The sequence below is a fragment of the Flaviaestuariibacter terrae genome (assembly GCF_054777635.1).
The window spans coordinates 1022130-1246137 of the sequence record NZ_BAAHAL010000008.1 but is presented as its reverse complement, the minus strand read 5'-3'; the positions used below and the strand labels follow the sequence as shown (position 1 = coordinate 1246137).

General features: G+C 58.6%; 212 protein-coding genes and 2 tRNA genes (2 of these 214 only partly in view). 118 read left to right on the top strand and 96 right to left on the bottom strand.

Going from position 1 to position 224008, the window contains the following annotated elements; genetic code table 11:
• On the top strand, positions 1–462 hold the final stretch of the coding sequence (locus ACYU7Z_RS13530; RefSeq protein ID WP_460571318.1) for a bifunctional methionine sulfoxide reductase B/A protein. The gene continues 582 nt to the left of window position 1, outside the view; the window shows 462 of its 1044 coding nt (coding positions 583–1044); its start codon lies beyond the left edge, outside the window; it ends in the stop codon at positions 460–462.
• 95 nt (positions 463–557) lie between these two features.
• Here ACYU7Z_RS13530 and dusB read toward each other — a convergent pair whose 3' ends face one another.
• A complete protein-coding gene (dusB, locus tag ACYU7Z_RS13525) occupies positions 558–1589 on the bottom strand; it encodes a tRNA dihydrouridine synthase DusB (protein ID WP_460572412.1) in 1032 nt (343 codons plus the stop codon).
• Positions 1590–1646: 57 nt separating this feature from the next.
• Here dusB and ACYU7Z_RS13520 point away from each other — a divergent pair, with 57 nt between their 5' ends.
• The 4 genes from ACYU7Z_RS13520 to ACYU7Z_RS13505 all read left to right on the top strand — a co-directional run bounded on the left by ACYU7Z_RS13520 (position 1647) and on the right by ACYU7Z_RS13505 (position 4267).
• On the top strand, positions 1647–2612 hold the full coding sequence (locus ACYU7Z_RS13520; RefSeq protein ID WP_460571316.1) for a CPBP family intramembrane glutamic endopeptidase: 966 nt from the start codon (positions 1647–1649) through the stop codon (positions 2610–2612).
• 2 nt (positions 2613–2614) lie between these two features.
• Positions 2615–3313 (top strand): phosphatidate cytidylyltransferase, encoded by a 699-nt coding sequence (locus ACYU7Z_RS13515; protein WP_460571314.1) that lies wholly within the window; start codon positions 2615–2617, stop codon positions 3311–3313.
• Positions 3314–3407: 94 nt separating this feature from the next.
• Positions 3408–4064, top strand: coding sequence for a phosphatidylserine decarboxylase (locus ACYU7Z_RS13510; RefSeq protein WP_460571312.1), 657 nt, complete (start codon positions 3408–3410; stop codon positions 4062–4064).
• A 32-nt stretch (positions 4065–4096) separates the two neighbouring features.
• Positions 4097–4267 carry a hypothetical protein gene (locus ACYU7Z_RS13505; RefSeq protein WP_460571310.1) on the top strand — a complete coding sequence of 57 codons (171 nt, stop codon included), beginning with the start codon at positions 4097–4099 and terminating at the stop codon, positions 4265–4267.
• A 48-nt stretch (positions 4268–4315) separates the two neighbouring features.
• Here the strand turns inward: ACYU7Z_RS13505 and ACYU7Z_RS13500 are convergent, their stop codons facing one another.
• A complete protein-coding gene (locus tag ACYU7Z_RS13500) occupies positions 4316–4984 on the bottom strand; it encodes a response regulator (protein ID WP_460571308.1) in 669 nt (222 codons plus the stop codon).
• Positions 4985–5228: 244 nt separating this feature from the next.
• Here ACYU7Z_RS13500 and ACYU7Z_RS13495 point away from each other — a divergent pair, with 244 nt between their 5' ends.
• Positions 5229–6263 (top strand): sensor histidine kinase, encoded by a 1035-nt coding sequence (locus tag ACYU7Z_RS13495; RefSeq protein WP_460571306.1) that lies wholly within the window; start codon positions 5229–5231, stop codon positions 6261–6263.
• Between the two features lies 1 nt (position 6264).
• On the opposite strand, the gene ACYU7Z_RS13490 is transcribed toward ACYU7Z_RS13495, so the two are convergent.
• On the bottom strand, positions 6265–6675 hold the full coding sequence (locus tag ACYU7Z_RS13490) for a response regulator (RefSeq protein WP_460571304.1): 411 nt from the start codon (positions 6673–6675) through the stop codon (positions 6265–6267).
• Between the two features lie 109 nt (positions 6676–6784).
• Positions 6785–7489: an HAD family hydrolase gene (locus ACYU7Z_RS13485; protein WP_460571302.1), complete on the bottom strand. Its 705-nt coding sequence runs from the start codon at positions 7487–7489 to the stop codon at positions 6785–6787.
• A gap of 36 nt (positions 7490–7525) precedes the next feature.
• On the opposite strand from ACYU7Z_RS13485, the gene ACYU7Z_RS13480 reads away from it, so the two are divergent.
• The gene (locus ACYU7Z_RS13480) at positions 7526–8227 is read left to right on the top strand and encodes an SDR family oxidoreductase (protein WP_460571300.1); all 702 of its coding nucleotides are present in this window, start codon (positions 7526–7528) and stop codon (positions 8225–8227) included.
• A gap of 165 nt (positions 8228–8392) precedes the next feature.
• Here the strand turns inward: ACYU7Z_RS13480 and ACYU7Z_RS13475 are convergent, their stop codons facing one another.
• The 4 genes from ACYU7Z_RS13475 to ACYU7Z_RS13460 are packed head-to-tail and all read right to left on the bottom strand — an operon-like array spanning position 8393 to position 11485.
• Positions 8393–9100: a response regulator transcription factor gene (locus ACYU7Z_RS13475; RefSeq protein ID WP_460571298.1), complete on the bottom strand. Its 708-nt coding sequence runs from the start codon at positions 9098–9100 to the stop codon at positions 8393–8395.
• A gap of 5 nt (positions 9101–9105) precedes the next feature.
• Complete coding sequence (locus ACYU7Z_RS13470; RefSeq protein ID WP_460571296.1) at positions 9106–10092, bottom strand: sensor histidine kinase; 987 nt, start codon at positions 10090–10092, stop codon at positions 9106–9108.
• The gene (locus ACYU7Z_RS13465; RefSeq protein WP_460571294.1) at positions 10092–10565 is read right to left on the bottom strand and encodes a gliding motility lipoprotein GldH; all 474 of its coding nucleotides are present in this window, start codon (positions 10563–10565) and stop codon (positions 10092–10094) included. Before ACYU7Z_RS13465 ends, ACYU7Z_RS13470 begins: the two co-directional genes overlap by 1 nt.
• 44 nt (positions 10566–10609) lie before the next feature.
• The gene (locus tag ACYU7Z_RS13460) at positions 10610–11485 is read right to left on the bottom strand and encodes a YicC/YloC family endoribonuclease (protein WP_460571292.1); all 876 of its coding nucleotides are present in this window, start codon (positions 11483–11485) and stop codon (positions 10610–10612) included.
• Positions 11486–11765: 280 nt separating this feature from the next.
• Between ACYU7Z_RS13460 and ACYU7Z_RS13455 the strand changes: the two genes are divergently transcribed.
• From ACYU7Z_RS13455 to ACYU7Z_RS13425, 7 genes are all read left to right on the top strand, one after another.
• Positions 11766–12713 carry a UDP-3-O-(3-hydroxymyristoyl)glucosamine N-acyltransferase gene (locus ACYU7Z_RS13455; protein ID WP_460571290.1) on the top strand — a complete coding sequence of 316 codons (948 nt, stop codon included), beginning with the start codon at positions 11766–11768 and terminating at the stop codon, positions 12711–12713.
• 196 nt (positions 12714–12909) lie between these two features.
• Positions 12910–13152 carry a hypothetical protein gene (locus ACYU7Z_RS13450; RefSeq protein WP_460571288.1) on the top strand — a complete coding sequence of 81 codons (243 nt, stop codon included), beginning with the start codon at positions 12910–12912 and terminating at the stop codon, positions 13150–13152.
• Between the two features lie 54 nt (positions 13153–13206).
• Positions 13207–13947 carry an LOG family protein gene (locus tag ACYU7Z_RS13445; protein WP_460571286.1) on the top strand — a complete coding sequence of 247 codons (741 nt, stop codon included), beginning with the start codon at positions 13207–13209 and terminating at the stop codon, positions 13945–13947.
• Between the two features lies 1 nt (position 13948).
• Positions 13949–16045 (top strand): glycoside hydrolase family 97 protein, encoded by a 2097-nt coding sequence (locus ACYU7Z_RS13440; RefSeq protein WP_460571284.1) that lies wholly within the window; start codon positions 13949–13951, stop codon positions 16043–16045.
• A gap of 214 nt (positions 16046–16259) precedes the next feature.
• Positions 16260–16544 carry a SemiSWEET family sugar transporter gene (locus tag ACYU7Z_RS13435; RefSeq protein ID WP_460571282.1) on the top strand — a complete coding sequence of 95 codons (285 nt, stop codon included), beginning with the start codon at positions 16260–16262 and terminating at the stop codon, positions 16542–16544.
• Positions 16534–17142: an HAD family hydrolase gene (locus ACYU7Z_RS13430; protein ID WP_460571280.1), complete on the top strand. Its 609-nt coding sequence runs from the start codon at positions 16534–16536 to the stop codon at positions 17140–17142. The genes ACYU7Z_RS13435 and ACYU7Z_RS13430 overlap by 11 nt, the downstream gene beginning before the upstream one ends.
• Positions 17143–17147: 5 nt before the next feature.
• Positions 17148–17765 carry an HAD family hydrolase gene (locus tag ACYU7Z_RS13425; RefSeq protein WP_460571278.1) on the top strand — a complete coding sequence of 206 codons (618 nt, stop codon included), beginning with the start codon at positions 17148–17150 and terminating at the stop codon, positions 17763–17765.
• A gap of 140 nt (positions 17766–17905) precedes the next feature.
• On the opposite strand, the gene metH is transcribed toward ACYU7Z_RS13425, so the two are convergent.
• From metH to recR, 3 genes are all read right to left on the bottom strand, one after another.
• Complete coding sequence (metH, locus tag ACYU7Z_RS13420; protein WP_460571276.1) at positions 17906–20599, bottom strand: methionine synthase; 2694 nt, start codon at positions 20597–20599, stop codon at positions 17906–17908.
• Complete coding sequence (locus ACYU7Z_RS13415; protein WP_460571274.1) at positions 20596–21633, bottom strand: homocysteine S-methyltransferase family protein; 1038 nt, start codon at positions 21631–21633, stop codon at positions 20596–20598. Before ACYU7Z_RS13415 ends, metH begins: the two co-directional genes overlap by 4 nt.
• 256 nt (positions 21634–21889) lie before the next feature.
• The gene (gene recR, locus ACYU7Z_RS13410) at positions 21890–22513 is read right to left on the bottom strand and encodes a recombination mediator RecR (RefSeq protein WP_460571272.1); all 624 of its coding nucleotides are present in this window, start codon (positions 22511–22513) and stop codon (positions 21890–21892) included.
• A gap of 109 nt (positions 22514–22622) precedes the next feature.
• On the opposite strand from recR, the gene ACYU7Z_RS13405 reads away from it, so the two are divergent.
• Positions 22623–23807: a hypothetical protein gene (locus ACYU7Z_RS13405; RefSeq protein ID WP_460571270.1), complete on the top strand. Its 1185-nt coding sequence runs from the start codon at positions 22623–22625 to the stop codon at positions 23805–23807.
• 74 nt (positions 23808–23881) lie between these two features.
• Here the strand turns inward: ACYU7Z_RS13405 and ACYU7Z_RS13400 are convergent, their stop codons facing one another.
• The 11 genes from ACYU7Z_RS13400 to ACYU7Z_RS13350 form a co-directional block, all read right to left on the bottom strand.
• Complete coding sequence (locus tag ACYU7Z_RS13400; RefSeq protein WP_460571268.1) at positions 23882–25288, bottom strand: Ig-like domain-containing domain; 1407 nt, start codon at positions 25286–25288, stop codon at positions 23882–23884.
• A 63-nt stretch (positions 25289–25351) separates the two neighbouring features.
• Complete coding sequence (gene bglX, locus ACYU7Z_RS13395; protein WP_460571266.1) at positions 25352–27634, bottom strand: glycoside hydrolase family 3 protein; 2283 nt, start codon at positions 27632–27634, stop codon at positions 25352–25354.
• A 122-nt stretch (positions 27635–27756) separates the two neighbouring features.
• The gene (locus ACYU7Z_RS13390) at positions 27757–29511 is read right to left on the bottom strand and encodes a family 43 glycosylhydrolase (RefSeq protein ID WP_460571264.1); all 1755 of its coding nucleotides are present in this window, start codon (positions 29509–29511) and stop codon (positions 27757–27759) included.
• The gene (locus ACYU7Z_RS13385) at positions 29508–30815 is read right to left on the bottom strand and encodes a glucoamylase family protein (protein WP_460571262.1); all 1308 of its coding nucleotides are present in this window, start codon (positions 30813–30815) and stop codon (positions 29508–29510) included. The genes ACYU7Z_RS13390 and ACYU7Z_RS13385 overlap by 4 nt, the downstream gene beginning before the upstream one ends.
• An 11-nt stretch (positions 30816–30826) precedes the next feature.
• A complete protein-coding gene (locus tag ACYU7Z_RS13380; RefSeq protein ID WP_460571260.1) occupies positions 30827–32500 on the bottom strand; it encodes a glucoamylase family protein in 1674 nt (557 codons plus the stop codon).
• Between the two features lie 56 nt (positions 32501–32556).
• Positions 32557–33483 carry a hypothetical protein gene (locus ACYU7Z_RS13375; protein ID WP_460571258.1) on the bottom strand — a complete coding sequence of 309 codons (927 nt, stop codon included), beginning with the start codon at positions 33481–33483 and terminating at the stop codon, positions 32557–32559.
• A 51-nt stretch (positions 33484–33534) separates the two neighbouring features.
• A complete protein-coding gene (locus tag ACYU7Z_RS13370; protein WP_460571256.1) occupies positions 33535–35064 on the bottom strand; it encodes a RagB/SusD family nutrient uptake outer membrane protein in 1530 nt (509 codons plus the stop codon).
• A 3-nt stretch (positions 35065–35067) separates the two neighbouring features.
• Positions 35068–38379 (bottom strand): TonB-dependent receptor, encoded by a 3312-nt coding sequence (locus ACYU7Z_RS13365; RefSeq protein ID WP_460571254.1) that lies wholly within the window; start codon positions 38377–38379, stop codon positions 35068–35070.
• 91 nt (positions 38380–38470) lie between these two features.
• Positions 38471–39505: a FecR family protein gene (locus ACYU7Z_RS13360; protein ID WP_460571252.1), complete on the bottom strand. Its 1035-nt coding sequence runs from the start codon at positions 39503–39505 to the stop codon at positions 38471–38473.
• A gap of 106 nt (positions 39506–39611) precedes the next feature.
• Positions 39612–40181: an RNA polymerase sigma-70 factor gene (locus tag ACYU7Z_RS13355; RefSeq protein WP_460571250.1), complete on the bottom strand. Its 570-nt coding sequence runs from the start codon at positions 40179–40181 to the stop codon at positions 39612–39614.
• Between the two features lie 182 nt (positions 40182–40363).
• Positions 40364–43540 carry an ATP-dependent helicase gene (locus ACYU7Z_RS13350; protein ID WP_460571248.1) on the bottom strand — a complete coding sequence of 1059 codons (3177 nt, stop codon included), beginning with the start codon at positions 43538–43540 and terminating at the stop codon, positions 40364–40366.
• A 771-nt stretch (positions 43541–44311) separates the two neighbouring features.
• On the opposite strand from ACYU7Z_RS13350, the gene ACYU7Z_RS13345 reads away from it, so the two are divergent.
• Complete coding sequence (locus ACYU7Z_RS13345; protein WP_460571246.1) at positions 44312–44848, top strand: hypothetical protein; 537 nt, start codon at positions 44312–44314, stop codon at positions 44846–44848.
• A 163-nt stretch (positions 44849–45011) separates the two neighbouring features.
• Here the strand turns inward: ACYU7Z_RS13345 and ACYU7Z_RS13340 are convergent, their stop codons facing one another.
• Together ACYU7Z_RS13340 and ACYU7Z_RS13335 are read right to left on the bottom strand one after the other, a co-directional pair.
• Positions 45012–45314: a GxxExxY protein gene (locus ACYU7Z_RS13340; protein ID WP_460572410.1), complete on the bottom strand. Its 303-nt coding sequence runs from the start codon at positions 45312–45314 to the stop codon at positions 45012–45014.
• A gap of 361 nt (positions 45315–45675) precedes the next feature.
• Positions 45676–46371 carry a DUF1345 domain-containing protein gene (locus ACYU7Z_RS13335; RefSeq protein WP_460571244.1) on the bottom strand — a complete coding sequence of 232 codons (696 nt, stop codon included), beginning with the start codon at positions 46369–46371 and terminating at the stop codon, positions 45676–45678.
• Between the two features lie 71 nt (positions 46372–46442).
• On the opposite strand from ACYU7Z_RS13335, the gene ACYU7Z_RS13330 reads away from it, so the two are divergent.
• The gene (locus ACYU7Z_RS13330) at positions 46443–46973 is read left to right on the top strand and encodes a PepSY-like domain-containing protein (protein WP_460571242.1); all 531 of its coding nucleotides are present in this window, start codon (positions 46443–46445) and stop codon (positions 46971–46973) included.
• 65 nt (positions 46974–47038) lie between these two features.
• On the opposite strand, the gene ACYU7Z_RS13325 is transcribed toward ACYU7Z_RS13330, so the two are convergent.
• The 3 genes from ACYU7Z_RS13325 to ACYU7Z_RS13315 form a co-directional block, all read right to left on the bottom strand.
• On the bottom strand, positions 47039–48556 hold the full coding sequence (locus ACYU7Z_RS13325) for an alpha/beta hydrolase family protein (RefSeq protein WP_460571240.1): 1518 nt from the start codon (positions 48554–48556) through the stop codon (positions 47039–47041).
• A gap of 93 nt (positions 48557–48649) precedes the next feature.
• Positions 48650–49045 carry a DNA-binding transcriptional response regulator gene (locus tag ACYU7Z_RS13320; protein ID WP_460571238.1) on the bottom strand — a complete coding sequence of 132 codons (396 nt, stop codon included), beginning with the start codon at positions 49043–49045 and terminating at the stop codon, positions 48650–48652.
• A 118-nt stretch (positions 49046–49163) separates the two neighbouring features.
• Positions 49164–50042: a DUF4349 domain-containing protein gene (locus tag ACYU7Z_RS13315; RefSeq protein ID WP_460571236.1), complete on the bottom strand. Its 879-nt coding sequence runs from the start codon at positions 50040–50042 to the stop codon at positions 49164–49166.
• A gap of 193 nt (positions 50043–50235) precedes the next feature.
• Between ACYU7Z_RS13315 and ACYU7Z_RS13310 the strand changes: the two genes are divergently transcribed.
• Complete coding sequence (locus ACYU7Z_RS13310) at positions 50236–50508, top strand: hypothetical protein (RefSeq protein WP_460571234.1); 273 nt, start codon at positions 50236–50238, stop codon at positions 50506–50508.
• Positions 50509–50595: 87 nt separating this feature from the next.
• Here ACYU7Z_RS13310 and ACYU7Z_RS13305 read toward each other — a convergent pair whose 3' ends face one another.
• Complete coding sequence (locus ACYU7Z_RS13305; protein ID WP_460571232.1) at positions 50596–51189, bottom strand: glycine zipper 2TM domain-containing protein; 594 nt, start codon at positions 51187–51189, stop codon at positions 50596–50598.
• 245 nt (positions 51190–51434) lie between these two features.
• On the bottom strand, positions 51435–52559 hold the full coding sequence (locus ACYU7Z_RS13300; RefSeq protein ID WP_460571230.1) for an AI-2E family transporter: 1125 nt from the start codon (positions 52557–52559) through the stop codon (positions 51435–51437).
• Positions 52560–52691: 132 nt separating this feature from the next.
• On the opposite strand from ACYU7Z_RS13300, the gene ACYU7Z_RS13295 reads away from it, so the two are divergent.
• Positions 52692–53246 carry a peroxiredoxin gene (locus ACYU7Z_RS13295; RefSeq protein WP_460571228.1) on the top strand — a complete coding sequence of 185 codons (555 nt, stop codon included), beginning with the start codon at positions 52692–52694 and terminating at the stop codon, positions 53244–53246.
• A gap of 85 nt (positions 53247–53331) precedes the next feature.
• The gene (locus tag ACYU7Z_RS13290; RefSeq protein ID WP_460571226.1) at positions 53332–53925 is read left to right on the top strand and encodes a carboxymuconolactone decarboxylase family protein; all 594 of its coding nucleotides are present in this window, start codon (positions 53332–53334) and stop codon (positions 53923–53925) included.
• A 62-nt stretch (positions 53926–53987) separates the two neighbouring features.
• Here ACYU7Z_RS13290 and ACYU7Z_RS13285 read toward each other — a convergent pair whose 3' ends face one another.
• The 3 genes from ACYU7Z_RS13285 to ACYU7Z_RS13275 form a co-directional block, all read right to left on the bottom strand.
• The gene (locus ACYU7Z_RS13285) at positions 53988–55262 is read right to left on the bottom strand and encodes a glycerophosphodiester phosphodiesterase (protein WP_460571224.1); all 1275 of its coding nucleotides are present in this window, start codon (positions 55260–55262) and stop codon (positions 53988–53990) included.
• A 152-nt stretch (positions 55263–55414) separates the two neighbouring features.
• A complete protein-coding gene (locus ACYU7Z_RS13280; protein WP_460571222.1) occupies positions 55415–55570 on the bottom strand; it encodes a hypothetical protein in 156 nt (51 codons plus the stop codon).
• Positions 55571–55614: 44 nt separating this feature from the next.
• Complete coding sequence (locus ACYU7Z_RS13275) at positions 55615–57117, bottom strand: malate:quinone oxidoreductase (protein WP_460571220.1); 1503 nt, start codon at positions 57115–57117, stop codon at positions 55615–55617.
• A gap of 473 nt (positions 57118–57590) precedes the next feature.
• On the opposite strand from ACYU7Z_RS13275, the gene ACYU7Z_RS13270 reads away from it, so the two are divergent.
• Positions 57591–58331, top strand: a complete 741-nt coding sequence (locus ACYU7Z_RS13270) for a glycine-rich domain-containing protein (RefSeq protein WP_460571218.1) — start codon at positions 57591–57593, stop codon at positions 58329–58331.
• Here the strand turns inward: ACYU7Z_RS13270 and ACYU7Z_RS13265 are convergent.
• Positions 58328–59512, bottom strand: coding sequence for a potassium channel family protein (locus ACYU7Z_RS13265; protein WP_460571216.1), 1185 nt, complete (start codon positions 59510–59512; stop codon positions 58328–58330). The genes ACYU7Z_RS13270 and ACYU7Z_RS13265 overlap by 4 nt on opposite strands.
• Positions 59513–59618: 106 nt before the next feature.
• Between ACYU7Z_RS13265 and ACYU7Z_RS13260 the strand changes: the two genes are divergently transcribed.
• The 6 genes from ACYU7Z_RS13260 (at position 59619) to ACYU7Z_RS13235 (ending at position 62923) form a co-directional block, all read left to right on the top strand.
• Positions 59619–59999, top strand: a complete 381-nt coding sequence (locus ACYU7Z_RS13260; RefSeq protein WP_460571214.1) for a helix-turn-helix domain-containing protein — start codon at positions 59619–59621, stop codon at positions 59997–59999.
• A gap of 77 nt (positions 60000–60076) precedes the next feature.
• A complete protein-coding gene (locus ACYU7Z_RS13255; RefSeq protein ID WP_460571212.1) occupies positions 60077–60838 on the top strand; it encodes an SDR family NAD(P)-dependent oxidoreductase in 762 nt (253 codons plus the stop codon).
• A gap of 52 nt (positions 60839–60890) precedes the next feature.
• A complete protein-coding gene (locus ACYU7Z_RS13250; protein WP_460571210.1) occupies positions 60891–61241 on the top strand; it encodes a CHY zinc finger protein in 351 nt (116 codons plus the stop codon).
• A gap of 264 nt (positions 61242–61505) precedes the next feature.
• Positions 61506–61775, top strand: coding sequence for a hypothetical protein (locus ACYU7Z_RS13245; protein WP_460571208.1), 270 nt, complete (start codon positions 61506–61508; stop codon positions 61773–61775).
• 141 nt (positions 61776–61916) lie between these two features.
• The gene (locus ACYU7Z_RS13240; RefSeq protein ID WP_460571206.1) at positions 61917–62360 is read left to right on the top strand and encodes a hypothetical protein; all 444 of its coding nucleotides are present in this window, start codon (positions 61917–61919) and stop codon (positions 62358–62360) included.
• 146 nt (positions 62361–62506) lie between these two features.
• The gene (locus ACYU7Z_RS13235) at positions 62507–62923 is read left to right on the top strand and encodes an RNA recognition motif domain-containing protein (RefSeq protein ID WP_460571204.1); all 417 of its coding nucleotides are present in this window, start codon (positions 62507–62509) and stop codon (positions 62921–62923) included.
• 78 nt (positions 62924–63001) lie between these two features.
• Here the strand turns inward: ACYU7Z_RS13235 and ACYU7Z_RS13230 are convergent, their stop codons facing one another.
• The gene (locus ACYU7Z_RS13230; RefSeq protein ID WP_460571202.1) at positions 63002–64009 is read right to left on the bottom strand and encodes a metallophosphoesterase family protein; all 1008 of its coding nucleotides are present in this window, start codon (positions 64007–64009) and stop codon (positions 63002–63004) included.
• Between the two features lie 165 nt (positions 64010–64174).
• On the opposite strand from ACYU7Z_RS13230, the gene ACYU7Z_RS13225 reads away from it, so the two are divergent.
• The 3 genes from ACYU7Z_RS13225 to ACYU7Z_RS13215 are packed head-to-tail and all read left to right on the top strand — an operon-like array spanning position 64175 to position 67361.
• Positions 64175–64789: a hypothetical protein gene (locus tag ACYU7Z_RS13225; RefSeq protein WP_460571200.1), complete on the top strand. Its 615-nt coding sequence runs from the start codon at positions 64175–64177 to the stop codon at positions 64787–64789.
• A gap of 41 nt (positions 64790–64830) precedes the next feature.
• Complete coding sequence (locus ACYU7Z_RS13220) at positions 64831–65037, top strand: hypothetical protein (RefSeq protein WP_460571198.1); 207 nt, start codon at positions 64831–64833, stop codon at positions 65035–65037.
• Positions 65038–65087: 50 nt separating this feature from the next.
• On the top strand, positions 65088–67361 hold the full coding sequence (locus tag ACYU7Z_RS13215; RefSeq protein ID WP_460571196.1) for a DUF2330 domain-containing protein: 2274 nt from the start codon (positions 65088–65090) through the stop codon (positions 67359–67361).
• On the opposite strand, the gene ACYU7Z_RS13210 is transcribed toward ACYU7Z_RS13215, so the two are convergent.
• Positions 67358–67750 (bottom strand): response regulator, encoded by a 393-nt coding sequence (locus ACYU7Z_RS13210; protein ID WP_460571194.1) that lies wholly within the window; start codon positions 67748–67750, stop codon positions 67358–67360. The genes ACYU7Z_RS13215 and ACYU7Z_RS13210 overlap by 4 nt on opposite strands.
• Positions 67751–67943: 193 nt before the next feature.
• A complete protein-coding gene (locus ACYU7Z_RS13205; RefSeq protein ID WP_460571192.1) occupies positions 67944–69104 on the bottom strand; it encodes an AI-2E family transporter in 1161 nt (386 codons plus the stop codon).
• A gap of 88 nt (positions 69105–69192) precedes the next feature.
• Between ACYU7Z_RS13205 and ACYU7Z_RS13200 the strand changes: the two genes are divergently transcribed.
• Positions 69193–69378 carry a hypothetical protein gene (locus ACYU7Z_RS13200; RefSeq protein WP_460571190.1) on the top strand — a complete coding sequence of 62 codons (186 nt, stop codon included), beginning with the start codon at positions 69193–69195 and terminating at the stop codon, positions 69376–69378.
• Positions 69379–69556: 178 nt separating this feature from the next.
• A complete protein-coding gene (locus ACYU7Z_RS13195) occupies positions 69557–70240 on the top strand; it encodes a DUF4197 domain-containing protein (RefSeq protein ID WP_460571188.1) in 684 nt (227 codons plus the stop codon).
• 14 nt (positions 70241–70254) lie between these two features.
• Here ACYU7Z_RS13195 and ACYU7Z_RS13190 read toward each other — a convergent pair whose 3' ends face one another.
• Entirely contained in the window at positions 70255–70995 is a 741-nt protein-coding gene (locus ACYU7Z_RS13190; protein WP_460571187.1) for a hypothetical protein, read from the bottom strand.
• Between the two features lie 216 nt (positions 70996–71211).
• On the opposite strand from ACYU7Z_RS13190, the gene ACYU7Z_RS13185 reads away from it, so the two are divergent.
• The 4 genes from ACYU7Z_RS13185 to ACYU7Z_RS13170 all read left to right on the top strand — a co-directional run bounded on the left by ACYU7Z_RS13185 (position 71212) and on the right by ACYU7Z_RS13170 (position 76875).
• Positions 71212–71721, top strand: coding sequence for a glycine zipper 2TM domain-containing protein (locus tag ACYU7Z_RS13185; RefSeq protein ID WP_460571185.1), 510 nt, complete (start codon positions 71212–71214; stop codon positions 71719–71721).
• 267 nt (positions 71722–71988) lie between these two features.
• Positions 71989–73398, top strand: a complete 1410-nt coding sequence (locus ACYU7Z_RS13180) for an alpha-amylase family glycosyl hydrolase (protein ID WP_460571183.1) — start codon at positions 71989–71991, stop codon at positions 73396–73398.
• A gap of 96 nt (positions 73399–73494) precedes the next feature.
• Positions 73495–75666 carry a S46 family peptidase gene (locus ACYU7Z_RS13175; RefSeq protein WP_460571181.1) on the top strand — a complete coding sequence of 724 codons (2172 nt, stop codon included), beginning with the start codon at positions 73495–73497 and terminating at the stop codon, positions 75664–75666.
• Between the two features lie 222 nt (positions 75667–75888).
• Positions 75889–76875, top strand: a complete 987-nt coding sequence (locus ACYU7Z_RS13170; RefSeq protein WP_460571179.1) for a 2-hydroxyacid dehydrogenase — start codon at positions 75889–75891, stop codon at positions 76873–76875.
• A gap of 15 nt (positions 76876–76890) precedes the next feature.
• On the opposite strand, the gene ACYU7Z_RS13165 is transcribed toward ACYU7Z_RS13170, so the two are convergent.
• The 6 genes from ACYU7Z_RS13165 to ACYU7Z_RS13140 all read right to left on the bottom strand — a co-directional run bounded on the left by ACYU7Z_RS13165 (position 76891) and on the right by ACYU7Z_RS13140 (position 82578).
• A complete protein-coding gene (locus ACYU7Z_RS13165) occupies positions 76891–77712 on the bottom strand; it encodes a DUF1206 domain-containing protein (RefSeq protein WP_460571177.1) in 822 nt (273 codons plus the stop codon).
• A 70-nt stretch (positions 77713–77782) separates the two neighbouring features.
• Positions 77783–78517: a DUF998 domain-containing protein gene (locus ACYU7Z_RS13160; protein WP_460571175.1), complete on the bottom strand. Its 735-nt coding sequence runs from the start codon at positions 78515–78517 to the stop codon at positions 77783–77785.
• Positions 78518–78621: 104 nt separating this feature from the next.
• Complete coding sequence (locus tag ACYU7Z_RS13155) at positions 78622–79410, bottom strand: COG4705 family protein (protein WP_460571173.1); 789 nt, start codon at positions 79408–79410, stop codon at positions 78622–78624.
• Between the two features lie 158 nt (positions 79411–79568).
• Entirely contained in the window at positions 79569–80237 is a 669-nt protein-coding gene (locus ACYU7Z_RS13150) for an ABC transporter ATP-binding protein (protein WP_460571171.1), read from the bottom strand.
• A gap of 2 nt (positions 80238–80239) precedes the next feature.
• Positions 80240–81496 carry an ABC transporter permease gene (locus ACYU7Z_RS13145; protein WP_460571169.1) on the bottom strand — a complete coding sequence of 419 codons (1257 nt, stop codon included), beginning with the start codon at positions 81494–81496 and terminating at the stop codon, positions 80240–80242.
• A complete protein-coding gene (locus ACYU7Z_RS13140; RefSeq protein WP_460571167.1) occupies positions 81496–82578 on the bottom strand; it encodes an efflux RND transporter periplasmic adaptor subunit in 1083 nt (360 codons plus the stop codon). Before ACYU7Z_RS13140 ends, ACYU7Z_RS13145 begins: the two co-directional genes overlap by 1 nt.
• Before the next feature lie 253 nt (positions 82579–82831).
• Between ACYU7Z_RS13140 and ACYU7Z_RS13135 the strand changes: the two genes are divergently transcribed.
• From ACYU7Z_RS13135 to ACYU7Z_RS13115, 5 genes are all read left to right on the top strand, one after another.
• The gene (locus ACYU7Z_RS13135) at positions 82832–84094 is read left to right on the top strand and encodes an MFS transporter (RefSeq protein WP_460571165.1); all 1263 of its coding nucleotides are present in this window, start codon (positions 82832–82834) and stop codon (positions 84092–84094) included.
• A gap of 151 nt (positions 84095–84245) precedes the next feature.
• Positions 84246–85313 carry a pepsin/retropepsin-like aspartic protease family protein gene (locus tag ACYU7Z_RS13130; protein ID WP_460571163.1) on the top strand — a complete coding sequence of 356 codons (1068 nt, stop codon included), beginning with the start codon at positions 84246–84248 and terminating at the stop codon, positions 85311–85313.
• Positions 85304–86746 carry a glycogen-binding domain-containing protein gene (locus ACYU7Z_RS13125; RefSeq protein WP_460571161.1) on the top strand — a complete coding sequence of 481 codons (1443 nt, stop codon included), beginning with the start codon at positions 85304–85306 and terminating at the stop codon, positions 86744–86746. The genes ACYU7Z_RS13130 and ACYU7Z_RS13125 overlap by 10 nt, the downstream gene beginning before the upstream one ends.
• Before the next feature lie 57 nt (positions 86747–86803).
• Positions 86804–89482, top strand: a complete 2679-nt coding sequence (locus ACYU7Z_RS13120; protein WP_460571159.1) for a hypothetical protein — start codon at positions 86804–86806, stop codon at positions 89480–89482.
• A gap of 206 nt (positions 89483–89688) precedes the next feature.
• The gene (locus tag ACYU7Z_RS13115) at positions 89689–90018 is read left to right on the top strand and encodes a GIY-YIG nuclease family protein (protein ID WP_460571157.1); all 330 of its coding nucleotides are present in this window, start codon (positions 89689–89691) and stop codon (positions 90016–90018) included.
• A 105-nt stretch (positions 90019–90123) separates the two neighbouring features.
• Here ACYU7Z_RS13115 and ACYU7Z_RS13110 read toward each other — a convergent pair whose 3' ends face one another.
• The gene (locus tag ACYU7Z_RS13110) at positions 90124–91089 is read right to left on the bottom strand and encodes a hypothetical protein (protein ID WP_460571155.1); all 966 of its coding nucleotides are present in this window, start codon (positions 91087–91089) and stop codon (positions 90124–90126) included.
• Between the two features lie 518 nt (positions 91090–91607).
• Here ACYU7Z_RS13110 and ACYU7Z_RS13105 point away from each other — a divergent pair.
• Positions 91608–92000: a response regulator gene (locus tag ACYU7Z_RS13105; protein WP_460571153.1), complete on the top strand. Its 393-nt coding sequence runs from the start codon at positions 91608–91610 to the stop codon at positions 91998–92000.
• 108 nt (positions 92001–92108) lie between these two features.
• Here ACYU7Z_RS13105 and ACYU7Z_RS13100 read toward each other — a convergent pair whose 3' ends face one another.
• The 5 genes from ACYU7Z_RS13100 to ACYU7Z_RS13080 all read right to left on the bottom strand — a co-directional run bounded on the left by ACYU7Z_RS13100 (position 92109) and on the right by ACYU7Z_RS13080 (position 100670).
• The gene (locus tag ACYU7Z_RS13100; protein ID WP_460571151.1) at positions 92109–93698 is read right to left on the bottom strand and encodes a sensor histidine kinase; all 1590 of its coding nucleotides are present in this window, start codon (positions 93696–93698) and stop codon (positions 92109–92111) included.
• A gap of 90 nt (positions 93699–93788) precedes the next feature.
• Entirely contained in the window at positions 93789–95312 is a 1524-nt protein-coding gene (locus tag ACYU7Z_RS13095; RefSeq protein WP_460571149.1) for a GH3 auxin-responsive promoter family protein, read from the bottom strand.
• A gap of 447 nt (positions 95313–95759) precedes the next feature.
• Positions 95760–96824 carry a carboxypeptidase-like regulatory domain-containing protein gene (locus ACYU7Z_RS13090; protein WP_460571147.1) on the bottom strand — a complete coding sequence of 355 codons (1065 nt, stop codon included), beginning with the start codon at positions 96822–96824 and terminating at the stop codon, positions 95760–95762.
• 340 nt (positions 96825–97164) lie between these two features.
• Positions 97165–99381 carry a patatin-like phospholipase family protein gene (locus ACYU7Z_RS13085; protein WP_460571145.1) on the bottom strand — a complete coding sequence of 739 codons (2217 nt, stop codon included), beginning with the start codon at positions 99379–99381 and terminating at the stop codon, positions 97165–97167.
• A gap of 218 nt (positions 99382–99599) precedes the next feature.
• Complete coding sequence (locus ACYU7Z_RS13080; RefSeq protein WP_460571143.1) at positions 99600–100670, bottom strand: COX15/CtaA family protein; 1071 nt, start codon at positions 100668–100670, stop codon at positions 99600–99602.
• Positions 100671–100836: 166 nt separating this feature from the next.
• On the opposite strand from ACYU7Z_RS13080, the gene ACYU7Z_RS13075 reads away from it, so the two are divergent.
• The 3 genes from ACYU7Z_RS13075 (at position 100837) to ACYU7Z_RS13065 (ending at position 102471) form a co-directional block, all read left to right on the top strand.
• Positions 100837–101511 carry a ribonuclease HII gene (locus tag ACYU7Z_RS13075; protein WP_460571141.1) on the top strand — a complete coding sequence of 225 codons (675 nt, stop codon included), beginning with the start codon at positions 100837–100839 and terminating at the stop codon, positions 101509–101511.
• A 32-nt stretch (positions 101512–101543) separates the two neighbouring features.
• Positions 101544–101834 carry a hypothetical protein gene (locus ACYU7Z_RS13070; protein ID WP_460571139.1) on the top strand — a complete coding sequence of 97 codons (291 nt, stop codon included), beginning with the start codon at positions 101544–101546 and terminating at the stop codon, positions 101832–101834.
• A gap of 193 nt (positions 101835–102027) precedes the next feature.
• On the top strand, positions 102028–102471 hold the full coding sequence (locus ACYU7Z_RS13065) for a c-type cytochrome (protein WP_460571137.1): 444 nt from the start codon (positions 102028–102030) through the stop codon (positions 102469–102471).
• A 107-nt stretch (positions 102472–102578) separates the two neighbouring features.
• Here ACYU7Z_RS13065 and ACYU7Z_RS13060 read toward each other — a convergent pair whose 3' ends face one another.
• Positions 102579–103184 carry an L-threonylcarbamoyladenylate synthase gene (locus tag ACYU7Z_RS13060; RefSeq protein WP_460571135.1) on the bottom strand — a complete coding sequence of 202 codons (606 nt, stop codon included), beginning with the start codon at positions 103182–103184 and terminating at the stop codon, positions 102579–102581.
• A 102-nt stretch (positions 103185–103286) separates the two neighbouring features.
• On the opposite strand from ACYU7Z_RS13060, the gene ACYU7Z_RS13055 reads away from it, so the two are divergent.
• Positions 103287–104186, top strand: a complete 900-nt coding sequence (locus tag ACYU7Z_RS13055) for a cupin-like domain-containing protein (protein ID WP_460571133.1) — start codon at positions 103287–103289, stop codon at positions 104184–104186.
• 173 nt (positions 104187–104359) lie between these two features.
• Here ACYU7Z_RS13055 and ACYU7Z_RS13050 read toward each other — a convergent pair whose 3' ends face one another.
• A complete protein-coding gene (locus ACYU7Z_RS13050) occupies positions 104360–104548 on the bottom strand; it encodes a hypothetical protein (protein WP_460571131.1) in 189 nt (62 codons plus the stop codon).
• 78 nt (positions 104549–104626) lie between these two features.
• Between ACYU7Z_RS13050 and ACYU7Z_RS13045 the strand changes: the two genes are divergently transcribed.
• Both ACYU7Z_RS13045 and ACYU7Z_RS13040 read left to right on the top strand, forming a co-directional pair.
• Positions 104627–105475: a 3-hydroxyacyl-CoA dehydrogenase NAD-binding domain-containing protein gene (locus ACYU7Z_RS13045; protein WP_460571129.1), complete on the top strand. Its 849-nt coding sequence runs from the start codon at positions 104627–104629 to the stop codon at positions 105473–105475.
• Between the two features lie 90 nt (positions 105476–105565).
• Positions 105566–106576, top strand: coding sequence for a Rossmann-fold NAD(P)-binding domain-containing protein (locus tag ACYU7Z_RS13040; RefSeq protein ID WP_460571127.1), 1011 nt, complete (start codon positions 105566–105568; stop codon positions 106574–106576).
• Positions 106577–106697: 121 nt separating this feature from the next.
• On the opposite strand, the gene ACYU7Z_RS13035 is transcribed toward ACYU7Z_RS13040, so the two are convergent.
• Positions 106698–107591 (bottom strand): diacylglycerol/lipid kinase family protein, encoded by an 894-nt coding sequence (locus ACYU7Z_RS13035; protein ID WP_460571125.1) that lies wholly within the window; start codon positions 107589–107591, stop codon positions 106698–106700.
• Positions 107592–107707: 116 nt separating this feature from the next.
• Entirely contained in the window at positions 107708–108151 is a 444-nt protein-coding gene (locus ACYU7Z_RS13030; protein ID WP_460571123.1) for a hypothetical protein, read from the bottom strand.
• A 302-nt stretch (positions 108152–108453) separates the two neighbouring features.
• On the opposite strand from ACYU7Z_RS13030, the gene typA reads away from it, so the two are divergent.
• From typA to ACYU7Z_RS13000, 6 genes are all read left to right on the top strand, one after another.
• Entirely contained in the window at positions 108454–110268 is a 1815-nt protein-coding gene (typA, locus tag ACYU7Z_RS13025; protein WP_460571121.1) for a GTP-binding protein TypA/BipA, read from the top strand.
• Positions 110269–110443: 175 nt separating this feature from the next.
• Positions 110444–111298 carry a M48 family metallopeptidase gene (locus ACYU7Z_RS13020; RefSeq protein WP_460571119.1) on the top strand — a complete coding sequence of 285 codons (855 nt, stop codon included), beginning with the start codon at positions 110444–110446 and terminating at the stop codon, positions 111296–111298.
• Between the two features lie 159 nt (positions 111299–111457).
• Positions 111458–111664 (top strand): hypothetical protein, encoded by a 207-nt coding sequence (locus ACYU7Z_RS13015; RefSeq protein WP_460571117.1) that lies wholly within the window; start codon positions 111458–111460, stop codon positions 111662–111664.
• Between the two features lie 14 nt (positions 111665–111678).
• Positions 111679–112662: a glycosyltransferase family 2 protein gene (locus ACYU7Z_RS13010; protein WP_460571115.1), complete on the top strand. Its 984-nt coding sequence runs from the start codon at positions 111679–111681 to the stop codon at positions 112660–112662.
• Complete coding sequence (glf, locus tag ACYU7Z_RS13005) at positions 112662–113777, top strand: UDP-galactopyranose/dTDP-fucopyranose mutase family protein (RefSeq protein WP_460571113.1); 1116 nt, start codon at positions 112662–112664, stop codon at positions 113775–113777. The genes ACYU7Z_RS13010 and glf overlap by 1 nt, the downstream gene beginning before the upstream one ends.
• Positions 113774–114658 carry a glycosyltransferase family 2 protein gene (locus ACYU7Z_RS13000; RefSeq protein ID WP_460571111.1) on the top strand — a complete coding sequence of 295 codons (885 nt, stop codon included), beginning with the start codon at positions 113774–113776 and terminating at the stop codon, positions 114656–114658. Before glf ends, ACYU7Z_RS13000 begins: the two co-directional genes overlap by 4 nt.
• A gap of 11 nt (positions 114659–114669) precedes the next feature.
• Here ACYU7Z_RS13000 and ACYU7Z_RS12995 read toward each other — a convergent pair whose 3' ends face one another.
• On the bottom strand, positions 114670–115755 hold the full coding sequence (locus ACYU7Z_RS12995; RefSeq protein ID WP_460571109.1) for a hypothetical protein: 1086 nt from the start codon (positions 115753–115755) through the stop codon (positions 114670–114672).
• A gap of 113 nt (positions 115756–115868) precedes the next feature.
• On the opposite strand from ACYU7Z_RS12995, the gene ACYU7Z_RS12990 reads away from it, so the two are divergent.
• Positions 115869–116750: a glycosyltransferase family 2 protein gene (locus tag ACYU7Z_RS12990; RefSeq protein WP_460571107.1), complete on the top strand. Its 882-nt coding sequence runs from the start codon at positions 115869–115871 to the stop codon at positions 116748–116750.
• A complete protein-coding gene (locus tag ACYU7Z_RS12985; protein WP_460571103.1) occupies positions 116747–117838 on the top strand; it encodes a glycosyltransferase family 4 protein in 1092 nt (363 codons plus the stop codon). Before ACYU7Z_RS12990 ends, ACYU7Z_RS12985 begins: the two co-directional genes overlap by 4 nt.
• A gap of 231 nt (positions 117839–118069) precedes the next feature.
• Here the strand turns inward: ACYU7Z_RS12985 and meaB are convergent, their stop codons facing one another.
• Positions 118070–118981, bottom strand: a complete 912-nt coding sequence (gene meaB, locus ACYU7Z_RS12980) for a methylmalonyl Co-A mutase-associated GTPase MeaB (protein WP_460571101.1) — start codon at positions 118979–118981, stop codon at positions 118070–118072.
• Positions 118982–119165: 184 nt separating this feature from the next.
• Between meaB and ACYU7Z_RS12975 the strand changes: the two genes are divergently transcribed.
• Both ACYU7Z_RS12975 and ACYU7Z_RS12970 read left to right on the top strand, forming a co-directional pair.
• Positions 119166–120398: an O-antigen ligase family protein gene (locus ACYU7Z_RS12975; RefSeq protein WP_460571099.1), complete on the top strand. Its 1233-nt coding sequence runs from the start codon at positions 119166–119168 to the stop codon at positions 120396–120398.
• Positions 120388–121134: a glycosyltransferase family 2 protein gene (locus tag ACYU7Z_RS12970; RefSeq protein WP_460571097.1), complete on the top strand. Its 747-nt coding sequence runs from the start codon at positions 120388–120390 to the stop codon at positions 121132–121134. The genes ACYU7Z_RS12975 and ACYU7Z_RS12970 overlap by 11 nt, the downstream gene beginning before the upstream one ends.
• 55 nt (positions 121135–121189) lie before the next feature.
• Here ACYU7Z_RS12970 and ACYU7Z_RS12965 read toward each other — a convergent pair whose 3' ends face one another.
• Positions 121190–121471, bottom strand: a complete 282-nt coding sequence (locus ACYU7Z_RS12965; protein WP_460571095.1) for a YciI family protein — start codon at positions 121469–121471, stop codon at positions 121190–121192.
• 66 nt (positions 121472–121537) lie between these two features.
• Positions 121538–121852, bottom strand: a complete 315-nt coding sequence (locus ACYU7Z_RS12960; RefSeq protein WP_460571093.1) for a ferritin family protein — start codon at positions 121850–121852, stop codon at positions 121538–121540.
• Positions 121853–121979: 127 nt separating this feature from the next.
• Here ACYU7Z_RS12960 and ACYU7Z_RS12955 point away from each other — a divergent pair, with 127 nt between their 5' ends.
• The 8 genes from ACYU7Z_RS12955 to ACYU7Z_RS12920 all read left to right on the top strand — a co-directional run bounded on the left by ACYU7Z_RS12955 (position 121980) and on the right by ACYU7Z_RS12920 (position 130372).
• Positions 121980–124028: a hypothetical protein gene (locus ACYU7Z_RS12955; protein ID WP_460571091.1), complete on the top strand. Its 2049-nt coding sequence runs from the start codon at positions 121980–121982 to the stop codon at positions 124026–124028.
• 100 nt (positions 124029–124128) lie between these two features.
• Positions 124129–124788: an LON peptidase substrate-binding domain-containing protein gene (locus ACYU7Z_RS12950; RefSeq protein ID WP_460571089.1), complete on the top strand. Its 660-nt coding sequence runs from the start codon at positions 124129–124131 to the stop codon at positions 124786–124788.
• A gap of 68 nt (positions 124789–124856) precedes the next feature.
• Complete coding sequence (locus tag ACYU7Z_RS12945) at positions 124857–125612, top strand: type III pantothenate kinase (protein WP_460571087.1); 756 nt, start codon at positions 124857–124859, stop codon at positions 125610–125612.
• A gap of 7 nt (positions 125613–125619) precedes the next feature.
• Entirely contained in the window at positions 125620–126984 is a 1365-nt protein-coding gene (locus ACYU7Z_RS12940; protein ID WP_460571085.1) for a hypothetical protein, read from the top strand.
• 107 nt (positions 126985–127091) lie between these two features.
• Entirely contained in the window at positions 127092–127487 is a 396-nt protein-coding gene (locus ACYU7Z_RS12935) for a four helix bundle protein (RefSeq protein ID WP_460571083.1), read from the top strand.
• Positions 127488–127596: 109 nt separating this feature from the next.
• A complete protein-coding gene (gene lptC / locus ACYU7Z_RS12930; protein WP_460571081.1) occupies positions 127597–128151 on the top strand; it encodes an LPS export ABC transporter periplasmic protein LptC in 555 nt (184 codons plus the stop codon).
• Between the two features lie 157 nt (positions 128152–128308).
• Positions 128309–129298, top strand: coding sequence for a potassium channel beta subunit family protein (locus ACYU7Z_RS12925; RefSeq protein WP_460571079.1), 990 nt, complete (start codon positions 128309–128311; stop codon positions 129296–129298).
• Positions 129299–129550: 252 nt separating this feature from the next.
• The gene (locus tag ACYU7Z_RS12920; RefSeq protein WP_460571078.1) at positions 129551–130372 is read left to right on the top strand and encodes an SDR family oxidoreductase; all 822 of its coding nucleotides are present in this window, start codon (positions 129551–129553) and stop codon (positions 130370–130372) included.
• Positions 130373–130503: 131 nt separating this feature from the next.
• Here the strand turns inward: ACYU7Z_RS12920 and ACYU7Z_RS12915 are convergent, their stop codons facing one another.
• From ACYU7Z_RS12915 to lysS, 4 genes are all read right to left on the bottom strand, one after another.
• Positions 130504–131391, bottom strand: coding sequence for a glycosyltransferase family protein (locus ACYU7Z_RS12915; RefSeq protein WP_460571077.1), 888 nt, complete (start codon positions 131389–131391; stop codon positions 130504–130506).
• 208 nt (positions 131392–131599) lie between these two features.
• Entirely contained in the window at positions 131600–132559 is a 960-nt protein-coding gene (locus ACYU7Z_RS12910; protein WP_460571076.1) for a PorP/SprF family type IX secretion system membrane protein, read from the bottom strand.
• 44 nt (positions 132560–132603) lie between these two features.
• Positions 132604–134235: a choice-of-anchor J domain-containing protein gene (locus ACYU7Z_RS12905; protein ID WP_460571075.1), complete on the bottom strand. Its 1632-nt coding sequence runs from the start codon at positions 134233–134235 to the stop codon at positions 132604–132606.
• A 194-nt stretch (positions 134236–134429) separates the two neighbouring features.
• A complete protein-coding gene (lysS, locus tag ACYU7Z_RS12900) occupies positions 134430–135980 on the bottom strand; it encodes a lysine--tRNA ligase (protein ID WP_460571074.1) in 1551 nt (516 codons plus the stop codon).
• Positions 135981–136114: 134 nt separating this feature from the next.
• Between lysS and ACYU7Z_RS12895 the strand changes: the two genes are divergently transcribed.
• Positions 136115–136276 (top strand): hypothetical protein, encoded by a 162-nt coding sequence (locus tag ACYU7Z_RS12895; protein ID WP_460571072.1) that lies wholly within the window; start codon positions 136115–136117, stop codon positions 136274–136276.
• Between the two features lie 84 nt (positions 136277–136360).
• On the opposite strand, the gene ACYU7Z_RS12890 is transcribed toward ACYU7Z_RS12895, so the two are convergent.
• Together ACYU7Z_RS12890 and ACYU7Z_RS12885 are read right to left on the bottom strand one after the other, a co-directional pair.
• Entirely contained in the window at positions 136361–136771 is a 411-nt protein-coding gene (locus ACYU7Z_RS12890) for a hypothetical protein (protein ID WP_460571070.1), read from the bottom strand.
• Positions 136772–136802: 31 nt separating this feature from the next.
• Positions 136803–137690, bottom strand: coding sequence for a flavin reductase family protein (locus tag ACYU7Z_RS12885; RefSeq protein WP_460571068.1), 888 nt, complete (start codon positions 137688–137690; stop codon positions 136803–136805).
• 149 nt (positions 137691–137839) lie between these two features.
• Here ACYU7Z_RS12885 and ACYU7Z_RS12880 point away from each other — a divergent pair, with 149 nt between their 5' ends.
• A complete protein-coding gene (locus tag ACYU7Z_RS12880) occupies positions 137840–138547 on the top strand; it encodes a head GIN domain-containing protein (protein ID WP_460571066.1) in 708 nt (235 codons plus the stop codon).
• Positions 138548–138658: 111 nt separating this feature from the next.
• On the opposite strand, the gene ACYU7Z_RS12875 is transcribed toward ACYU7Z_RS12880, so the two are convergent.
• Complete coding sequence (locus ACYU7Z_RS12875; RefSeq protein ID WP_460571064.1) at positions 138659–139669, bottom strand: fumarylacetoacetate hydrolase family protein; 1011 nt, start codon at positions 139667–139669, stop codon at positions 138659–138661.
• Positions 139670–139787: 118 nt separating this feature from the next.
• Here ACYU7Z_RS12875 and ACYU7Z_RS12870 point away from each other — a divergent pair, with 118 nt between their 5' ends.
• The 7 genes from ACYU7Z_RS12870 (at position 139788) to ACYU7Z_RS12840 (ending at position 145415) form a co-directional block, all read left to right on the top strand.
• Positions 139788–140447, top strand: coding sequence for a sterol desaturase family protein (locus ACYU7Z_RS12870; protein WP_460571062.1), 660 nt, complete (start codon positions 139788–139790; stop codon positions 140445–140447).
• 209 nt (positions 140448–140656) lie between these two features.
• The gene (gene trmB, locus ACYU7Z_RS12865) at positions 140657–141367 is read left to right on the top strand and encodes a tRNA (guanine(46)-N(7))-methyltransferase TrmB (RefSeq protein ID WP_460571060.1); all 711 of its coding nucleotides are present in this window, start codon (positions 140657–140659) and stop codon (positions 141365–141367) included.
• Positions 141348–141551 carry a DUF5522 domain-containing protein gene (locus tag ACYU7Z_RS12860; RefSeq protein WP_460571058.1) on the top strand — a complete coding sequence of 68 codons (204 nt, stop codon included), beginning with the start codon at positions 141348–141350 and terminating at the stop codon, positions 141549–141551. Before trmB ends, ACYU7Z_RS12860 begins: the two co-directional genes overlap by 20 nt.
• 146 nt (positions 141552–141697) lie before the next feature.
• A complete protein-coding gene (locus ACYU7Z_RS12855; protein ID WP_460571056.1) occupies positions 141698–142069 on the top strand; it encodes an MGMT family protein in 372 nt (123 codons plus the stop codon).
• Positions 142070–142506: 437 nt separating this feature from the next.
• On the top strand, positions 142507–143091 hold the full coding sequence (locus tag ACYU7Z_RS12850; RefSeq protein WP_460571054.1) for a YceI family protein: 585 nt from the start codon (positions 142507–142509) through the stop codon (positions 143089–143091).
• Between the two features lie 85 nt (positions 143092–143176).
• Entirely contained in the window at positions 143177–144028 is an 852-nt protein-coding gene (gene ygiD, locus ACYU7Z_RS12845) for a dioxygenase family protein (protein WP_460571052.1), read from the top strand.
• Positions 144029–144158: 130 nt separating this feature from the next.
• Complete coding sequence (locus tag ACYU7Z_RS12840) at positions 144159–145415, top strand: pyridoxal phosphate-dependent aminotransferase (RefSeq protein WP_460571050.1); 1257 nt, start codon at positions 144159–144161, stop codon at positions 145413–145415.
• Between the two features lie 4 nt (positions 145416–145419).
• Here ACYU7Z_RS12840 and ACYU7Z_RS12835 read toward each other — a convergent pair whose 3' ends face one another.
• Positions 145420–145662: a hypothetical protein gene (locus ACYU7Z_RS12835; protein WP_460571048.1), complete on the bottom strand. Its 243-nt coding sequence runs from the start codon at positions 145660–145662 to the stop codon at positions 145420–145422.
• A 559-nt stretch (positions 145663–146221) separates the two neighbouring features.
• Here ACYU7Z_RS12835 and ACYU7Z_RS12830 point away from each other — a divergent pair.
• Genes ACYU7Z_RS12830 through ACYU7Z_RS12820 form a run of 3 tightly spaced genes read left to right on the top strand, consistent with a single transcriptional unit; the run spans position 146222 to position 148466 of the window.
• Positions 146222–147073 (top strand): glycosyltransferase, encoded by an 852-nt coding sequence (locus tag ACYU7Z_RS12830; RefSeq protein WP_460571046.1) that lies wholly within the window; start codon positions 146222–146224, stop codon positions 147071–147073.
• A gap of 46 nt (positions 147074–147119) precedes the next feature.
• On the top strand, positions 147120–148010 hold the full coding sequence (locus ACYU7Z_RS12825; RefSeq protein ID WP_460571044.1) for a DMT family transporter: 891 nt from the start codon (positions 147120–147122) through the stop codon (positions 148008–148010).
• Between the two features lie 54 nt (positions 148011–148064).
• Positions 148065–148466, top strand: a complete 402-nt coding sequence (locus ACYU7Z_RS12820; protein ID WP_460571042.1) for a hypothetical protein — start codon at positions 148065–148067, stop codon at positions 148464–148466.
• Here the strand turns inward: ACYU7Z_RS12820 and ACYU7Z_RS12815 are convergent.
• From ACYU7Z_RS12815 to ACYU7Z_RS12795, 5 genes are all read right to left on the bottom strand, one after another.
• Positions 148463–148960 (bottom strand): SixA phosphatase family protein, encoded by a 498-nt coding sequence (locus ACYU7Z_RS12815; protein ID WP_460571040.1) that lies wholly within the window; start codon positions 148958–148960, stop codon positions 148463–148465. The genes ACYU7Z_RS12820 and ACYU7Z_RS12815 overlap by 4 nt on opposite strands.
• Positions 148961–149069: 109 nt before the next feature.
• Entirely contained in the window at positions 149070–150917 is a 1848-nt protein-coding gene (locus ACYU7Z_RS12810; protein WP_460571038.1) for an amidophosphoribosyltransferase, read from the bottom strand.
• A 134-nt stretch (positions 150918–151051) separates the two neighbouring features.
• Positions 151052–152902: a PAS domain-containing sensor histidine kinase gene (locus tag ACYU7Z_RS12805; protein WP_460571037.1), complete on the bottom strand. Its 1851-nt coding sequence runs from the start codon at positions 152900–152902 to the stop codon at positions 151052–151054.
• 47 nt (positions 152903–152949) lie between these two features.
• A complete protein-coding gene (locus ACYU7Z_RS12800) occupies positions 152950–154311 on the bottom strand; it encodes a peptidylprolyl isomerase (RefSeq protein WP_460571035.1) in 1362 nt (453 codons plus the stop codon).
• Between the two features lie 166 nt (positions 154312–154477).
• Positions 154478–155458, bottom strand: coding sequence for an SDR family oxidoreductase (locus tag ACYU7Z_RS12795; RefSeq protein ID WP_460571033.1), 981 nt, complete (start codon positions 155456–155458; stop codon positions 154478–154480).
• A gap of 111 nt (positions 155459–155569) precedes the next feature.
• Between ACYU7Z_RS12795 and ACYU7Z_RS12790 the strand changes: the two genes are divergently transcribed.
• On the top strand, positions 155570–156001 hold the full coding sequence (locus ACYU7Z_RS12790) for a hypothetical protein (RefSeq protein WP_460571031.1): 432 nt from the start codon (positions 155570–155572) through the stop codon (positions 155999–156001).
• Between the two features lie 27 nt (positions 156002–156028).
• Positions 156029–156943 (top strand): amidohydrolase family protein, encoded by a 915-nt coding sequence (locus tag ACYU7Z_RS12785; RefSeq protein WP_460571029.1) that lies wholly within the window; start codon positions 156029–156031, stop codon positions 156941–156943.
• Positions 156944–157093: 150 nt separating this feature from the next.
• Here ACYU7Z_RS12785 and infB read toward each other — a convergent pair whose 3' ends face one another.
• The 3 genes from infB to ACYU7Z_RS12770 all read right to left on the bottom strand — a co-directional run bounded on the left by infB (position 157094) and on the right by ACYU7Z_RS12770 (position 162100).
• A complete protein-coding gene (infB, locus tag ACYU7Z_RS12780; RefSeq protein ID WP_460571027.1) occupies positions 157094–160105 on the bottom strand; it encodes a translation initiation factor IF-2 in 3012 nt (1003 codons plus the stop codon).
• A gap of 164 nt (positions 160106–160269) precedes the next feature.
• Complete coding sequence (gene nusA / locus ACYU7Z_RS12775; protein ID WP_460571025.1) at positions 160270–161517, bottom strand: transcription termination/antitermination protein NusA; 1248 nt, start codon at positions 161515–161517, stop codon at positions 160270–160272.
• A 109-nt stretch (positions 161518–161626) separates the two neighbouring features.
• Complete coding sequence (locus ACYU7Z_RS12770) at positions 161627–162100, bottom strand: ribosome maturation factor RimP (protein ID WP_460571023.1); 474 nt, start codon at positions 162098–162100, stop codon at positions 161627–161629.
• A gap of 238 nt (positions 162101–162338) precedes the next feature.
• On the opposite strand from ACYU7Z_RS12770, the gene ACYU7Z_RS12765 reads away from it, so the two are divergent.
• Positions 162339–162584, top strand: coding sequence for a hypothetical protein (locus ACYU7Z_RS12765; RefSeq protein ID WP_460571021.1), 246 nt, complete (start codon positions 162339–162341; stop codon positions 162582–162584).
• Positions 162585–162709: 125 nt separating this feature from the next.
• Positions 162710–162786: transfer RNA gene (locus ACYU7Z_RS12760), tRNA-Met, on the top strand.
• Between the two features lie 99 nt (positions 162787–162885).
• Here ACYU7Z_RS12760 and ACYU7Z_RS12755 read toward each other — a convergent pair.
• Positions 162886–163272 carry a PAS domain-containing protein gene (locus ACYU7Z_RS12755; protein WP_460571019.1) on the bottom strand — a complete coding sequence of 129 codons (387 nt, stop codon included), beginning with the start codon at positions 163270–163272 and terminating at the stop codon, positions 162886–162888.
• Between the two features lie 142 nt (positions 163273–163414).
• On the opposite strand from ACYU7Z_RS12755, the gene ACYU7Z_RS12750 reads away from it, so the two are divergent.
• Entirely contained in the window at positions 163415–163588 is a 174-nt protein-coding gene (locus ACYU7Z_RS12750) for a hypothetical protein (protein ID WP_460571018.1), read from the top strand.
• Positions 163589–163636: 48 nt separating this feature from the next.
• Positions 163637–164074: a response regulator gene (locus ACYU7Z_RS12745; RefSeq protein ID WP_460571016.1), complete on the top strand. Its 438-nt coding sequence runs from the start codon at positions 163637–163639 to the stop codon at positions 164072–164074.
• Here the strand turns inward: ACYU7Z_RS12745 and ACYU7Z_RS12740 are convergent.
• Positions 164071–165231 (bottom strand): sensor histidine kinase, encoded by a 1161-nt coding sequence (locus ACYU7Z_RS12740; RefSeq protein ID WP_460571014.1) that lies wholly within the window; start codon positions 165229–165231, stop codon positions 164071–164073. The two genes, ACYU7Z_RS12745 and ACYU7Z_RS12740, sit on opposite strands and share 4 nt — an antisense overlap.
• Positions 165232–165515: 284 nt before the next feature.
• Between ACYU7Z_RS12740 and ACYU7Z_RS12735 the strand changes: the two genes are divergently transcribed.
• The 4 genes from ACYU7Z_RS12735 to ACYU7Z_RS12720 all read left to right on the top strand — a co-directional run bounded on the left by ACYU7Z_RS12735 (position 165516) and on the right by ACYU7Z_RS12720 (position 167902).
• Complete coding sequence (locus tag ACYU7Z_RS12735) at positions 165516–166016, top strand: putative periplasmic lipoprotein (protein WP_460571012.1); 501 nt, start codon at positions 165516–165518, stop codon at positions 166014–166016.
• Between the two features lie 277 nt (positions 166017–166293).
• The gene (locus ACYU7Z_RS12730) at positions 166294–167445 is read left to right on the top strand and encodes a sensor histidine kinase (RefSeq protein WP_460571010.1); all 1152 of its coding nucleotides are present in this window, start codon (positions 166294–166296) and stop codon (positions 167443–167445) included.
• A 14-nt stretch (positions 167446–167459) separates the two neighbouring features.
• Positions 167460–167597 (top strand): hypothetical protein, encoded by a 138-nt coding sequence (locus tag ACYU7Z_RS12725; RefSeq protein WP_460571008.1) that lies wholly within the window; start codon positions 167460–167462, stop codon positions 167595–167597.
• 11 nt (positions 167598–167608) lie between these two features.
• Entirely contained in the window at positions 167609–167902 is a 294-nt protein-coding gene (locus ACYU7Z_RS12720; protein WP_460571006.1) for a hypothetical protein, read from the top strand.
• Between the two features lie 14 nt (positions 167903–167916).
• Here ACYU7Z_RS12720 and ACYU7Z_RS12715 read toward each other — a convergent pair whose 3' ends face one another.
• Positions 167917–168627, bottom strand: coding sequence for an endonuclease III domain-containing protein (locus ACYU7Z_RS12715; RefSeq protein WP_460571004.1), 711 nt, complete (start codon positions 168625–168627; stop codon positions 167917–167919).
• 243 nt (positions 168628–168870) lie between these two features.
• On the opposite strand from ACYU7Z_RS12715, the gene ACYU7Z_RS12710 reads away from it, so the two are divergent.
• Complete coding sequence (locus ACYU7Z_RS12710; protein ID WP_460571002.1) at positions 168871–170118, top strand: MFS transporter; 1248 nt, start codon at positions 168871–168873, stop codon at positions 170116–170118.
• A 3-nt stretch (positions 170119–170121) separates the two neighbouring features.
• Here the strand turns inward: ACYU7Z_RS12710 and ACYU7Z_RS12705 are convergent, their stop codons facing one another.
• Positions 170122–171543, bottom strand: coding sequence for an MBL fold metallo-hydrolase (locus tag ACYU7Z_RS12705; protein ID WP_460571000.1), 1422 nt, complete (start codon positions 171541–171543; stop codon positions 170122–170124).
• A 56-nt stretch (positions 171544–171599) separates the two neighbouring features.
• Positions 171600–172085 carry a hypothetical protein gene (locus ACYU7Z_RS12700; RefSeq protein ID WP_460570998.1) on the bottom strand — a complete coding sequence of 162 codons (486 nt, stop codon included), beginning with the start codon at positions 172083–172085 and terminating at the stop codon, positions 171600–171602.
• 150 nt (positions 172086–172235) lie between these two features.
• On the opposite strand from ACYU7Z_RS12700, the gene ACYU7Z_RS12695 reads away from it, so the two are divergent.
• The 9 genes from ACYU7Z_RS12695 to ACYU7Z_RS12655 all read left to right on the top strand — a co-directional run bounded on the left by ACYU7Z_RS12695 (position 172236) and on the right by ACYU7Z_RS12655 (position 178966).
• Entirely contained in the window at positions 172236–172964 is a 729-nt protein-coding gene (locus ACYU7Z_RS12695) for a porin family protein (RefSeq protein ID WP_460570996.1), read from the top strand.
• 134 nt (positions 172965–173098) lie between these two features.
• Entirely contained in the window at positions 173099–174289 is a 1191-nt protein-coding gene (hflX, locus tag ACYU7Z_RS12690) for an HflX GTPase family protein (protein ID WP_460570994.1), read from the top strand.
• A gap of 74 nt (positions 174290–174363) precedes the next feature.
• Entirely contained in the window at positions 174364–174702 is a 339-nt protein-coding gene (locus tag ACYU7Z_RS12685; RefSeq protein WP_460570992.1) for a Rieske (2Fe-2S) protein, read from the top strand.
• A 55-nt stretch (positions 174703–174757) separates the two neighbouring features.
• Entirely contained in the window at positions 174758–176413 is a 1656-nt protein-coding gene (locus ACYU7Z_RS12680) for a cache domain-containing sensor histidine kinase (RefSeq protein WP_460570990.1), read from the top strand.
• Positions 176414–176974: 561 nt separating this feature from the next.
• A tRNA-Asn gene (locus tag ACYU7Z_RS12675) sits at positions 176975–177048 on the top strand.
• Between the two features lie 199 nt (positions 177049–177247).
• A complete protein-coding gene (locus ACYU7Z_RS12670; protein WP_460570986.1) occupies positions 177248–177580 on the top strand; it encodes an Arm DNA-binding domain-containing protein in 333 nt (110 codons plus the stop codon).
• Positions 177562–178284, top strand: coding sequence for a tyrosine-type recombinase/integrase (locus ACYU7Z_RS12665; RefSeq protein ID WP_460570984.1), 723 nt, complete (start codon positions 177562–177564; stop codon positions 178282–178284). The genes ACYU7Z_RS12670 and ACYU7Z_RS12665 overlap by 19 nt, the downstream gene beginning before the upstream one ends.
• Complete coding sequence (locus tag ACYU7Z_RS12660) at positions 178248–178445, top strand: tyrosine-type recombinase/integrase (RefSeq protein ID WP_460570982.1); 198 nt, start codon at positions 178248–178250, stop codon at positions 178443–178445. Before ACYU7Z_RS12665 ends, ACYU7Z_RS12660 begins: the two co-directional genes overlap by 37 nt.
• 314 nt (positions 178446–178759) lie before the next feature.
• Positions 178760–178966, top strand: coding sequence for a hypothetical protein (locus tag ACYU7Z_RS12655; RefSeq protein WP_460570980.1), 207 nt, complete (start codon positions 178760–178762; stop codon positions 178964–178966).
• 389 nt (positions 178967–179355) lie between these two features.
• Here ACYU7Z_RS12655 and ACYU7Z_RS12650 read toward each other — a convergent pair whose 3' ends face one another.
• On the bottom strand, positions 179356–179586 hold the full coding sequence (locus tag ACYU7Z_RS12650; RefSeq protein ID WP_460570978.1) for a hypothetical protein: 231 nt from the start codon (positions 179584–179586) through the stop codon (positions 179356–179358).
• A 15-nt stretch (positions 179587–179601) separates the two neighbouring features.
• Here ACYU7Z_RS12650 and ACYU7Z_RS12645 point away from each other — a divergent pair, with 15 nt between their 5' ends.
• Positions 179602–180183: a DUF3871 family protein gene (locus ACYU7Z_RS12645; RefSeq protein ID WP_460570976.1), complete on the top strand. Its 582-nt coding sequence runs from the start codon at positions 179602–179604 to the stop codon at positions 180181–180183.
• Positions 180184–180504: 321 nt separating this feature from the next.
• Here the strand turns inward: ACYU7Z_RS12645 and ACYU7Z_RS12640 are convergent, their stop codons facing one another.
• The gene (locus ACYU7Z_RS12640; protein ID WP_460570974.1) at positions 180505–181038 is read right to left on the bottom strand and encodes a hypothetical protein; all 534 of its coding nucleotides are present in this window, start codon (positions 181036–181038) and stop codon (positions 180505–180507) included.
• A 71-nt stretch (positions 181039–181109) separates the two neighbouring features.
• Here ACYU7Z_RS12640 and ACYU7Z_RS12635 point away from each other — a divergent pair, with 71 nt between their 5' ends.
• The 5 genes from ACYU7Z_RS12635 (at position 181110) to ACYU7Z_RS12615 (ending at position 185969) form a co-directional block, all read left to right on the top strand.
• Entirely contained in the window at positions 181110–182033 is a 924-nt protein-coding gene (locus ACYU7Z_RS12635) for a DUF2971 domain-containing protein (protein ID WP_460570972.1), read from the top strand.
• A 287-nt stretch (positions 182034–182320) separates the two neighbouring features.
• Positions 182321–183052 (top strand): hypothetical protein, encoded by a 732-nt coding sequence (locus ACYU7Z_RS12630; protein ID WP_460570971.1) that lies wholly within the window; start codon positions 182321–182323, stop codon positions 183050–183052.
• Entirely contained in the window at positions 183052–184719 is a 1668-nt protein-coding gene (locus tag ACYU7Z_RS12625) for a hypothetical protein (RefSeq protein WP_460570970.1), read from the top strand. The genes ACYU7Z_RS12630 and ACYU7Z_RS12625 overlap by 1 nt, the downstream gene beginning before the upstream one ends.
• Complete coding sequence (locus ACYU7Z_RS12620) at positions 184719–185096, top strand: response regulator (RefSeq protein WP_460570968.1); 378 nt, start codon at positions 184719–184721, stop codon at positions 185094–185096. Before ACYU7Z_RS12625 ends, ACYU7Z_RS12620 begins: the two co-directional genes overlap by 1 nt.
• Positions 185097–185114: 18 nt before the next feature.
• On the top strand, positions 185115–185969 hold the full coding sequence (locus tag ACYU7Z_RS12615) for an AbaSI family restriction endonuclease (protein WP_460570967.1): 855 nt from the start codon (positions 185115–185117) through the stop codon (positions 185967–185969).
• Positions 185970–186282: 313 nt separating this feature from the next.
• On the opposite strand, the gene ACYU7Z_RS12610 is transcribed toward ACYU7Z_RS12615, so the two are convergent.
• The 3 genes from ACYU7Z_RS12610 to ACYU7Z_RS12600 form a co-directional block, all read right to left on the bottom strand.
• Positions 186283–186804 carry a hypothetical protein gene (locus ACYU7Z_RS12610; protein ID WP_460570966.1) on the bottom strand — a complete coding sequence of 174 codons (522 nt, stop codon included), beginning with the start codon at positions 186802–186804 and terminating at the stop codon, positions 186283–186285.
• Positions 186805–186922: 118 nt separating this feature from the next.
• Entirely contained in the window at positions 186923–187423 is a 501-nt protein-coding gene (locus ACYU7Z_RS12605; RefSeq protein ID WP_460570964.1) for a hypothetical protein, read from the bottom strand.
• Between the two features lie 282 nt (positions 187424–187705).
• On the bottom strand, positions 187706–193603 hold the full coding sequence (locus tag ACYU7Z_RS12600) for an MBG domain-containing protein (protein ID WP_460570963.1): 5898 nt from the start codon (positions 193601–193603) through the stop codon (positions 187706–187708).
• A 472-nt stretch (positions 193604–194075) separates the two neighbouring features.
• On the opposite strand from ACYU7Z_RS12600, the gene ACYU7Z_RS12595 reads away from it, so the two are divergent.
• Positions 194076–194264, top strand: coding sequence for a hypothetical protein (locus ACYU7Z_RS12595; RefSeq protein WP_460570962.1), 189 nt, complete (start codon positions 194076–194078; stop codon positions 194262–194264).
• A gap of 2 nt (positions 194265–194266) precedes the next feature.
• On the opposite strand, the gene ACYU7Z_RS12590 is transcribed toward ACYU7Z_RS12595, so the two are convergent.
• Positions 194267–195022 (bottom strand): DUF6089 family protein, encoded by a 756-nt coding sequence (locus tag ACYU7Z_RS12590; protein WP_460570960.1) that lies wholly within the window; start codon positions 195020–195022, stop codon positions 194267–194269.
• Positions 195023–195189: 167 nt separating this feature from the next.
• On the opposite strand from ACYU7Z_RS12590, the gene ACYU7Z_RS12585 reads away from it, so the two are divergent.
• Positions 195190–195384 carry a hypothetical protein gene (locus ACYU7Z_RS12585; RefSeq protein WP_460570959.1) on the top strand — a complete coding sequence of 65 codons (195 nt, stop codon included), beginning with the start codon at positions 195190–195192 and terminating at the stop codon, positions 195382–195384.
• Between the two features lie 40 nt (positions 195385–195424).
• On the top strand, positions 195425–195622 hold the full coding sequence (locus ACYU7Z_RS12580; protein ID WP_460570958.1) for a hypothetical protein: 198 nt from the start codon (positions 195425–195427) through the stop codon (positions 195620–195622).
• 3 nt (positions 195623–195625) lie between these two features.
• Here the strand turns inward: ACYU7Z_RS12580 and ACYU7Z_RS12575 are convergent, their stop codons facing one another.
• On the bottom strand, positions 195626–196438 hold the full coding sequence (locus ACYU7Z_RS12575; RefSeq protein ID WP_460570956.1) for a hypothetical protein: 813 nt from the start codon (positions 196436–196438) through the stop codon (positions 195626–195628).
• 189 nt (positions 196439–196627) lie between these two features.
• On the opposite strand from ACYU7Z_RS12575, the gene ACYU7Z_RS12570 reads away from it, so the two are divergent.
• From ACYU7Z_RS12570 to ACYU7Z_RS12535, 8 genes are all read left to right on the top strand, one after another.
• A complete protein-coding gene (locus ACYU7Z_RS12570; protein ID WP_460570955.1) occupies positions 196628–197032 on the top strand; it encodes a hypothetical protein in 405 nt (134 codons plus the stop codon).
• A gap of 84 nt (positions 197033–197116) precedes the next feature.
• Positions 197117–197677: a hypothetical protein gene (locus tag ACYU7Z_RS12565; RefSeq protein ID WP_460570953.1), complete on the top strand. Its 561-nt coding sequence runs from the start codon at positions 197117–197119 to the stop codon at positions 197675–197677.
• 23 nt (positions 197678–197700) lie between these two features.
• Positions 197701–198378, top strand: a complete 678-nt coding sequence (locus ACYU7Z_RS12560; protein WP_460570952.1) for a hypothetical protein — start codon at positions 197701–197703, stop codon at positions 198376–198378.
• Positions 198363–199121 (top strand): sensor histidine kinase, encoded by a 759-nt coding sequence (locus tag ACYU7Z_RS12555; RefSeq protein ID WP_460570951.1) that lies wholly within the window; start codon positions 198363–198365, stop codon positions 199119–199121. The genes ACYU7Z_RS12560 and ACYU7Z_RS12555 overlap by 16 nt, the downstream gene beginning before the upstream one ends.
• Positions 199118–199765: a transcriptional regulator gene (locus ACYU7Z_RS12550; RefSeq protein ID WP_460570950.1), complete on the top strand. Its 648-nt coding sequence runs from the start codon at positions 199118–199120 to the stop codon at positions 199763–199765. The genes ACYU7Z_RS12555 and ACYU7Z_RS12550 overlap by 4 nt, the downstream gene beginning before the upstream one ends.
• 348 nt (positions 199766–200113) lie before the next feature.
• Positions 200114–200557: a VOC family protein gene (locus ACYU7Z_RS12545; protein WP_460570948.1), complete on the top strand. Its 444-nt coding sequence runs from the start codon at positions 200114–200116 to the stop codon at positions 200555–200557.
• Positions 200558–200783: 226 nt separating this feature from the next.
• Entirely contained in the window at positions 200784–201608 is an 825-nt protein-coding gene (locus ACYU7Z_RS12540; RefSeq protein ID WP_460570947.1) for a cyclic nucleotide-binding domain-containing protein, read from the top strand.
• A gap of 96 nt (positions 201609–201704) precedes the next feature.
• Complete coding sequence (locus ACYU7Z_RS12535; RefSeq protein ID WP_460570946.1) at positions 201705–202514, top strand: aldo/keto reductase; 810 nt, start codon at positions 201705–201707, stop codon at positions 202512–202514.
• 195 nt (positions 202515–202709) lie between these two features.
• Here ACYU7Z_RS12535 and ACYU7Z_RS12530 read toward each other — a convergent pair whose 3' ends face one another.
• The 3 genes from ACYU7Z_RS12530 to ACYU7Z_RS12520 form a co-directional block, all read right to left on the bottom strand.
• Entirely contained in the window at positions 202710–205277 is a 2568-nt protein-coding gene (locus ACYU7Z_RS12530; protein ID WP_460570944.1) for a T9SS type B sorting domain-containing protein, read from the bottom strand.
• 459 nt (positions 205278–205736) lie between these two features.
• Complete coding sequence (locus ACYU7Z_RS12525; RefSeq protein WP_460570943.1) at positions 205737–206165, bottom strand: hypothetical protein; 429 nt, start codon at positions 206163–206165, stop codon at positions 205737–205739.
• Between the two features lie 33 nt (positions 206166–206198).
• Positions 206199–206477: a DUF4339 domain-containing protein gene (locus ACYU7Z_RS12520; protein ID WP_460570942.1), complete on the bottom strand. Its 279-nt coding sequence runs from the start codon at positions 206475–206477 to the stop codon at positions 206199–206201.
• A 921-nt stretch (positions 206478–207398) separates the two neighbouring features.
• On the opposite strand from ACYU7Z_RS12520, the gene ACYU7Z_RS12515 reads away from it, so the two are divergent.
• Entirely contained in the window at positions 207399–208082 is a 684-nt protein-coding gene (locus ACYU7Z_RS12515; protein WP_460570941.1) for a hypothetical protein, read from the top strand.
• Between the two features lie 69 nt (positions 208083–208151).
• Here the strand turns inward: ACYU7Z_RS12515 and ACYU7Z_RS12510 are convergent, their stop codons facing one another.
• The 7 genes from ACYU7Z_RS12510 to ACYU7Z_RS12480 all read right to left on the bottom strand — a co-directional run bounded on the left by ACYU7Z_RS12510 (position 208152) and on the right by ACYU7Z_RS12480 (position 220049).
• A complete protein-coding gene (locus ACYU7Z_RS12510) occupies positions 208152–210932 on the bottom strand; it encodes a hypothetical protein (RefSeq protein ID WP_460570939.1) in 2781 nt (926 codons plus the stop codon).
• Positions 210932–212080: an SIR2 family protein gene (locus ACYU7Z_RS12505; RefSeq protein ID WP_460570938.1), complete on the bottom strand. Its 1149-nt coding sequence runs from the start codon at positions 212078–212080 to the stop codon at positions 210932–210934. Before ACYU7Z_RS12505 ends, ACYU7Z_RS12510 begins: the two co-directional genes overlap by 1 nt.
• Positions 212081–212132: 52 nt before the next feature.
• Entirely contained in the window at positions 212133–215417 is a 3285-nt protein-coding gene (locus ACYU7Z_RS12500; RefSeq protein ID WP_460570937.1) for an error-prone DNA polymerase, read from the bottom strand.
• A gap of 122 nt (positions 215418–215539) precedes the next feature.
• Positions 215540–217042: a Y-family DNA polymerase gene (locus ACYU7Z_RS12495; RefSeq protein ID WP_460570935.1), complete on the bottom strand. Its 1503-nt coding sequence runs from the start codon at positions 217040–217042 to the stop codon at positions 215540–215542.
• Entirely contained in the window at positions 217042–217767 is a 726-nt protein-coding gene (locus tag ACYU7Z_RS12490) for an ImuA family protein (protein ID WP_460570934.1), read from the bottom strand. The genes ACYU7Z_RS12495 and ACYU7Z_RS12490 overlap by 1 nt, the downstream gene beginning before the upstream one ends.
• Positions 217768–218359: 592 nt before the next feature.
• Positions 218360–219049 (bottom strand): LytR/AlgR family response regulator transcription factor, encoded by a 690-nt coding sequence (locus ACYU7Z_RS12485; protein ID WP_460570933.1) that lies wholly within the window; start codon positions 219047–219049, stop codon positions 218360–218362.
• Positions 219042–220049, bottom strand: a complete 1008-nt coding sequence (locus ACYU7Z_RS12480; RefSeq protein ID WP_460570932.1) for a sensor histidine kinase — start codon at positions 220047–220049, stop codon at positions 219042–219044. Before ACYU7Z_RS12480 ends, ACYU7Z_RS12485 begins: the two co-directional genes overlap by 8 nt.
• A gap of 240 nt (positions 220050–220289) precedes the next feature.
• Between ACYU7Z_RS12480 and ACYU7Z_RS12475 the strand changes: the two genes are divergently transcribed.
• On the top strand, positions 220290–221609 hold the full coding sequence (locus ACYU7Z_RS12475; protein WP_460570930.1) for a phosphatase PAP2 family protein: 1320 nt from the start codon (positions 220290–220292) through the stop codon (positions 221607–221609).
• A gap of 303 nt (positions 221610–221912) precedes the next feature.
• On the opposite strand, the gene ACYU7Z_RS12470 is transcribed toward ACYU7Z_RS12475, so the two are convergent.
• A complete protein-coding gene (locus tag ACYU7Z_RS12470; protein WP_460570929.1) occupies positions 221913–222299 on the bottom strand; it encodes a GxxExxY protein in 387 nt (128 codons plus the stop codon).
• 580 nt (positions 222300–222879) lie between these two features.
• Here ACYU7Z_RS12470 and ACYU7Z_RS12465 point away from each other — a divergent pair.
• Positions 222880–224008 carry the start of a GH92 family glycosyl hydrolase gene (locus ACYU7Z_RS12465; RefSeq protein ID WP_460570928.1) on the top strand. 1139 nt of this gene lie beyond the right edge of the window, so the window shows 1129 of its 2268 coding nt (coding positions 1–1129); the start codon lies at positions 222880–222882; the stop codon falls past the right edge of the window.

The window sequence follows — 224008 nt, the reverse complement described above, 5'->3', positions numbered from 1 at the left end:
GTGCACAGCGTTACCTCCGGCTATGCCGGCGGCCACACGGATAACCCGACCTACTACGCGGTGTGCGATGGAAACACGGGTCATGCCGAGGTAGTGGAAGTGGAATTCGACCCGGCGGTGCTCTCGTATACCGACCTCCTACGCGTGTTCATGATCATGCACAACCCCACCACGCTCAACCGCCAGGGCGCCGATGTGGGCACGCAGTACCGCTCGATCATCCTCACCAACAGCGAGGAGCAGGCGCGCATCGCGCGGGAGGTGGTGCAGGAGTTCGCGCCGCATTTCGACAAGCCGATCGTAACCGAGATAGCACCGTTGCAGAAGTTTTATCCCGCCGAATTGCAGCACCAGGATTATTACAAGAACGATCCGTCGAAGGCGTACTGCCAGAGCGTGATCTCGCCGAAACTGTCGAAGATGCGGGAGTACTTCAAGGGATTTTTGAAGACGGAGGGGTAGTCTGCTAATGAGATAGTCTGCCAATCTGCTAATACATTCTTTATACCAACAGAAAGCCCTGCGATGCAGGGCTTTCTTATTAGCAGACCGGCAGATTAACTCCGGCAGGTGCCTGCATAGAAATATTCTTCCGGGCGCGGGAGCTCGAGGCTTCCGTAATACTTCACTACGTCGTCGAGCACGGCGTCGATGGGCGCTACTTCGGGTAGCGTGACCAGCTTCGAGCGGAACTCCTTGATATTGGGAAGGCCTTTGAGATAATTGGTGTAATGGCGGCGCATTTCGTTGATGCCTACGATCGGCCCCTTCCACTCCACCGAGCGGTGCAGGTGCTGGCGGATGACATCGACGCGCTCCTGCACGGTGGGCGGCGGCAGCATTTCGCCGGTGGCCACAAAGTGCTTGATCTCGCGGAAGATCCAGGGATAGCCGATGGCGGCACGGCCGATCATCACACCATCGACGCCGTAGCGGTTCTTGTATTCGAGCGCCTTCTGCGGCGTATCGATATCTCCGTTGCCGAAGATGGGAATATGAATGCGGGGATTGTTTTTCACGCGGGCGATGGGCTCCCAGTTGGCCACGCCCTTGTACATCTGGCAGCGCGTGCGGCCATGGATGGCGAGGGCCTTGATGCCGACGTCCTGCAGGCGCTCGGCCACCTCGTCGATGTTGATCGTGTCGTCGTCCCAGCCGAGGCGCGTCTTGACCGTCACCGGCAGCTTCGTAGAGTTGACCACGGCTTTTGTAAGCCGCACCATGAGGTCGACGTCTTTGAGCACACCGGCGCCGGCGCCTTTGCTCACGACCTTTTTCACGGGGCAGCCGAAGTTGATGTCGAGCAGGTCGGGGTTGACGGTATCGACGATCTTCGCCGACAGCGACATCGCTTCCTCATCCCCACCAAAGATCTGTATGCCCACGGGGCGCTCGTTGTCGAAGATATCGAGCTTGCGGCGGCTTTTGATGGCGTCGCGGATCAGTCCTTCGGAAGAAATGAACTCGGTGTACATAAGGTCGGCGCCATTGACCTTGCACACGGCGCGGAAGGGCGGGTCGCTGACATCCTCCATCGGGGCGAGGAGGAGCGGGAAGTCGGGCAGCTGTATCGTATCAATGGTCACCACGGCAAAACCGGCTATCTTGCAGCCGGGCGCAAAGGTACCATTCTGCGCCGGAGTAGTATGCAAACATATCTTAAAACAAGGCCCGTCTACGTGCAGCTGCTTCTCTTCGTGGGCATGGCCATGGCTATTTTCATGATCGTGTTCCTGGCTGGCGGCGCCCTGCTGGCAAAGATCACCGGCATCCCGATGGTGAGCATGGGCAACTACCGCAGCTGGACGCCGGGCGACCCGCAGGTGCTGCTGATGCTCCGCGGCCTCATGCTGCTCCAGTTTTTCGGCCTGTTCCTGGTTCCCGCCTTTCTCTTTGCCCGCTTCTCCGACGAGCGCCCGGGTCACTACCTCGGCCTCCGCCCGCCGCACAGCAGCCTGTACTGGATAATCGGCATCACAACGCTCCTGGTGGCCGTTCCCTTCGTGGATCTTACCGGCCTCGTCAACCGCTGGATGATCGAGCACAGTCCGTTCCGGCACCAGGTAACGGCGATGGAAGACCAGGCCAACGGCACGCTGGTTGTGCTCCTGCAAAAGCACACGCCCAAGGACCTCCTGCTGAATATCGTTTGCATTGCGCTTACCGCCGGCATCGGCGAAGAGCTCGTATTCCGCGGCATCATCCAGCGGCTCCTGATCCGGAGCACGCGGAGCCCCTGGTCGGGGATCCTCATCACGGCCTTCCTGTTCTCCTTCTTCCACATGCAGTTCATGGGTTTCCTGCCCCGCTTTTTCCTGGGGGTCATCCTCGGCGCCATTTACTGGTACAGCGGCTCGCTGTGGACGTCCATGCTCGCCCACTTTCTTTATGATACGCTCATCCTGGTGATCGCCTACTACGTGCCCTCCACGGCCAGCAGCGACTCCTCCCTGCTCGAAGGGAGCCGCGCGCTGCTCCCGGCCGCGCTGGCCAGCCTCGCCCTTACGATCTTCCTGGTCCGCTACATGCACCGCCAAAGCGGCACGGACTTCGAAACGGTATACGCCGACGAGCTCGAAGAGCGTCGCCCCGATAACGACTTAAGCTTCTGACCATGGCCTTTAACTGGCAAACCTTTCGCACCCGCGCCCTCACCGCCGTCGTATTTGTAGCTGTCATGGCCGTGGGCCTGCTGTGGAGCCGCTGGGCCTTTCTCGTGCTTTTTACTATTGTGCATTTCGGCGGCTGGTACGAGCTTCTCCGGTTGCGCAAAGCCTTTCCCGGTCACGGGCCGCGCACAACGGCCAGCGACATCCTCTTCGGTTTGCTTTACCTCACGCTCCCGCTCTTCCTGCTGTGCGACCTTCGCTTCAACTGGCTGCACACGCGCCCGGCGGGCTCTTTCGCCGATGAGGAAAACCGGTTGCTTTGCCTCCAGCTGATCGTCAGCATCTGGATCAACGATACAATGGCCTATATCGTCGGGTCGCTTATCGGGAAAACACCCTTCTCGAAAATATCGCCGAAGAAAACCTGGGAGGGAACGGCCGGCGGCGCCCTGCTGGCCGTTGCCGTCATGAGCTTCCTGGGTCATTATGCCGGTCTTTCGTATCCGCTGGCCGCGGGCATCGCAACCATCGCCGCCATCGCCGGCACCATCGGCGACCTTTTTGAAAGCAAGCTCAAGCGAACTGCCGGCGTTAAAGACAGCGGCAGCTTTATGCCCGGCCACGGCGGCTTTCTTGATCGCTTCGACTCGCTGCTCTTCGCCGCTCCCTGCGCCTGGCTTTACGTAGCGCTCTTTTATTCGTAAACACTTACGGCAACCTTCCGAACCTTCAGAACCCTAAGAACCTTCAGAACCTTACCAACCAAGGTTGTATTTTCGGGCCCATAATCCCTCACTGATGCGCATTCACAAAGAAGGCTTCGTTACCATCCTCGTATCCGTAATCGTGGTAGCGGCCATCAACCTGCTGACCCTTTTCTTCGTTACGCCCGCCTACCCGATCCTGGGCTGGATCATCCTCATGGCCACGATCGGCCTGCTGATCTTCATCCTGTCGTTCTTCCGGATCCCGAAGCGCACGCATGCCACGGGTGAAGACCTCATCGTGGCGCCCTGCGACGGCACCGTGGTGGTGATCGAGGAAGTGGACGCCGACGAGTACTTCAACGACAAGCGCCTGCAGCTCTCCATCTTCATGAGCCCGCTCAACGTGCACGTAAACCGCAACCCGGTCGACGGCGAGGTGAAGTACAGCCAGTACCACCCGGGTAAGTTCCTCGTTGCCTGGCACCCCAAGTCGTCGACGGAAAACGAGCGCCACAGCGTGGTGTATGAGCGCGACGGCAAGCAGGTGCTGGTGAAGCAGATCGCCGGCGCCCTCGCCAAGCGGATCGTCAACTACCTGAAGCCCGGCATGAAAGTGAAGCAGGGCGAAGAGATGGGCTTTATCAAATTCGGCTCGCGCGTTGACCTGCTGCTGCCGATCGGCACCAAGATCGACGTCCAGATCAACCAGAAAGTAAAAGGGGGCGTAACCGTCCTGGGCAAATGGTAATTGCCCTATCTTTAGCTACTAATCGATTTGCCATGAAAAAATATCTCCTCGTTGCGCTCGCCGGTGTTTTCGCCGTTGGTACTGTAGCCGCTACGGCGGTCAATGCCGACAAAGGCAAGAAAAAGAAAGCCGCGCATTCCTGCTGCCAGAAAATGGGCGGCGGCGCCTGCTCCAAGTCCATGAAGAGCTGCGCAAAGCCCTGATGCTTTCTGAAAAAAGATTGAAGCCCCGGTGTCCGCACCGGGGCTTTTTTAATTAACGCCGTCGGCCTGCTTGCCGAGTGCCTGGCTCGACACATTGTAGAGCAGTGCCAGGTCCTTGAGCTCAAACAGCGTCCTGATCCGCAGCTTCTCGAATACCCGCGCCTTGTAGGTGCCGACCGTCGAAGGCTTCACGTTGAGCTTTTGCGCGATATCGCTGATGCCCGCGCCCGAAAGGACGAGCAGCACAAACTCGAATTCGCGCCGCGAAAGCGCATCGAACGGACTTCCCGAAGGGACAGGATTGGCTTCGCCGGAAAGCGACTCGATGAGCTCCTGGCTCATATAGGTCTTGCGTCCCAGCACGAGCTCGAAGGCGCGGCGTATCTCGGCAAGCGCCGAGGATTTCGGAAGAAAGCTCCGCGCGCCGACCTGCATCAGTCTCCGCCCGTAAACTTTTTCGGGGAGCATGGAGAAGATGAGGATATAGGCATGCGGGTAGCGGATGGAAAGCAGCTCGACCAGCGAAATGCTGTCCGTTTCGCCGAGGTGAATGTCCAGCACGACCACATCAATGGGATAGCGGCGCATGATCTCCAGCGCGGCATCCGCATCGGAAGCCTCGAAGAAGTGCAGCGAGGGCGAAAGCTCTTCCAGGAGCAGCCGCAGGCCACTGCGCATTACCGCATGATCATCGACAAGTAATATGTTCTTTTGCACGGCGCGAAAAAATTTGTTTTGCCCAACTATTATTGTCGGGTTCTTTCTAAATGATTTGTAGCGCCCGGACTACAAATCGTGAACCGCTAATTCTAAAAATTTGCCCAATTCAGCAGCGCCCGACAGCAGCCAAAAAAGGCTTAAAATCAGCAAAAGCGCTCTAACTTTATGAGTGCCAGCGGTGCCTTCCTCCGTTAGACATTCTGCCTCAGCCATGAATTTCTACCCGGAAATATTTGCTGCCTTGCCCAGCCCCTACCTCTTTCTCTCGCCGGAGCCGGACTTCCGCATCCTGGCGGCCAATGAAGCGTACCTCGCCGTGTCGGGTCGTGACCAAAGCATCATCGGCCAGCCGCTCTTCTCCATGTTTCCCGACAACAGCGGCGCCGGAGTAACCGGTTCGCAGCAACTCGCCGACTCGCTGAATACCGCGCTCCACGAGCAACAGCGGCAGGACCTCCCCCTCATTCGCTACGACACGCGTGGCGACAGCAACACGCCCTTTACCGAGCGCTACTGGCGTGTTCAGAATATTCCGGTGAATGACGCGTCGGGAAAACTGCTCGGAATTTTGCACGGCGTAGAGGAAGTGACGACGCAGGTGCTGTTGCACCGGCGGCTTCAGCTGCAGGACGACAAGAACCAGGAACATATCCGCAACGCCGTTCTCACCACGCAGGAGGTGGAGCGCATGGAGATCAGCCAGGAGCTCCACGACAACGTAGGCCAGATCCTGCACACCGCGCGGCTTTACCTTGAAAATGCACTGACGGGCGGCGGCAGCGGAACCTCCTTCCTGAACCTGGGGCACGGCCTCGTGGTAAAAGCGATCGATGAAGTAAAAGAACTCTCGCAGACGCTGCTCCATTCGACGCACGAGGAAAAGCAGCTGACGGCGGCGCTTGAGGACCTGCTCGCCAACGTCACCGACCTCGGGAAGATCCAGGTAACAAAATCGTTCGAGCTCCCGCCCGAGGCCCTTATCGAATCGAAGGTGAAGACTACCGTGCTGCGCATTCTCCAGGAACAACTGACCAACGTGATCCGGCATTCGGAGGCGCGTCACCTGAACATCTCGCTTCATTTCAAGGACGGAAAGCTACAGCTGACCGTACACGACGATGGAAAAGGATTTGACCCCGCGCACGTGGTACCGGGCTTTGGCCTGCGCAGCATGAAGAGCCGCGTAGCAATGGTCGATGGCACGCTTGATATCGACTCACGTCCCGGCGATGGCTGCAGCATCCGCGTGTCCATTCCGGCCCGCACGCTGAGCTGACTCAGACCTTTGCAGCGATCGATTCGATCATGCTGCCAATGACACGCATGCTTTCGTGCACCGTGTTGGGCTTGGAATAAAAGCCCAATGCGCCTTTCTCCATACAGACACGTATGTCTTCCGAAAAAGAAGAAGTGCTGAAGATGATGACCGGTATCTTCTCGCAGCCCGGGATCTGCTTCACCTGCTGCAACACGTCCACGCCGCCGAGGCGCCGCATCTGCATATCGCAGATAACCGCAATGCTCCCGGCGAGGGAAGCACCGAGTTTGCGGATGTATTCGAGCAGCGGCTCCCCGTCGTCAAACTGGGTCAGCAACAGGTCGCCGCATTGCTTCAGGCCGTCTTCGAATATCCAGCGGTCGTCGGCGTCGTCATCGGCATGAAGGATATGCAGGGTTCGTCGTATCATGGCAGACCCATAAAGGTAGCCGTGCCTTACGGCGGTGCTTGCCAAAGCATGGCTAATCTGCCTGAAATGTAGTCATCCGGCTACAGGAGCGGCTCTCCGGGGCAGGCCGTTACAGGAATTCCATTAGCTGCTTAAGGGCTGTGATCGTGTACGTAGGCGCAAACGACTGGGGCGCGCCGTTGTAGTTGACGTGCACGCCATCCATTCCCACCCCTTTGGCACCCGCTATGTCCACGTCGAGGCTGTCGCCGATCATGAGGCTCTCTTCGACGCTGGCGCCTGCTTTTGCCAGGGCATAGTGAAAGATCTCCGGCTGCGGCTTCAGGCTGTTGCTGCCCTCGGAGGTAACGACGTGACCGAAGTACGTATCGAGCGACGACACACGGAGCTTTGTATGCTGGATGCCTTCGAAGCCGTTGGTGATCATGTGGAGCGCATAGCCCGATTCCCTGAGATACTGCAGCACCTCGCGTGTGTCCGGAAAGATTAGTGTGCGTGTAGGCATCAATTGAAGAAAGAGCTCGCTGAGTTGCCGACTCAGGTCCTCGTCGGCCACCTTGAAGTCGAGCAACGTAAGCCACATGCGCTTCAGCCGCAGCTCGTCCTGCTTGATGTAGCCCTTGCGGTAGCGATCCCACAGCTTCTCGTTGTGACCAATGTAGCGCTGGTAAAAGGCATCGAAGTCGTGGATGCCGCGCTCCGGCAGGTTGAGATCGAGATGCAGCTGCTCGAGGGTCGCGCGGGCATTGGCATCAAAGTCCCATAGTGTGTGGTCAAGGTCGAAGAAGAGGTGCCGGTATTTGCGTTGGGGCATGGAGTAGCTTTGCGGGTGAACCAACAAAAGTAACACATGAACGTCGTCATCACGGGAGCCTCGCGCGGTATTGGCAAAGCGATCGCCACGCAGTTCGGCACCCATGGCCACCAGCTCTTTCTTAATGCCCGCACCGAGTCGACGCTGCTCGAGACGGCCGAGGAGCTCCGGAGCCGCTTCCCCGGCATCCGCGTGGAGACGATGGCCGCCGATCTTTCCGATAAAACCGCGGCGCGTCTTTTCGGCGAATGGGTGGTGGCCACGGCGGGAAACATCGACGTACTGGTCAACAACACGGGCACCTTTGTGCCGGGTGGTATTTCTACGGAAGCCGATGGCGCGCTCGAGCAGATGCTCGGCGTCAATCTTTACAGCGCCTACCACGTTACCCGCGCCGTGCTGCCGCATATGATGACGGCGAAGAGCGGGCACATCTTCACGATCTGCTCCATCGCCTCGCTGCAGGCGTACCCGAATGGCGGCGCCTACAGCATTTCCAAGTTTGCCCTGCTTGGCTTCAGCCGCAACCTCCGCGAGGAGCTCAAGCCGCATAACATCAAGGTGACAGCCGTACTGCCCGGTGCTGTCTATACCGATTCGTGGAACGGGTCCGGCGTTGCCGAGGAGCGCATCATGAAACCCGAAGACATCGCGCAACTGATCTACACGGCGAGCCAGCTTTCGTACGCGGCTACGGTGGAGGAGATTGTTGTGCGCCCGCAGCTGGGGGATCTGTGACCTCTCCCCCGGCCCCTCTCCGAGGCGGAGAGGGGTGACTCTGCACCTACGTTGCTCAGGTTTTCTACCTGCCCGACACAGATCATTGAAACAAAGCCCCGATGCTTCAGGCATCGGGGCTTTGTGCTCCCCTCCCTCCGATCCGGAGAGCGGCCGGGGCTGAGGTCACTCCGCGTACTTATAGCCCACACCCCGCACCGAATGAAAATACTTCGGGTTGCGCGAGTCTTCCTCGAAGTACTTGCGGAAGTTGAGAATGAAGTTGTCGATCGTACGGGTGGTGGGATACACGTTGTAGCCCCACACCGATTGCAGGATCTTTTCGCGGGGCACCACCTCGTTCTTGTTTTCGATGAGCAGCTTCAGCAACATGGTTTCTTTCTTACTAAGCTCGATCCGCGCGCCGCTGCGCGTCAGCGCCTCCTGGGCCTTGAAGTTGACCGTATGTCCGCCGAAGCTGTAGGTATCGCCGAGGGTCGTCTTTTCCTTGATCCGCTGGCTCTTGTTGATCAGCTTCTGTACGCGCAGCACCAGCTCCTCGAGGTTGAAGGGCTTGGTGAGGTAGTCGTCGGCGCCCTTGCGGAGCCCGCGCACCCGGTCTTCGCTGTTGTTGCGCGCGCTGAGGATCAGGATGGGCACCTCGTCGTTGGTAAGGCGGATGTTCTGCGTCACGCTGAAGCCGTCGACCTCCGGGAGCATGATGTCCATGATGATGAGGTCGAAATACTCTTCCTGCACGGCCTTCAGCGCGGCGATGCCGTCGTAGGCCGACGTTACCTCGTAGCCTTCGAGCTCCAGGTTGAGGCGGAGCGTCTCGTGCAGGTTCTCTTCATCTTCCACCACGAGGATGGAGGGCTTTTGTCCGGGGTTCATGCTGTTCAGGTGGCTTTAAAGCGCACAGTAAAGGTAGCGCCGGTGGGTGCATTATCCGACAGCTGGATGCTGGCGCCGTGGGTGCGTGCGATGCGGTTGCAGATATAGAGGCCGAGGCCCGTGCCCTTGCTCCGTCGCGTTTGCTCATTGCCCATGCGGTAAAATTTTTCAAACACAGCCCGCTTCTCATCGTCGGGGATACCGGGGCCGCTATCGCGCACTTCCAATACCGGGCCCTTAGCGCCCTTGCGCAGTGCGCAATGGATCGGCAATTCGCGTGGGCTGTATTTGTTGGCGTTCTCGACAAGGTTGCTGAGCAGCAGCTGCAGCAGCAGCGGGTCGCCAACAACCTCCACGTCCTCGTCGATCTCCTCCACGATGGGCCGCGACGGGTAGCGGTCGCGGAAGCCCTGGAGCACATCGCGCACGAGGCCGCTGAAATCAAGCTCCTCGCAGGTGGGTGTATAGGCCCGCGCGTCGAGCTGCGAGGAAAGCAGCACGTTGTTGATGAGGGTGTCGAGCCGCAAGGTTTCCTGGAGAGTGGCTGCTAGGAGGCGCTGCTGCTTGTCGTCGGGGAGCTGCCGCTTCTGCAGCGTCTCGAGGTTGAGACGGGCCACCGACAGCGGTGTCTTGAGCTCGTGGGTGATGGCCATCACGAAATTCTGCTGTTGCTGCTGCAGCCGGAACTGCCGGCGCACGAGGCGGTAGATATAGGCGGCGCCGAAGAGGATCAGCAGGAGAAACGTAACGCCCTCGTAGGCATACTTGCGCGAGTTGCGCTCATACTGGGCCTTGAGCGCTTTTGTAACGGCGCTGCTTTGACCGGGTTCCTCAAGAAGCGGCGCGGAAGCCCACACTTTCAGGTCGTGGATCTCGCGGTTCTGGCGCTCGAGCGAAAGAAACCACCACACAAGGGCGGCGATGATATACGACAGCAGCACCCAGAATACAATGGTGACTAGGCGGGATTGGCGGCGCGTATCGGCAGGCATCAGCGTGGCTTTTTCTCTACCCGGAGTCCTACGTTGAACACCTGCTCGAGCGGGTCCTCGCGCATCAGGTGGCTGATGGTGAAGCTGTAGGTGCCGGCCTTGTGAAAGCGGAAATTTTCATTGAGGGGCGTGAGGGCAATGCGGTGCTCGTAGATATCATCCATGCCCGAGCCGAGCCAGCCCCTTGCGGGATCGGCGAGCGGAAGCTCGTATTGCACATGCGCCACCTGCCCGTCGGGTGCCTGCGTGGCGAGGTCGACCCAGATATTATTATAGTGGTAGCGCGCCGAGTGCCGCAGCAGGACGTACAGGTTATAGGCCGACGTCGTGTCTTTGATGTTGAAGCGAAACGTGGGCTTCTGGCTGCTCTGCCAGGCCTGCCCCTTAATGGAGGCGGTTTGCTCATACAGGTCGATCGTGTCGCAACCGGCGAGCAGCAGTAACAGGCATCCGCAAAAAACAAGTTGTCTCATAGCACAACAAATCTGAAATCCTAAATCTGAAATCCTGAATCCTTCTATAATACGTTCAACACCTGCTCTTTCGCTTTCTCGAGCTCGTCCTTCATCTGCACCACGCACTTCTGGATGTTGTGGTCGTAAGCCTTGGATCCGGTGGTGTTGATCTCGCGACCGATCTCCTGGAGGATGAAGGAAAGCTTCTTGCCTTTATTGGAATCTTCCTCGTTGAGCACCTGCGTGAAATACTCGAGGTGATTGTTGAGACGCACCTGCTCCTCGGAGATGTCGATCTTCTCGATATAATACACCAGCTCCTGCTCCAGCTTATTGGCATCGTAGTTCTCCTTCCCTACATGTTCCTCGAGGAGTTTCACAATCCCCTCACGGATCTTCAGCTGGCGCTGCGGTGCGAGCTCCGCCACCTGCTCCTGCTGGAGGCCGATGTTGCGGATACGCAGCTCGAGGTCGCCGCGGAGTGAGCGGCCTTCGTCGGCGCGGTGGCGGTTGAGGTCTTCGATGGCGGCGCCGAGCACACGCTCGAACTGCTGCCACTCGGCATCCGTAAGCGTTTCGCTCGACGGCGTGATCACTTCCGGAAGCTTGATGATGGTCGCCAGCAGGTCGCCGGTTTCTAGACCGAGCTCGTCGGCCAGGCTGCGCAGCGAGTGATGATACGCCTTCACCAGGTCGGTGTTGATGGTGATGGGCTTTGCGCTTCCCGTTTCCTTGAGGCTGATGTTGCAATCCACGGTGCCGCGGACGAGGCCTTCGGAAAGCACCTTGCGGATGTTGAATTCAAACGGCTTCAGGAAGGCCGGCATCTTGAGCTGCAATTCGAACTGCTTTCCATTGAGCGACTTGATGTCGATCAGGAATGTTTTGTCGCCTACCGCCTGCTCCGCACGGCCAAAGCCTGTCATTGATTTCAACATGCACAATTGTTTAATGTCGGTAAAGGTAGAAATAAAAAGCCCCGCATTTCTGCGGGGCTAATATTGGGATGGGTTAGTAAGTACAGGAAATAAAAATTTCCTACCACAATATTAAAAAGTTTTTCCGCTAATTGAAAAAAATTATGCACAAATTTATTCACATTTTTTTGTCGCTGTGGATGACGTCGCCGACAGCATCGCACGAACCTGCATCATCACGATGCGACCCGCACTGATGCATCGCCGCCAACACACCTACCTTTGCTGCAATCTTTAAGCTATGCGTTTCGATCAACCTGTCGCACTCACGGATATCGCGCGTCTCATCGGCGCCGAGATCATCGGTAATCAAGAAGCTTTCGCCACCGGCATCAACGAGATCCACAAGGTCGAAGAAGGCGACCTCGTGTTCGTCGATCACCCGAAGTATTACCGCAAATGCATCGAGTCGGCAGCGACCTTCATCATCATCAACCAACGCACGGAATTCCCGCCCCATAAGGCTTTGCTGCTGGTGAGCGATCCGTTCGAAGCGTACCAGACCATCGTGCAGCGCTATCGTCCCTTCGTGCCGCTGCAGGGTCCTGTCAGTGAAAGCGCCGTCATCGGCGAAGGCACCGTCATCGCACCGGGTGTTGTCATCGGCAACAACGTGCGCATCGGAAGCAACTGCATCCTTCAGCCCAACGTCGTCATCGGCGATCACTGCATCATCGGCAACGACTGCATCATCCAGTCGGGCACCGTCATCGGGTCTGATGCGTTTTACTACAACAAGAAAACGAACCGCCCGGTGCACTATAAAAAAATGCTCAGCTGTGGCCGCGTTGTTCTCGAAGATGCTGTTGAGATCGGCGCCAACTGTACCATCGATCGAGGCGTGAGCGGCGACACGGTTATTGGTGCCGGCACCAAGATGGACAACCTCGTGCACATCGGGCACGATACCATCGTTGGAAAGAACTGTCTCTTCGCCGCGCAGGTCGGCATCGCCGGTGCTACGGTCATCGAAGACGGCGTTATTCTTTGGGGACAGGTCGGCGTGAGCAAGACGCTCACGATCGGGTCGGGCGCCGAGGTATACGCGCAAAGCGGTGTGCCCGCAAGCATCGCCGGCGGCAAAAAATATTTCGGCTCACCCGTACAGGAAGCCTCGGTGAAAATGAAGGAGCTTGTCTGGATCAAGCGCATCCCGGAGATCTGGCAGAAGATCACGGGGAAGGAATAAGTTCGGTTTTCAGTTTTGAGTTTGGAGTTTGGGGTTTGGGGTTTGGGGTTTGGGGTTTGGGGTTTGGAGTTTGGAGTTTGGAGTTTGCAGATTGGAAATTGCCGGCGAACGACAACCTTGCAAAACTTTCAAAACCTCCAAAACCTCCAAAACCTTTCCCCCTTCGTGGCGCTAATATTGCTGTGATAACCAGGTAGTGAAAAGGTTGCTCTGGATACTGTTGCTGACCTCCTGCGTCGGAGGTTCGTCCCGCAAGGATGCGGCACAGCCGTCGACGGTGGACAGCCAGTTGCTGCGGCCACCCTTCGATCCCGGCCAGCCCATCGACACCGACGATAACAACAAGCCTTCCAGCGAAGACGTTACGCTCGACTCGCCTACCGGCCCCAACCCGGGCTGGGACACCGTGCTGACGCACCCGGTGCCTGGCCGCCATTAATAAGCCTTGGCCCCAACGCCGGTCGTATGCTACATTTAGGGCACAATCCCGTTCATGTCGACGTCCACCCATCAAGATCCGATCATCCCACGCAAGCAGCACGTGTACCTCGACGGCCCCAAGAGCCGCAGCTACGAGCTGAACTTTGCGTGGAAGGTGTTTCGCGAGCTGATCGCTGCGATCCGCGGGCTGCACTTCGTTGGTCCCTGCATCACCGTATTCGGCTCGGCGCGTTTTAAGGAAGACGATATCTACTACGAGAAGGCGCGTGAGTTTGGCCGGCGCATCGCGCGCATGGGCTTTACCACCATGACCGGCGGCGGACCCGGAATTATGGAAGCCGCCAACCGCGGCGCCTTCGAATCCGACGGCATGTCGGTAGGCTGCAACATCAAGCTGCCCTTCGAGCAGGTGGAGAACCGCTGGCTGCATAAGAGCCTCACGTTCGAATTCTTCTTCACCCGCAAAACAATGCTCATCAAGTACTCGTATGCCTTTATCATCATGCCCGGCGGCTTCGGCACGATGGACGAGTTCTTCGAAACGCTGACGCTTATCCAGACCAAAACCATCACGGGCTTCCCGGTGGTGATCTACGGAAAGGAGTTTTACAAAGAGCTGATGGAGGCGATGTACGACATGGCGAAGCGCGGCACCATCGCCGAGTCCGACATGAAGCTCGTGCTCCTCACCGACGACATCGACGAAGCGATGGAGCATATCCGCAAGTACATTCAGACCAATTATAAAATCAAGCCCCGCAAAAGACTGTGGTGGCTCTTCGAAAAAAAGTAACATGAAACGGTACCTCTTTCTTGTTCTCTCGGCACTCTCGATGCAGGCACAGGCACAAACGCAGGAACTGCGGTCGCCCGACAAGCGCTTCCGGCTGACGGTTCAGACCGACGATGCGGGCCACCTCTCCTACGCCCTCCGCTTCCAGGAGCGCGAGGTGCTCCAGCCCGGAACACTCGGCATCACGCTTCGCGAGCCCGACGTAAACCTGTCGACCTTCCGCATCAGCGCACAGAGCAGCAGCTCGTTCGACCAGACCTGGACGCCGGTGTGGGGCGAGTACGCGCATATCCGCGATCAGCACAACGAGCTGCGCCTTCAGCTCGAAGATCGCGGCGAGGCCCATATCCGCCTCGACGTTGTGTTCCGGCTTTCCAACGAAGGCCTTGCGTTCCGCTACGAATTCCCCGGGCAAAAAGGGCTGCAGCATTTCATTGTCGCCGCCGAGAATACGCAGTTTCATCTCAGCGGCGATCACCAGGCTTTCTGGCTTCCCGGCGATTACGACTCGAATGAATATCCCTACACGCACAGCCGCCTCAGCGAGGTGGATGCGCTGAAGGCGAGCGATCATACGGAGATTGGTGTGCGGTCGCCGATCGGCGTCAACTACGTGCAATCACCGCTGATGCTCAAGAGCGACGATGGCCTGTACATCAACATCTTCGAGGCTGCGCTGATCAACTACCCCGCGATGAACCTGATGGTCGACAAGGCCAGCAACACGCTCCGCTCGCAGCTCGTGCCCGACGCGGTTGGCAATATGGCCTACCTGCAAACACCGGCCCGCACGCCCTGGCGCACGGTGATCGTGAGCGACAAGGCCACCGAGGTGCTGGCCGCCAACCGGATGATCCTCAATCTCAACGAGCCGAGCGCCGTAACGAACACTTCCTTTATCAAGCCCCAAAAGTTTGTGGGTGTATGGTGGGAGATGCACGTCGGCAAAAGCAGCTGGGATTATTCCGGCACGCAGTCGGCATCGACGCTCGTTCCGCACGGTCACCACGGCGCCAATACGGCCAACGTGAAGCGCTATATCGACTTCGCGGCGAAGAACGGCATCCCCGCGGTGCTGGTGGAAGGCTGGAACGTGGGCTGGGAAGACTGGTACGGCAAGTGGAAGGAAAATGTGTTCGACTTCGTAACACCTTACCCCGACTTCAACGTGAAGGAGCTGCAGCAGTATGCCGCCAAAAAAGGTGTGAAGATCATCATGCACCACGAAACCTCCGGCTCCGTTACCAACTACGAGCGACAGATGGATACAGCCTACCGCTTTATGAAGAAGTATGGCTACAACGCCGTGAAGACGGGTTACGTGGGCCGCATCATCCCCCGCGGCGAGCACCACGACGGGCAGTGGATGGTGAACCACTATGCGCGCGTGGCGCGAAAGACAGCGATCTACGGCATCATGGTCGACATGCACGAGCCGACGCGCCCCACGGGCCTGCAGCGCACCTATCCGAACTGGATGGCCTGCGAGGCGGCACGTGGCAACGAGTTCAACGCCTGGAGCGTCGGCAACCCGCCGGCACACGAAACGATCCTCCCCTTCACGCGCCTCATGGGCGGACCGATGGATTACACGCCGGGCATCTTTGAAATAAAGATGAGCGCCTATGACCCCAGGAAAAAGGAGCAGGTGCATACGACGCTGGCCAAGCAGCTCGCGCTCTATGTAACGATGTACAGCCCATTGCAGATGGCCGCCGACCTGCCCGAGAATTACGAGAAGCACCGCGATGCGTTCCAGTTCATCAAGGACGTGGCGGTAGACTGGGAGGACTCGAAGTACCTCGCTGCCGAGCCCGGGGAATTCATTCTTGTAGCACGCAAGGCCAAAGGCACCGGCCGCTGGTTTGCCGGCGCCATTACCAACGAGAAGCCGCGCATCCTTGAGGCCGACCTCTCCTTCCTGCCCAAAGGCCAGGCCTTCACGGCCACCATTTACCGCGATGCCGATGACGCGGACTGGGAGAAGAACCCCACCGCCTACACAATAGAAAAGCGCACGGTGACGTCGGAGACAAAGCTGTCGCTGAACCTCGCAGCCGGCGGCGGCGTGGCGATCAGCCTCGTACCGAAGAAATAAGAAACCAAACTGAATTCGCACGAAGGGCCCGTCATTGCGGGCGTAGCGAAGCAAACTCGTGCGTTACGCAAGCGGGTCCCTTTGTACGTACCAATTGGAGAGGTTATCGAACCGGCAAAGCCTTCGGGCTGGCGGCGTTGCTTCGCTGCGCACGCAATGACAGACCGCGGTCGCATACAGCAACGGCGTACCTTAGGCCCCAGAAACAAGCATCATGGAATTCATTGAAATCCTCGGCATGATCGCCGGCTCCATCTCCGCCATTACCTTCCTGCCGCAGGTCATCAAGACCTGGCGCACGAAGTCGGCCGCCGACATCTCCCTGCTCATGTTCACCTTCGCAACCATCAGCGTGATCCTGTGGCTGGTGTACGGGATTGTAAAAAAGAGCGTTCCCATCATTTACACCAACAGCATGGTGCTCGTATTTTCGCTGATCATGCTGTACTTCAAAGTCCGTTTTGGCAAACAGCACAGCGAGCCCGTTCATGAAGCCTGATATAAATATCGTCTGGGACCTGGGCAATGTGCTGGTCGACTGGAGCCCGCGCTACCTCTATGACAAGATCATCGGCGACCCGAAGGAGCGCGAGTGGTTCCTGCAGAACGTGTGCACGATGGAATGGCACAACACGGTCGACAGCGGCCGCCCGACCGCCGAAGCCACGGAGGAGCTCCTGAAAAAGCACCCGGGCTGGGAGCATCCGATCCGGGCTTTCTATTCGCGCTGGAAGGAAATGTTCCAGGGCAGCATCGCCGGTTCCGTAGAAATACTGTCGGAGCTACACGCCAAAGGCTATCCCCAGTTTGCCCTCAGCAACTGGAGTGCCGAGCTTTTCGATCAGTCGCGCGGGGACTTTCCCTTCCTGGCCTGGTTCGACGGCATCATACTGAGTGGTGCTGAAGGACTGACAAAGCCCGAGCCCAATATCTACCTGCGCCTGTTGCAACGCTACGGGCTGAAGGCGGAGCACTGCGTCTTTATCGACGACAAGGAGGTTAATATCGCTACGGCAGCTGCGCTCGGCATGGACGCCATTCATTTCAAAAATCCTGAAGGGCTTTGCCGCGACCTCGTGCTGCGGGGCATCCTCTGACAACTATGAACATCAACAGCATCATCTTCGACCTGGGCGGCGTACTCGTCGACTGGAATCCCGACTATGTATTCGATAAGGTCTTCGAAGGCCGCCCCGACGACAAGGCGTTTTTCTACGCGCAGATCTGCACACCCGATTGGAACGAGGAGCAGGATGCCGGCCGTCCGCTGCAGGAAGCCACCCAACTGCTGGTAGAGCGGCACCCCGAATGGAAGGAACACATAGAAGCTTATTATGGCCGCTGGGAGGAAATGCTCGGCGGGCCTATCGAAGGCACGGTAGACGTCTTACGCCGGCTCAAAGAGTCGGGGCGCTATCCCGTGTATGCCCTGACCAACTGGAGCGCCGAGCTTTTCCCGATCGCGCTGGAGCGCTACGATTTCCTCCACTGGTTCGATGGGCGCGTGGTGAGCGGCGAGGAAAAGATGCGCAAGCCCGCCCCTGAATTCTACCAGCTTATCCTCGACCGCTTTGGCCTGGAGCCCGCATCCACACTGTTTATCGACGACAACAAGCGCAACATCGATGCCGCCGCTGCCCTGGGTCTTCAATGCATCTGGTTCCGCTCGCCGGAACAGCTGGATGAAGAGCTCAGGAGCCGGGGCATCCTGCAGGAATAGAGACATGAACTCTCTTCATGTCGCAACACGCTGCGTAAGGCAACGGTTTGCTCCAAGACTTTGGAGCGCTGCGCTCGCAAGGACGAAGCGGCGCACAGCGACGGCTTTGTCCTACTCATTACTCATTTACTCATCTCTCATTACTCGAGTACCGGCCTTAGCCAGCGCTCCGCCTCTTCGATCGTCATGCCCTTGCGCCCGGCATAGTCTTCCAGCTGGTCGCGGCCGATCTTGCCGAGGCCGAAGTAGTGGCTTTGCGGATGCGCGAAATACCAGCCGCACACCGAGGCCGGCGGGTTCATGGCGAGGCTTTCGGTGAGCTCGATGCCGATGTTCTCGGTAACGTTGAGCAACGAGAAAAGCTTCAGCTTCTCCGTATGATCGGGGCAGGCCGGGTAGCCCGGTGCCGGACGAATGCCGCGGTACTCCTCGTGGATCAACTCCTTGTTGTCGAGGCTTTCATCCGGCGCGTAGCCCCAGTATTCCTTGCGCACCTGCTCGTGCAGGCATTCCGCAAAGGCTTCCACGAAGCGGTCGGCCAGTATTTGTACAAGTATCTTGTTGTATTCGTCGTGCTCCGCCGCAAAGCGGTCGATGTGGCCGCGGGCACCATCGACGGTAACCGCAAATGCGCCCATGTAATCGACGCCCTGTGCGCCTTCTCCGGGTTTTACAAAATCAGCCAGCGAATAGCTCGGTTGCCCGATCGCTTTCTTGATCTGCTGGCGAAGGCTTTCAAGCTGCACAGGGCCGCCCTCGGTTTGAACGGTGATCGTATCGCGTCCATTCGAAAGCGCGGGCCAGAAGCCGATAACCCCGTTGGCCGTGAACCATTTTTCCTTCACGATCGTGTCCACCATCTTCAGTGCGTCGTTGTGCAGGCGCGTTGCCTCAGCCCCGAAGATCGGGTCGCTCAGCACCTCGGGGAAGCGGCCGGGCATCTCCCAGCCAATAAAGAACGGACCCCAGTCGATATAGCGGGCGATCGTTGCAAGGTCGTAATCATGGAACACCTTCACGCCATCCACCTTCGGCTTCACGGGCTGGTAGGCCTTCCAGTCGAAACGCTCCTTGGTGACTACGGCCTCTTCGTAAGGAATCAGTACTTTCTGGCGCTGGCGGCCGAGAAACTGGTCGCGGACGGTATCGTACTCGGCACGCGTATCGCGGAGGAAGCTTTTACCGTTTTCCTTGTTGAGCAGGTTGCTTACCACGGTAACGCTGCGCGAGGCATCGAGAACGTGTACCACGCCGCCGTCGTATTCGGGCGCGATCTTCACCGCGGTGTGCGTGCGCGAGGTGGTGGCGCCACCAATGAGCAATGGCTGCTTCATACCGCGGCGCTTCAGCTCGCGGGCGATGTGCACCATCTCGTCGAGCGAAGGCGTGATGAGCCCCGAGAGGCCGATTACATCGACGCCTTCTTTCTGCGCGGTTTCCAGGATCTTGTCGGCCGGCACCATCACACCGAGGTCGATCACCTCGTAGCCGTTGCAGGCGAGCACGACGCCGACGATGTTCTTGCCGATATCGTGCACGTCGCCCTTCACGGTAGCCATCAGCACTTTTGCCGCGCCCGCCGGTGCGATCTCGCCGCGGGCGGCACGCTCCTCTTTTTCTTTTTCAATATATGGGGTGAGCACGGCCACGGATTTCTTCATCACCCGTGCGCTCTTCACCACCTGCGGCAGGAACATCTTGCCCGACCCGAACAGGTCGCCCACGACGTCCATGCCGGCCATCAGCGGGCCTTCAATGACGTCGAGCGGCTTCGGGTACTTCAGCCGCGCCTCCTCGGTGTCTGCGTCGATAAAATCGGTGATGCCGTTCACGAGCGCGTGCTTGAGGCGCTCCTCTACACTGGCAGCGCGCCAGGCCTCGTCTTTCACGGGCTCCTTGCCCTTTGCTTTCACTGTCTCGGCAAAGGCAACAAGGCGCTCCGTTGCATCGGGACGGCGGTTGAGCACTACGTCCTCGCAAAGTTCACGGAGCTGCGGCTCGATCTCGTCGTACACCACGAGCTGCCCCGCATTGACGATGCCCATGTCCATGCCGGCACGGATGGCGTGCAGCAGGAACACGGAATGAATGGCTTCGCGCACCGGGTCGTTGCCGCGGAACGAGAAAGACACGTTGCTGACGCCGCCGCTCACCTTCACAAGCGGGAACCGCTGCTTGATGATACGCGTGGCCTCGATGAAATCAACCGCGTAATTATTGTGCTCCTCGATGCCCGTGGCCACCGCGAAGATGTTGGGGTCGAAGATGATATCCTGCGGCTCGAAGCCCACCGTCTCCGTAAGAATACGGTAGGCGCGGCTGCAGATGTCGATGCGACGCTGGAGTGTGTCGGCCTGGCCCTGCTCGTCGAAGGCCATCACCACCACGGAGGCGCCGTAATCGAGGCAGGTGTTGGCCTGGCGGATAAACTCCGCTTCGCCTTCCTTCATCGAAATGGAATTGACGATGCACTTGCCCTGCACGCATTTAAGGCCCGCTTCGATGATGCTGAACTTCGACGAGTCGATCATCAGCGGCACGCGCGCGATATCGGGCTCGGCCTGAACGAGGTTGAGGTAGGTGGTCATGGCCTGCACGCCGTCGAGGAGCGCATCGTCCATATTGACGTCGAGTACCTGCGCGCCGCTTTCCACCTGCTGGCGGGCCACGGAGAGGGCTTCCTCGTATTTGTTTTCGCGGATAAGGCGGGCAAACTTCTTCGAGCCCGTAACGTTGGTGCGCTCACCGACGTTGATAAAATTGCTTTCCGGGCGTAGCACCAGCGGCTCGAGGCCGGCCAGGCGCAGGTAGGGATGTATCACGGATTCGTTCACGTAGTAAGTTCTTTTTCTAAGGTCGGTAATGGTCGGGGCTTCAGGTTTTTTACATGCTCCGCGATGTGGCGGATATGGTCGGGGGTCGTGCCGCAGCAGCCGCCAACAATGTTGACGAAGCCTTCTTTGGCCCACTCCTCGATAAAGTGTGCCGTGTCTTCGGGCTGCTCGTCGTACTCGCCCATGGCGTTGGGCAGGCCGGCATTGGGATAGGCCGACGTAAAGCATTCGGCGAGCGTGCTGAGCTCTTCGACATGCGGCCGCATTTCCTTTGCGCCCAGCGCGCAGTTGAGCCCGATGCTGAGCGGGCGGGCATGCCGCACCGAGGTATAGAATGCTTCGAGCGTCTGCCCGCTGAGCGTGCGGCCCGAGGCATCGGTAATGGTGCCCGAGATCATGATGGGCAGCGGCTCCTTACCGCTCTCGCGGAAGTATTTGCGTATGGCGAAGATCGCCGCCTTCGCATTGAGCGTGTCGAAGATCGTTTCTACCAGCAGCAGGTCGGCGCCGCCATCAACGAGGCCTTTCACCTGCTCGTAATAAGCATCGGCAGCCTCGTCGAAAGAGAGCGCGCGAAAGCCCGGATTGTTGACGTCGGGCGACAGCGACAGGGTTTTATTCATCGGGCCGATGGCGCCTGCGACGAAGCCAGTTTGGAGTTTGCTGTTTGAAGTCTGGAGTTGTGTTGCCCGGAACTCCTGTACCGCTTCTTTGGCCAAACGGGCTGCGGCAACGTTCAGTTCATAGGCAAGCGATTCCATGCCGTAGTCGGCAAGGGAGACGCGCTGCGCGTTGAAGGAGTTTGTTTCGATGATATCGGCGCCGGCCTCAAGGTACTGGCGGTGAATATCTTTAACGATCTGCGGCTGCGTGAGGCAGAGCAGGTCGTTGTTGCCCTTGAGGTCGGAAGGCCAGTCTTTGAAGCGTTCGCCGCGGTAATCGGCTTCCTCGAGATGATGCCGCTGGATCATGGTGCCCATGGCGCCATCGATGATGAGGATACGCTCGCGGAGGGCGTCGTGTATTGCTACCATACAATTCGGATTTTACCGGACCGGTCTATAGCTCGCAAACGACTAATAAAACGATGGGAAATCGTGGGGAAGAGACTTTCCTGCGTTTATTAGTTCTGTAGAGCCGAACAATAAACAAATCCGCTTGAAAGCGCAAAGATAAGGCGGAGGCCGCCATTGAATAATAACTATTGAATAATGCTATTGAATAGGGAGCGGCTAACTCCTTATGCAATATTCAATAGTTATTATTCAATATTCAATGCGCATCAGCGCCTTAGCGCCCGGCCTGCGAGACATAGCTCTCTATCGGAAGGCGGTTTTGCAGGGAGCGGGCGAGGGTCATTTCGTCGGCGTATTCGAGCTCGCCACCGAAGGCGATGCCGCGTGCGATGGTGGTGATGCGCACGCTGGCGGGAAGCTTTTTCTGGATGTAGTAGATGGTGGTGTCGCCCTGGATGGTCGGACTGAGGGCGAAGATCAGCTCGGAGGTTTCTTCCTTGCCGATGCGGTGCAGGAGGGTGTCGATATTAAGTTGCCCCGGACCGATGCCGTCAAGCGGCGAGATAACGCCGCCGAGCACATGATAGGTGCCGCTGAATTGCTGCGTGCTTTCGAGGGCAATAACGTCGCGGATGTTCTCGACCACGCAGATAACGTCCTGCTTGCGCATCGAGTTGGCGCAGATGGAGCAGATATCGGCATCCGCCACGTTGTGGCAGCGATTGCAGAACTTGATCTCGGTGCGCATCCGGCTCAGCACATCGCTGAATTGCTGCACTTCTTCGGGCTCCTGCTTGAGCAGGTGCAACACGAGCCGGAGGGCCGTTTTTCGGCCAATACCGGGCAGTTTGGCGAATTCGTTGACCGTATTTTCCAGGAGGGCCGAGGAGAATTGCATAAGCCACAAATTTACTTTTTTATCGCCGGATTGAGGGGCCAGGCGATGCTAAAAAATGGTTACAAAAGGGCGCTGAAAACGCTATTTTTGGCGCCCTCAATCAACTGCTATGACCCTACCCGTCCGTACCCTCGCCGTATCCTTTTTTCTTGTTCTTTCCCTGGCCCTGTCCGCCCAGCGCAACTGGCGGCCGGCCCTCGTAATCGAGCGCGGCGGCGATTCGCTCCGCGGCCAGGTCGATGACCGCCAGTGGAGCGTAAACCCCCAAAGCATCTCCTTCCGCAGCGGCGATGGCGTCGCCTCCCGCGAGTATACCGTCAGCGAGCTCAGCGCCTTTTTCATCGACGGCAGCGACAGCTATGTCGCCACCGACCTCCTGCTCGACGACTCGCCGGTTGAGCTGTCCTCGCTCGGAATGATCAGCGGCAGCCCACGCACACAGCGCCGCGTGTTGCTGCGCCAACTGTACGCCGGGCGCATCCTCTCCCTCTACGAGCTCCAGGACCCGGCGAAGTTTCACTACATCGTCCGCGACAGCTCCGGCGTGTTCAGCGAGCTTGAATTCCGCATCGGCTATGTCGGCGACCCTTCCAACCGGAACATCGAAACGCGCCGTGGTTTTCGCAACCAGCTTTTTCTCTATGTGGCCGACAAAGACGGTGCGCTCGCCGACCAGGTGCGCAACGCCGAGTATACCGCCGAAGACCTGCTCCGCATCATTCCAAAACTGAACAACGATAAGGACCTCAGCCGCAGCCAGCGCACGCAGCTGATGCGGGGCGTCAAGCTGCACGTGTATGTCGGCGCGGGCATCATCCGCAACCGGGTCGATCTTCCGTCAACCAACTACATGGCGAAGACACCCGAGCCGGCCAACTCCATCGCCCCGGTCTATACAGCCGGAATCGAATTGAGCGAGCAAAACCGCCTGCAGCATTTCTTCTTCCGCCTCGGCTTCAGCTACGACCACTTTTCGTATTCGGGCAAGGTGTCGCTGCCTGCAAGCACGATCTACTACGAAGCCCGAAATCTCAAAACAATTCGCACGACCGTTTCTTTCAATTACCAGCGTGCCGCCGGCCCCGTGCAGCTGTATGTCGGACCCGGCATCGCCTATATGCGTTCGTCGGTGGAACGAACCAACATCGAGCAACTGGGTAACCAAAGCGCACTCGACCTGCAACTCAATGCCGGCCTGCGTTTCGGACCGCTGTTCGTTTCGGCCGACTACCAGTTGCCCTCGCGCAACGAGAGTATCCGGTCTTTCCTTCTTTACGCGGGAGTCCGCTTCTGACGAAAGACACGGATCATAACAAAGCCCGTCCTTCCGGCGGGCTTTGTTGTTCCTGTGTATGTTGTTCCTTCCGGCTACCTGGCCGGCGCATCCGGAACGGCGATCTCGATCTCGTTTTCGATATCGGCCTTCACCGTCAGCCGCCGCTCGATCGGCTTCACGATCTCGGGCTGGCGCCGCTCGCCGAAGAAGTGCCCCGGATCCCACTGCCCATTGCCGTTGCGGTCGAAAAGCACACGCAGCTCGTAATCGCCCGGTGCAAACAGGTCGTTGTTAAGCACGCCGCCGGCGATGGAGGCAGAATACACGACGTTGCCGTTTTGAACGAACTGGAGCACGGGGTGAGTTCCCGCTACGGCATTGCGGAAGCGAAGACGCAGCTTGCCGTAATCGGTGCTCCGCTTCGCGCTGAAGTGCAGCGTATCGTTGCGTAGCTGGCTGCGCCCCGTGCTGTCGGTAGCAAAATCCTTCTCCAGGATCAGCGTGTAGGCCGAGCCCGGGTTCCAGGTGGTGGAGAGGCTCAGCACGCGGCCCGTGCTGTCGAGACGGACACGCGGAACGACCGTAGTACTACTGTCCTGCAGCAGGCGGATCCTGCTGCTGTCGAATTTCTTCAGCTTATTGTCGAAGCTGATTCGGTAGCTGCCGAACAGATCCTGCGGGCCGCCCGGTGTATTGTATTTGAGACGGCGGTCGGTGGCGGGCTGAACGGGCGCGCGGGGGGCTCCTGCAGCACCCGTCGCTGCCGCAGCGGCTTCGCGGTAGGCATGGATCTCGAGGGGCGCCGGACGGCTCCCGGTATGCACGGATGAATCGATAAAGCCAAACAGTTGCGACTTGGCGAGGTAGCGGCGGTTGTTCTTGTCCTCGAGCGCATATACGGCAAACGTGCCGGCGGGCAGGTTGTGAAACACAAAGCGTCCCTGCGGGTCGGGGTGGGTGATGTAGCGGGGTCCCTGCTTCACAACGGCGCTGTCGTCGAGGTTGCGGTACAGCTCCACGAGCATCGTGGTGTCGGTGCCGCCCGTTTCGGCCAGCGTGACGGTGCCGCTGAGGCTCAGCGAGTCGAGTGCGGGGCCGGTGGAGAACGTATAGGCAAAACCACGCAGCACGTTGTTCTCGGTGATGTCGCGGATTGCGTTGCCGAAGTTGAAGGTATAGGTCGTGTTGGGCTCGAGCGTGTCTTTAAGCTTGATGGTCAGCGTACGCAGCTTCGCCGATATCTCCGGCTGGATTTCGTACATCGGCGACACGGTAAGGTTGTTCCGCGTGTCCTGCAGGTCGATATACTCGTTGAAGGTGAGCTCGATGGTCTTGGCGCTGACGTTGGTGCTGGAGTCGGCCGGCGTGGCCTTCACGAGCCGCGGGGGCAGGCTGTCTTTGGGGCCGCCCGCGGGCGGAACGATGTTGGCGCAGGAGTTCCCGATGTGCGCCAACAGCAGCAATAGAAAAGCCGCCGCCAGGAAGGAGATACGTTTCATCGTGCGACAAACATAAACTCTTTCCGGCGGCGGCCCTGCTAAGGATTCAATAATCTTCCCGGCCTACTGGAGCACAAAGGAAGCCGACTGGGTGCGGTCCGACGAGGGCCCCACCAGCACGCGGAACTGTCCCGGCTCGGCCACCCACTTCAGGTCGCTGTTGAAAAACCTGAGCTGCTCCACCGTCACCGGGAAGCGGACAACCCGCGATTCACCCTTTTTGAGGAAGACCTTCTGGAAGGCTTTTAGTTTTTGAACGGGCTGTGTCACGGAGGCTACCGGATCGGCGATGTACAATTGAACGACCTCCTCGCCGTCGTACTGCCCGCTGTTGGTAACGGTGACGGTAGCCGTGAGCGTTTCGCCGGCGCGGATCCGCTGCTTGTCGATCGTGAGCGGGCTGTAGGTAAACTGCGTATAGCTGAGGCCGTAACCAAAGGCATACAGCGGGTCGTTCGATACGTCGAGGTAGTTGGAGCGGAACTTCTGTCCCTCGCCCGCCGGCTGCGGGCGGCCCGTGTTCTTGTGGTTGTAGTACACCGGCACCTGGCCCACGTTGCGCGGCCAGCTCATGGTAAGATGGCCCGAAGGATTGTAGCGGCCGAAGAGCAAATCGGCCAGCGCGTTCCCGGCCTCGTGCCCCGGGAACCAGTACTGGAGCAGGGCGTCGGCCTGGCGCGACTCGTTCTCGATCGTCAGCGGGCGGCCGCTCATCAGCACAACCACGAGCGGCTTGCCGGTAGCCTTGAGTGCCGTGAGCAGGCGCTGCTGCGAGGCCGGCAGCCCGATGTCCGAGCGGCTTGCCGCTTCACCGGTAAACTCGGATGCCTCACCTACTACGGCTACGATCACGTCGGCACTGGCGGCAACTGCAATGGCGGAATCGAGCAGTTGCTGCGGCGTGGCGCTGCTGATGTCGACGCGCTCGCCGAACACATTGGCGCGCTTCGCCAGTGCCGTGTCGTCGGTAATGTTGGCGCCCTTTGCATAGAGCACGTTCACAGCACTCTCGCGGCGCAGGGCTTCGTAGATGGGAACCGACAGCTGCGCGTCGCCGCTCACCGCCCAGGTGCCGAGCATGTTGCTGCGGTTGTTGGCCAGCGGCCCAATGAGAGCGATGGTTCCGCGCTGTTGCAGCGGCAGCAGGTTGCGTTCATTCTTGAGCAGCACGGCCGAGTGTGCGGCATAGCGGCGGGCGGCAGCGCGCATCGCTGCGCTTTGCACGGTACGCTGCGCGCGCGCCGCATCGCAATAGCGAAACGGGTCCGCAAAGAGCCCGAGTTTGTACTTGGCCTCTAGAACGCGGCGGCAGGCGGCGTCGATATCGGCCAGCGTCACCTTACCTTCCTTGAGCGACTTCTGGAGCGTGGTAAGAAAGCCTTCGCCTACCATGTCCATGTCGATGCCGGCCTTCAGCGCCAGCCGCGACACTTCCTGCAGGTCGCCCATGCCGTGCTCGATCATTTCATTGATAGCGGTGTAGTCGGTCACCACGAAGCCTTTGAAGCCCCACTGCCGGCGCAGCAGGTCGGTCATCAGCCAGCGGTTGGCGGTGGCGGGAATGCCATCGATCTCGTTGAAGGAGCTCATCACGCTGCCTACACCCGCGTCAACGGCAGCCTTGTAGGGCGGCAGGTAATATTCGTACATCTTGATGCGGCTCATGTCGGTGGTATTATAATCGCGGCCACCCTCGGCAGCGCCGTAGAGCGCGAAGTGCTTCACGCAGGCCATGAGCGTGTTGTCGGCCGAAAGGTCTTTGCCCTGGTAGCCACGTACCATGGCAGCCGACAGCTTGCTCCCGAGATAAGGATCCTCGCCCGCACCTTCGGCAACGCGGCCCCAGCGCGGGTCGCGGGCAATGTCGACCATCGGCGAGAAGGCCCAGCAAAGTCCGTCCGAAGTGGCTTCGTCGGCGGCCATCCGCGCGCTTTCTTCCACCATAGCCGTATCCCAACTGCACGACAGCGCCAGCGGGATGGGCCAGGTGGTCTTATAGCCGTGAATCACGTCGGAGCCGAAGATCAGGGGGATCTTCAGGCGGCTGCCGGTAACAGCGAGTTGCTGCGCCTGGCGGATCTTGTCGGCGCCGATGACGCCGAAGAGGCCACCCACCTGCCCGCGGCGGATCTTATTTTCCACGTCGGAGCTGACCACGGCACCTGTGGCCACACCGCCGCCGGGGGTAAGCAGGTTGAGCTGCCCGATCTTTTCATCGAGCGTCATCCGCTTCATCAGCGCGCTTACATAACGGTTCATGTCGGCCGGCTTCGCCTGTGCAAACACACAGGTGCCCGAAAGCAGGAGCAGGCAGCAGGCGGCAAAGCGATTCAGAAGTTGGTTCATACGTATCGGTTGAATAAAAGATGTCCGTGTTTTGTTTGCAAAGGAAGGCTGTTGGATTCTTCAGAAACATAGCCGCAGCGATGAATTACCAGGCTGATGTAGTATTGATGTAGTGCTGCTGCTCATTCCACCCGAACCAGCTCCGACCGCGCTCCTGCGCCGCCCTCGTTGAAGGCCTCGATGCGGAAGTAGTAGGGCCGCTGTCTGTCCATTCCCTTGAAATAATATTCGTTGACCCCGTACAACAGGATGTTGCTATACAGCTTGCCCGGCTCGGTGCCGATGTAAATATTGTAACCCGTGGCCCCATCCACCGGCGACCATTTGATCCAGGCACTGCGCTTGTCTTTCTCGGTGCGGAGCACGAAGAAGCTTTTCGGTGGCGGCGGTGGGGTGATGGCTGCATTGCCGAACACGCGCAGCCCGCTCAGCGCAAACTTCCCCGTAGGCATATGGATGTTCTCGATGCGGATGTAGCGTGCCTGCACCGGCGCCGCGAGCTCCACGTAATCGTGCGGCACGTCGCTCCGGTTGCGGCTCTTGTCGGCGATCACAGACCAGCGCCGCCCATCGACAGAAGCCTTCAATACGTATTGATGGTACACGCCGCTGCTCTTGCCGAGGAACTCCGCGTCCTGGTCGGCATAGTTGACCTGCAAGGCCCATACCGTACAAATACGGCCCAGGTCGCTTTGCAGCCATTCGCCCCTGTTCGCGGTTTCGGCGCTCCAATAGGTCTTGATGCTTTCGTCCACGGCGTTGTTGGCGCTGTAGCTCCCGAGCGTGCTGCTCACCTGCACGGGCTTGTTGTAATTAAGCAGCATCCAGCCGGTAAAACCACCGTCTCCGGCAGGGCTGTAGCCGTCAGGTCTTGGCGCGGAAGGCAGGTAGTGCGGGTAATCGCCGAAGGCCGTGTTGCAATACATGACGCCGCTGCTGTCGAAGCCCGCGGGCCAGAGGCCGATGCGGCGCTCGAAGTTGTTCTTGACGGAGATGCCGATCGTCGACACATGCCAGTAGTTGTTCCAGCGATCCTGGAAGGTGGCGCCATGGCCGGCGCCGCGCGCGAAGCCGCCGGCTTTCCACGAAAGCGGTTCGGGCTGCGGTGTGAACGGACCCAGCGGCCCCTCGCCTTTCAGCACGCCGTCGGCATAGCCGCTAAACTCGGTGCCGGGCGCGCCATATTGCAGGTAGTATTTTCCACCGTGCTTCGTCATCCAGGCTCCTTCGATAAAGGGATCGAGGAAGGTGTTGTCCAGGTACTCGCCGAAACGCTGCCAGCCGTAGCGCCAGGGCTCCAGCAGGTACATCTCCTGCCGCGTGCCGATCGGCTGCATGGTCTTGCGGTTCAGCTCGATGCCATACAGCGGGTAGCGGTTCGACGACCCGTTGTACATATAGAGCCGGCCATCATCATTCGTAAAAAAGGCCGGGTCCCAGCCGCCGATGTCGAAAGAGTCGACCAGCGGTTTCCACTCGTTGCCCTTCGGATCTGTGCTCATCCAGATGCTGAAGTTGCGTGTGTAGGTAGAGCCGAATACGAGCATCGTATCACCAATGATCCCGACGGCAGGCGCGCAGAGCTCGTCGTAGGTACCTGTGTTCCAGGGGCGCAGAAAGCGATGTGCTACGTAGTTCCAGTGAGCGAGGTCGCTGCTCCACCAGTAGCCCCACTGGTTGGTGGAGAAGAGGTAATAGTCGCCCTTGTAATTCACGATGACGGGATCGGCCGTGGCGCGGTGCTTCCCCCATTCCGTAAAGGCGGGAATGGGCGTGTAGCCGTAGTCGATGTTGAGCGGGTTGCAGTAAGTACGCTGCGCGCCCGCAGGCAGCAGGCATGCGAGCAACAGCAGCAGTAAGAAAATGCGGGGCCTCATTTCAGGTAAGGACTTTTAAAATTCAGTTTGCGCAGCCCGCCCTGGATCTCGGGGCAGCTCATGAACAGCTTCCACAGGAGCCCGCTGCGCCCGTTTTCGATCATGGCCACGATCGGTCCCTGGTCGATAGCGAGGTACGAGTCGGCAACCCAGTTCTTGCTTTCGCTGAAGGCATCGCGGAAGCCATAAGGTCCCCAGATCTTTTCGCGCATCGGACCGTAGAAATACCGGAGCGCCCGCATCGACTCAGCGGGCAAATATGGATATGCCGACAGCGCCGCCGTGGGCGAGATCACCCCCAGGTCCTCTGTTGGTGAGTGCGCGGCATAGCCGACCCAGGAGTCGGAGGCCGTCAGCCCCCAGCAGTCGGGGCCATAGCCTTTGTAGCCTTTCGGGTTCTGCACGCAGTAATCGTGGTTGATCTTCGTATGCGCCGTTACCTGTTTCCAGTAATCGGCATAGTTATCCTGGAGTCCATGCGGGTCGAGGCCCATGAAAGAATATTGACTGAAAAAGAGCGGCCCGCCCCAGTCGAAGCCAAGCGGAAGTTCTGTCCCGAGGAAGGTTCTGCCGTTCCTGAAAAAATTGCTTTGTGCCCAGCCCCGGTGGTACACGGATGCCGGTACTGGATAGCGCTCGCCCGAGGCCGCCAGTATATATACAATCAGGCATTCGTTGAACCCGCGTATCGGGAAGTTCATCGACCAGCCGTTGTTGGGGCTCCAGTGCCAGTACAGCACATCTTCGCCTCCCTTGGTAAACCAGTTCCACTCCACGTCGTTCCACAGCCAGTTGATGCGGTTGCGCAACTCACGCTCCAGCGGCGTATCGCGGTCGAAGTATTGTCGCGCGCAGAGCAGGCCCTGCATCAGGTAGGAAGTCTCCACGAGGTCGGCGCCATCATCCTTGCGGCTGAAGGGAATCGTTTTGCCGGTCGCACCATTGAGCCAGTGCGGGAACACGCCATGATACGCATCGGCCCTGGCCAGGAAGTTGACCATCTTGAGCAGGTGCCGCGCCAGCGTATCGCGACCGACAAAGCCGCGGTCGGCACCGGCGATAAGCGCCATCACGCCAAAGCCCGTGCCACCGGTGGTCACCACTTCGTTGCCGTAGCCGAACGTGTTGTTGCTCCGCTCGCGCGCCAGCCCGCTCACCGGGTGGGCAAAATCCCAGAAGTAACGGAGCGATGCTTTTTGCACGGTATCCAGCAGCGCGTTGTCCGAAAGTGTTGCCGGCTGCGCGTGGCCGGCCATCGAACAAAACAGGAGAACAGCAGTAAGCAGGGAGCGCGTTCGGTTCATAGCAGTTCGTTTTACAGGTAAGGGGCCTGGAAGCCCAGGTTCCGCATGCCGGTCTTCACTTCGGGACAGCTCGTAAACAGGTTCCAGAGCAAGCCGCTGCGGTAGTTTTCCATCATTACCACGATGGGGCCCTGGTCGATGGCGAGGTAGGAGTCCGCAAACCAGGGATCCTGCAGGCGGAAGGCATCATGCGGGCCATAGGCGCCCCAGAGGCGGTCGCCCAGTTTATAATAGAAAAAGCGCAGGGCTTTCATCGATTCGGTGGGTGTGTATGGGAACGACGACAGCGCTGCCGTCGGGGCGATCACCCCTACATCGTTCGTGGGCGATGAGGCGGTATAGCCATTCGGGATATCGCTTGCAGTAAGGCCCCAGCTCGCGTCGCTGTAGCCGTAATAATGTTTTGGATTGGCCACGCAATAGTCGTGGTTGATCAGCGTATGATTCACCACCTGCGTGGTATAGTTGGCATAGGCATCGCTCAGCCCGTTGGGGTTGATGCCGAGGAAGGAATAATGCGAAAAGAAGAGCGGTCCTCCATAGGCCGGCCCTACCGGGAGCACATGCCCGTAGTAGCTGCTGCCGTTGCGGATGCCGCCGTTCTGCGCCCATCCCTGGTCGTACACGCTGCGCGGGATGCTGTGGGTGCGCGAGGAAGCAGCCAGCACGTACGTAATGAGGCATTCGTTCCAGCCGCGGATCTGCATGTTCATCACCCAGCCGCCGCTGGGGCTCCAGTGCCAGTACAGCACCTGCTCGCCGTTCTTGCGAAACCAGTCCCATTCCACGCCGTCAACGATCGTGTTGATGTCGCTGCGGAGGGCTGTCTCGGAGGCGTCGCTGCCGTTGAAGTATTGGCGCGCACAGAGCAATCCCTGTACGAGGTAAGAAGTCTCCACGAGGTCGGCGCCATTGTCATTGGAGCCGAAGGGAATCACCACGCCGCTGGCACCATTGAGCCAGTGCGGGTAGGCGCCGTGAAAAGTTTGCGCCGTGTTCCTGAGAAAGCCCACGATCGTTTGCAGTCGTTGCAGGGACTGAGCACGAGTTATAAAGTTGCGTTGTGCGCCTACGAGCAGGGCCATGATGCCGAAGCCCGAGCCACCCGTTGTCACCACATCGCCCGACGTGTTGCGCTCGCGCGCAAGGCCGCTTACGGGGTGACCAAAATCGTAGAAATACCGGAAAGCCTGTTGCTGCGTTTGCTCCACGAGTGCCGTATCGGAGATGACCGGGAACTTATCGCTCGAGTCGATACCCGTAAAAAGGGCAATGCCTGTTGCCGGTGAGTACTCGCCGCCCTGCGCCGAGTGAAGGCCGTTGCTGAGTGTAATGTTGTAGCGCGTCAGCGGTTGGAGGGCGCCCTGTACCTGCAGCTGCAGGATGCTGTCGCTGCCGGCGTAGCTAAGCTGGTAGGGAACGTTGCCGCCGTTGCTGCTTTGAAACGTGAGCCCGCTGCTCACCGTAGCCCGGTCGACGGGCGCGGAAAACGAAAGCCGGACCTGCGGAGCCTGGAGCGGCACACCGTAGGCGGCAAGACCGGTGCTTGTTACACCAGCCACCTGTAAGGTTGCCAGGCCAAAGGAGCCCGGCGTCACCGGTGCCGGCGTGACGGTATCCTCTTTTTTCTGCTTGCAGGAAAAGATAAGAGTACAAAGGAGAAGGATCGGAAGCGTGCGTTTCATATGGGATTAGTAAAAACCGGGACAACGAAGTCGTTGTCCCGGCTTAAAAGAAAAGATTAGCGGCCTACTTTCTCCAGCTGGTAGAGGGCGCTGATGTCGGCATCGCTGAGTGCCGAGTACCATACGCGCAGCTCGTCGATCTGGCCGTTGAAGAGACCCTGCCAGGTTTGAGCGGCCGAGTTCGCGAAGCCCGTGTTGGCATTCGGGAAGGCGCCGACCAGCGCCTGGTACGGAGGTGTGCCGACCATGCTGCCAAGGCCTACCGGGGGCGTGCCGTCGGTGCGGTGGCGGAAGTTGTTGTTCGACACGAGTACGCCGTCGGCGAAGATGTCGATGTTCGAGCCAACACCATCGTAGCGCATCACGTAGTGCACCCAGCGGTTGGCACCTTTAACGGTTTTGAAGTCCGTTTCACGAACGCCGTAGTCGTTGATGTTGTCACCACCGCGGCGGCTGCCGTTCGAGTACGTGCTGAAGGCGGAGTGAAACACCAGTGTGTCGTTGTAGGCAACGGGCTTGTTGTTCTCCAGGTACATGTTCACCGGGCCGGTGTTCCAGTCGCTCTGCGTGCCGGCGGCCTGTGTGAGGGCAAACACGCTCGTGGTAGCCGTGGTGCCGTTGTTGGCGGTCTTCACCCAGGCGCTCACGGTGATGCTGCCGATGTTGGCAACGTTCAGCGCGGCGATCGTCGGGTACAGCACGTAGCCGTTGCTGAGGCTCAGTGCCTGGCTGCCGCCGGGTCCGGTTACATACGACGTGCCGGTGCTGTTCTGCGGCGCCGTGTTCGAAATGCCTTCGTTCAGCGTGCCGTTGAAGGTCCAGTGTGCTTTCAGCGAAGAGGCGCCCACTTCGTTCGAGTTGTTGAAGCCACCGATGGGATCCGGCGGAGCAACGGTGTCTTTCTTCTTGCAGGAAGTGATCGTCATGCCACCAAGGAGGAGGCAGAGTGCGCCAACACTGAGTCGGCTGGTCATCTTGTTCATAAGTGTTGCAGTTTAAAATTTAGAAAATGAATAAAAGAGTTGAAATAGGTTTTAATAGCCGTTGTTCTGGGTGATCCGCCCGCCACTCAGGTCGATCTGCGTCTGCGGGATCGGGAATACTTCATTCTTGCCGTCCACGAAGTTCTTACCCAGTGCACGAAGAATCGTGCCCGCGCGCCCCTGGCGTACGATGTCGAAGAAGCGGTCCTGCTCCATCGCCAGCTCGAAGCGGCGCTCGTTCCACACCGACTGCTGCGTGGCCGGAACGCTTGTGAGACCCGCGCGCTGGCGGATCGCGTTGAGGTCGTTCTGCGCCTCGCTCGCATGCCCCGACTGCAGTCCCGCCTCGGCGTGGATCAGCAGCACCTCGGCATACCGCATGATCTTGACATTCTTGGGCAGGCGGTCGGTATTGCCGCTGCCGCAATACGGGTCCACGCGGCGGCCGAAGTAAGCTTTGTAGTTGTAGCGGTCGTTCTGCACCGAGTCGCGGCCCGGAACGCGGAAGCCATCCCAGAGCGTGGTGCCGCCAAGCGGTACGAAGATGATGGTCGCGGCCTTGCGTACGTCGTTCGCCTCGTAGGCGTTGGCGAGGTTGTCGCTCGGCGTGTTCAGCCCGAAACCAAGGTCGGCCCAGCCACCGGCACCACCGGCACGCGGACCCTGTGCCACCACGTAAAACGGAACCGCGGCGCTGCAGTTGGCGTCGGCGCCGGTCTGGATCTCGAAGATCGACTCCAGATTGTTGTCGGCGGCAGCCTTGTTGCGGAAGTTCTGCGCGTAGTTGGTCACGAGGCCGTAGCGTCCCGAGGCGATCACCGCATCGGAGAGCTCGTAAGCCTTCTGGTAGTTGCGCTGGTACAGGTACACCTTCGCGAGCAGGCTTTGCGCGGCACCCTTGTTGGCGCGTCCCGCCTCGGTGCCGGGGTCGCCCTTCATCGGCAGGCTGTCCACGCCATACTGCAGGTCGTTGATGATGGCGTTGTACACCTGGTCTTTCGTAGCACGTACGTTGAATTCGTCGCTGTTGGCATCCGCCAGGTCGTTGGGTACGCGGAGCGACAGCGGGACGCCGCCGAAGAGGCGTACGAGGTTGAAGTAGAAATAGGCCCGGAGGAATTTCACTTCGCCGATGAGCGTGCGCTTGGTCACATTATCGATAGAGCTGTTCTCCAGCACCTTCAGCGCGTTGTTGGCGCTGTTGATGCCGCGGTAATGCCCGTTCCAGAGACGGTCAACATAAAAGTTGCGGCTGTTGAGATCGGTGGTAAAGTTGTCGAAGCCGACGCCCTCGGGTGCCTGGTCGCCCGGCGTGCTGCCCTTGTCGGCGTCGTCGGATGCCACGTCGGTGGCCATGCAGTAGATGATGCCGTGGACGTCGTCGCCGAAGCCGCCCTGGTATAATTGGCTGTACACCCCGGTAACGAGCCTGCGGGCGATCGTCGGGTCGCCGGCGATGGCATTTTCCGTGAGCTCGCCTTGCGGCGCCACGTCGAGGAAGCTGCGCTTGCAGTTGCTGAACGAGAAGGCCAGCGCAACCGGAAGCGACAGGCAGAGTATGTTTTTGATGGATCGCTTCATACGTCAGAAGTTTAGATTTACGCCGAAAGCATAGGTACGGGTGGTCGGGTAAGCATTGAGCTCGATGCCCTGGCTGAGCGGATCAGCGCTCGCGAGCTCGGGTGTGAAGCCCGAATACTTCGTGAAGGTGGCCAGGTTCTGCGCTGTTACATACACACGCAGGCCCTTGACACCCCAGCGGCTCCAGCGATCGCCCGAAACGGTGTAGCCGAGCGTGAGGTTGTTGATCCGCGCGAAGCTGCCCGACTCAAGGAAGTAGGTCGAATGCGGCAGCGCATTGAGGTTGGCGCGCGGCACGTCGGAGGCATAGTTGCTGAAGGTCCAGCGGTCGTCGGCCACGCTTGCTTCCACGTTGTCGCGCTGGTTGAAGCGCGCCGCCTTTTTACCGTTATAGATCTTGCTGCCCAGCGCGCTGTAGATGGCGATGCTCAGGTCGAAGTTCTTATAGGTAAACGAGCTGTTAAGGCCCAGCGTCACCTTGGGCAGGTACGAGCCGGCATAGATGCGGTCGTTGTCGTCGATCTTTCCGTCGCCGTTCTGGTCCACGTAGCGGAGGTCGCCGAGCGTCGGCGGCTGCCCGTTGATGGTGATCGGCGTCCCGTTGGATGTTACATAGTCAGCGAGCTCCTTCTGGTTGTGAAACACGCCGTCGGCTTCCAGCATATAGAACGAGCTGATTGGGTGGTCGTTGTTGGTAGCGGTGGTGCTGCCTTTCGATCCTACGAAACCAGAAAATACCGCCTGGCCTCCACGGAGCGCCACCACGTTGTTCTGGTTGAAGCTGCCGTTGATGCCGAGGGTGTAGCTCACCTTCTTCGCGATCTGACCCTGCCAGTTGAGGGCCAGCTCCACGCCTTTGTTATCGATGGAGGCGAGGTTGGTGAACACGTTGTAGGTCTGGCTTCCGATCAGGATCGGCACCAGGATCAGCGCGTCCTTTACCTGCTTGCGGTAAACGTCGACCTCGCCCGTCAGGCGTCCGCCCTTGACGGTGAAATCAAGGCCCAGGTCCGTCTCCGTCGTCGACTCCCAGCGTATGTTCTTGTCCACGAAGGTGGAGTAGTTGATCCCCGAGTTATAGACGCCGTTGAAGAAGTACGGGAGGTTGTTCTGGATCGTTTGCACGCTGGCCGAGAGCGGCACGTTGTCGTTACCCAGCTTGCCGTGGGAGGCGCGCAGCTTCAGGTAGCTGAACAGCTTCTGGTTGGTCATGAAGGGCTCGTTGCTGATCACCCAGCCGAGGCCGATGGCCGGCGAGTAGGAATATTTCTCGGTGAACTGCGAGGTGCCGTCGGCGCGGAAGGTTCCCGTAACGAGGTACTTCCGATTGTAGGCGTAGCTGAGACGCGCGATGTAGGAGGTGCGGGTCCGCTCGAACGCGAAGGAGTTGTTCTTCTGTGTCGACTCGTCGCCCTGGCTCAGGTAACGCAGGTTCGGATCGGCGGGGACGCCGTTGCGCGAGGCTTCATCGGAGGAGCCTAGTGCGCGCTCCGCAGTCGTACCAACGAGCAGGGTGAAGTCGCTGCGGCCGAAGGTGCGCTGCGCTGTCGCGGTATTGTCCCACACCCAGCGGCGATAGCGTTCGTTGGCTACCGTCAGCAGGCTTTTTTCATTGCGCTGGTTACCGCCGGCAACCAGGAAGGTCACGGTGTCGTTGCCGAACTGCTTGTTATAGGCAGTGCGGTTATTAAACAGGAGGTCGACGCCGAAGGAAGTGCGGAAGGTGAGCCAGCTTACCGGCTTGAAGTCGAGCGCCACGGTGCCCTGGAATCGGTTTTCCGCGTAGATGTTGTCGTTGTTCTCGATGTCGAGCAGCGGGTTGCCCACGTTCTGGTACGCCGACGTGTTGCCGTAGCGGCTGCCGATCTTGGAGGCGATGATCGGGGCAGCGTGGTAGGCATTGTTGTAAGCGGCGCCGAGGTTCACATCCTGTGTGCGGGCATTGGCGAAGGAGATGAGGCTGCTGATACGAAACTTATCCGAGAGCTTGTAATCGTTGTTCGAGCGGATGGTGAAGCGGCGGAATTTGCTGTTAAGCACGATGCCCTCGTCGGCGAGGTACCCGGCGCTGAGGAAGTAGGTCACCTGGTCGGTGCCGCCCGATACGGACAGGTTATGGTTCTGGTAGAAAGCGTTGCGGAGGATCGTACCGAACCAGTCGGTGTTGGTGCCCACGGCGGCAGGATCCACCAGCACGTCGCCGTTGCCGGTATTGACGCTCGCTTCGTTGATATAGGTGGCGTACTGCTGCGAGTTGGCCATCTTCACGAGGTGCGAGGCCTGGCGCATACCCACGCTTGCGTCGTAGGTTGTCGAGAGCCGGCCCACGCGGCCCTTGCGCGTCGTGATGAGGATAACGCCGTTGGCGGCGCGCACCCCGTAGATGGCGGCGGCGGAGGCGTCTTTCAGCACATCCACCGAGGTAATGTCGGCATTGTTGATGTTGCGGATATCATCGGTGATAACGCCGTCGACAACATAAAGCGGGTTGACACCGCCGAGGATGCTGCCCGTGCCGCGGATGCGTACCACCGGCGCCGAGTTGGGAGCGCCCGAGGAAATGATCTGCACACCGGCCACCTTGCCCTGCATGCCCTGTGTGGCGGTAAGCACCGGCTGCCGCGCCAGCTCTTTTCCCGATACGTTCGATACGGAGCCGGTCACATCGCGCTTGCGCTGCGTGCCGTAGCCGACTACTACGACGCTCTCGAGCTGGTTCTCCACGACGGCGAGCGTTACGTTCACCTCGTTGCTGCTGCCGATGGCCACCGTTTGCGTCAGGTAGCCTACGTACGAGAACGTGAGGGTGGTTACCCCGTCGGGTACATTGAGGCTGAATCGTCCCTCAACATCCGTGGTGGTTCCTGACCGGCCGCCAGGCACGGTCACCGACACCCCGGGCAGGGGCTGCCCCGCGGCGTTCGTCACGCGGCCGCTGACGGGGCGGTCGGCCGGGGGGCGGGGGGCGCCCTCCGGTTGCAGCACCACCACGTTGTTATCGAGCAGGCGGTAGCTGATGCCGCGGCTCGGAAGCAACTGGTCGAGCACCGTACGCAACTCGGCGTCGCGCACGTTCAGCGTCACCGGCGGCTTGCCGGCGATGATCGTTTCGTTGTAAAAGAAACGGTAGGCGCTTTGCTGCTCAATGAGCTGGAGGGCCTGCCGCAGGTCGGCCTTTTCGAGAGCGAGGGTCAGTTTGTTTTGCGCGCCGGCACTGGCGGCGGCGGGCAGCAGCAGCGCCAGCAGCAGTGCCACGGCAAGGCGGCGCAGCAGTGCGGAGCGCCGGCCCGGCAGTGTATTCAGTCGAAGTTTCATAAGCAAACGTGATTTAGTGTGAAGGAGAAAAGCAGCAACGAAGCGCCGTTCAGGATGTATTGGTCGGGCAGGTCATGGATTGGGTCATATATCAGTCGTTTAAGGGAATTAGCAGAAAGCCGCCTTCGTGCGGCACCTTATGGAAGTGAACGATCAGCTGCAGCTCCGTGAGCGCCTGCGCCAGCGGCTCGTTCGAAAAAACGCCCGACACGCGCTCCTTGCCCAGCGCTTCATCGTAAACCGTTACCGGCGTGCCGTACCAACGCGTCATCCGCGCGGCGAGCTGGCTGAGCGGCTCGTTGCGGAATACCAGCTTGTTGTCGATCCAGGCGGTTTCCATCACACCCTTATCGGCCGTATGTTCCAGGCTCCGGAGCACCACGAGGGGATGCCCCTCAACGGTGTCGGAAGGGGCACTGAGCACCAGCTTTTCGTTGGGACGCACCTGGTAGGTCTCCCCCGGGCGCTTGGCCAGGGTAAGCTGCACATGCCCGCGGAGCAGGCTCGTCTCGGTCGCCTCGCCCGGGTAGGCCTTCACGTTGAAGGCCGTGCCGAGCACCTTGATCCGTACTTCGCCGGCCTTGATGGTAAAAGGAAGCGCTTCATTGTGCGTCACGTCGAAAAAGGCTTCGCCGGTTAGTTCGGTGTGCCGGTGCGTCACCCCGAAGCCTTCGGCATAGGTAAGGCGCGAGCCGGCGTTGAGCCACACCACGGTGCTGTCGGGGAGCACCACGCGCGAGCGCGAGCCGGGGCGGGTGCTGACCTCGCTCTGGCGGGCCGCAACTTCGGCAGGTGTGTAAATGTCGCGGAGAACCAGGAGGGTGGCGATCGTAACGAGGGCAACAGCCGGTACAACGAGCCAGTGCAGGATGCGGCGCTTCCGCAGTACTTTATCATCTACGACCTCTATGCCATCGGCCTCCATCCGCTTCAGGTGCCGCTCGAGTGCCTGGGCCGCCGCAGGCGAGGGCTCCGAAGGGCGCTCCCACAGCTGGCCGATGGAGCGGGCCGAGTAGTGCAGGTCCGGGAAGAGCAGGCACAGCTGCGCCCACTCGGCTTCTTCTTCCGGCGACAGCTCCTCGGCGAGTTTTTTGGCCAGCAAGGCCCAGTAACGCTCTTCGGTCATAGTGCGGGGGTTATCGTACAAGACAGCACAAAGCGAACAGCACCCCTAAAGGGCATTCAATTTTTTTTCAAAAGGGAACGGATAGCCGAAAATGCGCCTGCCGCTCTCAGTTGAGGGAGGGCGCGCCCGCCGGGAACAGTTGCTGGTTGATGCGGCGCAGGGCGATGGTCATCTGCGCTTCCACCGTTTTTACCGAGATCCCGAGCAGGTCGGCCACCTCGCGGTGCCGCAGCCCTTCTTCCTTTACGAGGCGGAGTATCAGCCGGCACTGCGGCGGCAGCGCGTTGACGATCGTATGGATGCGCACACCCGCTTCGCGGCCCAGCAGCAGGTGCTCGGGGTCGGAGGCGGCACCGGCGGCGATATCGCGCGAGTGCTCCTCGGGCAGGTGCGCGTGGCGCCGCTCCCTGCCTAACGCGTTGAGCGAAGCGTTGCGCACGCAGGTATAGATATAAAGATTGGGGTTGACCACGTGGGCCAGCATCGTGCGGTTCACCCAGAGCCGGAGAAACACGTCGGACACCACTTCTTCGGCCATGCAGCCGTTGTGCGTGATGTGTGCGGCAAAGCCCACCAGCCGGTCGTAGTAGCGGAGAAATAGCTCCTTGTAGGCGGCGGTATCGCTACCGGCCACGATCCGTTGCAGCAGGGCGCTCGTCGACAGATCACGGAGCATAAAACAATCGTTTGTAGGGTGAAGTAGCGTAAATCTACAGGAATACCAAATAGCGAACAAGGAATTCGCGAGGCGACTTCGCGGGGCGACTTCGCTAAAGCTTCGTCGCCCGGAGGCCGTCAGCGGTGAGCAGGCCCCTCCCCCACTTCGCTATTCGATATTCGTTATTCGATATTCGATATTCAATCGACCACCCGCAGCATACTCCGCTTATTCTCCTCTTCCTCCTGCTTGAGCTCATGCAGGGCCACGGTCATCTTGTTGGTCTTTACGAATTTGCACCAGTGGCAGTCTTCCTGCCCGCAGCCGGTGTAGAACTTGCGCGCCTGGATGGCGGCATAGGTGTCCTTCACCTGCTGCTTCACGTCCTGCAGGTCCATGTCGTTGATGAGCACTTCCTCGCGCACGTACTCCTTCTTTTTGTTGGGCTCCACGAAGTCGAACACAACGGCGCTCACGTTCCACTCGGGCTTGTAGGCGCCGATCATGATCTTGTAAAACACGGCCTGGCGCCAGTAGTCGCCACCCGCGGGGATCTTCGGGTTGGGGCGCGCAAACTTCTCGCGGCTCCGCTCGGGGTCGCCGGTCTTGTAGTCAACGATAGTGACGTCGTTGCCGCGGAACTCGATCTTGTCGAGCTTGCCCCGCAGCAGCTGCCCGTCGACGTTGACGTTGCGGATATTGTGCTCGATCAGCACGAACTTATTGAGGTGCGCCACGTGACGGTTGTAATACTGCTTGAGGATCTCGAGCCCGTACTCCATGCGGCGCTCGAACTGCTCCTTGGTAAAGCACTCGCGGTTGCGCTTCATGTACCAGGTGAAGTCGTTGAGGAAGTCGTCGAGGAGGGGGAAGTTCTCCTGCGGGTCTTTCTTCATCTTCACAAAGAGCTGCTCGAGGGCGTGATGCACGGCGGATCCGAACTCGGCGGCCTCGTTGCGCGGCGAGGGGATGCGCACCACGTTGCGGAAGTAGAACTCCAGCGGGCAGCGCAGGTAGTTGTTCAGCGCCGACACGTTCATCTGGAAGCCCGCCAGCACGCGCAGCAGCAGCTCGTCTTCGAGCGGCGCCACTTCGGGGGCAAAGAGACCCGTGAGCTGCAGCTCCTGGAATTCGGCGATGGCCTCGGCATCGAGCACCTGCGCCTGCACGGGCAGCGGGTGGCTTTCGAATATTTCGGCGATGAAGAGCGAGGGCTCCAGCAGCTTGCCCTCGTCGGTGGCGTTGCTGTACGATATATATAGGTGTTGCTTGGCGCGGGTGAGGGCCACATAAAAGAGGCGGCGCAGCTCCTCGGTGTCGTCGCCCTTGGCGTTGGAAGCGAAGAGCGTGTCGGGGAAGGAGAAGCCGCTATAGGGCTTGCGCTTTTTCTCCCAGCTCGACGCGGTAGCACCGGCGAGGAACACGTGGTCGAACTCGAGGCCCTTGGAGCCGTGCGCCGTGAGCAGGTTGACGCCCTTCTCCTGCCCCGACACCTGCACGAGCGGCAGGGCAAGCCCTTCCTTGCGCATCAGGTCGATACGCTCCATGAAGTCTTCGAGGGTAGCGTAGGGATGGCGGCGCACCTCGTCGCGGAGGTGGTTGTAGAAGCCGGTGATCAGCTGCAGCAGCCAGTGCCGCTCGGTATGATCCATGATATGACCGAGGAAGCCGGCTTCGCGCAATATTTTCTCGAGCAGGTTGGACAGCGTTTCGTTGGCTGCCGCGCCGATAAGGCGCTCGAGCAGCTGCACCGTTTCGCAGAGGCGCGGGTGCAGGCCGCGGTCGAAGAGGTCTTTGGGGGCCGACTTCTCGCACACGTAGCGGCGCAGCGAGGTCTTTTGATTCTTGTTGGAATAGTTTTCGTCCGACACGCGCATGGCGGCCTTGGCGATCTCGAGCGGCGGGATCCCGAACCACTCGAAGTGGAGGATCTCGAAGAGAAGCCCGTCGCCGCCGTAGGGTGTGTCGCGCTCGGCCACGAGGTAGTCGAGCACCTGCAGCAGCTGGCGGATCAGCGGCTGCTCGAGGATGTTGAGGTGCCGCCTTGTATAGAACGGGATGCCCTTGAGGCGCAGGTAGCGGGCGAGCTCCTCGCCGTACTTGTTTTCGCGGTAGATGACGCCGATCTCGGAAGGCTCCACGCCATCCCTGATCAGCGCTTCGATCCGCGTGGTGATGCCAATGAGCTCGTGGCCCTGCGCGGGGTAGGCATGTACCTCCGGACCGTGCGTAAGATGGGCCATCGCCACGTTGGCGGCGCGGAGGTTTTTGCTGAGGCCGCCGATCTGCTTCACGAGGCGCTCCTCGTTGCGGTCGATAAGGCTCTTGGAGATATCGAGAATGGGCTGCGTGGAGCGGTAGTTCTCCGTGAGCACCACGGTCATCAGGTCCTGCCCAAACGAGTTGCCGAAGGCCAGCATATTCTCCACGTTGGCGCCCTGGAAGCGGTAGATCGACTGGTCGTCGTCGCCCACCACGAACACGTTGGGCACGTCCCAGTAGTTTATCAGTAATTCTACAATCCGGTTCTGCGAGCCCGAGGTATCCTGGTATTCGTCCACGAGGATGTACTGGTACTTCTCCTGGTACTGGCGCAGCAGGTCTTCGTTGTTCTGGAACGCATCGATCACCCAGTTGATCATGTCGTCGAAGTCGTAGCGGTTGCGCTTCCGCATCAGCTCCTGGAACTTGGTGAACTCGCCGCAGGCGGCAATGAGCTTTTGCATCCGTTCCTGCTGCTCGGCGATCTTGTCGGTACGCACGTCGCCCTTCTTGAACTCCTTGGTGGCGCGCTTGCAGATGTATTCGTCGCGGGTGGGAAGGTCCTTGATGTATTCGTCCACCTTGCCGCAGATATAATCGGGCGTCCAGCCCTCGCGCTTCATCAGCGAGAAGAGCTGCTGGAGGTTGTTGATCTCGAAGTACACGTCGCCGCGGTAGCGCTTGAGGGGATGGTCCTTGCCGAAGCCGTCGATCAGCTCCTTGAGCAGCTCGATCCGCTCGAGGTCGGAGATGGGGTCGAGCGAGGTTTTTTCGAAGAGCCCCAGGTTGTCCTGGATCACCTCGTTGCAGAAGGCGTGGAAGGTATGCAGGGCCACGCGGTACGCATCGGGGCCGATGAAGCCCGCGAGGCGGCGGCGCATGGCCACCACGCCGGCGTCGGTATAGGTCAGGCAAAGGATATTATCGGGCTCGATCTGCGCGTCGGACAGCAGGATCTTCCCGATCCTTGCCGACAGGATCTGCGTCTTCCCCGTTCCCGGCCCGGCGATCACCATCACCGGCCCCTCGATCTGGTTCACGGCGGCCTGCTGCTGCGGATTCAGCCGCGCGTATTCGGTTTCAAATTTCTCACGTAGCTCGGAACGGTAGGCCATGAAAACCAGTTTGGGGTTTGGGGTTTGGTGGTTGTAGTTGGCTGGCGCGCGCGGGGCTTTCTCACTATCATACGGGCGAAACGCCCGTGCCTAAGCAGGCCCCGCCCGCCATAGCTTTAGCGGAGGCGGGAGGGTAAAGGTAGGGAGGATTGCTAGGATTTTTAGCAGGATTGTCTGGCCCACAGCTCTCGCTGACCACGCCCCGCTTCCCGCAGCCCCGGGCCAGGGCTAACCAACCCCGGGGCGCCCAATCAAATAAAAAGCACCTCCCTCGTCATCCAGGTCGCTTGCGGCCGGGACCTCGTACGATTTCCGTCAGCGCCCACGATTGCAATCAAACATCCCGCATGCGTGATCCTTCACTCGCTGACCACGCCCCGCTTTCTGCGGTCACGGGCCACACAAGACAGCCGCGGGGCGCCTTTCAATGAAAAAAACGCCCACGTCATCCCGGTCGCCTGCGGCCGGGACCTCGTCGCATCCTTCGACAAGCTCAGGATGACAGCTGGTATGCCCGGTCGCAGCCAAACCCCAAACTCCAAACCCTCCGCGCCGACGAGCCGACGAGATCCCGGCTGGTCGCCGGGATGACGGACTGCAGCCGGCGCTCGCATAACCCCATGCGTCCTTCTCCGGCACCCGCTGCCCCCCAGGATGGGGCCCGTCATCATTTCGCCCGCTTGCGGGCAACCTCGCCGCGCATCGCGAAACTTCAAACCCCAAACTCCAAACTACAAACCCTTCTCTCCGCCGCCTCCGTAACTTGCCCCTGTGTCCCACAACGACGACCTCGTATTTCTCCAGGATATCTATGAAGGCGCGCGCCACCGCTACCGCCCGGCGCAGCTGCGCAGCATCCTGCTCGCCGAGGCGCCACCCGAGAACCTGGAGCGCTTCTTTTATTACGAGGACGTGAAGCGGCAGGACTCGCTCTTTCTCGAGATCATGGGCGTGCTCTACCCGCGGCAGAAGGAAGCCTACCTGAAGGCAAAGCGGCCCGCCGAGGGCAAGACCGAACTGCTCCGCCGCTTCCAGGGCGATGGCTTCTGGCTCTGGAACTTTTACCCGCTGCCGGCATCACTCACGACTGACCCTGATGCTGTATTGCTGCAGCGCCTCTTCGCGCAGCTGCGGCGCTATGCCTCCTTCGAGACGCATATCATCCTCATCAAAGCTTCTGTGTACGATACCTGCTACGGCCCGCTAACCGATGCAGGCTACCGCGTGGCACCCGAGCGCCTGCCCTACCCCGGCAGCGGGCAGCAGGGGGTATTCCGGGAGGGCTTCCGGCGGGCGCTGAGGGAGTGAGGGAGGAGGGATGAGGGGGCTTCTCGCAGAGGGCGCGGAGCGTTTCGCAGAGGACATGGAGGCAGGTACGCTACCAACGAGATACGTTACTTGTCTTACTGGTTCGAAGCGTCTTTCAACCTGGATCAGCGAGAGAAAGAGAGATGCCTTGCGGGCGGAGGGGTTACCAGCCGCGGACGTATCGATGGAATCCTTTTTTCAGGAGAGAGACATTGAAGTTGATCAGGTATCCTAATTTTTGATCAGCAAGTTTGAGATAGGTGAGCAGTTGCGATTCGTGCACCGGTGCGAGTTCTTTCACCGACTTCAATTCGATGATAACGCTGTCGTTTACCAACAGATCGATGTAAAATATGTCACCGAGATCCACCTCTTCGAAGATGTAGTGCACCGCAACTTCTTCCCGCACCGAATAGCCGCGTTTTTCGAGTACAACCTTAAGCGCCTTTCGATAAGCCGATTCCAGCTAACCAGGGCCAAGAGCACGATGTACATAAATGGAAGCGTCCAATATTGCGGCGCCGATCCCGTTAAGTTCTTCCTTTGTCATGCCACAAACCTCGCTTCGCCCTTTGCCGGTTCCATGGGAAAAACAACTGGATTTCCCGGGTTTTTTCCCATGGCATTTTGCTTCCCTCTTCTCCGCCCGCAGGGCGTCTCCCGCTCTCCCGACCAAAGTTCTCTTCCAATCAACAGGAGTGTATTAAGTATTTGCTGGTAAAGAGTCAGTCTCCGTGTCCTCTGCGAACAGCTCCACGCCCTCTGCGAGAAACGCTCCTCCTTTCTTTCCTCTCTTCCCTCCTTCGCCCGAGGTTCACTATGACCCCTCACCTCCCGATGATCCCCGACAGTATATTGATCGTAAACGCCACGATGACCGTGTTGAACACAAAAGAAAGCATGCTGTGTACCAACACAAGCCGGCGGATCTCGCGGCTCGTGATCGAAACGTCGGATACCTGGAAGGTCATGCCGAGCACGAAGGAGAAGTAGGCAAAGTCGAGCAGGTCGGGGTGCTTGCCGTCGGGGAAGCGCAGGCCGCTGCCTTCATTTTCCAGCGCCACATGCGCGTCGGGGCGGTAATACAGGTGCGCATAACGGAGAGTGAACAGCGTATGAATCAGCAGCCAGGAGCAGGAAACGGCTATCACGGCCAGGATGATGTGCAGCGTAAGGCCCCGCTTGGTATAAGTGGGCAGGTTTTGCAGCAGCGCGATGATGGCGAAAAGACTGATAAAGGCGGCGCCCACCACAAACACGAAGGTGAGCAGGCGGCTGAGGTCCTGCTCGCGGGCAATAAGTGCCGCGTCGCGGGGGTTATTGGAGAAGATCGTGAGCCAGGAAAAGCTGAGCACGATCCAGGCAAACAGCGCCCAGGACGGCAGGAAGGAAGGAGCGGCGTTATGCCCCGTGCGGATCAGCCAGATATAAAGCAGGGAAGCGGGCAGCAGCGCGATCGCCAGCCGCACTGCGCGGGGCACCTTGTTGAGTAAAAGGACCAGGGACTTCCGATAAGTTTTCACGCCGTGAATGTATCGCTTCTTTGGCAACCTCTTTGCCCGTAAGTGGTATTGCTAACTTCAATACCAAGATCATGAAAACACACCTGATGAGCCTGGCTGCAGCCGTAGTGCTGCTGGCTTCCTGCGGATCCAGCCGCACTACTACGATGAGCAGTTCTACCAACAATGCCGCCTATGGCGTGCCCTCGTCGGTAGGCACCAATTTCGCCAGCCAGTTTCCCGGCGCTACCAACATACACTGGTCGGCCTACGATGCGACCGTTGTTCCTGTCGACTGGGAGCTGAATGGCTGGCCCGCCCTTACCGGCAACGACTACATGGTCACCTTCGACCAGTATGGCAACCGCTACTATGCCTGGTATGATGCCAGCGGCAACTGGATCGGCTCTTCGTACGCCGTTACCAACCTCGGCACACTTCCGGCAGGTATCTCCACGATGCTGGCGCAGAACTACAGCGGCTACACGATCGAGTCGGCACACCGCGAGCAGTGGAAAGGCAACGCGGCCTACCAGATCAAGCTGCGTAACTACGATGGCAAGCTGAAGCTGCTCGTCGACGAGAACGGCGCCATCCTGAAGCAAAAGAACAAGGTGGAATAAGGAGGATTTTTCTATCGGCGAAAAGCCCGGGACCTCATCCCGGGCTTCTCCGTTTTCCGTGGCGTTCAGTATACACGGATCTCGTGCACGATCGCCCGGAAGTAGGGCGAGCCGTTGCGCGTAAGCGTGTAAACGTAGGGGCGACGGGCGCCGCGGATGCCGCGGTAGTCGGAGGGCTCGAGGCGGAAGGAGCGCCCCGAGGCAACCTGCGTCGTGAGCGCCACGAGCCGGCCCGTGCTGTCGCTGAACTCGAAGCGTACTGGCCGAAACGGTCGCAGGATCCATTCCACCACCGGACCACCCTTCGTGCCTCGTACCAGGTGCAGTTGCCCCTGCCCCATCGGCGCCATATGCGCGGCCCAATACAGGAAGAACAGCTGCCGCTCCTCGTACCAGGTGGCCGCGTCTAACGGCTGCTCGCCGCCGCCGGGCGCGCTGCGCTTGCCGCCGTTCGTGGTTACGAGCATCCAGCGGCGGTCGGAGCCGCTGCCGCTGTCGGCGCGTACCGTTTCGATATAGGCCGAGTCGGGAAACTGGAAGCGCCAGCGTTGCCGCAGCCCGATCGTATCGCCATTCAGATAAACCTCCGAGCGGCCACGCCACTCCTGCCGCTGCCACGGACGCGCATCGGCGGTGTTGGAGCGCTTGGCCTCCTCGAGCATCAGGCGCTGCGCCACTTTCAGCGTATGACGCGCGATGCTGTCCTGCGCGCGGATAAATGCAAACCGGTCTTGCGCGGCCACGCTGCTGGCAAAAAGATGATCGGTATCGTACCAGCCCGTTTGCAGCGGGTGCACGGCGCTGATGTAGCGCTCGGAGTAGGCGCGTGTCACGTACTGGTCCTTATTGGCCGCCTGGTACAGCACGGGCGCATCGGAGCGGTGAACGAGGTCTTCGGGCTCCATGCGCGCAAGGCGCTGCACGGCGCTGTCGAAGATGCCGGGGAAGCGCGCCCTAGTGGCCTTCCATTGGCCAAGCGGGTCTTCGCGCATCGACAGCGAAAGACTCGGCAGGCCGGCCATGAACACGGCTGCCCGGATCCGCGGCTCCGCGGCCAGCAGCAGCCCGCCAAGCGTGGCTCCATAGCTGTGGCCGATATAATAGACCCGTTGCGGGTCGACGTAGGACTGCTTTTCGGCAAAGTCGAGAAAGGAGATCACCGCGCGGCAGCTGCGGAGGATGTTATCGGGATATACGGCTACCGGGTTTGCGGAAGTGTCGGCCGTCGGCCAAAGCCAGGGAGCATCGAGCAACAGGCAGCCATAGCCGGCTTCGGCAAAATGCGCGGCTTCGGCCAGGAAGGAGCGCCGGTTGCCGCCGCCCCAGTGCTGGAACAGCAGCAGCGGGAAGGGCTGCCGCGAAGGCCGCACAAAGAGCGCCGTGGCCGTATCGCCGTCGACGGCGTAGCGCAGCTCGCGGAACGAATAGCCACCCCGGGTGCTGTCGGCGCCCCATACCGGCTTCAGGCCCGGGTTGTAAGGGCGCTGGAGCGCATGGAGCAGCGAGTCGTGGCCGGTGGCATCGGGCTCCTGTGCGCGGAGCAGCGCCGGCAGCAGGAGCAGGAGGAGTAGCATTCGTTTCATGGAAAAGGGTTCCCTTAAAGGTACGCGTGGAGCAAAGAAAAACCCCGCAGCTGCGGGGTCTTCGTGGTGCATCGTTATTCCGGAAATTTCTGCTCAGGCAGGTTCTTTCTCGTTGAGGAGATCCATCAGCGACTGGAACAGCTGGGCCTTCGTGAAAGGCTTCTCGAGATAAATATCGGCACCGCACTCGAGGGCCGCGTCTTTGGCGGCACCGTCGTAGCCAGAGATCATGATGATCTTGACCGAGGGGTGATTCTTTTTCAGGAAGGGGATAAAGTCGAGACCGTAGCCGTCGGGGAGCTTGTTGTCGAGGAGCACGAGGGCGGGCGTTTCGCGGGCGAGGAACTCCTCGGCGGCCACGAGGCCTTTCACGTGTTCGAGCTCCATGTCTTTTCCGGCGAGCATGATGTTCAGCAGCAGGCACATATCGCCTTCGTCTTCTACGATCAATACCTTACGGGTGTTGTTGTCGGGGTGGTTGGTTGCCATGATGGAAGGTTTTTAGGTTGCGTTTTGATGGGTGAATGAAAGCAGTAAAGCAGTGTTGCTGTGGCGGCTTTACCTCAACCTTACCTACCCTAAAATCGTTCCAACTTTTCACCAAGCCCTACTTTACAGTCTGGACGCGGGTTTTGGCGATTCCCCATTTTCGCCATCCGGCCCAGGCGAGCAACGCGGCGAGGAGGAACACCCACAAATTCGCCCCTGCAACGAGGAGATTCTCAAACAATCCCCAGCCATTTTTGAGCGCGTCGCCCAGCCGGCTGCCGAAGCCCGGCGAATAGCTGTCAAGGTTAGTGTCGGCGATCACTTCCCGGCGGAGCAGGGGCGCTCCCGCCAGCTCGATCCGCACGGTGCTGTAGCGCACCACGTCGTCGATGGCCCGCTGATCGAGGCGCTGCCCTGCCTCCTCGTCGCGGATAACGAGCCCCTGCGTGCTGCCCGTAACCTTGGGCGAGGTGCGGCTGCTGGCGAGGAATCGGGCGCGGTTCTCCGCCCGCCACTGTGCCGACACGAAGTCGAGCGTGCGGTCGTCGACGTCGAGGTCACTGCTTTGTACAAACGAGGCAACGCGCGCCGCCTCGAAAAGGAATTCATCGAGCCGGTCGGAAGGCACACGCACCGTGAGTGCGGCGGAGGGGGCCAGGGCGTGGAGCACCAGCAGCGAGTCGGCGCCGCGCTTCAGCTCGCGCCGGCCGGTTTCGTTGGCCGCCACATGCTGCCGGCGCAGAGCGCCGCCGAGGCTTTTGGCAAGCTCCGTCAGCGCGCGGCTGCCCTCGTGCACGCTGGCAACCTGCAGCTGCAAAGCCGCCGTCTTTACCAGCTTGCTCCCGGGCGCGGCGGCCGCGATGGTATCGGCGGTCACAGCACCGGCATAACCGGTCGTATCGGCCATTTCTTTACCGCTGTACTGCGGGTTTTCATTGGCGGCATGCTGGCAGGACGCGAGCAGCAGCACGGCGGCGGCAAGGGCTAGTTGTTTCATTGCTTTGTTTTTCCTTGATACCGTTCACCCAAAGAGGTAACCGCGAAAAACCGTCTTAAATCTTTCCGAAATCGGGCATCCGAAGGGTTACCTCGCGCAGGGTGCGCGCCGCCAAACCACCGCTACCCGCCGTTGAAAAATTAATTGCTGCCGAAAGGACTTATCAGCCTACTTTGCTGTAAACAGCGCAACCATGGCCCAGGTTTTCACGCTCGATTTTACCTATAGGAACTTTCAGCTCTCGGCTATTGTCACGGTTCGCCAGGTAGGCGACGACCACAGCGTATCGGCGCAGCTGCTGGGCAGCGGCCTCCAGAACATCGTGCCGGATGGCGAGCTCAACTTCCGGCTCAGTAATGCAAGCCGCCAGCCTTCGGCGGCACCGCGTCCCGGGTACAACGAGCTGGAGCAGGCACTGCGAAGCGCCGTTGGCCGCTACCTCCAGCGCGCGGCGGCAGGCCAGTGACCGGCCCGTAGAAATACGGACTGCCCACGAAGCAAAAAAAAAGGCGCACCTGCGTGCGCCTTAGCTATATACATCCCTGTTACTGACTTATTGAATCTCGATACGGCCGTCTTTCTTATCCTGGCTGCGGCCAACGCCATAGCCACCGGCAGCGCCAAGGATACCACCGATCACGGCACCAACCGCGCGGTTCTTCTTGTTGATCACCGCACCGGCGGCAGCACCAGCTACACCACCGATCACAGCGCCCTTGGCGGCCTTGCTCCATCCTTTCTTTTGTTCAGCCTTCGCCGTGCTGTTCGACTCCGACGAAGCGCTGCCCTGGTCGGTGCCTGTGGAGGTACCGGTGCCGGAAGTGCTCGTGGCTACGGGCTCCGAAGAAGGTGCCGGGGCGGGCGTCGGCTTCGGTGTGCTCCTGGGCACGTTGACGTAGCGGTAGCGGGTTACGGTGCGCGCTTTCGGAGCGGGCGCCTTGGCTACGGCGGGGGCAGGAGCAGCAGCCTCAGCGGGCTGTTGCGGCAGCTCGGCGAGCATCGCCTTGGAGGCGTTGTACGCGGCGAGGCCGGCAGTATCTATCGGGTTCACGGCTTGCGTGGCAGCGGTGGACGCGGGCGCTTCGGGAGCGTTGTTACAGGCAACCAGTATCGAAGCGGAGGAGAGGAAGAGTACAAGTTTTTTCATACGGTTTGTTTTTCAGTGTTTGACCCACTGAATGCCCAAACCATGCCACCGGCTGTTAAAGAAATGCAGGAAGCGGGGCTTTAAGAAAATGTATCGTTAAGACACGGGAATCGTGAATCGGCAATCGTGAATTCAGTCGAGAAAGTTGGTGCCTCAGCGTCCTGGATCCCTTCGCGACGCGAAGGGCCTTTTGCCAACGAATGTTGATCGCACCGCGACGGATTTGCCGATTCACGATTGCCGATTCACGATTCACGATCCCGATTGCCGCTCGCACGCCTGCTGCGACGCATCCACCTTTTCAGCCGGTCGCCGGGGCCGCCCTCGCGCTTATCCTGGCCGATCAGGTAGCCATAGGGCTCCAGCATTTCCACGTGGTCGCAAACGATCTTGAACATCCCCATCAGCGGTATGGCGAGCACCATCCCAGGTATCCCCCAGAGCAGCTCGCCACCCACGATGGCAGCGATCGTAAAAAGCGGGTTGAGCGACACACCCGCACCCACTACCAGCGGCTCCAGGATATAGGTTTGCAGGAACTGCACGGTGCCATAGGTCACGATAACGCCGATCAGGAGTCCCGTGCTGCCACCCTGCGCCAGCGACATGCCGGCGGTAAGTATGGTGCCGGTGATATTGCCCACGAAGGGAATGATCTCGAGCAACCCGCAAAGGATGGCGAAGAAGAAAGGATTCTTTACACCGATAAGCGAAAAGCCGATCCCGTACAGCACCCACAGGCACAGCACCATGAGGGAAAGTCCCGCGAGGTACTTGCGGGCCACGACGTGCATGCTTTCGAGCGTTTCTTCGGCAGTGCCCTTGCTGCCCGCCGGGATGAGGCGGAGCAGGAAGCGCCGCAGCCGCGCGCGGAGGTAAAGAAACAGGAACAGGTAGACGAGCACGAGGACGAAGCTGGTAACAAAAGTGGCCGTAGAGCTCAGCAACCCGGTGAGAAAAGCGCCGACCTTGCCCGGTGTTTGCGCCTTCTGTGTCTGCTTCAGCTGCTGCTGCTCCTCGGGCGTCAGGCCCAGGCGCTCGCTGATCTGCTGGCGGATCTGCTCAAACTGCTGCACGAGCTTTTGCTCCATCTTGCCCGCGTCTTCCACAAATGACGATACCTGCCAGGCCAGCAGCGCCACGATGGCGCCCAGCACGAAAAGCCCAAGCAGGAGTGCGAGCAGCGAGGCCCAGCCGCGGCTCAGGCCCCGGCGCTCGAGCCAGCGGGCCACCGGGAGCAGGAGCATGGCGAAGAGCCCGGCAAACGTAAGCGGAACCAGGAAGGGCCGGCCGTAGTACAGGATCAGCACCGACATGATGAGGATTGCCAGCACCAGTGCAGTTCGGGTCAGCGGGCGGTCGGTGGTCATACAGCAGTTCCTAAAAAAGTAGTGCCACGTCTTTTCGTTTTCCTCTATATGTTCATTGAAAATATCTACGCGCTCACTATTGGATGCTACGCCGCCGGGCCGCACCTTTGCAGCGCGAATAAACAAGTAACTATGAAGAATGTAACCCTGTCGCTCGGTGCCCAGTTTCCCGAGTTCAAAAAGAAAGCCGTAGTATCGATCGAGAAAGGCAATGAATTTTACGACCTCTCCTCCGAGGAGATCCGCGCATCCGGCAAGTGGATGGTGATGTTCTGGTGGCCCAAAGACTTCACGTTCGTCTGCCCCACCGAGATCGCCGAGTTCAATAAAGCATACCAGGATTTCGTTGACCGCGATACCATCCTGATCGGTGCCTCCACCGACAGCGAGTTTGTACACGCCGCCTGGCGCCGCGACCACGACGACCTCCGCGGTCTGCAGTTCCCGATGCTCGCCGACACGTCCAAGTCGCTGGCCACGGAGCTTGGCATCCTCGAAGCCGAAGAGAAGATCGCTTACCGCGCCACCTTCATCGTCGACCCCCAGGGCATCATCCGCTGGGTATCGCTCTACGACCTCAACGTAGGCCGCAACGTGAAGGAAGTGCTCCGCGTGCTCGACGCCCTGCAAACCGACGAGCTCTGCCCCTGCAACTGGCAGAAGGGTGAAGCAACGCTCAACGCCTGACCGCACAAGTAAGTAAGTCGGAAGTTCGAAGCCGGAAGCACATCCCGCTTCGGACCTCCGACCTTTTCACTTTTAATCCAGCACTATGTTATTTGGAAATACACCCGCCATCGATACGACCGCCGAGCAGCTCCTCAAAGAGCTGGGCCTCGAGCCGGTTCTTTCGTCGCGCCTGCAGGCGCTTACCGATAGCGGCAGCCGCTACCTGCGCGACCTGAAGATCAATGTCAGCACCGCCCTCGCCGCCGAATCGCTGGGCGCGAAAACGGCCAGCCTCATCGGCCTTGCCGTAGCGGTGAACGAAGGCCACGAAGGCCTGCAGTCGGCCTTCCGCGCACGCGCCCTCGAAAGCGGCGCCACCGAAGCCGAGGCTGCCGAGGTACTGGCCTGCACCAGCCTCATGAACACCAACAACGTGTACTACCGCTTCCGGCATTTCATGCACGAGGAATTTTACGACAAGGCGCCTGCCGGCATCCGGATGAGCATCATGGCCTCGCCGGTCCTCGGCAAAGAGCTGTTTGAACTGATCAGCCTTGCCATCAGCGCGGTCAACGGCTGCGAGCTCTGCGTGACCTCGCACGAGAAAACCCTCGTGGGTCATGGCACCGAGAAGCTCCGCATCCATGACGCGGTGCGACTGGCCGCTGTGCTCAAGAGCCTCGTGGTTCTATTGTGACCGCATTAATTTGTCCGTCCTCAACCGACAATAGCGAAGCCCCACTGAGTGGGGCTTCGTCGTTATTTATCTGTAGCATTAACGGTCTCCGGTGGATGCACCACTACCGGCGCGGCCTCCTTACTTCCCGCCTGCGTCAGCCACCAATGGGCCACCACCGGCGCGGCATTCGTTACAAGCCCGTCGAAGGCGCTGCGGCTCAGGTAATAGCTGATCATCAGCGGGCTGTCGAGCGACCACACAAAGACGCGCCGGCCTTGCGCCTGTTGCGCGGCCACTGCCTCGGGTTGCGGGCCACCGGTGTATTGCGGCGCCCATACATCGGCCGAGATAGCATCGGCCACTTCGGGTCCAAGCTCGCAGAGCGACGGGATCCCGCGGTAGCCGGGCAGCGCTTCGAAGCGGGACCGCACGTCCTTGTCGGGAACGCCGATAAAGATTTCCAGTCGGCGATCGATCGCTGCCGCGGCGGCTATGTATTCCTGCTGCATCGCGTACACCTCGCTGAGGTCGTGCGGCTCCTTGATGTCAAGCCAGACCACCTCCAGCGGCGTCCGGTAAAGTACCGCGTTGAGCGCCTCACGGAGCGTTGGCACCTGGCCGCCCTTACGCAGCCGGATACGCCGCAGCTGCGCGAGCGTATGATCGCCGATAAAACCTTTGAAGAGCGAGTTCTTCACCGAGTCGAATGCCAGGAAGCTGTCGTGCGACAGCACCGGCACCTCGTCTTTCGTCCAGCGTATATCGATCTCCACGCCGGTGGCCCCGAGGCGGGCGGCCATCAGCAGCATGGCCAATGAATTTTCGGATACCGGGAGGAAGTCTACGTTACGGGCGCCGCCGCGGTGGGCAATGATGTGAAAGGGCGGCAGCGCGGGAATCGGACCGATGCGCTCGAGCGAAAAGAGGTTTCCGGGGCGCTGGTTGCGCTTGCCGTAGAAGCCCACCCAGCGCTCGCCGCGCTGCTCCAGCCGAACGATACCGGTACCCGAGGCCGAGAGCTTGCGCCAGTAGCCGTGGAGCAGGGCTTTGGGTCCTTCCGAGCGTGCGCCGCAAACGAGGTAGGCGCCGTCGTTCTCGCAAAAAAACGAGAGGTGCTGCTGAACTGCTTCGCCGTTGCGTGTGTAGCTCCATTTGAGCACGGCGGTCATTCCGAAGAATTCCGATCCGGCCGTAACGCGGTATACGCCTTCCAGGGCCTGGCAGGCGGGAGCATCCAGATCGCGGGTACCGGGGGCGCGAAAACGCCGCCAGCGACGCCGGGGCACGGGCACATGCCGTGCTTTATAAACGATCCAGGCGGCCGCACCGCCTGCCAGGAGCAGGAGAGGAATCATGAAACTGTTTTGGGCAAAAAATGAGCCGCGGCCTTCCGGCTTACCCCGCGGCCTGCAACGCGCGCATAGCCGGGGTTTTGTTGCACGGTACCGCGACCGGCGAACAGCGAATCATTTGTTGTGGGTGGATCGTAAGGGAATGACGCGGATGCTTACGCGCGCTTCCAGATTGTGGCGGCATTCATCTGCGCCTCGCGGGCATAGGTACCGCAATTATACTGTCCGGTCTTTACGGAATAAACGAGGGTAGCTTTTTGCAGCGGCTTGCGCTTTCTTTTATCAGCACCGGAATTTTTCTGCATATCCATATCGCACATTATTTTCTTTTTGAGTGAGAAAAAACGTGCCAAAATCAGGAAGCCGTTGCCGTTGCTGATTGCGGTATACCCAACACACGGCCTGTATACGCACGTACCTCGGCGCAGAGTGCCGCATCGTTCCCCAGCGGGCGTCCGTAGCTGGGAATGAGCGTACGCAATTTTTGCTGCCAGGCCTCCGATGCCAGTTTTTGCGGGAAGCAGCGGCGCAGCAGGTCGAGCATGATCGACACAGCCGTCGATGCGCCGGGCGAGGCACCCAGCAGCGCCGCGATGCTGCCATCCTGCGCCGACACGACCTCTGTGCCGAACTCCAGGATACCTCCCTCCTCTTCGTCTTTCTTGATCACCTGCACGCGGTAGCCCGCAATCGCCAGCTCCCAGTCCTCTGCCCGTGCCGCGGGATAATATTCGCGCAGCATATCGAGCCGCGCCTCCGGTGTAAGCCGCACCTGCTCGATCAGGTATTTTGTAAGCGGCAGGTTGTGCATGCCCGCCGACAGCATCGGCCGCAGGTTACTGAGCTTGATCGACCGGAACAGGTCGAGCACGGAGCCGTGCTTGAGGAAGCGCGTCGTGAAGCCAGCGTATGGACCAAACAGGAGCTCGCGCTTGCCTTTGATCCAGCGCGTATCGAGGTGCGGAACCGACATCGGCGGAGAGCCGACTGCGGCAGTTCCGTACACCTTCGCCTCGTGTTGCCGGATAACGTCTTCGTTGCTGCAGCGAAGCCATTGCCCGCTCACGGGGAAGCCGCCGAATCCCTTGCCCTCGGGTATGCCCGTCTTCAGCAGGAGGGACAGCGATCCACCACCGGCGCCGATAAACACAAAGGGCGCGCGCACCGTGCGCTTCTCGCCGCTTGATTCGTCTTTGACACGCACATGCCAGTAGCCATCGCGCTGCTCGAGGTCAAGCACCTCGTGGTTAAAATGCAGGTGCACGGCCTCGTCTTTCTGAAGGCACTCGAAGAGACAGCGCGTGAGGGCACCGAAGTTGACGTCGGTACCGAGGTCCATCCGCGTGGCGGCCACGGGATCCGTAGAACTACGGTCCTGCATTACGAGTGGCACCCAGCGCGCGATAACGGCGGGATCTTCCGAGAAGGCCATACCACGAAAGAGATGGCACTCCTGCAGCGCCGCGTGACGCTTCTTCAGATAGGTAACATTCGCTTCGCCCCAAACAAAACTCATATGGGGGATGGGATGGATAAAGTTGTCCGGCACCTTGATGACGCCTTGCTCCACGAGGTATGCCCAGAACTGCTTCGACACCTCGAACGATTCGGCGATCTTGACGGCCTTGGCGATATCGATGCTTCCGTCGGGCCGCTCGGGAGTGTAGTTCAGCTCGCAGAAAGCCGAGTGACCCGTGCCGGCGTTATTCCAGGCGTCGGAGCTTTCGGCGGCGGCAGCTTCGAGCCGCTCGAAGATCTCAACGCGGTACGATGGATCGAGTTGCTTTAACAGCATACCCAGCGTGGCACTCATGATGCCCGCACCGATGAGCACGATGTCGGTGGTAGTTTCCTTCATATACGAAGGGGTCAAAAAAGCTGTGCCAGCCGGATGAGGCAAAGCGTCGATTTTAGGCGCATACGGCAGGGCATAAAAAAAGCGCCTGCGGCGCTAAGATGGTAGTGTGACTTGTAAAAGGATACGGGATAAAGGATCGGTTTTCAAAGGGTCGGATCAGAAACGGAGGGCTCAGGTCTTCAGTTAGTTTTGGTCGTTCAGGATCGGAATGTCGGCGGTCAGGTTAAAAGGTCGGAACGGTTCGGTCAAAAGGACAAAGGGTCGGATCAGAAAGTCGGAGCGTTCAGGTTAAAAGGGCTTCAGGTCAGGTTTTTCAAGGGGCGTTTTCCGTAGGACAATGTAAAAGTACAGTGCCCGGATAGCGTTTCGCGGGCGCAATAGACCTGCCGGGCGTGATCGTAGACGGATGCCCGTTTTTCGGCGTTGGGTCCGGACCACGGCCGGGCTTATCTTTAGCGAAACCTCATCCGATCATGACCAAAAAAGAGCTGTGGCTGCGCCTGCGGCATTATCATTTCGACCACCTCGTACCGGCCTCGCTGTGGGACCAGGTGCGTGCCCGCTTCGGCGGGGCCGATGCATCCACGCGTGCCTTTGCGGATAAGCTTGCGCGAAAGCTGGGCTGGAACCACGGCTTTGCCTTACGCGCGCTCGTAGAGTACAAGAAGTTCGTGTACCTCGGCATTATCTCCGACTTCGTGGTTACCCCATCGCGCGTTATCGACCAGGTTTGGCACGAACACCTGCTCTTCAGCCGGGGCTACCGTGGTTTTTGCGATGACGTGATCGGATGTGCGTTCGAACACGAGCCCGAGCTGACGCCTTTCGACGACCAGACCGCCTGCTTCCGCGCGCAATACACCGACACGCTGAATCTCTACCGGAGTGAATTCGGCTACGAGCCATCGATGGACATCTGGTACGATCCGAAGTTCGATGCGAGCGATAGCAATGCCGGCGGCATCAGCAAGCGCAAGCGTGTGCCGACCTATGCAGGCGCGGATAGTGGCGACAGTGTTGATTTTGGTGCAGAGCCGCTCCATGCTTCTTTCGATGGCGATGCGGATGCACTTTCCTTTGGCGGCTTTGAAGGTGGCGATGGCGGTGGCGCCGGTGCATCGGGCTCCTGGGGCGAAGATGCGGGCGACGGCGGCGATAGTGGAGGCGACTCCTCGTGCAGCTCCTGCAGCTCGGGTTGCGGCGGTGGCGATTAAGATTTTTCTTTGGTAAGCTGGTCTACGAATGCAGCATCCGCTACAGCCGATGTACTGAGCGAGAGGTGGATGTCGAGCTTCTCCCGGAGCACGCGCGCCATCGAATCGTCAAACACACGCAGGATAAGCCGGAGGCCAGGCTGCAGCGAGCGCGCATTAAGGCCGATCTCGAGGTTACCCAGGTCATTGTCGATCACAGAAATCACGGCCTTGGCATGGGCCGCGCCTGTTGCCCGCAGCACGCGCGACGATCGGGCGTTGCCGATATACACCGCGATGCCCCGGTTGCGGAGGTACTCCACGTGGGGCGCCGCAGCATTTTGCTCGATCACGATAAACCGCTCGCCACGCCGGCACAATTCCTCCGCTATAGAGTACCCCAGCCGCCCGACACCGCAAAGAATGATGTGGCCACGGTAGCGATAGCGACGGTGCCCGAGCTTGTACTCGGCCCGCTCTTTCAGGATGCGGTCGATGGTGAGTGAAAAGATCAGCCAGATGAAGACCGTGGAGGCGAGGATGAGCGTGATCCCAAACAGCTTGCTGCCCGTGTCGGCATGGAGCAGGTTGATGTCGCCATAGCCTACCGTTGTTACGGTGACGATCACAAAATAGTAGGCATCGATCCATGCAAGTCCTTCGTAGTAATGATAGAACAGGGCCGAGCTGACGATCAGCAGGAGAAACGCAGCGCCAAGCGCCGGGACCAGCCAGTCTTTGCGGCGCCTGCCCGGTTGAACCTGCCGGGACTGCTGCACAGGAAGCCCTTTGCGTTGTACCTGCTCGTCCAGCGCCTGTACAAAAACCGGGGCTGCCAGCTGCGCCGGGTTGAGGATGCGGAGATTCGGGTGTGCCGCCTCGAGGTGCGGCCTCAGGCTTTCATTGAATAACGCAGCCGTGATCGGCACATCGTCGCAAAGGGTGATGAGGGCGATGAGTAGCTCGAGGTTCCGGTCGTCGCTGTCGTCGAGCGCATAGGCCATCGCGAGCTCGTTGAGGTCGATGCCCTCGAGGAGTTGCGCCAGCTTTTCCTCGGGTGCGCGCAGGTCGTCCGGAGCAGCGGTCAGTGCAGGCTTGTGGAGCACCTGGTAACCGAGTTGCCGCAGCTTCTGGAGCACGCGGAATGCGAGGTGCCCGTGACCTAGAATAAGTACGCGTTTCGTCAGATCCAGTTCCTGCATGAGCCCGAAAGTTATGTGTTAATTCCACCGGTCGCTCAACGCGATTCCAGTCCCTTTAACGCCGGCTTCACCCGCCCACAGGCGGTCGCGTCGTACCTTGCCGGGAATGGAAAATGTCGCCGTTGTTTCGTTTCGCCAGCAGGAGCTTACCAACCGGTACCTCGCAGCGCTCGACCAGCATATGTCGGAGCTCCGTGCGGGCACGACTGAGCGCGCGCTCGAGATCCGCGACCTCGCCGCGCTGCTCCATGTGCACCCGGTTCACCTCAGCAACACCATTAAGGAAGTAACCGGCCGCAGCACCTGTGATCATTACGAGGAACGCCTGCTGGCCCTGAGCCGGGAGCTGCTCCGCGACAGCACGCTGGCCATCGGCGCCATCGCCCGGCAGCTCACCTACGACCCCAGCAACTTCACGAAGTTCTTCAAGGCCTTTACCGGGATGACGCCGAAGCAGTACCGCAACAGTCTCTCCGCAAAATCTTAAGTAGTCACCATTTTCCGCGAAGCAGTCACCATTTTGGGGATTGGTCGCCGGGTAGCTTTGTGGTCCAAATAAGAAAGATGAACGCACAGAAAACAGCAATCGTAACCGGCGGCAGCCGCGGTCTCGGAAAAGATATGGCGCTCAGCATCGCCCGCAAAGGACTCGACGTAGTGCTGACCTACCGAACCGAAAAGAGCGGCGCCGACGATACCGTGCGCGCGATCGAAGACCTCGGCCGGCGCGCCCTCGCCCTCCCGCTCGACCTGTCGGTGGCCGGCGCCGCCACGGCCTTTGCGCCCCAACTCTCCGAAGCCATGCGCGCCGCCTGGGGCAGCGACCGTTTCGACTTCCTTGTCAACAATGCCGGTATGGGAGGCAATCACCCCTTCGGCTCCGTGAGCGAGGAAGTGTTCGACGAGTTCCTCAACGTGCATTTCAAAGGCGTGTATTTCCTCACGCAGGCGCTCCTCCCGCAGCTCAACGACGGTGGTGGCATCATCAACATTTCCACCGGTACCACGCGCTTCGTCAACCCGGGCTACTCGGTGTATGCGTCGATGAAAGGTGCGGTCGAAGTATTCACGCGCTACCTGGCCAAAGAGCTCGGACCCAAGGGCATCCGCGCCAATGTCGTGGCACCGGGTCCCATCGAAACCGACTTCAACAGCGCCGCGATCCGCAGCAACCCGCAGCTCAAAGAGCGACTTGCTTCGATGACGCCGCTTGGCCGCGTTGGCAATGCCGAGGACATCGGCGGCGTCGTGGCCTTCCTCTGCAGCGAAGACGCGCGCTGGGTGAACGGGCAGCGAATTGAAGTAAGCGGCGGGATAAACGTTTAAGAAACGACGACGCCCCGTTACAGCACAATCGATGTTCGCGTTACTTTGCAGGATGCCGGCTCCGGACATCAAAGGCTTTCCCATCGACGACGAAACACGCTGCGAGCACTACCACTCGCCGCTTGATATCATCGCCCTGAAATTCAGGTGCTGCGGCGAGTGGTATCCCTGTATCCATTGCCACGAGGAAGCGGCGGGGCACGCGGTGCAACGCTGGCCCGAAAGCGAGTGGCACACGAAGGCGATCCTTTGTGGCGCGTGCAAAACGGAGCTGACGATCCATGCGTACTTTGCCAGCGGGTACAAATGCCCGCATTGCGCGAGCGCCTTCAACCCGCGTTGCCACAATCATGATCACCTGTATTTTGACGTGGAGCCCGGGGAGAGAAAGAACACAGATTAAATAAGATTTACAGGATCTGCGCAGACCTCATATCCCCCGCATCGGAAGGGGCTTCGTTTATTCTTACGACGATCGAAACGTAGCTAGCTCGCTCCAAAATCTTTGAACTGCTCACGCGCTCACTGTTCACCCGCTCACTGCTCACCCCATCTGCCGGAGGATATAGCCTCACGATTATGTTAAAACACCCGTCCAACTTCCCACTTCCGGCTTCATGTTCGGCCGCGTGGTATCTCTTTTGCAACACTGCCGTAAAAAACGGTTATGGATAAGCGTTCCTGGATTCCTATTTTACTGATCGTAGCCCTTGCCTCGATCGGCTATGCCATCTACCGCTCCACCGCCGAGCGTATCGTTATTACCGAGGGAAACCGCCAGACGATCTACGGCGAGCCGCAGCACGGCCTTGTGCTGGGACTGCTCCTGCTGGGTGGTCTTTGCCTGCTGGCGTCGGTAGCCCTTTCCACCTGGCGCGAGCGCCGCGAAATCAGCACGCGCGTGGAGGAAGGCCCCATCGCCAACTTCCGACGCTAGGGCTTCCACCAGTTCACAAGGCCGATCCTACCGTTCATCACGACTATGTGGCATTCTGTACTACTTTGTATTGCATAGTACCTTAAGCGATGCCATCTTTGTGTGGTCAACCAATCAAACGACACACAAAAATAAATAGTCATGAAAACGTTCCTGATCGCCCTGAGCCTCGTAACCAGCGTGTTCTTCAACCAGGCACAGGCTGCCCCCGCGTACGAAAACCCCACAGTAACCGCCGCCTTCGAAAGCCGCTTTGGAGGCGCCAGCAACGCCCAATGGACGGAGCTGAACGGCCTCTTCAAGGTTAACTTCACCTTCGACGGCACGGTACTGAACGCCTACTACAACAGCGAAGGTTCCCTGATCGCCCTCACGCGGCAGCTGTCGCCGGCCACCCTGCCCGCAGCCCTGCGTGCCAGCCTCAGCGCCGAGATGAACGGCCGCTGGATCTCGGACCTCTTCGTGGTGGAAACCGAAAAAGGCAAAACCTGGTATGTAACCCTCCAGAGCGCCGACGAGAAAGTAGTGCTCCGCTCGGTGCAACAGCGCAAGTGGAAGCAGTACCAGTCGGGCGTTGCCCTCTGATCGCTCCGACCCGAGCGTAAAACCCGGCCCTCTCCAGGCCGGGTTTTACGCAACGCGATAAAATCCACGCCCGGCGCGGAAAAAAGAGGCCTCGCAAAATAAAGTTGTGTAGATTTACCCTTCCAACCCAATTCAATCGTCACAGTATGAAACTTTTTGTAGCTGGCCTGCCGTATGACATGGATGATGCGGAACTGACAGAGATCTTCGAGAAATTCGGCCCCCTGAACTCCGCCAAAGTGGCGATCGATAAAGAAACCGGCAAAAGCCGCGGCTTCGGTTTCGTAGATATGCAAAACGAGCAGGATGGCCTCGATGCCATCGAGCACCTGAAAGATATTGCCTTCGGTAAAAAACAACTGATCGTGAAGAAAGCCGAAGAGCGCGGCCCCGGTGGTGGCGGCGGCGGCCAGCGACCCTTCCGTCCCGGTGGCGGTGGTGGTTACGGTGGCGGCGGCGGCGGCAACTACGGCGGCGGTGGCAACCGCGGCGGTGGTGGCGGTTACGGCGGCGGCAATAGCGGCGGCGGCGGTAACTACGGTGGCGGCGGACGTCGCTACTAAGCGCCCACGCTTCGTCAATACGACATTAAAAAGGCAGTCCTGCGGACTGCCTTTTTCTATTTTCCGAAGAGGCGGGATCTATTTGTTGGCCGCGGTAATGCCCTGTGGGCTCTGCACCGGCGTACTCACCACCAGCACCTTTTCTTCATCATGCTGGATGGCCACCTTGCGGCCTTCCTGGAAAGCCGTAAAATCGGTGCTGAGCTCATGCGACGACACCTCGAGATGGTCCTTGGCGCGGCGCACGGTGAGGTAATGAAACAGCGGCTTGTAATCGGTGGCTACGTCCGACAGTTCGTCCTTGCCGGGCCGCAGGGGCTGGTGCAGACCGCCGCCGCCGCCGATCACCATGAAATCCTTTCCTCCCACATGGAAGTGCTCGTAGTTGTGCGAGTGGCCCGACAGGAAGAGGCGGCATTTCGGCGTTTCCAGGAAGGCCGGCACGAAGCGCTGCTGCACCGCGTGACTCACCCCCACGATCTTGCTGTTGGTATAGGGCGAATGGTGGCAGCTTACGATAATGTACTGTACGGCGGGGTTGCCATTGAGTGCCTTGAGGGTGTCCAGGTACCAGCGCTGCTGCTCTGCGTCCTCGGCGGCCGAGAGGCTTTTGAAATTGGAATTAAGGAGCACCACGGCTACCGAATCGACCACCTGCACCGAGCCGGTGCGCACATGGTCGGGAAAGCGTTGCTGGAACTTGCGCTCACCGGCCATGGGGCGCCCCATGACCTCGTGGTTGCCCAGGATGGCGTGCACCGGCACCCCGTGCTCGCGGAGGGAGCTGAGGTAGCGGTCCATCGGGCGCCACTGCGCGTTGCTGTAGCCGAGGTTCACCACGTCGCCGAGAAGGAAAAGGGCCTGCGGCCGGCGCTGCGCGAGCTCCGTAAAGAGCATCCGGGTGGCCGTGCGGTTGTTGTTGCCCTTGAGCCACAACTTTTCCACGAACATCGGCGCCTGCGTGTCGCTGGCAAAGGCAATTTCAGTACTATCGGTTGTAAGGGCCATGGGCTGCGCTTTAGCGAGGCCCGAAAGGCTGGAGGCAAGCAGGGTAAGGACGGCGGTTTTCCGGAGCATAGGGTTCATTGGTAGCTAAAATTAGCCGTTCCGCCCCGGTACTCCTGCGGCCGGGCTTTCCTTTAACACGCTGCTGCCCCTTTTTTAACAGGGCCCTCACAGGGTTGGCAAATGCAGTACCATTTTGCTCCCTGCCCCGGGGAGACTACTTTTGCACCCCCAAAACAGCACCCTATGATCGCACTTGTCGGATACCTGGCCACGCTCTTCCTCGCCCTTTCGCTGCTGGTCAGCAACGACCTCCAGTTCCGCTGGTTCAATACCCTCGGCTGTCTCAGCTTTATCGTGTACGGCGCGCTGTTCGGGGCCTTTCCCGTGATCCTCACCAACAGCATCCTGCTGGTAATCAATGCCTATCACCTGGTGAAAGTGTACCGCTACCGGGCCGAGGAAGACTTCGACCTGGTTCCCTACTCGGCCGGCGATCCGCTGGTGCAGAAGTTCCTCCGCTTTTACGGCAAGGATATCGCCGACTACTTCCCCAACTACCAGGAAGGGCCGGGCGAAAACCTCCGCTTCTTTGTGCTCCGCGATATGGCCATCGCCAACGTATTTGCCGCCTCGGTCGAAGATGGGGGCACGCTTACGGTTCGGCTCAACTACACCGTGCCCAAATACCGCGATTTCAAGGTGGGCACCTTCCTGTTCGACAAGGGCCGCAACTTCCTCGAGCGGCAGCACGTGCGGCGCATCGTGTACAACGAGGTGGCCAATGCCAACCACGCCACTTTCCTGCAGCGCATGGGCTTTGTGCAGGAAGGAAAAAAATACGTAAAGCACCTCGGCTGACCCGCTCTGGCACAGCATTTTCGGTAGATCCGGGAAAAGCCATGAGCGACAAGCAATACGAAGCAGCGCGCAACAACGAGCAATCGCCCGCCCCGGGCTTCGCCTCCGTCAACACCCATAATCCCGGCGAAGAGTCTCAGGAGACGGCGCAGACCTCGCAGCAGGAGCGCCATCCACGCTCCGCCAACGATGCACCCCTGCCCTGGCCCGAAAGCTCCGCCCGCTCCAAAGGCATCGAAGACGAATAAGCTTTATGAAATCCGTGCGGCAGTAGCATCCAAGGGAAAAGCATACTGCCATGGAGAAGTCACTGACCCTCGACCCGCGCTGGTTCCAGGCGGGCTTCCAACTCCTGTTTCTCGCATACGGATGCCTGTGGCTGCACTGGCCGCTGGGCGCCGCTCATTGCATCGCCTCGGTTGGCGGCTGCGTTCTTTTTCAATATGTCTTCGAATCAGCGCGCCAGCGTCGCTTCCTGCCCCTTCGTGGCGCAGAAGGCTTCGGGCGCTGGGGCTTCAGCGTTCTCATCAGCGCGCTGAGCCTCTGTCTCCTGCTGCGCTGCAATCATTGGAGTACGAGCCTCCTGGCAGCCCTTATCACGGTCGGCTCCAAGTATGTGCTGCGCGTCGGCGGCCGCCACCTCTTCAACCCTTCAGCGATCGGGATCGTAGCGGTGCTGCTTTTCAGCGGCGATGCCTGGCTTTCGCCGGGGCAATGGGGCAGCGGCACGGTGCTCTTTTTTTCGATCCTCACGCTGGGCACCATTGTCGTGACGCGGGTGCAGAAGCTCGATGTCAGCCTCGCCTTCCTCGCCGGCTACGCGGGCCTTATGGCCTGGCGGCAACTCTGGGTGCTGGGCTGGCCGGCCGATCATTTTGTACACACGCTCAGCACGGGAAGCCTCCTGCTGTTTACTTTTTTCATGATCTCCGATCCGCGCAGCACGCCGGCGCACCCGGTGGCGCGCGTTGCCTGGGGCTTTGGCGTCGGCGCCCTTGCCTTTTACCTCGCTGCTTTCCGCTGGTGGTACAATACGCCCCTGTATGTGCTGCTGCTCGCGGCCCCGCTCGTGCCGCTGCTCGACCGGCTCCTCCCGGCGCGCGGCTTCCGCTGGCAACAGGTACCGTTGCCCTTTACCGGCCCTCTCCGTAAAGCGATCCAGGCACTCTCCTACCGAAAGGGCGCCGCGCTGCTGCTGCTTTTCACCCTCATGGCACAGCACGCATTTGCCTTCTGCGGCTTTTACGTCAGCAAGGCCGATGGCACGCTCAAAAACAAAACTTCCCAGGTGATCCTGGTGCGCGACGGCGACCGCAACGTGATCACGATGTACAACGACTTCAAGGGCAGCCTCCGCGACTTCGCCATGCTGGTGCCGGTGCCCGTTGTGCTGAAGGAAAGCGATATCCACGTAGTGGATCCGAAGATCTTTCAAACCCTCAACGACTACAGCGGCCCGCGGCTCGTGGAATACTACGATGAGGATCCCTGCGTGCAACACGTTTACGAGGAGCGCGCGATGACGCAGTATGCGCCGGCCGCTGTTGAAGACGGCGCCTTGCAGAAGGGCGTCCGCATCGAAGCACGCTACCAGGTGGGCGAATACGACATCCTGATCCTGAGCGCCAGGCAATCCGCCGGACTTTCGGAATGGCTGCTGGCAAACGGCTATAAGATCCCGGCCGCGGCACGGGAAGTGCTGGAGCCCTATATCAAAAGCAACCTCAAGTTTTTCGTGGTGAAGGTGAACGAGACGGCGCTCAAGCGGATCAGCAACAACTTTCTCCGCCCGCTGCAGATCTCGTTTCGATCACCGAAGTTCATGCTCCCCATCCGCCTCGGGATGGCCAATGCCGACGGCGACCAGGACCTTATCGTATACGCCTTCACCCGGCAGGGACGCGTGGAGTGCAGCAACTACCGCACGGCCGCCATGCCAACGGGGCAGGAAGTTCCGCTGTTTGTACAGAAGGATTTCAACCGATTTTACAGCCTGGCGTTCAACCGGAGCTGGCAGCAGGAAGGCCGCGCCGTTGCGATGCTGGAGTATGCCTGGAACGTGAGCCCGGCCAACTACTTCAAATGCGACCCCTGCACGGGCACGGTGCCCTCGCTGTACGACCTTGTGCAGGCCGGCGTGTGGTGGGTGCAGGATGGCAGCGGGCCCTATGCCGACGTTTTCTTTACCCGCCTCCATGTTCGGTACAACCGGCAGGATTTCCCGCAGGACCTCCTGTTCCAGGCAACACCCAACCAGGAGCCGTTCCAGGCGCGCTACGTGCTCACCCATGCCGCGCATGTCGACCCCTCGTGCCCGCAGCGGGCGAAGTACTTCCGCGCTGTGCGGGAGCGCCGGCAGCGCGAGCTCCGGAACCTGCAGCAGCTCACGGGTACACGCTACCACGACTGGGCGCAGACCGATGGGCCCGAAGAGGCACTCCCGGCCGGTTGCGGCTACGCGGCGTTGAGCCGGCAGCGGCAGGACAACGGGAACTGGGCGCTGGGTTTCTACTGCGCCGGCTGGGCGCTGGCTGCGGCATTCACCGCGATAGGGTTAAGGAGATTGGGCTAGGCGCCGACGGCGTAGCGAAGCAGGCGCTGCACCGATTTGCAGAGCCCATGGAAATCGTATGGCTTGCAAATAAGCTCGGTGCCATAGGCAGCAGCGTAGAGGCGTTCGCTGGGGCTGCCGCTTGTGGAGAAAAGAACAACCGGGATCTGCTGGTACAGGGGGTGCTGCTTGAGACGGCGAAGTGTTTCGCGGCCGTTGAGCACCGGCATGTTGATGTCGAGCACGATGAGGCTGGGGAAGCAAAGCGAGCGCTCGAGGAAATGAAGTAACGCAGCGCCGTGTTCGAGTGTTACTAAGTCGTAGTCATCCACGTCCCGGAAAGCTTCCTCCATAATGAGGATGTCGTCGGGGTCGTCGTCTACGTACAGGATGTACTTGTTGACGGTCATAAGCAGGCTTTAAAAGACAACCAATGGGGTTGTTTTTCTTGGATTAGCAGTTGCAGTTTAGTTTCGGTAGAGCCGTTGCTGGAGGAAAGTCAGTCTATCTTAAAGATACACGCTCATTCAGCGAAAACCCAGTCCCAGACCGGCTTTGTTGACTATTTACGGGTAGACCCCTAGACTGCTTGTCGCCGATTGTCTATACCTGCTTGCCATCATTCTGCTTGCCTTCTGTAGGAGGCTCTACATCGTTCTCGCGCTGGAGTTCTTCCTGCACCTGTTTCGACTTCCGGCGCAGCAGCGGAAAGCGCATGGGGCTTTGCTTTGGACGCTCGTCGCCAAGCAGCACACCCCATTGGCGCATGCTGTCGCTGCGGTCGAAAATGATCTTCAGCACCGCGATCATCGGCAGCGACAGGAACATCCCCGGAACACCCGCGATGGCCCCGGCAACTATAACGCCCACGATCGTGGCAAAGGCGTTGATCTTGACCTTCGAGCCGACGATGCGCGGCATCAGGATGTTGTTGTCGAGAAACTGCACAAAGGCGATCGCGATCAGCACCGCGAAGATGGGCCAGAGCTCGCTGGAGGAAGCCAGCGTGATGACGACGCCCAGGATGTTGCCGATCAGTGCGCCGATATAGGGTATAAGGTTGAGGAAGGCGAAGATGACCCCGATCAGGATGGCGTGCTTGATGCCGATGACCATGAGGATGCCGCCGAGCAGCACGGTGATATAGGTGATCTGGATGGCCAGCCCCACGAGGTAGCTCTTGATGATCACCTCCGACTCGCGCATCGCTTCTTCGACCTTCGGGTGTGCGGTCTCGGGAAACCACAGGAAGACGAAGCGAAGCAGCAGGTTCTTGTAATAAAGCATCAGGAAGATGTAGATCGGCAGCAGGCCCACGAACACGAAAATGCCCGGCAGCGTGGCGGCGGCGCCCCCGGCGATCCCGGACACCCAGGCCATCAGCTTGTCGTTCTGCTGGTCGATGAAGGCGGTTTGCTTTTGCGTGGAATAGTGGAAGCGCGTTTCGATCCACTGGCTGATGGAGTCGAGGTGGCCGCGGACGTTTTGCCGGATGGTGGGGACGTCGGCCACCAGCTGGCTCACCTGGGAGGAGAAGAACCAGACGAGCCCCGCCAGCACCAGGATCAGCGCCAGCAGCGAGAGGCCGATGGCGAGCGTTTCGGGAAACCGCCGCTTGCGGAGAAAGCGGTACAGCGGCAGGAGCATGATGGCCAGGAAGAACGCCATCAGGATCGGCGACAGGATCTCCCGGCCGGCTACAAGGATAAGACCCAGGAAGTAAAGGCCCATCAGCTCCAGGGCCCTCCGAACGGTGAGGGGCATGCGCATACGTTTGCTGCCGAAGATAAAACCGGGCCAGCGCCCGGGGTGGTGGCATACGGATTGCCGGTATAGGAGCAAAAGAACCTACATGAAACAAATCTTACTGGGCGCCCTCGTTTGCGCCGCCGTTGCCGGCATTGTTGCCTACGCCATCAACCCCGAAAAAGTTACCAGCGCCCTCGACGACCTGAAAAACAAGGCCGACGACCTGCTGGGCAAGGCCGCTGAAGGCTACGACAGCCTGAAGGACCAGGCCAGCGGCGCCATGGGCTAGGCTTCGACTGCGCTCAGCCTGGCAGCTCACGTGCCCCCCACATTTCCCGCGCTGTCATCCTGAGCCAGCCGAAGGATGAGCGGCACCCGAAGCTTTAACAAACCCCCATCAAACCCCTGCAACATTCTTGCGTCTTTTGAACAGACTGCCTTGCGCAGTCTTTTTTAAACTGGAGACTATGAAAAAGATATTACTTCCCCTGATCGCCCTGCTGTTCTTCCCCCTTATCTATGGTTGCAGCGGCAACCGCCTGCTTAATTACACGCTCACCGAGCAGGACGCGGCCGCCGCGATCCGCGAGCTCCTTAACGCCGGCGCCCGCAACGGGTCGACCGGTAACGCCTTCAGCAAGGAAAACGTGATCAGCACGGTGTTCCCCTCCGAGGTGGCCAAAGTGCTCAACACCCTCAACAACTTCGGCCTCAGCAAGGACCTCGATCGGTTTACGACGTCGATGAGCACGGCAGCCACTGCATCGGTGGAGCGTGCCATCCCGGTTTTTGCCAACGCCATCGCCGGTATGAAGGTGGGTGATGCGATCAACCTCGTGAAGAGCGGCGGCACTTCGGCTACCGATTACCTGAAGGCCAACACCGGCTCGCAGCTGCGTACCGCGCTGACGCCCGTGATGCAAAACGCACTCGCCGAGTACAAGCTGACCGAGCAGTGGGACAAGCTGACGGCGCCCATCCGCAACACCGCCGTGGGTAACCGCCTCAACCTCGACCTGTCGAACCTGATGGCCGTGGCTGTCAGTGATGCCATGTTCCGCAAGATGGCCGAAGGCGAGCAGCTGATCCGTACGAACGCCTCGTACCGGACGACGCCCCTGCTCCAGAAAGTCTTCGGACGCAGCTGGTAACGGGAGCGGAAACGCTATTGAATGGGTAAGGGTCGCCGGGTGGCGCCCCTTGCTTTTTTACCCGAAGCTTCGGGCAGCGCGGGCCGGAGGTACAGGTGCCGCCGGAGCAGCAACAGCAGGCTGCCCATCAGCAGGAAGTGCAGCTGAATAAGCACAGGCGTACCCTCGAAATAAACCCGGGCGCCGAAGCCCGCCTGCAGCAGGCGGTTGTAGGCCAGGTGCGTGAGCGGGAACTCGAGCAGCAGCGGCAGCAGGAGCAGGAGGGGAAGAAGGGTATAGCGCTGCCGCCTGCTGAAGTGCCGAGCGGCCAGCAGCACCGGGAGTGTAGCCAGGATTGCTACGATCGAAACCGTGAGTACACGGAGGGCCAGCGGCGAAGCGCCCCCGAGGAGCGTACCGAGAACCACGCGCTCATCGCCCCCGCCGAGCACGGCCGTAAACAGCCGGGCAAAAGGAAGGCCCGCAAAGAGCAGCGCCAGGGCTACACCCGCCGCCGGGCTGCCCGCGCGGCGGCGAAGCAGCAAGGCCCCGACCCACATGCAGGCATAGGAGAAAAGCGGTCCTGCCGCCGTTGCGATCCAGCCATTACCCGCGTCGCGCGCGAGGCTCCACCGGTTAAAGTCGCGCGGGCCGTAAGCAGCGTTGAGGAGGAAGCCGGTCTGGATATGAACCTGCTCGTGGAGCTCCGACACAACAAAGCAGGTACAGGCAAATGCTGCGAGCCAGGCAGGGCCCGGGCGCGTGATGGTCTTCATAGCACCTGAGACGCGGTCCTGCTCCGCCCGGTTACAACTGCCGCGCTTCGTCCCCGTTTTTTTTGCAGCCGTTTTGTTAAAGGATAGAAATGCAGACCGTTGAAAATCAAAATGTTATGATTCTAGCTCTGCTATTCGTCACTATCCGAAATACTCTGGCATGCTTTTGTATTAACTGGGTAGGTAACCGAAATACTTCCACTAAAAACGCATCTTATGAAACAGATTTTCTCCGCAATAACAGCCGCTGCTTTCCTGGTAGCCTGTAACTCGGCTCCCACACCCACGGCTACAACTACGACAACGACAACTACTGTCGCTCCTGATACTTCGGGCTTCGCCCAATTCCAGGCCTGGAAGGCCCAAAGCGAGTTGAGCAACCCCAACGCCAATAACACGGCTGTAGCTACGGCCCCGGCTGCCAGCAATACGCGCAGCTATGCACCCGTTCGCCGCAGCTCCTCTTCGTCGGCCGGCCGCCGCAGCTCCTCGTCCTCGTCGGGCTCCATGAGCTCGTCTTCGTCGAGCACGGCCCAGGCACCTGCCAGGAAGGGCTGGAGTAAAGCCGCCAAAGGCGCCGTCATCGGTGGTGTTGCCGGTGCTGCCGCCGGTGCGGTGATCAACAAGAAAAACCGGGCTGCCGGTGCCGTTATCGGCGGTATCCTCGGTGCAGCGGGTGGCTATGGTATTGGCCGCGCCGGTGATAAGAAAGATGGCCGCTATTAAGCGAACAACATAATTTTGAATTCTTTTGAAAGACACCCTGACGGGCCGAGGTTTCCACCTCGGCCCTTTTTGTTGTCATTATTAGGAGTGCCGGGCAGCTAACGGGAATTGGAATTCTCAATGCTCAACGCTCAATAGTCAATGCTCAAATGCCCTCCCTTTACACTTGATAATTGAATATTGAATGTTGAATATTGAATATTTCATTACCGGTGAATGCTGCCGGGATTGTGTGGCGACCCTCCCTACCTTAGCCAAAAGCCCCGCATGCACCGATTGCTTCTTTTCGCCAGCCTCCTCCTGGCCTTCAGCGCGCGTTCGCAGAAGCCGAACGACCCCTACCAGCCCAAGCCATACGTAGAGATCAAACATCCCGACTGGAGCCGGAGCGCCGTGCTCTACCAGGTCAACATCCGGCAGTTCACACCCGAAGGAACGTTCAAGGCTTTTGCACAGCAGCTGCCGCGGCTGAAGGCATTAGGTGTAGACATCCTCTGGCTGATGCCGGTGCAGCCGATCGGGAAGGAAAAACGAAAGGGTACGCTGGGCTCGGAGTACTCGGTACGCGACTACTACGGCATCAACCCGGAGTTTGGAACGATGCAGGACTTCAGGGATCTTGTAAAAGCCGTGCACCGGCTCGGCATGCACCTCATTCTCGACTGGGTGGCCAACCACTCGGCCTGGGACAACCCGCTTGCGAAGCAGCACCCCGACTGGTACACCCATACTGCCGAAGGAAAATTTCAACCCACGCCCTGGTACGACTGGGACGACGTGATCGACTTCGACTACAACAAGCCGGGACTGCGCCGATATATGACCGGCGCCATGACCTGGTGGGTCAAAGAAACCGGCATCGACGGCTTCCGCTGCGACGTGGCCGGCTTTATTCCTGTCGATTTCTGGGATAATGTGCGGAAGGAGCTCGACCGCATCAAGCCCGTATTTCTACTGGCCGAGTGGGAAGCCCGCGACATGCACAAGCGCGCCTTCGACGCCACCTACAGCTGGAGCCTCTATGAAACCCTGCACCGCGTGAGCAAGGAAGAGCCCGGCGCCTTCAACGACCTCGTGGAGTACCTCGCCCACGACGTCAACACCTGGCCCGACGATGCCTACCGAATGCTCTTCACCGACAACCACGACAAGAATTCCTGGACGGGCACGCCGTTCACCCAGTTCGGCCCTGCGCTCGAAGCCTGTATCGCCTTTACCTACGTGTGCAAAGGCATCCCCCTCATCTACAACGGGCAGGAAGCGGGCAGCGAGAAGATGCTGCGCTTTTTTGACAAGGATACGATTCAATGGAAGCCGCATCGTTTCGATAGTATCTATCGCCGGTTGAATGAATGGAAACATCAGGTCAACGCTCTGGCAAACGGGTCCACAGGAGCGACTATGATACGCGTGCCCAATAATAAACCCGAAACCACATTGTCTTTTGCAAGATTATCCGAACGCGACGGCATTGTTGCCATTTTCAACTTTTCTTCTTTACCTGTAACTGTTTGGATGGAAAGTGAACTCATTGAAGAACGACCACCCTATCGTACCCTAAATCATACTACTTATACTTTTGTAAGCGCCCGGGATAGAAAAGATCAATTCTCGATTACGTTGCCGGCATGGGGATACGAGATCTTTAGGCTCTCTGCCAAAAAGGCAAAGCAGTAAAGATCTGCGTCAATCATAACAATCATAATAATCTGCGTTCTTTCTCTCCGCCGCTTGCGGCGCCCCAGGCCTAATTTTGACCCACAATTGCACAACATGAAACGACTTCTCTCTCTTGCCTTGCTTGCCCTCCTGCTCTGCGTGCGCAGCGTTGCCTTTGCCGACGAAGGCATGTGGCTGCCGCAGCTGCTGCAGACCCTCAACGAAAAAGACATGAAGAAGCTTGGCATGAAGATCAGTGCCAGCGACATCTACAACATCAACAAGGGCTCGCTCAAGGATGCCATCGTTTCGCTTGGTGGCTTCTGCACGGCCGAAGTGATCTCGACTCAGGGCCTCCTGCTCACGAACCACCACTGCGGCTTCGACGCGATCCAGAACCACAGCACCCTCGACCATAACTACATCCGCGACGGCTTCTGGTCGAAGAACAACGGCGAGGAGCTGCCCAACCCGGGCCTCACCGCCACCTTCATCGTACGCATCGACGACGTGACCGCGCAGGTAACGGCGGGCCTCAACCCGTCGCTTGCCGAGAAAGACCGCCAGTCGGCCATCGACAAGAAGCTCGCCGACCTCCGCCAGAGCCTCGCGCACGAAGCCTGGCAGACCGTGCTGATCCGTCCCTTCTTTGAAGGCAACAAGTACTTCGCCTTTATCATGGAAACGTACAAGGACGTTCGCCTTGTGGGCGCGCCGCCGTCTTCGATCGGCAACTTCGGAAAGGACACCGACAACTGGATGTGGCCCCGCCATACGGGCGACTTCTCGCTGTTCCGTATTTATACGGGTCCCGACGGGCGGCCCGCCGAGTACAACCCGGCCAACAAGCCACTCGTGCCGAAACGCTCGCTCAGCATCTCGCTCGACGGTGTTGCCGAAAACGACTTCACCATGGTGTTCGGCTTCCCCGGCCGCACCAGCGAGTACCTCAGCTCCGCAGCCGTAGCCCAGATCATGAACGTGTCGGACCCCGCCAAGATCGGCATCCGCGAAAAGGCGCTCGCCGTGCTCAATGGCTACATGCGTGCCGACGAAGGCATCAAGATCCAGTATGCCGCCAAGTACGCCGGTATCGAGAATGCCTACAAAAAGTGGAAGGGTGAAGTGCTCGGTCTGCAAACGAAGAATATCCTCGCGAAGAAGCTGGCCTACGAAGCCGAGTTTCAGAAGCGCGTCGACGCGAACCCGCAGTGGAAGGCCGCTTACGGCGATGTGCTGCCGCAGCTCAATGCCGCCTATACGCAGCTGGAGCCTTTTGCCTACACCCGCGACTACTACAACGAGGTTGTGCCCCGCATCGACCTGCTCGGTAACGCGACCATCCTCAGCAGGCTGATCAACGCCTATGAGCGCAACGGCGCCAGCGGCTACACTGCCGCCCTCGAAACGGTCCGCAACGACCTCCGCGAGGCCTACCGCGAGTTCAACCCCGGTGTCGACAAGAGCATGGCCGAGGCGCTGCTGGGACTATACCTCGCCAACCAGAAGCCCGACTTCACGGCGCCGTCGCTCAGTGCCGCCCGCGCCGACCTGCCGGCTTATGTGGCGCGCCTTTACGGCCAGTCGATCCTCGACGATTCGACCGCTACGTTCAAGGTGCTGACGGCTACGCCGGAAGCTGCCGCACTGGCCCTGAAGGCCGACCCCGCGGTACAGCTGCTCTCGGAGATGCAGCACACCTATCAGGACCGCGCCGGCAAGAACGTCAGCGACATCATGGCCCGCATCAACAGCCTTCAGCGCACCTATATGAAAGCGCAGATGGATGTGTTTCCGGAGCGCCGCTTCTACCCCGATGCCAACAGCACGCTGCGCGTAACTTATGGCAAGGCCAAGCCCTATGCCCCGCGCGACGCGGTGAGCTACAGCATGTACACCTACCTCGATGGCGTGATGCAGAAATACGTTCCCGGCGACTATGAATTCGACGTGCCGGAGAAACTACGCACGCTCTATGCCCGCAAAGACTTTGGTCAATACGGCGCCAATGGGCGTCAGCCGGTATGCTTTATCGGCACCAACCATACAACGGGTGGCAACTCGGGCTCGCCCGCGCTCGATGCCTACGGCAACCTCGTGGGCCTCAACTTCGACCGGGTGTGGGAAGGCACGATGAGCGACATTTCGTACGACCCCGATATCTGCCGCAACATCATGGTGGATATCCGCTACGTGTGCTTTATCATCGACAAATACGCCGGCGCGCAGAACATCATCTCGGAGCTGAAGTTTGTGCATCCGAAGAAAGCGGCAGTGAAGAAGTAGCACACGGAATACACGGAAATCACGGAAATAAGACAGAGGGCCCGCCAGCGGGCCCTCTGTCATTGCGAGCCGGGCGCCAGGCAAATCCGCCATTGAAAAGTGTGCGCACCTGGTAACAACGACCATTTCTCAGTACGACGGGTTTGCTTCGCTGCGCTCGCAATGACGCCCTCAGAAGCCACGGCTGTTGCCGGCCATCCGGCCCATGCTTACATTCATTCCATGAACATCGCGGTCTTCAGCACGCATGCCTTCGAGAGGCCCAGCCTCAGTGCCGCGCTCGGCGAAGCGCATACGCTGCACCTGCTCAGCCCCTGCCTTTCGGCCGACACGGCGCCCCTGGCCGCGGGCAGCGAAGCGGTGTGCGTGTTCGTCAACGACGATGCTTCCGCGCCGGTACTCGAAAAGCTCGCGGCAGCAGGCGTGCGCTTCCTGCTGCTGCGCTCGGCGGGTTTCAACAACGTGGACCTTGCTGCGGCGAAGCGGCTCGGGATCCGCGTGGCGCGGGTGCCTGCCTATTCGCCCTACGCGGTTGCCGAGCACAGCGTAGCGCTCATGCTGGCGCTCAACCGCAAGCTCGTGAAAGCCCACAACCGCGTGCGCGAAGGCAACTTTTCGCTCGACGGGCTTATCGGTTTCGATATGCATGGCAAGACGGCCGGCATCGTCGGCACCGGGAAGATCGGGAAGCTCGTGGCCCGGATCCTTACGGGCTTCGGCTGCCATGTCCTGGCTTCCGACCCATTCCCCGACCCGGAATGGGCCCGCAGCACCGACGTTCGCTATGTATCGCAGGAAGAGCTATTTGCCGCATCGGATATCATCACGCTGCATGCCCCGCTGACGCCGCAGACGCAGTACCTGATCCGCGCCGAAACGATCGCGCTGATGAAGAGCGGCGTCATGATCGTCAACACGGGCCGCGGGGCGCTGATCCATGCCCGCGATGCGATCGCCGCGCTCAAGAAGGGCCGCATCGGCTACCTCGGCCTCGATGTATACGAGGAGGAACGCGGCCTTTTCTTCGAAGACCATTCGGAAGAGATCCTGCAGGACGACGTCATCGCGCGGCTCATGACCTTTCCCAATGTACTCATCACGAGCCACCAGGCCTTCCTGACCGATACGGCGCTGCAGAATATCGCGGCAACAACGCGCGCCAACCTCGACGCCTTCGCCAGCGGCGGCGCCTGCGCCAATGAGCTGTAGCTGTTGTCTCGCGCATCAGGAGTTCCGCCCGCCGCGCTTGCCCGCAGCCACATCGTAATGCAGGCCCAGCACGAAAAGATAGAGCCCGTAGCAGATCGTTCCCGCAGCAACCAGGAGGAAAGCTGCCCCGCCGATATTGTCGCCGATAAAGTCGAAAGCCTTGTCGGTATTGACGATCGACCGGCTGTTGTGCGTCAGCACCGCTTCGAGGTAGAAGAATCCGGTAACGCCCACGATAATGCCGCGCGACAGGTAGCCGAGGTAGGCGAGGACGTGGAGCACCTGTTGTTGCGCTTTGCTGAAGCGGCGCGCGTCGATGGATTCCGTAAAGCGTTTTGATAGCCCGTAAAACACGAGCACGATCGCCGTGAGCAACAACACAACCGCGGCGGCGCCGAGTGCAAAGCGTCCCCAGCCCGTTTCGAGCATCCCGGCAGCCAGCTTACGCTGCAGCGTCGGCTCGCCGCTCAGCGGCGCCTTCGCCGTGCTGTACAGGGCCTGTAATGCCGAGAGCGCGATAAAGGCATCGGCAACCGAGCTGAAGGCAGCTCCTGCTCGCAGCAGGATCGCTTTCGCGGAGCGGCCGAGCCGGTGCGGATCGGCAAAGGCTTCATACAGGCGCCATACAATGAAGCAAAGGGCGCCGACGATCACGATCCAGTTGATGATGCGTCCGAACAGGAATCCGTTGAGCAACACAAAGAAGCTGCTCTCATCGGCACCGCCGTTCTTGAGCTTCAGGAACGAAAGGATGGCGATGACCCCGATGCTTCCGTAAATAATGCCGGTAGAAAAGCAGCCGACCAGCGTCAGGCCTTTCAGGATTTTGCGCTTCATAGTTTGTTGCTGCTCTTGCTGCCGAAGGTAAGGCCGCTGGCCTGCGGATGCCGATTTCAGGAAGGCAGCATCAGGGCGCCGGCGCTTCGGGAGTGACGTTCCGGCCGGCAGAAGGTTGCCCGCCGCGGCGCATCAGCAGCAGCGAAGCCAGTACGATCACCCAAAGCAGGAAGACGCTGATGTTGATCCGCTCCCATACACCGATGTAGGGCGTCGGCGAATTTGCCGCAATGCCCGGGGCCGCCCGGAAGGTGAGCGCGCCGAAGAACAGGAGCACGAAGAACGTGGCGATGGAATAGATGCGAAACCCTTTGCCGAATGCCGTTGCCGCGACCCAGAGTGCGGCGAGGTAGATTAGCTCGGTGGCGACGCCCAGGCTGATGTGCAGCGTGTCGGAAAAGGTGGCGCCGCCCGCGGCCAGCGCGGCGCGTTGGTGCATCGGGGCGAAAGGCCACAGGAAGCCGAGGAAGGCGTAGGCCAACAGCAGCCCGCCCACGATGCGCAGGCGGCGGTTGCCCCAGGCCGCATCCCAGACGCCCCAGGCAAAGGCAAGCGCCAGGAAGGTATACGGCGTGGCGAGAAGCAGCCACAGGTTCCGCGTGGGTGCCCCGACAGCCGACAGCTCGCTCACGGTTTGATCCGTTGCGTTGTATTCGGGCCACTGCGGTGGAACGATGAGATTGATCGCCACGTAGAGCAGCGAGGACAGGATGCCACAGAAAAGGGCGACGTTGCGGAGCCGCTGCCGGCCGGCGCGTAGCGCCGTTGTTGTCAGAAGCGGTTGTTGCACGGTACTGCTTGCCATAGCTCAGGGTTTTGATTTCCTCAGGGAACGGCAAGCTCCATCCAAAGCGGGCGCAGGGGAATGATGGCCGTAGGCCTCACGCTTGACACTCGTCAGGCGCAGCTTCACGCAGTCCGCGCCGAGACCGGCAGGGGCGAGCTTCGTTCCTTTCGGTGCGCGAGCACGATCAGCAGCCCCATGATGGCCACCGACACCAGCGATGCGGGAAGTGTGCCGAGGTCGAGCCCGCCCTTCGCCAGGGGCTTGGTGAGAAAGTCGCCGAAGGTGGCGCCGAAGGGCCGGGTGAACACGAAGGCGATCCAGAAGAGCAGCACCGGGTGCAGCTTTGTAAAGTAATGCAGGAGCACCACGACGAGGATCACGGCGCCGGTGACAAGCGCGCCCGCGCCGTAGCTGAGCCCGAGCTCATCGCCAAGAAAGTCGCCGAAGGCCGTACCGAGGCTGTTGGAAAAGAGCACCGCCACCCAGTAATAGAGCTCCTTGCCGCGGCTGCTGATGGGGTAAACGCGGAGGTTGCCGTAGCGGCGGTACCACAGCAGCAGGGTAAGACTCAGGCAGGACGCGAGCAGGAGGCTGCCCCAGGTATAACCGAGATGCCAGGTGCGGTCGAGGAAATCCGAGATCTCGGTACCCAGGGTGGTCGTGCCAACGATCACAAGCCAGTACACGAGCGGGAGGTAGCGCGATAGCCGCAGCTGCACGAGCAGTACGACCAGGAAGAAGGCGAGCGTGATGCCGATCCCCACGGTATAGCCGAGGTTAAGCGTCATCGACAAAAAGTCGCCCAGTGTTTCACCAAGCGTCGTGGCAACGATCTTCATCAGCCAGAACAATAGCGTGATCCGCGCCACCTTATTGGCAACGTGCTCCGCTGTCCTTTCATTTTCCAACATCTCTTCTTTTTCCGGGAATGATAGCAAAGGCCGCACCACAGCCCGGCTACCCTTCCCCAAAACCTTCCAAAACCTCTCAAAACCTTCCAAAACCTTTTCAAAACCTCGCACCTCTACCCTCTGAACCTCCTGAACCTCCTAAACCTCGCGAACCTTTTCTAAACCCTGACCTGCCCGTCCTCCATCCGTATCGTCCTTGTCGTGCGTTCCGCAAACGACGGATCGTGGGTGACCACGAGCAGCGTTTGCCCCTGCTCCTTCGACAGGCGCCGGAAGATGTCGAACACGATGTCGGAATTTTTCTTGTCGAGGTTACCGGTCGGCTCATCGCCCATGACGATATGCGGGTCGTTGATGAGGGCGCGGGCGATGGCTACGCGCTGCTTCTCGCCGCCCGATATCTGGTGCGCGCCCTTCTGCGCGAGGTGTTCGATGTCGAGCCAGCGGAGCCGCTCGAGTGCCCGCTGCTCCACTTCGGCGGCACTGAATTTCTTGAGGCGCAGTCCCGGGATCATCACGTTCTTGAGCACGCTGAACTCGTTGAGGAGGTAGTGAAACTGGAACACGAACCCGATCTTTTCGTTGCGCACGCGGGCAAGGCGCGCCGGGGTTCCCTTCGTCATCGGCTCGCCGTCGAGGAGGAGCTCGCCCTCGTAGTCGGTATCCATCGTGCTGAGGATATACAGCAGCGTGCTCTTGCCGCAGCCGCTTTTACCGGTTATCGAAACGAACTCGCCCCTGTCGATGGTCAGGCTGACATCGCACAGCACCTGCGTTGTAACAGGATCGTGAAAGAATTTGTTGATATGACGTGCTTCGAGGATCATAGCTATTTGCCCCTGATGATCACTACGGGGTCGACGTTGCTCGCCTTGCGCGCCGGGAAGAAGCCGGCGAGGTAGGTGGTGAGCAGCGAGAAGCCGCAGGCGATGAAATAAAAAAGCGGGTTGTAGTTAATGGGATAGGTATGCACCGTGGGAAGGGCTGCCGTGTTGAAGGGAATGCTGTCGATGATCGCAGACAGTATGAACCCGAAGAGCAGCCCGGCGAGGCCGCCGAAGAAGCCGATGCTCAGCGCGATGTACAGGAAGATCCGGCGCACGTCGGCACCGGTAAAGCCCGTTGCCTTGAGGATGGCGATCGCGTCCATCTTCTCGTAGATCATCATGTTGAGGATGTTGTAAATACCGAAGCCGGCCACCGTGAGCAGCACGATTCCGACAACATACGAGATCAGGTTGCGGATGTTGCTGCCGGTCTCGAATTGCGCATTGGCCGTCTGGATGTCTTCGGCGTCGGTTTCGAAGCGCGCGGCAAATTCGCGGGCCACGGCCGGCGCCTGCGCGATGTCGAGCAGCTTGACATTGATATCGGTGATGTAGCTCGCGGGCTTGCCCAGCAGCTTTTGCGTGGTGGCGAGGTCGGCATAGCTCTGCACCTTGTCCCAGTCGTTGACGCCGCTCTGGAAAAGCCCGACCACCTTGAGCAGGAATCGGTCGCCGCCCGGGGTTGTAACGGGCACCGCGTCGCCAACGTGTACCTGCAGCTTGTCGGCCAGCGCTTTGCCGAGGATGATGCTGTTGGCAACGGTGCGGAGGTCCTCGGGCTTCCCTTCCACGATGTATTCGTTGAAATGAAAGAGGCGCACTTCTTCTTCCACCTGGATGCCATAGACCACGGCGCTGATATCGATGGCGCCGTTGTTGAAAAAGATCGGCTCGTTGATGCGCGGGGCCGCGCCGAGCACACGGCTGTCGGCTTTAACGGCCCGCAGCACGGCGCCGCTGTTGTACAGCTCCTGGCGCGCATTGCCTGCCTTTATCGAGGAAAGAAAATGATAGTACCCTTTGTATTGCGGCGCGCGGTCGAGGGGCTGCAGCCCGGAGGGCCGCACTTCCTTGTAGAGGCGCACATGGGGTGTGCGGTTCACCACCAGCGAGTCCAGTAGCTTGTTGAGACCAGTCATGAACGAAAGCAGCGTGATGAACATAGCCACGCCGAACGTAACGCCCACGGCCGCAACGATCGTTTGCCGGAGACGGGCGCGAAGCAGGGAGGCCGCGATATCGGGAATGAGCGGCAGCATCAGGGTACCGGTTTGATGATGGCTTCGTCGCGACGCAGGCCGCTTGTGATCTCGACCCGCTGGTAGTCGCGGAGGCCGGTGATCACCGCCCTCTTTTTCTTGCCGGCGAGCAGCACGTGGTTGTCGTCGACGAGGTAGCTGCGCGGGATGGTCAGCGCCTGTGCCTTTGTTTGGAGCACGATGTTGGCTTCCACCGACAGGTTGGGATACAGGCGCTCCGGGCGCTTCGTGAATTGCGCTTCCACGAGGAAGCTCCGCGTGCGCTCGTTCATGAGAGGATCGATCTTGCTGATGCGGGCCTCGAAAACCTGGCCCTTGTAGCTGTCGAGCGTTAGGATGACTGTTTGTCCCAGCCTGACTTTGGCGATATCGTATTCATCCACCTGCAGCTCGAGGAGAAAATCGTTTTCAGCGCCGATGATGGCGATGGGAACCTGCGGACCCACGAGCTCGCCCTGCTTGCGGAGCACGGAATACACGCGGCCGTTGATGCTGCTGCGAACGGTATAGTCGCCCAGCTGCGCGCGGGCCACGGAGGCGCTCTTGCGCGCGACCGCCGCGCCCTGCTCCACCTGCCGCCGCAGGTCGCTGTAGCGAAGCTGCGCGGCGCGCAAGGCATCGCGGCTCGTGCGCAGCGCCAGCGCGCGGGCATCGAGCTCGTTGCGGGTGCCGATGCCGTCTTTCCAGAGGGCCTGCTGGCGTTCGTAAAGCGCGGCATCGTTATCGAGGCGGGCTTTCGCTCCATCAACCGTCGTGCGGAGCTCGGCCAGGCGATCGGCGTTGCGGCTTTCGGAGCTGTAGGCGGCGTTGAGCTCGGCGTTCTCGGCACTGAGGCGCTGCGCTTCCTGCTGCAGGCGCAGCAGCGGCTGGCCCGCGCGGACGGGATCGCCTTCGGTAACGTACAACTGCTGGATGGTACCGCTCACAGTGGCATGCACCTCGTACTGGTCGCGGCTGCGCACGGCACCGGACGCATACACCGACTCGGTGATCGGCCCGGACTGCGGGTAGATCTTTTCCTCGCTTTCGCGGCAGGAAGCGAGCAGCAGCACAGCAGGCAGGAGCCGGCGAATTCGGTTCATGGGCTTGGGGGCAGCCCGTCTTGAGACGGCGCGCTGTAAAAGTAGCACGAACACGGTGCCAGCCATTGAGCACCGTCAGCCAGGAGGCTGATCGTTCCGACGGGTCCGACGCAGAGCAGGGACGCAGCACGTTACGCAAGGGTCATTCATCCGGCCCGATCCGCAACTCGCCGGCCCGGAACCGCAACATACCCCGGAGGCCCTTGCACCGACGGGCAAATACGGGTAGCTTCGTCGGCCAAACCGAACGACCATGACCAAGACCCCGGCCCCCGCTTTCACCCGCTACCAGATCACCGCTATCCTGTTGCTGGCGCTGATCCAGTTTACCATCATCCTCGACTTTATGGTGATGGCGCCGCTCGGCGACTGGATGATGAAGGACCTGCACCTCGGGGCGGCCCAGTTCGGCGCGGCCGTATCGGCGTATGCCTTCAGCGCGGGCATTTCGGGACTGCTGGCGGCGGGCTTTGCCGACAAGTACGACCGCAAGAAGCTGCTGCTTTTCTTTTACCTCGGCTTCACGCTCGGCACGGCGCTCTGCGCTGCCGCCACCTCGTACCACTTGCTCCTGTTCGCCCGTATTATTACGGGACTCTTCGGCGGCGTGCTGGGCTCGGTTGCCATGGCCATCATCGCCGATCTCTTCTCCTTCCAGCAGCGCGGGCGGGTAATGGGCTTTGTGCAGATGTCGTTTGCGGTAAGCCAGGTGGCGGGCATCCCGATCGGGCTTTTCCTGGCGAACCATTTCAACTGGCATGCTCCCTTCGTGATGATCGTGGGGCTCTGCATCGCAACCACCGCTGCGTGCGCGCTCGCGCTTCGTCCCGTGAATGCGCACCTCGGTGAGCGCACCGACCGTAATCCGCTGCATCACCTGGTGCACACCTTCTCGCACCGGCCTTACTGGCTGCCGTATGCCACCACGGCGGCGCTGACGATCGGTGGCTTCCTGCTGATGCCCTTCTCCACGCCCTTCCTGATCAACAACGTCAAGGTGGCCCAAGCCGACCTGCCCTTTGTATATGTGTGCATGGGCATCTCCTCGCTCATCCTGCTGCCGCTCATCGGGCGCATCGCCGACAAGGCGGGCAAGTTCCCGACGTTCTTTGCCGGCTCGGTGCTCAGCGCGGTGATGGTGGCCATTTACGTCAACCTGCCCCCGGTGTCGCTGTGGGTAGTGATCGGGGTAAGTGCGGTCATGTTCGCGGGGATCATGTCGCGGATGGTGCCGTCGCAGGCCCTCATGAGCGCCATACCGAAGGCCCAGGACCGTGGCGCCTTTATGAGCGTGATGTCGTCGCTGCAGCAGGTGGCGGGCGGTGTGGCCTCGCTCATCGCCGGCGCGGTCATCATACAGCGTCCCGACCGCAGCCTCGTGCACTTCAACACGCTGGGCTATGTGGGCATCGTGGTTATGTTCCTGTGTATTGCCGGTATGTACCGCATCAGCAGGCGGGTGGCGGTGAAGGTGGAAGCGCCCGCCGCGGCACCGGAAGTGCCCGAGCTCGCCTGAGTCCAGGAAAGCACATGAGTGACCGGAGCAACAGAACCGTTGCGCGCTTCATCATGTATTTCGCGCAATTCATCACAACTTCTTTCTTAAAAATGGCGAGCGGTAGGGCGGTCGGTAACATGTGCTGTAGTTTAGTCGTCTCACGAAACCAATGACCCGCGCTTCCTCATACGATCAACTGCTGCAACCCGGGCTTTTCCCTGTTCCCGGGAGGCTTGCCGCTTCCCTGCCGAAGCGCAGGGCAGCCGTGGTTGTACTGGCCCTGCTACTCCTGCTGGGTGCAGCAGCCTCCGCCGCACCGGCGCTGCCGCCCCCGGCCGACGGCCGCTGGCTGCGGGGCCTGCACGTGCCCGGGTCGTTTTTTCCCGAGCCCGACTCCGTGGCTACCGTTATTCCCTTCAACCGCGTCGGCAACCTGATCCTGATCCAGGCGCAGGCCGATTCGATCGAGGGCAACTTCATCTTCGACACCGGCGCGCAGCACGTGCTTCTCAACAGCACCTACTTCCGCGATTACCACGCCGTTACCGTCAGCGACGCGGAAAGCGCGGGGATCAACGGCGGCAGCGGCGCCCCCCTGCAGCGGATCACGCTGGGCCGCCTCGGGCTGGGCTCGCTGCGGTACAACCAGCAGGAAGCCGACCTCGGCAACCTCGGACATATCGAGAACAGCAAAGGCGTGCGCATCCTCGGCCTGCTCGGGATGGAGCTTTTCCAGGACTGCGAGATCATGCTCGACTACGACGAGAACCTGTTGTACATCCACCGCCTGCGGAAGCGCGACGCCGCGATGTACACCAACGCGTCGCTCACAACCGGCCCGGCCGACTACACCGAGCTGCCCATCGAACTCAAGGAAAATTATATCCTCGTGCGCACCGAGGTGGCCGGAAAGACCCTTCGCTTCGTGATGGACTCGGGTGCCGAAACCAGCGTACTCGATTCGCGCCTTCCCAACACCGTGCTGGAGGGCGTCCTGGTAACACGCCGCGTGCAGGTCAACGGGGCAGGCCGCAAGAAGGAAGCGATCTACGGAACGCTGCCCGAGCTCACGGTGGGCCCGCACCTGCTGCGCGCCGTGCCGGTGCTCATATCCAACCTCGAACAAAGCTGCTTTTCGCAGTTCGATTGTATTAACGGCATTTTGAGTTTCGACGCCCTGTCGCCGCGGCGTATCGGGTTTAACTTTGTCACACGAAAATTGTATCTATGGCGCTGATGCGAACGACATATGCTCCCGGGTTGCGGCGCCTCCTCACGTTGCTGCTGCTGGCCCTGCTGCCGCTGGGCGGACTGTTCGCGCAGGGCGGCAACGAATGCGCCGTGCGCAATGGCCGCATGTACATCGCGCTGCAGAAAGCGTCGAGCCCCATCGAGCTCGAGGCCTTCCTCCTCCGCTACGATCTTCGCGACATCGGCATCTACAGCCTCCTTCGGCTCAACCGCCCCGACTCCGTGCTCCGCCAGGGCTGGACGGTCGAGAAGAACGACCGCAGCAGCGCCGTGCTGAGCAAGCCCATCGCCATCGCCGACAAGATCTTCGATCCCTCCGAGCGCATCCGCCTCACCAGCGCCGCCGATCGACCCGCGGCACGCCGCTACGGCATCAACCGCTTCCGCAATAAGCATCCCTTCCCCGTTCAGGATTCGATCGTGCTGTTTTATCTCCGCGGCCAGAAGTCCGCCTCCCGCGTGCAGCTTGCCGGATCGTTCAGCAACTGGGAAGGCGGCGCTATCGGCATGCGCCGCACCGACTCGGGCTGGGTGGCCGCCGTGAAGCTTCCGCCGGGCAAATACTGGTACAAGTTCATCGTCGATGGCGACTGGCAGACCGACAACGACAACCTGCAAAACGAAAACGACGGCCGCGGCAACATCAACTCGGTGTTCTTTGTCGTCAACCACGTCTTTTTCCTGAAAGGATCCACCGAAGCGCGCCGCGTGCTGCTTGCCGGCTCGTTCAACGACTGGCGCGAAACCGAGCTGCCGCTCACGCGCGTGTCCGACGGCTGGTTCCTGCCGGTATACCTGTCGGAAGGAACGCACACCTACAAGTTCATCGCCGATGGCCGCTGGCTCAGCGACCCGGGCAACCCCAACACCCTGCCCGACGGCCATGGCGGCAAAAATTCCGTGCTCCGCCTCGGCAGCGGCTTTGCCTTTCGCCTTCCGGGCAACCCGAATGCCCGCCGCGTTACCGTAGCGGGAACGTTCAACGCCTGGAACAAGAGCGAGCTCGAGCTGCAGCGCACAAACGGCGGCTGGGAACTCTCCTATACCCTCGGGCCCGGCAACTACGAATACAAATTCTTTGTCGATGGCCGCGCCGTCACCGATCCCGGCAACCCGCTGTCGACCGAAGGGCCGGGTAAAGGCAACTCGCTGCTGATCGTTTCGCCCAACTATACCTTCCGCCTCAAGGGAAAGGACGCGGCGCACAGCGTGTATCTCTCGGGCGATTTCAACGGCTGGAACGAGCGCAGCCTGCCGATGCGCAAGGAAGGCTCCGACTGGGTGTTCCCGGTGTACCTCTCGCCGGGCAAGCACCGCTACAAGTTCATCGTCGACGGGCAGTGGATCATCGACCCGGCCAACAAGCTGTGGGAGAACAACGAGTTCGGCACGGGCAACTCGGTGCTTTGGGTCGAATAACGAATCCGTAACTTCGGTACTCCACCGACAGCCGACCCTGTCTTACAAAACACCAGCATGATCAAAAAAATTGCGCGCATCGCCGGCGTCACGCTCGGCGTGCTTCTCCTGCTCCTTGCCCTCGCGCCGTTCCTCTTTCGCAAGCAACTGATTGCCGCCGTCAAAACGGGCCTCAATAAGAACCTCGCGGCCCGGGTCGACTTCAAGGACGTATCGCTCTCTTTCTTCCGCCGCTTCCCGAAAGTTTCGGTGTCGGTCGACAGCCTGCGCATCGTGGGTACCGGCGAATTTGAGGGCGATACGTTGCTGCAGGCCGCACGCGTGGAAACCGCGCTGCATTTCTGGAGCGTCGTCAGCGGGAGCAATTACCGCGTTTACTCCGTATCGCTCGACGAGCCAAAGATCAACGCCATCGTGCACGCCAACGGCAAGGCCAACTGGGACATTGCGATGCCCGATACAGCTGCAACCACACCGACCGCTGCAACACCCTTCCGACTCGAGCTGCAGCGCTACGCCATCCACGCTGCCGACATCCGCTACCGCGATGAGAGCGCCGGCATGGAAGCCGTGCTCCGCGGCGTCGACCACGAAGGCAGCGGCGATTTCAGCTCGGAAAAATATACGCTGCAAACCAGGACCGCAGCCGGCTCCGTGTCGTTTCGCTACGGTGCGATCCCCTATCTCTCCGACGTTGCCACCACGCTTGATGCCGACTTCGATATCGATGCGGCGACGAATACCTATCGCTTCAACAACGGCCGCATCCGGCTCAACGCGCTCGAACTGCTGACCAATGGATCCTTCCGCCTCGTCAACGACAGCACCTACGATATGGACCTTTCGCTGAAGGCGCCCTCCACTACGTTCCGCGAGGTGCTGTCGCTGGTGCCTTCGATCTACCAGAAAGATTTCGATAAGATCAAGACCTCGGGCTCGGCCAAGGTAGAAGGCTTTGTAAAGGGCACCTACAGCCCCACGCAGCTGCCGTCGTTTGATGTGAAGCTCGATGTGGCCAACGGCTCCTTCCAGTATCCCGACCTGCCGCAGCCGGTGCGCAACATCAACCTCGCGCTGCAGGTGCAGAACCCTGATGGCGTTCCCGATCATACCACGATCCGCATGCCGTCGGCCCACCTCGAAATGGGCGGCACACCCATCGATGGCCACCTCGTGCTCCAGCAGCCGATGACGGCGCAGAACATCGACGCGGCCATCAAGGGACGTCTCGACCTGGCGCAGCTGGGGCGTATTGTGAAGCTCGATGCGGCAACAAAACTCGCCGGCATCGCCTTCGCCGACGTATCGCTCAAAGGCTCTGTGGTGGCGCTTCAGCAAAAACGCTACGAGGGCTTCAACGCCGGCGGAACGCTGCGTCTCGACGGCTTTCGCTACAGCTCGAAAGAATATCCTGCCGGCGTAGAGCTTCAAAGCCTGCTGGCTTCCTTCAACCCGCAAAACATTACGCTGTCGCAACTCGCCGGCCGCTATGGCAAAACGAATTTCACCGCCAGCGGCACGCTCGATAACGCGCTGGCCTACGTGCTGAAGAACGACCCGCTGAAGGGACGTATGGCCTTTCATGCCGATGCGATCGACCTGAATGAATTCATCCCCGTGTCGGACGATACGGCGCAGGCAGGCACTACGGCCGCCGCGCCCTTCCTGGTCCCGTCCAACCTCGATCTGGCGCTGCTGGCATCTGCCGATGCGGTACACTACGACAAGGTGGATCTTAAAAACCTGAAGGGCACGCTCGAAGTGAACAACCAGACCGTGTTCCTGAAAGATGTGCGCACCGACGCACTCGAAGGAACGATGAAGATCAACGGCACTTATTCGACGCTGCTCGATAAGAAGCACCCCGATATCAGCCTCACCTACGACGTGCAGGGCCTCGACATCCGCAAGACCTTCCTGGCCTTCAACACGGTGCAGAAGCTGATGCCGGTGGCGCAGTACATGGGCGGCCACCTCTCCTCGCAGCTAACGCTGAACGGCAAGCTGGGTGCCGGGATGATGCCCGACTTCAGCTCGCTGACCGGCAAGGGCAACCTGCTGCTGATCGAAGGCCTGCTGGAAAAATTTGCGCCGATCGACAAGCTGGCCAGCACGCTGCAGATCGCGCAACTGCAGCACCTGTCGGTGAAGGATGTCAAGAGTTATTTTGAATTCGCCAACGGCAAGGTGCTCGTGAAGCCCTTTACGATCAAGGCGGGCGACATAGAGATCGAGGCGGGCGGCCTGCATGGCCTCGACCAGTCGCTCGAGTACGTGCTCAACCTAAAAGTGCCGCGCAGCAAGCTCGGCGCCGGGGCCAACAACTTCGTAAACGGGCTGGCGGCGCAGGCCGCGCAGCGCGGCCTGCCGCTGAAGCTTGGTGAAACCGTCAACCTCAAAGTGAATGTGGGCGGCACTATCCGCAGCCCGCAGCTGCGCACGGCCCTGAAGGAATCGGCGGCCTCGCTCACCGACGAACTGAAGCAGCAGGCGACCGACTTTGTAAAGGCAAAGGCCGACAGTGCCCGCGCCACCTTCCGCGACTCGCTCAACGCCGTGAAGAAGCAGCTCGCCGACGAAGCCAAAAAGAAGCTGCTCAACACGATCACCGGCAGCAAGGACACAACAACGAACGGCGCGCCTCCCGACGACATCCGCAAAAAAGCGGAAAACACCGGCCGCTCGATCCTGAAAGGACTTTTCGGGAAGAAGGAGAAGGATACCACCCAGCACTGACACAACCGATCGCTACTGCACAAAAGGCCCGCTCCGCGGGCCTTTTGTCACTCTGAGCGCAGCGAAGAGTCTGTGTCCTGTAGTTTGAGCCACTAACCTTTGTGAAGGAATGCTGCGAATAGCAGCACCACACGCTGAGAAAAACACCTGCGAATTCGCGGCAGGAACCCATGGAAGCTGGCGGGCAGGATTCTACTTTTCCCGGTATGAAACGTTTCCGCTGCTACTATACGTATATCGTTACCAATGCGCTGCGGTCTGTGTTGTATACACGCATCACCAACAATCTGAAAGCACGGCTGCTCGAGCATTACAATGGACGATCCACGTTTTCCGGCACTTATGGGGTTTACTATTTGCTCTATTACGAAGCATCTCCCTATGTGATCAACGCAATCCGTCGCGAGAAAGAAATAAAGGGTTGGACCCGCGCAAAGAAGATGGCCCTGATCAACAAGCAGAACCCCGAACTGGCATTCCTGAATACGCGGTTTTTCCCGGAGTGGCCGCCACCGAAGGGATGGCTGTTGCGGTAGCACGCTTCTGTAAAGATGCGCAGATTCCTGCTGGTTGGTCCTCAGATTCTTCGCTGCGCTCAGAATGACAAAAGGCCCGCTCCGCGGGCCTTTTGTGCAATAACCTTATTGCCCTCCATCCGGAGTGGGCGTCTCGTCTTTTTTCTTCTTCTTAAACAAGCCACGCAGGAAGCCGCGGTGCTTCTCGGTCTTCGGCGCTTCGTCGGAATCACCTACTGTCTTCGAAGCAGCGCTGCTGGTAACAGGCGCCTTATCGTCTTTGCTATTCGCGGCGGGCGGGTTGCCGCTGAGTGAGTTGGATGCATTATTGTTGGCCGGCGTGCTTTGCTCGCGGCGCGGCTCGGTCCTGGCAGGCGCCGCGGTTTCAGCGACCGGCTGTGTGGCCAGTGCCGTGGTTTCAGGGGCGGCTGTCGTTACGGAGCCGGGCAGCGGGCGCGCGGTGCTGCGTCGTGCGGGGCGTGCGACGGCGACAACGGTGCTGTCTTTGCGCTGCGCCGAATCGCTGGCGATACCGGCCGCAGGCGCGGCCTTCGAAGGCAGGGGCGTGCCGGCCACCCGTGGCTGCGGGATGATGGTCAGGGCGTGAGCCGCGTGCTGCGACTCGTTGTCGAGGCGTTGGGTGGCCGAGGAGCTTTCCGGCTGCCGCACCTGGATAAGGTGGGCAAACACGCCACCGCGCCAGCCAACCACCACGAGGGCCGACAGGGTACAGAAAAGCATAAATTCGGGAAGCGCCCCGCGGAGCCGCTCGGGCTTGTGGTGCACCACCTCGAGGTCTTCGGGGTCGACGAGGGGATGCTGCGAGGCGAGGGACATTTCGGGGCGCGGCGTGCCTACGTGCAGCGGCGCCGGTTGCTGGTAAAGTGCCGCCAGCGCGCGGCGGCGGAGGCTCTCGGCGCGCTGCGCCTGCTCGCGGTCGCTCAGGTGGGCGAACACTACCGGCTCAGACGGCGAGAGGGTATATCCTTTCGGCAGCACCGATTGCACTTCGGGCAGCTCGAAGGGCGCAACCCAGTTCTCGCTGCGGCCCTCGACCCAAAGCAGGTCGCCGGGCAGAAGACACTGTTGCAATAATTCATCAAGTAAGTAAGGGCCCGATTCCCGGTTGTTACGCAAGAGATAATATCGTTCGCTCATAAATGGGGCATTTACCGCGAAAAGTCCTACAGTGGCTGGTTTACAGAGTCCGGCAAGGCTTCGCTACCCAGTACAACTACCAAATACATGCCTCAATTTTCCGGGGTATCCGAGCGGCCGCGTGGGCTACCAAAAGGCGTGTTGTTAAATTTTTCAGCCGCACGGCCCGCGACACATCGATGGAAAAAAAGGCGGGCAGCGAACGTAGATTTACGATCGGCGCCGTAAAATTTCCGATCAGAAAAATGGGCGGTTTTGCGCTTGTGGCGGCCTGGCTACCCGTCTATATTTGTAGCAGAAGTTGACTGAGCAATCAGTCTTGCCCAACGTCCTCCGAAAAACCGTCCCGTAAATCCAATCCTACCGAAAAGTCCACTAATCCGTATCAGTCAACTTCTTTTTCTACCAACTCCATCTGCCTAAGGGAAAACCGAACCTGTGAACCTGAATCCATGAACGGACATCCCTTCCGGCTATTCATTATCGACGACGACGTCGACCTGCTCATGCTGCTCGAGCGCCGCCTCAGCGCGGCCGGCTACCTCGTCGAAACCGCCGCCAGCCTCACCGAGGCCGAAGAGCGGCGCCACGAATTTGCACCCCATCTTTACCTTGTCGACATCAACCTCTCCGGCGACGACGGCCGCCAGCTTTGCTGGAAGATTAAAATGGTCGAAGGAGCCCGCGGCGTCAAGGTGCTGCTGCACACCGGCTACGACTGCCATTCGGGCCGCGCCGCGCTGTTCGGCGCCGACGAAGTGCTCGCCAAACCCGTTCCGGTCGAATACCTGCTGATGCGTATCCAGTATCATTTGGGAAAAGCAGCGTCGGAGGCGTTGCGCTGAATCAGTTTGGAGTTTGGAGTTTGGGGTTTGTAGCTCAGTAAGTCGGTTCTTCAAAGGTCGACAAACCTCTTTTCAGGCGTCAGCCAACTTCAAACTACAAACTCCAAACTACAAACTTCCTTTTGCGTCCTGCAACAGCACCGTAAACGTACTCCCCTCTCCCAACCGGCTTTCCGCGCGGATGGCGCCGCCATGGCGCTGTACGATCTTCTGGCAGAGCGCCAGGCCGAGGCCTGTGCCTTCGTAGTTGTCTTTGGAATGCAGGCGCGTGAAGGTTTTGAAGATGCTCGTGGCGTGCCCGGGATCGAAGCCGATACCGTTGTCGCGCACGGTAATCAGCTGGCAGGGCACCGAGGCAGGAAGACCAGCTTCGCGGAGCTCGGCGGCAGTGGCGGCGCGGGCCTTTACCTGCACAAGCGGCGGCAAATCGGGCTGCGAAAATTTGAGGGCGTTGTGAACGAGGTTGAAAAACAGCTGCTGCAGGAGCACCGGGATACCGGCCACCACCGGCAGCGCCGAAAAACCGAGGCGGCCGCCTTTCTTCTGCAGCAGCACCTCCAGGTCGGAGGCTACATGGGCCAGCAGCTCGTTGAGCGACACGGGGATGAGGCGGTACTCCATGCTGTCGATGAGTGAATAGTGGAGCACACCGTCGATCATGTCGGACATACGCTGCGCCGAGGCTTCGATCTTGCCGAGGTATTCGCGCCCGCGCAGGGGCAGCACGTCGCCGTGCTCCGCGGTAAGGCGGTGGCCGAAGGTGCGGATCTTGCGCAGGGGCTCTTTGAGGTCGTGGGAGGCGACATGGGCAAACTGCTGCAGGTCGTCGTTGGAGCGCTGCAGCTCGCTGGCCTGTCGGCGGAGCATTTCGTTGAGGTCGGCAAGCTCGCGTGTGCGGAGCTCCACCTGCTGCTCGAGCTCGCCGGCAATGTCTTTATGCGCCTGGATGTCGGAGGCGGCGCAGATCCAGTTGCGCACGGTGCCGGCGTCGTCGCGTAGCGGGAGCACCTGCACGAGGAACCAGCGGTAGCGGCCGGTATCACGGTGGCGGAGGCGGTATTCCCAATGAGCGGGCGTTCCGCTTTGCAGCGCCAGCTGCCAGATATCCATGATCACGGGCAGGTCGTCGGGATGGATCATCGCAATGCGGCCTTCCCGCTCTACGTTGGCGCCGTCCTGGCCCGTATAGGTCTCCCAGCGGTCGTTGACGTATTCGGTCTTGCCGCCCGCATCCACGATCCAGACGATCTGCGGAATGCTGTTGGTGAGGAGGCGGAAGCGCTCTTCACTGTCGCGAAGGGTATGCTCGGCTTCTTTCTGCCGGTGGATGTTGGTGGAAGTGCCGATCCAGCTGGTAATGACGCCGAGGCCATCGCGCTGCGGTACGGCGCGGGCGAGGTGCCAGGCCCAGGAGCCGTCGCAAAGCTGCATGCGGTGCTGCGCCTCGTAGGGCATACCCGTCACCAGGCAATGCTGCCACTTGAGGGCTGTCTCGGAAAGATCGTCGGGGTGCACGCTGGCGGCCCATTCCCAGGTGCCATCGTCGTTGCGGCGCGCGCCTTTGTATTCTTCCACCCGCACGTTGAAGTAGCGAACCGTGCCGGCTGCATCGGCGATCCACACCAGCTGGGGCATAGCGTCGGCGAGTTGCAGGATAGGGTCAGCGAGGTGCTGGGCGTGAGCGAGGTGGGCGTGCATTTAGTTTTCGGTTGCGCGCAAATATCGGTAATGGCTGTACGGGAATGCCACTATTCAGACCGGCGGCGGCAAAGGCTGGATGAACCGGCCTCAGGCCTCGGTGGAGGCGTGCAGGAAAGCGCGGATCTCTTCGAGAAGGCTGCGGTCGTTGCTTAGTCTCGGCACCTTGTGTTGCCCGCCCAGCTTGCCTTTGGAGCGAAGCCAGCGCTCAAACCCGTGCGGCGGTACGGCCTCCACCTGCGGACCGCGGAGGGCGATGTCCTTGTGGCGCTTCGCCTCGTAATCGCTGTTCTCCGCCTTCAGCGCCTTATCGAGTGCATCGGCAAAGGGCTGCACGTTGGCGGGCGGCGTTTCAAACTCGATAAGCCATTCGTGGGCGCCGTTGCCATCACCTTCGAAATAGACGGGCGCGGCGGTATAGTCGTTCACCACAAGCCCCGTGGCCTTGCAGGCGGCGGCAATGGCCTTGTCGGTATTATCAATAATGAGCTCCTCACCGAAGGCATTGATGTAATGCTTCATTCGTCCCGACACCTTTATCCGGAACGGCGCCAGCGACGTGAACTGCACGGTATCGCCCGGCAGGTAACGCCAGAGGCCGGCGTTGGTGCTGATGACGAGTGCGTAGTTCTTCCCGAGCTCCACCTCGTCGAGCTGCAGGGTGCGTGGCTGCGGGGCGTCCCACTCCCCGGCGGGGATGAATTCGTAAAAGATGCCGTGGTCGCAGAGGAGCAGCATGCCCTCCTCGTCGATGTCGTCCTGCGCGGCAAAGAAGCCTTCGGAGGCATTGTACATCTCGAGGTAGCGGATGGGCGCGCCGATCAGCTCGGCGAAGGCCTGCTTGTACGGAACGAAGGAAACACCCCCGTGCATATACAGCTCCAGCGAGGGCCATACTTCCTTGATGGTGCTCTTGCCGGTGATCTCGAGGATGCGCCGCAGCAGCACCATGAGCCAGGTGGGAACGCCCGCCATCGAGGTAACGTTTTCGTGGATGGTATGCTGCGCGAGCTTTTCGATCTTCTCCTCCCACTCCGACATCAGGATGATGGGCAGCTCGGGTGTCCGCACCCAGTTGGCCCAGAAGGGCGAGTTCTGCATCACCACGGCGCTAAGGTCGCCATATTGAATGTTGTCGTTGAGCTGGCTTACCTCGTGCGATCCGCCGATGATGAGGCCTTTGCCGGTAAGCAGGTCGCTGTCGGGATGCGACGCGTAATACATCGCGAGTACATCTTTCGAAGCCTTGTAATGGTTGTCTTTGAGGCTTTCCTCCGAAACGGGAATGAACTTGCTTTTGTCGGAAGTGGTGCCGCTGCTCTTGGCAAACCAGGTTACCGGTGTGTTCCAGAGCACGTTGTCCTCGCCGAGAAGCATCCGGTCGATCCAGGGTTTCAGGTCGTCGTAGTTCGTGAGGGGCACGCGCTCCTTGAATTCGCGGAGCGATTGTATGGACGAAAAGCCGTAGCGGCGCCCGTAGTCGGTATACTGGCCGGAGGCAAGCAGGTCCTGCCATACGTCGCGCTGCGTGCCCACCGGGTCGGCGCGCCACTGGTCGATCGACCACAGGCGAAAACGCGCCAGTCGTGATATGGCAGGGCTGAGAAGCTTCATGGGCGGGCAAGATACCAAAGAACGGGGGAACAATGGAACAGCAGCACAAGGAACAAGGAACAAGAAGTAAGCGAAGAGGAACTAAGTGAATAGGGGTAATTCCATTCGGCGAAAAAGGGCTGCGCTTCGTCGAACGAAACCACTTGCTCGTCTATAACCAAGGCCCATGGCGGATTTACGGAAGGAATTTTGCCTTGTCCGTGAAAACCAAACCACTATGAACGAACTCCTCTCCCGCCACGCACTGCGTAACCTCCTCAAGCTATTTTTCGTTATTGCATTCCTGCTCGTACTGGTGAACATGTTTCACTAGAAAATGCATTTAGCAAACGTCAAAGGCGTCGCTTGCGACGCCTTTTGCTTTATACTCTTTTCCTCCTCAAAACCTTCCAAAACCCTCTCAAAACCCTTCCCTCCAGAACCTTCCTGAACCTCCCTGAACCCTCTCTACGGCGTATAATCATACGGCAACAGGTCCGCCAGGTTCTTCCAGCTCCAGTAGCCCTGGCTCACCCAGCTGCGCTGCTCGGTGAAGAAGCCATTGGGCCGCACCAGGATGGCATCGCGGAGGTCGACGTACGACATCTGCGCCGGCACGTTCTTCGGGAGGCTCATTTGCTCGAGGTAGGCCGGCTCGGGCCGGGCCTTTGTATAGGTGATTGATACGGTGCGCGGAAACCACAGCTCCACGTCGCCGGTGCTGTCGGCGAAATAATAGGCCGTATCGTAAGGATTAGTAAGCCGGTCAAACTTGGTGCTGCTCCGCTCGGAGAGCAGGTCGACGGTGAAGCCTTCTTCCTTCAGCGTGCTGTCGTAGTACGAGCGGATGAAATGGAGACGCGAGCCGGCGTAGGCGTTTGCGCGGGCTTTGTCCCAGGTGGCCTGCTGTGCGGCGTCGCCCGGCAGCGGCAGGAAGAGGCAGTTGCCGCGGTAGGAATTGAGCCCCGACTTGTAGTAATACACGAAGGAATCGAGGTTGTACTGGAGGCTGTAGCCAAGCGCGTTGTTGGTAATGCGCAGGGGCTCGGAGGCAAACACCTTCAGCTTGTCGCTGCGCTTGTAGTAAAAGAACTTGAGCGCCTGCGGGTTTTCGAGCTTCGTTTCTTTTGCGTTGCTGCTGCGGCCGATGAAGTAGTCGAGAAAAAAGGATCCGTATTTCTCCCAGCCGTCCGGCACTTCGTTGTTGCTCTGGATAACGACCTCGGTGAGGCTCTTGTCTTCCTTCTTCAGGGCGATATCCTGCGTGCGCTCACCGGTGGCTTCGATGTTGAAGCGCTGCGTCTCGTAGCCGGTAAACGATACCACGAGCTCGTAGCCGCCCTTCCCCAGCGAAAGCTTGTAGCGGCCGTCGGCTCCCGACACGGCGCCCACGGTTGTGTTCTGGGCAAACACGGAAGCGCCCTGCAGCGGCTGCTTTGTTTCCGCATCGGTAACGATCCCGGAGAGCGTGCCCTGCGCGAAGCTGCAAAGCGTGGCGAGGGAGGAAAGAAGAAAAAGGGACAGTTTTTTCATAGGGCTTAAAGATAGGGCCTCCGGCCGGAGAGAACCAACGCGGGCAGATCGCGTGAACATGATTAACGTCGATTTGAGAAAAGTGGCTGCAGGATGCGTAAGCGTTATCCCGGGACTTCGGGCGGCAGCCCCTGGGGAGAGAAAGAACGCAGATCTGTTATGATTGATAGGATTAGCGCAGATTATCTTTCCCATGCGTAAGCGCTACCAATGATTGTCAATACGATGGAATAGGTAGTGATGATACTTAACTTGCTTCACCCAAAATCGATCCGAGATCCGAGATCCGAGATCCGAGATCCGAGATCCGAGATCCGAGATCCGAGATCCGAGATTCCCCTCACGGTTTTTTCAACAGGCCCAGCACATGCTGAAACGCCATCCGGTTAGCGGCGCTGCCGATCGACGACTCGATATCCATCTTCTCGCGACGCGTCAGGTGGAAGTTGAGGGCCGCCTTGTTCTCCTGCTTGTCGGGGATGTACTGAAATGATACGCGGTGCACGGGGAAGCGGCTTGTGCCGAGGTAATACGCGGCCATATCGCCCTGGGCGTAATCCATCATTTTGTACCAGTTGTGCTGTAGCAGGAAGAAAGGCTTCACCGCGGTCTCCGTCATCGTGGCCGCGTCGTAGGGATTTTCCCAGCCGCCGTCCATCCGGTCGCGCACCTGTATGAGAAGTGCGCCGCGGGTGTTCTTCTCGATCCAGCCATGCATGGAGCTGAGAAAGCGCAACGCTGTCTCAACGCCGTAGTTGTCGCGGAGGCCGCCGTCCATCACGTCGATGGCAGGCTCGGTGGGAAGCAGCACGTTGGGAAGCACTACCGGGAAGGTGGCGTTCATCCGCAGCGCCGTAAGTATGCGCAGGTTGTACGGATCCTGGTTGCGGAAGAAGCTTACGAAGTCAACGGCATCCGGCGACGGCGGCAGCAGCGTGTCGCTCGGCGGCGACATCATAAAGCGCAGCGGCTGCGTCGACACGAGCAGCTTCTTCGCATCGCGGGTGATGACGTTGTGAAAGAACATCAGCGGGATTCGGGCTTCCGACTCGTCCTTGATGTAATCGCGAAGATGCTGGTTGAGAAAGCCGCGCGTATTGTGGTTGAGGGCCAGCTCGAAGGAGTAGCCGCGGTCTTTCAGGTAGGTATAACTCCCCACGTTGAACTTCTGCTGCGGCGCAAAAAGATCACGCAGCACGAACGAAGTAAAGGTGGGATTGAGCAGGTCTTCGGCGATATCGTCCACCCACATCTGCGCGTGCAGGTTAAGCGCGGGCAGGTGCAGCTTGCGGCGGTACAGCTCGCGGTAATACGTAGCCCCGATCATCCCGCCCGAGGCGCCGGTGATCAGGAATGTTTTTGCCATGATGCTGTCGTGCGTGAGCGAATCGAGGTGCTGGAGCACGTTGAGGGTAAAGGTGGCGCTGCGGGTGCCGCCGCCCGAGGTGGTGATGAGCACCAGCAGCGGCTTATCCTCGCCCTGACGCGCCTTCCAGCGGTCGAGAATGAGCTCCATGTTCTTCTTGTCCTTCGCCACGTCGGCCGGGTTGGCCAGCGAATCGAGGCTTTGCTGGGTATAGGTGGGGCGACCGCTGCTCTTGTAATCGAGGCCATAGGCGCGGTTGCGCGGATCGATCCAACCTTTCTGGTAAAGCACGTTGAGCACCAGCAGGAAGATGAGCAGCGCCGGCACGCTCCAGCTCTGGAAGAAGTAGGCAAAAGCCCCCGATACGCCGATCAGGATCGCCATGAACAGGAGCAGGGACGCCGCTGCCGGGAGCTGGAAGGCCCGCATGTCGAGGAAGTAGGCGATGACGATCAGGAACAGGTACGCGATCACCATGCAGAGCACCGCGGCAAAGTGGTGACGCTTGAAGATCTTCACCATCAGTTCGTCGGAATAGTGGCTCACGTCGCGGCAGCGGCGCACACGGAGCAGCGAGTCGAGGAACCACTCGGAGTGAATGAGGCTGCGCGCATCGCGGGCCACGTGCTCGGGCTGCAGCTGCGAGATGACGTTGCCGGCCTTCTTGAACAGCGGCTGCAACCCGCGCAGGATCGTTTTGTCGGCGCGGAAGAAATAAAAAAACGAGATCGACAGGATAAAGAGCAGGCCCGCCACGAACCCGAGGATCAGGAAGAGGATCTCCACGTTGGGAATAAGCTCGCGGTAGTGCGCATACGCATAGGCCTTGAACAGGAAGAAGATCAGGAACGTTATGGGCAGCACCGAGTTGTTGATGCAATACTTGAGAAAGGGAAACTGCGTGGCCGCCAGGAAGTTGAAGTGCCGGCTGAAGAGGATGAACGTGGTGATGTTCCAGCACATGAAGAAAACGCCCACCGAGGCCCCCACGAGCAGGGTGCTGAGTGCATTGACGTTGCCCAGGTATTCGGGCGCCAGGAAGAGGGCTTCGGCGCCGAAGGTTTTCATGAAGGCCCCGTCCACCGTCGCAAAGAGCAGCAGCCAGAAGAGCAGCAGGATCTGGTACTTGCGGAAGTGAAGAAATAGTAGTTGTACGGGTAACGAATAGAATATGCCTCTCAGGTACGTCATGGCCGGGCGGGTGCTTGTTCCGCTGTAAGTTACTGTAAATCCGGGGCCAGGGAGAAAGGATACCGTCATTGCGAGGAAGCCCGCGTGGAGCGCGGGCCGACGAAGCAATCCGTTCATTGTTAGGTGCCTGTGCCGGGCTTACGCCACGAAGGCAGCAGATTGCTTCGCGCACGTGCCCTTCAGGCCCTTGCCCTCGCAATGACGGAGCCGGTGGAGTATCAGAACACCGCTGGCCGCTTCACGCGCAGCAGGAACGCATTCGCCACCAGCGACAGCAGGAGGAAGAGGGCCGTTAGCTGGTGCAGCTGGGCCATCCATTCAAACTCGTTCCAGCGCGTGACGCGGATATGCGTGGAGGTCAGCACCGTAGCGATGCCCAGCGCCACCTGCAGCAGCACGAAGAGTGCCGGCAGCCAGCGTGCCCGCCCGAAAGCGGCGGTGGCGCGGTAGCGGAAGGCCTTGAAGGTCCACAGCAGGATGAGGATCGTGAGCAGGTAGGCCAGGTTGCGGTGCACGAAATGAATGGTGATCGGGTCTTCGATGAGGCTCACGGCACCGTTCGGGAAGAGGCGGGGCATAAAGGTTCCGTTGATATCGGGCCAGGTGGGCGCGGCGGGGGCGGCGCGGTGGCCGGCCATCAGGGCCCCGAAACCAAGCTGCACGGCGAGCAGGCCCACGAGGGCCCAGGCACCGGCGCGGAGACGTGGCGCTGTAACCTTGTCGTTGGGGCGCGTCAGGAGCTGCAGGGCAAACCAGAACGTATAGCAAAGAAGCCCGAGGGCGAAGAGGAAATGCAGGGCAAGGCGCGTGGGCTTTACATAAACGGCATCGCCCTCGAGACCCGAGGCCACCATGATCCAGCCTACGAGTCCCTGCAGCGCGCCGAGCACAAAGAGCACCAGCAGCGGCTTGATCATATCCTGGCGGAAGCGGCGCTGGATGAGGAAGATGACGAAAGGCACCGCGAACACGACCCCGATCAGGCGGCCCCAGAAGCGGTGAAACCATTCCCAGAAAAAGATGAACTTGAAATCCTTCAGCGTAAAATCCGAATTGAGGAGACGGAACTGCGGCGACTGCTGGTATTTATGGAACTCGGCAAGCCACTGCGCGTGGTTGAGCGGCGGCAGCGTGCCCGTCACCACGTTCCACTCGGTGATCGAGAGGCCGGAGCCGGTGAGGCGCGTGATGCCGCCAAGGATAACCTGGACGATGACCATGGCCACGCCGACAAGCAGCCAGATGGCCACCGGGCGCGGCGAGCGGTAATACGGTTTGGAGGATGCCAAAAGGAAACGGTTTGGTAAGCGGGGCAAAAGTACACTGAGAAAGGGGTTCTGAGGGTTTTGGAGGTTTTGGAGGTTTTGGAGGTTTTGGAGGTTTTGAAAGGTCGGGGTCCGCGCGAAGGAACAACGACTTCCCACTTCCCACTTCCGACTTTCCTACTTTTGCAATATGCTCCGCTCCTGCTTTCAAACCAAGCTGCTCGAAGCCGGTCTCGACGAGGCCGGGCGCGGCTGCCTGGCAGGTCCGGTGTACGCGGCGGCCGTGATCCTGCCGAAGCGCTTTCGCCACCCCCTGCTAAACGACTCCAAGCAGCTTACCGAAAAGGAACGCTACGAGCTGCGGCCCGTCATCGAGAAAAAAGCGATCTGCTGGGCCGTCGCCCGCGTGGAGGCCGACGAGATCGACCGGATCAACATCCTTCGAGCCGCCTTCCGCGGCATGCACCTCGCCGTGGAGCAGCTGTCGGTGCAACCGGAGCTCCTGCTCGTCGACGGCAACCGGTTCACGCCCTACCTGTTTATCCCCCATCAATGCATCGTGCAGGGCGACGCGCTCTATGCGTCCATTGCGGCGGCTTCGGTGCTCGCCAAGACCTACCGCGACGACCATATGAAGCGGCTCCACGAAGAATTCCCGCAATATGGCTGGGCCTCGAACAAAGGCTATGCGACCCGCGACCACCAGGAAGCCCTCAACCAGCATGGCCCCTGCATCCAGCACCGCCGCTCCTTCCGCCTCGACTACAGCACAGCGCTGCCCGCCGATGCCGAGCCGCTGATCACGGGCGAGCTCCGTGCCGACGGGCCCGCCATCGCTCCCCTTTTCAGCAGCGATAACGGCTAACCCGCCGGCTCCAGGCAACTTTTTCCATTGTTTTGGTCTTAGTACAAGCCGCCTGCGATGCGGGAGCCTTGCGGCAAACCGACCTGCTGTTGCCGTCGGCGGCAGTTCCTCGGCGCACCATCCTGCAAGGGCAGCAGCTACCGGTAACGGGCAGGCCTGGCGGGGGAAAAATGGGGGATACGCCGCACTTTTTTCAACCCGATGCAGCGTTTGTTGTCGTACCAGCGTCTAATAAACACTTGCTGCATTTTTTTTCAAAAATCTGCTGTAAAGAATGGTTGAAGGTTAAACAGGAAGGCCCCTTTGGGGTCTTTTTGCTTTAAAGGAGGGAAGAACAAATGATTACATGAGTACATGAGGGCTGAGGTGGAGGGACAACCTTCAAAAATCAAGTAATCATGTACTCACGTAATCAAGTAATCCACTATCCTCCCTCCCACCTCCTCCCTCCCTCCTGACCGAAGTCAGGATTTACGCGCCAACGGCCGGGTAGCTTCGCAGCGAAAAACGCGCTTTATGCACCAATCCCGCTACCTGTTTACGGCGTCCTTCCTGCTGCTGGCCGGCTGGAGCCTCTTCTGGTTTTCCGAAAAAATTTCCGAATCCACCCGGCACAACGGGGCCGCTACGGCAACTGCGGCAACTCCCTCGGGCAAGGCCCCGGCGGGACCGACCGCCAACGCGCCGGGCAAGCCGATTTTTGCGCAGAACTGCGCGGTCTGCCATGCCCTCAACAAAGACCTCACCGGCCCAGCCCTCGCCGGCGTCACCGGCCGCGGCCCCTGGAGCGACCGCAAAAAGCTCTATGCCTGGGTGCACAACCCTTCCGCCTTCATGGCCAAAGACCCGTACACAAAGGCCCTGCAGGCCAAGTACGGCGCCGTGATGATGGCCTTCCCCCAGCTAACTGAGAAAGACATCGACCTCGTGGTCGACTATATCGAAACTGCGGGGAAATAACCGGGAACGATTGGAGTTTTAGGTTTTGGGGTTTAGGTTCTACGTTGACGGCTCTTCCAAACCTGAAACGTAAAACACAAAACGTAAAACGTTTTCGCCCCCTTCACTCAGTCCCAGGGACCGGCACCAATGCGCACAACCTCGGGGTCGCCGCTGGAGTAATCGATCACCGTCGACGGTACCATCCCGCCGATCCCGCCGTGGATAACGGCGTCGACCTGCTTGCCGAAGCGCTCGTGGATGATCTCGGGGTCGGTATATTCTTCGGGGAGGTCGCCGGGAAGCGTGGCGCTCAGGATGGGGTTGCCCAGCTCCTGCACGATGCAGCGGGCGATGTTATTGTCAGGGATGCGGATGCCCACGGTGTCGCGCTTTGTCTTGAGGATCTTCGGCACCTCGCGGCTCGCGCCCAGGATAAAGGTATATGGCCCGGGAAGGTGCTGCTTCAGCGAGCGGTACACGGGCGTGTCGAGCTGCCGCGCATACTTGCTGAGGTCGCTGAGGTCGTAGCACACGAACGACAGGTTGGCCTTCAGCGGGTCGACGCCCTTTATCTGGCAGATGCGCTCTACGGCGCGGTGCTGGAAGATGTCGCAGCCAAGCCCGTAGATGGTATCGGTGGGATAAACGATGACACCGCCGTTGCGGAGGATCTCCGCCACCTGCCGGAGAAGACGGGGCTGTGGGTTGTCGGGATGAATGTGGAGCAGCATGATCGTAGAAGCGCAAAAGTTAAGCCTTTTAACAGCCCTTTTGCCGAAAACGAGGTAGCGACGGATGACAACAAATTAATTTCGCGCACAAATCCAGGCTGTATGCATCTCCAACCGGTTCCCGTATACGACGAGCTCGACCCGCAGCGCTTCCGCGCCGACTTCTACGCGCCGGGCAAGCCGGTGGTGCTCCGGAAGCTGGCGCAGCAGTGGCCGGCCTACCACAAATGGAACTGGGATTATTTCAAGCAGCTCGTGGGCGATAAGAAAGTAGGCCTGTACAACAACATCAAGAGCGACGCCTACACACCGATCAACAAAGCCGACGACTACAAAACCTTCGGCGAGTACATCGACAATATCCGCAGCGGCCCGGCAGCGTGGCGGATCTTTCTCTTCAACATTTTCGAGCACGCACCGGGCCTGGTGCAGGACTTTAGCTGGCCCGAGCAGCTGATGAAAGGCTTCGTAAAGAAGTTCCCGATGCTGTTCGTGGGTGGCGCCACGTCCATCACGCACATGCACTTCGACATCGACCTGTCGCATATCCTTCATACCCAGTTCAGCGGCCGCAAGCGCGTGCTGCTCTTTCCCTTCGAGGAGCAACACAAGTTGTACCGCAAGCCCTTCGAAGTGCTGAGCCTCGCCGATTTTTCCAACTATAACACAGAGGGCAGCAAGCTGGACTACAGCCAGTTCCCGGCGCTGAAGGAAGCCAGGGGCTACGAGGTCATCCTGGAGCACGGCGACACGCTCTTTATGCCCGCCGGCTACTGGCACCACATGGAGTACCTCGACAGCGGCTTTGCCATGAGCCTCCGTGCCCTGCAGCCCTCGCTCCTGGGCAAGCTTAAAGGTGCCTGGAATCTTTTCGGAATGCGCTCGATCGATACGCTGATGAAAAAGACCGCGCCGGTATGGTGGTACGAGCGGAAGAAAAAACAGGTGTTCGAGAACGCAGAAAAAGCGTTGAAGTCGGAAGTCGGAAGTCGAACACTTTGAATGCGTCATTGCGAGCGCAACGCAGTGAAGCGAAGCAATCGTTTCATCTATGTGGGAGCTGCCAGCAATATTGGGGCTGCATTACATCGCCCACATAGAGCATCCGATTGCTTCAGGCCTCCGCTACACTCCGGCCTTCGCAATGACGATCTCGATGGAGCGCCATCACCCCTTTACCCGATCTCACTCTCCCCCGGGCTCACCTGGAACTCACTCTGGTCGCCGGGGTTATTGAGCGGTGTCTGGGGCGCGTGCTTTGGCGGCTTTTCCTCGCCCGACCGGGCTTGCTCCAGCAGCCACCAGGTGAGCGCCGCGCCGATGGCGGCACCGGCAGCAAGCAGGATCCAATAGTTTGTTTTCATCTCCACTGAGTTTGTCTTGCTTAAAGTTAGCCTTCCGCGTTGGGCGGGAGACCCTAATTTTATGCGATAATCAGGCCAATGGAAATAAGATCGGTTTGTGTATGCGGTGCCGGCACCATGGGGAGCGGCATTGCGCAGGTGGCGGCTTCGGCCGGCCTTCCGGTGGTACTTTACGAGCTTAACGAAGCCGTGCTGGCCCGCGCCCGCGGCGGCATCGAAAAGAGCCTGCAGACCCTCGTGGAAAAAGGAAAGCTGGCCGCATCGGCGGCCGCGGACACGCTCGCAAGGATCCGGTTTACCCGCGAGCCGGGCGACTGCGTGGCCGACCTGGTTGTCGAGGCCATCATCGAAAAGATGGAGGCCAAAACCGCCCTCTTCACGCAGCTGGCGGCGCTCAACAGCGCCACGACGATCTTTGTCTCCAACACCTCTTCGCTGTCGATCTCCGCGCTGGCCGCGTCGCTGCCGAGCCCGGAGCGCGTGGCCGGACTGCACTTCTTCAACCCCGCCCCGCTGATGAAGCTGGTGGAGGTGGTCAGGGGCGAGCAGACCTCCGACCCGGTCGCGGCCGCGTTGCTCGCGTTTACGAAAGCCGTGGGGAAGGTGCCGGTGCTTTGCAAGGATGCGCCGGGCTTTATCGTCAACCGCGTGGCGCGGCCTTATTATATCGAGTCGCTGCGGCTTGCCGAGGAAGGCCTTCCCTACGAAACGATCGACCGGCTGCTCGAAGCCCAGGGCTTTCGCATGGGGCCCTTCAAGCTGATGGACCTCATCGGCAACGACGTTAACTGGGCCGTATCCTGCTCGGTGTTCGAGCAGCTGGGTGGCCCGGAGCGCCTGAAGCCTTCGCCCTTGCAGCAGGAGCGCGTGGAAAGCGGCAACCTCGGGAGGAAGACCGGGCAGGGGTATTATGACTATCAAGGTTGACAGGTTGCCTTGTTGACAAGTTGATAAAAAGGAGGGTTCTCCCGATCAACTCGTCAACCCATCAACTTATCAACGAATCAACTGAACAACTTGTCAACTAAAACGCTCGTCACCGGCGGCACCGGCTTCCTCGGCGCCTATATCCTTAAGGAACTCGTTCAGCGCGGCGAGCCCGTGCGCGCATTGCGCCGCTCGCCGAAGCTTCCGTTCTTTATCGAACAGGAAATTCTTGATAAAGTGGAATGGGTCGAAGGCGACATCCTCGACGTGATGGCCCTTGCCGACGCCATGCAGGGCGTGGATCGCATTATTCATGCGGCAGCGCTCGTATCCTTTCACAGCGCCGACCGCCGGCGACTGATGCAGGTGAACCGCGACGGCACGGCCAACGTGGTCAACGTTGCGCTCGAGGAAGGTGTACGCCGCATCGCCTACGTATCGTCGGTAGCGGCGCTGGGCCGCACCCGCGCCGGCGGGCTTGTCGATGAAACGAAAAAGTGGTCGGAAACCAAAAGCAACACGCAGTACGCCGTCAGCAAGCATGCAGGCGAGATGGAGGTATGGCGCGGCTTCTCCGAAGGCCTCGACGGCGTGATCGTCAACCCCAGTACCATCCTCGGCTACGGCGACTGGCAGCAAAGCTCCTGCGCCATCTTCCGCAACGCCTGGCGCGGCTTTCCCTGGTATACCGAGGGCATCAATGGCTTCGTGGGCGTGGAGGACGCGGCGCGCGCAACCGTAGATCTACTGCTTAGCGGCATCAGCGAAGAGCGCTTTATCGTCAACGGCGACAACTGGTCCTTTCACCAGCTGCTCAACGCGATGGCCGATGGCTTTGGCAAGCCGCGACCCGCGCGCGAGGCAACGCCGCTGCTCGGCGAAATCGCCTGGCGACTGGAGGCAGTGAAAGCAAAACTCACGGGCAGCAAGGCCCTCCTCACCAGGGAAAGCGCGCGCGTGGCCCATAGCCGTACGTCGTTCGACAACAAAGCGATCCTGGAAGCCTTGCCGGGCTTTGAATTCTCAGCGCTGGAAGATGTCATTGCAAAGGCTTGCGGGCAGTATAAGAAAGCCGTGGAAGCGGGGATCATCCGGCCTTAAGAAAACGAACGCAGATCTCTTATGATTGATTAGATTGACGCGGATTCTTTTTACCAGCGATCGAATCATGACTAATCCTAACAGATCCTAAAAAATCTCCGTTCTTTCTCCCAAGGATGCCTCACGGCATGTGCAGCAGAAACGCTCCCTTGATCACCCGTATCTCGAAATGCTCCGCCGTCTCGCTCGGGTCGCCGTCGATATGCAGCGGTGCACCGGCAGGGTTGTAGATGTCGATGCTGTCGGTTTGAAAGTAAATGATCCCGGCTTTGTCGTTGGCCACTTCGTTCTGCACCTCGTTGTACCCCGCGATCTGACGCGCCGTTTGCAGCAGCAGTCCCAGCTTCGTCTGGCGCGTGGCCACCACGATGTCGAGGAGGCCGTCGCTGAGCGAAGCCTTCGGGGCGATGGTGACGTTGTTGCCAAACTGGTTGCTGTTGGCGATGGAAATGAAGAAAGCCTGCGTGTCGAGCTCGCGGTCGCCGGAAGTAAGCAGGAAGGGATAAGCCTTTGCGCTGAAGAAATTCGATACGGTCTTTTTGATATAGGTTTTGAGCCCGCGGTTGGGGTCGGCGGCAAAGTCGTGCGCCACCTGTGCGTCGAAGCCGAGGCCACAGAGCATACACGCAAAGTTCCCGTTGATCGTAAAGGCATCCACCGGATGGGGCGTGCCGCTGATCACGGTTTCGAGGGCCAGCGCGTGCTTCGCCGAGATCCCGGCGCTGAAGGCAAGCCCGTTGCCCGAGCCGCAGGGCAGGATCCCGAAGGGAAGTCCGTGCTTGCGCAGGCTGTTCACCGCCGCGTTGATGGTGCCATCACCTCCGGCAATGACGATGTCGGTCACCGCTTCGTTCTCAAAGACCGGGTCGAGGTAGCTGTAGTCGCCATCGGCCACCGAGGGGTATTGCGAGAAGCGAAAGCCCTCGGCCTTGCAGCGCGCTTCGACCATGGCGGGCAGGGCCGCCTTGCCTTTGGCGCCGGAAATAGGATTGATCAGGAGGAGCAGGTGCCGCATGCGGCAAAATTGAGAGAACGAACGCAGATTTAGTATGATTATTAAGATTTACGCAGATATCTTACTAATCATAACAATCATAAGGAGCTGCGTTCTTTCTCTTGCTGGAGGCCGACTTACATCAGGCGGATCGTGACGAGGTGCACCCGGCGCACACGCACCGTTGCGGCCACGTTGGGATCGGAGGGGATCGCTATGGTGTAGATCTTGAGCTCGGTTTGTCCCTTGGCGAGCCGGGCGAGGGCGCTGCTGCTGAGCAGGAACGTGCTGCCGTCCTTCTTATAAAGCTCGGCGTCGTTGGCACCAACGATGCTGAGGCTGCGCTTCCAGCCCTTTTCGGTACCGAAATAAGCCAGCGACAGGCTGTTTTTCTTCCGGAACTCGGAGCGGCGGAGGCTGACGACATTGGCGGTCTCGTCTTCCTGGGTCGCCCGGAGAAGGGTCTTTTTACCCCAGAGCAGTCGCCAGGAAGCTTCGCCGGAAGCCCGGCCCCCAAACTTCTGGGCGGATACGACGGTCACAGCGGCTAAAAACGAGAGGAGGAGTAAAAAGCGTTTCATACGTTTTCAATTTGATTCAATATTAAGAAGGAAATGCCGGCCTGGGGGTTTACCGGCCCGCAGGCTTTAACAGTCTGCTGGCGAAACGGCATCACCGGCAAAGCCCGGCCATACAACGAAAAGTTTTTGTAAAGTCCGCCACGGCCCGGGATACCCCATCCCAAAGGCGTACCTTTGCGCCTCCGAAGGCTTCGGCTGCGCTCAGCCTGACAAAAGGCCCGTCGGACAAAGCAGGAATTAATGGAGAAAATTCCATTGTCCTGCTGAGTGGAGCGCAGCGAAATCGAAGCACTAATTTACTTATGGACATCAGAAATATAGCCATCATTGCCCACGTCGACCACGGTAAAACGACCCTGGTGGACAAGATCCTGCACGCCACCTCCGTGTTTCGTGAGAACCAGGAGACCGGCGAGCTGATCATGGACAACAATGACCTGGAACGCGAGCGCGGCATCACGATCTTCTCGAAAAACGCGGCCGTAAACTACAAAGGCGTTAAGATCAATGTTATCGACACCCCTGGCCACGCCGACTTCGGCGGCGAGGTGGAGCGCGTGCTCAAAATGGCCGACGGTGTTTGCCTGCTCGTGGATGCCTTCGAAGGCCCCATGCCGCAAACCCGCTTCGTGCTCGGCAAAGCCCTTGCCCTCGGCCTGAAGCCCATCGTGATCATCAACAAAGTAGATAAGCCCAACTGCCGCCCCGACGAGGTGCACGACGCCGTGTTCGAGCTTTTCTTTAACCTCGACGCTACCGAAGAGCAGCTCAACTTCCCCACCTACTACGGTTCGGGCAAGAACGGCTGGTTCAACGATTCGCTCCAGGAGATCGAAGGTATCGAGCCCCTGCTCGACGGTATCCTGAAGCATGTGCCGCCCCCGAACGCATCGCGCGAAGGCTCGCTGCAGATGCAGGTAACCTCCCTCGACTACTCTTCCTTCCTCGGTCGTATCGCCATCGGCCGCGTGGCCCGCGGTGTGATCAAGGAAAACATGCCCATCTCCCTCATGCAGGCCGACGGCTCTGTAAAGAAGCAGCGCGTGCGCGAACTGTACGTGTTCGAAGGCATGGGTAAGAAAAAAGTTGCCGAAGTCGTTGCCGGTGACCTCTGCGCCATCGTAGGCCTTGAAGGCTTCAACATCGGCGACACGGTTGCCGATTTCGATGAGCCGGAAGCACTGCCCGTTATTTCGATCGACGAGCCGACGATGAACATGATGTTCTCGATCAACAACTCGCCCTTCTTCGGCAAGGACGGTAAGTTCGTGACCTCGCGTCACCTCCGCGACCGCCTCATGAAAGAGACCGAGAAGAACCTCGCTCTCCGCGTGAAAGACACCGACTCCGCCGACTCCTTCCTGGTGTACGGCCGCGGTATCCTCCACCTCGGTATCCTCATCGAAACGATGCGCCGCGAAGGCTACGAGCTCACCATCGGCCAGCCGCAGGTGCTCGTGAAAGAGATCAACGGCACCAAGTGCGAGCCGTTCGAGACCCTCGTGGTCGACGTGCCGCAGGAATACGCCTCCAAGGTGATCGACCTCGTAACCCGCCGCAAGGGTGAGATGCTGATCATGGAAACGAAAGGCGAGATGCAGCACCTTGAATTTGACATTCCCTCGCGCGGCCTCATCGGCCTGCGTACGAATATGCTCACCAACACCGCCGGTGAAGCCGTGATGAACCACCGCTTCTCCGAATACAAGCCCTGGAAAGGACCGATCCCCGGCCGCAACAACGGTGTGCTCATCGCCAAAGACAACGGCAGCACCACGGGTTACTCGCTCGACAAGCTCCAGGATCGCGGCTACTTCTTTGTCGATCCGGGTGAAGAGGTGTACCGCGGCATGGTCATCGGCGAAAGCAACAAGCCCGGCGATATCGTGGTGAATGCCAATGAAGGCAAGAAACTCACCAACCACCGCGCCTCCGGCTCGGATGCGGCCACCAACATCCAGCCCAAGCGCGAGATGACCCTCGAGGAGTGCATGGAATACATCCAGCAGGACGAGTGCATCGAGGTGACGCCGAACTTCATCCGCATGCGGAAAGTGATCCTCGACGAGGATGAGCGCAAGAAGCAATCGAAGCGCATGAGCGCAGAAGCGGTGTAGAACAGCAGAACAAGGAACAAGGAATTTTCAATAGCGAAGGGAAGTCAGAAATGGCTTCCCTTTTTTCATTCCCATTCTCCCCTTCTTTCATCATTCCCTGTTCCTTGTTCCCTGTTCCTTGTTCCTTGTTCCTTGTTCGATATTCCTCTGGCCCCTTCTTTGCACAGGTGCCGCTATGAAGCCCCTCATTTTCCTGCTGGCCGTACTCGCCTCCTGCAACGACCTTTCGCTACCCGGCAGCGAGCCGCCGAAAAAAGACGCCACTACCTACTCGTTTGCCTGCCTCGATTCCTCCGTGGCCAACGACCCCACGGAGCAGCGCGTGGAAAAGGTAACGGGCATTATCCGCGACCTGGCCGTGTCGAAACGCGACATTACCGACTCTGTGCAGACGGCCTGGGGCGCGGCTTTCCACAAGGATCTCCTCGAAACCGGCGAATCGAAGCTTGTGACGGACAAGGCCATCCAGGCCAAGCTTGACAAGGTGCTGCAGGACCTGCTGGCGCAACGCTCGCAGCCGTCGGCGATCCGCTATTACATTTATACGCTTGACGACACGACCCTCAACGCCTTCACCTTTGGCGGCCGCATTTATGTAACAAAAGCCATGTGGGAGCGCTGCAAAAACGACGACGCGCTGCTCTACGCCATCGTGGGCCACGAGATCGGCCACTCCGAAGCCGGCCACATCAAGCAAAGCATTCAGGACATGGAGCTGGCCGACAAATATTTCGGCGACGGCGGGAGCACCTACCTCCAGCTTAAGAGCATCCTCACCGCCTCCTTCAATCAGAAAAACGAGCTCGAGGCCGACTACTACGGCATCAACCTCACCAACAAGCTCGGCTTCGACCTCTGCACCGTGGTGAACTTCTGGCGCGAGATGGCCGGTAAGGAAAACGAATACAGCCGTGTCGAAGATTTCCTGCGCACGCACCCCTTCTCGCAGGCGCGGGCGCAGTGCCTGTCGGATCACATCAGGCAGAACTTCGGGAAGGATTGCGGCGTGACACAAGCGAAAGAACGCTGATCCACCTGCGGTGGATACGCGGATCATTAAGGTTTGCTATGACGTTGCTTGCGCCTGCCAGGGAAAATCTTCGCGCAAATCCTAAAAATCATAACAAATCTGCGTTCTTTCGCTCCACCGCTTGCGGCGCCGGGCATCATCTCCTACCTTTGTAGCCTGATGAAAAAAGGCCTCTTTGTACTGCTCTTCTCCACATCCCTCCTCGCCGCGGAGGCGCAGTGCTCCATTTGCACGAAGACCGCGCAGCAACTGGGCGAGAAGCCGGCCAAGGGCCTCAACACCGGTATCATCTACCTGATGGTAACGCCCCTGAGCATCATCGGCTTCCTTGGCTACCGCTGGTGGCGCCGCAATGAGGGCGAATAGCTTATTTTGCGCCCATGCTAGGCGTTTCGGTCGTCATTCCCAACTACAACGGCACGGCTCTCTTCCCGCATACACTGCCCACAGTGTACGCCGCCCTGCGCGAACTCGCGCTGCCCTGGGAGCTCATCGTGGTCGACGACGCCTCCACCGACGCCTCGGTATCCTGGCTCCGGTCGAATTACCCCGACATCATCCTGCTGCAAAACAGCGTCAACAGCGGCTTCTCGGTCACCGTCAACCACGGCGTGCGCGCGGCCCGCTTCGACCTCGTGCTGCTCCTCAACAGCGATGTGCAGCTGACGCCCGGCTACTTTGCACCGCTGCTCCCCTACTTCGACCGCCCCGACACCTTTGGCGTGATGGGCCGCATCGTGGGCTGGAACGACGATATCGTGCAGGAAGGCGCCAAGTACCCGTTCTTCCACGGCGTCAAGATCAAAACATCGGGCAACTACCTTGTGGAACCTGAGGAGGACATGCGCGGCGGCCTCCTGTCGATGTACCTCTCGGGCGCCAATGCACTCGTGCGCCGGCAGGTGTTTCTCGACATCGGCTGTCTCAACGAGCTGTTCTCGCCTTTTTACGTGGAAGATTACGAATTGTCGCTGCGGGCCTGGCGGCTCGGCTATACCTGCTGGTACGAGCATTTCGCGGTTTGCCGCCACAAAACGTCCACCACGATCCGCACCCCGGAGCGCAAGCGCGAGGTGGCCATCGTATACAACCGCAACAAGATGCTGCTCCACGCCCTGCACCTCCCGCGGGCGCAGCGCTACCTGTATTTCCTGCAACTCATCCCCGAAACGCTGCTCCGCCTCGTAACGGGGCAAACGGCTTTTGTGCTGGCGCTCGGGCAGTTCATGGACCGCTACAAGGAGCTGCGCGCCGCACGGGCAAAGTTTTTGCACCACGCCGGGAGCAGGCCACCACTTTCGGTGCGCGCGGTCGCCGATCGCATCCTGCAATCCATGAAACATAAAAAAATCATTCAATTCTGATGGCACAATACGATTATGTGATTGTCGGCGCAGGCCTCTTCGGCGCCACCTTTGCGCACCAGGCCCGTCTTGCCGGCAAGCGCTGCCTCGTGATCGACAAGCGCGCGCACAAAGGCGGCAACATTTACTGCAAGGACGTGGAAGGCATCAACGTGCATTACTACGGCGCGCACATCTTCCACACCAACGACAAGCCGATCTGGGACTTCGTGAACTCCTTTGTCGAATTCAACCGCTACACCAACTCGCCCGTTGCCAACTACGAAGGGAAACTCTACAACCTGCCCTTCAACATGAATACCTTTTACCAGTTGTGGGGCGTCATCACCCCGGAAGAGGCGCAGGCGAAGATCCAGGAGCAGATCGGATCGCTGGGGATCAGCAACCCGCAGAACCTCGAAGAGCAGGCGCTCATGCTGGTAGGCAAAGACATCTACGAAAAACTGATCAAGGGTTACACCGAAAAGCAATGGGGCCGCAGCGCCACCGAGCTGCCGGCCTTTATCATCAAGCGCCTCCCGGTACGCTTTACGTTCGACAATAATTATTTCAACGACAAGTACCAGGGCATTCCAATCGGCGGCTACAACAAGCTCGCCGACGGCCTCCTCGAAGGGATCGATGTGAAGCTCGATACCGATTACTTCGCCGACCGCGCCTACTTCAACTCGCTTGCCGACAAGGTGGTATACACGGGTCCGCTCGACGAGTTTTACGACTTCCGCTTCGGAGAGCTCGAATACCGCAGCCTTCGCTTCGAGCACCAGACGCTCGAGAAAGCAAACTTCCAGGGCAACGCGGTAATCAACTATACTGAGCGCGATATTCCCTACACCCGCATCATCGAGCACAAGCACTTCGAGTTCGGCACGCAGGATCATACGGTCATCACCTACGAGTATCCCGCCACCTGGCAGCGCGGCATGGAGCCGTACTACCCGATGAACGACGACAAGAACACGAAGCGCTACAAGCAGTACTCGGAGCTGGCCGACCTCGAACAGAATATTATCTTTGGCGGCCGCCTTGCTGAATACCGGTACTACGACATGCACCAGGTGATCGGCTCGGCGCTGGTGAAAGCCAAAAAAGAGCTCGCCGTCGCCCTTTCATGAACGTCATCGCCTTCGTTGTAACCTACAATCGCCTCCCGCTGCTGAAAGAATGCATCGCCGGACTGCTCGCGCAGACGCGGTGCCCCGATGCCATTCTCGTGATCAACAACGCCTCCACCGACGGCACGGCCGAATGGCTGGCCACGCAACCCGTGGACGTCATCACGCAGCCCAACCGCGGCGGCTCGTGGGGCTTTTATACCGGCATCCGCGAAGCCTATGCCCGCGGCGCCGACTGGACCTGGCTGATGGACGACGACACGATCCCGACAGCAACGGCGCTGGAAGAATTACTCCGCGTGGCGGAAGCCGTGCCCGGCGCAGGCTTCTGCTCGAGCAAGGCCGAGTGGACCGACGGCACACCGCACGTGATGAACCTCCCCGACCTGCGCGTGTATGCGCTTGGAACGCCGTTCAACCGCTACGATGCCACCGGCGCGCTGACCGTGCTTTCGAGCACGTTCGTATCGCTGCTGCTCAACCGCCGCGCGGTTGAGAAGGAAGGATTGCCGCTGAAGGAATTTTTCATCTGGACCGACGACCATGAGTATACCGATCGCATTGCGCGCGGCGGCATGCCCGGACTTTATGTAGCGCGGAGCGTCGTGCTGCACAAGACGCCGCTCAACCACGGCTCCAACATCTTCGAAGACGAGCCCCGCGATCTTTGGAAATACCGGCACGGGCTCCGCAACGAGCTGTATTTTATCCGCACGCGGCAGGGCGCCGGCAAATACCGCAAGGTGCTGCTGAAGCGGCTCTTCGTATTCCCCATCCGCATCCTGCGCAAGCGAAAGGCCCATCGCTGGGCCTTTATCAAGGTTGTGTGGCAAACGGCGATTGCGTCTCTTTCGTTCCGCCCGGTTGCCGACCGCGTATAATTCCAGGCTGCTTACTGACCGTCGACAAAGCGGCGGAGGCGGCGCTTCTCGCGCCATTTCTTCATGAACGACAGCTTTGCCAGCTTTTTGAAAATGTAATTGACCCGCGGACGTATGTCGCCGAGGCTTTCCTCGAGCAGCGGCAGTATGTCTTCAAACGCCAGGGACTTGATGTCCTCGAAGGAAGGCGCGCCGAAGAACGCCGCCAGCGCGGATTTCACGCCCGGGAGCATTTCGGCGTTGGCCTGGCGCTGCGTGCGGTAAAAGAGATGGATCATCGGCTCGTCGAGGAGGGCCCATTTGCTGTGGCGCCCGTCCTTGCAGTAGTAATGCAGCATCTTCTCGTCGAAGTCGGTGGCGAAGGTGTTCACATCCATCGAAAGCCAGAACGACTTTTCGAAAAAGATGCATCCGATCGAGTAGTGAATGTCGGCGGGAATCTGCTTGCGGCCGCCGCCCTGCGTTCCGGCAACAAATTGAGCCGGCTGCAGCGTGGTCCACTGGTGGATCCACCAGGCGAGGTAGGGATAGGTCCACACCGAGCCGCCCACACCGGTGTCGATGGCGCCGGGAGCGATGCGACGCTCGGCGGAGTCGCCGGCGACGTGCACGTAATCGAACTGGCGCTTGTATTCTTCCTCCCTGCCAAAGATCGTGACGAGCTCCGCAAAGCCCCAGCTGTTGTTGTTGATCAGGCCGGTCACGAAGCCCACCGGTCCCTGTGCGGACAGCTCGCCGTAGGCGGCATCGAGACGGTCGACCCAGCCGCGGCGCAGCGGGATAAGGTCGTCGTCGATCTTGCAGATGTATTGCACGTTCTTCAGCGGCTCGTAGTGGGCAAAGGCTTCGGTGAGCGCCTGGTAGGCGCTGAGCCCCGACCTGAGCGGGCGGACTACGTAGCGGTTGGGAGCCTCAAGCGCCCATTCGCGGGCCACGCGCTCCGTCTTCTCGCCGGCGATATGCCCGCGCCTGCCGTTGACCACCACCACGATCTTCTCGGCGGGGTCGACGGTATGGGGCAGCGACTGCAGCGTGATGGCGAGGGATTCGTAATCGTAGGCGGCCAGCAGCACGAGGGCCCGGTTCTGAATGCTCATAGTAGGAGAATGAGGCGCAAAGAAAGGGAAAACAGCTCCCAAAAGCCTCCTAAAAACGGTCAATGGGCCGCTATTGCCGCCGCTTTCGGACCGGTATCGTACCTTGCCGCCGCATGAAGGTCATCGCTATCGTCGTCACCTATAATCGCCTCGCCCTGCTCAAGGAATGCATCGCGGCCCTGCTCGTTCAAACACGGCGGCCCGATGCCATACTCGTGGTCGACAACGCCTCCACCGACGGCACGGGCGACTGGCTCGCCACCCAACCCGTGGAAACCATCACGCAGCCCAACCGCGGCGGATCCTGGGGATTCTATACCGGCGTCAAAAGCGCCTACGCCGCGGGCGCCGACTGGACCTGGCTGATGGACGACGACACGATCCCGACAGCGGGCGCCCTCGAAGCACTGCTGGCTGCCAGTAGTTCTACGGATCGGATCGGCTTTCTCGGCAGCAAGGCCACCTGGACCGATGGCACGCCGCACCTGATGAATCTGCCCGACATCAAGACCTACACGCACGGCAAGCCGTTCAATTTGTACGACGCGCATGGCTTCTTCCTGGTGAATGCCTCGAGCTTTGTATCACTGCTCCTCAGCCGCGCGGCTGTGCAGGAAGTGGGTCTGCCGATCAAGGAATATTTTATCTGGAACGACGACGCCGAGTACACCGAGCGGATCACGCGTGCCGGCTTTATCGGCGGCTACCTGCCTGCGAGCGTCGTGTTGCACAAAACACCCACGAATCACTTCTCCGACATTTTCCTTGACGATGTGAAGGGCCTCTGGAAGTACCGCTACGGCATCCGCAACGAGCTGCACACCTACCGCATGCGGAAGGGCAAGTTCTGGGGCCGGTTTTTCAAGCGTGTATTCGTGATCCCTTTCCGCATCCTGCGCAAGCGAAAGGATCACCAATGGGCCTTTATCAAAACGAACTGGCAGGCCTCCTTCAGCGCCATCAACTTCAACCCTACTATCGAGAAAGTATCATGAGGCCCCTCCGCATATCGATCGTGCTTCCCTTCCCGATGACGAAGCCCGTCGGCGGCGCCAAGATCATGTACGAGTACGCCAACCGCCTCCAGGCGCGCGGGCACCAGGTGCAGGTTTTTCACTCGATACGCCGGCCGTTTAAAAAAATGAAGTCGCCGCTGTGGTGGAAGCAGCTCGTGTACGCCGTCCGCGGCGCAAAGCGACCAAAGTGGTTCCCGCTTAACAGCGGCATTCCTTCGGTGATTGTTCCCGAGATCAGCGACCGCTACCTCCCCGATGCCGACGTGGTATTGTCTACCTGGTGGCAGATGGCCTATGCCCTCAGCGCGCTGTCGCCCGCGAAGGGCGAGCCCTTCCAGCTGGTACAGGACTACGAAACCTGGGCCGGACAGGTGGATAAGGTGCACGAGTCGTACCGCCTCCGCACGCGCCCGCTCGTGATTGCCCGCTACCTGCAGGACCTGCTGCGCAGCGAGGCCGGTGTAGAGGCCGTGCACATACCCAATGCCATCGACAGCGGTCGCTTCCGTGTACAAACGCCGCCCGCCGCGCGTCCCGCCGCCTCGGTGATCATGCTCTATTCGAAAGAGCCGCGCAAGGGTACGTCCTTTGGCCTCGAAGCGCTTGAGGCGCTGCAGCGGCAGCTTCCCGCATTACAGGTAACGCTGTTTGGCGTTTTCGATGCGCCTCCGGCCCTGCCGTCCTGGATCACGTACCACAAGCAACCCGGCAACCTCGTGGAGCTGTATAACCGCAATGCCGTTTTCTTCAGCCCCAGCCTCGGTGAAGGCTGGGCCCTGCCGCCCGCCGAGGCAATGGCCTGCGGCTGCGCCGTGGTGTGCACCGGCATCGGCGGCCACGCCGACTACGCGATCGATGGCGAAACGGCGCTGCTTGTTCCACCTAAAGACGTAGCGGCAATGACGGCTGCCTTGCATACCGTCATCAGCAACGAGGAGCTCCGCGCCCGCCTGTCGGCTAACGGCGAGCGATTGATCACAACCGGATTCAGCTGGGATGCTTCCGTAGCAAAGATGGAACAGTGTTTCTACGGTGCTGTGGAGACGGGGGCTAAAAGCCTCCCGTAATAAACCGTGCGCCCCTACAGGGCGCGCCTTCCGCTGCCGTCGATATCCCCCGGGTCTGCGACCCGGGGCTACAGACATTGCGCCCTTACCTCGTCCGCCTGAGCACGTAACTCCCTGCTCGCTGCCGTTTCCGCGGCAGCGGAAAGATAACCCTGTGCTCTCTGCGAGAAACGGGATGCCGCACTCAACGACTACAGCCAGCGCGTAACATCCGGAAGCGGTGAAATAGCCCTAAAGCCCGAGGTACTTGTCCACCAGCTGGTAGATCGTCTGCTTCCCGCCGGCAGCCCGGATGTCCGCACGCAGCCCTTCCTTGCTCACGTCTTTCATCCGCTCCGCCTGGATCAGCTGCCAGGCTTTCTCGGCGAGTAGCCATTCTTTTCGTGCGGAGGCATGTGGCTGTTGCAGGTCGTTCCCGATGGCCGCGGCGAGCTCGGCGATCCCTTTGCCCTCCTGTGCCACTGTAGCGAGAATCGGGATCTCGTGGCTCCGGTGCGAGAAGGCGGGCGCGAGCATCTGGCGCAGGTTCTTCAAAAAGGCCGCCGCATCGGGGCGATCGGCTTTGTTGACCGCGAAGATGTCGGCGATCTCCATCAGGCCGGCCTTCATGGTCTGCACCTCGTCGCCGGCTTCGGGCACCAGTACCACCACGGTTGTATCGGCAAGACCAGCGATCTCGATCTCGCTTTGGCCCACGCCCACGGTTTCCACCAGCACGTAGTTGAAGCCCGCAGCCCGCAGCACGTCGGTGAGCTCGAGGATGCGCGGGTGAAGCCCGCCCATCGATCCGCGCGTGGCGAGCGACCGTATAAATACGGAGGGATGCGTGTACCAGCGGCTCATGCGAATGCGGTCGCCCAGTACGGCGCCGAGGTTAAAGGGCGAGGAAGGATCCACGCAGAGCACCGCGACCTTTTTTCCCCGCTCCACGAGCGCGCCGATAAGACCGTCGGTAAGCGTGCTCTTGCCCGCACCCGGCGGACCCGTGATGCCCACTACGTGCGCGCCCTCGGGCCACTCGAGCGCCGCCAGCAGCTGCCGGTAGCCGGGAAGGCCGTTCTCCACAAAGGAAAGCAGCCGCGCCAGGGCGCGGGTATCTCCGGTTCGGAACGCAGCGTACAGGGGTTGCCAGTCGGGTTGCATCGGGGCAAAAGTAAGGGGCATTCTCAGGAGAGAAAGAACGCAGATCTTTATGATAGTTAAGATTAACGCAGATAAACGTTTTTGAAAATCATGATCAATCATAACAATCTGCGTATCCGCCAAAGGCGGATCTGCGTTCTTTCTCTCCGTCGCTTGCGACGCTTTTTGGTTAGCTTTGAACGCTATGCTGCTCCCGCCGAAGTACCGGCAGCCCGTGCTGCTGGGGCTTTTACTGCTTTCTGTGCTAAGCCTGTTCGTGTCGCGCGCGGGACTTTCCATTTCCCTCATCGCCTTCGTGGCCATCACAACGATTCACCGGGGGATTGGCGCCCAGTTGCAGCGGCTTGTGCGAACGCCGGTGCTGCTCGCAATGAGCGTGCTCTTCCTGGTCCCGCTCCTGTCGGGGCTTTGGAGCACCGACGTGGACAAGTGGACGACCATCGTGCGGATCAAACTGCCGCTGCTCTTCTTCCCGATTGCCTTCGCGGGCGCGTGGCAGCTGTCGCCGCGGCAATGGCGGATCCTGGCCTGGTTCTTCCTCGCCTGCGTGGCGGCCGGCGTCGCTGCCAGCCTGTGGGGCTACCTGCGGGATTTCGAATCGGCCAACAACGGTTTCCGTTACAGCCGCACCTTCGGCACACCGCTCGATAACGATCATGTCCGCTTCAGCTGGCTCGTGAGCGCGGCCGTGCTGCTGCTCTTCGTGCTGGGCCAGGGCGCACGCAAAAAGGCGCAGTGGCTGCTGGCGGCGCTGTTCGTGTACTTCACGATCTACCTGCACGTATTGGCCGCACGCACCGGCCTCGGCGCCTACTACATCATCCTGCTCGCGCTTGCCTTACGCTACGTGTGGCGGCGGCGAAGCCTCCTGCTCGGTATTGTGTTCGTCGCAACGTTGGCGGCGCTTCCCTTGATCGCGCTGCAGGTGCTCCCGAGCTTTCGCAACCGCGTGCAGTACATTGGCTGGGACCTTGGCTTCGTGCGTGCCGCGCAATACCACCCGGGCGTCAACGACGGCAACCGGTTCCTCAGCATCCGCGCGGGCTGGAAGCTCCTGCTGCAGCACCCCGGCGGCGTTGGCTTCGGCGATATCTTTCCCGTTACGAATGCCTGGTACGACGCCAATGTGCCGGGGATGCTCGAGAGCGATCGCTATTACCCGAGCAGCGAGTGGCTGATCTACGGCCTTGGCGCCGGCTGGATCGGGGTCATCCTGTTCACCGCCTGCCTGCTGGCGCCGCTGTGGACGAGGGCCGGGCGCTGGCGCTTTCACTGGCTCCTGCTGAATATCGCCGCGGCATTTAGTTTTTTGTTCGATATTGGCCTCGAAGTGCAGTACGGCGTCTACCTCTATGTATTTCTCGTATTATGGTGGTGGAAGTGGCTCACGCCGGAATCAAGGGACTATGCCGAATAAGTTTTCCATTGTTATCATTTGCAAAAACGCCGTCGAAGGGATCGACCGCACGCTCAATTCGGTGCGCGGCCTTACCGACGACATCGTGGTATACGACAGCGGCTCCACCGACGGCACCGTGGCCTTTGTGACCGGCATGGGCGTGCCCGTGCACGAGGGCCCCTGGCTCGGCTTTGGCCCCACGCGCCGCGCGGCCACGCGCCTCGCCCGCTACGATTGGGTGCTTTGCCTCGACACCGACGAGTGGCTGGGTACGCAGCTTGTAGAAATACTGATGGCGCTGGAGCCCGAGCCCGGCACGGCCTACCGCCTCCGCCTGCGCAACCACCTCGGCAAGCGCGTTATCCGCTGGGGCGGCTGGGGCAAGGATTTCCGCATCCGTCTCTTTCACCGCGACGAATGCAACTGGAACGATGCGCTTATCCACGAAAAGGTAGTACCCAACGGGCCGCTCCTGATTGAAACACTGCGGGGCTCCATCATCCACCGCACCGCGCGCTCGCTCAAGGACTACCGCCGCAAGCTCGACGCCTATGCACGGCTCACGGCCGAAAGCTACCGGGCGCAGGGCCGTACGGCCACGCTTCCGAAAAGACTGCTGTCGCCCCTGGCCACGTTCTTTAAGGATTATGTACTAAAGCTCGGCTTCCTCGAAGGGAAAGTAGGCTTCCAGCTCGCCTGGGCAGCGGCTGGGTATACGCGGAAAAAATACAAGCTGTTACGGCGAAACCCGTAGAAATACCGTTCTATCTCTACGGCCACGCGCGTATCGGCGGCGCGCTCCTAAGCTTTCAAACAAATGACGAAAAGCCCGGGTCCCACTTCGTGGGCTGGAATTCCTGCACGTGGTACTCCGCTATGCTGTTCACGTAAAACGGGTCTTCGGAAATGAGGCGCAGCACGCTGTCGTAGTCGCCGCGGGCCAGGATGATGCCGCCGCTGCGCGGCTCCTTGGGCCCCGAGAAGATAAAAATGCCCGCCGCGTATCCCCGGTCGAGGAAGGCGCGGTGGGCATCGAGGTGCGTGTCGACAACGTCGGGCGACACGCGGTAGGTAAGGTTGATCAGGAACATAGCCGGACTTTGTGCAGCGCCAAAAGTAGCGTGCGGACCAACTTTAGCCGGAACGCCGACCGTTTTTTATTCCGCCTTCTCTTCGCCTTTCTCGCCCAGCTTCACGATGTCGCCGTCGTGAAACAGGATCGCCTTGAGCGTCGTGCGCCATTTATCATTGCGGCGGAGGAGGAATTCGAGGTCCATGCCGAAGTGCTTGAACTCTTCCTGCTGCGCGTTTTGCATGATGGCCTTGGCATCGCCGTCCTTCTCCACCGATATCCGCTGCTCGTACCAGTTGATGGCTTCGGCTTCCTCGATCAGCGAGGTGATCATGCGGGCAAACGTGCGGGTTTCCTGGGAGAGCTCACTGGCGGGCTCGTGGTATTGTTCGGTAGCCATGGGGTCTTTGTTAAGGGTGATTAAGAGCATGAAGATAGGGGGCGACCAACTCAGGGTACCTGCCTGATGCGAAACGCTTTCAGCGCAAGCATCCGAATAATTACCTTAGCGCCGAAACCTACACTGCATGAGAACGACAACTATCCTCCTGCTGGCATTGCTGCCGGCCGCAACCCTCAACGCCCAGCAGGCCAGCGACAGCAGCACGCAGCTGGCCCAGAGCGTTAGCGCCACCTACCGCCCCCTCTACACGCTTCTTCGCGCCGATATCGAGCGCATACCCGCCAGCAATTTTATGGACGTCGTCAACGGCGCCTTTCCCTTCGTGGCCACCGACCGCATCCGCGCGCAGGACTACTCCTTCGTCATCGACGGCGCCATCGGGCTCGACCCGCAATCACTCAACCTGTCACAGATCGCTTCGATCGAATTTTACCCGCAGGGCACAAGCATCATCCGCGGCAGCTCCGTTCAACGGGGCACCTTCGTCATCAAAACCATCACCGGGCAAAAGGCCGGCGACCTGTACGTACACGGAGGCGTTCGGTTTCCGCAGCAGGAATCTATTTATACCGACGATGCCCCGAATCTCGGCGGGCAGCGCGCGCCCTTTGCACACGTTGAAGCCGTGTTGGGAAAACAATTCGGAAAGGCGGCTTTCAGCAGCGCCTTTGCCTACACGCGCTACGGCATACCCACGCTTTCGCAGTGGCGCAGCATTTCCGGCGGCACCCAGATCGATGCTACCGGCAATGGGCGCGAGCGCTACCGCCTCAGCAACTTCGGGCAATGGACACTGGGCCGGGGCTTCCGGCTGCAGGCGGCCGTGCTCGGTACACTGCTTACCGGAACTGACAGCGCCGGGTCTGTGCTCAACGGTACCCACGTAATGGAACGGGAGCAACGGAAGATCATCGGGAGCCTTGGAGTTCAGACCGGCCTCCGCTACGATAGCGGTCGCTTTCACAACAGCTTCCAGGCGTCCTGGAGCGGGCAAACGCGGTCGGACGATAACGCCCATCACGCCATGGCGCCGGGCCTCGACTACTGGATCACCGGCAATGGCCACCAGCACCTGCGCCGCTGGTACCTCTCGAACCGAGCCAGCTACGACGTGCTGCTGCGCCGCAGCTTCCGGCTGGAAGCCGCTCTGCAGACCCAATACAGCGATGGAAGCAACAGTGCCGACATCTACGAGGAAACGCGGCGCAATGGCGAGCTCACCGGCCTGCGAAAAAGCTGGATTAAGACGGAAGATCACTACCTGGAATTAACACCCGCGCTCGTTTTTGACTACAGGAAATTCCTGCAGGCCGAAGTCAGCTATACGTTCGACCAGCGGAAGGGCGACCGCTTCTTCGGCAGTCCCCGCGTGGATACCGGGATGTGGCAGGCCGCCTTCCGCATGGATGCCTTGTCGCTCCTGGGTGGCAAGCACCTGAGCCGCCTCGAGATCGGTACCGATTACCGCGAACGCCGTATCAACACGGCCACAGCAGGCCTCCTCGACGAAGATCCGCAGGCCAATCCGGCCGTCTTCGCTGCCTACGGCGAACAGCCGATGGCGAAAAGCTGGCTGCACTACCTCCACGCCGGCTTTTTCGATGACAGGCTCGGTCTTTCCCTGCAATGGATCCATTCGAAGGAAAGCGTACAGGCCCGGTCGATGACCATGATGGGTATTGTGTCGAGCTGGACGCCGGCGAAGCGCAACAGCGTCGGGCTTTCGCTGCGGGGTGTACCGGTGCAAAACGGCCACGTTACCTGGACGCTGCAAGCCAACCTGTACCGCGACCGGTACCGGATGCTTACCGATGCGCTCAACGGTCCGTTTACGTTGATCACTGAAAACCCCAACGTCGAAATCGACGATCGCGACATCGTACGCGGCGGTCTGCAAACCTGGCTCCGAGCAGGCAACTTTCACCTGCAGGCAACGCTGCTCCAGGTATTCGACGACCGGCGCCAGGACCTGTACGTCCGCAAATACGACTATTTCGACATCACACAGCTTACCAATGCGCTGGCGGGCTATACGATGCACTTTCCGAAGCGCGCGCTGGCCTCCCTGGAAATCAACGGCGTGCTGCAACAATTCCCGGTCAACCGCCGCGCCTACCTTCCCCGCTTCCGGTTCCCGTATTTTGGTGTCGGACTCGTGGCCAAGCTGCGCTGATAAAAGGCGTACGCGCCGCTGTGCCCCTTTTTTCCGGCCGCGATATGCGGGGCATTGGCGGAAGAGCCAAGCCTGCACTCTTTTTGCTATAGCTTGCCGTATGACGAATTTCATCCCGATCTTCCCCCTGAGTATCGTGGTGTACCCCGGCGAGCAGCTCAACCTCCACATCTTCGAGCCGCGCTACAAGCAGCTCATCGCCGAGTGCCAGAGCAGTGGCCGCTTTTTTGGCATACCCACCGTGATCAATAACGAGCTGCAGGACTTCGGCACGCTGGTGCAGATCACCGAAGTGAGCAAGGTGTACGAAGGCGGCGAGCTCGACATCAAGACCCGCGGCGAGAAGGTGTTCCGCATTCTCGAAGTAATTGAGGAGGTGCCCGACAAGCTGTACAGCGGCGCCATCGTTAACTACCCCACGACCTTCGAGGACGCCAAACCGGAGGTGATCCGCCTGCTCGTGGCTGCCGTGCGGGAGCTCCACCGGGCCCTCAAGGTGACCAAAGACTTCAGGAAAGACGACGCGGCGCTCCGCAGCTACGACCTCGCCCACCATGTGGGGCTGTCGCTGGAGGAGGAATACCGCCTCCTCAACTTCCTCGACGAGCGGCAGCGCCTCGAATTCCTCAAGCAGCATGTAAGCAAGGTGCTCCCGCTCCTCTCCGAGATGGAAAAGCTGAAGGAAAAGATCAAGCTGAACGGGCATTTCAAGAACCTGGGCGGCTTCAGCGGCCCGCTGACGCATAAAGGCGGCTCCTAGCCGGCAATTCGGGCGGGCACGGCAATTCCGAAGGCCTTATCTTGCCCCGGTTTGATCCTGCTACTACCATGACTGCGAACGAGAAAGACTTTTCTGAAGTCAGCTTTTGCCTTGATTTCGGCAATACCCGGCTCAAGGTGGCTGTCTTTACCGGCGACCGGCTGCACGAGGTGATCTTCCTGCGTGCCGATGCGGCACAGCACCTCGCTGAGCTCATTGAGCAGTGGCGCCCGCGGAGGAGCATCCTTTCGTCGGTGGTGCACCACGACCCCGCGATCGAGGCGCTGCTCTCGGCCCGCACCTCGTTTCACAAGCTGTCGAACGAATCGAAGCTCGAGTTCACGATCCCGGTAGGCAAGCCCGAGACCGTCGGTGCCGACCGGCTGGCCCTTGCCGCCGCTGCGGTGTATTACTTCCCGCGGCGCAACAACCTGGCTATTACGCTGGGCACCTGCATCACTTACAATTTCATCAACACCGCGCACCAGCTCATAGGAGGCTCCATCTCCCCGGGTATGGAAATGCGCTTCCGCGCGATGCACGAATACACGGCGAAGCTGCCGCTGGTGCAGGGCGAATGGAACGTGCCCCTAATCGGCTACGATACCGCGAGCAACCTGCAAAGCGGCGTGGTGCTGGGGATGGCCTGCGAGATCGACGGCATCATCGACCGGTACCGCGAGCGCTTCGGGAACTTTAACGCCCTTTTAACCGGGGGTGACGGGGGTGCGGTTGCCCCTCATTTGAAAAACAAGATATTTGCAGACTCCGAACTAATCTTTAAAGGCTTATATGCGATTTCCCGCGTCAACACTGCTTTCTAAACGATCGATGACCCGACTCCTGGGTGTTTCCACCCTGGCGCTTTCCGCTTCCGTTGCCGGGGCACAGGGCAACTCGCCCTACTCGCGTTATGGCCTTGGCGACATCGTCCCGACCACCCATATCATCAACCGGGCAATGGGCGGCATCTCGGCAGGCGACGCCGATTTCACGCACATCAACTTCAACAACCCCGCTTCGTACTCCCGCCTCCTGGGTGTACCGCAGGTGCGCAACGCCAAGCGTCTCAGCTACGGCCGCGTGCTGTTCGACGTTGGTGTCAACATCGACGAGAAAACGCTCCGCGAGCCCGGACGCGCCGACAAGTTCACCTCGTCGGACGTCAACTTCTCCTATATCCAGGTGGGCATTCCCCTGCGCCGCAACTGGGGCCTCGTGTTTGGCATCCGCCCGGTAAACCGCGTGGGCTACCAGATCCAGCGCGGCGAGCTGCTGCCCAGCGGCGACTCGCTCTACACCGAATTCAACGGTAATGGCGGCGCCTACCTGCCCAGCATCGGCACCGGCGTAGCCTTCGGATCGTTCAGCATCGGCGCCAACGTCGGCTACCTCTTTGGCAACCGCGAAAGCAACACCGAGCGTTACTTCAACAACGACAGCGTGGCCTTCTACCAGGCGCTTTACCGCACCAACAGCTCCTTCGGCAAGATCTACTTCAACCTCGGCGCCCAGTACGAGATCCGCCTTAGCAAAGCGAGCGACAGCGCGCGCGTGGCGCGTGGCAAAATGCCGCTCAACCAGTTCCTCCGTCTCGGCGTAAGCGGCAACCTGCGCCAGCCCCTCAACGGCACGCAGACCGTAACCGTCGGCATTTTCACCATCGACCCGGGCACGGCCCTCACCGACACGGTTTACAGCAAATCGAACAGCAAGGGTACGGTCGTGTACCCGGCTTCCTACACCGCAGGCTTCCTCGCCGGTGGCAACACCGCTGCCGGTGGCTACTGGACGGCAGGTGCCGACGCCGTAATCACGCAGTGGAGCCAATACCGCTTCTTCGGTGCCAGCGACGCGGTAAGCAACAGCATGATCATCCGCGCCGGCGGCCAGATCATCCCGCAAACCCGCGGCCTTGGCTTCTTCCAGCGCAATGCCTACCGCGGCGGCTTCGCCGTGGGCAAAGACTATATCAACGCCAGCGGCACCCTGCCCTACTGGCTGGTATCGGCCGGCCTCGGCATCCCGCTGGGCCACCGCAACCCGCAATACCTCAATCAGCAGTCGATGCTCAACCTCGGCTTCGAATACCAGAACCGCGGCAACAACAACAACGCGCTCAAGGAAAACGTCTTCCGGATCTCCATCGGCCTGACGCTTTCGGATAACTGGTTTGTGAAGCGGAAATATGATTAAATGGAAAAGCGCCCTTCGGGGCGCTTTTTATTAGTTTGTAGTTTGTAGTTTTAAGTTTGCAGTTAGGCCTCTTCGTAAAAACGACGCATCCCTGAAAATTCGTTTTTATGCCTACAATTGAAAAACTGGAGGACATTATTGTCTGGCAAAAAGCCCGCTTACTTGCCAAAAAGGTTTATCAGCTTACTTTCGAACCTCCAATCGCCAAGGACTTTCGTCTCAAAGACCAGATGCGCGGGAGTGCAGGTGCCGTAATGGACAACATCGCCGAGGGATTTGGGCGCGGCAGCCAGTTCGAAGCAATCAACTCGTACAGTTATTCAAAAGGCGAAGCGGAAGAACTGAAGTCGCAGCTTTACCGAGCCTATGACGTGGGCTATATCGATCAAACAAAGTTTAATGAGCTTTACGCCGACAGCAATGAAATTATCCGGATGCTCACTTCTTGGATCGACTACCTGAACAACAGCACGATAAAGGGACCAAAATTTAAAGGACGTTAGGAAACTGGCAACCACCTTTCCCCGAACTTTACCTCCGATGAACGACTTGAATTCGCCGGCGTCCCTGGCGGGCGAAGCAACTACAAACCACAAACTACAAACTACAAACTTGCCCCTCCGCCCAATACTCCTCCTGGCACTCTCCGCTTGCCTCTTGGCTTCCTGCGAAAACAGCGAAAGCGAGATCAACCGCTTCAACGGTAAAGTGGAGCAGGTGGAGGAAGCGAAGGGAGTGCGCAGCCTCTTCAGCCAGGGCGGCCGGCTCAAGGCCATCCTGCAGGCGCCGCTGATGCTCCGCCACCTCGGCGACTCCGTCGTTATCGAGTTTCCGAAGACGATGCACGTCGACTTCTACGATTCGCTCAGCAAGATCGAGAGCTTTGTCGATGCCCGCTATGCCCGCTACATCGAGAACCGCGCGCTGGTGCTGCTCCGCGACTCCGTACGCGTCATCAACCGCAACGGCGACACGCTCAAAACCCAGGAGCTCTGGTGGGACCAGAATGCCCGCAAGTTCTACACCGACTCGATGGTCAATATCGTGCAGCGCGACAAGCACATCCGCGGCGGCAAAGGCCTCGAGGCCGCACAGGACATGACTTGGTACCTCATCAAGCAGCCCGTGGGTACGGTGCTCGTGGGGAATAATGTGTTAGGGCAATAACTTTTCCGTTTTAGGTTTTACGTTGTTCGGTTTAAACGTCTACGCCGCCCAGGCGCTAAGCGCTCCGTCTGGCATTTCCCTAATTTGTCCGCGCAAAACGTTGCAACGCAAACGTAGCAACGTAAAACACAAAACATAAAACGCAAAACGTTCATTCATGGAATACCGCAGAATGGGAAGAAGCGGCCTGCAGCTGAGCGCGCTCTCGTACGGCAGCTGGGTTACGTTTCACAAGCAGGTCGATGACCGCCTCGCCGACGAGCTGATGGGTGTAGCCTACGATGCCGGCATCAATTTCTTTGATAACGCCGAAGTGTATGCAGGTGGCGAAAGCGAGCGCCTTATGGGCCGCGTGCTCAAAGGCAAGCGCTGGGACCGCACGTCGTACACCGTTTCTTCCAAGGCCTTCTTCGGCTGGCGCGGCAAGGAAAACAAGCCCAACCAGTCGGGGCTCTCGCGCAAGCACCTCACCGAGGCCTGTCATGAAGCGCTGCAGCGCCTGCAGCTCGATTACCTCGACCTCTACTTCTGCCATCGCCCCGACAAGAACGTTCCGATCGAGGAAGTGGTGCACACGATGAACACGCTCATCCAGCAAGGCAAGATCCTGTACTGGGGCACCTCCGAGTGGAGCGGAGTGGAGATCATGGAAGCCCACCGCGTCGCCGCCGACTACCGCCTTATCGCGCCTTCGGTGGAGCAGCCGCAATACAACCTGCTGGAGCGCGAGAAGATGGAAAAGGAATTCCGCGACATCTTCCGCACCGTAGGCATGGGCAGCACCATCTGGAGCCCGCTGGCCTCGGGCCTGCTTACCGGAAAGTACAACGCCGGCATTCCCGAAGGAAGCCGCCTCGCGCTCGAAGGCTTCGACTGGCTGCGCGACAAGCTGATCGCCGGCGAGAAGCTCAAGCAGGTGGCACGCCTCGGCGACATTGCGCGGGAGCTCGGCGTGAAACAAAGCACGCTCGCCATCGCCTGGACACTGACAAACCCGAACGTGACCACGGCCATCCTCGGCGCCACGCGCCGCGAGCAGCTCGACGAAAACCTGAAAGCCCTCGAAGTGCTGCCGCTGCTGACACCGGAGATCTTGCAACGCATCGATGAAACGATGGGCACCGCGCCGAAGCTCCCGGATTTTTAAGTCCTCAACTGAAACGTCATTGCGAGGCGCCGGTGCCGCCGGCACTGGCAACGAAGCAAACGGATGATCTATGTGGGCACTGCCTTACGCCCATCGAAGTTCGTGCTACTCCCACACAGAAGATACGATTGCTTCGTCCGCTGCGCTACCTCGCAATGACGTTCCTGTTCATCGGGGCGTAGCGTCTTCTTTTGTCATTCGCTTCCTACTCCGAGGCTTCGGTTCCGAAACTTCTTTACCTTTCTATAACTTATGAATTTCAAAAACAAGACTGTCTTCATCACCGGCGGTTCGCGCGGCATCGGCAAGGCCATTGCCCTGCGGCTGGCGCGTGAAGGCGCCAATGTTGCGATTGCTGCGAAGACTGCCGAAGCACACCCGAAGCTCGATGGCACCATCCATACGGCGGCCGCCGAGATCGAAGCCGCAGGTGGGCACGCACTGGCCCTGCAGACCGACATCCGCTACGAAGAGCAGATCGCGGAGGCGGTGCAAAAGACAGCAGACCGCTTTGGCGGGATCGACATCCTCGTGAACAACGCCAGCGCCATCAGCCTGCAGCCGACCGAGCAGCTCGAGGTGAAGCGCTTCGACCTGATGCACAGCATCAACGTACGCGGCACGCTGCTGGTATCGAAGGCCTGCATCCCGCACCTGCGCAAAGCCGACAACCCGCATATCCTCAACCTCTCTCCGCCGCTCGACCTCGATCCGCGCTGGTTCGGGCCGCACCTTGCCTACTCGCTGAGCAAATACGGCATGAGCATGATCGTGCTGGGCCTCGCCGAAGAACTGCGCACTCCGGGCATTGCCGCCAACGCGCTGTGGCCCCGCACAACGATCGCTACGGCAGCCGTACAAAATCTTTTGGGCGGCGACTGGCTTGTTCAACGAAGCCGCAGCCCCGAGATCGTAGCCGACGCAGCCTTCGCCATCTTCTCAAAACCCTCCAGGGAATGCAGTGGCAACTTCTTCATCGACGAAGACGTGCTGCGCGCCGAGGGCATCAGCGACTTTACGCGCTATGCGATCAACCCGGAGAATGAATTGCAGAAAGACCTTTTTGTGAAGTGATGCCTGATCTCGGATGTAGGATCTCGGATCTAAAAAAATACAGGTAACGAATAGAAAACGGATCGCTTCGCGATCCGTTTTTACATCAGACATTCAACATCAGACATCCTATATCCGAGATCAGACATCTCCTAGATTACTTTGTAGTTGCGGTAATCAAACGGCCGCCAGCCGGTCCACTTTTCCATGAAGTTCTTGAAGTGGTCTTTGGACTTGAGCTGGTTGCGCGACATATCCCACTCAAAATGCCAGTCCATCCGGTTGATGCGGTCGCGCATGACGGCAGGGTGAGTGCCCGTATACTTGGCCAGGGCGCGCACCAGCGAGAAAGCGTAGCCTTCCGGCACCACGGTGTTCTTTACCTCGTCGGCCGATTTGAGCGTATCGTCCTTGCCGTGGTTGATGATGTCTTTGACATGAAATTTGGCCATCATCACGCGCGGGTCCTGCACCCAGCCATAGTGATGGATGTAGGCATCCACAGGCTTCACCGAAAGCTTTTCATTATTTCCCTTCCGGAAGCCCTGGGCGTCGCGGTAGGAGTAGATGTCGTCGCGGCGGCGTACCACGCGGATCTCGTTGCGGTACCAGTGTCCCTCTGCGCCGATATAGTCGTAGGAGCCGAAGAAGTGGCGATACTTGAGCAGCAGTCCGTCCACGCGCTTGTCATCCTTCCACTGCCGCATCGCTTTGCGGAGCGGCTCGTAGCCATCTTCGTGCAGCACCTCGTCGCCCTGGATGTACACGCACCAGTCGGCGTCGGCCGGAAGCGCACGGTAGGCCTTGTTGGTTTCGTCGGCGAGCACAAAGCCACCCTGTTTCAACGAATCGTCCCATACCGTATCGAGCACGCGCACTTTCGGGTCGATGGCGGTCACCAGCGCACGGGTGTCGTCGTCGGAGCGGCCGACGGCCACCAGCACCTCGTCGCACAGGGGCAGGATGGAGCGGATCGCTTCGACGATCGGGTACTGGTACGTGACTGCATTGCGGATAAAGCTGAAGCCGACTACTTTCATAACGTGGCCCGAAATTACCCGGATTCCGCAAGGAACCGAAGAACAGGGAACAAGGAATTTTGAACTCGGATCGGAATTGCGCAACACAAAACGAAAAAGGGAAGCCTCTTCAGACCTCCCTTCTCCAATCCTTATTCTGTTGTTCCTTGTTCCTTGTTCCTTGTTCTTCTGTTCTAAAAAGAAAGCCTCCCATCAGGAGGCTTTCTCTTTAGAAACTATGCGCGAGCATGATCTCCAGGCTTTGCCGGTTAAGGCCGGCCTGCTTGCTCTGCGAGGTCGTGACATCATAGGTGATGGCTCCCTTCGTGCGGCCGTAGCTCAGGCCCAGGTAGGGAATGATGGTGCGCGTGTCGCGGCCCAGCAGCCCCAGGTCCAGTGTCGTCTCGGTGGTGGACAGGTGGATGTTCTTCGAAAAGATCAGCCCGCCCTGCAGGTAGCTCTGCTCGCCAAAGGAGTTGTACAGCGCCTGCACCGTTACCTTGTCGCCGCCCGAGGTGCGGCCATAAACCTGGCCGTGCACCGTGTAGGCCATCGGCAGGTGGTAGTCCGCGTTCCAGAACGATTCCTGGGGACGGTTCACGTGGCGCAGCGCTCCGCCCACGGCTGCGCCCCAGCGGGCGGCATCGTGGGTAAGCTGCAGGCCTACGTTGAGGTCCAGGTGGTGATCGGTGCCGCCGCGGGCAGCATCGCGCGAGGGCACGGTGGAAAAGCCGCCGGAGCCGAACTGGTCTTCGAAGGTGAGCTTGTTGGTGTTCAGCGAGCGGGCGGCATAGAGGGCCTGCACGCCCACACCCAGACGGGTGGCACCCGTGGGGTTAAGGGCTTTGTTGAAGGCCAGGGAGGCGCCGAAGTAGTTGGTCTTAAGCGCACCGCCGGAGCTTTGGTCGAGGTAGCCGAAAATACCGAAGCCGAGGCGGTCGTTGTCAGAGACACCCTTGAACTTGAGGCGGGTGTCGGCGGAGAGGTAGCCGGTGGAGAAGGCATTGGTACCGCCCGAGAAGGAGGTGTTGCGGTAGCCGCCGGCAATGCGCCACTGCTTGTCCATGAGGCCCGTCTGCGCCGCGTTCAGCAGCAGCGGCGCATTGAAAATCTGCGACAGCTGCGCATCCTGCGCGTTCGCGGCAAGAGCGGCCGTAGTGAAGAGAGATATTGCGAGAAGCTTTTTCATAATGTCGTGTTTTCTTGGAGGTCTTTTCGGTTTACTCATTTTCATTAGCGCAGCAGCGACACGTGGCCGGTGCGTTTCATCGGGTTGCCCTTCTGGTCGTAGCCGTCGGCCACCCAGATATAGATATCCGGCTGGAGCAGCTTGCCCTTGTAGGTGCCATCCCATCCCGGGTTGATCGTGCTGCTGCTGAACACCTCGCGGCCCATGCGGTCGAACACACGGAAGCTGCGGAGGGTCGACAGCCCCACGAGCATCGGGCGGAGGCGGTCGTTCACGCCATCGCCATCAGGCGAGAAGGCGGAGGGAACAAAGATGTCGTAATCGCGGAAGAGGCGCACCAGCAGCGTATCCACCGTAACGCAGCCCGAGGCCTTTGTAATGGTGATCGTGTAGCGCTGCTCGCGCTGGGCCGTGATGATCGGGTTGCGAACGGTAGCCGAAGAGATCATTACCGGGGGATCCCAGATGTAGAGGGCGCCGGCACCAAGGTCGCGGGCCGTGATCTGTGTGGGCTCGTTGAACTTCACGTTCACCGGCTCGAGGGTCATGCCCGGGGTATAGCCTTCAACAGTAATGGTACGGGTAACGGAGTCGGCAAGCGCGGCGCAGCCACCGGGCTTGGCTACAAGCTTCACGGTGTAGGCGCCGGTGTCGGCATACGTATAGGATCCGTTGGCTGATGTGCCGGCCGCGCTGCCCGGAACACCGTAGCTCCAGGTGTAGGCAACGTTGTTGCCGGCCGTGCTGGTCGTTTGGTTGGCGAAGGTCACCGTCTTGCCCTGGCAATAGGAGTCAAAAGCAAAACCGGCCACGGGGCGCGACAGGGTCGTGAGCACCACGTTGTTGGACGAGAGCTGCTGGCAGCCGCCCGCGCCGGTGGCGGTAACCGTATAGGTGCCGGGCTGCGTGGCCGCATAGCTGGTACCGGTAGCGCCGGAGATCGGGTTGCCGTTCAGGTTCCACTGGTAGGAGGTGCCTGTACCGGTTACGGTGAGCTGCGTGGGGGTGCCGGGGCAGAGGCCCGTGCTGGCCGGTGTGCCGAGGGTTACCTGGGCGCAGGTGCTGGTGGTATAACGGAGGGCATCAATGCCTACATAGTTGGAGTTGTTGCCGTTGCCGCCGCCGTCGGTTACAAAGTAGCGGAAGGCAAAGCGGCCGCTGACGCCCGCTGCCGGCAGACCGGAAAGCGTGGTCGTGAACTGCGTCCACACCTTGGGGTAAACGCCGGTAACAAGGCTTGGGTTGATCGTCAGCAGTACCGTCGTGAAGTCGCCTACCGAGGTTTCCGTAGCGCCCACGTTGGTGCTGGCGCCGGCGGTGCTGAGGCGCAGCTCAATGCGATCGGGGTATTCGGTGCCGGAGGGAATGCGCGAGTAGAAGGAGATCACGTCGCCGTTGCGGAACGTGCGGTTCGGGCCGATAAGCCAGTTGCTGATGGTGCCGACACCATTCGCATCCGTGCTCTGGAAGTTAACGCCGATATAGGCGTTGCCCGCCCCGTTGAAGGCGGTGAAGCTGGCGGTATTACCCTGGAACCAGCTGCCGGTTCCGAGCGGGTTGCTGTTGTTTTTCACCGACCAGCCGGCGGCGGTCAGCGTGGTAATGTTGTCGAAGTCTTCGGAAATAGACTGCGCCCCGGCGGGGAATTGCAGGGCTGAAGCCAGAAGAGCAACCATACCGGTTTTCTTCAGTAAAGGACTCAATCGCATGTTAGAATGGTTTTAGATAGAGAGCGCGCGGGCAGGCCGCCACAAACGGCTTCCCCCGTCAATATTACCGCTTTGGGGAGTGGCTGCCAAAAAAATGCAGCCCCGCCATCCGCCGCCGGCACAAAAAAAACGGCCCGCGGGCCGTTCGAAAAAGCTGTGTTTTATTCGGTCGTTTCTTCTTCCTCGCCGAGGCTTTCGGGGCGCTCCGGGCGCATCTGCGGAAACAGCAGCACGTCCTGGATCGATACGTTGCCCGTCAGCAGCATGCAGAGGCGGTCGATGCCGATGCCGATGCCGGCCGTGGGCGGCATGCCGTACTCGAGGGCGCGGAGAAAGTCGTAGTCGATGAACATGGCTTCGTCGTCGCCGCGCTCCATCAGGGCTACCTGGTCTTCGAAGCGCTCGCGCTGGTCGATCGGGTCATTGAGCTCGGAGTAGGCGTTGGCGATCTCTTTTCCGTTGATCATCAGCTCGAAGCGCTCCACGAGACCCGGCTTGCTCCGGTGCTTCTTCGTAAGTGGGCTCATCTCCACGGGGTAGTCGGTGATAAAGGTCGGCTGGATGTAGTGGTGCTCGCAGCGCTCCCCGAAGATCGTGTCGATCAGTTTGCCCTTGCCCATCGAGGGGGCCACGTCGAGGCCAAGCTTGGCGCATACCTCGCGGAGTCCGGCTTCATCCATGTCGCTGACGTCGAAACCCGTATGCTCCCTGATGGCGTCGTAGATCGGCACACGCTTAAAGGGCGCCTTGAAGGAGATCGTCCGGTCGCCGATAACGCTTTCGTCGGAGCCATTGACGGCGATGCAGGTGCGCTCGAGCAGTTGCTCGGTCACGTTCATCATCCAGAAATAATCCTTGTAGGCAGTATACCATTCAAGGATGGTGAACTCGGGGTTGTGCGTCCGGTCCATACCCTCGTTGCGGAAGTTGCGGCTGAACTCGTATACCCAGTCAAAGCCGCCCACGATGAGGCGCTTCAGGTACAGCTCGTTGGCGATGCGGAGGTAGAAAGGAACGTCGAGCGCATTGTGGTGCGTGATAAAGGGACGTGCCGCAGCGCCGCCGGGAATGGCCTGCAGCACCGGCGTGTCGACCTCGAGGGCACCGTGGTCGTTGAGAAACTCACGGATCGCGTTGACCATGCGGGTGCGCTTCACGAAGGTCTCTTTTACCGTGGGGTTGATCACGAGGTCGGCGTAGCGCTGGCGGTACTTGAACTCGGGGTCGGTCACGGCGTCGTATACCTTGCCTTCGGCTTCGCGCACCACCGGCAGCGGCTTCAGCGATTTCGCCAGGAAGGTCAGCTCCTGCACGTGCACGGAGATCTCACCCATCTTGGTGCGGAAAACAAAACCCTTGATGCCGACGATGTCGCCCAGGTCGATCATTTTCTTCCAAACCGTGTCGTACAGCATCGTATCGCCGTCGGTCGCGATGTCGTCGCGGCGCACGTAGATCTGGATGCGGCCATGGCTGTCCTGCAGCTCGGCGAAGGCGGCCTTGCCCATGTCGCGCACGCTCATGATGCGGCCGGCGAGGCACACTTCGCCAAAGTCGTCCTTGTCCTCATCGGTAAAGTTGGACTTGATGGCCGTCGAATAATGGCTTACCGGGTAAAGGGCCGCGGGATAAGGATCGATGCCGAGGCGCTGGAGCTCGGCGAGCTTCTCGCGGCGGATCAGCTCCTGCTCGGAAAGGTGATGTATACTCATGATTGGAAAAGTGGCGCAAAGGTAGGACATCGTCAGGCGTGAACCGTGGGCCCGGACGCCGGCACTGACGCCGCCCGCTTTTCCGCGCGTTGTGCCCGCTGCGGCTTATATTTAGCCGATTAAAACACTACGCCATGTCTATAATGAACTCCGGAAAGAAAGGCAACGACAAGCAAGGCGGCAGCAACAAAGGCAAGCCCGGCGCGGCCGGCGGCTCCAAGTTCCTCAAGCCTAATTCCAAAACGGCAGGCCCCGCCAAGAAGGTGCGCTCCACGGGCGCCAACCGCGGAAGCTAAGTTTTCGAATCGGGTGATGGGGTAACAGGGTGCTGTGGCAATCCGCTTATTCGCGATGCGTTGCGGATCGCCCTGCCTCCAGGACTATAATGACAGCCGGAGGCTCAGTGCGGCGTAAGACCGGCGCGGGCCGGGAACGCCGCTCGTTTCATTCTTCACGCTCATCGAAAGACCCTTGCGCCTGTTGCGGCCGGCTGCAATAAAAAACGGGATGCTGCCGACGGCCAGCCCCGCACCTGCAAAGAACGCCAGCTCACCGCCGCTAAGCCTGTCCTTATCTCGCCCCGAAAGGTCGAACTCGCTGACGGAGCTTGCCGCGCCGATCACCGAGGTCAGTACACCTGCGCCGGCCATGATCCAGGCCACCGTCTTTTGCGTTTTACCGCGCTTGAGGTACCAGTCGCGGCTGCCTTGCTGCGACTCGGGCTCGTTGTCGGGAACTTGCTGACCGAAAAGGTTGCTGCTTACCAGCAGCAGGAAGAGCAGGTAGCGCATAGTCGTCGTTTTTGGCCACTACCAAGTTACGCTAACTTTCCTCCAAAGTCAAGAGCACCTGCCAGGCATCGTCCACGCGCCCTTCATCGAGGAGCTTCGCGGCATAGGTATGCACCTCGCGCTCCATATCGGCCGGGTTGAGCGAATAATACTGAACGATCTGCTTCAAATGTGCATCATCGAAAGAAGCCCGGAGCACGGGGGGCTCATGCACGTTGGCCAGTGCCCCGAGGTGATTGCCCGTGAGGTAGCGGCTGCCGCGAACCGCCGAAGGCAGGCTGTCGATGCCGATACCGAGCTGCGCGTTGGGCTTGGGCACCTTGAAGAGGCAGGAAGCGCCCGTGCGGCTGTACCAGTCGCCGCCAAGACGGGCCACCAGGTCCAGCGACGACTGATCTACCTTCCTGTCGGCATCCAGCAGGTGGTCGTCGATATGAACCACCAGCACCTCGCAGATAACAAGCTGGCCGGCACCGCCGCTTTCCCCCAGCGACTTCACCTCCAGCACACGGCACTCCAGCTTCGCGGGGCTTTCCTTCACCATCGGCGGGCGCACCAGCGTGGCGGCTTCCTTGGTAAAGCCTGCCTTTACAAACTCGTCGGTGCCCTTAGGGTAATCGCAGCTGGCGAGCGATGCCTGCTGCACGATATCGTAGGATACCATATTGATCACGACCTCGGGCACGGCAAAGACATTCTCGAGGCTGTGCTTCACTGTGTTGTCGCGCACACGCCGCGCCGGCGAAAAGATCACGATCGGCGGCTGCGACGAAAAAATATTGAAGAAGGAGAACGGGCTCAGGTTGACGTTGCCTTCCGCATCGATGGTCGAGGCAAGGGCAATGGGACGCGGGGCCACGAGGTGCTGCAGGTAGTACTGCTTTTCGGAAGCCTTGAGCGCGGAGAGGTCGAAGATCATGCGGCAAAGATGCTGACGAAACCCATTCCTCTCATCTGCCCTGACGGCCGTTCATCCGAAAATCCGGGAGCGGTGTAACAACACGGAGTCTACATTCGTATTACGAAGGACTTCGTTATTTAGTTTAACCCTCAAATCTTTTTTGAATTATGAGAACACTTATTCTGGCCGCCGCTCTCGGCCTCGCCGCGCCCGCCGTATTCGCCCAGGACAACGACAAAACAGAAAGCATCAGCGGCAACGGCAAGATCGTTACCGCCAACGTACCCGTACAGCCCTTCGAATCGCTGGAAGCCAGCGGTGTGTATGAGCTCAAACTTAGCCAGGGTGATAAAGAGTCGGTGAAGATCGAAGCCGACGAAAACCTGCAGGCCCTCTTTCATGTGCGCAACGAAGGCTCGAAGCTCGTGATCGATATGGGCAAGAAGACCAACTTCAGCCTGAAGAAAAGCACCAAGCTCGTTGTATACGTTACGTTCCGCACGCTGAAAAGCCTTAGCCTCAACATGGTGGGCAACGTGCGCTCCGAGGAGTCGCTCAGCTTCACGGATGTAACGATCAAAAACAACTCCGTAGGCAACGTAAGCCTGAAGCTCACGGCCAACAGCATCCATCTCAACAACAACGCAGTGGGCAACGTAACCCTCAGCGGCCGCGCCCAGAACGCCGTGTTCAACAACGATGCGGTCGGTTCAATCCGCGCCGGCGACTTCGTGGTGCAGACCGTCAACATCAACAACGATGGTGTGGGCAGCGCCGAAGTGAATGCCGAAAAAGAACTCAAAGTGAAAGACTCCTTCCTCGGCAAAGTGCGCAACAAGGGCGCCGCGAAAGTGCAGAAGAAAGAGGTTATTTAATCTGCTAATGGGCTAGTCTGCTAATCTGCTAATATTGGCAAGAGATAGGAACGCCACTCCTCTGGAGTGGCGTTCACTATTAGCAGACCAGCACATTAGCAGACCAGCAGACTATTTATTTTTCTTCAATTTCAAAATGCTCCAATCTCCATCTTCCGGCACCATCGTATTCTCCAGGCGGCCGAGGGCTTCGATTTCGAGAACGACCTCGTCGTTGGGCTGGAGCCACTGCTCGGGGTAATTCGGATCGTTGAGCTTGCCGGTGCCGTTCAGCTCCAGGAAGCAGCCGGTGCCGACGGTGCCCGAGCCGATGATGTCGCCGGGGTGCAGGTCGACGCCGTAGGACGCGCGCTCGATCAGCTCGGCGAAGGTCCAGTCCATATCACCCAGGTTGCCCTCGCTTACCTGCTTGCCATTAACGGAGCAGGTCATGCGGAGGTTCCAGGCTTTGCCTACGTGGCCTTCCTTGGCCGGGATCTCGTATTGCTCGAGCTCGTCGGGGGTAACAAGCCAGGGGCCGATGGTGGTAGCGAAGTCCTTGCCTTTGGCGGGCCCGAGGTTCAGCAGCATTTCCTCCATCTGGAGACGGCGCGCGCTGAGGTCGTTCATGATCATGAGGCCGCCGATGTACTGGTCGGCTTCCTCCGCGCGGATGTTGCGGCCGCTCTTGCAGATGACGATGGCCGCCTCGAGCTCGAAGTCGAGCTTTTCGAAGTGGTCGGGCATGCAGCGCACCGGGCCGGGGCCGTAGATGGCGTGGTGGTTGGTCATGTAAAAGATCGGGTACTGGTCAAACTCCGGGATCATGTCCACCTTGCGGTTGCGGCGGGCGGCGGCGACGTGCTGGCGAAAGGCATAGCCGTCGCGGCAGGACGAGGGAAAGGGCACCGGTGCCAGCAGCTGCACGGTAGCGGGGTCTATGCCGCGGCTGCGGGGATAGCGGCCGTCGCGGATCAGCTCAAGCCCGACCTGGGCCACGGGGAACAGCTCGTCCCAATAATGAAGGAACATACCCATGGTGCCGGGCAGCTCGGGATGGAGCGCGTCGAGGTCAAAAAGGAGCCCGTCTTCGAGCAGCGCCAGCTGGTCCTGGTCGTCTTTGAGGTAGGAAACGAGTTTCATGCAAGCGAAAATTGTGCGCCAAAGATAGGCGGATGCGCGGGCCGTAAAGGAGACCTGTGGAAGGAGCCGGAAAAGCTACGGCAAACCCGTAAATTTGCCCCCGAAACACCGTCTCGCAATGAAATTCGAAAAAATCCATAATAAAGGGCAGGCCCAGCTTTTCCGTAACCCGGTGCTGGAGATGCTCACCAAAACGCACCCGCTCGTTATCTGGGCGATGTACCTCCCTGTGGTCATCGGCTTCCCGATCTATGCCGGCCACGAGTATAACATTGAGTTCACCCGCATCGCCCTCCTCTTTATCGGCGGTGGCGCCTTCTGGACCTTCTTCGAATACCTCGCGCACCGCTTCCTCTTTCATGCCGTGGCCGAAAGCAACCGCGCGCGCCGCATCGTGTACGTGATGCACGGCAACCACCACCACTACCCCCGCGACCGCGAGCGTCTCTTCATGCCCCCGGTACCCAGCCTCATCCTGGCCTCGGCCATCTTCGGGCTGATGTACGCGATCATGGGTGCCCGTGTTTTCGTGTTCTTCCCCGGCTTCATGCTCGGCTACCTGATGTACGGCACGATGCACTACGCCATCCACGCCTGGAACCCGCCGTTCAAATGGATGAAGCCGCTGTGGCGCAACCACCACCTGCATCACTACAAGGATGAAGGCAAGGGCTACGGCGTGAGCACTACGATCTGGGACCGCGTGTTCGGCACCATGTTCGACCTCAAAAAAGAGAAGGAAGACAAAGAGAAAGTCAAGGAATTGATGTTCAAATAACGCTTCGGCTGCGCTCAGCGTGACAAACGATGTCAGTCTGAGCTTGTCGGAGGATGCTGGTCTGCTAAAGTGCAAGTCTGCTAATAGCAGCACCTGCCAACAAAAGGCGAACGCCGCTCCTAAGCGGCGTTCGCCTTTTGCAAACCAGCCCGCTCGCACAGTGGCAACGTCATTAGCAGATTAGCAGACTACTCTATTAGCAGATTATCATGGGACATAAAAAGCTTATTCGCTTCGCAGAGATAGAAACCTTTCCCAACGTGCTGCAATACCCGGAAGGGATGGCGGGCACCTGGAAGAATTTTTTCGGCAACGACAACCCGTTGACGCTGGAGCTCGCCTGCGGCAAGGGCGAGTATACGCTCGGCCTCGCGCGGATGCACCCGGAGCGTAATTTCCTGGGCGTCGACCTGAAGGGCAACCGCATCTGGGCCGGTGCCCGCAGGGCCCTGCAGGAAGGCCTGAAGAATGCCGCCTTTCTCCGTATCCTTATCGATGGCATCGAGGGCTTTTTTGCGCCCGCCGAAGTAGACGAGATCTGGATCACCTTCCCCGACCCGCAACTCCGCGTGGGCAAGGCCAAGAAGCGCCTTACCCACCCGCGCTTCCTCCGCCGCTACCAGTCGATCCTCGCGCCCGGCGGCCGCATTCACCTCAAGACCGACAGCCCCAACCTCTACGACTTTACGATGAAGGTCTGCGCGCTGTACGGATGCACCGTGCTGGAGCATTCCGACAATGTATATGCACAGGAAGAGATCAAGCCCGAGCTCCGCATCAAAACCTATTACGAGTCGCTCGACATTGCCGGCGCGGCGCGGGTACACTACGTGTGCTTCACGCTGCCCGCCCAACTTCCCGGCACAGAGTTGGACGCACGCCTCCAGGAGGAACTGAAAGATGAACAAGCCGCTGGTTGAGGGTGAAGACTATTATTGGAACAAGCAGGGCTACGTGGTGCTCACCGAGCAGCACCACCGCAAGCGCGGCTACTGCTGCGGCATGGGCTGCCAGCATTGCCCCTACGAATACGAGGCCGTGCCCGAGCCGCGCCGGAGCGAGCTCCTGGATCAGCGAAGAAAGAACGAGCAGCAGGAGTCGTGAACCGGGAATCGGTAATCGGCAATAGAAAGGGAACGCAGACTTTTTACCATCTATACGATTGCAAATGATTGCCGGAATCTATAGCTGCGTTGATCATAAAAATCATAAGCGATCTGCGTTCTTTCTCTGCCCCGTAACTTTCGCTTATGAAAAAAGCGCCCCTTAAAAAAGTCACCCCTTCCGGCGAAAGCGACAAGGAATCTTTCTTCGCGCAGGTGTATGACCTCGTGCGGCTGATTCCCAAGGGGCGTGTTACTTCGTATGGCGCTATTGCGGCCGCACTCGGCACACGAGGCTCGGCGCGGATGGTGGGCTGGGCCATGAACAACTGCCACCACCTGAAGCCAAAGGTTCCGGCACACCGCGTTGTAAACCGGCTTGGCCTGCTCAGTGGCAAGATGCACTTCGGCGATCCCGACCGCATGCAGCAATTGCTGGAGAAAGAAGGCGTGCCGGTTAAGAACGACCAGGTGCAGGACTTTGACACCCGCTTCTGGGATCCGGCCAAAGAGCTGTGACGTTTTCGGAACATTGTCCTCTTCGAAATGCTGCAAAAAAGGCAAGGCCCGATTGCTCGTGCCTTGCGCTTACTGATTCCGACTGAAAAGTTTATGGGACGCAGCAACAGGCAACCGTTCTCTGTATGGAGCGGATTACTGCCGACGCGTTTGTTGTGCTGCCTTCACGGGTTGATGGAATTGCTGAGCGAGTGGTTACAGGCAGTTGGTTTAGATGCGGTTACTTCGATAACGAATATAGCAGCAAGTTGCAACGCCGGCAATACCCGGAACTGGGTATTTTCCCCCGTACAGCTACCCGTATTTTTACGGGTGACGCGAAACCGGCGCACAACACCTGCTCGCATTAGTCTGAAAGCTCTACTCCTGATTTCTTAACCTACATCAATGTTGTAACATCGTTTTGACCCGTAGCTTTGTTTTTCTAAACATCGCATATGAAAAAACTCGTTTTCGCCGCCCTGCTCGCGCTCAGCTCGTCGGCCCTCTTCGCCCAGACGTCCTGGAACCTGGATCCCACGCACTCCAATGTCCGCTTCACCGTTTCGCACCTCGTGATCTCGGAAGTGGAAGGAACTTTCAAGAAATTCAACGGCACGGTGCAGAGCGCGAAGCCCGACTTTGCCGATGCAGCGGTCAACTTTGCCGTCGACATCAACAGCATCAACACCGACAACGACGGCCGCGACCAGCACCTAAAGAGTGATGACTTCTTCAACGCCGCGAAATACCCGCAGATGACCTTCCGCAGCACGTCGTTCCGGAAGATCTCCGGCAACCAGTACGAGCTCCGCGGCAACCTCACCATCCGCGACGTTACCAAGCCGGTGACCTTTCGCGTAACCTATGGCGGCACGGTGAAAGATCCCTGGGGCAACATCAAGGCCGGCTTCAAGGCCACTGGCTCCATCAACCGCTTTGATTACGGGCTCAGGTGGAACAACCTTACCGAAGCCGGTGGCGCCGTTGTCGGCAAAGACATCGCGATCGACCTGCGCCTTGAGTTTGCCCAGGCGAAATAATAAGTTCGTAAGTGGGAAGTCGGAACCTTTTTCCACTCCGCTTACTTCCACTTCCGACTTCCCACTTCCGACTTAATTACTTTCCATGAACAACTTGTCAAGTTTCAACCGCTTCACCGCCTCGCTGCCCGACACAGGCTCCGTGATGCCGCTGCTGTTCATCGGGCATGGCTCGCCGATGAATGCGATCGAGGACAATGAGTTCTCGCGCGAGTGGCAGCGCTTGGGCCGAGAGCTGCCGCGTCCCGCGGCCGTACTCGTCATTTCTGCGCACTGGCTGACACGCGGCACGGCTATCACCGCCATGGATGCCCCGCCCACGATCCACGATTTCGGGGGCTTCCCGGCCGAGCTCTTTGCGGTGCAGTACAGCGCCCCCGGCCATCCCGACCTTGCCGCCGGTGTTCGCTCGCTCGTGCAGGGCACCGAGGTGGAGCTTGACCACGACTGGGGCCTCGACCACGGCGCCTGGTCGATCGTAAAGCACCTCTTCCCCCAGGCCGACATCCCTGTGCTCCAGCTCAGCATCGACGGCACGAAGGGACCGCGCTGGCACTACGAGCTCGCCCGCGAGCTGGCGGCGCTGCGACGCAAGGGCGTGCTGATACTCGCCAGCGGCAACATGGTTCACAACCTGCGCCTCCTCAAATTACCGGGCGGCGACTTCAACCGTATTAATACGGAATGGGGCTACGACTGGGCACTGGAGCTCAATACACGCTTCCGGGAAAAGATCCAATCGGGCGATCACGAAGCGCTGCTCCACTACGAGCGCCTGCATCCCGATGCCCGCCTCGCTATCCCGACACCCGAGCATTACCTCCCGCTTCTGTACACGCTCGGTCTCCAGGAAAAAGAGGATGAGCCGACGCTCTTCAACGACCGCGTCATCGCCGGCAGCCTGTCGATGACCTCGGTGCTGCTTGCCAGAGCCTGACCACTAAACCTACCTGAACCTTTCCCCTGAACCATCTGAACCTTCCCGAACTCACCGGGTTTTCCTGAAGCTTCAGCGCACTGCGCTCGCAATGACGGCTCCCCCCTACTTTTGCCGTAATACGGCGCGCATGAAACTTTCCCATCTTTCAGAGACACTGATCGGTTCCGAAATCGTAAAGCTCGGTGGCGAGATCCGCGAGCGTATCCGGCAGGGTGAAACGATTTACAACTTCACCGTCGGCGACTTCGATCCGCAGATCTTTCCCATTCCGCAGGAACTGGAAGACGGCATCGTCGATGCATACCGCCAGCACTTCACCAACTACCCGCTCGGCGAGGGCAACCTCGACCTGCGCGAGTCGATCGCCGAATTCAGCGAGCGCTTCCAGGGGCTGCGCTACGGCCTCGACGAGATCCTCGTGGCATCCGGCGGGCGCCCCCTCATCTATGCGCTCTACCGCGCGATCTGCGACAAGGGCGACAAGGTGATCTACGCCGTACCGAGCTGGAACAACAACCACTACACACACTTCGTGGGCGGTGAGCATGTGATCGTGGAGGCAACACCCGAAAACAACTTCATGCCCACGGCCAACGATCTTCGTCCGCAGCTCCAAGGCGCGGCGCTGCTGTCGCTCTGCTCGCCGCAGAACCCCACGGGCACCACGTTCCGGAAGGAGGAACTCGAGGCGATCTGCGCGCTGGTGGTCGAAGAAAACGAGCGCCGCGGCCCGAAAGAGAAAAAGCTGTACGTGCTTTTCGACCAGATGTACTGGCAGCTGACGTACGGCGATATCCGTCACTACGATCCCGTGTCACTCAACCCCGCGATGCGCCCCTACACCATCTTCGTCGATGCGGTGAGCAAGGCCTTCGCCGGCACCGGTGTGCGTGTGGGCTGGAGCCTCGGGCCGGCGCATATTCTCAATAAAATGAAAGCGATCCTGTCGCATGTGGGCGCCTGGGCACCGATGGCCGAACAAAAGGCTGTTGCGAAATACCTCCGGCAGCACGATGCCGTGGAGCGCTTCCTGGCGCACTTCAAGCGGGAGCTCGAGGAGCGCCTCCGCCGGATCTATGATGGAATTATGCTGCTGCGCAGCGAAGGGCTGCCGGTGGATGCCGTAGCCCCCGAGGCAGCGATTTACCTCACGCTCAAGATCGACGCGACCGGGCGCACGGCTGCCGACGGAGCGCAGCTGCAGAACCAGTCGGATGTGACATCGTATATACTGAAGGAAGCGAAACTGGCCGTAGTGCCGTTCTATGCATTCGGAGCGCCGCGCAATACACCCTGGTATCGCCTCAGCGTAGGCACCTGCCGGAAAGAAGAGATCGATGAAATGATTGGAAAGTTGCGTATCGCCCTGCGTGGGCTGCGTTAGGAGCTTAGTTCTTGTTGATCAGGAAATAGAAAGGCTTCAGCTCGAAGGAGGCTACCGCTTTCAGGATCTTGCTCGGCTTGCGGGTAATGCTGTTGCGCGTCACGAGCTCGTGCGCCTGGCAGAACACTTTGTTGCATTCGACCTGGGTCAGGATTTTGTTCAGACAATCAACGGTCTGATTCAGCGCCTGCTGGCTCTGATTCTGCTCCTTCAGGAGGACCAGGAGGTCTCTTTTACCGTTTTCCATATAGCATTCCCTTTATATGTTACATTCCTCTTTGACTGGGGCAACCACACTTGCTTCCGCGACCACTGCCAGAGTAATAATTCCGCTGGCAACTTGTCATCGTAGTAATGAAAGTCAAGAACAATGCCACATATACCAACAACTTTCTCATAGATTCGTTTTGTAAACTAACTAAATTAGGAAGCTTTTGGTATGCCCGTCGGTCAACGCCGCAAAATTTAACATGAGTTCCACTTCCGCGTCGACGGGACCCCGGGTGTTGGTTGCTCCCCTCGATTGGGGGCTTGGTCATGCAACCCGCTGTATACCAATAATCCGGGCTCTCCGGGCGCGCGGCGTCGACGTTCTGCTCGGCGGCAGCGGGGCTTCCGGGCGGCTCCTCCGCGATGCATTTCCCGACCTTTTGTACGAAGAAATTCCGGCCCGGGCGGTACGCTATGCACGCACCCGGCGCGGATGGCTTTGGAAAATTCTACAGCAAATACCCCGGCTGCTCCGCAATGCCCGGGCCGAAAAACAATGGCTGAACAATTATCGCCAGCGGCAAAAAATCCACGCTGTGCTGTCCGACAACCGCTATGGTTTGCATGCCGGGGATATTCCGAGCATTTTCCTCTGCCACCAGCTTTCGATACGAAGCGGTCTTGGCCGTCTGGCCGACAACCTGCTGCGCCGGCGGCACTACCGGATGATCGGCAAATTCAGCGCCTGCTGGGTGCCCGACTGGCAGGAGCCGGCACTTGCCGGAACGCTCTCGCACCCACCGGTACCGCCACCGATTCCTACCCGCTACATCGGTCCGCTATCGCGCTTCCGCAACGCCAATGAGCGCCCTGCCAGCAACACCTCTCCTGCAACCACCGAAACCCAACATCAAACCACCAACTACAAACCGCAAACTACAAACTGGCCCCTCCTCGTCGCCCTCTCCGGGCCGGAGCCGCAGCGCACGCTGTGGGAGGAGAGTCTGTTGCCGCAGCTGGCGCTGCTCGATGGCCCTGTGTTGCTGCTGCGCGGGCTTCCGGGCGATACAAGCGCTCTTGCCGTGCCACGGAACGTGCAGGTAGCCGCCCACCTTCCCGCGGTGGAAATGGCGGCGACTTTTTCATCGGCCCGCTACGTGGTTGCGCGCTGCGGCTACAGCACCGTGATGGATCTTGTAGCCCTTCGTTGCAAAGGCATCCTCGTGCCGACGCCGGGGCAAACCGAGCAGGAATACCTGGCGCGTCATCTCACGCAGCAGCGCATCGCTCTTTGCTACCGCGCCGAAGACTTCGATTTGCAACAAGCGCTGCATGCCGCAGAAGAATTCGACTATTGCTTTCCCGAAAGGAAAACCGCCGACGGCCTCGACGAAGCCCTGAACGAGCTGCTGGCAACCATCAGTCGCTCCACCGCAAATCAAATCTGACATCCGAGATCAGCCATCCGCCGCCAGACATCTTATCTTGCGGCCCATGCGTGCCCGCAGCCTTGCCCATCTTGCCGTACTGGCCACCAACCTTTTCTTCGCGGCGAATTTCAGCTTCGTGAAAATGATCGCGCCGCGCCTCGTGCAGCCCTTCGGTCTCAACGTATTTCGTGTCGGCGGCAGCCTCCTGCTTTTCTGGACGCTGTGGGGCTTTTCGAAAAGCGGCACAAAGCTGCAACGTGCCGACCTGGGCCGCGTAATCGCCTGCGGCGTTACCGGTGTTGCCATCAACCAGATGCTGTTCATCCGCGGGCTGACGCTTACGACAAGCATTCACGCAGCGCTGCTGATGCTCACCACGCCGCTGCTCATTACGGTGTTTGCCCTCTGGGTGCTGCGCGAGCCGTTGCGGCCGCTGCAGGTTCCGGGTCTTGCGCTTGGCATTGCCGGTGCGGCCTGGCTTATTTCGGGCGGAGCGCGGAGCAGCACGGCGACCAACCCGCTCCTCGGCGACCTGCTGATCCTGGTAAACGCAATTTTCTACTCGATCTATTTCATCCTGGTAAAGCCGCTGATGGCGCGCTACAAGCCGCTCGAAGTGGTGCGCTGGGTATTCACGGTCGGCTTCCTGTGCATGCTGCCCTTTGGCTGGCGCGAGGTGCTCCAGACACCCTTCGCCCAATTCAGCGCGGCCGACTATGCAACGCTTGTGGCAATCATCGTTACCGGCACCTTCCTCGCCTACTGCTTCAACGCCTATGGCATCCGCCACCTTGGCGCGTCCACCACGGGTGCTTACATCTATACGCAGCCGGTATTCGCCGTACTGATCGCCACACTCATTGTGGGCGAAGCCTTTTCGTGGAGCAAGGCATTTGCGGCCCTGATGATTTTCGCGGGTGTGTTCCTCGTTACGTGGAAGCGCGAAAAAAAGTAGCCCGTTCTTTTTTTTCCGGGAATTGTAGTAGCTTGGCTTCAAATCCAATCCAATATGAAAACCGCAATCCGGCTTTCGGCACTCCTGTGCCTTCCCCTCTTTTTCAGCTGCGGACGCGAAGCGCAGCCCCAGAACGAAAGCCCCGCTCCCTATCTCACGCAAGGTCAATGGAAAGTAAGCAGCTACAGTGGCAGCACCGTGCAAGCCAACAGCCTGTCGGGTTATGCGTTGCGCTTCTCCGCCGATGGCAGCCTCTCCTGTGGCATCAACGGCAGCGCACTGAGCGGCACCTGGAGCCTGCACCAGAAAGTGGAAGGCCGGTCGATCAGCCTGCAGGTAGCCGGACAGACCACCGACGCCAGCGCGCTGAGCAACGACTGGGACGTTCAGTTCTGCGACAACAACACAGTTAAGCTGCGCCAGGGCAACACCGAGCTCGCCCTCGGCCGTCCTTAACCGAGCGGATTTTTCGGGTAATCAAAAAACAGGAACTGCTTGTCTGCCGATGCAAAGGCGGACCAGCTTTTTTCGTCCGTACCCACCGCGAAAACCCCGCAGGTCGGCATGTCGTCGATGCGCACATTGCTCAGCAGGTTTACGTACTCGGTGATCGCGGGGTTATGGGAGAAGATGGCCACAACGTCTTTGTCGTCGGGAAGCGCCGCCACTGCTTCAACGAATGCCTGCGGCGTGGGCTCATAAAGGCTTTCGAGCAACTGGATATCGTCCTTGTGCTTGCCGAAGGCTTCCGCGAAGATGCGTGCTGTGCGGCGGGCCCGCTTCGCCGTGCTCGACACGAAGTGCTCGATCTTGACCGACCGCTCTTTCACGCGCTCGGCCATTTCAGCGGCATCCTTCTTGCCGCGGTCCGTGACCGGCCGGTCGAAGTCTTTCATCGTAACATCGTCCCAGGAGCTTTTCGCGTGGCGGATCAGTAGAAGCACTTTCATAATCTGCTAATTTAATAGTCTGCTAGTCTGCTACTAAAAGTAACGAGTAACCAACGAGGTTGCTACACTATCCCATATTAGCAGACTAGCACATTAGCAGACTAGCAGACTAATACCCCCGCGTATTCTTGCCTTCCATGTAATTCATGAATGCCTTGTTCACAACGCGGTTGCCGCCGGGCGTAGGATAATTCCCGGTGAAGTACCAGTCGCCGAGGTTGTTGGGGCAGGCCTCGTGCAGGTCTTCGATCGTTTGGAAGATCACCGACACGGGTATGTCGAGACCGGCCGGCGTGATGAGCTCGGCGATCTTGTTGGTGATCTCCTGGTTGCTGAATGGCTTATAGAGCTGCTTCACGACATTGACGGTATGCAGGTCGCCGCGCTCGTGCAGGGCCAGGCACTCGTCGTAAAGGGTTTGCAGCAGGCTCTCGTGACCGCGTTCCTTCAGCAGCGCCACGGCTGCGTTGAAGGCGATGAAGTCGCCGAGCTTGCTCATGTCGATGCCGTAGCAATCGGGGTAGCGGATCTGCGGCGACGACGATACGACGATGATCTTTTTGGGACTGAGGCGTGCCAGCATCCGGATGATGCTTTCCTTCAGCGTTGTGCCGCGTACGATGGAGTCGTCGATCACCACGAGCGAGTCGACGCCGGCGCGGACGGTTCCGTACGTGATGTCGTACACGTGCTGCACCATCTCGCTGCGGCCCGCGTCCTGGGTGATGAAGGTGCGCATCTTCACGTCCTTGATCGCGATCTTCTCCATCCGCACTTTGCGGTTGATCATCTCCGTGAGCTTGGCGGGATCTACATCGGAGCCCCAGCTGCGGATGCGCTCGATCTTGATCTGGTTGAGGTAATCCTCGCAGCCCTTGAGCAGGCCATAGAAGGCCACTTCGGCCGTATTGGGAATAAACGAAAAGATGGTGTTGCGGAGGTCGTATTCGATGCAATCGAGCACTGGCTTGCTCAGGTTGTAGCCGAGACGCTGGCGCTCCTTGTAGATCTTTTCATCGGAGCCGCGCGAGAAATAGATCCGCTCGAAGGAGCAGGCCTTCCGCTCTTTCGGCTCCACTACCTGCTCGATCACATACCTTCCATCGGGATACACCACGATTGCCTGCCCGGGCAGCAGCTCCTGCACCTCGTTCTCCCCTACGTTGAAAGCCGTGCGGATGGCGGCGCGCTCGGAAGCGGCCACGACCACTTCCTCATCAACATAATAATACGAGGGACGAATGCCATGCGCGTCGCGGAACACGAAGCCCGTGCCGTCGCCGGTAAGACCGCCTACGTGAAAGCCGCCGTCGAAGAGGGGGATGGCCTTGCGGAGCACTTCCAGCACGTCGGCGCCGCCGGGGGCCGCCTCGTCGGCCTGCACCAGGAAATGATGGAGCACTTCCATCATGGCCGCCAGGTCGCTTTGCTTCTGGAAGGCACCCGGATCGATACCAATGAGCGAGAAGAGCTCCTCGGTGTTTACGAGGTTGAAGTTGCCGGCCAGCGCAAGGTTGCGGCCCGGGATCGTATGCTTTTTGACGAAGGGATGGCAAAATTCGACGTTGTTCTTGCCCTGCGTGCCATAGCGAAGGTGGCCCAGCAGGAGCTCGCCGAGGTACGACAGGTGGCCCTTGAGCAGGCCGGGATGCTGGGCGATGTCGGGGTTGTATTTCTGGAGCTCGTTGTACTCCTCCCCGATCTGGCGAAACAGGTCGGCGATGGCCTGCGGGTGGCTGCTGCGGAGACGGGCGAGGAACGGGTACCCCGGCTCCACGCTCAGCTTGACGGCCGCCACACCGGCGCCGTCCTGGCCGCGGTTGTGCTGCTTTTCCATCAGCAGGTAAAGCTTGTTCAGCCCCCACAGAACGGTTCCGTAGCGCTGCTGGTACCAGGAGAAGGGTTTACGAAGGCGGATAAAGGCAAGACCGCACTCGTGTTGGATGGCATCGCTCATAGTAGAGAATGAGCCGCAAAGTTAAGCGCCGGAGGCGCATTGAATAGTGAATAATGGCTATTGACAATTGCATAGGGAGGCTGTAGCGTCGCGCAGCAGACACCCCCTATTCAATAAACATTATTCAATAATTATTATTCACTGGTTTCCGGCACGGAAACCGTCAGCGTGCAGCCCGCGCCGGGCGCCGAAACGATGGATACGTTGCCACCGAACATCTCGGCGCGGTTCCGCATGTTGGTCAGGCCAAGCCCGCGGCGCACGGTAAGCGGGTCAAAGCCGCAGCCGTCGTCGGTAACCTCCAGCCGGAGCTCGCCGTCTCCCTGGCGCAACTGTACAGTCACTTTGCGGGCGCCGGCGTGCTTTACGATGTTATTGAGCTGCTCCTGCAGGATGCGGAACAGCATCAGCTTCTGGTTATCCGGCACGCGCTCCTCGTCGAAGCCGGTGGCTACAAAGCGAATCCGCAGCTGCTGCGTGCGGGTGAGGGTATGAATGAGGTCGTTGACCGATTCCTCCAGACCGAGATCACCGAGGGTCGACGGAATGAGGTTGCGGCAGAGGGCGCGGATGTCGTTGATGACATCGGAAATATTGCGGGTTGCCAGCGATACCATTTCGGAGGTTTCCTCATCGGCCGTTGAGCGGGCGAGGTCGAGGTACAGCTTGATGGTGGTGAGCTGCTGGCCGATATTGTCGTGCAGCTCCTTCCCGATCTCGGTGCGCTCCTTTTCCGACGAATCGATGGTGGCCTGCGTGAGCGCGCGCTGGTGGGCTACCTGACCGGCAAGCAACTGCTTTTCGAGCTCCTTACGCCCGCTGATATCGACAAACGAAGTGATCACCTGCTGCACGGCCCCTGCATCGTCGCACACAGGCCGCGAGTTGACCAGCAGCCAGAGCCGCTCGCCACCGGGCTGCTGGTAGCCGATCACGAAATCGCGCACGGGCTCGCCGCTCCGCATCGCTACGGCCACCGGGAATTCGTCCCGGTCGAGGGGAACGCCACTCTCCGAGTGAACTTCCCAGTTGGATTCGTCCCAGGAGCAACCGAGCATCGATTCGCGCTCGACACCCAGGAGATGCGCAGCGGTTTCGTTGCAAAGCACGCTCCGCAGGTCCTGGTCGTGCACGATGATGCCAAACTGGATGCTGTCGACGAGCATGCGGAAGCGCTGCTCGCTTTCGCGGAGCGCTTCGGCGGCCTTCTTGCGCTGCGTGTCGTCGTGAAAGTAAACAGCGATGCCGCCCACGTTGGGATTGGAAAGCAGGTTGTGGCCCCGCACGAGGCACCAGAGCCAGCTGCCGTCCTTGCAGCGGAGGCGCACCGTAATGAACTTGATCACCGGGTTCTGCGTAACCTCGAGCGCGAACGATTCAGCGGCCTTGATGCGGTCGTCGGGATGAACAAACTCAAAGGCGTTGCGCCCCAGCACTTCCTGGAATTCGAAGCCGAGCACGTGGCGGATCGATGGGGAAGCAAAGGTGATGGTGCCGGACGGGTCGAGCAGAAGGATGCCGTCGAGGGCGTCGGCGATAAGCCCGTGGTAGAAGCGCTCGCGGCGCTGCAGGTTCTCGTCGGAGCGGCGCTCGGCGCTGCGGTCGCGGCCGATGGCGAGGTAGCCGGCCGGGAGGCCGTTCTCGTCGGGCAGGCGCGACACGGTAAATTCGAAATAGTAGCGCATCCCCGAAGGCGTACGGCAGGGAAGCTCACCATGCCAGCGTCCTTTGCTGGTCAGGTGGCCGATGATATCATCAATAGAAATGTCCGAGAGGTCGAAGGAAACGAGCTCGCTGATGCGGCGCCCCAGCACGGCATCGGGGTCGAGCTCAAAGTAGCGAAGCGCCGCCGGGTTGGCGAGGCGAATGCGGAAATGCTCGGGGTCCACCACGAACAACACGTCCTGCACCTGCGACAGGATATAGCTGTCGAGTGCGGAAGTGCCTACGGGCAGATCGGAAAATAAAGCGTGAGTCGGGTACACAGAAAGTGATTATGGGCAGCCCCGACAAGGTACGAAGATGCGGATCATTAGCGGACAGCTGTATTGGCACCGACGGTCCAGCGCTGAAGCTGGGTGCAGTGCTGCAGGTCCGGGTCGAGCATGATGTAGTGATCGGCAATGTGGCTGTTGAGCCACTTGTCGAGCGTTTGCATTTTCTTTTCCTCGAGGGCCGACTGGGAAATACGGTTATAGTCGTCCTTGATATTCATACGGTGGGGTTCGGTGCGGGTTTTCAGGAAGATGATCCGTACGCCTTTGTCCTGGCGGTCGTTGGTAAACACCATCGGCTGCGAGTAGTCGCCTACCTGCATCCGCGCCAGCTGCGGCACGAGGTCTTTATCGAGCTCGTCGATCGTCACGTAGTTGCCGTTGCGGCCCTGGATAAAGGGACCCTGGAACTTCGAGGCTTCGTCTTCGCTGTAGCGGCCGGCGGCCGTGGCGAAGTCGATGGTGCCGGCGATGAGGCGGGCACGAACCGAATCGAGCTTGCGGGTGGCAGCAGTGATCTCCTCGTTGGTTACGGGCGCCTTCATGAGGATGTGGCGTACGAGGGCATCATCACCGTTGCGCTGCAGCAGCTGGATCAGGTGAAAGCCAAACTTGGAGCGGACGACGTTGGAGATCTCGCCTTCCTTGAGGCGGAACGCAGCTGCTACGAAGGCAGGATCCCAGCTCTTGTCGGTGCGGTTGATCTGGTACTGACCGCCGCGGTCTTTGGAGCCCGGGTCTTCCGACTTCTGGCGCACGATCTCCTCGAAGGTGATCTGCTTGGCTTCGATCTGGCGCTTGTAGTTATTCAGCTCGCTCATCACGTAGGCTTCGAGGTCTTTCGAAGGCTTCGGGTAGATCACGATCTGGCCGATCTCGAGCTCGCTCTCAAAGAAGGGCAGGCTGTCTTTCGGGATACGGTTGAAATAAGCGTTTACTTCGGTAGGTGTGATGCGCACATTGTCGAGCACCTTGCGCTGCATCTGCTGGGCGAGCTTCGTTTCGCGAACACCGTCGCGGGCATCGTCCTTGATCTGGTAGATCGTTTTGCCGGCGATGCGCTCGAGCTCATCCTGCGAGCCGTACTGGCGGATAAAGTAGCGTACGCGCTGATCCAGCTCCGATTCGATCTCCGATTCGTCCACCTTCAGCGAGTCGCGCTCGGCTGCGAGCACGAGCACCTTCGATACGAGCGCCTGCTCCATTACGGCGCACTCCGCGTTGGGAGGAAGCTCCTGGCCCTGGCGGGCGGCATCGGCGAGGGCGTTCTTAACGTCGGATTCCAGGATGATGCGGTCGCCGACAATGGCAATGACGCGGTCGGCCACCACCTTTTTCGGTTGAGCAAAAGCGGCAGTGCCGAGCGTGGCGGAGAGGAGGAAAAGGAGAGCTTTTTTCATACGAAGTGGCTCAAAAGTAACGGATTGGTGGGGCATTGCCGGGGTGGAGGAAGATTTTAACACTCCGGAAAACTACTGGCGTAATTGCGTGACGGGGTAATGGGGTACGAGAGCTTGGGCCGTGCTGCGCGACCGTGGTTCTCGTTATCCCGGGCCTGCGGGCGAATCAGCGCCTCGAAAGCAGCAGTCCGGCCGCGACAAGGGCCAGCGTGCCCAGGGCAACGGTTTTCGCCCGGGGCTTAGGCAGGCGGGCGGATGCGCGCCAGCCGCCGTCGATGGCATTGCCGTAGGGCACCGGCTCGAGCACGTTGCCGGCCGTGTGCACCGTGGCGTCAGCCCTTTTGAGGTATTGACGGATAAGAGCGCCCGTAATGCGGCCCGTCAGGTGGGGGAAAAGCGTGTAGGCGATGTGCAGGAGGTGCGGTACAACCCCGAAGGCCTGCACGCGGCGCGGGTTGTGGATCGTATCCACGATGGCAGTGGCCACTTCGCGGGGGTCGTAGAGCGGCGGGGCCGGGCGAAGCTCCTTGCCGGTATAATTGGCCGCATGCTGCATCCCCGGCGTATCGAGGAAGCCGGGAAACAGGTCGCATATATGGATCCGCGGGTAGGCACCGAGCTCACCGCGCAGGGCCTCCGAAAAGCCGCGGAGCCCGAACTTGCTCGCGCAATAGGCCGCCATATATGGCGCCGGGAGCCATGCGCCCACGGAAATATTGTTGATCAGGATGCCTTCACCCTGGTGCTTGAAGATGGGGAGCACGGCCTGCGCGCCATGAATATAGCCCAGCAGGTTGGTGCGGATAACGGCCTCGTTCACAGGTGCGGGCACGTCTTCAAGCGCGCCGGCCGCCAGCACCCCGGCATTGTTGATCCATGCGTCGATGCGGCCAAAGGCCCGGCGGGCCGCGTCGGCCAGCGCGCGCTGCTGCTCCGGGTCGCGGGTGTCCGTGGGCACTACGATGCTTTTGCAGCGTCCCTCGGCAAGCTCACGCTGCAACGCTTCGAGCTCGGAGCGGTTGCGCGACGCCAGCACCACCCGCGCGCCCTGCGCGGCCAGGGCCACGGCCGCGGCACGCCCCACACCACTCGACGCGCCCGTGATGACGACTACTTTTCCGGGGAGGTACTTCGGGATGTGCTTCATGACCGCTGGTTTCAAAAAAAGGCGCAAGAATAGCGCCGTATTCACCCCCAAAAAAGTCGCGGCCGCCCCGGTCGCGCTTGCCGCGGAGCGCCTAACTTGGCGCCGAAAGCAATGGAACACATGATGAACACCGTTACGCTGGAAAGGGACATGCTGCTGATGTATATCGATGTCCCGTCCTTTCCGGATGGCATCCCCGCGGCCCAGGCACGGCTCCGCGCGCTCGTGCCCGAGCTGCGCGAGCGCAGCTACTTCGGCATTTCGCGGCCCGAAGCGGCTGTGATCCGCTACCGCGCTGCCGCCGAGGAGCTCGTTGCTGGCGAAGCCGCCAGCCTCGGGCTGCCGACGCTGCTGCTGCGGAGCGGGCTCTACGTGAGCTGTTTCGTGCCCCGCTTCGCCGAGGATATTTCGGTGATCGGCCGCACCTTCCGCGAGCTGCTGCAGCGCCCCGATATCGATCCGGACGGCTACTGCGTGGAATGGTACGGCGCCGACGGGCAGAACGTTTCCTGCATGCTGCGGCTGAAGGATGAATCGTCCTAACTTAGGAGGAACCAACGTCTCCCCGTTATGCGTCTCCTTGTTTCGGCTTCGCTGCTCCTGCTGGCCACCGTGGTAGCCGCGCAGCCCGCCAACCGACCCGTCCGCCGCATCATCGATGTACACCTGCATGCGCGTGGGTGGACCCAGTACGGCACGCCGCCGGCGGCCAACCCGGTAACGGCTGTGGCGCCGCGCTGGAGCAGCGATGCCGAAGTGATGAAGGCGACGCGCGATTCACTCCGGCGCTGGGGCGTCGTGCGGGCCATCGTGTCCGGAACGCCCGCGCGGGCCGCCGCCTTCCGGCAATACGACTCCGCGCTGTTCATCCCCGCGCTCGATTACGGCGATGACGCCAGCAACCCGCTCCCCGATACATCGGCCTTCCGCGACCTGTTTTTGCGCCAGGGCTTCCGGGTGTTTGGTGAGCTGGCGTTGCAATACGATGGTAAGCTTTTAACAGACCCCGAGCTGGAGCCCTACCTCGCGATCTGCGAGCGCGAGGGGATACCGGTGGCGTTGCATACCGGTCTCGGGGCGCCGGGTACGCCTTCCCGCTGCTGTCCCCGCTTTCGCACCCTTTACGGCAACCCGCAGATGATCGAGGAAACACTGGTGCGGCACCCGCGGCTCAAGCTGCAGCTGATGCACGCCGGCTACCCGTTTCTGCAGGAAACAAAAGCAATCCTGTATGTGTACCCGCAGGTCTATGCCGACATCGCGGTCATCAACTGGATGCTCCCGGTAACCGAGTTTCACAAATACTTGAAAGACCTGGTGGATGCGGGTTTCAGCAAACGCCTGATGTACGGCTCCGACCAGATGGGCTGGCCCGATGCCATCGGGCTTTCGATCCGCAACACCGAGGCCGCTTCCTTTCTTACCGCGGAGCAAAAGCAGGACATCTTCTACAACAACGCCGCGCGGTTTTACGGGATCCGCTAAGTAGTATGTTTCGGTTTTCATCAGCCGTGCGCTCATTGCCGGCAACCGCTTCGGGACCGGCGTCCCGCTCGTACAAAACAAAAAAAGGCCCCGTATTTCTACGGAGCCTCACTTCGATATTCGTTATTCGAAATTCGCTATTCGTTATTCTCAGAGCGTACGCTTCACTTCCTCGAGCTCGTATGCTTCCACGATATCGCCGACCTTGATGTCGTTGTAGTTCTTGATCGTCAGACCGCACTCCATGCCGTTGAGCACCTCCTTCACGTCGTCTTTGTAACGCTTGAGGGAGCCCAGTTCGGCGTTGGCGTTCTCGCCCGTCGGGTACACCACGATACCGTCGCGGATGATGCGGATCTTGTTGTCGCGCTTGATGCGACCGTCGAGCACCACGCAACCGGCAACGGTGGCCTTGTCGAACTTGAACACCTCGCGGATCTCCACGTTGGCAACGATCTTCTCCTGGGTTTTCGGTTCGAGCATGCCCTCCATGGCGGAGCGCACTTCGTCGATGGCCTGGTAGATAACCGAGTAGGTCTTGATCTCGATACCGGCGTTCTCGGCGAGGCGCGAGGCCTGCATCGAGGGACGCACGTTGAAGCCGATGATGAGGGCGTCGGACGCTTCGGCGAGTACCACGTCGCTTTCGTTGATCTGGCCCACGCCTTTGTGGATCACGCTCACGAGGATCTCCTCCGTCGACTGCTTCTGCAGCGAGTCGGAAAGGGCTTCCACCGAACCGTCCACGTCGCCTTTGATGATGACCTTGAGTTCCTTGAAGGTACCCAGGGCAAGGCGGCGGCCGATCTCGGCGAGGGTGATGTGCTTCTTGGCGCGCATGCCCTGCTCGCGGAGGATCTGGGCGCGGCGGTTGGCCACTTCCTTGGCTTCGGCTTCGTCTTCGTATACCTTGAATTTCTCACCGGCCTGGGGAGCACCGTTGAGACCGAGGATCACAGCGGGCACCGAAGGACCGGCGTCGCCGAGTTTCTTGTTGCGTTCGTTAAACATCGCCTTCACGCGGCCGAAATGCTGGCCGGATACCACGATGTCGCCGGGCTCGAGCGTACCGTTCAGCACGAGTACCGTCGTTACATAGCCGCGGCCCTTGTCGAGCGAGGCTTCGATAACGGTACCGGTGGCTTCGCGGTCCGGGTTGGCCTTGAGGTCGAGGAGCTCGGCTTCGAGGAGGATCTTCTCGAGGAGGAGGTCTACGTTGATACCCTTCTTCGCCGAGAGCTCCTGGCTCTGGTACTTACCACCCCAGCTTTCAACCAGCAGGTTCATTTGCGCAAGCTGCTCGTAGATCTTGGTGGGGTTGGCGCCGTCCTTATCGATCTTGTTGATCGCAAAGATCATCGGTACGCCGGCGGCCTGCGCGTGGCTGATGGCCTCGCGGGTCTGGGGCATGATGGCGTCATCGGCGGCGATCACGATGACGGCGATATCGGTCACCTTCGCACCGCGGGCACGCATGGCGGTAAACGCTTCGTGACCCGGGGTATCGAGGAAGGTAATGTCTTTGCCATTGGGGAGGTGCACCTGGTAGGCACCGATGTGCTGGGTGATACCACCCGCCTCACCGGCTACTACGGTTGCATTCCGGATATAGTCAAGGAGCGAGGTCTTACCGTGGTCGACGTGACCCATGATGGTCACGATCGGGGAGCGCGGCTTCAGCTCGTCTTCGGAATCTGCTTCGTCCTCCTCGTCCATTTCGAGTTGCTTCTCCATGTCGATGAACTCGACGTCGTAGCCGAATTCGGAGGCAACGAGCTCGATCACCTCGGCGTCGAGGCGCTGGTTGATGGACACCATGATGCCGAGACCCATACACTTCGAGATCACCTCGGCAAAGGAAACGTCCATCAGGTTGGCGAGCTCGCTCACGGAGATGAACTCCGTAACCTGCAGCTTCGTATCCATGCCTTCGCCCATATCGGCGCCTTCGTTGCGGCGGTCGCGGCGCTTGATCTTGCCGCGCTTGCCACCACCTCCGGAGAGCTTGGCCTGCGTTTCCTGGATCTTCCGCTGGATCTCCTTCTCGTCGATCTGGCGGTTGTCGTCGCGGCGTCCGCCGGGACCACGCTGGCCACCACGGGGACCGGGCTGGTTGCCGGTGCGGCCGCGGCTTCCCTCACCGGGACGCTGTACGGTAAAGCGGCCGCCACCCGACCCCTGGGCTCCGCTCACGCCGCCACCGGGGCGGGTTTCGGGGGCCTTCTTGATCGGAATGCGGTTGCGCTTGCGCTTCTCGTCGGGCTTGGGGCGGGTATCACTGTCTACCGGCAGCTCGATCTTACCAAGGATCTTGGGTCCTTCGAGCTTTTCGGCGCGTATGTTTTCAATAACGGGCTCAGCGGCCTTCTCTGCTTCGGCGGGCGCAGCGGGTGTGGCTGCTGCGGGCTTCGGCTCGGGCTTGGGGGCTTCGGCTACCGGTGCCGCGACGGGCTCGGGCTTCGGCGCTTCCACGGGTGCCGGTGCGGCTTCCGCCTTGGGCGCTTCCGGAGCGGGGGCGGGCTCTTCTTTCTTCACGCTCTTCTTGGGGCGCGTCGAAGAGTCGATCGCCGACAGGTCGACGGTGCCGAGGATCTTCGGGCCTTCCACGGTGGGGGCCTCGATCTTCACGGGAACTTCGGGTGCGGGTGCCGGGGCTTCGGGAGCGGCCGGGGCGGGTGCCTCGGGCGCAGCTTCCTGTACGGGCGCCGGAACCTCGGGGGCGGCTACGGGCTCCGCTTTCGGAGCGGGTGCCTCGGGAGCCGGTGCGGGCGCGGGGGCTTCTGCCACAGGAGCGGGCTCGGCCTTCGGAGCCTCGGGGGCCGGCGCGGGCGCAGCGGGCCATTCAGCGGCCGGGGCCGCCTTGGGCGTTGTCGCCTTGCGCTCTTCGCGCTGGCGCGCAAGCACGTCTTCCTCTTCCTTGCGCTTGCGGGCTTCCGCAATGGCGCCTTTCGGGAGGTCGATCTGCTCGGCCTTGTGCTTCGCCACCTTGTCGCTGTTGAACTCCTGCTGCAAGGCGCGGTACATGTCTTCGGTCAGTTTGGCCGTAGGTTTCAGGTCGTCGCGGTTGAAACCTTTTGCCGCCAGGAACTCCACCAGTGTTTCCTTACCGATGTTGAACTCCTTGGCCGCAGCCATTAACCTGGGTGTTTGAATTTCTGCCATTAATATTTTTTATACCAATTGTCTACCTAGCTAACACGCCTCGCGGCATGTGTGGGTCGCCTTCGCCAGCTCCGGCTTCCCGCGGCTCTCTTTAACAATACGCAGTATCATTAAAGGTAACCTTTTGGCTCCGGGAAGCGTTGCCGATTCCCGTCCCGTCAATACTACCCGCGATCGAACTCGGCCTGCAGGATCTTGCGCAGGTCGTGGATCGTTTCTTTCTCCAGGTCGGTGCGGCGCTCCAGCTCCTCGGTGCTCAGGTCGAGCACGGAGCGGGCGGTGTCGCAGCCAACACGCTTCAGCTCGTCGATGATCCAGGATTCGATCTCGTCGCTGAACTCGTCGAGGTCGATGTCGAAATCTTCCACCTCGCCTTCGTTGTCGCGGTATACGTCGATGTCAAAACCGGTGAGCTCGCAGGCGAGCTTGATGTTGACGCCGCGGCGGCCGATGGCCAGCGACACCTGGTCGGGCTTCAGGTATACGGAAGCGCGCTTGCCTTCCTGGTCGATCTCCATGGAGGTGATCTTGGCCGGGGTCAGCGAGCGCTGGATGAGCAGCTGGATGTTGGCCGTCCAGTTGATCACGTCGATATTCTCGTTTTTGAGCTCACGCACGATGCCGTGGATCCGCGAGCCTTTCATACCCACGCAGGCACCCACAGGGTCGATGCGGTCGTCGTAGGATTCCACCGCTACCTTGGCGCGCTCGCCCGGGTCGCGTACGATCTTCTTGATCACGATGAGGCCGTCGAAAATTTCCGGTACTTCAATTTCCAAAAGCTTTGCCAGAAACTCCGGCGCGGTGCGGCTCAGGATGATGACCGGGTTGTTGTTCTTCATGTCCACTTTCTTCACAACGGAGCGGATGGACTCGCCCTTCTTGAAGTAGTCCTGCGGGATCTGCTCGCTCTTGGGGAGGATCAGCTCGTTGCCCTCTTCGTCGAGGAGCAGCACTTCTTTTTTCCAAACCTGGTATACTTCGGCGGATATGATCTCGCCGATGCGGTCGCCGTATTTCTTGGCGAGGATGTTCTTTTTGAGATCAGCGATACGGGAGGCCAGCGTTTGCTTGGCGGCCAAGATCGCGCGGCGGCCGAAGTCTTCGAGGTTTACTTCCTCGTACAGCTCCTCACCTACCTGGTAGTCGGGCTCGATCTTGATGGCGTCGGAGTATTCGATCTCCTCGAGGGTATTGTAAATATCTCCGTCGTCCACGATGGTGCGGCGGCGGAAGATCTCGAGGTCACCTTTTTCCGCGTTCACGATCACGTCGAAGGTTTCGTCGGAGCCGTATTTCTTGCGCAGCAGCGTGCGAAACACGTCTTCCACAACCCGCATGAGGGTGGGGCGGTCAATATTTTCGGCCTCCTTGAATTCCTGGAAGGCTTCGATCAGGTTGATACTTGCCATACGATCTGGTTTAATAACTATTGAATAACAACTATTGAATAATGTATAACGAAGGGCCACTGCAGCCACATTATTCAATATTCAATACGCAATAGTCAATATTCAATTTTTAGAACTTTACTTGAACTTTAGTGGTTTTAATATCGCTAAACAGGATCGTATCCTGCTTCACTTCTTTTTTCTTGCCTTTACCGGTTTCCGTTTCGAGCACGATGCCGTCTTCTGTAGCGGCGAGGAGCTTTCCTTCCTTTGCCGGAACGGCTGCATCGTTGAAGGTCACTTCCACGTAGCGGCCGATGTTCTTGCTGTACTGGCGGTGCAGCTTCAGGGGCTCGTCCACGCCGGGCGAGGACACCTCCAGCGAAAAATCGCCGTCGGGAAACAGCGTGCTTTCCTCAAGCGCTTTGTACAGCTTGCGGTTGTAGCTTACCAGCGCCGACAGGGGCAGGCCCTCGTCGCCGTCGATAAACACCTTTACGTTGTTGGTAGGCTTAATGCGCACCTCTACGACGAAGTGTTTGGGGTCGGTAAGCAGGCTTTGCAGCTTTTCCGTAATGGTTACGATCAGGTTCTCGGTTGTCATAGCTAAAAAGAAGAAGGGAACGGCCTCGTTCCCTTCTTGCGTCAAATCCGGAACAAAAGTACGGAAAACGGGGCGTTCGCCCAAAAAAACAGTCCGGAGTTCAGGGGCAGGCATTCCAAGCGGGGGAAGGCGGGGCTATTCCCGCTGCTTTTCGTCGCCGGACGGGTTATTTTTTTAACGAAATCTCCCCTCCGGATTACCGGCGGCCGATTCCCGATTCCGGTACCTTTGGGCCATCATGTTCCTGACCTTTCTTTTCTGGCTCATCGTCGCCTACTTTGCCTTCCGCTTCCTCTTCGGATTCCTGATCCCCATGATCCGCACCACGCGGCAGGTGCGCCGCAGCTTCCGCACGATGAACGAGCGGATGAATGAGCGCTTCGGCACGCAGCCCGGCGAAAATGCGGGCGCCCAGAAAGTACCGCCTTCCGGCCCGGCGCCGCGAAAGGACGATTATATCGACTTCGAGGAAATCAAGGAGTAAACGCCCAATTCATTAAGTTTGCAGCCCGGGAAAAATGCAGGATCTCGGATCTCGGATCTCGGATCAAAGCGATCTCGGATCTCGGATCAAAGCGATCAGACATCCTGCATCAAACATTTCCCAGCGGATCCTTAGCTCAGCTGGTTAGAGCGGCTGACTCATAATCAGCGGGTCGGGGGTTCAAGTCCCTCAGGATCCACCAGCAGAACGCCCTGGCGATACTCTAGCCAGGGCGTTTCTTTGTACTTCTATTTCTTCTTTTGAGCGTGCGCGCCGCGGCAGGTCCGATAGCTTGTTACAATCAGCCGATCTCATTCTCGCCCAGCTCGCGCGTCAGCTTCGTAAAGCCCACCACGTTGCCTTCGTCGTCGTGCAGCGCGGTGATGAGGATGCTCCCCCAAAACGTGGTTCCGTTCTTTCGCACCCGGCGGCCAATGTGCTTGGCGCGTCCTTCCTTGACGGCCTGCGCAAGCAGGCGCTCCGGCAGCTGCTCCTCTCGGTGCTGCGGCAGGTAGAACAGGCGAAAGTTTTGTCCGATGATCTCCTCCGCCTTGTACCCTTTGATCTGCTCCGCGCCTTTGTTCCAGGATAGTATCGTTCCATCGATGTCCATCAGGATGATCGCATAGTCCTGGATCTCCTCGATCATCTTATTATGTAGTGTCTCAAGTAGCTTCTTCTTGTCCATGGCTGTCTGTCTCCGGGCCTCAACGCTTCTGTCTGTTGAGCGCCAATCGTGCAAAGTTACCCCAAGGTCAAACAAGCTGTATACAACTCATGCAGGGAAGCGGCGCGCTTATTGTTTCTATAGGGCATGAATAGCTCTTTTTATGGATCATAAATCCCTCTTTCAGTTCCCGGGCCTCGCCGCCGTGGCTGCTTTTGCCGCCCGCCTCTCGCTCGGATTTCTCATCGACACGAATCATTGTACACTGAAAGCACGTCTTTCCAAAGAGCAGATAGAGCTGGCCATCAACCAGTTTCAGGGCAAGATGCTCGCCTGATCAAACCCGGCAGTAGCGCGCCCGCCGCTGCTATTCCCCCAGCACCTTATGAACACTCAAGGACCTGTAATTATCATCGAAGACGACCAGGACGACCAGGAAATATTCAGCCTCGTTTTCACCGACCTGGGCTACCCCAACGAAGTCTGCTTTTTCACCGACGGACAGGCGGCGCTCGAGTACCTGAACCGAACGGACATTACCCCCTTCCTGATACTTTCGGATATAAATATGCCCAAACTGGATGGTTTCGAGCTCCGGGAAAAAGTAAAAATGGATGCGAAGCTGCAGATAAAATGCATCCCCTATCTTTTTTTCACGACGTCCGCCTCGCAGCAGTCGGTTATCGACGCCTACAGCATGTCGGTACAGGGATTCTTTGTGAAGGACAATTCGATCAGCGAGCTGAAGGACACCATCAACATCATCATGCAATACTGGAAGAAGTGCTCCTCGCCGAATAATTTCGGCCCGGGCAGCAGCTAGCGCGGGGCGCCCACCGCCATGGGGAGATACACGGTAAAGGTTGCTCCTTCGTTTACGGCCCCTTCGGCCACAACGACGCCGCGGTGCGCCTCCACGACCTTTTTTACAATAGCAAGCCCGATGCCCGTGCCGTCGTAGTCTTCACGGCCATGCAGCCGCTGGAACACCTCGAAGATCCGGTCTTTGAATTCGGGTGCGAAGCCGATGCCGTTGTCGGAAATGGAAAGAACGCTGCAAACCGGGCAAGCCGACAGCTTGCCACCCGGAACCTCGATGCCGGGCATCGTTCCGGCCGTGATGCGGATGTGGGGCGTACGGCCCGGCGCGGTAAATTTCAATGCATTTCCCAACAGCTGGCGGAGCAGGAGCCGGAACTGGACTACATCCACCAGCACTTCACCCAACGCACCGGTTTCCAGCAAAACCTCCTTCTCCCGGATTGTCGCCACGAAGCTTCCCCTGACTTCCGCAACGAGCGGCGCCAGCGCTATGGCCTCCAGCCGGTGCTCGGCCGTATTGACCCGCGAATAAACATACAGGTCCTGGATCATCTGCCGCATCAGGTGGGCCGCTCCCAGGACCTGGTCGAAGCGGTGCTGCTCCTTTTCGTCGAAGAGCCGCTTGCTGGTTTCGCTCAGCTGGTCGAGCCGGACCAGCATCTTGCGCAGGGGCTCTTGCAGGTCGTGGCTGGATACGAAGGCAAAGGCCTCAAGCTCTTTTATCGCATCGAGCAGTTCGGCCGCGCGCTTTTCCTTTTCGACATTCTGGTAAGCTAATTCGATGTTGGCGATATGCAGCTCCGCTGCGCGTCGTTCCTTCTCGTGATTCTGGTACGCTAGTTCCTCGTTGGCGATCGCGAGCTCCGAGGCGCGACGCTCCTTTTCGTGGTTCTGGTAAGCGAGTTCCTCGTTGGCAACGGCCAGCTCGGAGGCGCGCCGCTCCTTTATATTGTTCTGACGCAATAGCTCGCGGTTGGCCTGGGCCAGCTCGCGGCCGCGCCGTTCGTTCTGCTCCAGCTGAAAGGCCAGCTCGAGGCGCGTGAGCGCGAGTTCCGCCAGCAGCTTCTGGCGTTCCTTATTGAGAAAGGCCACATCGTAGGACGTTTCTACGGCTGCGCCGCTTTTTTCGTCCTGCGCTATGGAGAGAGGAGTGTTCATGTAATCAGGTAAGGGTGATCGGCACCTGGCCGCCGCTCAAGGTACCCTTATTGCGCGAGTACCGGTATTATAATCGGCACATTGGGCAACCGAATGCTCAGCAGTTGCCGGAGCAGGCGATGTATGAGCATTGGGGGCGAAACAAGAAGAGTGGGGCTGGGCCGGTCGATGCTCCCCTATTTACCGGCATTCGGAAGCGTTCCGCTTTTGCGGCACGGTATTCACACCTGTACTGTTTCCGACCACTACCCTCCCAGTTCATCTCTCCTAAACGTCCTCACATTTTGAAAAAGATCTTCCCGGCACTTTGTGCCCTCATGACCCTCGCCGCCTGTAACTCGAATCCTACTGCCAAGACCGGCACAACCGACACCACGGGATTGGCAGCTTATCAACAGCAGGGTCTGCAAAACATCGCCCTCCGCGCCGAGCTCGACTCGACCGAGAAGGCCAAGTCGGCGGTGCCGGCCGCACAGCAGGTGCGCTACGTAACACAGCACCGCACATCCAGCACTTCTTCCTCGTCGCGAGGCGGCGCTACGGGCACAACGAGCTCCTCGGGCTCCACGGGCTCCAACAGCGGCACTGCTGCTGCACCTGCAAAGAAGAAAGGCATCAGCAAAACAGCTAAGGGCGCCATTATCGGCGGCGTAGCCGGAGCTGCCGGTGGCGCGCTGATCAATAAGAAAAACCGCGGTGTCGGTGCGGTCGTTGGCGGCCTGATCGGCGCCGGTGCGGGTGCCGTTATCGGCAGCACGCAGGACCGTAAGGACGGACGCCAGTAATCCAGCTCGCGCACGCCAGAGAAAGCCCGGACCCAGCAAGTCCGGGCTTTTGCTTTACCCGTACAGCTGCGGGAAGCCCGGCCGCTTTGACATAGTCCCGGTTGCCGCCCTTATAAAAAACTAAGTGAAAACCTTCATAAAAACGTACCTTACAGGTAGTAGCAGCGGGCCCGACAAGCGGCGCCAATCCACCATATTTCCATCGTACTATCGCTCTGGTGTAGCCGACTGCTAACAGCGAACCTTAACCGCCCTGCAAAGGATAAAATCTAAAACTATGCAAGGGAGAGAATCCAATGAAAAAACCAACCTGCTGGCTGATACTGCGGGGGCCGAAGAGCGGCTTCAATGGCAACAAAAACTGGAGCAACTAAGCTCCGAGCTGGCACAGGCGCAGCGAGAGCTGGCCGATCATTACCACAACGAAGAACGCTGCGCAGCGGAACTGCTGCGCGCCAACGAGCACGTGGCCCTGGAAAACGCGGAGAAGGAAGCGCGTAACCGTGAACTGGAGGCCGCCTACGCGGCGCTTGAATTCCAGAACCGGCAAAGCGAACAACGGGCATCCGAGCTCGCGCGCGCCAACAGGGAACTGGCGCTTCAGAATTCCGAAAAAGAGCGCCGCTCGCTGGAGTTGAACCAGGCGATGGCCGAACTCGACGCCTTCGCATATGTGTCGAGCCACGACCTCCAGGAACCGCTGCGCAAGATCCAGATCTGGGTCGACCAGCTCGGGATGGACAAGGAGCAGCACTTCAACGAAAAGGGACGCTACCTGCTCGGGCGGATCGTGAGTGCCGCGCAGCGGATGCGGCAGTTGATCCGGGACCTGTACGAATTTTCGCGGATCAATGCCGTGGAGCGCCGCTTCGAGACCGCCGACCTGCGCCAGCTGGCCGAAGACGTCTGCGCGGAACTCCACGACCTCATCACCGAGAAAGGCGCGCGCCTCGAGATCCAGGTCTCCTGCTCGGCCGACATGGTCGTAGCGCAGTTTCGCCAGCTGCTCCGCAACCTGCTCCACAATGCCCTCAAGTTCGCCGATCCCGGCCGCGCGCCCGAGATCAGGATCTCGGCAGATGCCTGCCCCGGAAGCAGCATCGGGCACCCCCTGGCCGAGCCCGAAACCGAATACTGCCACCTGTGCGTCCAGGACAACGGGATCGGCTTCGATCCACACTATGGCGAGCGGATCTTCAAGGTGTTCCAACGGCTGCACAGCGTGGAAGAATTTCCCGGTACCGGTATCGGTCTTGCGATTGTTAAAAAAGTAGCCGAAAGCCACAACGGGATTGTGCTGGCGCGCAGCGACCCGGGCAGGGGATCGGCTTTTACCGTGTATTTCCCGCGTATTCATGTGCCGGTGCGCAAAATGGTGCACTCCCGGAGGCATTTTAATGAAACGTGGCACGGATTTCCGACCTTATAAGGAAACGAATTTGTATGATCCGTACCCAATCTTTCACACAGGAACAACCGCAGAGCGACGGCGGCTTCCGCATGGCCCCGGCCGTTATTTCCGGGATCCTCGTATTGCTTTTCTTTGTCTCGATCATCTATGTGCTCGTCAGCAGCTTCTGACGGCCTCCCCCATGCATCCCGAAATCACCGATATACGCCGGCAAGTGCCGGAAACCTACTCGGAAGCGAACCTTGAAGTGCTGGAAGGCCTCGTAACACGCTACCGCGATTTCCTCGCACAACTGGCGGACACCGAGTTCAACGCAGAATACTATACCGATCGCCTGGCCGCCATAGAAGCGGCGCTGCACGAAGCCCGCTACGGCAACAACGAGCGGCAGCGGGCACGCGGCTATCAACATGCCGCAGCGAGCCTGCTTGAGGACACGGAGGAATTTTCCGAGAAGTACTCCTCGCCAGAATAACAACCGTTTTTTTATTACGATGCTTTGCGCAACAGGCGCGCCTGCCCCGTCGGGCACAACTGCAGCAGCACGCAATGCGCACAATCGGGCTCGCGCCAGTGGCATACCTTCTGCCCGTGCCGCATCAGGAGCTGGTGATGATCGTACACGTCCTGCGCGGTAAAATCAGCCGGCAGCAATTCTTCGAGCACCTTGTGGGCTTTTGCTTCTCCCAGCTTTTCTTCGATGATACCGAGGCGCACCGCCACGCGAAAATGGTGCGAGTCGACGGGGAGTGCCTTCCCGCGGAGCGAGCTGAAGGAGATCACCGCGGCACTGGTCTTTGGCCCCACGCCCGGAAGATCTTCGAGCCAACGGCGTGCCTCGCCCACGTCCATCCCTTCCAGGAAATCGAGCGACAGCGATTCGAGGCGCTCACTGAGTATCCGCAGCACCTGCTGGATGCGTGGCGCCTTCTGCTCGGGCCAGGTGCAGGCGCTGATGGCGGCTTCCACCTGGGCCACGGGGGCATCGCGCACCGCTTCCCAGGATCCGAAGATCCGCTGCAGGTTGCGGAACGCGAGCCCGCTCTGGCTGTTGCGGGTGCGGTGTGAGAGCAGGGCCGATATGAGCTCGCTCAGCGGGTCGAGGTCGTGGAAGTAGCGGATGGCCGATCCGTACACGGCCGCAAGGCGCCGGTGCACCTCCAGCACAAAATGGCGCTTATCTTCCGGTGTTCCAATCATTTGGCCTTTTTCTCCACAGGGCGCGAAGACCGTGCCGTGTGAGCACGGCCCGTATTTCTACGGGGATGGTTACACAAACGGGGCGATGGACGCCCAGTGGAGACGTTTAAGTACGCCGAACGTCGAGGCGGAGGCAGCAGGCAGTAGGAGGATCAGATAACGCATCCCGGCTCTTTCGCAGAAAAATACAACTCATCCCGGTGCGCAACGAAGGGTCGGCGCCGATCAGTAGCTTTGCGCTCCATGCAGTTCCTGCGCTCCATCCTTCGCTCCTACCAGAAGTCATTCTCCGGCCTCAGCCGCGAAACCTGGCTGCTGGCCACGGTGATCCTCATCAACCGCTGTGGCTTCATGGCCGTGCCGTTCATGAGTCTCTACATCACCCAGCACCTCCACCGCCCCGCCACCGATGCGGGCCTCGTCATCACGCTGTTCGGGGTCGGATCGATCGCCGGCGCGGCTGCGGGAGGCGCGCTCACCGACCGCTTCGGCTACCGGCCCGTGCAGGTGGGCGCGCTGATCCTCGGCGGACTGCTCTTTCTTGTATTCGCGACCGTCACGCATTTTGCTACGCTCTGTGTGCTCTCGCTGATCATACCCTTCTTTACCGAAGCCTTCCGGCCGGCCAACTTCGCCGCGACGCATGCCTATGCGAAGCCCGGTACCAACACCCGCTCCTATTCGCTCAACCGGCTGGCCATGAATATCGGCTGGGCCGTGGGATCGGCCACCGGCGGCCTTCTCGCCTCGGTCGACTACCGCCTTCTCTTCGTGGTCGACGGCGGCATTTCCGTACTGGCCGGCATCACGCTGTGGATCCTGCTGCCACCCGTGCGCGCCGCCATCCGCGCCGCCAAAGAGGGGATCAGAAAAACGGCCCGCGTATGGCACGATGCGCTTTTCCTGCGCTTTATGGGCGTTACGACCCTGTTTGCCACCTGCTTTTTCCTGCTGTTCCGCATCGGGCCGGTTTTCTTCAAGGAGCAATGGGGCCTGCGCGAATCCACCATCGGGCTCGTGCTCGGTTTCAATGGCATCGTCATCGCGCTCTTCGAGATGGTGCTGATCAGCCGTATCGAAAAGAAGCGGCCGCCGCTGCAATTTGCCGTGCTGGGCGCGCTTTTCCTGGGTGCATCGTACCTGTTCCTGATGCTGCCCGCGCGCCTGGCGCTCTTTAACGCGCTGTTGTCGATGCTCTTTTTTACCGTTGGCGAGATGTTCGCCCTCCCCTTCATCAATGCCTTTGTCAACAGCCGCTCTTCGGCGGGCAACCGGGGCGAATACGCTGCCGGCTACACGCTTTGCTGGAGCTGCGCACAGGTCGTGGGACCGGCAGGCGGCTTTTTCCTCGCCGAGCATTTCGGCTACAGCTGGCTCTGGGGCGGCCTATGCCTCCTGCTGCTTGGCGCCGCCTGGGGCTATGGTCGCCTGCACCGGCGCCTCGGTGCAGAAGCGGTGGCCGAACGGGTCCTCGCCGAAGGCATGGCCTGATCGTCAGCGCACCGGCGCGTTTTGTCCGGATGCGCTCAACGCCAGGCGCCCACCCGCCTTGAGCGCGGCGAAGCCTCCCCGTATATCTACAACATCGCGGAAGCCGCGGGCCAGGAGCAGCGAGGCGAAGACCATTGAGCGGTAGCCTCCGGCGCAGTAAACAACTACCCGGCGTTCCGGGTCGAGGTTCGCGATCGACGCTTCGATATAATCGAGCGGCGCATGGACGGCGCCACTAACGTGGGCACTGTTGTATTCCCGCTCATTGCGCACATCCGCCAGGTGCAGGTCGGAATGGACGAGGCGGAGGTTGGCAAACGCATCCGCAGAAATACGGTGCACCCTTTCGAGCCCGCCGCCGGCGGCGCTCCAGGCCTCTATACCGCCGGCGAGGTAACCAAGCACGCCGTCGAGGCCTACGCGCGACAGGCGGGTGATGGCTTCAGCTACGCGGTCCGCTTCTGCGATCAGCAGGAGCGGCTGGGTAAGGTTGGGTATCAGCGCTCCTGCCCAGGGTGCAAAGGCGCCATCGATCCCGATGTTCCAGGAGGCGGGTATATGCCCGGCGGCAAAGGCTTCCGGATCGCGCACATCAAGCAGAAGTGCGCCGCGGCGCTGTTGCAGGGCACGAAACGAATCCGGGTCGAGCGGACGCGCGGAGCGCTCGCGCACGGTGTCGATCGGCTCGTAGCCTTGCACATTGCGGAGCACGTTGCCGGGGAAATAGGCGGGTGGCTCCGTCAGCCCGTCGAGCACGGCGGCGATGAAATCGGCTTCCGATAACCGGGGTTGCAGGGCGTAATTCGTAGCCTTCTGGTTCCCGAGCGTATCCCGCAAGTCGCGGCTCAGGTTCTTGCCGCAGGCGGAGCCGGCGCCATGACCCGGGTAGACTACAACATCGTCGGGGAGCGGCAGGATCTTATCGCGCAGCGAATGGTACAGGAGCCCGGCGAGACGCGCGGGTGTCAGGTCGGCGTCGATCTTCTGCGCGAGGTCGGGCCGGCCCACATCGCCGAGAAATAGCGTATCGCCGCTGAAGAGCGCCACCGGCCTCTTCGCGGCATCGCGCAACAGGAAGCAGCAGCTCTCGGGTGTGTGCCCGGGTGTATGGAGCACCTGTATAAATACGGAGCCGAGTTGCAGCTCCTCGCCGTCGGTTGCTATGCGGGCGTCAAACTGCGGCCGCGCGCCGGGTCCGTACAGCACCGTGGCCCCGGTAGCGCGCGCCAGGTCGAGGTGCCCCGACACGAAGTCGGCGTGAAAATGGGTTTCGAGCACATAGCGGATGCGGGCGCCATCGCGGGCGGCGAGCGCGGTGTAGGTTTCGATGTCGCGGAGCGGGTCGATCACGGCGGCCTCGCCGTCGCTTTCGATATAATAGGCGCCCTGGGCCAGGCAGCCGGTGTACAGTTGTTCGATGCGCATATGCGGTATTTGCCTGCAAAGCTGCCGCGCCCACCGCGCGGAGCGGCTGACGCAGGTCAGGCGGCGGCACGATCCTGTACAGGTCGCCGGCCCAGCAGCAACGCGAGCGGGAGCCCGATCATGAACACGAGGATCAGCCAGGCCTTCAGGGCTTTGTCCCAGCGGAACGCCCGCTGGGGAAGCGCACTCAGCGGCACAAACAGGCGGTTCATCAGCAGCCAGACCAGGAGGCCGTACAGCAGCGCCAGCAGCAGCACGGGCCAGCGATACAGCCGCAGCGGGCGGTACAGTACATAGAGCAGGAAGGTAAACAGGAGCGCAAAGAAGTAGTGGATCGTTACGCCCAGCGCAATGGGTCCGGCGCCGCTGCGGGCTGCATCGGGGCCAAGAAGGCCGGCGGCAATATAACGGAGAACGCCAGCCGGGCCCTTGCCGGTTGCGAGGTAGTAATCGACAAAGGCAGACAGCAGGTCGAGGCTGCCGACCAGCAGGGCAAGCCCGGTCAGCCACCGGGCCGGCAGGCGGCGGGGCGCGCGCTCCATAAGCGGTTGTTTGCAGAAAGATATGAAAAGCAGGGAATGCGCACAGTGGCGCGTAAACCGCGCAAAGCCCCATTCTGCTTATCTTCGCGCCCGGCGAGTTAACCTTTCATTAACCCTTCGCCGCCTACATTTGATTTTTAACAACGACTAATGAGAAAATCTTTCCTGGTGGCGCTGGCGCTGCTGTGTTCGGGTATTGTGATGGCGCAGTCTGATTCAACGGTAAAACGCAGCATGCTTTCAAGCCGCGGCCTGCCGAAAGGCAACGACCACTTTATGGTGCAGGTGGGCTACACCCAGTGGGCCGGCCGCCCCGACACGCTGAACGTTGGTGGTCTTCCCCGCTCGCTCAACATCTACTTCATGATGGCCTTCCCCTTCCGCACCAACCCGCACCTCAGCGCGGCACTGGGCCTGGGCGTCGGCTCCGACAACATCTTCTTTAAGAACACCTCGATCGGCATCCGCGACAATGTCAGCACGATCTCCTTCCACAACGTTGCCGACACGAATCACTTCAAGAAATACAAGCTTACCACCGACTACCTCGAAGTACCCATTGAGCTGCGCTGGACGGCCCGTCCCGACGACGACGCCCACAGCGTGAAGCTGGCCCTGGGCATCAAGATCGGTACGCTGCTCAACGCCAAGACAAAAGCGCGCACCCTGCTGAACGCCGCCGGACAAACCATCAACGACTACAAGGTGAAGGAATACAGCAAGCGCTTCTTCAACAGCCAGCGTCTCGTGGCCACGGGCCGCATCGGCTACGGACACTTCGGTCTCTTTGCCTCCTATCAGGTGTCGCAGGTATTCAAGGAGAACGTAGGCCCCAACGTGCATCCCTTCACCATCGGCTTTACGCTGACCGGTTTGTAAGCACGCGAACGCACGGATCTTTCCGGCAACATACTATCGAGAAGGCCCCGCAGTGCGGGGCCTTCTTCATTACCACATTCCGGCGTTTTTGCCGTGCCACGTCCCCGGCCTTTGGTTTGCTTACTTTTGTTGCAATGATTGACAAGCAGAATAAGATCGACCGGGATGAGCGGGCCGTGCTGGTGGCCGTGGTGCAGAAGGAGCAAACCGAGACCCAGGTGACCGAATACCTCGATGAGCTCGCGTTCCTGGCCGAGACTGCCGGGGCATCAACGGTGAAGCGCTTTATCCAGAAGCTGGCGCGCCCCGAACCCAAGACCTTTGTGGGCAAGGGCAAGCTGGAAGAGATCCGCGATTACGTGAAGACGCACGACGTCGGCCTTATCATCTTCGACGACGAGCTCACGGGCGCACAGATCGGCAACATCGAAAAGGAAACAAAGGTCAAGGTCATCGACCGCTCCGACCTTATCCTCGACATATTCGCGCGGCGCGCCAAGACGGCGCAGGCCAAGGCCCAGGTGGAGCTGGCTCAGTACCAGTACATCCTCCCCCGCCTCCGCGGCATGTGGAGTCACCTCGAGCGCCTTGGTGGCGGTATCGGCACCCGCGGTCCCGGTGAGACCGAGATCGAGACCGACCGCCGGATCGTGCGCGAGAAGATCTCGCTGCTCCGCAAGCGGCTGAAAGAAATCGACAAGCAGGCCTTTACCCAGCGCAAGGAGCGCGGCGAGTTCATCCGCGTATCGCTCGTGGGCTACACCAACGTGGGCAAGAGCACGCTGATGAACCTCCTGAGCAAAAGCGATGTGCTGGCCGAGAACAAGCTGTTCGCCACCCTCGACACCACTACGCGCAAGATCGTATACGAAACAACGCCCTTTCTGCTGAGCGATACGGTAGGCTTTATCCGCAAGCTCCCGCACCACCTCGTGGAGAGCTTCAAGAGCACGCTGGATGAAGTGCGCGAGGCCGATATCCTGCTGCACGTGGTCGACCTCAGCCACCCGCAATACGAAGACCAGATGGGCACGGTCAACAAGACGCTGCAGGAACTCAAGTGCTTCGAAAAGCCCACGCTCGTGATCTTCAACAAGCTCGATGAATACGTAAAGAAGACGTTCGACGCCTGGCTGGACGACGCCACCCGCGCCGACCTCCTTCGCGAGCTCGAGGAGCGCTGGCAGCGTGAGACCGGCGGCAACGCGCTTTTCATTTCCGCGCTCGAGCGCACCAATATCGACAAGCTGCGCGAAGTGGTGTTGCAGAAGGTACGCGAGCTGTACCGCATCCGCTATCCCTATAAAACGGAATTCTTCTACTAATTCAAAAGTCAAAAGACCGTATTGGTTGCGTGCAGCTGTACTCTTTTGAATGTTGACTTTTGATTTTGACTACCATGGACTGGATCAAGATCGCCGAATCGCCCGACGAGTTTCCCTGGAACGACCGCAACCTGGCCGAGATCGAAGCGGCAGGCCGCTCCTTTTGCCTGGCGCGCCACGAGGGCAAGCTCTATGCGGTGGCGCCGAAGTGCCCGCATGCCTCCGGCCGACTGGTGCATGGCGTTATCGACGCAAAGGGCAACGTGGTATGCCCGCTGCACCGGTATAAGTTTTGCCTCGCTAACGGCAGGAATGTGAGCGGGGAGGGATATTACCTGAAGCATTGGCCGGTGGAGCTCCGCGAGGACGGGGTGTATGTTGGGCTGCAGAAAGGGTTCCTCGGAATATTCTGAGCCTGCGCCGGGGGATTTGCTACTTTGCAAGACAAGAATCAACGTCGCTATCTGCATGAACCTATCCCGCTACCTCGAACGTACGGGCCGCCTTGTGGCCGCTGTCGCGCTGTTTTGCGCGCTACTGCTGTTCCTGGTATGGTATGTCATCCTGCGCCAGATCTCCGATAGCCGCCAGGCCGCCATCGACGCGGCTATCCAGCGCAACAACAACCTCGCCGTTACCCTCGAGCAGCACGCGGTGCGCACCATCCGCAATGCCGATGCCCTCATGCAGCTGGTGCGCTACGAGCACAGCAAAAACGGCGAGGGCATCGACCTGGACGGCCTCCTGGCCCAGGGCGTGATCGACATGAACTACCTCGCCGGCGTGAGCGTCATTGATGCCCACGGCCAGATGCAGCTGAGCAACGTGCCCATCCCAGCAAAGGCCATCGACATCTCCGACCGCGAGCACTTTTATTTTCATAAGACGCACCGCGACACGATGTATATGAGCCTGCCGATGGTTTCGCGCACGCTGCACCGCACCGTGATCGTGCTGAGCCGCCGCCTCAATAACCCTGACAGCTCCTTTGCGGGCACCGTGGCCGTGCAGGTGGAACCGTCCACCTTCATGCGCTTTTACGCGCAGGCCAACCTGCGCCCGCACGACCTCATCTCGCTCATCGCCCCCAACGGCATCACCTATGCGCGGCGCACCGGCGACCATGAAAGCTGGGGTGAGGACATCAGCAAAAGCCCGCTGTTCCAGCACGTGGCCCGGCAGCCTGTCGGCTACTACTTTGCCCGCGACGCCATCCATGGCATCCCCACCTGGTTCAGCTACCGCCGCATCGCCGGCTACCCCGTGATCGCTACGGTTGGCACCTCGGAGGAAGACATCCTCGCCGACCACCGCGCCATCGCGCGCCGCGAGTACCGCTTTGGCACCGTTATCAGCCTCCTGCTGCTCCTGTTTTCGGTGATGGTATGCATCGTACTGCTGCAGCGCCGCAAGCGGATACAGGACATACAGGCCGCCGAGCAGCAGCGGCGGCGCGAGCAGAAGCGCTACCAGCGCAGCCTCACCCAGCAGATCATTGCCGCCCAGGAGCGCGAGCGTGAAACCATCGGGCGCGAGCTCCACGACGACGTCAACCAGGTACTAACCACCGTGAAGCTGAATCTCGAGCTGGCGCTGTCGAACGCGGCGATGGCCCCCGACCTGCTGTCGCGCTCGGTGCGCTACCTGCAACAGTGCATCTCCGGTATCAGAAACCTGTCGCGCGAGCTGTCGGCCCCGACGCTGGGCACCCGCTCGCTGGTCGATTCGATCACGGCGCTGGTGGATATGGTGGCGCCCTCCTCGGGGCTGGAGATCAGCTTCGACCATTCCGGCTACCGGCAACATCTCCCCATGGAGCATAAGCTGGCCATCTACCGCATCCTGCAGGAGGCGCTCAACAACGTCGTGAAGCACGCCGGTGCCACCCGCGTCGACGTGGAGCTAACGCAGAGCGGTGGTATTACGACCCTGAGTGTATGCGATAACGGCCGCGGCTTTCTCACGGGTACGCGCCGCGGCGGCATCGGCCTCAACAACATGCGGAGCCGCGCCGAGGTACTGGGCGGCTCGCTGCAGCTCAACGCGGCACCCGGCAAGGGCTGCCAGCTGCTCGTACACCTCCCGATGCCGGTTCCCGGCCTTGGCCCCACCGCGCGATCTTAAAGGGGCGATCCTGTGTTTTTTGTAGTTCCCGCTAAGGAGAAACCCGGCCTTTTAAAAAAACAATGTTCAAACAGGAAACCAAATTTATCCTGTCTCGTATGTTGTGTATATCCAATGCCGCTGAAAAGCTTCCAGATCCTGTAAAAGACCCGATCCAATCCCTTTGAAAAGACCGATCCGATGAAAGACCGCATCCAATCCTGAGGAAAACCTGTCCAGTGTAAGGCGTCCGTATCCGTAAAACCAGTCCGTTACCTCCTGAAAACGACAACCTAAGAGAAGCAACCAATCCGACGCCTCCCGTATTGATCCCTCCGCCCCCTGGCGGAGGGATTTTTTTGTCCGTGCCCGCTAAGCTACCCGCATACATCGTGGATGATAGGCTGCGGGCGGCGGCGCTCAGAGCCCTTCCTCGCGCCTTGAAATTGCGGGCAGCCGCGCGGTGCAGCGGCCGGGCTAAATTTTTTTTGATACACTGTATCAAGCATTTACGAAATTTCCTATTTTTGCTCTCCCGAAACGGAAACCACCGGCTCCACGGTGGCGGAAGATGAGGGAAATTCCTCCTTAGCTCAGTTGGTTAGAGCATCTGACTGTTAATCAGAGGGTCTCAGGTTCAAGTCCTGAAGGGGGAGCGGAAAGGTCTGAAAGTCATTGATTTTCAGGCCTTTATTGTTTTTAAGCCTCCCTGATTTAGCCTATTTCTCAGGCTGCGAGGTTTCCTTTTGGTTACCATATTCTCTCAAAGTTGGTTACCATTTTCTCCGCTGAAACCCTCCATTGGCCTGCACTTCAGGTACGAATCCGATTTCTCTTCTTTAAATCAGGTTTCTCATGGCTAAGAATAACCTCACAATCCTTTTCTGGCTCAATAAAGCCAAAGCAAATAAAAAGGGCGAAATACCCATCTATCTACGCATCAGCTACGACAACAAAAGAAAGAACCTTTCTACAGGCTTCTCCGTCGCCTTGGAACGGTGGGATGCGTCCAAAGGACAAGTAAAAGGCTCCAGAGATGAATCCAAGCAAATCAATGTCTTTATCACCCAAACCATAGCCAAGGTTATGGAACTATTTAATGAAATGCTCCGTCAAGGCAATATTGATTTAGACACTCTAGTAGAAAGATTCTTTGGCCGGCAAATAATATGTCCCTCCTTCAGCTAGTAAGCATTCATAATAGTGACTTCGAACGCCGGATAGGGATAGACTACACAGAGTCGACATTTGAGAAGTATGACATACTTAGACGAAAGCTAGAGGTATTTATTCCCTTCAGATACCAACGAAAGGATATTCGGCTCGTTGACGTCACGCATAGCTTAATGGCTGATTTTGAATTCTACCTTAAGGATAACGACAAAAACGAGCACAACACAGCCGTAAAGTACCTAAAGAATCTAAAGAAGATAATCAACCTCGCACTAGTGAATGGGTGGCTGGAAGAGAATCCATTCAAGGGTTATAAATCTAATTACAAAGACGTTGACCGGGTCTATTTAACCCAAACAGAACTCGATACGATTGAAGCAAAGGACTTTCGTCTGGAGCGTCTAAGGCTTGTAAAAGACATGTTTCTATTCCAGTGTTACACGGGACTTGCGTATAGTGACATGGTAGCTCTCACAAATGGAAGTATTGCTCCGGGGGTGGATGGCAATAAATGGATATTTCTAAGAAGAAAGAAAACCAATGTAAGAGCAGCTATCCCGTTATTACCCCAAGCAGAAAGACTAATTCTAAAGTATGGCTATAGTCTGAATGAAAATATGAAGCCCTCTTCCCTGCTTATAGCATCCAGAAGTTCAATTCTTATCTCCATGAAATTGCTGAGTTGTGTGGGATTAGCAAGAACCTCACTTCACATGTAGGAAGACGGACATTCGCCACTACAGTTACGCTTTCAAATGGGATAAGCTTGGAAACAATCAGTAAAATTTTAGGACATACAAACACAAGAATAACTGCTCAATATGCTGTCGTAACTGACTTGAAAATCAGTACCGAGATGCAAAAGGTCCTAAAGAAATAGAGTATAATTCGAAACTACAAACGCTTATAGGTGCTAGCCTTTCCTTTAGCACTTATAAGCGTATTAGAAGGGTTGTACGGTAACATTAGCTACACCCATAACTGAAGTCTTAACCAGCAGCTATGTTCTAGCACACTCTTTGTAACGACTTATTACCCCACGTTACGGGCACCACGATTAAGTGTAGGCATCTGCCAACATCAAGGCGGTCACCAAGCGAAATCCCCAAGACGAAATAAACTACCACAAATGGCAACATCAGACAAATGGAGGTCTGAGGTGTGTCCTTTATTGACAGTTTAAAACGTATTGGTATGATTCAAAATAGCTTCAATGGTGACCGGAATGAATACCACTTCCACTTCACCATCATTAATGATAACAGCCCGATTGAACAGGCGAAGCCAATCGAGAAAGCTTCAGGGCAAGGCTTGAAGAAAGTCCTTGGCTGGCTATCCCCACTCATTGATTTCATCAAGAAGCACTGGCCGTTGATATTGCTGATTATCGGAGGCCCATAATTCCACCTCATCCATTCACATAAAAGGGAATATGTATAAATTAGCGTCCCATGTTCGAGTGGCTACAATCCATATTTGACTCGGACCTTGTAAAAGGTATAATTGGTAACGGTGTTTACGACCTTATCAAGTATATCCTCTTTGGCGTTGTCTTCCACTACATCCGGAAAGGGATAATCTATTTTCGAAGTAGGCGTCAAAATCAGAAAACTATCCCTCTTTCATCTCAAAGACTTCATTCTTTCAGCGATGCTGCAGGGCAAGGTGTGCCCGGAAGAAAAGATTTAATTGAAGCCTTGCTGATTTTACTCTTGGTAAATAAAAAAAATCATTTTTTCTAAACGTTGCCTAGGCAATGAATGAGAAAGGGGCCAGATTTGGCCCCTTTGTTATTCTTCGAAAGCATCTTTCATATTCCCGCCAATCTTCTCATCGTGTCTCCACATCCATTCAAGAGAGTCATAATCGCACTCTATCCATTTGCCCTTCTTGAACTCGAATCCATAGCTTAGATAGCTTTCATAATCGCCTTTATTGAGTGTAAATGTGACTTCAAGCCTGTCTTTTGGCTTTGGATTCAACTCCACATCGAACGCCCCAGCTTCATTTACCCTTTCCAAAAGCAGCTTTCGATTATGTTCGTCGTCCGAGACATCAATGAAAACAGGAAGCTCGATAAGCTATCAGGTAAAAAAGGCCCCTTTGAGCATTTCAAATCTTTCATCGGATTCCGAAATTCCGCATGCTGTAACCTTTGTGTGAGTACCGATGGTTTGCTTGCAGATATTCGGGCCACATCCAAGCAGGAACTATATAGTCAAATCTATGAGTTGCTCTGCCGATATAACGCCCTAGAACATCTCACCCAAATGCAAGGACTTAACCAACTTAGTATCAATGAACGGCAATTTGCTCAATTAATTGGTCGGTGCAGACTCTACCAGCACCTTAGCCCTGAAGCTAAAAAAGACATTCCCGAACTCCATTTTGGAGATAGTCAAGTGAACCAGATTTGCAAGGACTATTACCGAGATAAATCTTTTTGCCGGGATGAAAATGGTGGTATAAACCTTTGGAAGGTTTATAATTTGTTCACGGGAGCAAATAAGAGCAGTTATATCGACGGATTCCTAGAGAGGGCATCTAACGCAAACCAATTTGTAAATGAAATCGCACAGTGCATAAAACACCGGAGCTATAATTGGTTCTTAGCCTAAGGAAGTAAGGTTAGGCTGTATTTTGTTTCAAAGGCTGGCAGGCTTTCTCAGCCGCTGGCCTTTGTTCTTTTGAGACGGCTTCCTATCAAAAAACCCCTGAAACTGAAACATTAGGGCCGGCCGGTCATTTGGCCCGGACCTTTTTAGTACTGTGAAACCCGTTCAGTTTTATCCGTCAACTACCCCTTTCCTTTCTTCATATCAATTTTTGGAGGTGGGGGACTCTGAGCACCTCCTTTAAATTTGATGGGTATCACTTTCGCGCTTGTATTTACCTTGACTTTAGGAGTTTTATTCCCGTTGTTGGTTTTATTCACCATGCTATTTTTTAGTTGTGGTTGTTCCGTTATTTCCGGTCGTCTGAGGAGGACGAACTATGGGAGGTGGATTTGAGGTCAACCCTCTTGTATTATCAACTGGATTTTGAGGCTTTGTCTCTTTTGACATAACGGATACATTTATTATGGTAAAAACAAGGAATAAAAGAATGCCAAGAAATAGGAGCCATACAGTACTCCTATTGTAAATATCAACAACTCTATTTCTGTTTATCGCCCTATCTGAATCATAGTCGCCATCTTGAATCTCAGTTATTGTTTTGTAGTGGCTTTTGTAGGATACACGGTGAGAAAAAAGGTTTACAAGCAAACACGCAGTCAATGCTAACCAAGAGAAAGAGAGCATAACTAGACACCTAGCTCCACTCAACGGAATAATGTCTTTAAGAACGACCAGACTTAACCCGATTGTTCCAGCTGCTAAATAAGATAGCTGCTTTTCGAAGGTTTCCTGTGTCTTTTCGTTTGTCCGTAATAAACTATCTCTAAACTCACTTACAGTATTTTCAGAGCCCATAAGCTCATATAATTTTTGCGGAATAAAGATATTCTAAAAACTAACTTTATTAGCAGATAATCAATAAACATATGAGAAATAATGAAGTTGGATGGGAACACGAATGTTGGAATTTGATGGTTAGCCAGAATTTTGAACAAGGTCTAAAATTAAGAGACCTTCATTTCACGGAGTCGTTCTTTAAGTACAAATCACTCAGCGAAAACACCTTAACCTCAATATCCGAAGGCTTTATTTGGATGGCAGATATAAATACTCTCAATGACCCTTTTGAATGTTCGGTTCAATTTGACAACTTAAGTAGCTTGAAGAAGTTATTCTCAAGCCCAACATTCCGTGAGAACTTCAATAAAAGAACAGGTTCCACCTTAAACGATGGTGAAATAGATGCAATAATCACTGATGAATCTCCCTACAAAACATTTGGTGATATCTGTAAAAGAAAGGGTGCATCTGTTTCGTTAGCTCCAGAAGAGCAATTGTCTGCAATTCAGAATAGTTGGCAACAAATAATTGACGAGACGAACTTAAATATCAGGATATGCAGCTTTAGCACTGTGAAAGACTCGCTTCTCTTGTGGGCTCATTATGCCGACCAGCATAAAGGTATATCTATCGAATACGATTTTATTGACAACGAAGAAATACGACCTTTTCTATTGCCAATAGTGTATACAAACGACGTGTATAAGCTTGAAGTTCTCGAAGACCTAAATACATTAACGAAAATCGGTTCTACGTTATTGAAGGCGCAAGACTGGAGCTATGAAAAAGAATGGAGAGTAACCATTGCCAAGAAGCCTAATTACTTTCCTCAGCGTATAAAGACCGAAAAACCAAGAGCAATCTATTTGGGGACAAGGTTCCAGAATAATAAAGCAGAACTCTTAAGTGAGTTTTGGCGAATAACGAAAGAACTCAACATTCCTGTTTACCAGATGGGAAAGCATCCAACACAATATAAACTTTTGCCTAAGGCTGAAGTAACTCATTAATATTTATTTGCTGTAGATATGGTTCTAAGAGTCGCACATCATTGAAAGCACGCATATCTATCGAAATCTTATCTTTTTTTAGATACTCGACGTAAAAATCCTCGATTTGCTTACAAACAACTTCATAGCGCTGGCGAACGCAGATGCAACCGGTCTTGAGGAGCTTTTGAGAAGTACGAATTAGGTTTATTGTTAAGGGAAAAAATCTGAAACAAATTGATAGTTAGGTGCATTCATGTTCATTTCCCTAAAAGTCAGATATTTGGATAAACCAACTAGCTGAATAAATGGACATTGAAGACATAATCCGCGAAGAGTATGCAAAGTTGAGTCCGAATCTGGAAGATTACCAAAGAATACAAATAATCAGCAATATTATTGAGCTGAAAAAGAAATCGTCGAATCCTAATACTATCAACTCAATCTTTTCTGATTGTCGTAACTATGTGAAATATTCCGTGACTGCAATAGATAGTCCCGGATTTGGCTATTTTCCTTTACACAAGGAAAAAATTGATAAAATCACCGCCACTTTATCATCAACCCAACAGATTAATGTTCTCGAGTACCTAGGACGCCTCCTGAAAATCCACCATTTGGATGATGAAATTAATTGGCACAAAAAAGCAATAAAGGAAAAGAAAATCGACGCCTATTTGGAATCATGGTCAGTCGTAGACAAGTTTAGACTTGTTAGAGATATAGCCACTTACAATTTAGGGACGCTGGTAATTACGGTATTACTTCTATACTGCCTTTATGCAATTATCCTTCTTCCGGCGCCAACCAATGATTTCGTTTGCTTTGAATCCGAGTTCAAACGATATAGCGATAATAGCATTGCAAATCACATTTCAAACACTTTATTGGGATTTACTGCGATAGACGATGACGAGGGCGTAAAAATTCACGCAAAGAATATTGGAGGAGTAGTCATAATGTTGGCTCTAAAAGGAATCGTCCTGCTTCTCTTCGTAAAATTCCTTCTTGATGAACTAAAAGAAAAACTGAAGTTCTAATGTTCCGTTCATACATCCTTGACAATGCGATAAAATTGATGATTTCTATAGTGTACCGTGTGGTATTAATGTTATACGCTATAGCCATCTTTGCTTACAGTAACAATATATTTAGAAGCTATTACTACGCCCTCGCTTTTCTCATCTATGTCGTTGTATTTGCTAGCCTTTATAAAAAAGATGGGTGGAAGGCTAAGGCCAGACTATTAAATGACTTCGTATTTATTGGATTCATTTTATACGGAAAGCCTTTTACACTATTTACTCACCCACTTCTTATTCTGCCTATTGTAAATTCACCAAACCATTCAGGCTCAAAAAGGGACGTGTCAATCTACCTGCTCTGCGGGCTAACTATATATCTTCTCAATATACAGCAATTCCAAGTCGTCTATCTTTTACCACTCTTCGCATTTATGGTTGTGGACTATTGCGAGAGGTTTCGAAGTCGAGTACTAAAGTTCAATTCGTTCCTTCAGGAAACGATTGAGCAGTTTCAAAGCAAAGCATTAGAGGTCAACAAGACGCATTTATTATATCGAGAAATTATAAGAAAACTAAACTCTTCTTATTATCACAACTTTTATGAGATAGATAGCATAGTTGGCTTCCGAATTTACAAGGGGAAAACCTTGTTAGTCAACGGGTCATTCTTTGTCTATGGATATGGCGTCAACTTTAGTGAAGACGAGTTGAAACAAATGGCGACTGGCAGGCCAATAACCAACAAATTAATAACTCTTAATGGAAAGGAGTATGCAACTAACTACGTCCTATCTGTAAGCGAATCTGATGACCTGTTTATATATGTAATCAATGCCAAAAAATTAGGATACCTAAAGTTCGTAGGAGAAGTTTATAGCGAATTGTACCTACGGCCAATCCTAACTAGGGTAACCAAGGTGCTTAGAGTTGAAATAGAATTAAAAAAAGAACGCGATTTGCACATGAAACAAATCAAGAATAGGATTATTTATGTGAACAACGCAACAATGGCCATGCATTTTTTAAGAAATAAGTTTTCTCCCATTAAAGCACATTTTGAGATGCTTGACGTGATTGACGACAAGCAAACCGACCCATTGAAACTAGAGGGAATTAAGGCTATTGCAGAACAGAACAGAAGAAAGATTAAGGTTGCAATTCAAGAAATCTTACAGCGCACAAACCAAATACTTGAAAAGCCAGAGAACCCTTTCTTGATAACTGAAATTAACAAAACATCTCTTAGAAAGATATTTACAATCATCGTCAAGAACTGGACGTATTACTTTGAAGTTGAGTCAATCAACATGCAATGGAAAGTTGATTTCGAGCAAAACATTTATTTCTCGCTTAACGAAGAATACTTCGAAATCCTTATAAATGACTGCATCCAGAATATGTCGAAATACGAAGATGGATATCACGCTCTCAATTTTGCCGAGACGCCAGAATATTATAATATTTACTTCGTTAATAATTATAAAAGGACTGAGTCAAAAGAAGAAATGGATAAAATGGTCCATGATTTCAATTCCCCTGATGATACAGAAATGAGTAGAAGGACCTCACATGGGTTGGCTATGATGAAATCTTTCCTGAAGCAAATGAGAATAATCTATAACCTTCGTTTGGAAGATGACAATAGAATAGTTTTGAAGTTATCGTTTAAAAAGGAATTATAATGAAAGTAGCGGTATTTGAGAACGAACATGATTTAATCAGTGGGATTTTTAAGGCTGTAAACTTATTATACTTCAATAATCAGCTTCTTTTCGAATACTATCCATCGTCTCAGAGTTTTAGAATGGAGAGGATTTCAGAATACTCGCTTTGTGTTGTTGATATAGACCTTTCTCCTAAAAGTGAGCTTGATGGGTATGGGGTCATCGCAAGAATTAATACTCTACCTATCCACCCTCCCATCGTTATATTAACAGGTCACTCCTTGATTGAAGAAACGCTAGCACAAAAAGGCTTACCGAAATATCCTATTTTGATGAAGTCCATTGGCCTAGAGGATACTAAAGAAGCTTTCAAAAAAGCACTTGGTATAAATTAAATAACGCGAACGACCTTGATGACGAAGTTGGAATATTTGACGCGCCATTTCGCGCGTGTCACAAAAAAGCGATATGAACATTATATTATCCACCGCATCTGGCATTTGTTAGATGATTTAACAATTAAGCCAGTCACACAGCAATACATTTCAAGGCCGGGCGGACACGCACTTTCTGATTTATATTTCCCCCAACTTGGTATTCACGTAGAGGTTGACGAGGCTCACCATAAGAATTCAGTCGAACTTGATTCTATCAGAGAAGCAGACATTGTGAATGCTACTGGTCATAAGATATATCGTATTGACGCAAGCCAGCCGATTGAGTCAATTCACCAACAAACAGACTTAATTGTAAGTGCTATTCGGCAGAAAAAAGCGGAAACCTCAAATTTCAGGTCATGGAATATAGAGGAAGAGTTCGACCCAAGAACATGGATAAAAAAAGGAAGTATCGAAATATCTGACCAATGTGCATTCAAAACAAAAGTTCAAGCGGTTAATTGCTTTGGACATTCATACAAAGCAAAAGGCGCTCGGCCCGGAGGCATAAATCATCCTTTCGAGAAGGACAAGTTAATTTGGTTCCCTAAGCTTTACAAAAACGACGAATGGGATAATTCTATTTCACCTGATGAATCGTTCATTGTGGAAAGACCACTAAAAAGAGACCCGCAAGAACACATTGACAAAGTGTTCAAGTCGGGTATTTTAAAGAGGATAGTATTCGCACAGGTAGAAAGTACTTTTGGCGACGTAATGTATCGGTTTAGAGGGCTTTATAAGCTCGATAAAATACAATCAAGTGCATCAAACGGCTTATGGTGGTTGCGTGAAGCTGAAAGCGTAAGAACGTATGCCCCTAAGAAATAGTTCGTCCAAAGCCTTTAAGAATAAAGACAATTAGTACAAATTGTTCCTTTATTGAATGATTTACCAAAGGGAAAACTAGGTATCAAAATGGTTACCATATGCTGCCGAAATTTTATAACTCATTGATACTGTTAATCAGAGGGAAGTATTAATTCGCAGTGGAGTGGTTCGGAGAATGACTTCTCTATTGTCAGCTTTTTGCTCCTTCCTGACAAATGATATTTTTTGTAACCGCTTCAATATCATAAAAAATTTGTGCCCATCAAATGATGGGCACAAATTTTAATAAAGCACAAGTGTAATCAAACTTGTGTCACAAAGAAAACTCCAACCTTTGCTTCACATGCTTCATTTCTTTCTGACGCTTTCCATCATCAGTCATAAGTTCATACTCTTTCTGCTTTTCAATTAGGCGATACCACAGTATAGCCGGAAAGCTTTTGTTAGAATGAATTTCCAATCTAATTATTATCTTTTCATTGGGCTCTCTATGTTGATTAATCAATTGACTTAACTCAGTTGGTTCAATGTCAATCTCGGAAGCAAGTTCCTTATTCTTCTTTTCTAGTCTGGCTATGTATTCTTTTAAGAAAAAGCCGAAATGATACTTAGAGTTATAAGTATCACTGGACAAGTAGTCTTCTATTATAAACTTTAACTGTAAAAGCTTTGATATTATCTTTTCCTCGTCTGTAGTATTAGAATTAGCCTTTTGACGAACTTCCTTTAATAAATCAATGACTTGTTCTCTATCCTTTTCTTCAGCAGGAAATACAAATGATTCAGCTATCTCTTTAGGTTTATATTGAGTTTGGATATTCTTATAAGTTGTCATAGCATCAATTTTAAATCTGTATATAATCTAGTAAGCACTTTCTAAAGCAGTCATTTTGACTTTATGTGCTTAACCCCTTCCTCCATGCTATAGGAGGAAGGGGATATAATTTATTTATCTATTCAAGGTATGTTTGAATCAACCGTCTTGAATCATTAAGGTAGGCCACCATCATTCCAGTGTAAGAACGAGCATTTCTTTCGTATTGTAGTCCATAAATCGATTGATAATGTTTTACCAAGTCAGTTTTGGGAATTAAGAACATAAGACCGCCACGGCCCCTTTTAATTGATTCTCGACACGCAAACGCAATCAAACAACCAGCAATATTGCCATATCGTTTTTTTGTTCCCACATGACTATTAGCTACTTCCAACAGAACAATTTCAATAGCGTTGGTTGCTTCTTCAGCATGGTCCTTATTACACATCATCGCTAGCACCTCTTTTGAGTTGACCAAAGTCACTCTATAAACCTCTTCACTTTTATAATTGCTCCACTTGAAGTGGGGAAACTCAGCTTTATTTTTCCTTACTTGTTGAAAATCGCCAGCTGATGCCGGCTCTATCATTGCATCTAAAGTAGTGCCGGACTCCAAGTCTTTTATCTTTGCTTTCATTCGCGCCAATTTGCCTAAAGGTACGACTTAAGTTTACGTTTTTTGTAAACTGTTTACAATTTTTGTAAACTTTTGATGCCTCTAACAAGTATATAGCTGGTTTCTTTTCCGCTACCCATAAATAATAAATTACCTAACATGTTGATTATCAATATCAGAGGGTCTCAGGTTCAAGTCCTGAAGGGGGAGCTGAAAAGCCGGCACTACGCCGGCTTTTTTCATGCCCGCCCGACAAAAAAAGGAGGCCTTTCGGCCTCCTAACCTGAAAAACCACCCTTTGTCTTATTCTTTGATCAGCTTTACCGTCACGCGCCGGCTGCCTTGGGTCAACTCGGCGATGTAGCTGCCGTGCGCATAGCTGCTGCCGGCTTCCACGGTGCTGCCTGGGGCCAGGCCCGTAAACTGCTGCACCAGGCGCCCGTTGATGTCGAAGATCCGGAGCAGGAGCGGCGTGCGGCTGTCGTCACTTTCGGCCAGCAGGCGGAACTGCCCGGCCGTACTGTTGGGATAAGCCTGCAGCCCGAAGCGCGATGCCGCAGGAGCTCCTTCGCTTAACGTAGCCTCACCAGTTGCCACCGTGCGAACGGTAGCGCCCGTAGTGCTCACGCTGAAGCCGCTCTTCACCAGGAGGTTGCCGCCACGGAGCCCCTTCTGCCCGTTTTTGTTGGCGAGCCACTCGCTCGAGTAGAGCACGTTGGCCAGCACACCCGGGTCGGCGGAGCCTTCCACCAGCACGATCGAGATCGAGTCCTGCGTGCCGGGGTCGCCGCGGTCGGTCATGTTCACGTAGAGCATCTTGTTACCGCCTTTCGGGATCGGCGCGGCGGGGTTGGTCACATCCGTGAGGTTGGCCTTGGAGGAGAACTGCGCCGTTTGCCGGCCGGGGTTGGACGCATTCACACCCAGCGACTGCAGCGAGTTGGCCTTGATCTGGTAGGTATGCAGGCCGTCGCTTTCCGTGCGGCGGAAGATGATGTTCATGTTGCCCTGCAGGTTCGCGCCCTTCTTGTTGTACTTCACGTTGAAGCCGAAGTTGGTGCGCGACGCGCTGTCCGAGCGATAGGTGCCCACCGACTTGTCGGGTACCACATGGCCACCACCGGTGATGAAGTCGCCCACCGGCTTGTACACCGTGATCACGGTGTTGTCGGCCGGGCTGTTGCGGATGTAATAGCCGTTATCCACCACGATGCCCACCGTTATCTCGCGGTCCGTTTCGGTGCTGCCGAGCGTTACGGGATAGTCAAACGAGGCGGTGCCGATCTTGCCGTCGGTGGCAACGAGCGTTACCGGCAGCCAGCCCGAAATATCGGCGCCGTTGTCGCGGTTAACAAACTTCACTTTGGCCTTGCAGATATCGCCCGCCGATGTATCGTAGGCCGCGTCGGCGGTCATCGCGGTGATGTCATAGAGCGTCGCGCGGAGCTTCACGGTGGCATTCACCGCCGTGGCGTTGGCCGTACCCATGATCTGGTCGCCGGTATATTCCGTGCGCGCATCTTCCTTGTCGATGCTGAAGCCGGCATCGGTCAGTGTGTTGTTCACCGATGTGAGGCCGTAGTTGGCACTCGGGCTGTTGAGCACGGCGCTGATGGTTTTATTACCAGGCGCCATCTGCCCGTTGAGGCCTTCCACCAGCTTCTTCGGCGGGAGCAGGGCTACCAGATCGGCGCCGTCGGTTGTGAGCGTGGCCGTACCCATCGTTTGGGAGCCAACAAGGAACGTAACGCTCGATGCCGCACCCGGTGCGCCACTCACCCTGGGCGCACCACCAACGATGCGTACGCGGAAGCTAAGCGTGTCGCTGTACTGGCGCCGTCCCGGTCCGGGCACACCGACATAGGTGCTGATACTTGCGGCGTTGATCGTCAGAAGAGCGCCGGTGTAGCTGAGGGTATAGTTGCTGTCGAGCGATACCGTACCCTGGCCAATGGCGTAGGTGCCCACATCCTCTCCCGGCGCGCGGGTAAGGCTGCCCCTGAAGGCATCGCTGAAGGCGAGCGAGCCCGCCGTGATGCCGAAGGTCAGTGCCGGGTCGGCGCTTCCATACGACTTGCTCTTTGCATTGGCCGTAATACCGATCGAACGTTTGTCGATGGTAAACAGTGCGCCGTTGAAGGTGATGGAGTAGTTCGCCGTATGATTGATACTGCCTTGCTTGATAAGCAGGCCGGTTTGCCGTATAGGATAACCGCCGATCGTCTCGCCGGCATCGCGGCTCAGGCTTCCGCTGAAGGCATCCCAGCTCGCGAGGCTTTGCGCGGCCCCCAGCGTATAGGCAAAGGAGGCCGGGTCCGCATTTCCGTAGGTCTTGTGCTGGCCCGCGGTTACGTTGAGCGTAAGCGGACGCTGGCCGATGCTGAAGTCAGCCCCTGCAAATGTTTCCTGGTAATTCGATCCGTAGGAATACGTACCCTGCGAGATGACATACGCGCCAACGTCCTCGCCTGCTGCGCGCGTCAGTGCGCCACTGGCGGCGTCGGTACCCACAATGCTGCCCGCCGTTACCCGCGCCGTGAGTGCCGGGTCTGCATTTCCATAGGTTTTGCCTGTTGCATCGGCGCTGAGGGTAATCGGGCGCCTGCCGATCGTAAGACTGTCGCGCACGAAAGTTTCCGCATAATTAGTCCCGTAGGAATACGTGCCCTTGCCGATCGCATAACGTCCCACGTTCTCACCAGGCGCGCGTTGCAGTGCGCCCGTAGCCGCGTCCGTACCAACGATCGTACCGCTTGTTACCTGCGCCGTGAGCGCCGGGTCGGGATCGCCGTAGGTCTTGCCTTTCGGGTCGGCCGTAATGGTGATGGAGCGTCGTCCTATTGTCAGGCTATCCCGCACATAGGTTTCCAGGTAATTGCTTCCATAAGTATAGGTTCCCTGCCCGATGGCGTAGCGGCCAACGTTCTCACCGGGAGCACGGCTCAGGGATCCGCTCGCGGCATCGGTACCCACAATGCTTCCGGAGGTTACCTGCGCGCTGAATGCCGGGTCAGGGTCGCCATAGGTTTTGTTTTTCGGATCGGCCTTGATCGTGATCGCGCGCTGGCTGATGGCAAACAGGGCGCCGGCAAAAGTTTCCGAATAGTTGTTGCCGTAGGTATAGCTGCCCTTGCTGATGGCATAATGGCCCGTATCCTCGCCGGCGGCGCGTGTCAACGTGCCCGTGAAAGCATCTGTGCCTACGATGCTGCCCGAAGTTACCTGTGCCGTCAACGATGGGTCTGCGTTTCCATAGGTCTTGCCTGTTGCGTCAGCGCTGATGGTAATCGGGCGCTTGCCGATCGTAAGGCTGTCGCGCACGAAGGTTTCCGCATAGTTGGCCCCGTAGGAATACGTGCCCTTGCTGATCGCATAGCGGCCAACGTTCTCACCGGGAGCACGGCTCAGGGATCCGCTCGCGGCATCGGTACCCACAATGCTTCCGGAGGTTACCTGCGCGCTGAATGCCGGGTCAGGATCGCCATAGGTTTTGTTTTTCGGATCGGCGGTAATGGTAATGGGCCGCTGGCCGATCGTGAAATCATTGCCGATGAAGGTTTCGTGGTAGTTGCTTCCGTAGGAATACGTACCCTGCGCAATGGCATACGTGCCGGCGCTCTCACCACCTACGCGCTGCAGGGCGCCGCTGGCGGCATCCGTTCCTACGATAGTTCCCGCTGTTACCTGCGCGGTGAGCGCCGGGTCGGCATTACCATAAGTCTTACCCGTCGCATCGGCTGTGATGGTTATGGCGCGCTGGCTGATCGCAAACAGGGCGCCGGTGAACGTCTCCGAATAATTGTTACCATACGTGTAGCTGCCCTTGCTGATGGCATAGTGGCCGGTATCCTCGCCGGCGGCGCGCGTCAGCGTGCCGGTGAAGGCATCGGTTCCTACGATATTTCCCGATGTCACCTGGGCTGTCAGCAGCGGGTCGCCGTCACCATAGATCTTGCCGCTGGCGTCGGCGGTAAGGGTGATGGATCGCCGCCCGATCGCGAGGCTGTCGCCAACGAATGTTTCAAGGTAATTGCCGCCGTAGGTATAGCTGCCCTGCCCGATGAAATAGCGACCCACATTTTCGCCCCCAGTTCGACTGAGCGTTCCGCTCGCCGCATCGGTCCCAACGATGCTGCCCATAGTTACCTGCGCCGTCAGCGCCGGGTCGGGGTCTCCGTAGGTTTTTGTTTTCGGATCTGCCGTAATGGTAATGGGCCGCGGGTTGATCGTGAGCAACGCACTTACAAATGTCTCCGCGTAGTTGCTTCCGTAGGAATACGTACCCTGCGTGATGCCATAGGTGCCGGCGCCCTCGCCCGGCGCGCGTCCGAGCGTGCCGGTATGCGTGTCGGTGCCTACAATGAGGCCCGATGTCACCTGCGCGCTGAAGGCCGGGTCGCCATCACCGTAGGTCTTGGATGCCGGATCGGCCGTGAGGGTAATGGGACGCGGTGCTACCGTGAGCACGGCGGCTTCGTTGGTCGTGGCGCTGCCGCAGCTGTTGGTCGCGGTGCAGCGGTACTTGCGCCCGCTGGCCGCAACGCCGGGTAAGCTGATCCGCAGGTTCGCCGTGCTCGTGCCGCTGTAGCCGCCGCCATTCGAGAGGTTGTTCCACGCCGAGATGTATTCCTGCCATTGGTAGGTGGGCGCGGGTGTGCCGCTGGCGCCGACTGTAAACGATGCGTTGCTGCCGTAGGTGATCGACTGAACGGCAGGCTGGCCGCTGATCGTCGGCGCTACGTTGAGGCTGATCGCCAGTGTGCGCGGGCTGCTGCTGCCGCAACTGTTGGAAGCAGACACCGCGATGCTACCACCGCTGCTGCCGAAGTTCACCGTGATGGAGTTGCCGCCGTCGCCTGTGGCGATGGTCGCACCGGCAGGAAGTGTCCAGGTGTAGCTGCTGGCGTTGGCTACCGCCGCAACGCTGTAGGCCACGCCGCTGGCGCCGCTGCAGGGCGTTGCGGTGCCGCTGATCGTTCCCGGAGTTGCCGGGGCCGCGGGCAGCGTTGCGTAAGTAATGGTACTGGAATAACCGCTGAAGCCTCCGCTGTTGCTGGCCCGCACCCGGTAGAAATACGTATTGCCGGCCGTCAGCCCGGTAACAGAAACGCTGGTCGCAGCGCCGACGGAAAGGTTATTGTAGCCGCTTACGATGAAGTTTGTATTGAAGTTGCTGTTCGTGGCCACGTCGAGGAAGTAGCCGGTAGCGCCGGCGGCTGCGCTCCAGCTGGCCGTAAAGCTGCTGCAGGCTGCTGCCGATCCGGCGGCTGCCACCGGCGCGGGCGGAGCTGTGGGCAGCGTGGCATAGGTAATTGTGCCCGAAGCCGTCGCCGACCCGCAGCTGTTGGCGGCACGCACCCGGTAGTAATACGTGGTATTGGCCGTGAGCCCCGTGATCGTGTAGGTGGTCACGTTGCCGACGTCGAAGGCATTGAAGGTTTTACCGCCCGCGGTTACAAACGAACCGAAGGAAGCATCCGTCGACAGGTCGAGCAGGTATTTCGTAGCATTGGCCGAGGCGCTCCAGTTCGCCGTGATGGCCGATGCCGTTGCGCCGCTCCCGGCCGCCGCCGTGCTGGCTACCGTCAGCGGGGTCACCAGCACATTGAGCGTTCGGCTGGCCGGCCCCGTACACAAGCTGGCATTGATACTGAAGGTAATGGTAGCCGTTCCGCTGAACGTCGGCGACCACGTAACAGTGGCGCTGCCATTGCTGAACGAAATGCTGTTGCCCGCACCCGAGACGGTCCAGTTAAAGCCGGATACATCACCGTACGTGACGCTGTAGTTATCCTGGCCGCTGCCCTGGCAGCGCGCGCTGGTTCCGCTGATAGCCGATAGGTTGCAGGAGGGCTGTGGCGCGTCGGTGAAAACAGCTTCCGCGTGGAGCCCCGACTGCAGGCCATCGGCAGTGGCAACGAGCGTGGCCCATTCGGCATCGCCATCAAGCGGTACGACCCAGTAGCTGACGAAACCACCGGCAGAATCGGCGGTAACGGTCCACGACTCGTGGTACTGCGGATCGGTTCCAAGCGAATCGGCGCTCGCGTGCAGCACGCGCAGCGTCACGTCCTCGCCGGCAGCAAAGCCACTGCCCGTTAATGTTACGGTTGCACCTGGCGGGTAGTCGGGAAGATCGGTGCTAAGGGTTTGCGCGGCGGCAGGCAGGAAGGCGGATAGCAGGAAGATCAATAATGTCAATAGACCTGGATGCAGCAGGGGGCATAGTTCGCCCGGGCAAGGCATGGCAATGCCCTCGGAGCGTAGCGGTGTTTTCATAACCGACGATTTTAGGTTAGCATATATGTCGGCCGGTCCCCTGCGCAGGTGCGTCGAGGATGGGAAGGTTCATTGTAGAAGCAAAATTGGAAGCGCACACTCTCTCAGTTTCAGGTTCACCGCTCGCCTGTAATGTGCGTTAAAGAAGCCACAAAGTTTGTTCCAGAGACCCGCGGCAGAGTGCTTGCGACCGACATCTTTTTTTCGTCAACCGGAAATAAAAAAACCCGGGCAGCGCCGGGGTCCTCTTCATTACCTAGGAAATGATCGGTGTGCGCCCTAATCGCGGCAAACCGGCGCGGGGCGTAGCTCTTCCGGCAGGAGCGCTTTTTTCGCAACCCGCCCCGACGGTGCTTATCCGGCCGCTCTGGAGAATATAGTCTACCTTACATCGATGTTCAAGGTCACCATTCAGTTCCAGACACCGCAAGACTTTTCGCGATTCCGCAGTATGGTGTCGGGGCAAGTGACGACCATCAATATCGGCAACCTCAGCATCACCTGCAATTGCACGCCCGAGCTCCTGGCGCATGCCATGAACGACTTTGGCGGAGTGGTGCTGCAGGAGTGGCCCGCCGACTAGCGTTACTGCCGCAATACCGGGCAGCCCGTATTTCTACTGCCGCGCCTTCCCAGCAAATTCCCGAGTCCGCCACCACCGAAGCGATAGCTCACGCCGATCGAATACGACTGGTAGTGATCGAAGCGCTGCGGGTTCCCTACCTCGCTGAAGCCGTCGAGGTAGTCGGTGTGCGAAAGCCGGTAGGCTGTTTCCGCGTACAGCGATAAGGCATTGCCGATGGGGTAGCGCAGGCCGGCACCCAGCGGCACCACGGGCACACCGCGTGCGGGGGTGCGGGCAAGATCGGTGGCGAGTCCGTCGGTAACGCGCTTGTCGTCGGCAAAGAAGGTAGTGTTGAAGTGGCTCGCATCGCGGCGCACGTTGACGAAGCTGTAGCCGATCCCACCGAATACATACGGCTGCAGCGCCCACCCGTTGTTGAGCCGGTATACGGCCAGCAGCGACACTTCCGTAAGCCCCGTGGAAAAGCTCAGGGCCCGCTCCTGCCGCCAGGCGGGCGATGTATAGCGGGCATCGTCGCCGTGCAGCGATCCCATGAAAAGGTTGGCGCGTACCGAAAGCCGGTCGGAAAGACTGTGCGCCGCCCAGAGCTGCAGCGCAGGGCGCGCCGTGCGGTACGATCCGGCTGGTGAAGGCGTGAGGTCGCCCTGGTAAATAAGGGCGCCGAGGCTGGCACCGGCCTCGAACCGGGCATCATCCTGGGCAGCAACGGCGCCGGCGGCGAGGAGCGCGCCGGCCAGCAGAAAGGAGCGGAACATAATCGGGTGTTTTCAGGTTATCGGGCGCCACTGTCCGGGACCACGCGTGCTGAGAACGAACGCGGTGCTGGCTGAAGTATACTGCCCGGGTCCGAAGAGGGGCAGCTGTCGGCGAAGCCCTCATTTCTGCCGGCGACCGCTGGCGCAGTTGTTGCTTTTCTGCCTTTATGAAACACGATGAAAAAGAAAAAAGCGCCCTCGCGCCCGATCCCGAAACGCTCCATACCACCGACCCCCAGGAGCATATGAAAGGCCCGCTCTCCTCTACGATGAACGACATCGGCGAGAATGTGGAAGAGAAAGGCGGAGAAACACCCGATACCCCGGACACGGGCCAGAAAATGGACGGCGACAGGCCCTGACCAACGCTCAAAATGGCGCAGTGTTTGGAGCGGAATAGGTATGAAAGAAGAAGAAAAAAATAAGAGCCGGTTCAGCCCGGACCCGGAAACGCTCCACAGTACTGACCCGCAAAAGCAGATGAAGGGACCCTTCTCCTCGGCCGTTCACAAGGTGAGCGATAAGGTTCGCAAAGACGACGAGGACGAGCCCGTACCCGATAAGGTAACGGCCAAGGATCCCGATACTTCGCGGTTCTAAGGATCATTGCTGGCCCGTTGACGACGGCGCACTCTGGAACAGGCTGAAGCCAATGCCGATGCCGATCCAGGGACGGCCGCGGTATACCCACTGCCGGCCTACCTCGCCTGCCATTATATCGATGCCGACAGAGGCGCCGAACTGGAAGCGGTCTACTTCGCCTACCAGGGCAAGTGAAGGACTCAGCGCGGCCTGGTTGCCCGCTGTTTTCACCTTGCCGTGCGTGCTGAGGCTGTCGACGCTTACGGAGGAAAGCCCGATACCGGCGAGTACGTTGAAGGCGACGTTCTTTCGCGTCTTACTCGAAAAGCGTCCGCCTGCCATGAGGCCGAGGTTGAAGTCGCTTTTGAAATCGAAGTAAACGGGATAGCCATCCGAAAGGGCCTTGGAACCCGGTCGCATTTTGATCAGGTTGGTCGAGGTATACACGACAAACCTTCCCCTGGGCTCTACAAGCTCAGCCCAGGACGTAAAGTTGCCGCGGCCGAGCAGGAAGTACCGTTCCGCTCCGTTGGCATCTACACTCAGCGTGCTGTTGCGGGTTTTGAACAGCGCCTCCTGCGCGGAGCCGCCGCGTACTTTCCATGTCGGTATATGGATCACGTAGTCGCCGGTTGTAGTGACGGCCACCACGTTGAATTCGGCGCTCATCGGCACAGTTGCCGTTGCCGCGTTTGCGACCGCCTTACCCGTTGCGTCCGTCTCGGGCAATGCCACTGCCTGCCGGAAGCGGTACCGCTGGTTGCCTGCCGTTACCTGTGCGGAGGCGATCATACATAGCATTGAAAACAGGAGAAACGCCATAAGCTTTTTCATACTGGTTGATTTTTTTCGTGTGTGTGTGTGCCGGAACAGCAACAGCGCAAAACTGCGAAGCGCGGGGCGCAGCGCTGCGGGTATATACCGCGGAGCAGGTACCGGGAATTTTCCCGCCGTACGCGGGGGAAAGTACCTGCCGCTACCGGCGTAACATTTCTGAATCTTGCCCGAAACAATCAACCAGCTATGGCAACAGAATACGTTCGCGGCATCGACGACGCCACGGCCCGCAAGGCGATCGACCAGTTCAAGATCAGGGCCGCCGGTTCGGACCTTATCTCGGGCTCGGGGGTAGCGTACCGCCTCAAAGACATCAGGAACTATTTCGAAAACATACTGCCCGAAATTCAGGAGCGCCACCTCGAAAAGATGGGCGGCAGCCTGCCTCCCGGCAAGGACTGGGGCATCAGCTATGAGTGGAAATACGGCGAATCCGCCAATGGCCGGACAGGTCTCAGCTTTTTTGTAGTTCCCGTGCTTATGGACGAGGCCGGTACCGTACTGGATTACTTCAGCAGCGATGCCTATCATCACCCAACCGGCAATGACCAGAACTACAACGTGTTCGACGAAGGCAACCTCTGGCCCTGAGCGGAAACGGCCTGCCGGTGATTATCCGCGGCGGTTTTTATTTCGAACAAACTTCTCGATATTGTAACAACCAAAATAGACTGTATGCAATCGAACCTCGAACAATCGCTCCGCAGCACCATCCGCCTGCAACGTATCGCCCTGACACTTTTTGCGCTTGGCCTGCTGGCGGTGCTGGTCCTGTGGCTCAATGGGAAAAAAGGCGCCGGAAGCTCGCTGCTCCATCCCGACTATGTGACCGGCATGGTCGATTCCGAATCCATTGCCGGGCGACAAGCCTTCCTGGAGATCGCAACAAATACCACGATGAAAGACAACCAGGGTGTAGCATACAGGCTAAGCGACATCCGCGAATACCTGGACTCGGGCAAATTCGACGAGATTCAAAACAAGCACCTCGAGCACATGAAGGATGGCGGTGTAAGCATCCCGGCCAATTGTGTATGGGCGCTCGGCTACGTCTGGAAGTATGGCAAGGGAGCCAACGGCAAGGAAGGACTTGGCTTCTTCGTGGTGCCCATGCTCACCGACACGAGCAGCGGTACGGTGCTTAATTATTTCGACCCGGCAAACGACAAGTATTATTTCCACCCGAAGAAAGGGGAGCTCAATACGATCTACGACGAAGGAAACCTGTTCCCGTAATTCTACTGTCCCGGCATCAACCTATGCACTACTTTCAAAACCTCGGCATCACCGAGTATTTCGAATGGGCCGCGTTCCTTGCTGGCCTGCTCCTCCTGCGCGGGCGGCCCGGCGAAGGCTGGCGCCCCTTTCTCCTTTACCTGGCGCTCGTGCTGCTCATAGAGGCGGGCGGGGGCTGGATGAAGGCGCGCTGGGGCGCCGCGCATCACTTGAATAACTATCCCTTCTACAACGGGCTTATCGCGGTGCAGGCCTTCTTTTTCTATTGGCTGTTCAACCGCGTTTTCGCGCACCAGAAAAATGCGCGGATGGTCAGCAGCATCTTCCTGGGCGGCTTCGCGCTGTTCTTCGGCAGCGAAGCCCTGACGCATCCTTTCTTCACATATTACCTGTTCAGCCGGATCCTGCTGGCCGCCATCCTGCTGTTTGCCAGTTGCTACTTCTTTCTCGACCTGCTTCGCAACAACATAACCGACTCGCCCCTGCGGGTTCCTTTTTTCTGGATCGTCACGGGACTCTTTTTTTTCTATCTTGGAACCATCCCGTTCCTGGCGTTCCGCAGCCAGATCGCGGCCTACCGGTCGGCCCACCCCGATAGCAACATTGGCTACATCGTTGTCGGCGCATCGGTGGTGTTGTACACCTGCTGGATCATCGCGTTTTTATGCAAGAGAAAGGAACCCCAATGGAAGCCATCCTGATCATCTCCGCCTTTCTGGGGCTGGTGGCTGTCTTCGTGATCCTGTACGTGCTTTATTTCAACCGCCGCAAGTCGACGATGCTCGCCGAGCAGCACGCGCTGCGCGCCGAGTTCCAGCAGGCGCTTCTGCTGGCGCAGGTGGAAGTGCAGGAGCAAACCTATCTCAACATCGGCAAGGAGCTGCACGACAATATCGGCCAGCTCCTGAGCACAGCCCGCATGCTGCTTGGTCTTACCGAGCGCTCGCTGCCGCAGCCACCCGAGCCGCTGCTGATGGCCAACAACACCCTCGCACAGGCCATCGGCGAATTGCGCTCCTTTTCCAAATCGCTCGACAAGCAATGGCTCGAGCAGTTTCACCTCGTTACGAACCTCGAGGCCGAGATCACGCGGATCAACGCGGGCCAGCATCTTTCGGCCCGGCTCGAAGTTCACTGTCCCGTAGACCTGCCGGCGGAGCAACAGATCCTCCTGTTCCGCATTGTGCAGGAAGCCTTGCAGAATGCCGTGAAGCATAGCGGTGCGCAGCAAATCCTGATGAGCATACACCGCAACACCACCCACTACGATATCGAGATCAGCGACAATGGCCGCGGCCTCCCGCCTCACACAAAGGGCAACGGCATGGGCCTCGCCAATATGAAGCACCGCACGGGCCTGCTCGGCGGCAGCATCGCCTGGCATCCCGCAACACCGCAAGGAACGCGCGTGCATATCAGCATCCCGCTAAACGAACCCGCATGAAAAAGACAAAGCTTATCCTCGTCGACGACCACCAGCTGTTTCTCAAATCGGTGAGCATGCTGCTCGAAAGCTTCCAGAACTACGAAGTGGTGCTCGAGGCCCACAACGGGCAGGACCTGCAGGCGAAGCTCGCGCAGCAGCCCCTGTCGGCCGACATCGCGCTGGTGGATGTGAACATGCCGCTTGTCGATGGCGTGCAGACCGTCAACTGGCTGCGTGAGAACTACCCGGCGATGCGGCTTGTGGCCCTGTCGATGAACGACGGCGAAAGCGCCATCATCGGGATGCTGAAGGGCGGCTGCTGTGCCTACCTGCCCAAGGACATTCATCCCACGGAGCTCGAGAAAGCGCTGCTCGAGGTGCGCACGAAAGGATACTATCATTCCGAAAGCCGCCCCGTTAACCTCGGCAAGCTGCTCCGCGAATCGGAGGACCGCAAGGGCCCCAGCCTCACGAAGCGCGAGCAGGAATTCCTGCAGCTGGCCTGCAGCGAGCTTACCTACAAGCAGATCGCTTCCGAGATGGGCCTCTCCGAGCGCACCGTCGATGGCTACCGCGAAGCGCTGTTTGAAAAGATGCAGGTGCAAAGCCGCGTCGGCCTTTGCCTCGAGGCGCTCCGCAAGGGCTTCGTGTCGCTGTCGTAGTCGTGAATCGGGATCGTCAATCGTCAATCGGGATCGTGAATCGTCAATCGTGAATCGTGAATGGCTGCTCCCTATACGGCAGGCTTTAGTTCTTCGAAGCCGGCCTTCTCTCCTCCTTCATTGCCATCCTTCTCCCTCCCCCTCATGTACTCATGTATTCATGTACTCATGTAATCATCCCTCCCCTCTCCCCTCATGTACTCATGTACTCAAGTAATCAAGTAATCTCCCTCCCCCCTCCCCACCTCTCTCCCTCTCCCCTCGTCGCATCCGCCCCTCTCTTTGTCGTCCTGCCCCTCTTCCGTTCGCAGCAGAAACTTCATCTTTGAAAACTAAATAACCATCGCCATGGCCAAAGTATCGATCTACCTCAACTTCCAGGGAAACACCGAGGAAGCCTTTCGTTTTTACAAGGACGTTTTCGGCACCGAGTTCTCCTCGCCTTTTATGTATATGCGCGACGTACCTCCGATGCCCGGCGGCCCCGAGATCCCCGAGAATGAAAAGAACGCGGTGATGCACGTGGCCCTGCCCATCCTGGGCGGCACCGAGATCATGGGCACCGATATGCTCGAATCGATGGGCCACAAGCTCAGGATCGGCAACAACACCACCATCAACCTCGAGCCCGACACACGCGCCGAAACCGAGCGGCTCTTCAAAGCCCTTTCCGCCGGCGGCTCCGATATTGCGCCGCTCGCCGACCAGTTCTGGGGCGCGTACTGGGGCTGCTGCCTCGACCGCTTCGGCATCCGCTGGATGTTTAACTGCTATGAGAAGGTGAGCAAGTGAGCGGGTGAGCAAGTGAGCGGTGAGCAAGTGAGCGGGTGAGCAGTGGGCGGTGAGCAGCACGACTCGTGAATCGTGAATCGTCAATCGTGAATAGAACTAAACCGGGCCATTCCGCAAGGAAGGTGAGTTGTAAGACAACAGTCCGGAGGTTCGGGAATGCATTCCCGGTTGCCGATTCCCGATTCCCGTCACGGTCCGCTGGCCCGCTTTTTTTGCGTCTCCGCACATGAACGCTGCTCTCCTCCGCCGCATCCCGCTGTTCGACTCTCTAAGCGATGCCGAGCTGGACGAGCTGGCCCAATACCTCCAGGCCGAGCACTGCGCGCCCCACCAGCCGATCTTCTGGATGCACGAGCAAAGCCGCTTCCTGTACCTGATCGGTGAAGGCGAGGTGCAGATCTTCTATACCGACGACAACGGCGCCGAGGTGCCGCTGGCGCGCCTGGGTCCCGGATCGTTTTTCGGCGAGCTCTCCCTCATCGATGGTGGCCCGCACTCCGCCAATGCCCGCAGCGCCACCGAGTGCACCCTATACCGGCTCGACCAGGACTCGTTCTACCGCTTTCTGGCATCGCACCCGCAGCTGGCCTTCACGCTGATGAAGGTGCTGTCGCTGCGCCTGCGTCGCGCCAGCCTGCAGCAGCGCGCCGTACCCAATCCCAACGAGCAGATCGGCGTCGGGCACTCGGGATTCCAGCGCAGCATCGATCGCCTCGCGCAGCTGTTCACCAGCAGTACTTTTATCATCGTATACGTGCTGTTTGTTGCCGGCTGGATCGTAGCGCAGTCCATCGAGTGGAGACGCCTTCACAGCGCGCCCGTGCACTACACCGACCAGCCGCCGACCTTTTTCTTCCTCGGCTTCATCATCACGCTTTTCTCCTCGCTGCTCACGGTGTTCATCCTCAACAGCCAGCGCCGCCAGGCCGAGAGCGACCGCATCCGCGCCGATATCGAATACCAGGTGAACCTGAAGGCGCAGAGCGAGATCCTGAAGCTGCAGCACAAGATGGACGAAGTGCTGGAGCGGCTGGGCAAGCAGGATAACTGAAGCAGCGCCGATCCCAACGTGTCGTCTCTTCTTTTAGAATCAGCGCAGGCATCGCGGGCTGCTGTTCCGCCCCCACCTTTGCCCAAACCCTTGTCCATGCTCCAGCGCACTATTCCTTCCTCGGGCGAATCGCTCCCCGCCATCGGTCTCGGCACCTGGCAAACGTTTGACAGCAGCAGCAATGACGGCTCCCTCATCGAGGTGCTGCAGGCCTTTCATGCAAGCGGCGGACGCCTGATCGATTCGTCGCCGATGTACGGCCGTGCCGAAGCGACGATCGGCCGCCTGACGGAGTCGATGCCGCAGCGCGAAGACTTCTTCTACGCGACGAAGGTCTGGACCACCGGCAGGCGCGAAGGCATCGCGCAGCTGGAACAATCTTTCGAAAGAATGGGCCGCCGTACGATGGACCTCGTGCAGATCCACAACCTCGTGGACTGGCAGACGCACCTGCCCACGTTGCGCAAATGGAAAGAGGAAGGCCGCATCCGCTACCTGGGCATCACGCATTACACCGATTCCAACCACGCCGACCTCGAGCGCGTGCTGCGGCAGGAGCGCTTCGACTTCGTGCAGTTCAACTACGCCCTCAACAACCGCCACGCCGAGGAGCGGCTCCTGCCCGCCGCCGCCGAACTGGGTGTTGGCACGATCATCAACCGGCCCTTTGGCGAAGGCGCGCTGCTGAAGCGGCTGCAGGGAAGGCCGCTTCCCGCCTGGGCGCAGGAAGCAGGCCTTACGAACTGGGCATCTTTCTGCCTCGCCTACATTCTCGCGCACCCTGCCGTTACCTGTGTGATTCCCGCCACCTCGAAGGCGGCGCACCTTAAGGAGTTCCTGGAAGCAGGCAACATCACCCTCGATCCTTCGCTGCTGCCGCGCATGACGCAGGAAGTAACGGGTTGACGTTCGCACAAAGGGCGCATCGCGCCCTTTGTCGCGCTGAGGAACGAAGCGCCTGTGTGTCCACCCCAAAGCGACTGTCAGCTTTGCAGTACTGCCTGGAATTTAAACGACTCGTTCGCCGGTTTTACCCGCAATCCGCGTTGCATTCTCCATGTACAATATTGACATTGCATCGCTAGCATTCGCCCCCTACCCTTACCGGATCAACTGCAACGTACCCTTCAGCAGGTGGGCCATACCCGCGGGGTCGGTGTAACGAAGCATCCAGGCAAAGGTGCCGCCATCCTGCTGCTGGCCGCGGAAGGTACCGTCCCAGCCGAGGGAAGCGTTGGTTGTTGAAAACACGGGCTCGCCCCAGCGGTTGTAGATAACGAACAGGAGCGCCGTTACGCGGCTGGCATGTACGCGCAGCCGGTCGTTGCGGCCGTCGCCGTTGGGGGTGAAGGCCGTGGGTACCCAGATGTAAAAGCCATCTTTCACGATCACCTGCACCGAGTCGCGGAGGCGGCAGCCGGCGCGCGTGGCCGTATAGTAAAACCAGGCTGTTGCCGGGGGCACCGCAAGGGCCGCCGGGCAGGCCGCGCACGAAAGCGCGGGCGACGGGTCCCAGCTGATGCTGCCGTTGCTGGCAGGAGAAAGCAGCACGCTGTACCCCGCTTCGATGCTTGTATCGCGCAGCGTATTCAGGAAAAGATCGGAGGCCGTGAACAGCACGGAATCGCGGGCGCGGCAACCGGCAGCGTCGCGCACTTCTACCCAGTACAATCCGGCGCTGGTTACGCTTACTGTGGCCGCCATGCTGCCCGTGCTCCAGAGATACTGGCTGCCGCTGTTGCCCGCATCCAGCGTAGGCCGCGTGCCCGCGCAGAGCGTGGCGTCGGGGCCGAGGTCGACGCTGATGGCGGGGCGCACGCTGATGTTGTGCTGGCGGATGATCCAGCGGATGCCGCAGGTAGTTGCCTGCTGCGTGCTGTCGATGTAGGCAAACGACGTGTACTGCGGCGTGCCGTTGTACAGGGCGCCGTAGCACAGCGTCGTATCCATCCGCAGCGTGCTGTCGGCAGTCGTGTTGATCACCTGCACCATCGTCTGCTTAATGACCCAGCGCGGGCCGCAGGCGGTGGCCTGCAGCGTGCTGTCGCTGTGGAGGAAGGAAGCCAGCACCGGCGTGCCGTTATAGAGCGCGCCCGCGCAAAGCGTCGTGTCGCGGTGAATGAGGCTGTCGTTCGTGGCGATGATGTGGATCGCTACGGCGCGGATCAGCGTATCGATGCCGCAGGCGTTGCGCAGCGTATCGGCAAGAACGCTGTCGCGCGTGTAGGTAATGCCATTCACGGGTTGCCCGCTGCAGATGGCCGTGTCGACCGTGCCGCGGCGCAGGCGCGTGCCGTATTCCCGCAGGTCGAACGAGCGTGCCTTGTCGGCCGGGTAGCCGCTGTTCCAGTTATCGTGTTTCAGGTTCCCGCTGAGGAAGCCGCCACGATCGTTGGGCTCCATCGACGAAAAGATGCCCTCGTTGAACGGACCGTTTGAAAAGGGGTAATTGAAATTTTCTTCCTGGTAGAAGGTCTGCGTGCCGTCGCCGCGGAGGGCGATGCGCACGCCGGCGCGCTGCGTCCACGCGGGGAAGTCGGTCGGGCCGGGGAAGTCGTAGCTGTATTGCTTGGCGTAGCTCACAAACAGGATCGAGTCGCAGGGCGTGAAGACGATATCGCCGGCTTCGTCGTCCTGCGCGTTGCCATAGCGCTTGGTCCATACGGGCTGCAGGGCGGCTGTGAGGCGCATGACGTAAATGTCGTTGGCGCCGGCATTCCCGGTAAAGGGACCATCGCCGGACGTCGACTCCAGCAGCAATGCAAAGCCACTGGTACCCATCGGCGCGATGGCACGCACAGCATCAGTGCCGCTGCCGCCGGCGACGTAGCTGTTCTGCACAACACCCGCCGCGTTGAGGCGCAGCACGAAGCCGTTGGCGCCGGCAAAGGAGCTGACGAAGTCGGGCGCCGACGATGGGGCGCTGCCCGAGATGATGATGCTTCCGTCGGCCAGCACCTCGAGTTCACTGGGTATGTCGTTGCCCGGGCCACCGAAGGATTTTTGCCAGAGGATGTTGCCGTTGGCGGCATCGACCTTGAAGAGCCAGACGTCGGTGCCGCCGAAGCTCTGGGCTACATCGCCGTTGCTTGATTCGGCCGCGGCCAGGATGATAAAATTGCCGTCGTGGGCGCGGCGGATGGCCACGGCGTGCTCGTTGGCCGTGCCGCCATAGGTGCGGTGCCAGAGCACGTGCTGCTGCTGGTCGAGCTTGAGCAGCAGCACCTGGCTGGTTACGGTCCACGGGGTGGGCTGCGTCCAGCCCTCGGCCCAGTCGTCGCCGAGGTTGTCGCCGAGCACGAAGAGGCGGTCCTGGTCGTCGGATTCGATATCGCGGGCATAGTTGCTGCTGGAGCCGGAGATGAAGATGTTCTGGTCGTAGCCACCCATCTGGTAGGTCGTGTCGCGCATGATCATCATCGAGAGCATGTCCATGAACGGGTATTCATTCCAGCGTACGCCGTGGATCGAAGGATTCATGCTCGATGTGGCGTACACGAGGTTGTAGACCGCCAGCCGGCTGCCCTTGCGGGAATAGCGCACCTTGGAAAGAAGGTTCTGGGTGTTACCGCTCCATTGGTAACCGGAGAAGCTGATTTGATTGAGCGGCCATTGCGCGCAGGCGCACAGCGGCAGCAGGAGCAGCAGGGTCCAGGTAGCTTTTCTCATAAACAGTCATGCGAATTTATGATTATATGTGCGGCAGCGCTGCGGGTGGAGGGGGAAAAACGGGGTAGGTCTTTCGTCGACACGTGCAGGGAGCAGCCGGGAGCACAAAGGGCCGCCACCGGCGGCCCTTTGTCGCGCTGAGGAACGAAGCGCCTGTGCCCCCTCCGCGGCGACCATCGATCCTGTAAGACTAACGGCATTCTAAGCAACCCCTTCGCCGCAATTTTAACCGCAGAGGACGCTGGAGAGCAGAGGGCAATCGTTACGATTGATCCACTCCGCTGCTTTAAAGAATAACGTCTCCGCGTAACGCAAGCTGCAGGAGGCGCAAGCGCGACGCAGGGCATTTGCCCCGATGCCGGCAAAGGGCACCACCGGCGGCCTTTGTCATTGCGAGCGCAGCGAAGCAAACTCGTGCACCTCGCTGGCAGTCGCAAACAGAGGAACGTCAGTCGCTGCTCAGCGCATATGGTACGGATCGGCCGGCTCACCGCTGTCGTAGCCTTGGCTCATGGTAAACTTTGCTTCTTGGCTTATGGCACCCGAAACTTCGACCTGAACGGATGTACACCGAAAAACGTCATCGATAGGTTGTGTTAACGTTGTGTGGGGCGGCACGTTAAAAACCTTGACCGGCACCACGCGCCAGGTCTCTCCATTCTTTTTGATATAGGTAATTGAAGCGGTCATCTCGTTCATCATATAATCGCTGTTATTTGTAAAGATGACCTTGAGATTGTATATACCACCCCATTCGCTGTGCTCGTATTCATTTGGTCGTGCATTTAAATACGTAGCCCAATTGACGCGCATTTCCCGCTTGTGGTCCACCGTCTGAATGGCTGCCTGCACCAGGGTGCTACCCGAATTCAGGATGACGACAAACAATACGATACCAGCGATGCTGATGCCGATCCAGCCCTAGGCGCCGATCAGGCGCCTGCGCTTCTTTGGAGGGACAACCGGCTTTGCCGCAGGCTTCGTAAACGGTGGCGGAGTCGCGGATGCCGGCGCGGGCTCAAACGGCGGAGGCACCGATGCGAACAAGACCTTGAGCTCGTCGACATCCCCGGCTCGTTGCCAACCCGACATTCCTTCCGTCCATACCTGGGTATCCGGGCCGATGGATTTCGCTTTTAATTCGTCGATGGAATAGGGACCGGCTTGTGCCTGCCCGTTGTGCACGTAGTAGTGGGTCATAGTGTGGCTTTGGTTGTGTATGGAACAAGGTCGAAAGAAAAGCGGATACCGCCTATGGTAGAAATACGGCATTTTCGACTCCTTGCAGGGCAGTTGAACTCTTGCTGATGCAGTTTCGGAGCTGCCCGCAACGGATCGGGGCCGGCGCCTTGATAACGATGCGTGTGCGCCTCCTGCCGCAGTACGCCCTTGCACTGGCCCGCACTCCCGGGAAGAGATCGCGGCTCGTCGCCGCGATGACGGGAAGCAGCGCAAGTCCCTCCCAGCCCATGCGGGCCTTCGGAGGTTCCCGCGGCATCCGGCGATGGGGACCCGACAGCGATACCGTAGCCGGGCACAGCGTTTTTCCGTAAAAACCACATCCCTCCCCTGCTGCAGTTTTTACGATTTTGCTGCCGGTTAATACGGAGTTTTCGAAAGCCGTTCTCCCTTATATTTTGCTACGCTGCCTGCCCCGGCCAAAGCGCCTCATTTTCAAGGTTTTTTGGAAAAGGGCAGCCGGCAGCCGCTCCCCGTCCGCCGGCCGGCCCGCAAACGGGGGGCTTGACGCGCATACAACGGCACAGTATATTCGAAAAGATTTCCTTTTTGCGCGCCACGCTTCGTAACGATTGCAGGCCGGGCTGCCGGAATGGAAATACGCTTTGTACGCGTTACGAATGCGGCCGCCGATCCGGAAAGTCACTTTGCAACCCATGCAAAGCCGCTTTCCGGAATGGAAAGCCCTTTTGTAAGCCGTACGAACCCGGTTTCCCAGCCGGAAAGCCGCTTTGAACCAACTGCAAACCCCGTTTCCGCAATGGAAACCCGGTTTGTACCCGTTACCCTGAAATTCACCCGCCGGCGAAGCAACGACAGCTGTTATCCCCGGCAGCCGACCGCAGTGCATTCTCATTTTTATAAACCAAAAACAGAAGGAATATGAAAAAGATCAGACTGTTACTCGGAAACCCGTTCCAGGATCCCAAGATCACGACGCTGCGGCTCGTGCTTTTCGGGCAGAACGCCCAGCAGGCCCTCAGGGACGAATTCGTGGAAGTGGCCGGCCTCATCGGCGACAGGATCGAAAAGGTAGTGATCACCCTCGGCGCCATCGGCAAGGGCGCGGCCGAAAAGATCGGCAGCACCCGCGCCCTCACGGCCTTCAAGAAGCAGCTGCACCTGTACATGAAGCAACATGAGGACGGCCTCAGCGTGGCGCTCGAGGGGCGCAACTCAAAGGGCTTCCTGTCCTTCCTGCCGCAGGGCATCACCGAGCTGAACCGCATGACCCACACCGAGGCGCCCGCCGTGCTCCAGCGCATCCGCCAGTCGCTCGACGACTACGGCCCCGCCCTCCCCGACGCCCTGCGCTCCGGCCTCGAAGGCCTCTACGACCAATGGACCCAGCTGCGCACGAGCCAGCAGTATTTACTCGAAACCCTCGACGCGAAGCGCAACGAGCGCGACGCCGACCGCATCGCCCTGGAGCTGGCGCTGCTGAAGGCCATTCATACCGTGGCGCTGAAGTACCTCGGCGACGAGGACCAGACAGAACGGTTCTTCGCGGAGCATTTACTACGCGGGAAGTCGGGGAAGAAAAAGGAGGAGGCGCCGGCAGTGTGAGGATAAATGTAAAGACCCGCGGATGCGGGTCTTTACATTTATCCATTCTCTTGTTAAAGGAACTTGTGTCTAATGAAACTTATTATATAAATCTTTGGCTCTGTAGTTCCCCTGCTCTACGAGATGTATACAAATCTTATCAGCAATATCTATCTCATCTCTTTCAAATAATACCTCTGTTGCAGTAAGAAGGTTTTCCATTCCAATACTAAAATCCCCTTTTATGCTTTTCACCAAAGTCAATAGCAGTCTACCTCCTAAAACAGGAGAGTCATAAATAAATCTAGCAGCATAACCGATCAATTGATATATTCTCTGCGCATCTTCGCGTTGACTGATAGCATTCGAAAACAGATCTATTACCTTTTCGTTAATCTCCGTTACATTCTCTAAAAATTCAGAAGTTGCATAGGCTACATTCTTCGCTTCCACACTTCCATCAGATCGTAGTTTGGACAAAATTCCTTCCCAGATAACAACCAACTCTTCTTGCGCAAGAAAGGCGGTCCTTCGGTCAATTACTTCTACCAGCTTTTTAAACAAAAGCACTTCCTTTTGATCGAAAATTGACTTAAGCAATTTTTCTCCGATAGGATTATTTATACTTTTCGCGATAACTACATGTTCAATAATTCGGCTGGAATAAACATCGTCAGTTGAATAAGAGTTCAACGCCCTTACGTAATACTCTTCTAATAATTCGAAAAGGTTTGTATAGAGCCTATTTGAATATAAAAGATATCCTTTAAATGCAAAGTCATCGATCTTTTCATTTTGAATGAAGATTGCTGCCTTATTAGTGACAACCCATTCCCAGTCCAAATAACTTATTTGTGGTAAATAGAACCCGATTGACCAATATAATTCATCTAAATACGTTTCGTCATTTATGCGATTTGTGAAAATATCCCGCACTTTCTTATTCCACCGCTCTACAGAGGGATCGTTTTTTGCAAGTGCAATTGAAACAGAAATGAGTGCTTCATAAATGTGACCTCGAGTCGAATTAATAATATCAAATTGCTTATCGCGGTTACCATTAAGGTAGACAAAAGGCTTGTCGTACCTACGTTCTATTAGTTGAAGTATATCGATTGACTTCTCAGCATTCCCGTTTATTACTAATGGAGAATCCCTATCCTTCACTCCTTCATTGATAAACCAAGCTATCATTCCTAAGAGCCCGGACACACTGTTCTTGGACGAACTATCAGACTCCCACAAACCTTGGTCGTCCAAAAGGTCTACTAGAAAGTCGAGCACGTTATTCCAAGGCAGCGACTTTTCAGATTGCACTTTGTCCCGAAAAGCATCAAATGCATAATACAACAAATTGTAATCCAGACTTAGCAAACAGCTAATTTGATCAATAGCTTCTTGAGTCCTTTCCTTGATTAAGGATCTTAAATCCTCCTGCATGCCCCATTCATCGTAACCATGCCACCTCTCCTTATCGGCCACTATAGATATAGCTTCCTTAAAGTCTAGAGAAATAATCCTTTGACTTCCGTAATCTCCGCCAAATCGTGTTTCAGACCAAGTATCATATCCTGGATGTGACGATTCATATTTCGCAACTTCTAACAGCTCTTGCCTTTTAAGTTCAATTTTTTCTCTAAACTCTGGATTTACGTTGGTCAAGGATGCAAGCCATTCTATCTTTTTGATTGCGGTATACCTGTCTAGTTGATCAGGATCCGAAATTTCATCCGACTTGAATGTTAATGCATCTATCCAATTAAGTACAACCTGCACTTCATTCATTGTGAATGATTTACAATGTGCTTTCAACAACTTAAACACTTCCAACTTACTCTCGAAATCTAAGAGCGGATTACTCTCTTTCCAGAAAAGATTGCAAAGTTCTTGGTAATTGTTATCTATTGCGTAATATGAAATTCTTCTTAGTACCGGCACATCTATAGCTAAATTTTCAGACACGAACTGCTCTGATGATTTTAAATGGACGGCTGGCAGTGTGATAGTATTACGAAGAAACTTAACAATCAAATGGTTAACACCTTCACTAGACCAGTTCTGGGGATCTTCTCCAATAGAAACAATATTAAATTTTGAAAACTGAAAAGGGTTCTTGTTGGTATACTGCTTTACTATTTCAACTAACCAACTAAGAATTTCATCACCAAGAACCACATAAATCTTTTGCGGTGACACATCAACAAATTCCTTCAACGAAAATGGCTGAATATGTGAATTCAGGTTGCCACTCTCATCAGTATTTCTTTTTACGCTGAATACAACATCCAATATCCAAAAAAGCAAAGCCTTGTGTTGCTCTCTTATAACTCTCTCAAAAAATGACGTTAACAAGTCGTGTGCTACGCTTGAGAAGTTTCCTTTTATACCATGTTCTTCAATAAACGAAAGATGTTTGGGCTCGATTTTATTAAGAGGCAATAGGAAAATATAATCGCAAAAGAACCAATCAGGGCGATAATTCCTGCTCACATCTGTTTTTCTTTCAGCTACATATTCGATGTAGTTATTAATCAGAAATATTATCGAATTAATGAGTTCGTCATCCTCGTTCTTTATACTGAACTCGCATGCTGTTTTAATTAAAATGGAAGCGTCCCAACCTAAGAACCAATGCTCAATTTTACCATCGTTATTCTTTTCGACTGCTTTGGGAATTGTTTTAAAATTGAATGCACCCAACTTTAATAAGTACAAAAACCAATTTTTCGAAAAATTCCTCTCAACAAGTCTAAATAAATAGATCCGCTCAGATGTGGAATTTAGTACATCAGCTATAAACTCGTTGCGAGAAAAATCATTATTAGCAACGATTATGTCAACTTCATTTAGTCTATTAATAATATTTTCCATTATTGATTCAAGTTTGGATCATAAGACGTTGCTACCTTCCCACCCATTGTATTAAGCTCTCTTAGGATTGTTTCGATCTCTAAGTAATTTTCACCTTCGAAAACTATAGGCTTGATGTTTAGTTCTTTGAACAACTCAATCTTCTTTCTATTCCCTTTGTTTATCTCGATTTGATTCAATAAAATCGTTTTTACTTCTTGAGCGAAACCTGATCGACGGATTTCATCTTCCTTGGTTTCATCTATATACAAAACTGCTTCTTTTGTATCACCTAGGTCTTTGGCGATTAAATATGAGGCTTGAATTAATTCTGTTATAGGAACTTTCCTTTCCGTCAATTCAGGTGCATAAAAAAAGTCTTTATAAAGAAGGCTCGAAACAATACAGAAGTGGGGAGGCAACGGACCTTTCTGTGCTGCCTCTAGGAAGCCTTTTACTTTTGATAACGTGTTTTGTAAAAAATTTACAAAAAAATCATCATTGAAGCTGAAGCCAACAAATACAACACTAAACTCCTTAAATACAGTTCGAATTAAATCTGCTAAACCAGATCCGTCATTCTCATACTGCTCTCTGTATGATTCGAAGGTTAATACAAATGTCCCGTCTGTATTATTGCCGTGAATATGATAGATGCCTCTGTTCACTCCTATTCCGTAAAGTGACAGCCCACCAATACTCAAAGTCCTGTAATCGAAATTCCCCTCCCTATTAATCCGTTTAAGGCATTCCAACGCTTCTTCGATACTCATATCATAATTCGTCGTAATCACCGTTTTCGTTAGCTGCAAAAGCTCTAGATGAAGAGAAGTGAAGTGGCAAGATCTTGGCTTAGTATGTTTCTTTAGCATCTCCTTATAGTGATTCTTATCTTTTGCACTTGCCTCTATGTATGATGCTACTCTCGCATGTCCATCCGTTTTTATTGCATTTATAAGTTCGCTTTCTTTAAATGGACCAAATTGGCGATTCAACTCTAACAGCAATTTGTCCCATATAGGAATATTTAATACAGCTGAGCATCCAGCGCCGATAAAGGCAGCGATAGAGGCTCTGCTTTGTACTAACTGCTTAAGTTCCAATTTATTTTTATTGCTTTCGCTCATTATTGCAACTACGATTTGAGAGATTTGCAAAGGTAGCAACATAGTTTATGAGATTTTAGACAAGACGGATTAGCTCCTATTACAAACCTGAGCGCTATTTAAAATCCCTACTCCTTCCCAACTCCCTCGCCTTCCGCTGATCCTCCATACTCCCCTTCGCTTCATCCGCCCGCGACAGTATTTGTACGTTCGGCTCCTCCCCTGTCGTAATCAGCTTCCGCAGCAACTTCGAGGCATCCCAGCCCACCTTCACGATCACGTGTACCACGATGCCTTCGCGCTGCACGGTGCCGTCGGCGAGGAAGAGGCGCGCGCCGGCGATCTTGCGCTTGTAGGTTTCCACCACCTGCGGGAAGAGCACCAGGTTGGCGGTGCCGGTTTCGTCTTCGATGGTCATAAACCACACGCCCTTGGCGGTGCCGGGGCGCTGGCGCACGAGCACGAGGCCGGCGATGCGCACGGGTGCGCCGTGGGGCATCCGCAGCAGGTCGGCGGCGCGGGTGCAGCCACCGCGGTCCAGCTCGGGGCGCAGAAACTGCAGCGGGTGCGCCTTCAGCGATAGGCCGAGGGCGCCATAGTCCTGCACCACGTGCTCGGCCTCCAGCAGCAGCGGCAGCTGCACCGCCTCGCCCACGCCGTCGGGGGCGGCCTGGCCGGCAAAGAGGGCCTCGGGCCGGTCTTTGGTGCTCACCTCCCACAGCGCCTGCCGCCGGTCGAGACCGAGGGAGCGGAAGGCATCGGCATCGGCGAGCCGCTCCAGCGCCGCCGCCGGCACGCCCGCATCGCGCAGCGCGTTGACGCTCCGGTAGCCCGCGCCGCGCCCCTTCAGCAGCAGCTCGATGTCGTCGGCGCGGAGACCGCGGATGAGGCGGAAGCCCAGCCTCACCCCTAACCCCTCTCCGCGCCGGAGAGGGGAATGTTGCCCCACGACTTCAGCAGTCGTCCTCAAGTCGGGCGTTCCCCCTCTCCGTTCCGGAGAGGGGGGCAGGGGGGCGAGGTCATGGTCCCACTGCGAATGATTCACATCCACCGGCAGTACCGTCACCCCATGGTTCCGCGCATCCTGCACCAGCTGCGCGGGCTGGTAAAAGCCCATGGGCTGCGCGTTGAGGATGGCGGCGGCAAACACGTCGGGGTAGTAGCACTTGAGCCAGCAGCTGACCCACACCAGCAGCGCAAAGGAGGCGGCGTGGCTCTCGGGGAAGCCGTAGGAGCCGAAGCCCTCCAATTGCTTGAACACCTTCTCGGCGTACTCCTGCGTGTAGCCGCGGGCCACCATGCCGGTTACAAGCTTGTCGCGCCACTCGCTCACCACGCCCTTGAACTTGAAGGTGGCCATCGAGCGGCGCAGGCCGTCGGCCTCGGCCGGCGTGAAGCCCGCGGCGGCAATGGCGATCTTCATCGCCTGCTCCTGGAAGAGGGGCACGCCGAGGGTGCGCTTCAGTATCTCCTCGAGCTCCTTCGTGGGATAGGTGATGGGCTCCTCTCCGTTTCTTCTTTTCAGGTACGGGTGCACCATGTCGCCCTGTATCGGGCCGGGCCGCACGATGGCCACCTCGATCACGAGGTCGTAGAACTTGCGCGGCCGCAGGCGCGGGAGCATGCTTTGCTGCGCGCGGCTCTCGATCTGGAACACACCGATGGTGTCGGCGCGGCAGATCATGTCGTACACCTTGCTGTCTTCATCCTGCGGGATCGTGGCCAGCGTTTTCTTTACGCCGTAGTGCTGCTCCAACAGGTCGAAGGCCTTGCGGATGCAGGTGAGCATGCCGAGGGCCAGCACGTCGATCTTGAGGAAGCCGAGGGTTTCGATATCGTCCTTGTTCCATTCGATGCAGGTGCGCCCCGGCATCCGCGCGTTGAGTACGGGGCACAGCTGCGTGAGCCTGCCGCGCGTGATCACGAAGCCGCCGGTGTGCTGCCCCAGCTGCCGCGGGAAGCCGATGTACTGGGCCGTCAGCTCGAGCACCTTGCGGAGAAAGGGATCCGTGGGGTCCATGCCCGTTTCGCGCACCGAGCCCTCGTCGAGCGGGTCGTTGCTGTAGTGGTGCCCCATAACGCCGGCGAGTTTGCCCACGGCATCGAGGGAGAGGCCCATCGCCTTGCCTACGTCGCGGATGGCGCCGCGGCCGTGCACCTGCGTTACGGTGGCCACGATGGCGGCGCGGTCGCGGCCGTACTTATTGTAGATATACTGGATCACCTCCTCGCGGCGCTCGTGCTCGAAGTCGACGTCGATGTCGGGGGGCTCGGCGCGGGCTGCGGAGATGAAGCGCTCGAAGAGCAGCTCGAATTTTTCGGGGTTTACCGAGGTGATGCCGAGGCAGAAGCACACGGTGCTGTTGGCCGCCGAGCCGCGTCCCTGGCAGAGGATGCCGCGGTCGCGGGCAAAGCGCACGATGTCGTAGACGGTGAGGAAGTAGGGTGCGTAGTGCACCTGCGCGATGAAAGTCAACTCGTATTCGATGGCGGCTTTGATCTTGTCGGGAAGCACGTCGCCAAAGAATTCTTTCGCGCCCTTCCAGGCGAGGTACTCGAGCTCCTCCTGCGGCGTGCGTCCTTCAGAGGTGATCTCCTCGGGGTATTCGTATTTCAGCTCGTCGAGCGAAAACCTACAGGCCTCCGCTAAAGCCCCGGCGCGTGAAACAGCCTCGGGATATTGCTGAAAGAGACGCGCCATTTCGGCGGCCGGCTTCAGGTAGCGCTCGGCGTTGGGCAGCAGCCGGTAGCCGGCGGTTTGTATCGTGCATTTTTCGCGGATGCAGGTGAGCACGTCCTGCAGCTGCCGCCGCGCGGGCTCGTGGTAGTGCACGTCGTTGGTGGCCACGAGGGGCACGCCGTATTGCTGCGCCAGCTCCTGCAGGCGATGCAGCTGCTTGGCATCGTCGCCATTGTAGCGTCGCGTGGCGGCCAGCGACAGCCGGTTGCCGAAGGCTCCTTTGTATTCAGCCAATGCTTTCTCGAAGTCCGGGGCAAAGTGGAAGTCGGCCTCCAGCGCCTCGGGCGGCAGCGCCACGAGCTGCAGTCCTTCGCCGAGTGCATATACATCTTCTTTATACAGGTGGCAATCGCCCTTCTCGGCGCGGCTGTTGCCCAGCGAGAGCAGCGCGCAGAGGTTGGCCCATCCGCCCAGATCCACCGGGTACGCCAGCAGCGACGGGCCATCGAGCAGGTCGAGGCGGCAGCCGGGAATGACGCGCACGCCGTGCTTGCGCCCTGCCGCATGGGCCCGCACCACGCCCGCCAGCGTATTGCGGTCGGTGATGGCGATGGTATCGTAGCCCAGTGACGCCGCGCAGGCCAGCAGCTCCTCGGGGTGCGAGCCGCCGCGGAGGAAGGAGAAGTTGGATGTTATTTGGAGTTCGGTGTACAACCTCACCCCCCGCCCCCTCTCCGAAGCGGAGAGGGGGAGCACATTCCCGTCCATGTGATTACCAGCTGCCATTGTGTGGTGAAGTCAGTTCCCCCTCTCCGTCCCGGAGAGGGGGTTAGGGGGTGAGGTTACGTGAAATGCCCATGCAGATACCACTGCTCCGTTCGCTGCGCCGTGTAGTGCCCGGAGCGGAACAGCCAGTAGCGGCGGCCTTCGGCGTCTTCGACGCAGTAGTAGTCGCGGTGCTCGCCTTCCTGGAGCCACCACTCCTGCTCGATGCGCTCGGGGCCGTCGGCGCGGCGGATCGTGTGCAGCTGCCCGCGGTAGCGGAAGTTCATCGGCGGGTAGTCGGGCACGGGCGCCGTTACCTCGATGCGCTCGGGCGGCGCGAGCAATTGCAGCGGCCGCGGGCGATCGAGCTTCCACTCCGATGTCGCCCCTTCCTGCAGGTCGGGTGCGGGGCGGAAGGCGCGCTCGGGCCAGTAGTGCTCGGCGGGAAGAAAGCGCTGCACGGTGCCGGCGCCCAGCTTGCCGCGCAGGCGGTCGATGAGCTCGGCGAGCTGCGGATCCTGCAGGCCACCGCCCGATTTCCAGAAGGCATCCTGCACCGCCTCGGCATCTTCCACCACGGGCGCTTCGAGCAAAAACAATTCAATGCCCAGCGCCGGCTCGATGCTGCCCACCTTGAGGCTGAACAGCTGGAAGAGGTGCTCCTCGTGATGCGACGGGCGGCTCGTGCCGATCTCGATGCCCTGCGTAACGCCGTCGATGCGGTAGCCGCGGAAGATCGCCTTGCGCAGCCCCTTGCCTTCCTGGCGGAGGCGCGCGCAGAGGCGCTGCAGCAATTGTTGCAGGGCAATGTCGATACCCGTGCGCGTGCAGATCGGCTCGAGGCAGGGCAGCCGCTCGCTGAAGGGCTCGGCGGGATAAAACGGCGTGAGCCACTCGCGCTCCTCGCCCAGCGCCTGCCGCAGGCGTTGCAGCAGCAGCGGCCCGAAGCGCCGGCGCAGCGCGGAGCGCGGGATGGCCATAATATCTTTCACCTTCCGCAGCCCCAGCTTGTGCAGGCGCTGTGTCGTTTCTTCATCGAGCCGCAGCGCCGGCACGGGCAACGACGCCAGCGCCTCGCCCTGCCTGCCGGGCGGCGCGATCGCTATGCCTTTCCCATAACGCGCAAGCGCCCAGGCCGCACCCACCGTTCCGGCCATCGCGGCACGTACCGTATAACTACGGTCGCGGAGGCGCGTCACGATCTCCTGCAGGTACTTCTCCTCGCCACCCCACAGGTGCGCGCAGCCCGATGCATCGAGCAGGATGCCGTCGGGTGCATCGGCAGATGCCACGGGTGTAAAGCGGATGCACCATTCGGCGATGCGGTCGAGGAGTTGCGTTGTGAGCCCCGGCTTGTCGTCGAGCACGAGGAGGTCGGGCGCCAGCGCGCGGGCGTCGGCGAGCACGGCACCGGGCCGTACGCCGAGGCGCTGCGCCTGCGGACTCGCGGCCATCACTACCGCGCGGTTGTGCGCCTGCGCGCGGAGCACGAAGGGCACGTCTTTCAGCTGCGGCTGCTTGCGGCAGTGCCAGTCGGTGGCGAGGTAGGGAAACCAGAGGGCAACGTAGCGGGGTTCCATCAGCCGGCTTTTTGTTGAAGGGTGGGTAATGCCGCGAGGCGCGGGAGAATGCGGAAGCGGCGGCCCGACCATTCCACGTCCCAGGAGCCGGGTTGCCCGTTGCGCACCTTCAGCAGGCGCACGCGCCAGCGCGGGTGGCCGAGACCGGGCAATCCTTCTTCGGGGCTGCTGGCCAGCGGCGCCACCTGCCAGCGGCATACGGCGGTGCTGCTGGCGGGTCGCTGCGTGCGACGCAGCAGGAAGAGCGGCACGCCGCTGCCTTCGATGGCGAGCTGGAAACGACGGCTGTCGGTAAACGTGAGGTCGCGCAGCTCGCCCACCACGGCGCCAAGTGCGGGACAGCGGAGGGCTTCGTCGAGCGCCCAGGGAATGTCCTTTTCCCTGATGCGGTCGAGAAAGAGCACCTGCGCGGGGTCGATGCCAAAAGCCCGCAGCGCCGGCGGGTAGAGCGTGCGGCGGGTTCCTACCCAGAGGGCCGCGCCGCCGCCTTGGAGCAGCGTCGACAAAATGCCCGACAGGAATCCGCCCGAGGCCGCGAAGCCTTCCGCATCAGGGCACAAAAACTCGTGCAGCGCCGCGCGCGGAAACACGCCGTTCGGGAAAGCCGCATTCATCCGCCCGAGGCCGATGGGGTCGGCCACTTCGAGCGTCGGCGTCCGGAACCCTTGCAGGGCCAGCACTTCCTGTTGCAGGCGGGCAAATATGTCGGCTTTCGAGGGGAGCATTTCTGCGGCAAGTTTACTAAATATTTTAGCAAACGGAAGGCCAAAGAAATACCCATTGTCGTTAGATGAAGCGCAGAAGCGTTGATAGTCAGGGTGGTTTGAAAGTTATTGACAGGGTGGCGGCGCGGGGCTGACGCAAGCAGGGTACGCGGCAATAGGTCCCGGCGCAAGCGCCGGGATGACGCCTTTGGCGTAGTGCGGCGCATCCCATACGGCCATCGCCCATGCCCGCAGTTTTTTGGACGATGGGGCCCCGGCAGCATTGGAGAATTTCGTTGGAATTATCCGGGTTTTCGCGGGGCCCCATTACCAAAGGAAGTCACACTACTCAGATGCTCGCATGGGGTTATGTGGCGGACGTGCCCGCACGTCATCCCGGCGCCTGCGCCGGGATCTCTTCCCGGGAGGATGCCGTCTGCCGCTGCCTCCGACATTGCGAAGCGAAGCCAACTGCTGCGTTACGCAAGTTGCCTCCACCTGTAGGAATTCTAAGTGAAGTTGCCCAAAGCTGGAAACAGCTTGCAGGCTGTGGAGCTTGCTTCGCTTCGCTCGCAATGACCCGCCAGCTGGCGGGTCGCGCCTGCGCCGGGATCTAAAGCATCTCCAACCCATCGCGGTACCCGCGGCCCACGGGGATCGACACGCCGCCGACTTCCACTTCTTCGGCCGTATACGCATCGATGCGGTCCACGGCCACGATGAAAGAACGGTGAATGCGCCGGAAGCGCGCCGCTGGCAGCAGCGCCTCGAGCTCGTGGGTGCTCATCTTCGACAGGTACTCGCCGCGGGTCGTCACCACGCGCACATACTCGCGCTGGCTCTCCACGTACAGGATGTCGGCAAAAGGAATCTTCACCTTCTTCTTCTGGATGCTGAGAAAGAGATAGTCTTTTTCGGAAGGAACTGCTGCCGTTGCCGTTGCTGCCGCCGCGGGCCGCACTTTATTTACCGCCACCAGGAAGCGCTCGAACGAAACGGGCTTCAGCAGGTAATCGGTGACGTTGCGCTCAAAGCCTTCCACCGCGTATTGATGGTACGCCGTGGTAACGATCACTGCCGGCGGCTGCGCCAGCGTGCGGAGAAAATCCATTCCCTTCAGCTTCGGCAGGTGCAGGTCGAGGAAGATGAGGTCCACGCCATGCTGCCGCAGGAAGTCGCTGGCCTGCAGGGCATCGCCGAAGGAAGCGACGAGCTCGAGGTAGGGCACTTGGGCGATATACCCGGACAGTATTTTTACGGCCAGCGGCTCGTCTTCAACGATAAGACAACGAAGCTTAGACATGGCTTTGCAGGTTAATGCGCAGGCGCGCGGTGAAGTCAGTTTGTCCCGGCAGCAGCTTCAGCTCGTAGTCGGTATACAGCAACTCGAGCTGCCGGCGCAGGTTGGAAAGCCCGATATGTTCTTCCACCGCCGCGCCGGCATCGGGCTCTGCCGAATTGCGCACGGTGAATTGGAGTACGCGGTTCTTCACGCGCAGGTCGATGTCGACGAAGGAGGAGCCGCGTGTTTCCGACACACCGTGCTTGAAGGCATTCTCCACGAGCGGCAGCAGCAGCAGCGGCGGCAGCGACTGGCGCTCGTCTTCCACGTCGGTGCGGAACGTAATGCGCAGGCGCTCGTCGTAGCGCAGGCGCTCGAGCTCCAGGTAATCGTCGATGATACGCAGCTCCTCGCTGATGGCCACGCGGTCGCCACCCGCATCGTACAGCATAAAGCGCAGGATGCCCGACAGGCGCAGCACGGCCTCGGGCGCTGCATCGCTCTTCTCGCTCGCCAGCGCATAGATGTTATTAAGGGTGTTGAAGAGGAAGTGCGGGTTCGTTTGTGCCTTCAGGTAATTGAGCTCGGCTTCCTGCTTCTCGATGCGCAGGCGCTGGGCATCCTGCCGCAGCCGGTAGTGCAGGTAGAGATGCCGCAGGATCGCAAACAGCAAGAGCGACATCATGCTCGCGCCCATCTGGTCGCTGGCGTTGTGACCGAGCGAGCGATACGTTGTCAGCGCCGTATAGATGCCGAGGGCGACGCCGGCGTTGCGCCAGAACATAAGTCCCACCGACCACAGAAAAATGTGCGCGACCAGCAGCAGCAGCGAAAGTATCCACCCACGTCGGCGCCAGTAACGCAGCGTCCATTCAAAAAAGACAAAGTGCAGCGGCGTGATCCACAGCATGCGCCAGATGTTGTTGAGCGCGCGCGCCCCATGATGATCCGGGAACCGGTAGGCATCGCCCACGATGTGTATACACAGGTAGGCCAGGGCCATCGTGCCGAACAAGATCATGCGTTCCCGGGTAACTACCTGCTGCATCGCAGTCAAGTTAGCGCAAATGCGCGGTGCAGCCTATGGGCGTCAACGAATGCGGCGCCACGGTCTACAGGCGGCAGGCAGGGGGCAGCGAACGGCCGCCGCTGCACTCGTCGCCGCATTTCGCTCATTTGCACACGCAGGGGCGCCGTCTGTTGACGACGCCTCCGGGGCGGCGGCGAATGCAGGTAATGTTGGGGAACAAAACCTCCTACTATGACACGTCTACCGCTCTTTATCCTCCTTTGCCTGCTCACGTATACGCTGGCAGCGCAAAGCGACCGCAGCGCCGGCACCTGGAAGACCTGGCACATCACGTCGGGCCGCGCCTACCGACTTCCGCCGCCTGCCGATCACCGCAAAGAGATCAGCACCGTACTGCAGCAACAAGCTGCCCTCGACATCGCCGGGCGCCGCGAGCTTGTGTTCTGGAGTGCCGGCTCGCCGGGCTACCGCTGGCAGGAGCTGATGAACAAGCTTTGGACCACCGACACCTCGGCCCGCGGCGTTCTCGCCAACATGCTGCTGGGCACGGCGATCTATGACGCTACCGTAGCAGCCTGGGACACGAAGTATGCCTTTCCCACGCAACGGCCCTACGAGGCCGACAAGCGGATCCGCCTGCTGGCGCCGCCGGCTGCAAGTCCTGCCTATCCCTGCGAGCATTCGGTGGCCGCCGGTGTAGCGGTGACGATCATCTCGCGCTTCTACCCGAAGCTTGCCGACTCGGTGCAGCACATGGCGCAGCGGCAGATGAACGCGCGCATCGCTGCCGGTGCCGCCTGGCCTTCCGACACGCGCGCCGGCTTTGCGCTTGGGCAGCGCGTTGCCGAAGCAGCCATCGACCGCACGCGCGACTTCGTGCCCGCAACAGCCTGGGACGGCACAAGACCCACAGGCGCAGGCGTATGGCAGGGAAAGCCGATGATGCCCACCGCCGGCAAGAGCCGCACGATGGTGCTCGACAGCGCGAGCCAGTACCGCCCCGGCCCGCCGCCCGACTTCAGCCGCGATATGGCCGAACTGAAAAGCTATAAGCAAACCTTCTCGTCGAAGGCCAACGCGTTCTATTATGCAACGCAGAACTTCGGCGGCGAGCTCCTGTTCCAGAAAATGTTCGAGTACAACCTGATGCAGGATCCGCCGATGGCCGCCCTTGCCATCGCAGCTACGGCAGTCGCCACCTACGATTGCTTCACGGCCTGCTGGGATGCGAAGTACGCCTACTGGGCCACGCGCCCCGACCAGTATGATACGAGCTACCATTCGCTCCTGCCCACGCCGCCTTTCCCCGGCTACCCCTCGGGCCATGCCGTTATGTGCGGGATGATGGATGAATTGTATTCGTTCCTGTTTCCCTACGATGGCGCGCTGTTCCACAAGAAGGCGAAGGACGGCGCCGAGTCGCGCTTCCAGGCCGGCATTCACTTCCGCAGCGACAACGAGGCAGGCCTCGAGCTTGGGCGCAAAGTAGGAACACGTGTAGTGGAACGCCTGCGGCAGGACGGTTCGGGCGAGCCCGTGGCGCGGCATTGACGGCTGTTGCAGTGAAGACGAAATTTTAACCGCAGAGGACGCAGGAGGGCAAGAGGACGCTATCAGGTTGTGAGATGCCTGCCGGATGAACCATCAGGCAGGTCGAAGAGTTTTGAGCGCGCAGTGGTCCCGAAGACTCGGGACGACCTTCGGTCTTCTCGTACTAAAAAGTCCCAGTTGCCCGGTCGCCCGCTTGCGGGCGCGCACTAGAAACTCCTCCATTTTGAGCGACGGACATCTGGAGCAACCTGTTCATTTAAAGCTGCGTCCTCTTGCCCTCCCGCGTCCTCTGTGGTTACAACTCTATATCCCATTCACAAACCGCTTGAACCCATCCACCAGTCGAAGCGAATGAAAGTTAATGAGGTAGCCAAGCTTTTTGTCGGCGAGTTTCAGGTGCGAGATGATTTGCGCTTCATCAACGGGGTGCATTTCCCGCTTGGCCTTGGCTTCCACGATGATCTCTTCTTCGACCAGGAGATCCATGAAATAAACTTCTTCCAAGTCAACACCTCGGTAATATTGGCGAACCATCACTTCGCGTCTTGTCTTCAAACCGCGAAAATTGAGTTCCACTTCCAGCGCCCGTACATAGGCGCGTTCGAGTAGCGCGGGACCTAATGCTTTGTGTACGGCGATGGCGGCGTCCAGAATAATACGCCCGATCCTGTTTAGTTCTGTTGCTTCCATAAAGGGAAGATCTATATCTCATTCCCGAAAACAAGGGTGGGAAAAACACCGCAGATTGATTTTTTTCACCAAGAGATAATCACTTCCGCAGCGACAACGAAGCAGGCCTCGAGTTGGGGCGCAAAGTAGGAACACGCGTGGTGGAACGCCTGCGGCAGGATGGTGCGGGAGAGCCCGTGGCGAGGCATTGACGGCTTGTTGCAATAGAGACGGAATGTTAACCGCAGAGGACGCGGGAGGGCAGGAGGACGCTATTGGGCTGTGAGATGCCTGCCGGATGAACTATCAGGCAAGTCGAAGATTTTTCAGCGCGCAGTGGAAACGACCTGCGGTCGTCTGGGTACGAACTAAAAGTCCCGGCACACTGATCGCCCGCTTGCGGGCGCGCACTAAAAACTCTTGAACTTTGAGCAACAAGCTTCTGAAAGAACGTATCCATTTAAAGCTGCGTCCTCTTGCCCTCATGCGTCCTCTGCGGTTGTACTAACCCGAGCAGCGAAGAAGAATCGATAACAGCCCTGCCTACCAGGGCCCGCGTTTCGTACGCGGCCGCTTATCTTCGGAAGCAGAAGACCCTGCCATGAAACCTTTCTTTCTCTTAGCTACCTTCCTGGCCTGCTGCTGCGGCCGCGCGCAATCGCCCGCCGACCTCGTCAACCCGTTGATGGGCACCGACTCGAAGCCCGAGCTGTCCAACGGCAACACCTATCCCGCCATCGGGCTTCCCTGGGGAATGAATTACTGGACGCCGCAAACCGGCCGCATGGGCAGCGGCTGGCAATACCAATACAGCGCCGACCGTATCCGCGGCTTCAAGCAAACCCACCAGCCCTCGCCCTGGATGAACGACTACGGTTCCTTCGCCCTCATGCCCGTTACCGGCCACCTCAAATTCAGGCAGGATGACCGCGCCTCCTGGTTCTCGCACAAAAGCGAAACGGCGCTCCCGTATTACTACAAGGTATACCTCGCCGACCATGATGTAACCACCGAGCTCACAACGACCGAGCGGGCCGCGCAGCTGCGCTTTACCTTTCCCGAAACCGACTCCGCCTTTATCGTGGTCGATGCCCTCGACCGCGGCTCCTATGTGAAGATCACCCCTGGCGAACGCAAGATCAGCGGCTATAGCACCCGCTATGCACGCGGCAAGATGGACGGCTTCAAAAACTACTTCGTGCTGCTTTTCGACAAGCCCTTTACACTGGCCGATACCTGGCACGACAGCGTGCTCACAGCCGGTGTTCTTGAGCAGGCTGCCAACCACGCAGGCGCCGTCATCGGATTTCAAACCCGCAAGGGCGAGCAGGTAACGGTACGCGTTGCCTCCTCGTTCATTTCCGCCGAGCAGGCCGAGCTCAACCTGCGCCGCGAGCTTGCCGGCGACGACTTCGAAGCCACGAAAGCAAAGAGCCGCGCCCGCTGGAACGAGGTGCTGGGCCGTGCCTCCGTATCGGGCGGCACCGAAACCGATCAACGTACCTTCTACTCCTGCCTCTACCGCGCTGTGCAGTTTCCGCAACGGCTCTACGAGGTCGACGCATCGGGAAAGATCGTGCACTACAGTCCCTACGACGGGCAGGTGCATCCCGGTCGACTCTTTGGCGGCACAGGCTTCTGGGACACCTTCCGTGCGCTGTACCCGCTGCTCAACCTGCTGTACCCCTCCGTCAATAAAGAAATGCAGGAAGGCCTCGCCAACGCCTACC

Excerpts from the sequence above, each read along its gene's own strand:
- ACYU7Z_RS12530 (WP_460570944.1), bottom strand. The coding sequence starts at position 205,277 with ATGAGAAAAGCTACCTGGACCCTGCTGCTCCTGCTGCCGCTGTGCGCC.
- ACYU7Z_RS13310 (WP_460571234.1), top strand. The coding sequence starts at position 50,236 with ATGGCCCAGGTTTTCACGCTCGATTTTACCTATAGGAACTTTCAGCTC.
- ACYU7Z_RS12585 (WP_460570959.1), top strand. The coding sequence starts at position 195,190 with ATGAAACACGATGAAAAAGAAAAAAGCGCCCTCGCGCCCGATCCCGAA.
- ACYU7Z_RS12970 (WP_460571097.1), top strand. The coding sequence starts at position 120,388 with ATGCCGAATAAGTTTTCCATTGTTATCATTTGCAAAAACGCCGTCGAA.
- ACYU7Z_RS13370 (WP_460571256.1), bottom strand. The coding sequence starts at position 35,064 with ATGAAGCGATCCATCAAAAACATACTCTGCCTGTCGCTTCCGGTTGCG.
- ACYU7Z_RS13520 (WP_460571316.1), top strand. The coding sequence starts at position 1,647 with ATGCAAACATATCTTAAAACAAGGCCCGTCTACGTGCAGCTGCTTCTC.
- ACYU7Z_RS12670 (WP_460570986.1), top strand. The coding sequence starts at position 177,248 with ATGGCTAAGAATAACCTCACAATCCTTTTCTGGCTCAATAAAGCCAAA.
- ACYU7Z_RS13225 (WP_460571200.1), top strand. The coding sequence starts at position 64,175 with ATGATCGCACTTGTCGGATACCTGGCCACGCTCTTCCTCGCCCTTTCG.
- ACYU7Z_RS13365 (WP_460571254.1), bottom strand. The coding sequence starts at position 38,379 with ATGAAACTTCGACTGAATACACTGCCGGGCCGGCGCTCCGCACTGCTG.
- typA (WP_460571121.1), top strand. The coding sequence starts at position 108,454 with ATGGACATCAGAAATATAGCCATCATTGCCCACGTCGACCACGGTAAA.
- ACYU7Z_RS12905 (WP_460571075.1), bottom strand. The coding sequence starts at position 134,235 with ATGGTTGCTCTTCTGGCTTCAGCCCTGCAATTCCCCGCCGGGGCGCAG.
- trmB (WP_460571060.1), top strand. The coding sequence starts at position 140,657 with ATGGGACATAAAAAGCTTATTCGCTTCGCAGAGATAGAAACCTTTCCC.
- ACYU7Z_RS13440 (WP_460571284.1), top strand. The coding sequence starts at position 13,949 with ATGAAACGGTACCTCTTTCTTGTTCTCTCGGCACTCTCGATGCAGGCA.
- ACYU7Z_RS12475 (WP_460570930.1), top strand. The coding sequence starts at position 220,290 with ATGACACGTCTACCGCTCTTTATCCTCCTTTGCCTGCTCACGTATACG.
- ACYU7Z_RS13415 (WP_460571274.1), bottom strand. The coding sequence starts at position 21,633 with ATGGTAGCAATACACGACGCCCTCCGCGAGCGTATCCTCATCATCGAT.
- ACYU7Z_RS13020 (WP_460571119.1), top strand. The coding sequence starts at position 110,444 with ATGAAGCCCCTCATTTTCCTGCTGGCCGTACTCGCCTCCTGCAACGAC.
- ACYU7Z_RS12560 (WP_460570952.1), top strand. The coding sequence starts at position 197,701 with ATGCACTACTTTCAAAACCTCGGCATCACCGAGTATTTCGAATGGGCC.
- ACYU7Z_RS12925 (WP_460571079.1), top strand. The coding sequence starts at position 128,309 with ATGGAATACCGCAGAATGGGAAGAAGCGGCCTGCAGCTGAGCGCGCTC.
- ACYU7Z_RS13515 (WP_460571314.1), top strand. The coding sequence starts at position 2,615 with ATGGCCTTTAACTGGCAAACCTTTCGCACCCGCGCCCTCACCGCCGTC.
- ACYU7Z_RS12895 (WP_460571072.1), top strand. The coding sequence starts at position 136,115 with ATGTCTATAATGAACTCCGGAAAGAAAGGCAACGACAAGCAAGGCGGC.
- ACYU7Z_RS12810 (WP_460571038.1), bottom strand. The coding sequence starts at position 150,917 with ATGAGCGATGCCATCCAACACGAGTGCGGTCTTGCCTTTATCCGCCTT.
- ACYU7Z_RS13125 (WP_460571161.1), top strand. The coding sequence starts at position 85,304 with ATGGCGCTGATGCGAACGACATATGCTCCCGGGTTGCGGCGCCTCCTC.
- ACYU7Z_RS13075 (WP_460571141.1), top strand. The coding sequence starts at position 100,837 with ATGCTCCGCTCCTGCTTTCAAACCAAGCTGCTCGAAGCCGGTCTCGAC.
- ACYU7Z_RS12795 (WP_460571033.1), bottom strand. The coding sequence starts at position 155,458 with ATGAAGCACATCCCGAAGTACCTCCCCGGAAAAGTAGTCGTCATCACG.
- ACYU7Z_RS12680 (WP_460570990.1), top strand. The coding sequence starts at position 174,758 with ATGAACCTATCCCGCTACCTCGAACGTACGGGCCGCCTTGTGGCCGCT.
- ACYU7Z_RS13485 (WP_460571302.1), bottom strand. The coding sequence starts at position 7,489 with ATGCCCCAACGCAAATACCGGCACCTCTTCTTCGACCTTGACCACACA.
- ACYU7Z_RS12490 (WP_460570934.1), bottom strand. The coding sequence starts at position 217,767 with ATGCTCCCCTCGAAAGCCGACATATTTGCCCGCCTGCAACAGGAAGTG.
- infB (WP_460571027.1), bottom strand. The coding sequence starts at position 160,105 with ATGGCAGAAATTCAAACACCCAGGTTAATGGCTGCGGCCAAGGAGTTC.
- ACYU7Z_RS13190 (WP_460571187.1), bottom strand. The coding sequence starts at position 70,995 with ATGAAGACCATCACGCGCCCGGGCCCTGCCTGGCTCGCAGCATTTGCC.
- ACYU7Z_RS13050 (WP_460571131.1), bottom strand. The coding sequence starts at position 104,548 with ATGAAAACAAACTATTGGATCCTGCTTGCTGCCGGTGCCGCCATCGGC.
- ACYU7Z_RS13140 (WP_460571167.1), bottom strand. The coding sequence starts at position 82,578 with ATGAACCGAATTCGCCGGCTCCTGCCTGCTGTGCTGCTGCTCGCTTCC.
- ACYU7Z_RS13325 (WP_460571240.1), bottom strand. The coding sequence starts at position 48,556 with ATGAAACGAATGCTACTCCTCCTGCTCCTGCTGCCGGCGCTGCTCCGC.
- ACYU7Z_RS12710 (WP_460571002.1), top strand. The coding sequence starts at position 168,871 with ATGCAGTTCCTGCGCTCCATCCTTCGCTCCTACCAGAAGTCATTCTCC.
- ACYU7Z_RS12915 (WP_460571077.1), bottom strand. The coding sequence starts at position 131,391 with ATGAAAGTAGTCGGCTTCAGCTTTATCCGCAATGCAGTCACGTACCAG.
- ACYU7Z_RS12535 (WP_460570946.1), top strand. The coding sequence starts at position 201,705 with ATGCTCCAGCGCACTATTCCTTCCTCGGGCGAATCGCTCCCCGCCATC.
- ACYU7Z_RS12945 (WP_460571087.1), top strand. The coding sequence starts at position 124,857 with ATGACTGCGAACGAGAAAGACTTTTCTGAAGTCAGCTTTTGCCTTGAT.
- ACYU7Z_RS13085 (WP_460571145.1), bottom strand. The coding sequence starts at position 99,381 with ATGACGTACCTGAGAGGCATATTCTATTCGTTACCCGTACAACTACTA.
- ACYU7Z_RS12545 (WP_460570948.1), top strand. The coding sequence starts at position 200,114 with ATGGCCAAAGTATCGATCTACCTCAACTTCCAGGGAAACACCGAGGAA.
- ACYU7Z_RS13120 (WP_460571159.1), top strand. The coding sequence starts at position 86,804 with ATGATCAAAAAAATTGCGCGCATCGCCGGCGTCACGCTCGGCGTGCTT.
- ACYU7Z_RS13105 (WP_460571153.1), top strand. The coding sequence starts at position 91,608 with ATGAACGGACATCCCTTCCGGCTATTCATTATCGACGACGACGTCGAC.
- ACYU7Z_RS12820 (WP_460571042.1), top strand. The coding sequence starts at position 148,065 with ATGAAAACCGCAATCCGGCTTTCGGCACTCCTGTGCCTTCCCCTCTTT.
- ACYU7Z_RS13065 (WP_460571137.1), top strand. The coding sequence starts at position 102,028 with ATGCACCAATCCCGCTACCTGTTTACGGCGTCCTTCCTGCTGCTGGCC.
- ACYU7Z_RS13305 (WP_460571232.1), bottom strand. The coding sequence starts at position 51,189 with ATGAAAAAACTTGTACTCTTCCTCTCCTCCGCTTCGATACTGGTTGCC.
- ACYU7Z_RS13230 (WP_460571202.1), bottom strand. The coding sequence starts at position 64,009 with ATGAACCCTATGCTCCGGAAAACCGCCGTCCTTACCCTGCTTGCCTCC.
- ACYU7Z_RS12910 (WP_460571076.1), bottom strand. The coding sequence starts at position 132,559 with ATGAAAAAGCTTCTCGCAATATCTCTCTTCACTACGGCCGCTCTTGCC.
- ACYU7Z_RS13240 (WP_460571206.1), top strand. The coding sequence starts at position 61,917 with ATGAAAACGTTCCTGATCGCCCTGAGCCTCGTAACCAGCGTGTTCTTC.
- ACYU7Z_RS13255 (WP_460571212.1), top strand. The coding sequence starts at position 60,077 with ATGAACGCACAGAAAACAGCAATCGTAACCGGCGGCAGCCGCGGTCTC.
- ACYU7Z_RS12655 (WP_460570980.1), top strand. The coding sequence starts at position 178,760 with ATGATTCAAAATAGCTTCAATGGTGACCGGAATGAATACCACTTCCAC.
- ACYU7Z_RS12800 (WP_460571035.1), bottom strand. The coding sequence starts at position 154,311 with ATGAAAAAAGCTCTCCTTTTCCTCCTCTCCGCCACGCTCGGCACTGCC.
- ACYU7Z_RS13350 (WP_460571248.1), bottom strand. The coding sequence starts at position 43,540 with ATGGCCTACCGTTCCGAGCTACGTGAGAAATTTGAAACCGAATACGCG.
- ACYU7Z_RS13475 (WP_460571298.1), bottom strand. The coding sequence starts at position 9,100 with ATGAACCCCGGACAAAAGCCCTCCATCCTCGTGGTGGAAGATGAAGAG.
- ACYU7Z_RS12935 (WP_460571083.1), top strand. The coding sequence starts at position 127,092 with ATGCCTACAATTGAAAAACTGGAGGACATTATTGTCTGGCAAAAAGCC.
- ACYU7Z_RS13000 (WP_460571111.1), top strand. The coding sequence starts at position 113,774 with ATGAACGTCATCGCCTTCGTTGTAACCTACAATCGCCTCCCGCTGCTG.
- ACYU7Z_RS13145 (WP_460571169.1), bottom strand. The coding sequence starts at position 81,496 with ATGCTGCCGCTCATTCCCGATATCGCGGCCTCCCTGCTTCGCGCCCGT.
- ACYU7Z_RS13175 (WP_460571181.1), top strand. The coding sequence starts at position 73,495 with ATGAAACGACTTCTCTCTCTTGCCTTGCTTGCCCTCCTGCTCTGCGTG.
- ACYU7Z_RS12785 (WP_460571029.1), top strand. The coding sequence starts at position 156,029 with ATGCGTCTCCTTGTTTCGGCTTCGCTGCTCCTGCTGGCCACCGTGGTA.
- ACYU7Z_RS12750 (WP_460571018.1), top strand. The coding sequence starts at position 163,415 with ATGGATCATAAATCCCTCTTTCAGTTCCCGGGCCTCGCCGCCGTGGCT.
- glf (WP_460571113.1), top strand. The coding sequence starts at position 112,662 with ATGGCACAATACGATTATGTGATTGTCGGCGCAGGCCTCTTCGGCGCC.
- ACYU7Z_RS13295 (WP_460571228.1), top strand. The coding sequence starts at position 52,692 with ATGAAGAATGTAACCCTGTCGCTCGGTGCCCAGTTTCCCGAGTTCAAA.
- ACYU7Z_RS12855 (WP_460571056.1), top strand. The coding sequence starts at position 141,698 with ATGAAAAAAGCGCCCCTTAAAAAAGTCACCCCTTCCGGCGAAAGCGAC.
- ACYU7Z_RS13430 (WP_460571280.1), top strand. The coding sequence starts at position 16,534 with ATGAAGCCTGATATAAATATCGTCTGGGACCTGGGCAATGTGCTGGTC.
- ACYU7Z_RS13135 (WP_460571165.1), top strand. The coding sequence starts at position 82,832 with ATGACCAAGACCCCGGCCCCCGCTTTCACCCGCTACCAGATCACCGCT.
- ACYU7Z_RS12860 (WP_460571058.1), top strand. The coding sequence starts at position 141,348 with ATGAACAAGCCGCTGGTTGAGGGTGAAGACTATTATTGGAACAAGCAG.
- ACYU7Z_RS12835 (WP_460571048.1), bottom strand. The coding sequence starts at position 145,662 with ATGGAAAACGGTAAAAGAGACCTCCTGGTCCTCCTGAAGGAGCAGAAT.
- ACYU7Z_RS13260 (WP_460571214.1), top strand. The coding sequence starts at position 59,619 with ATGGAAAATGTCGCCGTTGTTTCGTTTCGCCAGCAGGAGCTTACCAAC.
- ACYU7Z_RS13090 (WP_460571147.1), bottom strand. The coding sequence starts at position 96,824 with ATGAAAAAACTGTCCCTTTTTCTTCTTTCCTCCCTCGCCACGCTTTGC.
- ACYU7Z_RS12705 (WP_460571000.1), bottom strand. The coding sequence starts at position 171,543 with ATGCGCATCGAACAACTGTACACCGGCTGCCTGGCCCAGGGCGCCTAT.
- ACYU7Z_RS13425 (WP_460571278.1), top strand. The coding sequence starts at position 17,148 with ATGAACATCAACAGCATCATCTTCGACCTGGGCGGCGTACTCGTCGAC.
- ACYU7Z_RS13100 (WP_460571151.1), bottom strand. The coding sequence starts at position 93,698 with ATGCACGCCCACCTCGCTCACGCCCAGCACCTCGCTGACCCTATCCTG.
- ACYU7Z_RS12720 (WP_460571006.1), top strand. The coding sequence starts at position 167,609 with ATGCATCCCGAAATCACCGATATACGCCGGCAAGTGCCGGAAACCTAC.
- ACYU7Z_RS12635 (WP_460570972.1), top strand. The coding sequence starts at position 181,110 with ATGAGAAATAATGAAGTTGGATGGGAACACGAATGTTGGAATTTGATG.
- ACYU7Z_RS12505 (WP_460570938.1), bottom strand. The coding sequence starts at position 212,080 with ATGTTGCTACCTTTGCAAATCTCTCAAATCGTAGTTGCAATAATGAGC.
- ACYU7Z_RS12790 (WP_460571031.1), top strand. The coding sequence starts at position 155,570 with ATGGAACACATGATGAACACCGTTACGCTGGAAAGGGACATGCTGCTG.
- ACYU7Z_RS13185 (WP_460571185.1), top strand. The coding sequence starts at position 71,212 with ATGAAACAGATTTTCTCCGCAATAACAGCCGCTGCTTTCCTGGTAGCC.
- ACYU7Z_RS12575 (WP_460570956.1), bottom strand. The coding sequence starts at position 196,438 with ATGAAAAAGCTTATGGCGTTTCTCCTGTTTTCAATGCTATGTATGATC.
- ACYU7Z_RS12880 (WP_460571066.1), top strand. The coding sequence starts at position 137,840 with ATGAGAACACTTATTCTGGCCGCCGCTCTCGGCCTCGCCGCGCCCGCC.
- ACYU7Z_RS13330 (WP_460571242.1), top strand. The coding sequence starts at position 46,443 with ATGAAAACACACCTGATGAGCCTGGCTGCAGCCGTAGTGCTGCTGGCT.
- ACYU7Z_RS12645 (WP_460570976.1), top strand. The coding sequence starts at position 179,602 with ATGTTCGTCGTCCGAGACATCAATGAAAACAGGAAGCTCGATAAGCTA.
- ACYU7Z_RS12685 (WP_460570992.1), top strand. The coding sequence starts at position 174,364 with ATGGACTGGATCAAGATCGCCGAATCGCCCGACGAGTTTCCCTGGAAC.
- ACYU7Z_RS12695 (WP_460570996.1), top strand. The coding sequence starts at position 172,236 with ATGAGAAAATCTTTCCTGGTGGCGCTGGCGCTGCTGTGTTCGGGTATT.
- ACYU7Z_RS12495 (WP_460570935.1), bottom strand. The coding sequence starts at position 217,042 with ATGGAACCCCGCTACGTTGCCCTCTGGTTTCCCTACCTCGCCACCGAC.
- ACYU7Z_RS12875 (WP_460571064.1), bottom strand. The coding sequence starts at position 139,669 with ATGAAACTCGTTTCCTACCTCAAAGACGACCAGGACCAGCTGGCGCTG.
- ACYU7Z_RS12885 (WP_460571068.1), bottom strand. The coding sequence starts at position 137,690 with ATGATCTTCGACCTCTCCGCGCTCAAGGCTTCCGAAAAGCAGTACTAC.
- ACYU7Z_RS13035 (WP_460571125.1), bottom strand. The coding sequence starts at position 107,591 with ATGCGGCACCTGCTCCTCCTGATCAATCCTATTTCCGGCGCCAAAGGC.
- recR (WP_460571272.1), bottom strand. The coding sequence starts at position 22,513 with ATGCAATTCTCCTCGGCCCTCCTGGAAAATACGGTCAACGAATTCGCC.
- ACYU7Z_RS13045 (WP_460571129.1), top strand. The coding sequence starts at position 104,627 with ATGGAAATAAGATCGGTTTGTGTATGCGGTGCCGGCACCATGGGGAGC.
- ACYU7Z_RS12595 (WP_460570962.1), top strand. The coding sequence starts at position 194,076 with ATGTTCAAGGTCACCATTCAGTTCCAGACACCGCAAGACTTTTCGCGA.
- ACYU7Z_RS12515 (WP_460570941.1), top strand. The coding sequence starts at position 207,399 with ATGAAAAAGATCAGACTGTTACTCGGAAACCCGTTCCAGGATCCCAAG.
- ACYU7Z_RS12700 (WP_460570998.1), bottom strand. The coding sequence starts at position 172,085 with ATGGAGCGCGCGCCCCGCCGCCTGCCGGCCCGGTGGCTGACCGGGCTT.
- ACYU7Z_RS12605 (WP_460570964.1), bottom strand. The coding sequence starts at position 187,423 with ATGAAAGCAAAGATAAAAGACTTGGAGTCCGGCACTACTTTAGATGCA.
- ACYU7Z_RS12955 (WP_460571091.1), top strand. The coding sequence starts at position 121,980 with ATGAGAACGACAACTATCCTCCTGCTGGCATTGCTGCCGGCCGCAACC.
- ACYU7Z_RS12550 (WP_460570950.1), top strand. The coding sequence starts at position 199,118 with ATGAAAAAGACAAAGCTTATCCTCGTCGACGACCACCAGCTGTTTCTC.
- ACYU7Z_RS12990 (WP_460571107.1), top strand. The coding sequence starts at position 115,869 with ATGAAGGTCATCGCTATCGTCGTCACCTATAATCGCCTCGCCCTGCTC.
- ACYU7Z_RS13115 (WP_460571157.1), top strand. The coding sequence starts at position 89,689 with ATGAAACGTTTCCGCTGCTACTATACGTATATCGTTACCAATGCGCTG.
- ACYU7Z_RS12745 (WP_460571016.1), top strand. The coding sequence starts at position 163,637 with ATGAACACTCAAGGACCTGTAATTATCATCGAAGACGACCAGGACGAC.
- ACYU7Z_RS12765 (WP_460571021.1), top strand. The coding sequence starts at position 162,339 with ATGTTCCTGACCTTTCTTTTCTGGCTCATCGTCGCCTACTTTGCCTTC.
- ACYU7Z_RS13150 (WP_460571171.1), bottom strand. The coding sequence starts at position 80,237 with ATGATCCTCGAAGCACGTCATATCAACAAATTCTTTCACGATCCTGTT.
- ACYU7Z_RS13170 (WP_460571179.1), top strand. The coding sequence starts at position 75,889 with ATGAACATCGCGGTCTTCAGCACGCATGCCTTCGAGAGGCCCAGCCTC.
- ACYU7Z_RS12725 (WP_460571008.1), top strand. The coding sequence starts at position 167,460 with ATGATCCGTACCCAATCTTTCACACAGGAACAACCGCAGAGCGACGGC.
- meaB (WP_460571101.1), bottom strand. The coding sequence starts at position 118,981 with ATGCAACCCGACTGGCAACCCCTGTACGCTGCGTTCCGAACCGGAGAT.
- ACYU7Z_RS12610 (WP_460570966.1), bottom strand. The coding sequence starts at position 186,804 with ATGACAACTTATAAGAATATCCAAACTCAATATAAACCTAAAGAGATA.
- ACYU7Z_RS13505 (WP_460571310.1), top strand. The coding sequence starts at position 4,097 with ATGAAAAAATATCTCCTCGTTGCGCTCGCCGGTGTTTTCGCCGTTGGT.
- ACYU7Z_RS13390 (WP_460571264.1), bottom strand. The coding sequence starts at position 29,511 with ATGAGGCCCCGCATTTTCTTACTGCTGCTGTTGCTCGCATGCCTGCTG.
- ACYU7Z_RS12975 (WP_460571099.1), top strand. The coding sequence starts at position 119,166 with ATGCTGCTCCCGCCGAAGTACCGGCAGCCCGTGCTGCTGGGGCTTTTA.
- ACYU7Z_RS13400 (WP_460571268.1), bottom strand. The coding sequence starts at position 25,288 with ATGAAACGTATCTCCTTCCTGGCGGCGGCTTTTCTATTGCTGCTGTTG.
- ACYU7Z_RS13480 (WP_460571300.1), top strand. The coding sequence starts at position 7,526 with ATGAACGTCGTCATCACGGGAGCCTCGCGCGGTATTGGCAAAGCGATC.
- ACYU7Z_RS12480 (WP_460570932.1), bottom strand. The coding sequence starts at position 220,049 with ATGATCTTGTTCGGCACGATGGCCCTGGCCTACCTGTGTATACACATC.
- ACYU7Z_RS12940 (WP_460571085.1), top strand. The coding sequence starts at position 125,620 with ATGACCCGACTCCTGGGTGTTTCCACCCTGGCGCTTTCCGCTTCCGTT.
- ACYU7Z_RS12755 (WP_460571019.1), bottom strand. The coding sequence starts at position 163,272 with ATGGACAAGAAGAAGCTACTTGAGACACTACATAATAAGATGATCGAG.
- ACYU7Z_RS13210 (WP_460571194.1), bottom strand. The coding sequence starts at position 67,750 with ATGACCGTCAACAAGTACATCCTGTACGTAGACGACGACCCCGACGAC.
- ACYU7Z_RS12920 (WP_460571078.1), top strand. The coding sequence starts at position 129,551 with ATGAATTTCAAAAACAAGACTGTCTTCATCACCGGCGGTTCGCGCGGC.
- ACYU7Z_RS13195 (WP_460571188.1), top strand. The coding sequence starts at position 69,557 with ATGAAAAAGATATTACTTCCCCTGATCGCCCTGCTGTTCTTCCCCCTT.
- ACYU7Z_RS12510 (WP_460570939.1), bottom strand. The coding sequence starts at position 210,932 with ATGGAAAATATTATTAATAGACTAAATGAAGTTGACATAATCGTTGCT.
- ACYU7Z_RS13055 (WP_460571133.1), top strand. The coding sequence starts at position 103,287 with ATGCATCTCCAACCGGTTCCCGTATACGACGAGCTCGACCCGCAGCGC.
- ACYU7Z_RS13360 (WP_460571252.1), bottom strand. The coding sequence starts at position 39,505 with ATGACCGAAGAGCGTTACTGGGCCTTGCTGGCCAAAAAACTCGCCGAG.
- ACYU7Z_RS13060 (WP_460571135.1), bottom strand. The coding sequence starts at position 103,184 with ATGCTGCTCCACATTCATCCCGACAACCCACAGCCCCGTCTTCTCCGG.
- ACYU7Z_RS13445 (WP_460571286.1), top strand. The coding sequence starts at position 13,207 with ATGTCGACGTCCACCCATCAAGATCCGATCATCCCACGCAAGCAGCAC.
- ACYU7Z_RS12565 (WP_460570953.1), top strand. The coding sequence starts at position 197,117 with ATGCAATCGAACCTCGAACAATCGCTCCGCAGCACCATCCGCCTGCAA.
- ACYU7Z_RS13010 (WP_460571115.1), top strand. The coding sequence starts at position 111,679 with ATGCTAGGCGTTTCGGTCGTCATTCCCAACTACAACGGCACGGCTCTC.
- ACYU7Z_RS13465 (WP_460571294.1), bottom strand. The coding sequence starts at position 10,565 with ATGAGACAACTTGTTTTTTGCGGATGCCTGTTACTGCTGCTCGCCGGT.
- ACYU7Z_RS12555 (WP_460570951.1), top strand. The coding sequence starts at position 198,363 with ATGGAAGCCATCCTGATCATCTCCGCCTTTCTGGGGCTGGTGGCTGTC.
- ACYU7Z_RS12890 (WP_460571070.1), bottom strand. The coding sequence starts at position 136,771 with ATGCGCTACCTGCTCTTCCTGCTGCTGGTAAGCAGCAACCTTTTCGGT.
- bglX (WP_460571266.1), bottom strand. The coding sequence starts at position 27,634 with ATGAACCAACTTCTGAATCGCTTTGCCGCCTGCTGCCTGCTCCTGCTT.
- ACYU7Z_RS12520 (WP_460570942.1), bottom strand. The coding sequence starts at position 206,477 with ATGACCCACTACTACGTGCACAACGGGCAGGCACAAGCCGGTCCCTAT.
- ACYU7Z_RS13200 (WP_460571190.1), top strand. The coding sequence starts at position 69,193 with ATGAAACAAATCTTACTGGGCGCCCTCGTTTGCGCCGCCGTTGCCGGC.
- ACYU7Z_RS12590 (WP_460570960.1), bottom strand. The coding sequence starts at position 195,022 with ATGTTCCGCTCCTTTCTGCTGGCCGGCGCGCTCCTCGCCGCCGGCGCC.
- ACYU7Z_RS13130 (WP_460571163.1), top strand. The coding sequence starts at position 84,246 with ATGACCCGCGCTTCCTCATACGATCAACTGCTGCAACCCGGGCTTTTC.
- ACYU7Z_RS13375 (WP_460571258.1), bottom strand. The coding sequence starts at position 33,483 with ATGAACAAGATGACCAGCCGACTCAGTGTTGGCGCACTCTGCCTCCTC.
- ACYU7Z_RS13385 (WP_460571262.1), bottom strand. The coding sequence starts at position 30,815 with ATGAACCGAACGCGCTCCCTGCTTACTGCTGTTCTCCTGTTTTGTTCG.
- ACYU7Z_RS12995 (WP_460571109.1), bottom strand. The coding sequence starts at position 115,755 with ATGAGCATTCAGAACCGGGCCCTCGTGCTGCTGGCCGCCTACGATTAC.
- ACYU7Z_RS13510 (WP_460571312.1), top strand. The coding sequence starts at position 3,408 with ATGCGCATTCACAAAGAAGGCTTCGTTACCATCCTCGTATCCGTAATC.
- ACYU7Z_RS13265 (WP_460571216.1), bottom strand. The coding sequence starts at position 59,512 with ATGCAGGAACTGGATCTGACGAAACGCGTACTTATTCTAGGTCACGGG.
- ACYU7Z_RS12630 (WP_460570971.1), top strand. The coding sequence starts at position 182,321 with ATGGACATTGAAGACATAATCCGCGAAGAGTATGCAAAGTTGAGTCCG.
- ACYU7Z_RS12960 (WP_460571093.1), bottom strand. The coding sequence starts at position 121,852 with ATGGCTACCGAACAATACCACGAGCCCGCCAGTGAGCTCTCCCAGGAA.
- ACYU7Z_RS12870 (WP_460571062.1), top strand. The coding sequence starts at position 139,788 with ATGAAATTCGAAAAAATCCATAATAAAGGGCAGGCCCAGCTTTTCCGT.
- ACYU7Z_RS13455 (WP_460571290.1), top strand. The coding sequence starts at position 11,766 with ATGCGTTTCGATCAACCTGTCGCACTCACGGATATCGCGCGTCTCATC.
- ACYU7Z_RS13380 (WP_460571260.1), bottom strand. The coding sequence starts at position 32,500 with ATGAAACGCACGCTTCCGATCCTTCTCCTTTGTACTCTTATCTTTTCC.
- ACYU7Z_RS12740 (WP_460571014.1), bottom strand. The coding sequence starts at position 165,231 with ATGAACACTCCTCTCTCCATAGCGCAGGACGAAAAAAGCGGCGCAGCC.
- ACYU7Z_RS12840 (WP_460571050.1), top strand. The coding sequence starts at position 144,159 with ATGAAACTTTCCCATCTTTCAGAGACACTGATCGGTTCCGAAATCGTA.
- ACYU7Z_RS13235 (WP_460571204.1), top strand. The coding sequence starts at position 62,507 with ATGAAACTTTTTGTAGCTGGCCTGCCGTATGACATGGATGATGCGGAA.
- ACYU7Z_RS13245 (WP_460571208.1), top strand. The coding sequence starts at position 61,506 with ATGGATAAGCGTTCCTGGATTCCTATTTTACTGATCGTAGCCCTTGCC.
- ACYU7Z_RS13180 (WP_460571183.1), top strand. The coding sequence starts at position 71,989 with ATGCACCGATTGCTTCTTTTCGCCAGCCTCCTCCTGGCCTTCAGCGCG.
- ACYU7Z_RS13355 (WP_460571250.1), bottom strand. The coding sequence starts at position 40,181 with ATGCTCCGTGATCTGTCGACGAGCGCCCTGCTGCAACGGATCGTGGCC.
- ACYU7Z_RS13300 (WP_460571230.1), bottom strand. The coding sequence starts at position 52,559 with ATGACCACCGACCGCCCGCTGACCCGAACTGCACTGGTGCTGGCAATC.
- nusA (WP_460571025.1), bottom strand. The coding sequence starts at position 161,517 with ATGGCAAGTATCAACCTGATCGAAGCCTTCCAGGAATTCAAGGAGGCC.
- ACYU7Z_RS12570 (WP_460570955.1), top strand. The coding sequence starts at position 196,628 with ATGGCAACAGAATACGTTCGCGGCATCGACGACGCCACGGCCCGCAAG.
- ACYU7Z_RS13165 (WP_460571177.1), bottom strand. The coding sequence starts at position 77,712 with ATGAAGCGCAAAATCCTGAAAGGCCTGACGCTGGTCGGCTGCTTTTCT.
- ACYU7Z_RS12730 (WP_460571010.1), top strand. The coding sequence starts at position 166,294 with ATGCAAGGGAGAGAATCCAATGAAAAAACCAACCTGCTGGCTGATACT.
- ACYU7Z_RS12625 (WP_460570970.1), top strand. The coding sequence starts at position 183,052 with ATGTTCCGTTCATACATCCTTGACAATGCGATAAAATTGATGATTTCT.
- ACYU7Z_RS13315 (WP_460571236.1), bottom strand. The coding sequence starts at position 50,042 with ATGAAACAACTAGCCCTTGCCGCCGCCGTGCTGCTGCTCGCGTCCTGC.
- ACYU7Z_RS12620 (WP_460570968.1), top strand. The coding sequence starts at position 184,719 with ATGAAAGTAGCGGTATTTGAGAACGAACATGATTTAATCAGTGGGATT.
- ACYU7Z_RS12665 (WP_460570984.1), top strand. The coding sequence starts at position 177,562 with ATGTCCCTCCTTCAGCTAGTAAGCATTCATAATAGTGACTTCGAACGC.
- ACYU7Z_RS13490 (WP_460571304.1), bottom strand. The coding sequence starts at position 6,675 with ATGATACGACGAACCCTGCATATCCTTCATGCCGATGACGACGCCGAC.
- ACYU7Z_RS13250 (WP_460571210.1), top strand. The coding sequence starts at position 60,891 with ATGCCGGCTCCGGACATCAAAGGCTTTCCCATCGACGACGAAACACGC.
- ACYU7Z_RS13290 (WP_460571226.1), top strand. The coding sequence starts at position 53,332 with ATGTTATTTGGAAATACACCCGCCATCGATACGACCGCCGAGCAGCTC.
- ACYU7Z_RS13275 (WP_460571220.1), bottom strand. The coding sequence starts at position 57,117 with ATGAAGGAAACTACCACCGACATCGTGCTCATCGGTGCGGGCATCATG.
- hflX (WP_460570994.1), top strand. The coding sequence starts at position 173,099 with ATGATTGACAAGCAGAATAAGATCGACCGGGATGAGCGGGCCGTGCTG.
- ACYU7Z_RS12825 (WP_460571044.1), top strand. The coding sequence starts at position 147,120 with ATGCGTGCCCGCAGCCTTGCCCATCTTGCCGTACTGGCCACCAACCTT.
- ACYU7Z_RS13215 (WP_460571196.1), top strand. The coding sequence starts at position 65,088 with ATGGAGAAGTCACTGACCCTCGACCCGCGCTGGTTCCAGGCGGGCTTC.
- ACYU7Z_RS13160 (WP_460571175.1), bottom strand. The coding sequence starts at position 78,517 with ATGGCAAGCAGTACCGTGCAACAACCGCTTCTGACAACAACGGCGCTA.
- ygiD (WP_460571052.1), top strand. The coding sequence starts at position 143,177 with ATGAACAACTTGTCAAGTTTCAACCGCTTCACCGCCTCGCTGCCCGAC.
- lysS (WP_460571074.1), bottom strand. The coding sequence starts at position 135,980 with ATGAGTATACATCACCTTTCCGAGCAGGAGCTGATCCGCCGCGAGAAG.
- ACYU7Z_RS13320 (WP_460571238.1), bottom strand. The coding sequence starts at position 49,045 with ATGGCAACCAACCACCCCGACAACAACACCCGTAAGGTATTGATCGTA.
- ACYU7Z_RS13405 (WP_460571270.1), top strand. The coding sequence starts at position 22,623 with ATGACCCTACCCGTCCGTACCCTCGCCGTATCCTTTTTTCTTGTTCTT.
- ACYU7Z_RS12715 (WP_460571004.1), bottom strand. The coding sequence starts at position 168,627 with ATGATTGGAACACCGGAAGATAAGCGCCATTTTGTGCTGGAGGTGCAC.
- ACYU7Z_RS13155 (WP_460571173.1), bottom strand. The coding sequence starts at position 79,410 with ATGTTGGAAAATGAAAGGACAGCGGAGCACGTTGCCAATAAGGTGGCG.
- ACYU7Z_RS13470 (WP_460571296.1), bottom strand. The coding sequence starts at position 10,092 with ATGCCTGCCGATACGCGCCGCCAATCCCGCCTAGTCACCATTGTATTC.
- ACYU7Z_RS12540 (WP_460570947.1), top strand. The coding sequence starts at position 200,784 with ATGAACGCTGCTCTCCTCCGCCGCATCCCGCTGTTCGACTCTCTAAGC.
- ACYU7Z_RS13435 (WP_460571282.1), top strand. The coding sequence starts at position 16,260 with ATGGAATTCATTGAAATCCTCGGCATGATCGCCGGCTCCATCTCCGCC.
- ACYU7Z_RS13285 (WP_460571224.1), bottom strand. The coding sequence starts at position 55,262 with ATGATTCCTCTCCTGCTCCTGGCAGGCGGTGCGGCCGCCTGGATCGTT.
- ACYU7Z_RS12850 (WP_460571054.1), top strand. The coding sequence starts at position 142,507 with ATGAAAAAACTCGTTTTCGCCGCCCTGCTCGCGCTCAGCTCGTCGGCC.
- ACYU7Z_RS13030 (WP_460571123.1), bottom strand. The coding sequence starts at position 108,151 with ATGAAACGCTTTTTACTCCTCCTCTCGTTTTTAGCCGCTGTGACCGTC.
- ACYU7Z_RS13205 (WP_460571192.1), bottom strand. The coding sequence starts at position 69,104 with ATGCCCCTCACCGTTCGGAGGGCCCTGGAGCTGATGGGCCTTTACTTC.
- ACYU7Z_RS12985 (WP_460571103.1), top strand. The coding sequence starts at position 116,747 with ATGAGGCCCCTCCGCATATCGATCGTGCTTCCCTTCCCGATGACGAAG.
- ACYU7Z_RS12615 (WP_460570967.1), top strand. The coding sequence starts at position 185,115 with ATGACGAAGTTGGAATATTTGACGCGCCATTTCGCGCGTGTCACAAAA.
- ACYU7Z_RS12640 (WP_460570974.1), bottom strand. The coding sequence starts at position 181,038 with ATGGGCTCTGAAAATACTGTAAGTGAGTTTAGAGATAGTTTATTACGG.
- ACYU7Z_RS13270 (WP_460571218.1), top strand. The coding sequence starts at position 57,591 with ATGACCAAAAAAGAGCTGTGGCTGCGCCTGCGGCATTATCATTTCGAC.
- ACYU7Z_RS12470 (WP_460570929.1), bottom strand. The coding sequence starts at position 222,299 with ATGGAAGCAACAGAACTAAACAGGATCGGGCGTATTATTCTGGACGCC.
- ACYU7Z_RS12485 (WP_460570933.1), bottom strand. The coding sequence starts at position 219,049 with ATGTCTAAGCTTCGTTGTCTTATCGTTGAAGACGAGCCGCTGGCCGTA.
- ACYU7Z_RS13220 (WP_460571198.1), top strand. The coding sequence starts at position 64,831 with ATGAGCGACAAGCAATACGAAGCAGCGCGCAACAACGAGCAATCGCCC.
- ACYU7Z_RS13015 (WP_460571117.1), top strand. The coding sequence starts at position 111,458 with ATGAAAAAAGGCCTCTTTGTACTGCTCTTCTCCACATCCCTCCTCGCC.
- ACYU7Z_RS12580 (WP_460570958.1), top strand. The coding sequence starts at position 195,425 with ATGAAAGAAGAAGAAAAAAATAAGAGCCGGTTCAGCCCGGACCCGGAA.
- ACYU7Z_RS12950 (WP_460571089.1), top strand. The coding sequence starts at position 124,129 with ATGACGAATTTCATCCCGATCTTCCCCCTGAGTATCGTGGTGTACCCC.
- ACYU7Z_RS13280 (WP_460571222.1), bottom strand. The coding sequence starts at position 55,570 with ATGGATATGCAGAAAAATTCCGGTGCTGATAAAAGAAAGCGCAAGCCG.
- ACYU7Z_RS12770 (WP_460571023.1), bottom strand. The coding sequence starts at position 162,100 with ATGACAACCGAGAACCTGATCGTAACCATTACGGAAAAGCTGCAAAGC.
- ACYU7Z_RS13460 (WP_460571292.1), bottom strand. The coding sequence starts at position 11,485 with ATGTTGAAATCAATGACAGGCTTTGGCCGTGCGGAGCAGGCGGTAGGC.
- ACYU7Z_RS12965 (WP_460571095.1), bottom strand. The coding sequence starts at position 121,471 with ATGTTCCTGATCAACCTTACCTACCGCGTGTCGCCCGACGTTGTCGAC.
- ACYU7Z_RS12815 (WP_460571040.1), bottom strand. The coding sequence starts at position 148,960 with ATGAAAGTGCTTCTACTGATCCGCCACGCGAAAAGCTCCTGGGACGAT.
- ACYU7Z_RS13095 (WP_460571149.1), bottom strand. The coding sequence starts at position 95,312 with ATGAAGCTTCTCAGCCCTGCCATATCACGACTGGCGCGTTTTCGCCTG.